Genomic DNA, 230,686 nt, shown 5'->3' on the forward strand with positions numbered 1-230,686 from the left:
AATGCCTTAATGGAGAGTCGTCAGAAACCTCAAGGGTTATTGCGAGTCGATGCCGCCACACCAGTGGTGTTACATATGCTGACACCGTTGGTCGCCGAGTTCTGCACGCTCTATCCAGAAATGTCGTTATCACTGGTCTCATCCGAAACCTTTATCAACCTGATTGAGCGCAAGGTCGATATTGCAATCCGCATTGGAGAATTGACCGACTCCAGTCTGAAAGCTCGCAAATTGATAACCAGTTACCGTCGCGTACTGGCCTCCCCGGCTTATTTAGCGCAATACGGAACACCACAAACAGTCGAGGATTTATCACTGCATTGCTGTATTGGTTTCAACGATTTACCTAGCCTCAACCGTTGGCCGCTGACCTGCGCAGATGGGCGGCAACTAGAGATCACACCGGGCATCACCACCAACAGCGGTGAAACTCAGCGCCATCTTTGTCTACACGGTAATGGTATTGCCTGTTTGTCAGACTTTATGATTGACGCAGATATTCAACGCGGAGATTTAGTGCCGATCTTGGTGAAGGAAACACTGCCGGTGGCAATGCCAGTTAATGCGGTGTACTACAGCGATAGTGCGGTCAGCAACCGCCTGCGTAGCTTTATCGATTTTCTGAGTGAGCGACTAACCGGAGCCTAAACTCCGGCAGATAACGATTACGCCCAGCGTCGCAAAATCAGCGAGGTGTTGATACCACCGAAAGCGAAGTTGTTCGACTGCACAAATTCGGTATCAATGGCGCGGTGCTCACCCATGATGTAGTCCAGATCACCACAAGCACTGTCCGGCTCACTTAAGTTGATGGTTGGCGCAAAACTGCCATCACGCATCATCTCCAGCGCCATCCAGGCTTCTAACGCACCACAGGCTCCCAACGTATGCCCCAAATAGCTTTTCATTGAGGAGATCGGCGTTTTATTGCCGAAAATCGCTGCAGTTGCCTGACTTTCGGCTATATCACCACGATCGGTTGCGGTGCCGTGCGCGCTGATATAACCCATATTGCTGGCTGACAATCCAGAAGCATTCAACGCCTGTTGCATACAGATTTGCATGGTTTCCCGCTGCGGTTGGGTGATATGCGCAGCGTCACAGTTAGTCGCAAAACCCACGATCTCGCCGTAAATAGTGGCGCCACGTGCCTGCGCGTGCTCTAACGATTCGAGGATCAACGTCCCCGCACCTTCGCCAATGACTAAACCGTCACGCAGACGATCGAACGGACGTGGCGACAGCTCAGGATGATCGTTTTGCTGACTGGTGGCGAATAGAGTATCGAACACGGCGGCTTCGGATGGACAAAGCTCTTCCGCACCACCAGCCACCATGACGGTTTGATAACCGTGACGGATGCTTTCATAAGCATAACCAATCGCCTGACTGCCAGAAGTACAGGCGCTGGAGGTTGGGATCACTCGACCGCGCAAGCCGAAGAACAGCCCGGCATTCACCGCAGTGGTATGCGACATCATCTGCACATAGGTGGTGCCAGTGATGTTGTTAGTGTGCTTTTCCGTCAACATGCTGGCAAATTCACTCACCGGCTTGGTACTGCCAGTGGAAGAACCGTAAGCGATGCCAGTACCGCCGTTGGTCAGCACCTCATCTTCCAGCAACCCTGCCTGCTCTAGCGCCAGTTCAGTGGCTCGCGTTGCTAACAACGACACTCGCCCCATTGAGCGGATGCGCTTACGCGTATAATGCTCCGGTAACACAAAATCCCCGATCGGCGCACCTAGGTGAGTATTCAGCCCACGATACTGCTCCCATGCCGTCATATAGCGCACGGCGTTTTTACCCTGCTTCAACCGCGCAGAAATATCCGCCCAGTTATTGCCGAATGCGGTCACGCCCGCCATGCCGGTAATCACCACCCGCTGCGTCATACCATACCTCCATTGATGGAGATAACCTGGCGAGTCACGTAACCAGCAATGTCCGACATCAAGTAGCTCGCCAACCCAGCGACTTCCTCTGCCGACCCCATGCGTTTCAATGGGATAACGCGCATCGCTTCATCCAGCGCCGCGGGTTCCATCTCGATCATACCGGTGTCGATAAGCCCCGGAGCAATGCAGTTAACGGTAATTTTACGTTTGGCCAATTCGATCGCCAATGCCTTACAAGCCCCGATCACACCGGCCTTCGCCGCGCTGTAATTGACCTGCCCACGGTTGCCCATCACGCCAGAAACCGAGGACAAAGCGATGATGCGGCCACCTTTTCGTAAACCGATCATTGGCATCACGCAAGGATGTAATACGTTATAGAAACTGTCGAGGTTAGTGTGGATCACGCCATCCCAGTCGCCTTCGGTCAACGCAGGGAAAGCGCCATCACGGGTGATACCAGCATTATTCACTACGCCGTAATAAGCACCATGATTGCCAATATCCTGCTCCAACTGTTCGCGGCACTGTGTGCGATTGCTGATATCAAACTGAATCAAGCGCCCCTGTCCACCAGCAGCAACAACCTGCTGTAACGTCTGCTGCGCCCCTGCCTTATCGCTGTGGTAGTGAATCACGACCAAAAAGCCATCAGCCGCCAACCGACAAGCTATCGCTTGCCCGATCCCTTTGCTGGCACCTGTGACTAAAACGGAACGCATCATGCGCCGCCTCCCAGAGTTGTTAATTGAATTATTTCTTGTTTATCAGGTTGATAAGTATTCAGTCTACCGCGTGCGACACGCACGTTATTCATGGTGATTTCACATTCAAAACTGGCTAGTTTGTCATCGGCCAGCAACTGTTTCACGGTGATCACCAGCTCACTGCCGGCTGGGAATACGGCCATTTCACAGCCAATTCCCCGGCCACCTAACAGCATACCTAATTGTGGCGACAACCCGGCCTGACCACCATGCCAGCCACTCCACACGCCGATGGTTTGCGCCATCAGTTCGATGCCGAACCAAGACGGTAAATGTCCTTGTTGATCCAAAAATGGTGCGAGTACGCTATTGCGGCTGACGGTCACGGCGCATTGTGCGCTCTTTTCACCGACACTCAGCACTCGATCCAGTAACACCATCGGGGCAGCATGTGGCAAATAATATTCCGCCGCTTGGTAAGTACTCACTAAACTGCCCCCAATAGTACACTGGCATTATTGCCGCCAAAGGCAAATGAATTGGAGAGGATGACCCGTTTCGTTAGTGATGGCTTGCCTTCCACCAGATTGATGGCCGCCAGTTCAGGATCACGCGGTGCAATGCTGAAATCTTGTGCAGGCAGCGGTAATGATTCGGTCAATATTAACCAGCTTAGCGCCGCTTCCACCGCACCCGCCGCGCCCAGAGTATGTCCGGTCAAATGTTTGGTGGAACTGCACGGCGTTGTCTCGCCAAATAAACGGCTGACCACTTGCGCTTCAGCCTGATCGTTAAGCCGTGTGGCAGTGCCGTGCAAGTTGATATAACCAATGTCACGGGTCTGTAATCCAGCTTGTTGCATCGCCATCATGATAGAGCGCTCCGCGCCTTGACCTTCAGGATGGGGTGCCGACATATGCCAAGCGTCAGATGACTCACCAACACCGAGCAACGCCACTGCCGCAGGTTCACGAGTCAGTAACATCAAGGCTGCGCCCTCGCCGATATTAATCCCGCTGCGACCGGTAGCAAACGGTGTACAACGCGTGGTGGATAACGACTCCAAGCTATTGAAACCGTTGATAGGCATCTGACACAGGCTATCAGCACCACCGACGATCGCCGCATCCACCATCCCCGCCTCAATCAGGCGCTTACCACTAATAATGGCGCGAGCGCTGGAAGAACAGGCGGTGGATAGAGTATAAGCAGGCCCTGTCGTCCCCAACCAAGCACTGAGAAATTGGCTTGGATCGCCCAGTTCCTGCTGATGATAATGATAGCCTGCGGGCCATTGTCCATTTTGATAATGAACCAACGCCTGTTCACCTTCATGAATACCAGAGGTACTGGTACCCAAAATCACCGCGACGCGCGCGGCACCATATTGCGTAATAGCCTCACGCACAGGTTGCTCAATCTGAGCTAATGCCGCCAACAATAAACGATTGTTACGGCTGTTATGTGTTTGCAATCCGGCAGGAATTTCCGGTAACTCGGCGGTGACATTGCCAAACCATGACGACGCACCATCAATCAGCCACTGCGTTTGTGGTTGCATACCGGGGGCCACACCGCGCACCAAGTTTTCGGCGATCTGCGTTTGCGAATTGCCCAATGCATTCACCATCCCGACGGCGGAGAAATAAATCATCATTCATTCCCCAGATTCTGAATGCGGATGTGGTAATGGAAATCCGATTGGTCAATAGAGACTAATTCGCGTTGTGAACCGACTTGTTGATAGCGAAATTCGGTGATGACTTTGCCGTTGTCGTCATACAAGCGACGCACATAAGCTTGATCGTCCAGTCGCCAACCTTTTGGCAGCAACGGTTGCCAGTCGGCGACCGGCCAGTAGCTCAACATAATGTCGGCTAATACCTGACTGGCAGGCGGTAACTCACCCACTTTAATCAATTGTTGTGTATGGATACCCTGACTATCATACGTCAAAGTGAATAAACGAATTCCCAACGGCGACATGCCCACCAGCGTCAGGCTCTGCCCATCCGCATTCAGCAACGTCATCATCGAATGCTGTTGCCCTTTAACCGTCACCGTCAGCAATTGCTGTTGCTGGCCAATCGGTTGTTTGAGCGTTGGAGCAGGCAGATTCACCTTAGTCCCCGCTTTCAACCAAGCCTGCGGTAAATTGGCATCCTGCTGACTGGCACAACCGGTTAATACCAGTGCTAACGTCATTATCATTATTGAGAAGGTACGCATCCCTTTCCTCTTTTTCTTTTTGCTAACGTCAACGGTGCCAATAAAAAGGCCACGGCAATACCGCTGCTTAATACAATGCCAAAACTGCTAATCGCCTGAGTATGGCTCAATACCAGCATGCCAAAGGTCAATTGGGTGGTGAATACCGCCATAAAAATGGCAAACATCGAGGTGGTTGGCGTGCCACGTGGGTTGGTAAAGAACAACGTGTAGTTGATGCCGATACCCAACACCAAAACCAATGCCAGCAATGAGAACAAATTCAGTGAGTGCCCACTCAACGCTAGTACCGCAATGCCGCTACCTAATGATAATAATGTCGGCACCATGCAACGTAAGCCCTGTTGCCAACCAAAACGCCATAGATAAATCACCGCAATGGCAGCGACCGACAACATCAGCAAGTACGATAGATAAACGCGATATTGTCCGAACAGGTCGCTGAACTCGGTTTTACGATCGATCCAACCCGTGTTCGGTATTTGCAGTGCCAATTGCTGCATCGCGGCACTGTCGGTGACACCGCTGACGGGCACCAGTGCCGCACTGCGTCCATCAGGTAACGTCAGCCACAGCAAACGCCAACCTTCACTGACCACACTGCCTAACCACTGTTGCGGCGTTACCCAATCGGCCTGCAAATCGGGCATTTTTACCGTGACACCAGCCTGCTGTAACTGCGCAATCACCTGCGGCGCAACCCGTTGTAACAATGCGATATCCGCCTGTTGACGCTGATGAGAAGGTAATGACAATAGGCGGTAATCCGCCAGAATGCCTTTCTGCTTGGCCTGCTGCAATTTAGGTTGCAACAGCTCTAACCGTTGCAACATTTGTTCGGTGTTGGTTCCATAAACCACCAGCCATTTTTGATCGTTATGTTGCCCGGTCAATGCCGCAATTTGTTGCTCTTGCTGCTGGAACTCACCCGGCAGTGCCTGCAATTGACCGATGTCGTCATCCACTTTCAGTTGACTAAAACCTGCGATAACCATGACCAAGATCGCGCTCGGTAAACCGTAGCGCAGCAATTTGTTATTTCGCCAGGCATGTAACCAGCGCAGAATTAACGTCAGCCCCGGCGCAGGACGCAAGGGTAAACGGCTCGACAAACGTGGATACCAACAAATAACCGTGACACAGGCGGCGCTCAATCCGGCGGCGGCAAATACCGCCAATTGTTGCAAGCCGGGGAATGGCGCAATCAACAACGCCAGATAAGCAACAACCGTGGTCAATAACGCCATCGACAGTGCAGGCAGCAACTTATGCAGGCTGGCAAGTGGTGTCGATTGCTGCCCATGCACCATGCGTTCGCTGAGGAAATACAGCGTGTAGTCCGCAGAAATACCGACGATGCTGATGCTCAGTAACAGCGTCATTAAGTGGATTTCGCCAAATACCAGCAAAGTCGCGACGGTACCAGCCAACGCCCCAATCGCGACGGATAGCCCACACAACAGTAACGGCAACGGCGAGCGAAACATGGCTAGCACCAGCAGAAACACACCCGCTACCGAAGCCAAACCGATGGTAGAAATATCACGTTCTGCTTGCTGACTAGCGTAGTTGCTGTAATACAAGGTGCCACGATTCAGTACTTCAGCTCCCGGCCAGCGTTGTTGGAGCTGTTGTTGTAACGCATTGAGCTCCCCCACAGTTTTCCGCGCACTACTGATATCGTAAGAGGAAGCGCTCAACTCGGCATGCAGTAAGTACCAACTGCGGCCTTGCTGATCCTGAGCGACTAGCCAGCCATTTTTCAGGCTCAACGAGCCGCTATTTTGCTGCTGCGCCAGTTGTGAACCACGCGTCAACAGCAGAGGATCATGAGTGATCTCCTTACCACTAACACCGGCAAAGGCAGAATAAAGTTGACCGAGAACCCATTGGCTTTGCGCATCAGCACCACTGTTCAAACGCTGGCGGGTGGCATCGTCCAACATCACGTTGCGATGTTGATAGAAGAAGCGCCCCCATTGTTGCTGGCGCTGCGCATCCATCGGCCCACCAACCTGATGTAAGGCTGGCATTTTTTGCAACTGTTGCCAGTACCAGTTAACAGCGGCATCACCAGCTCCCGACGGAGGGCTCACCAGCCACATGAGTTGCCTGTCTAACCGTTGGCTGAAACCATCAGCCAGTTCATCCGGTACGCCGACTAACTGCTGTTTTGGCAATAACGCCAGCACGCTGCTATTGACCTGGCTACGCGGCAATAGCCAGCACAGCGCCGCCAGCAAGACTAGACAAATAGCCAACCAACCGAAGGCCAGGCGACGGTGAAGTTCAGGACGCAAAACGCTGTTGCTCCTCGGCGGTTAGCGTTTTGGGGGTAATTCGCTGGTTAAAGAAACGAATATGGGTGGTGTCGTTCTGCATATCATCCATATCAATGGTTTCCAGATATTCGGCTCCATTAAGCGTGATGCGTTTGAACAGTTTATCCAGTGGTGTGGTTTTCGGTATCAGCACCAGTCGCCACTGATTATTCCCCAGGCTGCTGAACTGCAAGGTGAAATTTTGCTCCAATGCTTGGCTGTCGGCATGGAACAAGGCAGTCAGCAAATGGTTGAACTGGAACATCTGCGGGTTATTATCCGCCGTGATCACCTGCGGTGCTTGCCCTGCCATGGTTTGCACCATGCGTTTGTCGTCCAGTAATAAGGTCAATGGGAAAGGTTTTTGCTGCGCCCACCAGAGTCCTTTTTTCTGTGAAATGAGCAACTCACCGCTGGAGAGCAATGGTTTCCCCATACCACTGATGGTTCGCTGCTGTTCAAACTCGGCGCGTAATACTGGCTGTTGGCTAAAGCGCTGCTGCAGTTCCTGCAAAGTCACGGCTTGCGCACTCAGGCTGAAAAAAGTCAGTGCAATCATTAACCAACGTTTCATGACAGATCCCCTATGTTATCCAACAGTATCTGCGGTGAGGCAAAACACATTTCCTGCGTTTTTTCATCTACCGCTACCTGAATGGTGTAGCCAGTAGTGGTGCGTTTACCGCTTTCCACATCGAAAATCTGATAGCCAATCCGCAGGCGGTTTTCAAACTCTTCCAATTGTGCGCGAACATGAATACGTTGCTCAAACAGCAACGGCGCACTGTATTTCACTCGGGTATCGACAATCGGCCAAACATAACCCGAAGCTCGCATTTGGCGATAACCGTAATTGAACTGCTTCAGCAGCGCCTCACGCGCGACTTCAAAATACCGAAAGTAGTTGCCATGCCAAACCACTCCCATCGCGTCAGCATCATGGAAAGGAATAGTGATCTCAATTTGCACTGAAAAGCGCGGATCATCTTTAAGCGTCATGTTTCAGGCCCTTGTTTCACTGACGAACTGCCCGCCAGTTGCCAAAAATCGAAAAAATTAAACCAGTCGAGCGGTGCTTGTAAGCAATAGTGCTCCAATCTGGCAGCATACTGTTCAACCGCCTGTTGCAGCGCTTGTTGTCGCTCACCACGTGGTAATAACAGCGGATCAGCAAAGGGTTCGAAGTAAACTTTAAGCTGTCCTTGCTGCTTCAGACCAAACATCAAAAATACGGGGCAACGCAACGCTGACGCCAAAACAAAAGGTCCTTGCGGGAAAGGCGCAGGCTTACCGAGAAAATCCTGCCATACGACGCGGGGCTGCTCACCGCGTTGATGTTGCCCGGCAGACGTTCGATCGCCAACGATCGCCACCCATTCCCCTGCATTCAATTTATCCATCAAGCGCATGGCGGTTTCTGGCCCCAGCGATGTCACCTGGATTAGATTGACGTTGGCGCGAGGGTTGATCTCTTTCATCACTTGGTTGAATCGTTCAGCATGCTCAGTAAACACCAAAGCATTCACTTTTACGCCAGAAGACAATTCCCCCAAGGCACGGCAGGATTCGATATCGCCAAGGTGCGAAGCCAAAATCAGAGTGCCTTTACCGCTATCGATCTGTTGCTGGCAACGTTGGTGATCCACCAATTCAATATCCTGCAACCTCCCCTGCCAACTTGCTAACTTATCAAGCATGGCATCACCGAAACGCATGAAATGGCGGAAGCTGTTCAGCGATGGCGGCAAACTACGATTCTGACTAACGGCAACCTGTTGCAAACGTTGCAGATAATCACGCGAGGCTTCGCGCTGAGTTCGCCCGGTCAGCCAGAAATAACCAATCACCGGGTACAACAATAATTGAAATGCTCGACGACCAAATAGCCGGTAAACCTTCAACATCATGCGAATGCCCCACAAGCCGCCACGACGTTCTTGCGTCGCTGACCAGTGCTGGGTTTGAGCCTGTTTTCGGCGCTGGCGTAATAAACGAGGAATACGCGGTAACATGCCCAAAAACAGACGGGTGTGCATCCACGAAATGCGTAGATTGTCCCGTAAGGTATCGAAATGGGAAACGCCGTCTGTCGGATAGGTGACTCGTGTCGGTAAGAAACGGCTCGGCACGCCTTGCCAATACAGTCGCACCATCACTTCGGTGTCAAAATCCATACGCTTGCCAAGGGAGTAACGCGCCGCCAACGCCAAGGTTTCAGCCAGCGGATAAACCCGGAAACCGCACATGCTATCTTTCAGTGAGAACGACAGTGTTTCGATCCATACCCAAACGTGAGTGACGTAACGTCCGTACAGCCGAGATTTCGGCACCGACTGGTCGTAAATCGGCTGCCCAGAAATCAATGTGTTGGGATAATTACGTGCCTCAGTGAGCATGGCCGGGATATCGCTCAATTGATGTTGGCCATCGGCATCCACCTGTAATGCATGGCTATAGCCATGTTGCTGTGCTAACTGCAACCCCGCCAATACCGCGCCACCTTTGCCTTGGTTTTGTGCCAATCGGTGCAATGTGACCCACGGAAACTCTGTCGCCAAACGAGCTAACTCATCAGCCGTAGCCGTTTCACTACCATCATCCACGATTAAACATGGCAAATCGTAAACAGCCAGTTGTTCTAACACACCTGCCATCATCTGACCGTGGTTGTAGCACGGGATCAGGATGCAAGGCGCAAACTGGGCGGTTAACAACATAAGGCGATCTTTCCACTGCTGGCGGTAGTTTCCCCGACCTGATAGCTAAACACCAATTTTTGACGTTCTGGCTGCCATTCCAAATTCAAAGTCACGATCTCTTCCGGTAATAACGGACGTTGGAATTTCACCACTTCCATGCCTTTAAAATGCCCTTCAAGCGCCAGTAGTTCGTTGGCGAATTGCATCACCCAAGTCACCTGAGTGACACCAGGTAGAATTGGGTGTTCTGGAAAATGCCCTTCAAACCAGAACAGGCTGGCAGATAGGCGTAATTGTAAGCTGGCATGGGTCGCGTCAATCCGTTGACGCTGCAGCACTTCAGGTTGCATCATAAAAACAGCTCCTGCAGTTCAGCATAGGCGCGTTTGCCTTGAGGATTGAGCGGGATTTCACTGACGATACGCCAACTACGCGGCAACGCCATTGGTTCCAACCACGGACGTAATGCCTGACGCAATTCGCGAGTAAATATTCCAACGGACTGCTGCTGTAATTGCTGCTCGCCCTCGAAAGAAAGCACAATGACGGCGGCCAGTATCGTGCGCTGGTTGTGCTGTACGCTCAGTACCGCAGCATCGTTAAGCTGTGGCAACGACCGTAGACGTTGTTCGATCTCCGTCAGAGAAAGCCGCTGTTCTTCTATTTTAATCACTCGATCAGTACGTCCCAGCAATTGGAAACTTCGACCATTTTCCGCCAGTTGGATCTTATCGTTTAACGCAAAAGGAGCCGGGATAAATGGCGAGGTGACTTCCATTCCCTTTTCTCTCACGTTGAATTCAATTTCATCGAACAACTGCCAATCATTGGCAGCGGAGGTGATTTGTTTTCGCCAAGCCATAGTGCCCGTTTCGGTACTGCCGTAGATCTCTAATGGCAATACACCCAACGTCTGCTCGGCAAGTTGCGCATCTTCGAATGACAGCGGCCCACCGGCAGAAAACACCTGCGCGCATTCAGATAGAGCAAGTTGGCGATCCAGACGCTTTAGCCACGCGGGACTGCTGACAAAGATCAGTTTGCGCCCCTGATTCTTGGCAATTAATTGTTCGTGATATTGGGTAAATACAGCATCAAACGGCAAACCAAAAGCCATCGGCAGAAATAGTCGAAAAGTCAGGCCGTACATATGCTGATGGGAAACCGAAGCCGCAACGCAGCAACCTTCAAACATCGTCAACCAATGCGTCGCTAACAATTCCGTTTCGCGATCCATGCAATCGACATATTTGACGATCTGCTGCGGTTGTCCAGTCGAGCCTGAAGTGTAGAGCAGAAATTGAGGATTGGACGGCCAGGCGGGCAACGATAAATCATGCTCGCTGCCCTCATTCACAACCAGAGTCGGCACATCGAGATTGAGGTGAAGATCGGTCAGTAAGCCATCAAAATCCGCAATTTGCTGTTTGAGAATCGCTTCGCGTTGATGACCAAAAATAACGGGTAGTTTTCCGCTATAAATTGACGCTAACAGCGCCACGGCAAAACGATAGCTATCATCGAAACACAGTGCCCAACGTTTTTCCGTTCGTTGTTGTAATGCATTACACAACTTAGCGATATCACGACGGAATTGCCCAAGACATAAACTTTTCGCACCACGCCAAGCGATCGCGGTGCTATCTGCCCGTGCCGTGTTAAGCCATTGGCTCATCGGCAGAGCTAGCCGCGTTTGACCCTTTTCCTGACTATCCATTCAACACCCATTAATGCCCCCATCAGCACATAGCTGATGCCACCGTTATATAACGTCCACAACGCTATATCGCCAGACAGGCAAGTTACCAACGCAATTGCACCGTTGATGATAAAGAATCCACACCAAACTTGAGTCACTCGCCGTGTATAAACCACACCCTCTGTGGGCAGATCTGGCTCACCGATCCGAGCTAATCGCTCGATGACCGTCGGTGGGAAAAACAGGGAATATACAAACAGCATCAACAACAGCGCGTTAACCAACACTGGATAATAAAGCAGCCAATGTGTTTGTTTCAGCCACCAACTGGCTAGCGCCAGCAAGATGCCCACTACCGCCAATGCCTTACCCAACCATATCTGCTGGCGGAGCTTACCGCGCAACAAAAATAGACGCAGAGTAAACACTACGACCAATAACGGAGCCAGTACAGTCGTTCCCCAGCGGTTCAGTCCAAACCAAACCGCCAATGGATACAGTACTAATACCAACCAGGTCGCGACCTGTAATATCAGCAGCGAGCGGTTCAGCCAAGAGGAGGCTTTCACATCAGTGCTTGTTGTTTAGTAGTTTTTCTATGGTATCAACCACGTCTTGCACGGTGCGTACCTGCTTAAAATCTTCCGGTTTGAATTTAATATTCGTACTTTTCTGCAGTTGCACGATAAGATCTACAGCATCGATACTGTCTAGTTCTAGATCGTCGTACAATTTAGACTCAAGCGTGATCTTATTCGCTTTCAGCTCAAATAATTTTACCAACAGTTCTTTGAGCTCCTCAAAAATCTTTTGCTTATCCATAGGAACCCCTTATTTGCTACGCTGGGCATTAACGAACTTTGCCAGCGTCTCTACTGAATAGAAATGTTGGCGCATATCGTCGCTTTCTGCAGATAACACCACACCATAACGGTTTTTCAATGCCAACCCCAACTCCAATGCATCGATGGAATCCAGACCAAGGCCATCACCGAATAACGCTGTCTGTGTATCAATCTCTTCCGGTGTCATACCTTCAAGATTGAGCGTATCTATGATCAATTGCTTGATTTCCGAGCTTAATAAATCCATTCCACTATTTCTCATTATTTATCGAATCTGACTGTAAGGCGTCAGTTAAGTATTGGGTTAAACGTCTTGCTGCGAGGGCGGGCGAGACATCGTCCTTATGAAAGAACTCACGAGTGTCGATTTTGTCTTGCACAGTGATTAGGAATTGCGGTTTTATCGGTGGAATATTATACCATTTGCCTTGTTTCGTCAGCATTGGCGGTTCACACCGAATCTTGACGATTCGAATATCACACTGGGCACGCAACGCGATATTTGCGGCTCCTCGTTGCAGTGATAATGGCTTCCCCGGTGTTGTACGCGTTCCTTCCGGGAAGATTAAAATCGTACCCCCACTGGCTAACCGCTGCCGGCATAGTTCGATCAACTGCTCCGACTCTGCATTTGCCAAATAGCCTGCCGCTTTAATCACACCGCTGACAAACAGGTTACTCATCAGAGCCTCTTTCACAATGCAATCACAACGCGGCATTTGTGATGCCAGCAGGACATAATCCAACAAACTTGGATGATTGGCGATCACCAAACAACCACGATCTTGCTGGAGTAACTCAGTGTTTTCGAAACGGTAATCCAGCACGCCAAGAAAACGCGTGGTCGCTAGGAAGAAGCGGAAGCAATAACGAATAGAATCTTGAGTCAGTTGGTTCCGACGCTGGCTATCACGAATCACAAAGCGTAATAAGTGGAACCAGACACTGGATAACAACAATCCACCGAGACCAAACAGCGAAAAACAAAAACCGGTAGTTAGCACTCGCCAACAACGGTTGAAAAGCGAGGCCCGCTCAGTGCCTTGTTCATTCGTCGCGATATTAGCCATTAGCGTACCCAACGCCAGTTTTGACGCACTCCAGGTACGATAAACTCGACTTGCTGGTTCAACCACGCACGTAAAAACATCAAGCTCTGGGGTTCCGTTTTTTGTGTTGAATTCGAAAAGGGCTCGGGTTGAAAACGAAGGTCTTCACCGGCTTCAAGTAATAACGCAACAGCATAAGGATGTTGATTGGCAAGGTTAAAGGGTTGGTAGACTTCTGGAACCACACCATCAAAATCAACTAATAGCACCCGCTTGGCATTTCCGCTCGCCAGAACACATTGGGCTTCGAGCATACCTTGCTGAAAACTATCTTCACCGGCAGCTAACGAAGTCGTCGGCAGCGTATTTTTAGCGGTTATCGTCAACCAACCCGCAGCAGTATTGTGCACTGACATCGCAAAATCTGTCGGTGACAGAGCTTGTTGTTGCTGTAAATATTGGAGAATTTTATAAGTGCGCTCCAATTCACCATGGCGACTGGTGAATATGGCTAAATCAGCCTGATACTCATCCAGCAACGTCATTGCACTTTCGACCGCCAAACGCGTTCCAGCACTCATACGGCGTGATGACATCATTGGGATATGAGGGCTAGCGGGCAATCCGGTTGGGGCTTCGCCAATACTATTAGTGTTTGTAGCCCATTGTAGCCACGATTCGCGCGTTCCACGATCGGGAGCCATCGCCCACCAACTGAGTACATTCATGCTGCCCGCCGTTAATGTGATTACCCATCAAGAAAAATCCTGCGTAAATTTATTATATTTAGGTGCAGAATACATTCTCAAAATTCTTATTTCTATCAGAATTACTGAATACGTTTCATTTAAGTTTATTATCGATACATATTGCTCACATCATGAGAAAAAAGAATTTATCGGTCTGAAATGCATCAACATTTGTCGTAATCACGCTAGGAGCGTATGTTATATAGTGTGTAAATGCACACATCATCACGCACACTGCTAATGTTTATTTTATGGAATAGAACATGAAACCATTAAAGATCATTTTAACCGGACTGTTCTCAGTAGCTCTGCTGACCGGTTGTGCCAGTACCGCTCCAGTAATGAACGTAAACCAAAGCGTTATTGGCACCCATAATGATGCCCAGATACGCCAAGCGATACTGTATGCCGGGTTAAACCGTGGTTGGATCATGAATCAGGTTTCTGATGGGGTGATTGACGGTAAGATCCTACTACGCGGACATCAAGCTAACATTCGAGTCACTTACAATGCGAATAGTTACCAGATTAACTATGTCGGCAGCAGTAACATGGATGCTAAAGATGGGAAAATCCATTCGAACTATAATCGCTGGATCGCTAATTTGAATAAAGACATTCAAATGGAATTAGCTCGCCAGAACATTAAATAGTTATTTATAGCTTAAAAAGACAACCCGACAAGATAATACATCGTGTCGGGTTTTTATTTTACTATTTTCAGATATGAAAAAGCCCTGAGTCAGAGACTCAGGGCTTATCAATTAAGTGGCGGAACGGACGGGGCTCGAACCCGCGACCCCCTGCGTGACAGGCAGGTATTCTAACCAACTGAACTACCGCTCCACCGATTCTTTCACGTGGTATCTCAAGATACCGGCAAACTCGCGTTCGCCTATTACCAGATGTCACCCTGATAACGTTTATTTGATGCCTGGCAGTGTCCTACTCTCGCATGGGGAGACCCCACACTACCATCGGCGCTACGGCGTTTCACTTCTGAGTTCGGCATGGGGTCAGGTGGGACCACCGCGCTATTACCGCCAGGCAAATTCTGTTTCAATCAATCCGCTTCACTTTCGTAAAGCCAATCAATCCAATCTGTAAACTCGCTGAAAATTAAAATACAATCTCACCAAAACACCTTCGGTGTTGTAAGGTTAAGCCTCACGGTTCATTAGTACTGGTTAGCTCAATGCATCGCTGCACTTACACACCCAGCCTATCAACGTCTTAGTCTTAAACGTTCCTTTAGGTGACTCAAGGTCACAGGGAAGACTCATCTCGAGGCAAGTTTCGCGCTTAGATGCTTTCAGCGCTTATCTCTTCCGCATTTAGCTACCGGGCAATGCCATTGGCATGACAACCCGAACACCAGTGATGCGTTCACTCCGGTCCTCTCGTACTAGGAGCAACCCCTCTCAATCTTCCAACGCCCACGGCAGATAGGGACCGAACTGTCTCACGACGTTCTAAACCCAGCTCGCGTACCACTTTAAATGGCGAACAGCCATACCCTTGGGACCTACTTCAGCCCCAGGATGTGATGAGCCGACATCGAGGTGCCAAACACCGCCGTCGATATGAACTCTTGGGCGGTATCAGCCTGTTATCCCCGGAGTACCTTTTATCCGTTGAGCGATGGCCCTTCCATTCAGAACCACCGGATCACTAAGACCTACTTTCGTACCTGCTCGAGCCGTCACTCTCGCAGTCAAGCTAGCTTATGCCTTTGCACTAACCTCACGATGTCCGACCGTGATTAGCTAACCTTCGTGCTCCTCCGTTACTCTTTGGGAGGAGACCGCCCCAGTCAAACTACCCACCAGACACTGTCCTCAATCCAGATTATGGACCAGAGTTAGAACATCAAACATTAAAGGGTGGTATTTCAAGGTTGGCTCCACGCAGACTGGCGTCCACGCTTCAAAGCCTCCCACCTATCCTACACATCAAGGCTCAATGTTCAGTGTCAAGCTATAGTAAAGGTTCACGGGGTCTTTCCGTCTTGCCGCGGGTACACTGCATCTTCACAGCGAGTTCAATTTCACTGAGTCTCGGGTGGAGACAGCCTGGCCATCATTACGCCATTCGTGCAGGTCGGAACTTACCCGACAAGGAATTTCGCTACCTTAGGACCGTTATAGTTACGGCCGCCGTTTACTGGGGCTTCGATCAAGAGCTTCGCGTTGCCGCTAACCCCATCAATTAACCTTCCAGCACCGGGCAGGCGTCACACCGTATACGTCCACTTTCGTGTTTGCACAGTGCTGTGTTTTTATTAAACAGTTGCAGCCAGCTGGTATCTGCGACTGGCTTCAGCTCCGAGAGCAAGTCTCTTCACCTAATGCCAGCGTGCCTTCTCCCGAAGTTACGGCACCATTTTGCCTAGTTCCTTCACCCGAGTTCTCTCAAGCGCCTGAGTATTCTCTACCTGACCACCTGTGTCGGTTTGGGGTACGATTTGATGTTACCTGGAGCTTAGAGGCTTTTCCTGGAAGCTTGGCATCAACTACTTCATCACCGTAGTGACTCGTCATCACGCCTCAGGGTTCGATAAGAGAACGGATTTACCAATTCTCTCCCCCTACACGCTTAAACCGGGACAACCGTCGCCCGGCTAGCCTAGCCTTCTCCGTCCCCCCTTCGCAGTAACACCGAGTACAGGAATATTAACCTGTTTCCCATCGACTACGCTTTTCAGCCTCGCCTTAGGGGTCGACTCACCCTGCCCCGATTAACGTTGGACAGGAACCCTTGGTCTTCCGGCGTGCGGGTTTTTCACCCGCATTATCGTTACTTATGTCAGCATTCGCACTTCTGATACCTCCAGCAGCCCTCACAGACTACCTTCTACGGCTTACAGAACGCTCCCCTACCCAACAACGCCTAAGCGTCGCTGCCGCAGCTTCGGTGCATGGTTTAGCCCCGTTACATCTTCCGCGCAGGCCGACTCGACCAGTGAGCTATTACGCTTTCTTTAAATGATGGCTGCTTCTAAGCCAACATCCTGGCTGTCTATGCCTTCCCACATCGTTTCCCACTTAACCATGACTTTGGGACCTTAGCTGGCGGTCTGGGTTGTTTCCCTCTTCACGACGGACGTTAGCACCCGCCGTGTGTCTCCCGTGATAACATTCTTCGGTATTCGGAGTTTGCATCGGTTTGGTAAGCCGGGATGGCCCCCTAGCCGAAACAGTGCTCTACCCCCGAAGATGAGTTCACGAGGCGCTACCTAAATAGCTTTCGGGGAGAACCAGCTATCTCCCGGTTTGATTGGCCTTTCACCCCCAGCCACAAGTCATCCGCTAATTTTTCAACATTAGTCGGTTCGGTCCTCCAGTTAGTGTTACCCAACCTTCAACCTGCCCATGGCTAGATCACCGGGTTTCGGGTCTATACCTTGCAACTAGACGCCCAGTTAAGACTCGGTTTCCCTACGGCTCCCCTATTCGGTTAACCTTGCTACAAAATATAAGTCGCTGACCCATTATACAAAAGGTACGCAGTCACCCCCATAAAGAAGGCTCCCACTGCTTGTACGTACACGGTTTCAGGTTCTATTTCACTCCCCTCGCCGGGGTTCTTTTCGCCTTTCCCTCACGGTACTGGTTCACTATCGGTCAGTCAGGAGTATTTAGCCTTGGAGGATGGTCCCCCCATATTCAGACAGGATGTCACGTGTCCCGCCCTACTCATCGAACTCACAACTCATGCCTCTTCGTGTACGGGACTATCACCCTTTACTGTGCGACTTTCCAGACGCTTCCACTGAGACACAAACTGATTCAGGTTCTGGGCTCTTCCCCGTTCGCTCGCCGCTACTGGGGGAATCTCGGTTGATTTCTTTTCCTCGGGGTACTTAGATGTTTCAGTTCCCCCGGTTCGCCTCATACGACTATGTATTCATCGTATGATAGTGCAACGTATTGCACTGGGTTTCCCCATTCGGGTATCGTCGGTTATTGCGGTTCATATCACCTTACCGACGCTTATCGCAGATTAGCACGCCCTTCATCGCCTCTGACTGCCTAGGCATCCACCGTGTACGCTTAGTCACTTAACCTCACAACCCGAAGGTGTCTTCTGTAAACAGAGAACACATCGTGCTGTAAACATTTGAGAGACTCTATGACGGGTTAGTCCTTACCCCAGTACTGCTACGGAGGGATAAGTTTCAGCCGTCATGTTTCAATTTTCAGCTTGTTCCAGATTGTTAAAGAGCAAATATCTCAAACATGACTCCTGTGTATTTCAACAGAATCAGTTTTGAGATACTGAATGATAATGACTTTCACGCATTATCGGAAATGGCGTCCCCAAGGGGATTCGAACCCCTGTTACAGCCGTGAAAGGGCAGTGTCCTAGGCCTCTAGACGATGGGGACACGAAAATCCGATTAATCAAAACTGCTTAATCGGTTCGTATCAGCATGAGTCACAGACTCAGTACATCAACAGGTGCGCATTTGCTCGTTACTTTTCTATCAGACAATCTGTGTGGACACTGCACAGTCAAACATCTTTAGGTAAGGAGGTGATCCAACCGCAGGTTCCCCTACGGTTACCTTGTTACGACTTCACCCCAGTCATGAATCACAAAGTGGTAAGCGCCCTCCCGAAGGTTAAGCTACCTACTTCTTTTGCAACCCACTCCCATGGTGTGACGGGCGGTGTGTACAAGGCCCGGGAACGTATTCACCGTAGCATTCTGATCTACGATTACTAGCGATTCCGACTTCATGGAGTCGAGTTGCAGACTCCAATCCGGACTACGACGTACTTTATGAGGTCCGCTTACTCTCGCAAGTTCGCTTCTCTTTGTATACGCCATTGTAGCACGTGTGTAGCCCTACTCGTAAGGGCCATGATGACTTGACGTCATCCCCACCTTCCTCCAGTTTATCACTGGCAGTCTCCTTTGAGTTCCCGGCCGAACCGCTGGCAACAAAGGATAAGGGTTGCGCTCGTTGCGGGACTTAACCCAACATTTCACAACACGAGCTGACGACAGCCATGCAGCACCTGTCTCACAGTTTCCGAAGACACAGCTCTATCTCTAAAGCCTTCTGTGGATGTCAAGAGTAGGTAAGGTTCTTCGCGTTGCATCGAATTAAACCACATGCTCCACCGCTTGTGCGGGCCCCCGTCAATTCATTTGAGTTTTAACCTTGCGGCCGTACTCCCCAGGCGGTCGATTTAACGCGTTAGCTCCGGAAGCCACGCCTCAAGGGCACAACCTCCAAATCGACATCGTTTACAGCGTGGACTACCAGGGTATCTAATCCTGTTTGCTCCCCACGCTTTCGCACCTGAGCGTCAGTCTTTGTCCAGGGGGCCGCCTTCGCCACCGGTATTCCTCCAGATCTCTACGCATTTCACCGCTACACCTGGAATTCTACCCCCCTCTACAAGACTCTAGCTTGCCAGTTTCAAATGCAGTTCCCACGTTAAGCGCGGGGATTTCACATCTGACTTAACAAACCGCCTGCGTGCGCTTTACGCCCAGTAATTCCGATTAACGCTTGCACCCTCCGTATTACCGCGGCTGCTGGCACGGAGTTAGCCGGTGCTTCTTCTGCGAGTAACGTCAATGCTGAATGCTATTAACATCCAACCCTTCCTCCTCGCTGAAAGTGCTTTACAACCCTAAGGCCTTCTTCACACACGCGGCATGGCTGCATCAGGCTTGCGCCCATTGTGCAATATTCCCCACTGCTGCCTCCCGTAGGAGTCTGGACCGTGTCTCAGTTCCAGTGTGGCTGGTCATCCTCTCAGACCAGCTAGGGATCGTCGCCTAGGTGAGCCATTACCCCACCTACTAGCTAATCCCATCTGGGCACATCCGATGGTGTGAGGCCCTAAGGTCCCCCACTTTGGTCCGTAGACGTTATGCGGTATTAGCTACCGTTTCCAGTAGTTATCCCCCTCCATCGGGCAGTTTCCCAGACATTACTCACCCGTCCGCCGCTCGTCACCCGAAGAGCAAGCTCTTCTGTGCTACCGCTCGACTTGCATGTGTTAGGCCTGCCGCCAGCGTTCAATCTGAGCCATGATCAAACTCTTCAATTAAAAGCTTGATTTGCTTCAACTCGTGAAGCGATGCTCAAAGGTTACTGTATGAATTTTACTTCATGTGTCACTCTTCAAGACTTGATATTTTGTTGATGCTCGAAAGCATCTGGATATCATCTTGTGAGTGCCCACACAGATTGTCTGATAAATTGTTAAAGAGCAGTGCCGAGCAAAGTCATCGGCGCGGGCTGCGAATACTACGCTTTTCACCCGTAGAGTCAAGCATTTGTTTCGCTTAACTCTGACTTACCGAGCGGCTTGGAAGCCGTTGTTCCCGGTCAGTGGAGGCGCATTATAGGGAGTTCTCCGAAGGCCGCAACCCCTAATTGCAAAAAAATTTTCAAGCGTTCAAAAAACACTCAATAAAGTCATTTTAGGACATTTTATAGGCGATAAAGCGCTTTTTTCAGACTACTGACGTGACAAAAACCCCATAACCGATAAAAGAAAAGGGAGCGAATCAGCGCTCCCCTTCCATATCATCACCAAAAATTATGGCTGTTTAGCCACTATATGGTCGTTTTCTACATCTAGAGTGACCGGTTTACCCGGCAACAAGGTTCCAGACAAAATCTGTTGCGCCAATGGGTTTTCGATCTCTTGCTGGATAGCACGCTTCAGCGGACGCGCACCGTAAACGGGATCGAACCCAGTTTTACCCAACAGCTCCAACGCTGGTTCAGTGATGGTGACTTCATAACCACGCTCTTCCAGACGTTTATACAGACGCGCCAGTTGGATTTTAGCAATCGCCGCAATGTGTGCCTGACCGAGTGGGTGGAACACCACAACCTCATCAATGCGGTTGATGAACTCTGGGCGGAAGTGATGCCCAACCATTTCCATTACCGATTCTTTCATCTGCGCGTAGTTCATCTGACCAAAGTGCTCTTGGATCAAATCAGAACCCAAGTTCGAAGTCATGATGACGACGGTATTACGGAAATCAACGGTACGCCCCTGACCGTCGGTCAGACGTCCGTCATCCAATACCTGCAGTAAAATGTTGAACACATCCGGATGCGCCTTTTCCACTTCATCCAGCAGGATGACAGAATAAGGTCTACGACGTACCGCTTCTGTCAGATAGCCGCCTTCTTCATAGCCGACATAACCCGGAGGCGCCCCCACCAGCCGTGATACGGAGTGTTTCTCCATAAACTCGGACATATCGATACGCACCATCGCATCATCACTGTCGAACAAGAATGAAGCCAGCGCCTTACAGAGTTCAGTTTTACCGACCCCAGTTGGCCCCAAGAACAAGAACGAACCGATTGGTCGGTTAGGGTCAGATAACCCAGCGCGGCTACGACGAATCGCGTTGGATACCGCGCTCACCGCTTCATCCTGGCCAATCACTCTTGAATGCAGTTCTTGTTCCAAACGTAGAAGCTTATCGCGCTCACCTTCCAGCATTCTGGCAACAGGGATACCGGTCGCGCGAGCCAACACTTCGGCAATCTCGGCGTCGGTCACACGGTTACGCAGCAGCTTCATGGTTTTGCCTTCAGCTTGCGTAGCAGCGGCAAGCTGTTTCTCCAACTCAGGAATTTTGCCGTATTGCAGCTCAGACATCCGCGCCAAATCGCCAACACGGCGCGCCTGCTCCAGCGTGATCTTGGCCTGTTCGAGTTCGGCTTTAATATTCTGGGTACCGGAAAGTGAAGCTTTCTCCGCCTTCCACTCTTCTTCCAGCTCAGAGTATTCGCGCTCTTTCTGTTCCAGTTCCTGACTCAGCATCTCCAAACGTTTTTTACTGGCATCGTCGGCTTCTTTATTCAACGCCTGTTGTTCCAGTTTTAGTTGAATGATCCGACGTTCCAGACGATCCAACGATTCTGGTTTGGAGTCCATCTGCATACGGATGCTGGAAGCCGCTTCATCGATGAGATCGATAGCTTTATCCGGTAACTGACGATCCGAGATATAGCGATGCGATAAAGTTGCAGCGGCAACTATCGCCGGATCGGTAATTTGTACATGGTGATGAAGCTCATAGCGTTCTTTCAGGCCGCGCAGAATGGCGATGGTATCTTCTACGCTAGGTTCAGCGACGTAGACTTTCTGGAAGCGACGCTCAAGCGCGGCATCCTTCTCTATATACTGACGATATTCATCCAGCGTCGTCGCCCCCACGCAATGCAGTTCACCGCGAGCTAACGCAGGCTTGAGCATGTTACCGGCATCCATTGCACCATCAGCTTTACCTGCGCCAACCATGGTGTGCAATTCGTCGATAAACAGAATGACGCTACCTTCTTGTTTGGACAGGTCACTCAACACGCCTTTCAGACGTTCTTCAAACTCGCCCCGATATTTAGCACCGGCAATCAACGCGCCCATATCGAGCGACAAAACACGCTTGTGTTTCAAACCTTCCGGCACTTCACCATTAATGATGCGTTGCGCCAAACCTTCCACGATGGCGGTTTTACCCACCCCGGGTTCACCAATCAGAACTGGATTATTTTTGGTACGACGTTGCAATACTTGGATAGTGCGACGAATTTCTTCATCACGACCAATTACCGGGTCAAGTTTGCCCTGTTCGGCACGCTCGGTGAGATCGATGGTGTATTTCTTCAATGCCTGACGCTGATCTTCCGCGCCAGCATCATCGACGCTTTCGCCGCCGCGCATTTGCTCAATGGCTTTACCGATTTTATCCGCCGTGGCTCCCGCCGTTTTCAGCAGGTCGGTCAGCGCACCGCGATCTTCCATCACTGCCAAGACGAATAGTTCAGAAGAAATAAATTTGTCTGCACGCTTTTGCGCCAGTTTGTCGCACAGGTTCAGGACGCGCACCAACTCATGAGAAGGTTGCACATCGCCACCGGTGCCTTCGACTTGCGGCAGACGAGAAAGTGCCTGATCGATTTCGGTGCGCACGCGCCCGGCATCAACCCCGGCAGAAGTCAGTAATGGACGAACCGTGCCCCCATCCTGATTAAGCAAAGCGCTCATCAGATGTAACGGTTCAATGAATTGATTGTCGCGCCCAAGTGCGAGTGACTGAGCATCGGCGAGGGCAAGCTGGAATTTACTGGTAAGACGATCCAGACGCATAACACCTCCAATATAGGACAAAATTGCTACTGGAGATTAAATGAGGTCATCCCTCAAATTTTCAAGGTTATCTCGCCACTATATTATAAGTACAACGTTACACGTCGATGGATCGTCTTGGGGGCGTAGGTTATATCAGCCAGATCAAACTTGCCATACGTCCGGTGACTCCATCACGCCGATAGGAGAAAAAATGACTCATTTCGCCAACGGTACAACGGTTTCCGCCATAAATTTCTGTAATTCCGAGGCGTTGAAGCCGTTGGCGAGCTAAAAGAGTGATATCTGCCAGAAATTTATCGTCGTGTGGTGTGAAGGCTAAAGCTGCAGAGCTGTCATTTTCCATAAACGCCGACCGTACTTCCGCCCCAACCTCAAACTGGAGTGGCCCGATTGCCGGACCAAGCCAAACACTAATGTTTGCCGGTTGAGCAGCAAACTCCGCGACGGTTTGCTCTAATACCCCGTGACACAACCCACGCCAACCAGCATGAGCGGCAGCGACTTCATCACCAGCTTTGGAGCAGAACAACACCGGCAAGCAATCCGCCGTCATCACCGCACAAACTTGCCCTTTGGTATTGCTATAAACCGCATCAGCTTGGAGATCCTGTGGTGTTTTGCCATCGAGCCGCAACACGCGCGTGCCGTGTACCTGTTCTAACCAAACGGGCATTTGCGGTAATTCTGCACACTCCACCAACCGCTGTCGGTTGGTCATGACTGACAAAAGCTCGTCCCCGACGTGTGCACCGAGGTTTAGTGAGTCATACGGAGGCAAGCTGATACCGTCGTTACGTGTGCTGCTACAGGCTTTGACACCTGTAGGCAGTAACCAATCGGGCAAGAAGAATGCGCTCATTACCAATCCATTTGGTCTTTGAATTCTTCAGTATCGGCTTTCAACGCATTAATCAGATCGACCATATCCTGTGGGATTGGTGCATGCCATTCCATTTGGATACCGCTAATCGGGTGGTATAAGCGCAACATGGTGGCGTGTAATGCCTGACGGTCAAAAGTGCGCAACGCATTAATAAAGGCTTCCGACGCCCCTTTAGGTAAACGTGGACGACCGCCGTATAGCTGATCACCCACCAACGGGTGATCGATATAAGCCATATGGACACGAATCTGGTGGGTACGACCTGTTTCCAAGCGCAGACGCAGACGGGTGTGAGCACGGAAATGCTCCATGATGCGATAATGCGTCACCGCAGGTTTACCCATCGGATGTACAGCCATATGAGTGCGCTTGGTCGAGTGACGTGAAATAGGTTGTTCCACTGTACCACCTGCGGTCATAGTACCGATCGCTACTGCTTCATATTCACGCGTAATTTCACGCTCTTGTAGCGCTTCCACCAGCCGAGTTTGCGCAGGAACGGTTTTCGCCACCACCATCAAACCCGTCGTATCTTTATCCAAACGATGGACGATACCTGCGCGGGGTACATCAGCAATTTCAGGATAATAGTGCAGCAATGCATTCAACACGGTGCCATCTGGATTACCGGCTCCTGGGTGCACTACTAAGCCACGAGGTTTGTTGATCACCAAAATATCACTATCTTCGTAGACGATATCTAATGCGATATCCTGCGGTTCCCAACGCGCGTCTTCTTCAATTTGCGCATCAATGGCAACCGTTTCTCCTCCCAGCACCTTCTCTTTTGGCTTGTTTACCATTTTGCCATTAACCTGTACCCGATCTTCCAAAATCCATTCTTTTATGCGAGATCTGGAATAATCAGGGAACAATTCGGCCAAAGCCTGATCTAAACGTTGTCCGAGTTGAGATTCGGCCACCGTTGCGGTGAGTTGTACTTGTTGTGCCATATGCAGCTTCTTCGTTAACGTTGGGTTTTCACGGCGATGCCGTTATATAATGTGCTATTGTAACTGGATCTTGGCCGGGAGCTTAACGGACAGTCTCCCGGATTAACACCCTTGAGGATAATCAAAACGTCATGACGCGTATGAAATATCTGGTGGCAGCAGCCACGTTGAGCCTGGTGCTGGCAGGTTGCTCCAGTTCCAAGGATACGGTTCCCGACAGCCCGCCTTCGGAAATCTATGCGACTGCCCAGCAAAAACTGCAGGACGGTAACTTTAAGGGCGCGATTACGCAACTCGAAGCGCTCGATAACCGCTATCCTTTCGGGCCTTACTCCCAGCAAGTGCAGCTGGATCTGATTTATGCTTACTATAAATCGGCCGATCTGCCACTGGCGCAAGCCTCTATCGATCGCTTCATGCGTCTAAACCCAACGCACCCGAACATCGATTATGTGATGTACATGCGTGGTTTGACTGACATGGCGCTGGATGACAGTGCGTTGCAGGGCTTCTTCGGGGTTGATCGTTCAGACCGCGATCCTCAGCACGCTCGTGCTGCTTTTCGCGATTTCAACCAGCTGATTCAGCAATTCCCGAACAGCCAGTACACCACCGACGCACAAAAGCGTTTGGTATACCTGAAAGATCGTCTGTCTAAGTATGAACTTTCAGTGGTGGAATACTACACTAAACGCGGTGCTTACGTCGCGGTAGTTAATCGTGTCGATCAAATGATGCGTGAATTCCCGGATACCAAAGCGACCCGTGATGCGTTGCCGATGATGGAAAACGCGTATAAACAACTGCAGTTGAATGGTCAGGCCGACAAAGTCGCCAAAGTGATCGCCGCAAACCCAGCATAACGGTTTGTGTCAGCGCAGAAAAATCAAACGGCAGCCTTGGCTGCCGTTTTTCATGGTGAGATTTTGTAAAAAATACCCGAGTAAAAACACGGTGTTAAACTCATATCATCACCATCGATCTCATCAATAATGCGCGATCATTCTCAAAGACTCAAGCCCTAGATGACCGATTCAGATGTTGAATCACAGATTGAACTAACTTTGCAAAAAGTGACAAAAATACGTGATTTAAATCACACATTTCACCACAAAGCGGGGTATGCTGAATTCATCCAAGACGGAAAGACAACAGAGGTAAGTTATATGACAGTGAACATTACCAGCAAACAAATGGACATCACTCCCGCAATCCGTAGTCACGTCGAAGACCGTCTCACCAAACTGGATAAATGGCAGGCGCAGTTGATTAACCCGCACATTGTTTTATCCAAAGAACCCAAAGCTTTCGTGGTTGACGCCACCATCACCACACCTAACGGCCCGCTGGTTGCCAGCGCAAAACACGAAGATATGTATACTGCCGTTAATGACCTGATCGCCAAACTGGAGCGACAGCTCAATAAGGTGCAACACAAAGGTGAAGCACGCCGCGCCTCTAGCTGTGTGAAAGATTTTGTTCCGGCAATAGAACCAGAACAGTAATAACCCAAGAGGGTTGTCAGCATCAAACGCGCCTGAGGGCGCGTTTTTTGTGAGTGTTTTTTATTGACAGAAAGAAAAGCCAGCGGTTACTTTAAGAACTGTTTTTTCACCATTAAAGAGCCATCAATGCAGCGTACCCCGTTTTTCTTCGCATTCTTTTTTACCTTCCCCTGATTGGGAGGCGTTTCGTCGTGTGATAAAGAATGCGAAGACGAACAGCAAAGCCTCCTGAAAACAGGAGGCTTTTTTATGATAATCAAGAACCTATTCCAGTAGGCGTTATCGTCGCAGACAGTTTGAACGCGGCCAGCACGGAAAAACCGGAGCGTACACGCAGTACGTGAGGATTTTGAGTACTGCCCAAGTTCAAAATGGCAAGTAAGATAGCCTACTAGGATAGGTTCTAAATAAGAGCTGATTATGACTGACAACCCATTACTCGTGCTGCGCGAACGCATTAGCGCACTGGATCTGAAACTGCTGGCCTTGCTAGCAGAGCGCCGTGAGCTGGCGGTAGAGGTAGGCAAGACCAAGTTGCACTCCCACCGTCCCATTCGCGATAAAGAACGTGAACGCGACCTGCTGAACGCCCTCATTAGCGCAGCCAAGCCTTATGACCTCGATGGTTTCTACATTACCCGCCTATTCCAATTGATTATCGAAGACTCGGTACTGACGCAGCAGGCGCTGTTGCAGCACCAACTCAACCAAATCAGTCAACATTCTGCCCGCGTTGCCTTCCTTGGGCCAAAAGGCTCTTATTCACACTTGGCCGCACGCCAATACGCAGCGCGTCATTTTGATCAATTGATCGAGTGCGGTTGTCAGAAATTCCAAGATATTTTTGCTCAAGTGGAAACCGGTCAGGCGGATTACGCAATTCTACCGATCGAGAACACCAGTTCCGGCTCGATCAACGACGTTTATGATTTACTGCAACACACCAGTCTAGCGATCGTCGGTGAGCTGACTCTCCCTATCGATCACTGCGTATTAGTTTCGGGGGAGACTGATCTCAACCAAATTGAAACCGTCTACAGTCATCCACAACCGTTCCAGCAATGCAGTCAGTTCATCAATCGCTACCCACATTGGCAGATTGAATACTGCGAAAGCACCGCCGCAGCCATGGAGAAAGTCGCTCAGTTGAACTCACCACGCGTTGCTGCGCTGGGTAGCGAAGCCGGTGGCGCGCTATATGGGCTGCAAGTGTTGGAACACAATTTGGCGAACCAACAGCAGAACATCACTCGCTTTATCATTCTGGCGCGTAAAGCCATTGAAGTCTCAGAGCAAGTGCCAGCGAAAACCACGCTAATTATGGCCACAGGTCAGCAGTCTGGTGCATTGGTGGAAGCATTGTTGGTATTGCGTGATAACGGCATCATCATGACCAAACTGGAGTCTAGACCGATCAATGGAAATCCGTGGGAAGAGATGTTTTATATTGATGTACAGGCCAACCTGCGTTCGGAGGCGATGCAAAAAGCGTTGAAAGCATTAGCGCCAATCACTCGCTCGCTGAAGGTGCTGGGCTGTTACCCAAGTGAAAATGTGGTTCCCGTTAATCCAGCCTAAAAGCAAGGGTTCGGTATCATACCGAACCCTATCTTATTATTGCCGGCTATCGTTCGCTTGCCGTAACAGTGAACGGCTCTCCACCAAGAAACGCTGAGCATAATCGCCAAACCAGTGTTCCACTTTCTGGAAACTCTGGATAAAGGCTTGTTTATCCCCTTGTTCTAGCAGTTTTATGGCTTCGCCAAAGCGCTGGTAATAACGTTTGATCAGCGCGATGTTATCTTCCGACGACATAATAATATCGGCGTACAGCTGCGGATCTTGAGCAAACAGCCGCCCGACCATCGCCAGTTCCAACCGGTAGATCGGTGAGGACAGCGCTAACAACTGCTCAAGCTGCACATTTTCTTCTGCCAAGTGCAAACCGTAGGCGAAAGTCGCAAAGTGACGCAGCGCTTGGATGAACGCCATGTTTTGATCGTGTTCAACCGCACTGATGCAATGCAAACGAGCGCCCCACACCTGCAACTGCTCCAACAACCATTGATAAGCCTCTGGTTGGCGACCGTCGCAATAAACCACCACCTGTTTGGCGACGCTGCCTACGTCAGGACCGAACATTGGGTGCAGCCCCAGAACCGGGCCTGCGTGTGCCGTCAACATCGCTTGTAATGGGCGATCTTTTACCGAGGCCAAATCGACCAGAATGCAGTCGTCTGGTAATTTCGGCAAACGAGCAATCACCTGCTCGGTGACGTGAATCGGTACGCTGACAATGACCATGCCGGCATCAGCCAGTAAGTTATCCGCTTGCGGCCAATCCTCTTGATCCAGCACCTTCACCTGATAGCCTGACAGTGTCAGCATCCGGTTGAATAAACGCCCCATCTGCCCGTTACCACCGATAATCACAACGGGTCGTAATTGAGGATGTAGCGTTTTAAAACCTTTATCGTTCTCACTGGTGTAAGACTCACGCATCACACGGCGCAAGATGTCTTCAATCAAATCAGGAGGAACGCCAAGACCTTCGGCTTCTTTACGGCGTGAGGCCAACATTGCCGCCTCACGCTCAGGAACATAAACCGGTAAACCGTAGCGGCTTTTAACCTCGCCGACTTCCGCCACCAAATGCAGACGTTTCGCCAGCAGATCCAGCAAGGCTTTATCTACTTCATCAATTTGATCGCGTAATGCGGTCAGTTCAGCCACCATAACTTACTACTCTCCAGTGCGAGCCATCAGCACGGTGCCGAGTTCTTGATGCATCTGACGCAACAGAGTCTCGGTGCTTTCCCAGTTGATGCAAGCATCGGTAACAGAAACGCCGTAATGCATATTGGCACGTGGTTGCTCAGAAGACTGGTTGCCTTCGTGCAGATGGCTTTCCAACATGATACCGGTGATAGAACGGTTACCCGCTTTGATTTGCTCAACGACGGACTCGGCAACGGCCGGCTGACGGCGGTAATCTTTATTCGAGTTGCCATGGCTGCAATCTATCATCAAGGACGGGTGGAGTCCCGCGTCAAGCATCTGTTTTTCGCATTCAGCAACGTGATCCGCACTGTAGTTTGGCGTCTTGCCACCACGCAGGATTACATGCCCATCAGGGTTGCCCTGTGTTTGCAGCAAGCACACCTGCCCCGCTTGGTTGATACCTACGAAGCGATGCGGCATTGAAGCAGCACGCATGGCGTTGATCGCCGTACCTAAACTACCGTCGGTGCCATTTTTAAAACCAACCGGCATTGAGAGGCCAGACGCCATTTCACGGTGAGTCTGCGATTCGGTGGTACGCGCACCAATCGCTGACCAGCTAAACAAATCGCCCAAGTATTGAGGGCTGTTCGGGTCTAGCGCTTCTGTTGCCAACGGCAGCCCCATGCCAACCAGATCTAGCAGCAGGCGACGCGCGATATGCAAACCTGCTTCAACGTCAAACGAACCGTCCATGTGTGGATCGTTAATCAAACCTTTCCAGCCGACAGTCGTTCTTGGTTTTTCAAAATAGACACGCATAACGATATACAGCTGATCGCTCAATTCAGCCGCCAACGTCTTCAGATGACGCGCGTAATCCAGAGCCGCATCCGGATCGTGGATAGAACAAGGTCCGCAGACCACCAGCAGGCGATGATCTTTGCCCTGCAAGATATTAGCGATGGTTTTACGCGCGATGGCGATTTCACTTTCATCGTTAGCACTGAGCGGGAACTGATTTTTCAGCTCTTCTGGGGTGATCAGAACCTGTTCTGCACTGATATGTACGTTATTGAGCGCGTCTTTTTGCATGATGCTATTTCCTGTCGTTTTGCTGTAAAGCATGAGCGTTGATCGAACATTAAGCGTTATAGGCTCCTACCTTACCATGCTATGTAAAGTTTTCAATCCATTAAGTGTAAATAAAAAGTTACCACTCATTTTACAGTGTAAAAACCTGCATTTTACTTCGAGTGAAATACAATTCAACTAATTGTTATATAACAATAAAATAAAAAATAAACCTAATTAAACGAAGGAAGTAAAAAGATGTACACCATAAGGTCACACCATACGAAATGTAAAATATTGTTTACACAAAAAGAAGCAATATCTCTACCGCTGTTAGCAGCGATATTCCAAGCCAATTAAACAAATTAAAAACATTATTTATACAACCAATTCCAGATTAATTTTCAATCAATATTCATTTCAACTTTTATCAGCAATTTAAAAAAATCAGTGAATAAATATTGCGGAATCTCACAGTTATCCTGCGCCAAATACCTAATTATTGTCGTCAATGACTCATAACTCCTTTTGGTTAACCTGCGCAGACAGGTACCAACTCACCTGCACTATTGGTTGATGAGTAACAGTTTTTTTATTTCACTCAAGGGGTCCACATGATTACTCTGGAATTTGCCATTATTATCCTCTGCCTATTAGTTGGCACCCGCTACGGTGGGATGGGATTGGGCTTAATTAGCGGCATTGGTTTGTTTTTACTGTGCTTTATTTTTGGTTTGGAACCCGGTAAACCACCGGTAGACGTCATGTTGACGATTCTAGCGGTAATAGGTTGTGCTTCGGTGCTACAAACTGCTGGCGGTCTGAACGTGATGATGCAATATGCAGAGCGTCTGTTGCGCCGACACCCACAACACATCACGCTACTCGCCCCATTAACTACTTGGACACTCACTTTCCTGTGCGGTACTGGGCACGTGGTTTACACTATGTTCCCCATCATCGGTGATATCGCCATTAAGAAAGGTATCCGTCCCGAACGCCCAATGGCTGTCGCATCCGTGGCTTCTCAAATGGCGATTACTGCATCCCCAGTTTCAGTCGCGGTAGTCTCGTTGGTTTCGATCATTGCCGCCGGACACGGTATCGGCAAGGCTTACACTCTGGTGGAAATTCTGGCGGTATCTATTCCAGCTTCACTGGTTGGCGTACTGATGGCTGCATTATGGAGCCTGCGTCGTGGTAAAGATCTGGATAAAGACCCAGAATTCCAAGCGAGAATCCAAGATCCAGAACAACGAGCCTATATCTACGGCGGTACCGAAACGCTGCTTAATCAGAAATTCCCTAAACAGGCTTACTGGTCTACCGTCATTTTCTTTGCTGCAATCGCTATTGTGGTGCTGTTGGGCGCATTTGCCGAATTGCGCCCGGCGTTTGAAGTTAAAGGCGTGCTAAAACCGCTGTCGATGAACCTAGTGATTCAGATGATGATGCTGATTGCTGGCGCGGTGATTTTGATGAGTTGCAAAGTCAAACCCGGCGATATTGCCAATGGTGCGGTGTTTAAAGCGGGAATGGTGGCGATTTTCTCAGTATTTGGCGTGGCCTGGATGAGTGATACCTTCTTCCAAGCACATATGGGTGATTTAAAACTGCTGTTGGAAGATGTAGTAAAAAGCCAACCTTGGACCTACGCCATCGTACTGTTCCTGGTTTCTAAATTGGTGAACAGCCAAGCAGCCGCATTAGCCGCGATTGCACCAATGGGTTTGCAGTTAGGTGTCGATCCGAAAATGCTGTTGGCCTTTTTCCCTGCGGCTTATGGCTATTTTGTGTTGCCAACCTATCCGAGCGATCTGGCCTGTATCGGGTTTGATCGCTCCGGCACCACGCGCATCGGGAAGTTTATTATCAACCACAGTTTCATCATCCCGGGTCTGATCGGTGTTCTGAGTTCCTGCATCACCGGTTATCTGCTGGTGACAACCTTCCTATAATGTACTCAGAAGCGGTAACAGACTGTCGTTACCGCTCAATCGAATTGTAAATAGTAGAAGAAAAGTGAATAAGCAATGTCAAAAAGTTAAAAACTTAAGCTAACAGTGCTGTTTTTGTCACTGAGACGAATCGCTATAATGTGACCGTTATCACTTATCACTACTATTTCAAACGGAACCAAAATGCTCTCTTTACGCGCTCGCCGCGCTATTTCGCTGATTAGCTGCTTAACTGCTTTCACCAGTGCTCCAGCCTTTGCCGACAATACGCTCTTCACCGCTATGGACGACCCTGCTACTGCCAAAAAACCTTTCGAAGGTAACGTTCAGGCAGGTTATAACGCGCAATCCGGTAACTCGGAAAGCTCAACCCTGTTGGCCAACACGTCCCTGACCTGGTTCAACACCGAAAGCGCTTATAGCTTATGGGGTTCTGCCACCAATACCACGTCTTCTGATGTGCGTTCGTCAGAGAAATATCAGGCAGGTGGCCGTAGCCGCTACAACTTGACCGATCGTAACTATCTGTTTGGTCAGGCTAGTTGGCTCAACGATCGCTTCGCGGGTTACGACTCCCGTACCACCGTAACTGGCGGTTATGGTCGTCAATTACTGAGCAACCCGCCGCATGATTTACGTGTCGAATTCGGTCCAGGCGTACGCCACGACGAGTATCGTGATGGCGGACAAACCACCAGAGCACTCGCTTATGGTGCTGCCAACTATTCATATCAGATCAGCGAAAGCACCCGATTCACCGAAGGCTTTTCAGCGCTGGCGAACGAAGACATCACACTGAACTCTGAAACCGCGCTAAACGTCGCCATCAACAAACAGTTCTCATTGCGACTGGCTTACACCGTGGTTTACAACAGCGAACCCCCATCCTCCGCACCAAAAAATACCGATACCACAACATCAGTCACTTTGGTCTACGGTCTGTAATCCCCTCACTTCTGCTCTAAGCCCACTTCGGTGGGCTTTTTCATTTATCTTTCAGAAAAATAATAGCTTCACTAAAAATGATCTTTTCATGATTGACGTATTTAGCAAATTGCTTAATACTGTATGTATATACAGTTAATTGGTGTAGCAAAAAGCGCTAACACCGGTTTCTTTCAATCCATGAGAAGGAGTCTTCGTATGATGAACTGTCCACTGTGCGGTAGCGTGGCCCATACTCGTTCCAGCCGCTATCTGAGTGATGCGACGAAAGAACGCTATCACCAATGTCAAAATATTAATTGCAGTTGCACCTTTGCAACTCATGAGTCTGTGGCGCGGGTGATTGTAAAGCCGGAAGGGAATACTCCTGCGCCGCTGCCCCCAAAGCAAAGCAAACGAAGGACTGCAACAGCGTTATAGTCAGGAGAAATAATACATAGAAGGGAGTGATTGGATTATAGCTCCCCAAAACCACCAAGACGATAACCGCGCGCCAGAATTTCCGCTTTCAAACTCGGTTGGGTTAACACCTCCACCTCCATGGCTCGCGGATAACAATAACTGCTAGTGAGTAAGATATTGTCGATAAACGCCGGATGACACATGATCTCCAGAGAACTATCACCACGCTGGTCGGCGTTACTTAACAACTGTAAGAACTGTTGTTTTGAAACTGCCTCACCATAAAAACCGCAATCTAACCAAGCAGTGCTGCGCGGATGGTTGATCTGAATATTGTGTCTCTTCACTTCTTCACGATCGATGCGCAAAGGTAAATTTTTCTCATTGGCGAAAGTTTCTACCAACGGATAAATCTGCGGCAACATATGTACATGATGATGACTATCGATATGGCTTGGCGGACGGCCAAATATTTCAACAAAGTGATCAAATTGGCATATTAGCTCATGGGCGATTTCTTCAAGATCCAGCGTATTTTCCTCCGCACGCTGCCATAGCCATTTACCCAAATGACCATTTTCATCCACCAAATTAGGCATCGCGCTTAATGGACGACCATAGGTCAGCACAAAGTGCAGGCCTATGGATAAATCAGGGTACTGACGGCTCAGTTCTGCCGCATGGTGAATATATTCACAGTTCACCATAGCGGTAGTCGAAGAAACGACGCCATGTCGAAACGCTTCAATAATGCCGTAGTTTTGCCCTTTACTCAGGCCAAAATCATCTGCGTTTACGATCAACAGTTTTTCCATTGACAACTCCTTCACCGACAAAAGGTTAATGAGACAGACTCTCCGCTACGCGGTAGAACTTTTTGCGATAACTCCCTGGCGTAAACGAGGTGAGCTTTTTGAAGTTTTTGATAAACAGCGTGGTGTCGCTGTAACCCGCGTCAAAAGCGATGTCAGAAACCAGACAGTCGGTAACTTCAAGCTGGGTTTTAGCAAAGTTGATACGGATTTCATTGATAATCTGCATCGGTGTTTTTTGGTAATAGCGTTGAGTCGCGCGAGTGAGGTATTCCTGCGTTTTACCGGAAAGCTGCACCATATTAACCAACGCTTTTTCACCAAACATCGATTTGTCATGCATTTTGTCGACGGTGGTCTTCAACCATTGAGGTATATCATCATTGGTTTCGCTTTCTTTGTGATGATTGATTCGGTTAGTGACATAAAACGTCAGTAGTTCCAACAATTCGGTCATCTCATCTTCTTCGAAATGAGGTGCCGAGATAGCCGTTTCAATGTAAGAAAGGAAATTCTTTTTCAGCCGATAGGATTGTGAAGCCACCATCCCTTGCGCAAGCATGTGCTGAAAATGCTTCTCGAAAAACGCTTTGCTGACGCCGACGTTCAAGATCCGCGTCGCGCCAAACTCATAGAAACTCTGGTGATGAGAACCTATGGGGATAAATACGAAATCCCCACGTTCCAAAAAGATGCGCTTGCCGTTAATTTCCTGATAGCACATCCCGGTCAAGATCAGAGTGTACTCATAGTAATCATGCTGATGTAAACCCGTAGCGCTCTCCGTCTTGTTATAAATGAACAGATGGAATTTTTTGCCATTAAACAGCTCTTTTTCACGAACGACTCTGATTTCCATTCCGTTCACCCTTTCACTACTCATCAAAACCATGTTGCTTTGCCGTTTTGGCAAACCAGTAACCACTTTTCTTCAACATGCGGGATTGATCAGCAAGATTTAACCGGACCAATCCGTAACGGTTTTTATAGGAGTTCAACCACGACCAGCAATCGATAAAGGTCCATAAGTGGTAGCCTTTACAGTTGCTCCCCTCCTGCAAAGCCTGATGAACATAACGTAAATGATCACGCATGAAATCAATGCGGTAATCATCCTCAATCATGCCAACAGGGTTTAAAAACTTCTCTTCCCCTTCGACTCCCATACCATTTTCTGAAATATAGCAGGGGATATTGGCGTAGTTTTCCCGCAGGTCGGTCAGGATGTCATACACCCCTTTTTCATAGATTTCCCAACCACGATGAGGATTCACTTTTCTACCCGGCATTTCATAGAAACTGAATAGATCTTCCGGTGTCTTCACCGAATCAGATACGGTTTCTTTAGCCTTGATCCGCCGTGGTTGGTAGTAATTCACCCCTAACAAATCGACTCTACCTACGACGATCAATTCAGCATCGCCCGCTTCGCATTGAGGTAAAAGATCATGCTGACGTAATAATGCGATCAGATCATCGGGATAAACACCCTTGGTGACGGGATCGAGGAAACTACGGTTCAACAATAGATCCGCTATGTGTGAGGCTTCGAGATCTTCTTGCGAGTTAGAACGCGGGTACGTCGGGCTCAGGTTGAGAATAATGCCAATCTCTCCCTTTTGATTAAGCTCCCGATATGCTTTCACCGCTTTGGCATGAGCCAGCACACTGTGGTAAGCCACCGTGACTGCACGTTTGAAATCCACTACACAGGGGTAATGGAAATCCGCCAGATACCCAGCTTCAACCGGCACGATCGGCTCATTAAAGGTAAACCAATGCTGAACTCGATCGCCAAATAACTCAAAGCAGATTTTGGCATAGCGAGCATAAGCATCGACTACTGCGCGATTTTCCCATCCTCCTTTCTCCTGCATACACATCGGCATATCGAAGTGGTAAAGGTTGATGAATGGGGTAATACCCTGCGCTAGCAGGGTATCAATGACGTTATTGTAAAACTCGACGGCTTTAGGGTTTATCGCACCATCACCGCTTGGAATCAAACGTGACCAAGAAATCGACGTCCTAAATGTGTTATGCCCTAATTTTTTCAACAGCAGAATATCTTGCTGATAGTTATCGTAAAATGTTGAGGTATTCGCAGGGCCAATCTGGCCGTGGAAGCGCTCAGGCGCTATATCAAACCAGTAATCGAAAATATTCTGACTCTTACCGTCCCGCGATGCGGCACCTTCTGACTGCGTTGCCGAAGTGGCGCTTCCCCACCAAAAATCATCGGGAAATTGATATTTCATCTGAGTGACTCCCAAGTCATAACTGCCCTACGGATTTAAACCTTAAAATTTCAAACTATTCGCAATATCTTCTTCGCTTTGTTCTTCAGCAACAGCCTTATCGATTTCGCTTTGCGCTTTGTTGGAAATCGCGACAAACGGTAGATAAATCAAGGTGGCAATACACAAGTTAAACAAGCTGAGACACAGTGCCGCGATGCTGCCGTTAGTATTAAAGAAGGCGCCAAGCCCTACCGGCATGGTCCAAGGTGCAATGTTGGTAATCGGTGGAATAAAGCCCGTGTGATACGCAATAGTGGTAATCGTCGCCAATACCGGCTGAACCATGATGAATGGAATAAACATCACCGGGTTCATAATCACTGGCAGACCAAACAGGAGGGGTTCGTTAATCTGGAAAATACCTGGAGGGGTTGCCAATTTCGCAACCTGACGATAATCCTCGCGACGTGAACCGATAAAGATAGCGATGATCAAGCCCAGAGTCGCCCCCGTACCACCCAGATAGATATAGGAGTCAACCAGTGGTTTCGCCCACATGTGGAACTGCTTACCTGCGGCTTCTGCCGCCGCAACCGAACCATACTGGGTATAAAGCGCTACGTTTTCCAAAGCAAACGGCGTCATCACACCATTTTCTAATCCCGCCAGTGCCATTGAACCATGCACACCGAAGAACCACAGCAGTGATGAGAACATCACGTACACCCAGCCCACCACGCTACCCATTTTCGACAACGGTGCCGAGATGGTGTCCATGATGATCTGGTGGAAGTTGGTGCCATACTGGGTCAAGAAATAGGAAAGGATACCCATGATGGAAAGAATGATAAAACCTGGGATCAACGCTGAGAATGAGCGTGATACCGAAGCCGGTACACTGTCAGGTAAGCGGATAACCCAATTGCGTCGAACAATAAAAGTAAATACTTCAGCCACAGCCAAACCAATCAGGATGCCCGAAATAACATTGGCGCCGCCTAACCAGTTGGCTCCTACCGCATAGGCTTCGCCTACGCTGAATGGAGTGACCGTCATAAATGCCGCAATCGACAATAGCCCCGCGGCTATAGGATCAACCTTCTTCTCTTCCGCCAACGCCATACCGATAAAGAACGGCGTCATCAACGACATTATCCCTAGGGTACCGTTATACACGTTACCACCGACCGCCTTCCATCCATTGAGCATGGTAATGGTAGACTCATCCAGTCTCACACCCATGGAAAAGAAGAACGATCCTTCACCGAAACTCAGAAAAACGTTGTTAATCAAAACAAACATGGCGCCCGTCAGAGTTAATGGCATCAGCCGAATAAACCCGTTTTTGATGGCGTTAATATGCGGTTGTTTACCGATTTTAACAGCGACCGGCAAAATGACTTTTTCCAGTGAAGCGATAAGTGTACTCACGGCGTACTCCCCTTATTATTTTGCTTCTGCTTGCGCTTTTTTGATAGCGGCCACGGCAGCTTGCAGCACACCTAAACCATCGACTTTGCCGTACAGAAGGGAATCAATCACTTCTACCGGTTTGCTTGGGAACAACTTCTGAATTTCTTCATGCTTATAAGCAATTTGTGGCCCCAACAACAGCACATCTGCCTCAGCACCTTTCTCTGCAGCCAAACCTTCTGGGTGAGCTTCAATAATGACTGGTACTTCATATTTTTCTGCTTGTGCTTTCATTTTGGAAACCAGCAGTGAAGTCGACATACCGGCAGAGCAAAACAGATAGATTTTTTTCTTTTCCATACCCAACACCTTTGATGTTCAAAAGACCCACGTTAGTCATTAACCAGTAACAATGGTGAGTAGCTTTTTAGCCGTTCTCATTTGACCTTCTGAGGCCACATTGTCTCTGGTTGTCGTCAGTATACGAAGCTAGCCGTAAAGTAAGTAATTCTAGCCTACACATAATAGGCTCTCCTTGACCTTACGAATTGATGCCCTTCACATTTCTACGTTAACGGTTTGTGATATTCATCGCAGAATAATGATTTTTTATCGAAGAGAAATAAGTTTAATTTATTGATTTAGATAAATTAGTTAATACAGATGATATGAAATAACGCCTAGAGAGATCTGATGAAGATAAAGTGGGTAGATGAAAGAGGAGTATTGATGACCAGAAAGTGGCTAAAACGCATCACAACGGCACCAAAGACATAATTGCCTATGAAAATAAAGCCGGAAGTGACACAAGGTAAAACGCACGATAAAAAAGGGGTTAGCAAATGCTAACCCCTTATCACTATTAACTTTTGGATGTAACCTTAGTTAACGCGGTTCAGACGCTCTTTGATACGAGCAGACTTACCAGTACGCTCACGCAGGTAGTACAGTTTAGCTTGACGAACGGCACCACGACGCTTAACAGTAATGCTGTCGATTACTGGGGAGTGAGTCTGGAATACACGCTCAACACCTTCGCCGTTGGAAATCTTACGAACAGTGAATGCAGAGTGCAGACCGCGGTTACGGATAGCGATAACCACGCCCTCGAATGCCTGCAGACGTTTTTTGCTACCTTCAACGACCCATACCTTAACTTCCACGGAATCACCCGGACGGAATGCAGGTACGTCTTGCTTCATCTGCTCTTGTTCAAGTTGCTTAATAATGTTGCTCATAATATGTCTCTTACCCTAGGTAAACTGATATATCGGCTGCGCCCGCAGGCGTTGCCTTCATAGTCCTGTTACTCGGCCTGATGTTCCCGTTGGAACTCAGCCAGTAACACCTCTTGCTCGTCAGTCAGAGCTAGGCTTTCTAGAAGTTCAGGTCTTCTAAGCCAGGTACGGCCCAGCGACTGCTTTAAGCGCCAGCGACGTATCTCGGCATGGTTACCCGACAGTAAAACTGGCGGTACTTCCATCCCTTCCAACACCTCAGGCCGGGTATAATGCGGGCAGTCCAGCAATCCATCGACAAAAGAATCTTCTTCTGCTGACGCCTGATGCCCCAGAACACCCGGTATAAAACGAGCGACTGAATCAATCAAGACCATTGCTGGCAGTTCCCCGCCGCTGAGTACGTAATCGCCGATTGACCATTCTTCATCAATTTCGGTTTGGATCACGCGCTCATCGATCCCTTCGTAGCGACCACACACCAGAATCATCTTCTGATTGGTCGCCAGTTCGCTAACGCCGGTTTGATCCAGCTTGCGCCCCTGAGGTGACAGATAAATCACCTTTGCTCCCTCGCCTGCCGCTGCTTTCGCTGCATGAATGGCTTCCCGCAAGGGTTGCACCATCATCAACATTCCCGGGCCGCCGCCATAAGGGCGATCGTCCACGGTACGATGCCGGTCGTAGGTGAAGTCACGAGGACTCCAACACTGCACGCTCAGCAGGCCATTTTTTACTGCCCGGCTAGTCACCCCGTAATCGGTGATGGCGCGGAACATCTCAGGAAACAGGCTTACAATACCAATGAACACCAGCCAATCCCCATGTTGTTATTCCACTGACTTCGACCGTTTGATACGGAGGTCAAAAACCAGGATCCCACTCTGCCTCGATTACCTTGGCAGCGAGATCGACTTTCTTGATAACCTGCCCATGAAGAAACGGCACCAACCGCTCCTTCATACCGAATGCATCTTTCAGGTTCGCCCGCACGACCATAACGTCGTTAGAACCGGTTTCCATCATATCGATGACTTTACCCAGTTCGTAGCCGGAAGTAGTGACTACCTGGCAACCCATAAGGTCTTTCCAGTAATAATCATCACCTTCCAACGGAGGCAATTGCTCTGAATCTACAACAATTTCGCAATTGGTTAGCAGATTCGCGGCATCACGATCGTCAACGTCTTTGACTTTGATGATCATGTCCTGACCATGGCGTTTCCAGCCTTCCAGCTCGACAAACTGCCATTGACCCGCCTTTTGGATTAACCACGGCTGATAGTCAAAAATGCTTTCAGCGTTTTCGGTGGATGAAAACACTCTGAGCCAACCACGAATGCCATAAGTAGACCCCATTTTACCGAGTATAATCGGCGCGATCGGTGCTACCGGTTTGAGTTGCTTGCTCATTGCCACCACCGCGACAGATTAAGCTGCTTTCTTAGCTTCTTTGATCAGCGCAGAAACGCGATCAGAAACTGTTGCACCCAGACCGACCCAATGTTCGATACGATCCAGATCCATACGCAGTGCTTCAGCCTGACCAGATGCGATCGGGTTGAAGAAGCCAACACGCTCGATGAAACGACCATCACGTGCATTGCGGCTATCGGTCACTACTACTTGATAGAACGGACGCTTTTTAGCGCCGCCACGAGCCAAACGAATTGTTACCATAACATCCTCTTTAGTTAATAAAACAGCCGGGCCCCATTGAGGGACGGGGCCCGGTTGCAATATAAAAAGCCCGAAAATTTTACTCATTTTGGCGCAAAAAGCAATCTAAAGCGTCGTTCACACAGGATTAGTTTTTGCAGCCACACTATTTTCGGGCGGTTTTCACCGCGAACGGTAAATCGGTTATCGTATTCATATCGATAATCTCAATACGATTTAACGGCCTGGGAACCCCGGTGGCATCATACCTTTCATGCCACGCATCATTTTCGCCATGCCGCCTTTCTTCATCTTTTTCATCATGCGTTGCATATCGTCGAATTGCTTTAACAGACGGTTAACATCTTGCACCTGCATGCCCGACCCCATCGCGATACGACGTTTACGGGAACCTTTGATGATTTCTGGCTTAGCGCGCTCTTTGAGCGTCATCGAGTTGATGATCGCCTCCATACGCACCAGCACTTTATCGTCCATCTGCGATTTCACGTTATCCGGCAACTGACCTGCGCCCGGCAACTTGCTCAACATGCTCGCCATACCGCCCATGTTGCGCATCTGTTTCAATTGATCGAGGAAGTCAGTCAGATCGAAACCATCGCCCTTCTTCAGCTTGTTCGCCAGCTTTTCCGCTTGTTCGCGGTCAACTTTGCTTTCGATATCTTCGATCAGCGACAGCATATCGCCCATGCCGAGAATACGCGAAGCGACGCGATCCGGGTGGAATGGTTCCAGCGCGTCGGTTTTCTCACCTACACCAAGGAATTTGATCGGTTTGCCAGTGATATGGCGAATGGATAATGCGGCACCGCCACGAGCATCACCGTCAACTTTGGTCAGTACCACACCCGTCAGTGGCAACGCTTCGTTAAACGCCTTGGCGGTATTCGCCGCATCCTGACCGGTCATGGCATCGACTACAAACAGAGTTTCAACTGGCTTGATAGCCGCGTGAACCTGCTTGATTTCATCCATCATCGCTTCGTCAACGTGCAAACGGCCGGCGGTATCGACGATCAGAACGTCGTAAAATTTCAGCTTGGCCTGTTGCAGCGCACGGTTAACAATGTCGATCGGTTTTTCTTGCACATCAGACGGGAAGAAGTCGATACCAACCCCTTCAGCTAGCGTTTCCAACTGTTTAATCGCCGCTGGGCGATAAACGTCAGCTGAAACCACCAACACTTTTTTCTTCTGTTTTTCTTTTAAAAACTTGCCGAGCTTAGCAACACTGGTCGTTTTACCGGCACCTTGCAAACCCGCCATCAACACCACGGCTGGCGGTTGAGCCGCCAGATTCAGTTCGGTGTTAACCTCACCCATAGCGGCAATCAGTTCGTTTTTGACGATCTTGACGAACTCTTGCCCCGGCGTCAGGCTCTTGTTGACTTCATGCCCTACCGCGCTCTCTTTGACGCGGTTGATGAAGTCACGCACTACCGGCAGCGCGACGTCCGCTTCCAGCAATGCCATGCGCACTTCGCGCAACGTATCTTTAATGTTCTCTTCGGTCAGCCGCCCACGGCCGCTGATATTGCGCAGTGTGCGCGACAATCGATCGGTTAAATTTTCAAACATCGTCTCATGCTCAACGTAAAGACAGGCCGCCGCGGCGACACAATTGCGGGGATTATAACACGAAGCTGGGGCGATCTCTGCCTTAGCGTTGGAGATAGGTTGGACCGTGACGCCGCTAACGTTATACTGACGATCTCATTAACCATACCGATGCTAAATTAACCGATATGCCTGTGTTTTCCATTGTAGCTCTAATAGCCTACTTACTCAGCCTTGGACTGATTATTCCCAGTTTATTGCGGAAGAATAGCGCATACCGTCGGCTGGCCTTGATCTCAGCCACAGTGGCGTTGGTTTGTCATGCCATTGCTTTGCAGCAGCGTATTTTTGATGTTAACAGCGGACAAAACCTGAGCCTGTTGAATATCGGTTCGACCGTGGGTCTGATCATTTGTACGGTGATGACCATCGTTGCTTCGCGTGATCGCGGCTGGTTCTTATTACCAATTGTTTATAGCTTCGCCATGATCAATCTGGCGTTTGCCAGCTTCATGCCGGGGGAATTTATCACCCATCTGGAAGCTAGCCCGGAGCTCTTGGTGCACATTGGTTTGGCATTATTTGCCTACGCCACGCTCATTATCGCCGCTCTGTATGCCTTGCAACTGGCTTGGCTGGATTATCTTTTAAAGCACAAAAAACTGACCTTCAGCGCCGATATGCCGCCGTTGATGAGTATTGAACGTAAAATGTTTCATATCACGCAGATTGGAGTGGTGTTACTGACACTAACACTTTGTACCGGTCTGCTGTACATGGATGATCTGTTTAGTAGAGAAAACGTACACAAAGCTGTGCTATCTATTATGGCGTGGTTTGTTTACATCGTATTGCTGTGGGGCCACTACCATGAAGGATGGCGTGGCCGCCGCGTTGTCTGGTTCAGCTTTGTCGGCGCTTTCTTGCTGACCCTTGCCTATTTTGGCAGCCGTCTGATCCAGGAAATCATCGTGCGTTAACTCGCACCGCACACACCCATTCTTTTTCTCCACACATAAGGAATATCTCGTTGGAGCACATTTCGACAGGGACCTTAATCATCGTTTTGGTGGTTATGATTGTGGTCTCCGCCTATTTCTCCGCCTCCGAAACCGGAATGATGACACTCAACCGTTATCGGCTGCGCCATTTATCAAAACATGGCAACCGCTCTGCCCGTCGGGTAGAGAAACTGCTGCAAAAACCTGATCGCCTGATCGGCCTTGTGCTGATCGGTAACAACTTGGTGAACATTCTCGCCTCTGCGCTCGCCACTATTGTTGGTATGCGTTTGTATGGCGATCTCGGCGTTGCTATCGCGACCGGGGTACTCACCCTAGCGGTTCTGCTATTTGCCGAGGTATTACCAAAAACCTTCGCAGCACTGTATCCAGAGCGTATCGCCTTTCCTAGCAGTCTTTTGCTGGGACCATTACAAAAGGTGATGTTCCCACTGGTATGGTTGCTCAACGGTATCACCAGCATCGTCCTGCGCTGTTTTGGTATTCGTACCAATATCAATGCCAGCGATGCGGTGAGCAAAGAAGAGCTACGCACTATCGTGAACGAGTCCCAGTCCAAGATTTCTCGCCGTAATCAGGACATGCTGATTTCGGTATTGGATCTGGAAAAGGTGACTGTTGACGACATCATGGTGCCGCGTAATGAAATTGTCGGTATTGATGTCAATGACGATTGGAAGTCGATCATGCGTCAGTTGACCCACTCGCCACACGGTCGCATTGTGCTTTATCGCGATTCGCTGGATGACTCCATCAGTATGTTGCGAGTGCGTGAAGCCTATCGTCTGATGACCGAGAAGAAAGAGTTCAATAAAGAGAACTTGCTGCGTGCCGCCGACAAAATCTATTTTGTGCCAGAAGGTACGCCACTCAACGTGCAGTTGGTGAAATTCCAACGCAATAAAGAGAAAGTCGGCATCGTAGTGGATGAGTACGGCGATATTCAGGGGCTGGTGACGGTCGAGGATATTCTGGAAGAGATCGTGGGGGATTTCACAACTTCCATGTCACCGACGCTAGCCGAAGAAGTCAATCCTCAGAGCGATGGTTCGGTTCTCATCGACGGTACTGCCAACGTCCGTGAATTGAACAAAGCGTTCAATTGGGCTCTACCTGAGGCTGAGGCTCGTACCGTGAATGGTATGTTACTGGAAGAATTACAGGACATCCCTAAAATCGGTACGCGTGTTCAGATTGATAGTTACGACATCGATATTTTGGACGTGCAAGACAACATGATTAAGCAGGTTCGAGTCACACCGAACGAGTCCCTCAAAACTAGCATCGGGCAATAATTTAAATGAAAAAAGACGCTAAATACGTCTTTTTTCATTAAGATAGCTTGCAAACTAGATATGCAACTCTTGCAGCTTCTCTGCCGGCAATGCCAGTTCGTCGTTGTGATTAACTTTCACATCACGATCCAGAATATGTTTGGCAATGTCCTGCGCTTCCTCTAACGAATGCATCTCGTAAGTACCACATTGGAACTCATTCAGCTCAGGGATCTTACGTTGGTCAGTCACTTTCAAAACGTCGGCCATCGCGGCTTTCCAAGCATTCGCTACACGTTGCTCTTCCGGTACACCAATCAGGCTCATGTAGAAACCGGTGCGGCAACCCATTGGGGAAATGTCGATGATCTCTACGCCGTTACCATTCAAATGGTCACGCATAAAACCAGCGAACAAATGCTCCAGCGTATGAATACCACGCTCTGGCATCACTTCTTTATTCGGGATACAAAAGCGTAGATCGAATACGGTGATGGTGTCGCCATGAGGGGTTTTCATGGTTTTCGCTACGCGGACAGCCGGAGCTGACATGCGGGTATGGTCTACGGTAAAGCTATCCAGCAATGGCATGTATTCACCTCTTCATTTATTTCGAAACTTTTTTCGAAGTCAGGAAACCTTTTTCAACCCAGCGAGTCTGAGTATATGAAAGACGCGCATTTGTTATCATCATCCCTGCTATCAGAGATGCATATTTGGCCACATTGACGTGGCCATTTTCTTTTCTAGCTCCCGCCGTTTGCCTTCAGGAACTCTTCAAAGCTTAGTGTATCACTGGCTTCTTTGTCGCGTTGACGCTGCCATGAAGCTTCTTGCTCGGTAGCAAAATCAGCTTCGGTCAGCACTTCCAGTGGCTCGGCTATCAGCTCCTGACGATATTGTTCGGCTAACTTCAGCCCAATACCGCCGCAGCCGTCTTCTTTCATCATTTTCAGAACGCGGGCTGAGAATGTCAGGTCAGGATTGTCGAATGCAGCAACCAACTCGTCGCAAACTTGTTGATACTCGTTATTGCCAGCTTCTTTATCCAGAACTTCAGCCACGCGCTTGAGATCGGCAAATAGCTGCTTACCCACCTGTTCGAGCGGCTTTGTGGTTTCGCCACAGCCAAAACCGATAGTCTGGCCAGGTTTACGTCCTTCAAGAATCACTCGGTTCCAGTTTTTACGCGTACAAAGCAACTCATCGCTGCTCATTTCAGGCGCATCGGCCAAAGTACACCAGATCAAGAACAAATCGAGGAAACGGGCTTGTACCGCATCCACGCCAATCGCCGAGAACGGGTTGATATCCAACGACCGCACTTCGATATATTCGATTCCGCCACGTAACAGCGCATCAGACGGAGTCTCGCCACTTTTCGTCACACGCTTCGGTCGAATCGGAGCATAAAGTTCATTTTCTATTTGCAACACATTGCTGTTCAGTTGCAGATAACGGTCACCGTCTTTCACACCCAACTTGGCGTACTCTTCTGAAGGCGTCGCAATTGCTTTCTTCAAACCCGCCACATAAGTGTGTAAATCGTTAAACGTGATGCCCAAATTGCTCTGTGATTTGTTGGTGTAACCCAGATCGCTCAGGCGCAACGACGTCGCATACGGCAACGACAGCATTCCACGGCCGTTACTTTCGAACGGTAACGTTGTTTCACGCCCTTTCAGGAATGAAGAACAAATCGCAGGCGAGGCGCCGAACAGATACGGAATCACCCAGCCAAAGCGATAGTAGTTACGGATCAAGCGGAAATAGCCCGCAGAAATCTGTTCCTTACCGCTTTCTGCGTCTTTCACCCCCGCCCACTCTTGCCAAAACTCTAGCGGTAGGGAGAAGTTGTAATGCACGCCAGAAATGGTTTGCATCAGCGCACCATAACGGTTTTTCAATCCTTCACGATACAGCGTCTTCATCCGGCCAATGTTCGAAGAACCATATTGAGCCAGCTCGATGCTCTGCTCGGCTTCAATAAAGCACGGCATACTTAGCGGCCACATACGTTCGTCGTCGAGGTTACGCGCCACATGACGATGAATATCGCGTAAAAATTTCAACAAATGGTCAAGATCATCATCAACAGGTGTAATGAACTCGAGTAACGCCTCAGCAAAATCAGTGGTTATCCATTGATGAGACAGAGCCGAACCCAGTTTTTCCGGGTGTCCGGTTGTTGCCAAAGTACCATCCGCAGTCACTCGTAGAGTTTCACGTTCAATACCGCGGCGAATACCTTTTAATGCTTTAGGGTGGGCTTCCAACCAGGAAAGCGCCTTTGATACATCCGGGATCAAATTGACCTCCCGCTCTAAAATCGATAACTCGCCAGCATACTGAATCCGCATCCGAGTGAATAATGAGTTATATTCACTTCGTCACTGCCACCAGGCCATTCCCTGTAACGTTATCATCGCTAAAATGATGTAACGCACCGCTTTCCCGATACACAAGAACAGCATCACAGGGCCCCAGGACATACGTAACCAGCCTGCCAACACGCACAACAAATCGCCCACAACCGGTACCCAACTGAGCAATAGTGCAGCCGGGCCAAAGCGTTGCATCCACCCGAGGGCTAATTCCAGTCCTCGTTGTGGCTTTAACGCGGGTAACAGGCGCCCAATAATGACATTGGTTAACCCACCGAGGACGTTTCCCACGGTCGCTGCCAAAACCAAAATCTCTGGTGAGATACGGCTGTTGGTCAGCAAGGCAACCAAAACAATTTCTGAATTTCCTGGCAGTAACGTCGCACTGAGGAAGCTACTACCAAACAACGATATTACGAGCAACGTACTACTCACAGCTTGCGAACGTCTACCACGGCCATATTGGCACTTTTCGCCGCTTGGATACCAAAGTCTGCGTCTTCAAACACTACGCATTTCTCTGGCGGTACGCCCATCAGTTCAGCGCAGCGCAAAAAGGTTTGCGGATCGGGTTTATGACGCTCAACGTCATCAGCGCCGACGATCACATCGAAGTACTTCAGCAGCCCCAGATGGCTCAACAACATCTCCGCGACACGATGGGTACTACCTGTACCCACCGCCATCGGACGTCGACCATGATAGGCTTTCACCACCTCAATCAACGGTAGCGGACTCACGTTCTCCAGCAGTATTTTTTCTACCGCTTGGCTTTTCTCTGCCGCTAATTGGTGGGGATCAAGGTCGGATTGATGATTGGCGATAATCGCTTCGGCTAAACGCCAAGTTGGGGAGCCGTTCAAGGCCACCATGGCTTGTTCATCGAACGTCATGCCGTGGCGCGCAAGCACTTCATACCATGCTTTGCGGTGCGTAGGCTCCGTATCCAAAATGGTGCCGTCCATGTCGAAAATCAGACCTTGGTAGCGATCGTACATCGTTACTCCATGATCATTGAGGAAAGAGAGTTACTTTATCGCAAAGCCAGAAGGTTGTCGCTGATTGAGTAATGACAGAAAGTGCGCTTAGAAATGAGATTGCAGGGCAAAAAGCAAAAAACCCACCGAAGTGAGTTCTTTTAGATAGTGCATCCAGGATGGATTATTCGGCTTCGCCTCACCCTACGGGCCGTTGCTGCGCAACGTTATCATCCTTAGTGCTTTCTTCAAGCTTACAGATACCTGAAACTCATGTTTCGCGATACTGTCCTTAGAAGAATGGTGCATCCAGGAGGATTCGAACCTCCGACCGCTCGGTTCGTAGCCGAGTACTCTATCCAGCTGAGCTATGGATGCATTTTGATATTTTTACAACGAAGGTTTCGATCCGTGAAACTCGCAGGTACCTGAAACTATTGTTTCGAGATACTGTCCTTGAAAGAATGGTGCACCCAGGAGGATTATTCGGCTTCGCCTCACCCTACGGGTCGTTGCTACGCAACGCTATCATCCTTAGTGCTCTCTTCAAGCTCGCAAGAATCTGAAATTATTGTTTCGTGATACCGTTCTTGGAATAATGGTGCACCCAGGAGGATTCGAACCTCCGACCGCTCGGTTCGTAGCCGAGTACTCTATCCAGCTGAGCTATGGGTGCACAGGAATTCTTTTTGACGCCTTATGGTATAACTCTAACAACCTACCATATGGCTAATATGGTGCACCCAGGAGGATTCGAACCTCCGACCGCTCGGTTCGTAGCCGAGTACTCTATCCAGCTGAGCTATGGGTGCAAATGGCGGTGAGGCGGGGATTCGAACCCCGGATGCAGCTTTTGACCGCATACTCCCTTAGCAGGGGAGCGCCTTCAGCCTCTCGGCCACCTCACCAGTACGCTTCTTGCGAATTGTGCCTAACTTGCTTTAGAGAAGCTCATCGGCACTGCGTGGCGCACATATTACTTTCCCCGACTTATAAGTCAAACAATTTTTCCCAACTCATGTGCGTTTGCACAAATCACACACAACATGAGTGATTTCACGACAAAAAGAGTGTTTTATCAACAGGCAGCCGTGACGAAATAACCCATAGAGTGAATAGGTAGCAACAGAAAAATTAGTGGAGGAAATGCAGAAAATAACAAAAAGAAGGGAATAAAAGGCAGAAGCGTCTCGCTAAATACAAAAACGAGACGCTACTTCGAAATCAGAAAGTCGTCGGATTAGAAGACTTCTCGGCCTGGATGCGCTGATAGATTTCTTCACGGTGAACAGACACCTCTTTTGGGGCATTAACACCAATACGTACTTGGTTGCCTTTAACCCCTAACACTGTGACCGTAACCTCATCGCCAATCATGAGGGTTTCACCAACTCGACGAGTCAGAATTAACATTCTTTGCTCCTTGAAAGATTAAAAGAGTCGGGTCTCTCAGTTTCCCCGCCATTATCCATCATATGCGGTGAAAACGTAAGCCATATAACCCACAATAAATGTAAGCGGACTTAGTATCACCCCAAACAATGATAAGTTTAGCCGACCTGGAAAACTTTGTTCCCGCAATTGTAACTAAGCTGTATTAGCACAGTATGAAAACGCCATAATCAACAAAGTGTTATGGCGTTTTGTGCTATTTATTTATGTTTACAGTTTTGAAGCCACCCAGGCTTCTACGCTGTTTAGTGCCGCTGGCAGGGCGCTGACATCGCTTCCCCCGGCCTGCGCCATATCAGGGCGGCCACCGCCCTTACCACCAACCTGCTGCGCGACATGACCAATCAGCTCACCGGCTTTAACCCGATCAACTAAGTCTTTTGTCACGCCGGCAATCAGGCTGACTTTCCCCTCTTCCGTCGTCGCCAAGACGATAATTGCAGAACCTAGTTGATTTTTAAGATCATCAACCATGGTTCGTAGCATCTTAGGCTCGACATTATCCAATTGGCTAACCAACAATTTCACCCCATTAACCAGCTTCGCTTTGCTGGACAGAGAAGCACTTTCCAGCGCTGCCTGTTGGTCTTTCAACTGCTGTAACTCTTTTTCCAACGCACGAGTGCGATCGAGCACCGCACGCACTTTATCCGTCAGATTGTTATTGTCACCTTTAACCAGATGAGCAACGTCCTGTAACAAATCGTTTTGCTGATGCAGAGTCGCGATCGCACCTTCACCAGTTACAGCCTCGATACGGCGAATACCTGCCGCAGTACCAGATTCGCTCTGGATACGGAACAAACCAATGTCACCAGTGCGGCTGGCGTGAGTCCCACCACAGAGCTCGGTAGAGAAATCGCCCATAGTCAGCACGCGCACATCGTCGTCGTATTTCTCACCGAACAGCGCCATCGCGCCCTTCTCTTTAGCTGCGTCCAGCTCCATGACTTCGGTCTGCACTGGCAGATTACGGCGCACTTGCTGGTTTACCAGATCCTCTACCACACGAATTTGCTCAGGCTTCATCGCTTCAAAATGCGAGAAGTCAAAACGCAGGTATTTATCGTTAACCAATGAGCCTTTCTGAGCCACATGATCACCCAAAACCTGACGCAATGCGGCGTGCAGTAAGTGAGTTGCAGAGTGGTTCAGACGGATACGATTACGACGTGCGATATCAATAATGGCTTCAACGCGATCATCAACTTTCAGTGAACCTTGCGCCAATTTGCCTTGGTGACCAATAGCCTGACCGTATTTTTGTGTGTCGCTGACCACAAAATCTATACCAGCCGCTTTCAATACACCTTTGTCGCCAACTTGACCACCAGACTCACCGTAGAATGGTGTTTCATCCAAGATGACAACCGCATCTTCACCCGCATGAATTTCATTAACTGGTTGGCCATTACGGAACAGTGCGATGACTTTCGCTTGCTGTTCATCGTGGTCATAGCCGCTGAACTGGCTCTCACCATCAACGCGGATCATACTGTTGTAATCGGCACCAAAACCGCTGGATTCACGCGCACGACGGCGCTGTTCTTCCATTGCGGCTTCAAAACCTGCTTCGTCAACTTTCAGACCGCGCTCGCGGCAAACGTCCGCCGTAAGATCAACCGGGAAGCCGTAGGTATCATACAAGCGGAAAGCTGTTTCGCCATCCAGAGTATCACCCTGCAAATTAGCTAACTCTTCGTCCAACAGCGCTAAACCACGCTCCAGAGTACGAGCAAACTGCTCTTCTTCTGTTTTCAGAACTTGTTCAACCAGTGATTGCTGACGTTTCAATTCGTCAGCCGCATCGCCCATCACCTCGATCAGCGGAGCAACCAGTTTGTAGAAGAAAGTCTCTTTAGCACCCAACATGTTGCCATGACGGATGGCACGACGAATGATACGACGCAGCACATAACCACGATTTTCGTTCGACGGGATAACACCATCAGATACCAAGAACGCACAAGAGCGAATATGGTCAGCGATAACACGCAAGGATTTATTGTTCAGGTCTGTTGTACCAATCACATTGGCAGCAGACTTGATCAAGTGGCTGAACAGATCGATTTCATAGTTGGAGTTAACGTGTTGCAGAACAGCAGCGATACGCTCCAGCCCCATGCCGGTGTCTACCGATGGTTTCGGCAATGGCAACATGGTGCCATCAGCCTGACGGTTGAACTGCATGAAGACTAAGTTCCAGATCTCGATATAGCGATCGCCATCTTCTTCTGGGCTACCCGGAGGGCCGCCCCAGATGTGATCGCCGTGATCATAGAAGATCTCAGTACATGGGCCGCAAGGACCGGTATCGCCCATCTGCCAGAAGTTATCGGAAGCAAAAGCACCGCCTTTGTTGTCGCCGATGCGGATAATACGTTCCGCTGGGACACCGATGTCATCTTTCCAGATGTTATAGGCTTCGTCATCGGTTTCATAAACCGTGACCCACAATCTCTCTTTTGGCAGGTTGAACCATGCTGCGCCGGTCAACAATTCCCAAGCATAGGCAATAGCATCATTTTTGAAGTAATCGCCAAAGCTGAAGTTACCTAACATTTCAAAAAATGTGTGGTGGCGAGCAGTATAACCGACGTTTTCCAGATCGTTATGCTTACCACCCGCACGCACGCAGCGCTGTGAGGTCGTCGCGCGGGAATAGGCGCGTTTGTCTAACCCCAGGAAAACATCTTTAAACTGGTTCATACCCGCATTGGTAAACAGCAATGTCGGATCATTGTTAGGCACTAGGGAGCTACTGGCTACGACCTGGTGACCTTTGCTATGAAAGAAATCGAGAAACGCTTGACGGATCTCAGCGGTGCTCTTGCTCATATTTTTCCTGGAAAGGCTAGAATAACGATACATGAGCAGGAAGCGTGACATCCTGAAGATGGCAGCCTGCTCATAAACTAAAAGTGGGGATAAGATAAATTTTCTTCAGTGGGAAGTAAAACCCCGTGTGCATTGATTATGCAAAATCACGGTAAATTGACTGTATTTCTTCTTGAAAGAAGCCACGATAAAGCAAATAACGCTGCACTTTAGCCTTTTCTTTCCAATCTATCGGCAGCTGATCACCAAATTTACGCTGTGCGACCTGCTTAGCCTGTTCACACCAATCAATATCGCACTCTGCCAGTGCTGTTTGAGCAATTTCTTTATCAACACCTTTTTGTTGCAGTTCAGAGCGGATGCGTTGGACACCATAACCTTTACGACAACGGCTATTGATATAGCTATTAGCAAAGCGTTGATCATCAAGCCAATTATGCTGATAACAATAAGCAATGACTTGTTCAATAACGGCGGGGTCGATCGGTTCTTCTTTTACTTCAGAGGGGGCGCGATTACCAAAGCGAGCTTTTGCCATAAATGACTGCGCCGCAAGTTTGCGGCGCAGTTCAGCTTCACTATGATCACGTTGAGACAGCAAGCGCATGGTACGACTTAGCAATTCATTCATTATTTATACCCCTCATACTTCAAGCTGCATCTTTGTTGGCTACCCTTACTCACCCGAATCACTTACTAGCGTAAGCTCATCGGGATTATGAGTTTCGTTCCTCAACTCACCCTTCGGGCCAGCGCAAGCGCTGTTCAAATCGGTCTGACGACCAATTTGTCGCTCAGTTGCCGCCTCGATGCAACTCGAATTATTTTGGGTATAGACCAATGAGCAGCGTGAAAGCTCAATATGTAACTTTCACGCTTCAGCAAAGATTAAAACTCTTCGCTGGTTTCTTCTTCGTCGTCAAAACCTTCGGTGGTCGCCACTGCAGCTTGGTCACCGCTGCTATGCAGCAACAAATCACGCAGTTTTTTGTCCAGTTCGGCAGCAACAGCAGGATTTTCTTTCAGGAAATTGCAGGCATTTGCCTTGCCCTGACCGATTTTCTCACCGTTGTAGCTGTACCAAGCACCGGCTTTTTCGATCATCTTGTGCTTCACGCCCAGATCGACCAATTCACCACGGCTGTTGATACCTTCACCGTACAGGATTTGGAACTCGGCTTGTTTGAATGGCGCAGCGATTTTGTTCTTCACCACTTTCACACGGGTTTCGCTACCCACCACTTCGTCGCCTTCTTTGACAGCACCGATACGGCGAATATCCAGACGAACAGAAGCATAGAATTTTAGTGCGTTACCACCAGTAGTGGTTTCTGGGTTACCGAACATCACACCAATTTTCATACGGATTTGGTTGATGAAGATCAGCAAGGTATTGGCATTTTTCAGGTTACCGGCCAGCTTACGCATCGCCTGGCTCATCATACGTGCAGCCAAGCCCATGTGAGAGTCACCAATTTCGCCTTCGATTTCAGCTTTTGGCGTCAACGCCGCTACTGAGTCAACGATGATAACGTCAACTGCACCAGAACGCGTCAGTGCATCACAGATTTCCAACGCTTGCTCACCAGTATCCGGCTGAGAACACAACAGGTTGTCGATATCGACACCCAATTTCTTAGCATAGATTGGGTCCAGCGCGTGTTCAGCATCGATAAACGCACAGGTTTTACCTGCGCGTTGCGCCGCAGCGATAACTTGCAACGTCAGAGTCGTTTTACCTGAAGATTCTGGCCCGTAAATTTCAACGATACGACCCATTGGTAAACCGCCCGCACCCAGAGCGATATCTAATGACAACGAACCGGTGGAGATGGTTTCAACGTCCATAGAACGGTCTTCACCCAGGCGCATGATGGAGCCTTTACCGAATTGTTTTTCGATTTGGCCCAGTGCCGCAGCTAACGCCTTTTGCTTGTTCTCATCAATAGCCATGTTTGCTCCTTCGTTTCGCAATGTCGGTTTCAGCCCCACACTGCAACTAAATGTATGTTGTGCAGGAAATGCCACTGATTATACTGTATGGTCATACAGTATCAAGCCTAATTTTATAAAAATTCTTCCAACGCCGTTTGTAACGCAAAAATGGTGGCCTGCAAACGCACGGCATCACGGTCGCCAGAAAATTGCACCCGGTGCGCCACAATACGCCCTTCCCGATTGGCAAAACCAAACCAAACGGTACCCACTGGCTTTTCCGCACTACCGCCATCTGGCCCAGCAATACCGCTGACGGAAAGCGCAAAATCTGCATTAGCGGCCTTCAACGCTCCGCTTGCCATTTCACGCACCACTTCCTCGCTGACCGCGCCGTACGCCACCAGCGTCGCTTCATTCACACCGAGTAATTCTTGCTTCGCGTTATTACTGTAAGTGACAAAACCGCGATCAAAATAGGCCGAACTCCCAGCAATATCAGTAATCGCTTTGGCTATGCCACCGCCAGTACAAGACTCGGCACAAGTGATCCACTGACCTTTGGCCTTCAACTTTTCCCCAACGGCAAGACTGAGCTCGCGCAGTTTATTTTCGTTCATCGCATCTCCTTGGTGAGTCAGTTATATGCACCCAGCAATCACAATAATCAAGTCAGCAGGCCGATTACCGAATCAAAATGCGTGAAGCGCCGCAAGATGCCGCGGTTTTAAGCCCTCATTCAAACTGCTAGTATCAAAATGTAGCGCGTTGGTTAATAAATCCATGCGATCCTTCTTTTTGACGATATAACAGGACGATAGAGTGAAAAAGACGTTAGGCGTATTCTTTCCGTTATATACCGCGACCCTAATAATGCTGTTGGGATCGGGTCTGCTCACCACTTACATCTCTTTGCGCTTGACGGCGATCCACGTTACCGGAGCGTTGATTGGTGCGATTATTGCCGCCAACTACATCGGTTTGGTGATCGGTGGCAAGGTGGGCCATTTCCTGATCGCTCGAGTCGGTCATATTCGTGCCTATGTTGCCTGTGCAGGTATCATTACCGCCGCAGTGTTAGGGCATGGGCTGACGGAATATATCCCCGCTTGGGTGGTGCTACGGTTGATTATCGGCCTATGTATGATGTGCCAGTTTATGGTGCTGGAGAGTTGGCTCAACGATCAATCTGAGTCTAATCAGCGCGGTATGGTGTTCGGTTTTTATATGGCCGCAACTTACCTTGGTATGTCACTCGGCCAAGTCGTGCTTATGCTGCAACCCAATCTGGGGCTCAGTACGTTGCTGATGATCGCACTCTGTTTCTCCCTGTGTTTGGTACCTATTGCTCTGACCACACGAACCAATGCACGCCATATGTCACCGGCACCAATGGAGTTACGCTATTTTGTCGGTGCGATCCCCAAGGTATTGGCAACCACACTGGTGATTGGCATGGTGGTGGGTTCTTTCTACGGTCTAGCTCCGGTTTATGCCAGTCTGCAAACATTGACCACTCAACAAACCGGTCTGTTTATGGCACTGGCGATCTTCGCCGGATTGGTCGCGCAATTTCCGCTGAGTTGGTTTTCCGATCGTTATAACCGTATCAAATTGATGCGTATTAACGCCTGTTTGTTGGCTCTCGCCGCATTGCCGTTAGCGTTATTGCCACGCATTGAGTTCCAGTTGCTGCTGGTAGTGGGGTTCATCGTCAGTATGCTGCAATTTACCTTGTATCCACTGGCCGTCGCATTGGCAAACGATCAGATCGAACCTGAACGACGCGTTTCGCTATCGGCTTGTTTGTTGATGGCGTTTGGTGTTGGTGCCAGTATTGGGCCATTGGTCGTCGGGGCGCTGATGCAACCATTGGGCGGCAATACGCTGTATGCCTTCTTTGCATTATGCGGTGTATTGCTTTTTGGTCTCAACCGAGTTGCCAAACAGCAGGCTCCACATGTGGCCGAGGATGCTCCGGTGCCGCACATCGCGATGCCGGATAGTTTGGTGAGTTCACCGCTGTCACCTGCGCTAAACCCAACGTTCGATGAACAAACGATTCATGACACCATGCCACCGTTGGAAAGCGCACCCGATCCACTGCCAGAGCCAGAGATCGCCGAAGAGATACCGGATCAACCACAGGGAGCCGATCCCGACGAGGACACCGGTTTGAAGAAGGCTTTTACTATGTTGTAGCCGTAGTAATGAAGGCGCGGAGTGAATATCCGCGCCCTTGCCAATGGCAACGTTATCTCGCTGCGCTGACAGCTTCCCCTAACTGCCACACCGCCATTGCGTAATGGGTGCTGTGGTTATAGCGGGTGATGGTGTAGAAGTTAGGCAAGCCATACCAATATTGATAACGGGTTCCCATATCAAGACGTAACAAACTGGCCTGTTGATAGCCTGCTAGCGATCCCTGCGGTGTCAAACCGACAGCGGCCAACGTAGAAATTGAGTAGTTAGTTTTGAAACCATTATCCAACGAAGGTGCCTGTCCGCTGGCCATGACTGCAACTGGCTCGCCTTGCTTCCAACCGTGTGCCTTGAAGTAATTTGCCACACTACCAATGGCATCGATCGGATCCCACAGGTTAATGTGCCCATCCCCATCAAAATCCACCGCGTAATTTTTAAATGATGAAGGCATGAACTGGCCGTAACCCATCGCACCGGCATAGGAACCTTTCAGATCGAGCGGATCATCCCCTTCGGCACGCGCCATTAATAAGAAGGTTTCCAGTTCTGATGAGAAGAAATCAGCACGGCGTGGGTAGCCGAAAGATAATGTTGCCAAGGCATCGATAATGCGGGTTTTGCCCATCACCCGCCCCCAGCGAGTCTCAACGCCGATAATACCTACGATGATCTCCGGTGGAACGCCATAAGTCTGCTGGGCTCGCTGTAGCGCGTCCTGATATTGGTTCCAGAACACCACGCCATTTTGCACATTATCAGAGGTGAGGAATTTATTACGATAACGCAGCCAAGCGCCGTTCGGCCCTGTCGGCACCTGTGCGGTAGGAGCCTGCTTGTCCATCAAACGCAGAACCCAATCCAAGCGCTGTGCCTGAGCGAGAACATCATGCAATTGCTGACGATCAAAACCGTGCTCACGCACCATTTTGTCTACAAAACGATTGGCCGCCGGGTTGGTGGCGAAATCTCCACTCAACATATGTCCCGTATGTTCAGGCTCCAGTAAGAAGCCTCCCTTCACTGGCGTGCCGGCCAGCGGTGCTTCTTCAGAAGGTGTCGGTGTACTGCTACAAGCGGTCAGAAAAACCAGGGGTAAAAGAGCGGCCAAATAACGCATCGGGTATCCATAACCATGCTAGAAATCGTGAACGCTATGTTAAGCCATAGCCCTGTGAGAACAAATAGGAATATATACCCGTCATACTTGAAGCTGCATCTTTGTTGGCTGCGTTCACTCACCCGAATCACTTACTGGTGTAAGCTCATCGGGACTCATTCACTTGCCGCCTTGATGCAACTCCAATTATTTTGGGTATAAGTCACTTTTATTACCACTACGCAGATAGTGTAGTTCTGGAAAGCAGCTATGACATTGTTTGTCGAGTAACGGATTCTGTTACGCGAAAAATGCGAAGTATTTTCCATAGTTGCACAAAAATACCTCACTAGTGGCGGAGTCGTTTGAAACTCCAGTTGCACCTGTTAACATCGTTCCCCTAGAAAAACTCGCCTTTCGGCAGGACGCTCAACGTGGCTAAAGCAGTATCAAGCCCATGACGCATAACCAGAACATGACGCAGTGAACATTATGGAAAACAAAGAATACGTTGATCACACCCCAATGATGCAACAGTACCTGCGTCTTAAAGCGCAGCATCCTGAGATCCTGTTGTTCTACCGGATGGGCGACTTTTATGAACTGTTTTATGACGATGCCAAGCGTGCCTCGCAATTGCTGGAAATCTCACTGACTAAACGTGGGGCATCTGCGGGTGAACCGATCCCAATGGCGGGTGTGCCACACCATGCGGTGGAAAACTATCTGGCTAAGCTAGTGCAACTGGGAGAGTCAGTCGCAATCTGTGAGCAGATTGGCGATCCCGCCACCAGTAAAGGTCCGGTCGAGCGCAAAGTGGTGCGTATTGTTACACCAGGCACCGTCAGTGATGAAGCTTTGCTGAAAGAGCGGCAAGACAACTTGCTCGCGGCAATTTGGCAAGATGCCCGCGGTTTCGGTTACGCCACGTTAGATATCAGTTCAGGTCGTTTCCGCGTTGCCGAGCCGGAAGATCTGGAAACCATGGCCGCCGAACTGCAACGCACCAATCCGGCCGAATTGCTGTATCCAGAAAGTTTCGAGCAGATGTCGCTGATCGAACAGCGCCACGGCCTGCGTCGCCGCCCGTTGTGGGAATTCGAATTAGAAACCGCACGCCAGCAGTTGAACCTACAATTTGGCACTCGCGATCTCACTGGTTTTGGTGTCGAACAGGCTCAGCAAGCGCTGCGTGCTGCGGGTTGTTTGTTGCAATATGTCAAAGATACTCAGCGCACCTCATTGCCGCATATCCGTGGTATCACCATAGAGCGCCAGCAGGACGGCATCATTATGGATGCTGCAACTCGTCGCAATTTGGAGTTAACGCAAAACCTTTCTGGCGGCAGCGAAAATACGCTGGCGGCGATCCTCGATCGCACCGTAACGCCGATGGGCAGCCGTATGCTGAAACGCTGGCTACATATGCCAACGCGCGATATCAAGGTACTCAACAACCGTCAGCAAGCCATTAGCGCACTGCAGGATCTCAGCGGAGATCTCCAGCCATCCCTGCGTCAAGTTGGTGATATGGAGCGTATTCTGGCGCGTTTGGCCTTACGCACTGCTCGCCCACGCGATCTGGCTCGTATGCGTCATGCCTTCCAGCAACTGCCCGATATTCGTGCCTTGTTGCAAAACATCACTACCCCGCAAGTTCAACACCTGTTGTCTCAAGTCGGGCAGTTCGACGAATTGCAGGCATTGCTGGAGCGTTCGATTGTCGAAGCGCCGCCGGTATTGGTGCGCGATGGTGGCGTTATCGCGCCCGGTTATAACGAAGAGCTGGACGAGTGGCGTGCGCTAGCAGACGGCGCCAGCGATTATCTCGATCGTTTGGAAATTCGTGAGCGTGAAAAATTAGGGTTGGATACGCTGAAAGTCGGCTTTAACGGCGTGCATGGCTATTATATTCAGGTCAGTCGTGGACAAAGCCATCTGGTGCCCATCCACTATGTACGTCGTCAAACGTTGAAAAATGCCGAGCGCTATATCATTCCTGAACTGAAAGAGTATGAAGACAAGGTTCTGACTTCGAAAGGCAAAGCCTTGGCGATCGAAAAAGCCCTGTACGACGAACTGTTTGATTTGCTGCTGCCACATTTGGCCGAATTGCAGCAAAGCGCGGGCGCACTGGCTGAATTAGATGTACTAACCAACCTCGCCGAACGTGCTGAAACGCTGAATTACACCTGCCCAACCATGAGCGATCAGGCGGGTATTCGTATTGATGATGGACGTCACCCGGTAGTCGAGCAGGTATTAAGTGAACCGTTCATTGCTAACCCGGTATCGCTATCACCACAGCGTCGTATGTTAATCATTACTGGTCCAAATATGGGTGGTAAAAGTACCTATATGCGACAAACAGCACTGATCGTACTGATGGCGCATATCGGCAGTTTTGTTCCCGCAGGTAAAGCCACCATTGGCCCGGTGGATCGTATTTTCACTCGCGTAGGCGCCGCCGACGATCTGGCTTCGGGTCGCTCAACCTTTATGGTGGAAATGACTGAAACGGCGAACATCCTGCATAACGCGACTGAAAATAGTTTGGTACTGATGGACGAAATCGGTCGTGGTACCTCCACTTATGACGGCCTGTCACTGGCTTGGGCATGTGCAGAAAACCTAGCGAATCGCATCAAAGCCATGACGCTATTTGCCACACACTATTTTGAGCTGACAACGCTGCCAGAAAAAATGGAAGGTGTGGTGAACGTCCATCTGGATGCGCGGGAACATGGCGATACCATCGCGTTCATGCACAGCGTGCAAGATGGCGCTGCTAGCAAGAGCTATGGTTTAGCCGTTGCCGCGTTAGCCGGTGTGCCGCGTGATGTGATCAAACGAGCGCGTCAAAAGTTGCGTGAGTTGGAAACCCTGTCCAGTCATACCGCCGCCGGCACGGTCGATGCCACTCAAATGACGTTATTGCAGGAAGAAACCTCACCGGCCGTCGAAGCATTAGAAGCGTTGGATGCCGATTCATTGTCGCCACGTCAGGCGCTGGAATGGATTTATCGTTTGAAGAGTATGGTGTAACCATTTAAACGTTAGGTATAAAAAAACGGTGAGCATAGATAACGCTCACCGTTTTTATTTGTTCAGATAACCATGTTATTCGCGGAACAGTGCCTCAATACTCAGGCCCTGCATTTGCAGAATTTCACGCAGACGACGTAAGCCTTCAACTTGAATTTGGCGGACTCGTTCACGGGTCAAACCAATTTCACGACCGACATCTTCCAGCGTTGCCGCTTCATAACCCAACAGACCGAAACGACGTGCTAACACTTCACGCTGTTTAGCATTCAGTTCAAACAACCACTTGACGATACTTTGTTTCATATCATCGTCTTGTGTGGTGTCTTCTGGTCCATTTTCTTTCTCGTCAGCCAGAATATCCAGCAGCGCTTTCTCAGAATCTCCGCCGAGCGGCGTATCCACCGAAGTGATACGTTCGTTCAGGCGCAGCATACGAGTCACATCATCAACCGGCCTGTCGAGTTGCTCCGCAATCTCTTCGGCACTTGGCTCATGATCCAGCTTGTGAGAAAGCTCACGCGCGGTACGCAGGTAGACATTCAGTTCTTTGACAATATGGATTGGTAAACGAATGGTACGGGTTTGGTTCATAATTGCCCGTTCAATCGTCTGGCGAATCCACCAAGTCGCATAGGTAGAAAAACGGAAACCGCGTTCTGGATCGAATTTCTCCACTGCACGGATCAAGCCGAGGTTACCCTCTTCGATCAGATCCAGCAGGGCTAAACCGCGATTACTGTAGCGGCGAGCAATTTTTACCACTAACCGCAAGTTACTTTCGATCATGCGACGGCGAGAGGGAACATCTCCCCGTAGCGCACGCCGTGCAAAGTAAACTTCTTCCTCTGCGGTTAACAAAGGGGAATAGCCGATCTCTCCCAGATAGAGTTGCGTTGCATCCAATACCCGTTGGCTCACGCCTTGGGACAACAGCTCTTCATCAGCTAAATCCTCGCTGGCTTCTTCTTCTACCAGCGCTTTTTCATCAAATGATTCAGACTCAGCTTCCGTGCCATTTTCGTCGAAATCCGCATCATCATGTAACTCGTTAACTTTCAGCGTATTTTGGCTCATAAGCTGTTGCTCCTACCCGTGATACCGCGAGCAGGATACAGCGTACCCTGCCCAATCTATCGCTGCGGAAGATAACGCAGCGGATTTACGGATTTCCCCTTGTAACGAATTTCAAAATGCAAACGTACTGAACTGGTCCCGGTGCTTCCCATTGTTGCTATTTTTTGTCCTGCTTTAACTTCTTGTTGTTCCCGGACCAGCATGGTGTCGTTATGAGCGTAGGCGCTCAAGTAATCATCATTGTGTTTGATGATGATTAGATTACCGTAGCCCCGTAAAGCGTTGCCTGCATACACGACACGTCCATCGGCGGTCGCGATAATAGGTTGCCCACGAGAGCCAGCGATATCGACACCTTTATTCCCACCTTCTGATGAGGAAAAGTTATCAATTACCTTGCCATCGGTTGGCCATCTCCAGCTACTGACTGGGGAATCATTACTGGCAGCGCTACTCACAGGAGGAGTTGTTGCTGGCGCAGTAATGGGTGCCGCGGCCGATCCTGCCACAACTGCTCCCGATGCGGGTAACATTTTTCCTACATTCTGTTTACCCTGTTTGTCAGAATACGCGCTAGTTGATTGAGAATCAACCGCTGTTGTCTGTATCTGAGAGCTTGAAGGAGGCTGAGGTACACCGCCACTGGTAGCGTCGGTTGCCGCCAGCATTCCGCCGTTACTGCCACCAGAATTACTACCAATTTGAATGGTTTGGCCAACATTTAGGCTATATGGCTCGGGGATATTATTGCGCTGCGCTAGATCGCGGAAATCGCTGCCGGTAATCCAGGCAATGTAAAATAATGTATCACCCCGTTTCACAGTGTAAGTACTGCCGCTGTAGCTTCCTTTAGGGATCGCTTCATAACTGCGGTTATAAACGATGCGTCCTTGAGAACCAACATTCGCGCCAGCGTTGCCCATTGCAGGTGCCGATTCGCCACCACCACCATTAACGCTGCTAATAGGTGCCGAGGTTGAACCATCATTGGTACATCCCGCCAACCACAAACTCACCAGTGTGCACACCATTACTCGGCGTAAAGTCATCATTGGGCTTCCCGTACTCATGCTTCCCCCATAACAGCAATAATTCCAAAATACCCTTTGCAGCACCGATAAGCGCTAGGCGTTATCTTAGTATTGATGTGCAAGGCAGCCAATTGTATTGAAAATTAGTCTTATTGAAACGTAAAAAGCTTATTTAATGTCAGATTCACACTCAAGCCAGTTCACCTTTCACTAAAGGCACAAACCGTACCGCTTCGACCGCATCTATAGTGAATTCGTTACCGTGCCGCTGAATACGTTTCAGGATCTGCGCCTGATCACCCACCGGCAGTACCAAAATCCCACCATCATCCAACTGCTCCATCAAAGCCTGTGGGATCTCCTGTGGCGCAGCGGTAACAATAATAGCGTCGAATGGACCACGCGAAGCCCAACCTTGCCAACCATCACCGTGACGGGTTGATACATTGTGCAAATCAAGCTGCTTTAAGCGGCGTTTAGCCTGCCATTGCAGCCCTTTAATCCGTTCGACCGAACAAACATGCTGTACCAAATGCGCCAAAATTGCGGTTTGATAACCAGAACCAGTGCCGATTTCCAATACCCTTGAGGTGGGCGTCAAGTTCAGCAATTCGGTCATTCGCGCTACCATATAAGGTTGGGAGATTGTTTGCCCAGAACCAATCGGTAACGCGGTGTTTTCATAAGATTTATGCGCCAACGCCTCGTCAACAAAGCGTTCACGCGGCACCGCTTCGATAGCTCGTAGCAGCGCCTCGTCTTGAATGCCCTGTTGGCGCAATTGTGCCAGCAATGTTTGCATACGCTTATTTACCATTCACCGCTAACCTCTGTTTTGGCTAACCATGTTTTTACCACGTCCTGCGCGGCATAAGCGGTTAAATCCACCTGTAGCGGGGTAATCGCCACATAGCCCTGTTCAACGGCAGCAAAATCGGTATCTGGGCCCGCATCGAATTTATCACCCGGCGGCCCAATCCAATAGAGGTTTTGCCCACGAGGATCTTGCTGACAAAATACTTTATCAGCCGGATGACGGCTACCACAGCGCGTCACACGCAGCCCTTTGATCTGATCTAATGGTAAATCCGGTACATTGATGTTCAGGATCTTACCGGTGCGTAAGGGCTCTTGTTGCAACGCTCGTAATAAACGACAAGTGATTACCGCTGCCGTTTCATAGTGCTGATAGCCATTAAGCGAAACGGCCAAAGCAGGGAAGCCAAGATGGCGCCCTTCCATTGCCGCCGCCACGGTGCCGGAATAAATCACATCATCGCCCAGATTTGGGCCAGCATTGATCCCAGAAACCACGATATCCGGCGCGGGATGCATCAGCGCATTCACGCCCAGATAAACGCAATCAGTCGGTGTGCCGTGCTGAACGGCAATATCACCGTTCGGCATCGTCAGCGTGCGCAATGGCGATTCCAACGTCAATGCGTTGGAGGAACCACTGCGATTACGATCGGGTGCAACAACTTGCACCTCAGCGAATTCTCTTAGCGCCGCCGCCAATACCTGAATACCCGGCGCGGTCACACCGTCATCGTTACTCAGCAATATCCGCATTATTATCATCCTGCTGCATGATTTCACGTACCACGCTGGTAGCAAAACTACCGGCTGGCAACCAGAAGCGTAGCTCAACGGTGACATCATCCCACCAGTTCCACTGCATATTTTGCGGTTGCAACAGTACGGCACGGCGAGCTGGCTCAACACGCTCGCGCTTTAACAACGCCAACAGTTCTGGTTGTTCGGCCAAACAATTCTGCTCAAACGCTAAAACGTCTTCGGCAGTGCCCGGTTCACCATCACCTGGCAACGGTGCCGTGACTAACAACTCACCGGAATCCAAGCGCTGCTGCAACGTTTCTAATTCATCCGGTTTGGCAACAAACCAACTGCCGCGCCCCGCCAACTGCAAGGCATCCCCCGTCAAAACAGTACGTTGCTGCTGATTAGCCAAACGTTGGCTGGCAACCAGATTAAACAAAGCACTACGGCTGGCAGAAAGGTAGAAACTCCGCTTGCTACGCTCTTTGACGCGGATTTCATCATTCGCCCAACGACGAGCCATCACCAGATTATTACCACCACGACCAAAGCGCTGACTGCCGAAATAGTTCGGTACGCCCTGTTCGGCAATCGCCTGCAAGCGCTGTTCGACATCCTGACGATCGCTGATATGGCGTAACACCAAGGTAAAAGCGTTACCTTTCAAGGTGCCAATACGCAGTTTGCGCAAATGACGCGCCACTTGCAGCACTTCACAACCTTCAAGTTGGAACTGAGTGAAATTAGGCGTTTCTTTACCCGGTAAATGCAGGCAGAACCACTGTTCGGTGACCGCATGACGATCTTTCAAACCCGCGTAACTGACGGAGCGAGCGTGAATACCGGCGAAACGCGCCAGATAATCCGCCACAAACTGAGTGTTACAACCGTTCTTACGAACGTTAACCAGTACGTGCTCACCTTCACCATCAGGAGAAAAACCGAGGTCTTCAACCACCACAAAATCTTCTGGGTTGGCTTTTAACACGCCACGGCTGACGGGTTGACCATGCAACCAACTTAATTTGGACATATCCATCGGTTTATTCCTTGATTAACAAGGCAACCGCTTCGCAAGCAATCCCCTCGCCACGCCCGGTGAAACCGAGCTTCTCGGTGGTAGTGGCTTTTACGTTCACGTCATCCATATGGCATTGCAGATCTTCCGCTAGGAAAACGCGCATTTGGGGAATATGCGGAGCCATTTTAGGGGCTTGAGCAATAATCGTGACGTCTAAATTACCGAGGCGATAGCCTTTAGCACGGATACGTTTCCACGCTTCGCGCAGCAGTTCGCGGCTATCGGCACCTTTAAATGCCGGATCGGTATCCGGGAACAGTTTACCGATGTCGCCCAGTGCGGCAGCACCCAACAAGGCATCGGTAGCGGCGTGGAGCGCCACATCACCGTCGGAATGCGCCAATAGCCCTTGCTCATACGGGATACGCACACCGCCGATCACCAGTGGCCCTTCGCCACCAAATTTATGAACATCAAAACCGTGACCGATACGCATTATGCGCACTCCTATTTATTCAATTGAGTTAAATAAAACGCCGCCAGCGTCAAATCCTCTGGCCGCGTCACTTTAATATTGTCCGAACGTCCGTTAATCAACAGGGGATGGTAGCCGCAATGCTCCAAGGCCGAAGCCTCGTCCGTCACCGTGGCACCTTCATCCAGCGCTCGCTGTAAACACAGTTTAAGCAATTCCAGCGGGAAGAGTTGAGGGGTCAGAGCGTGCCAGAGATCTTCACGTTCAACGGTATGAGCGATCGCGCTACGCCCCACTTCGCCGCGCTTCATGGTGTCACGTACTGGGGCCGCCAGAATGCCGCCCACTTTGCTATGTTCGGTGATCGCTAACAAACGGTCGAGATCGTCTTCATGCAAGCAGGGGCGCGCAGCGTCATGGACTAATACCCAATCGGCATCACCCACCAGTTGTAGCCCAGCCAGTACGGAGTCTGCACGTTGCTGCCCACCGATAGTGACGCGAACGCGAGAGTCTTGAGCAATCGGTAAGGTCTGGAATTGGCGATCGTCAGGGCTGATCGCCACAATCGCCTGAGTCACACGTGGATGACGCAATAAAGCGTGGATCGCGTGTTCAAGGATAGTTTGATCGCCGATGCGAAGATATTGCTTTGGGCAATCGGCCTGCATACGGCTGCCGATACCGGCAGCGGGCAGGACAGCAATCACCGGTGGAAGGAAACCTGCGGAGTGATTCATGCGTTATTTTTGTGCGTTATTTTGCGCGGAAGACGCGGCGTTGCGTCTGGATTGGTCAGGAACCAGGCGATAGAAAGTCTCACCGGGTTTGATCATACCCAGTTCATTGCGCGCACGCTCTTCGATCGCTTCCTGACCACCGTTCAAATCGTCAATCTCAGCGAACAACTGATCGTTACGTGCTTTCAATTTCGCATTGTTGCCCTGTTGGACCGCAACGTCATCATTGACCCGCACATAATCGTGAATACCATTTTTGCCCAGCCACAGCGAATACTGTAACCAACCGAGCAACGCCAGTAATAGCAGCGTAAGTTTGCCCATCTCTGCCCCCTGAAAAACCGCCCAATCATCCCACAACTTTTCTTTCGACTCCACTCCATGAATAACTTTTCAGCGTCAGATTCAGAGCACTAATCATAATTTCCCTTTGTTTTGCTCGAAAATGAAGCTCTTTGCCTTTATCTCTAAACTATGCAGCAAGAAAAACCACTCACTAGCCCATTGTACCGAGCCATTCACCAGCTTCGTCTTAAATTTGAATATTTATCACCATTAATATTCCAATCATCAGGTATTGGTTGTATTTATATTCACAAGAGATTATTTTTATGCAAATAAAGTGCATAAATAAATCCAATATATAACCATTAACTCTACCGGGGATCGTCCATGTTAAAACGCTTAGTCCTGATTGGCGCCTGTTTGGCCACCGCGCTTTCAGCGCCTGCATTTTCAGCCGAACCAACCTATGTCGTTGGCTCTGGCGGCACTTATCGTCCGTTCGAATTCGAAAACAGCAAAAAAGAACTGGAAGGTTTTGATATCGACATTATCAAAGCCGTCGCCAAGGCTGAAGGTTTCCAAGTTAAGCTGGTTAATACACCGTGGGAAGGCATCTTTGCCACCCTGAACTCCGGTGATCGCGACATTATTATTTCTGGCATCACCATTACCGACAAACGTAAACAAATGGTTGATTTCTCATCACCTTATTTCCCAGCAGAGCAGGCAATTGTGGTGCCAAAAGATTCCAAAGTGGATTCCATCGCCGCACTGAAAACACTGAAAGTGGGCGTGGTTAACTCCAGCACCGGTGACATCGTGGTTTCCGACGTATTGGGTAAAAACAATACTTCGATCAAACGCTTTGATAACACGCCATTAATGCTACAAGAGTTGTATGAAGATGGCATCAGCGCCGCAGTCGGTGATGTGGGCGTTGCCAAGTTCTACATCAAAACCCACCCAGATAAAGAATTCAAATTGGTTTCTGACACCAAATTTGAACGCCAATACTTCGGTATCGCGGTCGCCAAGGGTAACGAAGAATTACGCAACAAAATCAACGCTGGCCTGAAGAAAATCGTCGCCGACGGGACTTACGCCAAAATCTACCAAAGCTGGTTCGACACCAACGTACCAACGCTACCCGCTGAATAATCCGCGGCTCTTGCAACAAACCGGCGTAGCGAGCTAAGTCAGGCCGGGTGCGGACAGCGCACTGCCACCGGAATGGACACGTAGTCCATGAGGATGGCGAGCACTGCCCAATCCCGGCATGACGACGCGCAGTAGCCGAAATCAACTCAAAGAAGGAACGAATCTTGAATTTCCGTTGGGAGATTATCCAAGAATACGCCCCGCTGTTTATGGAAGGCGCTTGGATGACCATCAAATGCACCATTATCTGTGTGCTACTAGGTACCACCTGGGGTTTGATCCTCGGGTTAGGTCGACTGGCGCAAGCGCCACACGGCATCTGGAAACCTCTCCTGCACTACTTCGTGCAATGGCCGGTACGTATCTATATCAGCGCTTTCCGTGGCACACCGCTGTTTGTTCAGATCATGGTGGTTCACTTCGCGCTGGTACCGCTGTTTATCAACCCACGTGATGGTTTGCTCGTCACCAGCGGCATTATGAGCAGTGATTTCGCCCGTGCGTTACGTTCCGATTACGGCGCATTCCTTTCTTGCGTGGTCGCGATCACCCTGAACGCTGGGGCTTATGTCTCAGAAATCTTCCGTGCCGGTATTCAATCTATCGATCGCGGTCAGATGGAAGCTTCACGTTCGCTGGGCATGAGCTACGGCAAAACCATGCGCAAAGTCATTTTGCCACAAGCATTTCGCCGCATGTTGCCACCGCTGGGTAACAACGCCATCGCCATCGTCAAAGATTCATCTCTGGCTTCAGCCATCGGTTTGGCAGATCTGGCATATGCCGCGCGTACCGTTTCCGGTGCCTATGCCACCTATTGGGAACCCTACCTGACTATTTCGCTGGTGTATTGGGTTCTAACCTTCCTGCTTTCGCTGCTGGTACAACATCTGGAAAAGAGGTTCGGGAAAAGTGATTCGCGTACATAACCTACAAAAACAATTTGGCGAAGCCCACGTGTTGCGCGGCATCTCCTGTGAGGTTGCCCCAAACGAAGTGGTGTGTGTGATCGGCCCATCAGGCTCAGGTAAAAGCACCTTTTTGCGCTGTATCAACGCATTGGAAACGTTGTCTGGCGGTGAGATCGTCGTTAACGACTTTGCCATTCACGATCAGAAAACCGATCTCAACAAAATGCGTGAAAGCGTCGGCATGGTGTTTCAACGCTTCAACCTGTTCCCGCATATGACCGTGTTGGACAACATCATCATGGCACCGAGGGATGTGAAAAAACTCTCACGCGCCGATGCCACACTGCGCGCCGAGGCGTTGTTGAATAAGGTTGGTTTGCTGGACAAGATTGACGCCTATCCCAGCAGTCTGTCCGGCGGTCAGCAACAACGGGTGGCGATCGCCCGCGCTTTGGCCATGGAACCGAAAATCATGTTGTTTGATGAACCGACCTCAGCGCTCGATCCAGAATTAGTCGGCGAAGTGTTAGCGGTCATGAAATCGTTAGCGCACGAAGGCATGACGATGGTGGTGGTAACACACGAGATGGGTTTTGCCAGAGAAGTCGCCGATCGCGTGCTGTTTATCGATCAGGGCATTATTCAGGAACAAGGAACACCGCAGCAGATTTTCAGCGCCCCCAGCAATCCTCGTACACAGGCATTTCTAAGCAAAGTCTTGTAACGCTCGTTACCGATTTGCAATCTTTCGGGCGCATCATGCGCCCGTCTTTTTACCAACCGCTGAGGAAACTAAACACCAGCCAGAACAGGCTGAGCACAACAACGCCGGTGAGCAACAACGTCAGGATCAGATGACCACGCAACATCATACTAAAAGCAATGCCAATCAGTACTGAAACCGGCATCAATGCCAAGAAGAACGGCCAGGTATATAACAGGAAAAACAGCGTATTAGATCCATAAACCAAGAAAGGCACGGCAAACGCCAACCAGTAGAAAGCAAAACCACTGATGCCACCGAGGAAGGCATAAGAAGGTTCGTCTTTTTCTGATGTGCTATCAATCAATACTGGTGAGACATTTTGCATAATTAATCCTGCATCTCGGCTGCTTTAGAGCAAAAAGCGCATGACCCAAACGCCACACGCTTTTTCGAATTCAGGATTTGATAATAGCCTCACCACGCAGCACGTCTAACAATTGCGCAACCAAATTTGTTACCAATTGTTCGCCATCCAGATGCACATCAGGTTGTTCCGGAGCCTGATAAACCGCGTCGATTCCAGTGAAGTTACGCAGCTCACCAGCACGCGCTTTTTTGTACAAACCTTTCGGATCGCGCGCTTCGCAAATCGCCAGTGGCGTGTCAACGAACACCTCGACAAAACGCCCTTCATCCAGCAATTCACGCACCATCTGCCGTTCGGCGCGATGTGGTGAGATAAACGCAGTCAGCACCACTAATCCGGCATCCACCATCAGTTTGGCGACTTCACCTACTCGGCGAATATTCTCGCGCCGGTCGTCGTCAGAAAAACCTAGATCGCGACATAAGCCATGACGCACATTGTCGCCATCCAGCAAATAGGTGCTGACTCCCAGAGCATGGAGCGCTTGTTCCAGCGCTCCGGCGATCGTGGATTTACCCGAGCCAGAAAACCCGGTAAACCACAGCACCACACCCTGATGGCCGTTACGCGCTTCACGATCCCCTCGCGTCACCGCATGTGGATGCCAAACAACGTTTTCATCTTCTGGCCCGGTAGGCTGTTGCAGGGCTGCACTCACCTTAATTGCCCCCAAGCAGATCGCGAGCACCCCAATGCGGGAAGTGCTTACGAACCAGCGCGTTCAATTCCAATTCAAAAGCACTGAACTCACTGGTCGTCACGGATTCCTGTAAAGTTTCACGTACCAAACCCGCCCCCACGGTGACATTGCTCAGCCGATCGATAACGATCAGTCCACCGGTATCGTGGTTACTGTGGTAGCTATCCAACACTAATGGTTCATCAAAGGTCAGCTCCACCAATCCGATACCATTCAGCGGCAACGCGGCTGCCGGATGCAGTGCCAATGAATTGATATCGACCTGATGACGAATACTTTCCACCCGCGCACGGGTTTTCTTACCGGCGATTTTGATGTCGTAACTCTGCCCCGGTAACAGCGGCTGTTCCGCCATCCACACCACGTCCACCAGCGCGCTTTGTGCCGCTTGCAAATCTTCCGCTGCATCTACCAACAGATCGCCACGACTAATATCGACTTCATCTTTCAACACCAGCGTGATCGCCTCACCCGGTGTGGCTTCTTGTAAATCGCCGTCAAAGGTAACAATCCGCGCCACGGTTGAGGTCACGCCAGAGGGCAACACTTTCACCCGTTGCCCGACACGTACCACACCAGCAGATAGTGTTCCCGCATAACCACGGAAATCGAGGTTCGGTCGGTTGACGTATTGCACCGGGAAGCGCAACGGCTGGCTCTCGCGATCGCTAATCACATCAACCGACTCTAAAACTTCCAGCAACGTTGGGCCGCTGTACCACGGCATACGGGCGCTTTCGCTCGCCACGTTGTCACCATCTAGCGCCGACAGCGGGACGAATTTGATGTTCAAATCACTCGGCAACTGCTGAGCAAAAGTCAGATAATCCTGTTTAAATTGCTCGAAAACCTCTTCACTGTAATCCACCAAATCCATCTTGTTCACCGCCACCACCAGATGACGAATGCCCAGCAAGGTGGCAATAAAACTATGGCGACGGGTTTGATCCAGCACGCCCTTACGCGCATCGATCAGCAGGATCGCCAAGTCGCAGGTAGAAGCTCCGGTCGCCATATTACGGGTGTACTGCTCATGTCCCGGCGTGTCGGCAATGATAAATTTACGCTTTTCCGTCGAAAAATAGCGATACGCCACATCGATGGTGATGCCCTGCTCACGCTCAGCCTGTAAGCCATCGACCAACAGCGCCAAATCGAGTTTCTCACCTTGGGTGCCGATACGCTTGCTGTCAGTATGCAGCGTTGAGAGCTGATCTTCGTAGATCTGACGGGTATCGTGCAGCAACCGGCCGATCAAGGTGCTTTTACCGTCGTCGACGCTGCCACAGGTTAGGAAACGCAGCAGGCTTTTGTGTTGCTGGGCGTGTAGATAGGCTTCTACTCCGCCTTGTTCAGCGATTTGTTGGGCAATAACCTGATTTTGAGAAAATAAAGTGCTCATTCTGCCGGCTCCTTAGAAATACCCTTGACGCTTTTTCAGCTCCATCGAGCCAGATTGGTCGCGATCGATCATCCGCCCCTGACGCTCACTGGTGGTGGAGATCAGCATCTCTTCGATGATCTCCGGCAACGTCTGTGCCGAAGACGCCACCGCCCCGGTCAACGGCCAGCAGCCGAGGGTACGGAAACGCACCATCCGTTGGCTGATCATTTCACCCGGTTGTAGATCGATACGATCATCATCCACCATCAGCAAGGCGCCATCACGCTCCACCACTGGACGCGGTTTCGCCAAATACAACGGCACGATGTCGATTTTTTCCAAGAAGATATATTGCCAAATATCCAGTTCAGTCCAGTTCGACAACGGGAACACGCGGATGCTTTCCCCCTTATTGATCTGACCGTTATAGTTGTGCCACAGCTCTGGGCGCTGGTTTTTCGGATCCCAACGATGGAAACGATCGCGGAACGAGTAAATACGCTCTTTAGCACGAGACTTCTCTTCATCACGGCGTGCGCCACCGAAAGCGGCGTCAAAACCGTATTTGTTCAGCGCTTGCTTCAACCCTTCGGTTTTCATGATGTCGGTATGTTTAGCGCTGCCGTGTACGAATGGATTAATCCCCATCGCTACCCCTTCTGGGTTTTTATGTACCAGCAGTTCGAAGCCATATTCTTTAGCCGTGCGGTCGCGAAACTCGTACATCTCGCGGAATTTCCAGCCAGTATCCACATGTAACAGCGGGAACGGTAATGTGCCGGGGAAGAACGCTTTACGCGCCAGATGCAACATTACCGAAGAGTCTTTACCGATGGAGTACATCATCACCGGGTTAGCAAATTCAGCCGCAACTTCACGGATGATATGGATACTCTCCGCCTCCAATTGCCGCAAATGAGTGAGTCGTTTCTCGTCCATAACAGATCCTTTAAGCCAAATTCACCACGGCCGGGCGCGATTGCCCTTCCGCTTGTTGTCTAAACCCGTGCTGCCCAAACCAAGCAATTTGACGGTGTAATTCCACTACTTCGCCAATCACCAGCAACGCTGGCAATGGTGCCTGCTGCGCCAATTGTTCTAACTGTTCCAACGTACCAATTTGTACCTGCTGATCGGCTCTGGTACCGCGACTAATCACCGCGACTGGCGTACTGGCCGCACGACCGTGAGCAATCAACCGTTGGCTGATATCCGCCGCTTTCATGGTGCCCATATAAATCGCCAGCGTTTGCCGCGCACGAGCCAGATCTACCCAATCCACACCATCCCCATCCGGGCGGCAGTGGCCAGTAATAAAAGTCACGCTTTGCGCGTGGTCGCGATGGGTCAGCGGGATACCAGCGTAAGCCGTCGCCCCTGCGGCGGCCGTCACGCCCGGCACCACTTGGAAAGGAATACCTGCCGCTGCTGCCACCTGTAACTCCTCACCGCCACGGCCGAAAATAAACGGGTCGCCGCCTTTCAACCGCACCACTCGTTTACCCTGCTGTGCTAACTCCACCAGCAAGCGGTTGGTTTCTTCCTGAATCACCAGATGTGCACCCGCACGTTTGCCCACGCAGATACGTTCAGCATCACGGCGCACCAGATCCAGAATTTCATCGCTGACCAAGTGGTCATACAGCACCACATCCGCCTGTTGCATCACCTGCAACGCGCGTAGCGTCAGCAAGCCCACATCACCCGGTCCTGCGCCCACCAAGGCAATTTCACCTTGCTGACTTTCATTACCTTGAGCAAAAGTGTTGAGATCTTGCTCCAATTGCCGCTCGGCCTGCGCACTTTGCTCGTTGGCTACCAAGGTTGCGAAACGACCGGAGAAGGTATGCTCCCAAAAGCGACGACGAGCCGCGATGGAAGATAATTGTTGTTTCACCCGCCCACGCCAACGGCCTGCAACCTGAGCCATTTCACCCAAACTGGCAGGTAATAGTGCTTCCAGCTTTTCACGCAGCAGACGCGCCAGCACTGGCGCTTGCCCACTGGAGGAAACCGCGACCACTAACGGCGAGCGATCAATTATCGACGGGAAGATAAATGAACAGTTGGGTTGATCATCCACCACGTTAGCCAATACTCGGCGCTTATCCGCTTCGGCATAAACCGCGGCATTTAGCGCAGCATCATCGGTAGCGGCGATCACCAAAAACACTTCATCCAACTGCGACGGGGAAAACTCCTGCCCCAGCCAGTGAATAGTTTGTTGCTGGTGAAATTGTTCAAGCTCTGGTGAGAGAGTGCGCGCAACTATCCGTATTTCCGCCCCAGCACGCAGTAACAGGGAAACCTTGCGCGCAGCCACTTCTCCACCACCTACGACTAACACCGGGCGTAGATTTAGGTCGGCAAATATTGGTAGATAGTCCACAGCAGCCTTTTCACATATAACCGAAAGATACGGTGACTATACGGGTTGGAATTTAGCCCCTGAAATGACGAAAAAGCATGATTAGTTCCATAATGGAATAAGGGAAATAGTGTTATCGCCGGGTTAGCGAAAAATGGAGGTGCAAGTATGGCATTGACACGTTAGGAAGCGGCGTCCATCACACCTTATTGATAAGTTAAATTCAATGTCATGGTGGCATTAGCTGTCCCCGTGGTGACTGGGTTTTTAGTCTGGTAATATTGAGCGACAAAAGGAAGTTGCTCCTGACCACCCGTAGATGTTTTTAGAAAAATATTACTATTCAATGCTAAGGGCGTATTATCATAAAGAATTTGAACTCCTACCCCTTTCGCGACATTCTCTGCACCGGCATTGGTCAATTGCAATACTCTGTCTGTACTGCCCCCATAATCCCATAACAATGGCTACGCCTATTTTCAAGTATCGACTGTATTTAATATTTAGCATAATAATCAATGACACTGCCCGCAGCCAAGGCCAGTGAAGCTAATAAAAAATGTTACATATATTTTCTCATAAATAACTCCCTGTGTTTAATGATGTACTCCGGTATGAAAACCCACCTATATCCTTGAGTGTGTTAGAAACCATATTGTAATAACAACGATAATTAATTATTGATATGCCATGGTTACTGTAGCTACAGCATTTGCTGTGCCTGACAAAATATTATTAGAAGTTTGGTAATATCTTGCGACAAAGGGGACGCTCAGTGTATTTCCTGCGGAGGAAATACTTCCAACCGGAAAATATCGGTCAAAAACAACTGGTTTATTATCATGTAGAATTTGCACACCAACCCCAGCAGCACTCCCTGTGGTATTTGTTATGCCAATCACACCATTACTTGCCGAAGCATAATTTGCTGCACTCATTAGCATGCTGACATTGACAGTGTTATTACAACTAACGGGTATATTAAAACTTTGATTTTCGGCTGTGGAACCCACTCCTGTAAAATTAATGGCTGCTATACTACCCAAGTTAACGGGTATATTACTACTTACTGAGCATGTAACAGCTTTATAGACTACATTACCAGAATAAGCTAAAGTGTTATCCACGCCACCGATGCCAGCCCCTGTATTATATACTCCCATACCAAACTTGGTTTGTGCCTGTGCTAACGATCCTGAACCAATAGTGTTAGATACTTTAACTAAAGATAGAGTCACAGAGTAAGAGAATGTTAACGATGCATCATTTGATACGATACCTAGCGGTGTATTCCGGGTATCGCAACTCCCGCCAGCTCCAGGAACCCTATTCCCACTAGTATTTTTTATAGCAATGCCAATTCCAGAAACACCCGTTGCATAAACACCAGGGTACCCGGATATTTCAGAACCCGAACCATAATAGCAGGCTATTATAGGTATATTTTTAGTACTTGGACTACCTTGACAATTTCCGGTAAAAGTGAAATTTCTCTCTGAACCAGGTATATCGGCACCCAATGCTAAAGAGCTTGGCACAGCAATACTACTTAGACTTTGAGTCATTGGTGTTGCCGGAGAGCTAGTGCAATATGCCATTGCGCTTTTGCTCATAAACATAACTGATGCAATGACGATGATCAGGTTAAGTAACATTTTGTATTTCACATTGCATCCTCGCATATTTACAACCACAGCCAACACCGAAGCAACTTGGAAGATAAAGGCTATAAAGTGTCCTTCTCATTCTCCGCAACACCTTGGGCTATTTATTACTGATAGGTAAAACTCATCTGTACTACGCTGCTGACCGTGCCCGGAACTACAGTGTCTGCTGCCGGCCTAATCACCCGTCCGGCAAGCGCATAAATGGCGTTGCGCTGGGCATCGATAGTCACCGTCATGCTACTGCCGTTACCCTGCACTTTGGTTTTGTCGGCGGCCTGTACCACCTGCACCGCTACGCCTTCCGCGCTGCCAGCGTTGCGGTACAGCGTTGGATCATCGGTAAACGGTGTACCGCTAAAGGTGGCGGTGGCATACGTTGTTGTTACCGGACACTTGATCAGTTTGACCTGAAACGGTTGCCATTCCGAAGCCGCACCTACGGCTTTTAGATCAGCACGACGTAATTGACCGAAATCCACCGTCTGACTAACCGAGCTGGTATCGACGATGCAAGGAGCTGCAATAACAACCCCTGAGATATTCACTTCCGAGGCTCTGACACCCGCGTTCAGGAGCCCACCCAATAAAGCCAGCATGCATAAATTGATCTTGTGGATTTTCATTGAATTTGTTTCTCCTACGCCACGCAACCACGACGTCCTGACATCATTGGTAGGTGAATGTCACATTCATAACCGTAGAAATAGTCCCCGCCATCACTTTACCAGTAGGTGTAAACGCACGAGTTCTAAGCGTAAACAACGCCTGTGAGTTCGACACCGAACGAGATATGGTTGATCCCCCGCTTGGCAATACAGCATTCGACCAAGTTACCGGCTCATCTTTCACTTGCACGCCCACATTGCTCGCAGTTCCTGTATTGTTAAATACGTTAGTCGAACCTGGATAGATCTCGCCAGAAAATGAGGCTATTGCTGTTCTCATGCCGGTTGGGCAGTTGATTAACTTCAAGGTAATCACTTTCTCCGTGGAAGAACTATTAGCCGTGGCCAACGAGAAATCCTGAATAGATTGCCCCAAATCAACATTTAATGTTGATGATGCGGTATCCAGCTCACAAGGGGCTGCAATTACACGCCCGGTGATATTAACTGCGATCGGATCAGCAAAAACCAGATTAGAAAACGAGCACAGCAAACAGGCCAGTGAGATTTTTTTGAATAAGATATCCATATTATTTCCTTAAAATTACCATCAAGAGTGGAACGTTAACTTTCCTTGTTCCTTGTTTAATAATCAAAACAGCATCATTGGTATGTTATATTCAATGTCGCGCTAGCATTCGCTTCGCCAACACCAATAGGGCTACGGGTTTGGAAATATCTAGCGGTAAAGGGAAGCAATTCTTGCCCACCCGCTGATGTTTTCAGCACAATATTATTATTCAGCGTTAACGGCGTATTGTTATATAGGATTTGAATACCCATTCCGGTAGCGACCCCTGCTGAGCCAGCATCGGTCAACTGCAAGACCCCGGCGGTGCTGGTGTCGGTATTTTTAGTACCAGTCATCATCACGTTAACTCGCGCCCCAGTGTCACACTCCAATCCCACATTAAATATTTTTGGCTTAGCGGTTGTCCCTACACCACTTAAACCGTCACCGAAATTATGGACATCATCTAAGGGGACTTGGATAACTGGGGTGGTGATTGAGCAGGCGACTTGGGTCACACTACCCACTCCCATGTTAATTATACCCGCTTTATTTGAGCCAAAAGAGATTGTTCCTAATAATTTTTGTTCCAAATCTCCAGAAGTAATAGGGCCCGTTTTTATCAAATAAAATGTCGATGTGCCGGTTGGAAAATAACCTGAGCCTGTATATGAAGTTGCTGGGATCGCAAAGGTCATGTTCCCAACCCCCCCAGTACCTCTAATACCAACTCCATCTATATTTGTGCTGTAAACATTATTTGAATTATATTGTCCAACCAAAGTACCATAGTTCATCAGTGCATATATCGTACAAGTCCCAGTGGCGGAAGTATATGAAGAACCTACTGCAACTGTTGCAAGGACAGTACCAATAGGAGAATCACGCTGGGCTAAAACTGAACCAAATGTGGCTGTCGACGTTCTAGCACCTCCATCAGGACAATTAGCCTTCACTAAGCCGCTATATCCAAACACCGTTAATAATAATACCGCCAGGTGCCATCTTTTATTTTGTATAAACTTTGCCATTATTATCACCTCGCTTATAAACACTGCCCGTTCATTGTCTGAACGCCCGTGTTCTCTGTTGTCTGTTTCTCTAGGGTATAATTCACCTGACACTGTTGGTCTTCCGCATTACCCCATTTCACATTCAGGCTGCCGCTGTCTGCCAGTCCGGTTAAATACACCTGACCGTTATCGCCGACGATAAAGCCTTGTGCCGTGGTTTGAGCCGGATCGCTGACCGTGGCGCCGAATGGGATTGGCGCACCATCTTGTCGTAGTAGTGTCATCAGCACACGCTGGCCGACGCTGGCGATAAAGTTAGCTCTAACAACGGCACCACGGGTTGGCACCACTTTCTGGGTGGTCTGCGTCAGATCGACATCGTCCGGTAAAGTCTCGGTATTCAGTTGCACCAGATTCCGGCGGTACGGCGTGCTGTACGGCACGATGGCGTAACCCCGCCAGTCGGTCTTCACCCCGGTCTGGTTGCTGATACCGATACCGCTTGCGCCCGGCGCTTTCACCAGCGCGATGGTTTCACCCAACGGTTGGCCAAAGGTAATGCCGTCCTGATGCGCCACAATCCCGCCCTGCAGGCCATAGTTCACCCGCTGATTGTTCTGGTCATAGGCATAGCCGGCGTTCACTTCGGCATAGGTGCCACGGTAATCCGCGTTCAGGGTACCGCTATTACCTACTCCTTTACTGCCATAGCCTTCCTGCGCACTCCAGCTCAGGTTGTTGTCCGCTAAGGCCGTGCCGTTCAGGCCCACGGTGTTAGTGGTGCCGCCTTGTTTGCTGGTGTTCAGGTTATACGTCGCGTAGGTATTACCCAGGAACCGGTTGAGCGGGATGCTGAGGTTGAAAGCAAACACCTGGTCACGGTTATAGACCTTGCCACTACCGCCGCCATTACTGCTGCTAACGGTGGCGTTCGTGTTGTAGCTGTAGTTCAGCCCGTAGCTGATACCATTCCAACTGTTATTATACCCGGCGCCGATAGAACGCATGGTGCGGTCACTGTTCCAGTAATCCTCACTCATCCAGCTCAGAGATAGGCTGCCAGTCAACTTCCACAGGTTCTGACTCATAGTCAGTTCGCTGCGGTTACGGCGACGCTCATTAGACGGTTGGTAACTCTGTTCACGGTAAGTGTCCAACACCTCCTGCAGGCTGTAATAGCCATCAGTCGAGTAGCGATAACCGGCAATGGCAAAATTGGTGCCGGTCTGCACGATGTTTTTGCTGTAGCGGATACGCAATGACTGGCCGTTCTCTTTTGCCCGCTCATCCATGGTTGACCACGCCTGCGTCACGTCGGTGGAAATTGCCCCGAAGTCACCGAGGTTCTTACCGATCCCCAGCGCCAACGACTGGTACTTGCTGGCAAATTGGCCACCGCCGTAAGCGGTAAAGCCGCGCGGAAGACCGTAAATCGCTGTACCTTGCGTGAAGGGTGTTTTGTCGACACTGCTGTCATACGAACGGTATTGCCCGCTGGTCAGCGAGTATTTCAATTGGCCTTCACGCTGCAATACTGGTAGGGAAGCAAACGGCACCACCAACTGCTGTTCGCTGCCATCAGCTTCTTTTATCGTCACATACAAGTCACCACTGCCCCCGGTCGGGAACATGTCGTTAATCTCAAATGCCCCCGGCGACACATAGCTCTGGTAAATCACATAACCGTTCTGGCGGATAATCACCTGCGCATTGGTGCGGGCAATCCCACGCACCACCGGTGCGTAGCCTTTAAGGCTGTCCGGTATCATGTCGTCGTCAGAGGCCAGTTGTGCCCCACGGAACGGGACGCTGTCGAACACATCACTTGGAGAACTGTTGTCACCCAACACCAACTGGCTTTTCAGCGACACGATGTCACGCGCCGCGTAGGTGTAGACCGTATCCCACTTGTCCTGACCATTGCTGTCACGGTTCCAGGTAGTGTAGTTGCGCAGTCGCCACGGCCCGATGTTGATACCCGGGCGCAGGTTGGCATACTGGCTGTTGCTGTCACTGCTGTTGCTGTTCCGCGCCGAGGTGTTGGAGCCGCTCAGGTTGTAGTTGAGTAGCAAAGCTGAGATACCGTTGTCCCACTGACTTTCCGGTACGTAGCCGCGTGCCTGTTGCGACATCGCCGCCTGCGGAATACTCAGCAGCAACTGCTGGGCACTGAAGCGGAACTCGGCACTGGCCTGCGGAATAGCACTGAGGGTGGCGCACTGCGCCTTGGCATCACCCAGCGCCGGGAACAGGTCGGTCTTAACGCCCATCTCATTCAACTGCGCTACCGTCAGGCACGGCTGCAAGCTGTCTTTACCGTCTGCACCCTTTTGTAGGTTGAAAGCCACATCACGGGTGTCCAGCTGTTCATTATTCAGGTAAACATCAACCCGGTAGGTGCCCGGTGCCTGCGAAGCGCCGTCTTCAAACACCGTCAGGTCGGTACTGCCCTGATGCGGGTTGTCGATTTCCAGCAACGCCGGGTTAAAATACTCACGCGCCTGTGTCTCAAAGGCACCACCCCACAACGACAGTTGCGCAGCAATCAAATATGCCAGCCGACCGACACGTGGCAAAGACTTTTGCCTGTCCAGACTATTATGGTTATTCATCCGTTTTACCCCATTACCTGCAGAGTGAGCCGACAATCCTGTGTCTTACCCCATACTGTCGCTGTGTAGTTTTCCTTTTGCATTACAAGGATTTGGTGTGGGCATCCCCCATGCCGCCGTAATCACTGATCAGCTTCCAGCTCACGCTGTTGCCACTCACTCCGGTCGGCAGAGCAAAGCTCGCGGTAGTGCCCGGAGCCACATAAGTCACATCTGGGATATCTTTCCCTGCAACCTTCACTTCTTGGAAGTTCATGTAGAATGCCGTTGGGTTGGTGACCTGCAGAGTATTACCACTGCGTGTCCAGCTCAGCTTCTCGGTCTGCTCTTCCGGTACCCCCTTCAGCCCCTGCGGACGGTAAATCAGCTTGATGCGGGTTTTTACCGCAATCTGCAGGGTGTTCTTGTTCGCGTCCTTATGGGCTGACGGAATGGACTTGATGTTCATCCAGTACAGAGACTCTTTATCCGACGGCAAACTGCCGCCCGCACGCACCACACGTAGTACGTTCTCTTGCCCACCGTCCAAACGGAACAGCGGCGGTGTCACCATAAAGGGGGCTTTCTCAGCGCCACCGGTGGTGGTCTCTACCCAAGTCTGGATAAGGTAGGGCACCTTGTCCGGGTTATTGACGCTCAGTGAAGACTCCTTTTTAGCGCCGTCATAAATCAGGCGCGTACCGCCAATAACGACACCGGCTTGGGCCGCACTAGCGCCGACTAACAGGGTCGCCAACAGCGTCATAGGAATAACTTTCATAAAAAACTCCAAAATTGAGAGAAAGGGTAAAACGTCTACTCTGTGAAAAAAGGCCGACAATGACGCCGTCGGCCAGTGATTTCAGCACCGACCCCACTTTCAGGTAGGTAAAAACTTAGTTGTAGTTCACTGTGAAGTTGGCAGTAGAATTCGCCGGACCTGCAGTGACATTGGCTGAAGTAGAGATATAACGCGCTACGAAGTTCAGGTTGTTTACAACGTCAGTACCGGACTGCAAGGTATAAAGCTTGGACGCTGTGAACAGTGGCAGCACGGTATTGTCATCGTCAGACAGTTGGATACCGACACCGGTCGCCACGCCTGCATCCTGAGTCAATGCCAAAATGCTGTTGTCACCATTAACAGACACACCGTCAAACTTCACACGGGCGCTGGTTACGGTGTCTGGGCAGTTTTGCAATGCCAAGGTGAACTTGGTTGGTGCAGCAGTGTCACCTGCCTGAATGAAAGCAGATTTCGCTACTTTACCCAGTTGCACATCCAATGGGCTGGCTGGGCTATTAACCACTTCACAAGCTTGATCGATGATTTCACCGTTGAAGTTCACTTGACCATCAGCGGCAAATGCAGACATACCAAACGCAGAAGAAGCCAATACTGCAACAACAATCAGGTTCTTTTTCATATAAATCTTCCTTTTTTAATTAATGCACTCAAATGCATAACAGTGTTATTCGACATAGCCTTATGTCTGTCCATTTTTATTTAGCTCTTGCGGGAACCACTCCCGTGGAATAAGCCAACAGGAAAACAAAATTCTTTTCCGTAAGAACTATCCCGAACCAAACTGCCGCTGAATCTAAGGATTATCCTCTACTGAGTCAATACGCCCCTCGGGACCATGGGTGAAGTTTAAAAAAACAATTTATAATCAATGCATTATAAAAAATAATCGTTTTAATCTTGTCGTTACTGCCAACTTTTTTGTTGTTTTTTTACTCGAACCCCTTTCCATCAAAAAGTATCATCGTCACTTTTACTGGAATAATACTCCAGTGAAAGTAATATATTTATTATAATAATCTATTAAATTAAAATAATTAAGTATAAAGCACCACATAGGACAATTAGATACCAAGTGACTCAGCTGAATTAAAATATTACACACTGCTCATTATATAAAAACGACACTCGTAACATTAGCCATCTTATTAAATTACTTATCAAATTTGTATTAGACCCTGTTCTACCTAAATAAATCACGGTCATTAAATAATATATACTGATTAATTCGTCTCTCTACTCATACCCTGTTTTTGTAATTACACCTTAGAATGCAACACTCACGAAACAAAATTAAAACAGAGAAACTAAAACCAAAATGTTACCTAACGCTATTCTCGAACTCGCATATAAAAGACCTGAAGTGACTTTTTAATCTAATTCCTATCAATCTAGATAGATTCAGCTATATCATTACTGCCCTACCTTCTTATATAGTCGGTACCATTGATGTATACAGAAGGATTTTCGGTATGTACTTCCGCTTTGCCCTGAAGGCAGGTTTATTGGTCTTGGCTTTCAGTAGTGCGTTCAGCACCTTTGCAGCGACTTCCCCCACCAAAGACGCCCCTATCGGCAAATTCGCGGCTGATCAGGTTCGCCATATCGCGACTTACTTCCCTGGTCGCATGGCAGGTAGCCCAGCAGAATTGCTCACCGCCCATTACCTGAAACAACAATTTGAAACCATGGAATATCAAAGTGATATTCGTAGTTTTGACAGCCGTTTTTTATATGTGAACAAAAATGGAACCAAGAACTGGCACAATATCACCGTCTATTCCGTGATTGCCGCCAAACATGGTGATCAAGATAAACAAATCGTCGTGATGGCTCACATCGATACCTACACCCCGCAAAGTGATGACGAAGTCGATAACAATCTGGGTGGATTAACGTTGCAAGGGGTGGATGACAATGCCTCAGGTCTTGGCGTGATGTTGGAGCTGGCGCAACAAATGAAGAATATCCAGACGACCTACAGCCTGCGTTTTATTGCCACTAGCGCGGAGGAACTGGGTTCGTTAGGGGCGAAAAACACCCTGAAACGCATGAGCAAAACCGAACGCGAAAATACGCTGCTGGTGATTAACCTCGATAATCTGATCACTGGCGATAAGCTCTATTTTCACTCTGGCCGTAATACGCCGCCCGAAATCGCCAAACAAAGCCGCGATCGTGCTCTGGATATCGCCCGTCGTTACGGTATTACCGCTGCGATCAATCCCGGCAATAAAGATACCCCTAAAGGCACGGGCTGCTGTTCCGATCAGGACGTCTTCGATTGGGCTAAAATCCCAGTACTCGCAGTGGAAGCGACCAACTGGGAATTAGGTGACAAAGACGGTTATCAACAACGCGCCATCAGCCCAGACTTCCCACAAGGTATGACTTGGCATCGGCCACAATACGACAACCTACAATATCTGGAACGCCATTTACCGGGCCGGATTGACCAGCGCAGCCGTGATAGCGTACAGATTCTGTTGCCACTATTAAAAGAACTAGCACAAGCGCACCCGCAAGAGAAAGAAAAGAAAAAAGAGAAGAAGAAAGAACAGAAAAAGAAGAAGGAAGAAAAGAAAAAATAATCTGAGCAGGGCTAAGCTGCGTTAGCTAAGCCCTGCAATTGTTGTATCAACAAATACCATCAACCCTCGTGCAATCCACACTCACGCTTCAGACCGAAGAAACGCGTTTCTTCCTCGCTCATGCCCGGCTCCCATTTTTGGGTAGTATGGGTATCGCCCACCGACAAATAACCCTGTTCCCATAACGGATGGTAATTCAGGCCATGTTCAGTCAGATACTGATAGATTTTACGGTTGTCCCAATCGATGATCGGCAGGATTTTAAACACACCACGCTGCACCGCCAGCACCGGTAAATTAGCACGGCTGCCTGATTGTTCACGGCGTAAGCCAGCAAACCAAGTTTGTGCCCCGAGCGTGCTTAATGCACGGTTCATCGGCTCAACTTTGTTGATCTGATTGTACCGCTCAATACCTTCTACGCCCTGTTCCCACAGCTTGCCGTAACGGGCTTCTTGCCAAGCGGGCGATTGCTCGGCTTGGAACACTTTCAGGTTCAGGTTCAGCTTATCTACCAATTGATCGATAAACTGATAAGTCTCTGGGAATAGATAGCCGGTGTCGGTGAGGATCACCGGAATATCCGGCTTAATCTGCGTCACCAAATGCAGACACATTGCGGCTTGGATACCAAAACTGGAGGAAAGTACGAACTCACCGGGCAACTGTTCTAATGCCCACGCCACGCGATCCTGCGCAGAAAGGTTCTCCAACTGGCCATTCACGACCGCCAATGCCAGTGCCTGCCCAGATTTTGGCAGCGCATTCAACGCCGCCAGATCGAATTCAGCCATGTTACCTGTCTCCTCGGTTAATCCCAGAAATCGACTGCCGGATCCAGCACCGGACGAACGATCCCGGCACGGATAGTGAAATCGCCGAACCCTTCCCCCGCGTGACGTTCTTTGGCCCAGCGCCCTACCAATTGGTCGATCTCTTGTAAGATCTCACCTTCATTGATGTTCTCGCGGTACATGCGTGGAATGCGCGTCCCCTCACGGTTACCGCCCAAGTGCAGGTTATAACGCCCCACTGCTTTCCCCACCAACCCCAGCTCTGCCAGCAATGCACGGCCACAACCGTTCGGGCAACCGGTGATGCGCAATACGATATGCTCATCGCCCACACCATGCTGATGCATGATGCCTTCAACTTTAGTGACAAACTCAGGCAAGAAACGTTCAGCTTCCGCCATCGCCAACGGACAGGTCGGGAACGAGACGCATGCCATCGAATTTTTGCGTTGTTCACTCACCGCATCGTCGATCAAACCGTGCTGACGGGCTAATGCTTCGATCTTTGCTTTTTCACTTTCTGGCACACCAGCAATGATCAGGTTTTGATTAGCGGTCAGGCGGAAATCACCTTGGTGGATCTTAGCTATCTCGGCCACACCAGTTTTCAGCGGCCGATTTGGATAATCCAACAAGCGACCGTTCTCAATAAACAGCGTCAGATGCCAATGATTATCGACGCCTTTCACCCAGCCAATGCGATCGCCACGGCCAGTAAATTCATACGGGCGAATCGGTTCGAAAGTGATGCCTGCACGTTTCTCGACTTCGGCACGGAAGGTATCGACACCAACGCGCTCCAAAGTGTATTTGGTTTTCGCGTTTTTACGATCGGTACGATTGCCCCAATCGCGCTGAGTGGTGACCACGGCGGCGGCGACTGCCAGCGTGTGCTCCAGCGGAATATAGCCAAACTCGCTGGCCTGACGGGCATAGGTTTTTTTGTTGCCGTGTTCGATGGAAAGGCCACCGCCCACCAGCAAGTTGAAACCTACTAACTTGCCGTTCTCGGCCACCGCCACAAAGTTCATATCATTGGCGTGTAGATCGACGTCATTTTGCGGCGGGATCACCACCGTAGTTTTGAATTTACGCGGTAGATAAGTCTCACCGAGGATCGGTTCTTCATCGGTGGTCGCCACTTTTTCCTGATCCAACCACACTTCGGCATAAGCGCGGGTGCGAGGTAACAGGTGTTCAGAAATTTTCTTCGCCCATTCGTAGGCTTCCTGATGCAGTTCCGATTCCACCGGGTTCGAAGTACAAAGCACGTTACGGTTGACGTCATTAGCAGTGGCTAACGCATCCAGCCCCAGACGATTCAACAACTGATGCACCGGTTTGACGTTATTTTTCAGAATGCCGTGAAACTGGAACGTTTGACGGTTAGTAATACGAATGCTGCCGTACAGCGTGTCCTCGGTAGCGAACTTATCGATGCCCAGCCACTGTTGCGGCGTGATAATTCCCCCCGGCAGACGGCAGCGCAGCATCATGGCATGGCGCGGTTCCAGTTTTTGTTCGGCACGTTCAGCGCGAATATCGCGATCGTCCTGCTGATACATACCGTGAAAACGGATCAGCAAGAAGTTGTCGCCGTTGAAGCCGCCGGTCAGCCCATCCTGCAAATCTTCAGTGATGGTGCCGCGCAGGTAGCGACTCTCTTTTTTCATGCGCTCGGCATCGGCCAATTTGCCTTCGACCACCAGAGGCCCAGAATATCTTTCGCTCATTAATACACGTCCCGCTGATAACGGCGCGCCAGGCGCAGCTCACTTAAAAATTCATCTGCCTGCTCGGCATCCATACCACCGTGCTCGGCGACCAGTTCCAGTAAAGTATTTTCGACGTCCTTAGCCATGCGGTTGGCATCACCACAGACGTAAATGTGCGCGCCCTCTTGCAGCCAGCGCCACACTTCAGCGCCTTGTTCACGCAGTTTGTCTTGTACGTAGATCTTATGTTGTTGATCGCGTGACCAAGCCAGATCGATTCGCGTCAGCAAGCCTTCTTTAACGTAGCGCTGCCATTCGACCTGATAGAGGAAATCTTCGGTAAAGTGCGGGTTGCCGAACAGCAACCAGTTTTTGCCGCTGGCACCGTCAGCTTCACGCTGTTGCATAAAGGCGCGAAATGGTGCGATCCCGGTGCCGGGGCCGATCATGATCACCGGAGTTTCTGGATCGACTGGCAGACGGAAATTATCGTTATGTTCGATGAACACCCGTACATCGCCCTCTTCCTCCAAGCGATCCGCCAAGAAGCTGGAAGCACCGCCCGCACGTTGACGACCGTTAATGTCGTAGCGCACCACACCGACGGTGATGTGGACTTCACTTTCGTTTTCAGCTTGCGAAGAGGCGATCGAGTACAGACGCGGCGTCAACGGACGCAGCAAACCAATCAACTGTTCGGCGCTGAGATCGACTGGTGCTTGACGCACCATATCGACGATCGGCGTGTTGTGCGCGTAGTGTTGCAGCTTGGCTTTATCCGCCAACAGGCCAATCAGTTTTTCGTCACGAGACAACGCGGCATATTTATCAACGATCAGCGTGGTGTTCTGCGTTAACTCAAAGTGGCTGCGTAACGCCTGCGCCAACGGCAAGGTTGCACCTTCCACTTCCACTGGCTCGTCGCCTTTCAGCCACAGCAGTTGCACCAGTTCATCCACCAGCGCGGGATCGTTGTCGAACCACACGCCTAATGCATCACCCGGTTGATAACGCAGACCAGAATCACCCAGATCGATTTCGATATGGCGCACGTCTTTATCGGAATTGCGCCCGGTGATTTTTTGCTTCACCGACAATTGCGCCGTCAGCGGCTGCTCTTTGCTGTACGGGCTGCTATCGAGTAAATCGACTGCACCACTGGCTAATGCACCCGGCGCGACATTTTCCGCCGGAGCACGTGCCTTCAACACTTCAACCACTTGCTTGCGCCAAGCGACAGCCAGTTCTTGATATTCCACATCCGCATCAATGCGCTCTACTAAACGCTCAGCACCCAACTCGGCCAATTTGGCGTCAAAATCTTTACCCGACTGGCAGAAGTTTTCGTAAGAGGTATCACCCAGCCCGAACACGGCAAATGCGGTATCGGTCAGTTTTGGTGCCTTTTTCGAATGCAAGAATTTGTGCAGCGCCACCGCTTCTTCCGCTGGTTCGCCTTCCCCTTGGGTTGAGGCGACCACCACCAGCAAGCGTTCTTGGGCGATCTGCTTGAATTTGTAATCACCGGCGTTGACCAAGGTCACGCTCAATTTGGCCGCCAGCAAATCGTCACGCAGTTGCTCTGCCAGCCGACGGGCATTACCGGTTTGCGAGGCGGAAATCAGTGTAATGCTAGCGGCTGCGGCAGCCACTGGTGCAATGGCGAGCGCTCCCGGCTGTTGATTAACCATTCCCCAAAAATAACCGGACAACCACGCCAGTTGCGTTGGTGAATAGTCACCAATCGTCGTCTGTAAGCGCGCCAGTTGTTCGGGCGTCAACGGGAGCAAAGATGTTGGGGGAGCCTGTGTCGTCATTGCGTTACAAATTCCTAATGAAGGGTGCCGGGCAAAGGGTAATCATTGTCTGATAGGGGAGTAGGTTACTCAGTGGAATAATAACAATTAAAGAAGTGATGGAAATAATTAATAACCAAATGGACTAAGTGGTTTTGTGGGTAATATCTATCTATAAAAGTGGTAATTAAATAATCAATATAACGATATGAAAGATAACGCCATCGGATTCCGCTACCCATAATATCCCCCGATTATTTCCCTTCGCGCTCGTCATATAGCCGCTGCGCCTCTTCGACTTTTTCGCGATAGTTCCGCGTCCAGTTGAAGAGTGCAGCAAACGGCGTTTCTAACGTGTGCCCCAGTTCCGTCATGCTGTAAACCACCGCCACCGGGGAAACCGGCAACACTTCGCGGGAAATAATGCCATTGCGTTCAAGTTTTCTCAGGCACTGGGTCAGCGATTTTTGCGTCACTCCGTGCATTCTTCTTTTCAACTCATTGAAACGCAATGGTTCTTCACATAAATTCGCCAGAACGATCACCGACCATTTATCGGTAATTTGCTCCAGCAGTAAGCGGGAATCGCATTCCCCATGCGGCATGTCGTTATGCGTTTCTTTCATAGCAGTTTCCTCGAGGATACTTGATTACCTTAAAGTACCTAATTGATATTAAGTATACGTTGGATACTATGAAAGCTCCAAACGATATGGAGATAACATGATGTCCTCATCACAACTTGATCCGCTGTTTCAGCCATTGACCATTAAGTCGCTGCAGTTAAAGAATCGTATCGTCATGGCACCAATGACCCGCAAATTTTCGCCCGAAGGTGTACCGGGGGACAATGTGGCTCACTATTATCAACGTCGTGCAGAACATGGGGTCGGCCTGATCCTGTCCGAGGGCACGACGATTAATCGCCCGGCCGCCAGAAATGAAGCCGATGTGCCCTTTTTCCACGGTGCTGCATCGCTAGCAGGTTGGAAAAACGTCATTGATGGTGTCCATGCTGTTGGCGGGAAGATGGGGCCACAGCTTTGGCACGTCGGCGCTATGACCGGTATGACCGACTGGCCATCAACCACTCCACCAGAGAGCCCTTCCGGACTGGTTGCTCCCGACCAGCCTATTGGCGTCACCATGACCGAAGAGGATATCGCCGATGCGGTTGCCGCATTTGGTCAGGCGGCGGCAGAGGCCAAACGACTTGGTTTTGATACTGTCGAAATTCATGGTGCGAACGGCTACTTAATCGATCAGTTTTTCTGGGCCGCCACCAATCTACGCAAAGACAGCTACGGTGGTGCAACACTCAAGGAACGCACTCGTTTTGCCACTGAGGTGGTACAAAGCATGCGTAAAGCCGTCGGTCCTGATTTCCCAATCATCCTGCGCCTTAGCCAATGGAAAATTAACCATTACGACACTCGCATGGCAGACTCGCCCGATGCGCTATCCGACTGGTTAACACCGTTGGTTGAAGCAGGTGTCGACATTTTACACTGCTCGCAACGCCGTTTCTGGGAACCGGAGTTCCCACAGATTGACGGCAATAAAGGGCTGAACCTCGCGGGTTGGGCCAAGAAATTAACCGGGGCCACGACGATCAGCGTGGGTTCTGTCGGGTTGTCAGGGGAGTTTATCACCTCGTTTTCGGGGGAGAGCGTGAAACCCGCTAGCCTGGATAATCTGGTGCAACGTCTAGAAAAAGAGGAGTTTGATCTGATTGCCGTTGGCCGAGCGTTATTGAATGATCCGGAATGGGTACGCAAGATCCGCGAAGGGGATATGGAAAACCTGAAGGATTTCAAATTGGAAGAACTGGCGACACTGTACTAAAACACTCAATCCTGCCCGATCAGCAATGGCCGGGCAGGATGACTAATAGCTATCAACATGGCTCTGGTAGCCAAGTCGGCAAATTAATACAATTTGCCGTGGCTTGCATCCCTACCGGGCACTCAGGCAGCACCAATGGTTGTGGGTGCATCGGCGTAGTAAACCAAACGCCTATTTCTACATTAAGCCGTTGCTCTAACGCGGCTCTCTGCTGTTTTTGCTGCGCTGAAAGTAATAGCGGGAAGCGCAACCAACTGTTTTCGGCCCCATTAATTGTTAGCGGAATCGGATAGCCTTGCTCTAACGCCCAACGTTGCCAGAAAGCCGCACCACGCCGACGCTGCGCCAACAACTCGGGTAAGCGGTTCAGTTGCAGCATCAGCAATTCCGCCACCGGTTCAGCCATTCGCCAAGCATATTGTGGGCTGAATAACCCACTTAGCTCCGCTGGCTGCATCTGCGGCACGCGTTCCTTCAACGGCCAGCGGGCGTCTGCTGCCGCTTGTCCTTCACGTTTCACCATTACCGCATGACGTAAAGTCTGTAGTAAGCGTTGAATAAATATCGGATCGGCATCAGCAGTGCTGGCATAAACCTGCTTTAATCGCGTTTGTAATTCAGGATCGCGGGTGATCACCCAACCGCCATGAATGGTATTGACAATCTTTGAACGTTCGCTGCTAAAAAAAGCAATATCGCCGAAATTCCCTAGTAATTGCCCTTGATAACGGGCTCCAGTAGCGTGAGCACAATCCTCGATCACCTTTAAACCACGTTCACGCGCCAAGGCCAGTAACGCGTCAAGATCTCGGCAAACCAAACCAAAACTGTACTGGATCATCACCGCTTTGGTTCGTGGAGTCATCGCCTTCGCCATCGCAGCCACATCAAGACCAAAAGTCTCAGTCTCAATATCAACAAACACCGCCTCGACACCGTGATAAGTCAATGCATTGGTCACGCACTGGCAGGTGAACGCCGGGATCAACACCTGATCGCCCGGCTGTAAACCCAGTGTGCGGATCACCGCGTATAACGCCGCACGTCCGCCCATAAAACTCGCAACACCTGCGCTTTGCCACATTTCAGCAATCTGCCGATGCAGCGCCTGTGTTTGCGCACTTGGCGTGATGTCGCCGGAATTCTCTAACCAGCTCTGGGCGCACCGATCCTCTTGCTCCCCCAAGCTCATATTCAACAACGGCACTGGCTTATCAAACGGCAACAAATTCATATTTGCTCCTTGACTTGGAAAAAATATTGTTGTTATTTTGAACTGCTGTTATAGAAAATAATAACACTTACTACAACAATAAATTTTTCCACGACCTGATTAATTATAAGCAAACACAACGACAAGGGCAGACGATGGATATTTTAACAAACTGTTTTGAAAGGAGATGGTTTTACATCTTCATGTTTATGTACCTATTAATCATGGTGCCATTTCCTTTCTTCTTCAACACCGACTACCAACCCGGCTGGCTAGGTATCCCAACATTTATATTCGGTTGGATAATACATGGCATAACAGTGACCTTGCTGATCATATTATTCGCTCGGCAATGCCTACAGCGCCCGGAATATCAGGATGAAATTGGGGAGGAACAGCCATGAGCAACCTCGCCACCATGCTACAACCCGAACCGGTACCGTTTTACACCACGTTGGTTCTGTTCTTACTGCTACTTGGCGGTATTGGCTGGTATGCCGCCCGTGCAACCAAATCCTTAAGTGATTTTTTGGTCATGGGAGGTAAAGCCGGCGCACTGGTCGGTGGTTTCGCCTACTTCGCCAGCCAATACAGCATGAGCACCTTTATGGGCGTTCCGGCGATGACTTACAGTACGGGTTTCGCCGGTATGAGCGTCTCGGTACCGGGGCTCGCGTTCTCGATGATCATTCCAGTGCTATTTGTTGGCCGTAAGCTGATGCTGATGGGGCGTCGCTACAACATGATGACCATGAGCGATTACCTGTCGGATCGTTATGAATCCAACGCCATTCGTGGCGTTCACGCGGTGATGATGGTTGTCTTCCTGGTCGCCATGATGGGCGCGCAGACCGTCGGCGCAGGGGTGATCCTCAACACCTTCACGGGTTTACCTGAATGGATCGGCGTTGTGGTGATGGGTATCGTCGTCGTGCTGTATTGCATGACGGGCGGGATGACCGGCGCGATGATGACCGACGTGCTGCAAGGCGGGTTGATGGTCGCTACCGCCGTTGTTACCTTTGTGGTCTCCGTTCATGCTGGTGGTGGTATGGAGGCGATCACTGGCAAGCTAGCGGCAGAAATGCCTAATCATCTGACTCACCCCGGTGCCAAAGGCGATTTCCCGTGGCAGACCTACGTTTCCATGATCGTAATGTGGAGCTTCTTCACCATCGGTCAACCCACGCTGTTCACCAAATTCTTCACCATGAACAGCTACCGCACCATGTTTAAAGCGGTGATCCTCGGGACGCTCGGCATGTTGTTCTCCGCCACCATGATCGAGTGGTCTGGCGTCAACGCCGCAACCTTTATTAGCGGTCTAACCGGACAGGAAACCGACTTTATCGTGCCGGTTATTCTGCAACAAAACCTGTCACCGTGGATCGCCGCGCTACTGATTACCGGCATTGTATCGGCGGGGATGTCGACCATTTCGGCATTGCTGGTAGTGGCGACTGGCGGTATCACGCGTGATATTTATCAGAACATCTTCCGCCCACAAGCTTCATCGAATCACATCCTTACCCTTTCGCGTTGGATCACGGTTCTCCTAGGCATTGCGGCCATCACTATCGGCATCATGAAACCAGCCGGGATCTTCGCGCTGATCCGCTTTGCCTTCGGTGGTTTGGGCATCTGGGTGGCACCGGTGATCCTCGGCATGTATTGGAAGCGTGCGACGCTGGCCGGAGCCATCAGTTCGGTGATCCTCGGTGAATTGGCTTATGTCGCGATGAAACTGTGGTTCCCGCAGTTGTCGTTTGGCTTTGATCCGCTGATCATCTGCTGGAGCTTTACTATGGTGGTGATGGTGGTCGTTAGCCTATTCACCCGCCCAGCTAGCGATGCCACCATCAAACGTCATTTCGAGGATTTGAAAGCATTGTGTGTTGCCCGTGCGCGCCGTAATGTGCCACAAACAGCGACATCTGAATAAATAGAGGTTTCATTATCAATATCGATAAGAACTTACCGATAGCGCTGCAAACGCAGATCGTAGGGGCGATTGAATACGGCATCATGGCAGGCACCTTCCGCCATGATGTGGCATTGCCTTCTGTTCGCGCGCTCAGTAAACAATTAGGCGTAGCGCAACTGACGGTCAGCCATGCCTACCAAACCCTGAAGAATATGGGACTGATCGAAACTATCGCCGGTAAAGGTACTTACGTAGTACGTAACCGGCAGGAGATTGCCCATGAAAATCAGGTGACTCAGTTGCATCAGCGCTTTCAACAACTGTTGCAAGATGCAGCACAGCTTGGGCTATCGGAATCGTTCTTTATCGGTGCTTTGAATCAGATGCAAACTTCGGCCGCCCCCACTATCACCTTAAAAATGGCGATAGTGGGGAATTCTAACCGCATTAACCTCAGCTATATCGACAGCATCCGTGAAGTCTTGGGGGAGCAGCAAACCATTGATACTTATACCTTCCGCGAATTCGCCGATTTACCGCAGGATAAGTTGGAAAGTTATCAGTTTTGGCTGACCATTCCGCACTGCATCCCACGTTTGCGACAGCGCGTAGGCGAACAGACGCCGGTATTCGCGCCCTATCTGATCCCCGCCGAAGATACCCGCACCCGGTTAGCGCAGCTTTCCACCGATGCGCCAGTGTTATTGGTCTCACGTTATCAGACCTTCCTGCCCGCCATGCTGGAGGGGGTCAAAACCTTCGCTCCACATCTCGGCCAAATCGACATAGTGGCCTTGGAGGATGAAGGGTTAGAAGCGGCGTTAAGCAGCCACAAAACCATTATTTACAGTACCGGTTGCCACAGCCATTTGCAGCCACGGCTGCCTGCGGCCACCGAAGCCTTTGAATATCGCCATACTCCGGAGCCACGTTACCTGCGGGAAACGCTGCGCCCGGCCTGGCACCATTATTGCCAACACCAGGAACACCAAGGAGATAATAATGAAAGTCAGTGAAATGAACTGGTTTCAAGTACAGGAGTACCTTACCCGTGACGATCGGATGATTCTTTCCCTCGGTAGTACCGAACAACACGCTTATCTCAGTTTATGTACCGATCACCTGCTAGCTTCCAAACTCGCGGAACAGGCGGGTGAACAGCTCAATATTCCGGTCTATCCCGGTTTGCCATTTGGCATGGCGCCATACTTCAGCGAGTTCCCTGGCTCTATCAACCTGCGCCCGGCGACTTACAACGCACTATTAGAAGATGTACTGACCAGCCTGTACCACAGCGGTTTCCGGCGGATTTTTCTGGTCAACGGCCACGGTGGTAATAGCCCGGTGCAGGTACAGGTTCACAACTGGCTAAACCAACACTCAGACGCGCGCGTACAAATACACAATTGGTGGGCCGCACCAAAGGTCATGGGACTGGTAAAAAGTTTCTCGACTAACGCTTCTCACGCTTCTTGGATGGAAAACTTCCCTTGGACACGTATTCCCGGTGTCGCGATGCCGCAAGAAGAAAAACCAGCGATTAATGTAGCAAAACTGGCACAACTCCCGGCTAACGCAGTGAAGGACTACATCGGCGACGGCAATTACGGCGGCGAATACCAACGTAGCGACGAAGAGATGAGCCAGATTTGGCAAGCGGGTATTGAGGAGACGTGTTTGCTGCTAGAACAGGGGTGGATGTGATGAGTTACAGCTTAATTCGCAATGCGCGCGTTCTTACTGCACAAGGGATCCAGCGCCAGCAATTGTTGATCGGCTTCGGTAAGATCTTAGCGATCGGCGACAATCTTTCCGCACCCGCGTTGCAACCCTGCCAACAGTTTGATGCTGGCGATCGCCTGCTGGCTCCGGGGTTGATCGACCAACACGTGCATCTGATCGGCGGTGGCGGTGAGGCAGGTTTCCACACCCGCACGCCAGAGGTTCAGCTTTCACAACTGCTACGTTGTGGCATTACCAGCGTGATGGGGCTGCTCGGTACCGACGGAGTAACACGCCACGTGCAATCTTTGTTCGCCAAAGTGATGGGGTTACGCAACGAAGGTATTTCTGCTTGGATGCTGACTGGTTCTTATGAAGTTCCTACCGTCACGATCACCGGTTCGGTACGTGATGACATCACCTTTATCGAACCCGTATTAGGTGTGAAAACGGCGATTTCTGACCATCGTTCTTCGCAGCCTACCACCGAAGAGTTGATCCGCATGGCAACTCAAGCTCGCGCCGCTGCGTTGCTGACGCAAAAACCCGGTTTGGTGGTAATGCATATGGGTAACGCCCTCGCCGCTCTAGCTCCGCTGGAAGAAATTCGTGACCGCTGCGAAGTCCCACTCGGGCACTTCCTGCCGACCCACGTTAACCGCCAGCATCATCTGTGGCGACACGCGATGCAGTTGGCAAAGCATGACGGCATCAATCTCGATCTCACTTCCGGTATCAGCCCACATATCGGCGCACGCGGAGCGGTGAAGCCGAGCGAGGCGGTGTTAGAAGCGCTGGATGCTGGCATTCCACTGTCGCAACTGACACTCAGTTCCGACGGCAACGGCAGTATTCCAGCCTTTGATGACGCAGGCAATATCTGTGGTTTGACCGTTGCCGGTTTTGACAGTTTGCTGAGTGAAGTGCGCGATCTCAGCGCTGATTTACCGCTGGAGCAATGCTGGGCACTAGTGGCGTCTAACGTCGCACAGCGGCTAAAACTGGCGGATAAGGGCGAAATCGCCGTGGGCAAAGACGCCGACTTACTGCTATTGGATGAAAGCATGCAACCACATTCCCTCTGGGCTCGAGGCAAATTGATGATGCTAGCTGGGGAATTGCAGGTGCGAGGGACATTCGAATAATACCATTGTCAGTCAGATAGCCGTCGAAGCGCATTTCCGGTAGACTTCGACGGTTTTTGAGTCAATGAGGCCGTCATAATGGCAACCACGCTGTTTAAAGATTTTCAGTTCGAAGCCGCACACCGTTTGCCACACGTACCGGAAGGCCACAAATGTGGTCGTTTGCACGGGCATTCATTTATGGTGCGTTTGGAAGTGACCGGAGAAGTGGACGCTCATACCGGTTGGGTAATGGATTTTGCCGAACTTAAAGCGGTGTTTAAACCCGTTTGGGAACGTTTGGATCACCATTACCTGAATGATATTCCAGGGTTGGAAAACCCAACCAGTGAAGTGCTGGCCGCTTGGATTTGGCAGCAACTCAAACCACAACTGCCTGAGTTGACCGCAGTGATGGTGAAGGAAACTTGTACGGCGGGATGCGTGTATAAGGGTTGATGTGCAGGGTTCGGCTTACCGAACCCTGACATACTCAAGCAATATTTAAATACTTATGCGTCTGCATTGAAAGCCGCCAGTTACGGGCGATGCAGGTTTCAATGCACAGCCGCGTCGCCTCATCTTTTCGACTGATCGGTTGTAGCGCAACGATGCGTTTTTTATCATCGTGCAAAGTCGCCAACAACGCATCCAACGCTTCAATATCACGCTCACGCCCGACCGGGTGTTTAATCTCATCGGCTCGCGTCAGCGCCTGATCCAATACTTTCATGCCGCCACGCATATTCACCTTCGGTGAAACCGTCACCCAAGTGGCCGCTGAACACTGAACTTCATGGGTGCCGCTGGTCTCAATCTGGCAGTCAAAACCGTGCTGTTCCAGCAATGTTGTAAGCGGTATCAAATCATAAATACAAGGCTCACCGCCGGTAATCACGATATGACGAGCGGTATAACCCTGTTGCTGAATCACTGCCAGCAATTGTTCCGCCGAAGCACTGCCCCAAGCGTCACTTTCCTCTGTCTTGACCAAAATGCGTTGCATGTCGACTTCCCGATCGGCTTCCTTTTCCCAGGTATGTTTGGTGTCGCACCAACTGCATCCCACCGGGCAACCTTGCAAACGGATAAAAATAGCAGGAACGCCAGTGAAGTAGCCTTCACCCTGCAAGGTTTGGAACATTTCGTTAATCGGGTACTGCATGATTTTCTCAGTCTGGAGGGGCAAAAACAGGATTATCGCAGATTCCCGCGCCCTGACCAAATTAGCGAGCTAATGGTTAATTTTTTATTTCGGCTCATCGGGCGCATAACCTGCTAACTATTGCGTGCATTAGTGAGTTTTCCCACGCCAAATCGCCTATTTCATCCCCGCTTTCTGCGCCAGAAAAACAACATATAAGTAACATTTTCAATAAATAAATTTGACATACACCCTCGCACAATCCAGATGTATAGACAGGCAAACACAAGCCAACCATTCCGTACTCACCAAGATTATTAGAGGGTGCTATGGCTCATACCAGCGAGTTAAATATCCAGCAGGCCATCGACGACAGCAAGTTCTCGTTGTTTCATTGGACCTTGATTATTTTAGGTTTTCTGATCCTCGCCATTGACGGCTACGACACCGCCGCCATGGGCTATATTGCCCCTTCGGTCGCCAAAGATTGGGGCATCGTGAAACAGGATCTGGGGCCGGTACTGAGCGCGGCGCTGTTGGGGTTATCGCTGGGTGCCTTAATCGCCGGGCCGATCTCCGATCGCATCGGACGCAAACGCGTCTTGGTGTTCTCCTGTCTGTTCTTCGGCCTTTCCAGTCTGGCAACCGCTTACGCGGGTTCACTCGACAGCCTGACCCTGTGGCGCTTCCTGACCGGTCTGGGATTAGGCGCGGCGATGCCCAACGCCATCACTTTGATTTCTGAATACGCACCACAACGCTGCCGCTCTCGAGCCATCAACACCATGTATTGCGGCTTCCCGCTGGGTGCGGCTGGCGGGGGTGCGATTTCCTCATGGCTGATCCCTACCTACGGTTGGCATAGCGTGTTGCTGTTAGGTGCCATCGCCCCGCTGATTCTGACCCTGTTGTTGATTTTGTTATTGCCAGAATCGGTGAAATACATGGTCAACCGTGGTCACGATGCGTTGAAAATCAAACAGATCGCCCAGCGTTTCGTCAGTCATAACCTCGATAACGTCACGCGTTTTTATCTGTATGAGGAAAAGTTGGCACAATCGAAAACCAGCGTGGGCTTGCTGTTCAGCCGCCCTTATCTGGTGGGGACGTTGATGTTGTGGCTGACCTACTTTATGGGTTTGGTTATCTACTACGTGCTGCTAAGTTGGATGCCAATCCTGATGCAAGGTTTAGGTTATCAGCTTGAACAATCAGCCATTTTAACTTCGCTGTTCACCTTCGGTGGCACCGTCGGGATCTTGATTGCCGGTTGGCTGATGGATCGCTGGAATGCGCACAAAGTGGTTTCCAGCGGCTTTGTGATTACCGCCTTACTGATCGTGGCGATGGCGACCGAAGACAGCCATATCGTGTTGCTCGGCAGCTTTATCTTCTTGATGGGCATCACCATGAACGGTGCTCAATCTGGTCTGCAAACGCTAGCCGCCACCTTCTACCCCACCCATAGCCGCGCGACAGGTATCGCTTGGATGCAAGGCATCGGTCGCTTCGGCGGCGTCGCAGGCACCATGATGGGCGCTCAATTGCTCGCTATGCAGTGGGAAGTGCAAAGCATCCTGATGTTCTTGGGTGTACCTGCGCTGATCGCGGCTATCGCCACCGTCTTCAAAATGACCCGCCGCCAGGCGCTGCAACCGGCAAACTAATCGCTCTCAAGGCGGTGTTTCTCACACCGCCTTTCCCTGCTATCACTCTTTCGTATATCACCGGCTCTGTTTGTAATTTATATGTAAAAAAATTGTGATTTATCGCTCAAAAATGACGCTACCTTACTCAATTTTTCACGCCAAGTTGCCGTGACTTCTGTGGCTCATATCACATCCGGTAAATTCATTATTTTTTATCACACTGATTTTAATCATAAAAAAATAACCATATTTTCTTCTTATGCTCTTTTTATTGGAAATTGGTCAGTGTTGCATATGCTTGTACATACAAGTATATGTTAATCAACCCTACGCATTGTTATGACTTGGTAATGGCAACCCGCCAAGTCATGAGTCTGTACCGATACTGTTGAGGAAAAAGCTGTGACTGCAAATAACAAAGTTCGCAATGTCGATGTACGCGCGCCTCGTGGCACAAAATTAAACGCAAAAAGCTGGCTGACCGAAGCGCCGCTGCGCATGTTGATGAACAACCTTGATCCAGAAGTGGCGGAAAACCCGCACGAGCTGGTGGTTTACGGCGGTATTGGCCGCGCCGCACGTAACTGGGATTGCTATGACAAAATTGTCGAAACCCTGAAGAAACTGGAAGACGACGAAACGCTGCTGGTGCAATCCGGCAAACCCGTCGGCGTATTCAAAACCCACAGCAACGCCCCACGCGTGCTGATTGCTAACTCCAATCTGGTGCCACATTGGGCGACGTGGGAGCACTTCAACGAACTGGATGCCAAAGGGCTGGCGATGTACGGCCAGATGACCGCCGGTAGCTGGATCTACATCGGTAGCCAAGGCATCGTGCAAGGCACTTACGAAACCTTCGTCGAAGCCGGTCGTCAACATTACGATGGCTCCCTACAAGGCCGCTGGGTGCTGACCGCCGGTCTGGGCGGCATGGGTGGCGCGCAGCCACTGGCTGCGACTTTGGCTGGCGCTTGCTCGCTGAACATCGAATGTCAGCAAAGCCGTATCGATTTCCGTCTGAAAACTCGCTATGTCGATGAGCAAGCCACCGATCTGGACGACGCGCTGGCTCGCATCAAAAAATACACTGCCGAAGGCAAAGCCATCTCCATCGCCCTGTGCGGCAACGCCGCCGAGATCCTGCCAGAAATGGTAAAACGTGGCGTGCGCCCGGATATGGTCACCGACCAGACCAGCGCCCACGATCCACTCAATGGCTACCTGCCAAAAGGCTGGACTTGGGAAGAGTACCGTCAGCGTGCGCAAACCGAACCGGCTCGCGTGGTGGTTGCAGCGAAAGAATCAATGGCGGAGCACGTAGAAGCGATGCTGGCCTTCCAGAAAATGGGCATTCCAACCTTCGACTACGGCAACAACATCCGCCAGATGGCGAAAGACATGGGCGTGAAGAATGCCTTTGATTTCCCAGGTTTTGTGCCCGCTTATATCCGCCCACTGTTCTGCCGGGGTATCGGCCCATTCCGCTGGGCAGCGCTGTCTGGCGATCCGCAAGACATCTACAAAACCGACGCCATGGTCAAAGAGCTGATCCCAGATGACGAGCATCTGCACCGCTGGTTGGATATGGCGCGCGAACGTATTAGCTTCCAAGGCCTGCCAGCACGTATTTGCTGGGTCGGTCTGGGACAGCGCGCCAAACTGGGTCTGGCATTCAACGAAATGGTGCGTCGTGGTGAACTGTCTGCACCTATCGTGATTGGTCGTGACCACTTAGATTCAGGCTCCGTATCCAGCCCGAACCGCGAAACCGAAGCCATGAAAGACGGTTCCGATGCAGTTTCCGATTGGCCATTGCTCAACGCCCTGCTGAATACCGCCAGCGGCGCGACTTGGGTTTCACTGCACCACGGCGGCGGCGTCGGCATGGGCTTCTCGCAGCACTCCGGTATGGTGATCGTCTGTGACGGTACCGACGAAGCCGCCGAGCGTATCGCTCGTGTACTGCATAACGATCCGGCGACTGGCGTGATGCGCCATGCCGATGCGGGTTACGACATTGCTATCGACTGCGCCCGTGAACAAGGTCTGAATCTACCAATGGTTGCGGCAACTCAAGGGGACAAAGCATGAAAACCCTGACTATTCGCCCAGGCAAACTGACGCTAGCCAAACTGCGCGAAATCTACCAACAGCCGGTGAAAATTACGCTGGATGACAATGCCTATGCTGCCATCCAGCAAAGTGTGGCCTGTGTAGAGCGTATCGTCGAAGAAAACCGCACCACGTATGGCATCAACACCGGTTTCGGTTTGCTGGCTTCGACCCGCATCGCCAGGGAAGACTTGGAAAACCTGCAACGTTCGATCGTGCTGTCGCACGCAGCAGGCGTCGGCGCACCGACGGACGACGCACTGGTGCGTCTGATTATGGTGTTGAAAATCAACAGTCTGTCGCGCGGTTTCTCCGGTATTCGTCTGGAAGTGATTCAAGCGCTGATCGCTTTGGTCAATGCCGAAGTTTACCCACAGATCCCACTGAAAGGCTCCGTCGGTGCATCCGGGGATTTGGCTCCGTTGGCGCACATGAGCCTGACGTTATTGGGTGAAGGCTTGGCGCGTTATCAAGGCGAATGGCTGCCAGCCACCGAAGCATTGGCAAAAGCGGGATTAAAACCGCTAACGCTGGCGGCGAAAGAAGGTCTAGCGCTGCTGAACGGGACACAGGTTTCCACCGCCTTTGCGCTGCGTGGTCTGTTCGATGCTGAAGATTTGTATGCCGCGGCTACCGTATGCGGCGGTCTGACGGTCGAAGCGGCGCTGGGTTCACGCAGCCCGTTCGACGCACGTATCCACGAGGTTCGTGGTCAGCGTGGGCAGATTGACGCCGCCACCGCTTATCGCCACCTGCTAGGCGAACGCAGCGAAGTGTCTGATTCGCATCGTAACTGTGACAAAGTACAGGACCCTTACTCTCTGCGCTGCCAACCGCAGGTGATGGGCGCTTGTTTGACGCAAATCCGTCAGGCCAGCGAAGTGCTGGAAATCGAAGCTAACGCGGTATCCGACAACCCACTGGTGTTCGCCGAACAAGGCGACGTGATCTCTGGCGGTAACTTCCATGCCGAACCGGTGGCGATGGCGGCCGATAATCTGGCGCTGGCATTGGCTGAAATAGGTTCGCTGTCTGAACGCCGCATTTCGCTGATGATGGACAAACATATGTCGCAGTTGCCGCCATTCTTGGTCGACAACGGCGGCGTGAACTCCGGCTTTATGATAGCTCAAGTGACCGCTGCCGCGCTGACCAGCGAGAACAAAGCCCTGGCACATCCGGCCAGCGTCGACAGCATTCCGACCTCTGCCAACCAGGAAGACCACGTTTCTATGGCTCCGGCCGCCGGGCGTCGTCTGTGGGAAATGGCCGATAACGTGCGCGGCATTCTGGCGGTTGAATGGTTGTCGGCTTGTCAGGGGTTGGATTTACGCAAAGGGCTGAAAACGACTGCGGGGCTGGAACAGGCGCGCCAATTGTTGCGCGAACGCGTCAGCTACTACGACAAGGATCGCTACTTCGCCCCCGACATTGAAGCCGCCAGCCAACTACTGGCGACCCGACAATTAACATCGTTGTTGCCTGCAGCCATGCTGCCAAGCCAAGCATAAAAGCTTCACCTCTACTCAAAGTGTAGTTCCTATCCCGCCGGGCTCGTTCCCCCGGCGGGGATAGCGCTGTCTGTCCGATAACCTGTCTGTCCGATAACAAAGCAAAATACGGGGAGCAACATGCGTAACGGCAATACTGATGAAACACCTCAACTCCGTCGCGGGTTAAACGCGCGGCATATTCGGTTTATGGCTCTGGGCTCGGCGATCGGTACCGGTTTGTTTTACGGTTCCGCAGGCGCGATCCAATTGGCTGGCCCGGCAGTGCTGCTGGCTTATTTGGTTGGCGGTGCGGCAGTATTTATGGTGATGCGTGCGTTGGGCGAAATGGCGGTTCATCAGCCAGTCTCCGGCTCTTTCGGCCATTACGCCAGCCACTATCTCGGCCCATTGGCAGGTTTTCTTACCGGCTGGACCTATACCTTCGAAATGGTGATCGTCGCGATCGCCGACGTCACCGCCTTCGGCATCTATATGGGGCTGTGGTTCCCAGACGTCGCCCAATGGGTGTGGGTGCTCAGCATCATTATGTTTATCGGCGCGCTGAACCTGTGCAACGTCAAAGTGTTTGGTGAAATGGAATTCTGGCTGTCGCTGGTTAAAGTGGCGGCGATTGTGGCCATGATCATCGGCGGTGGTGCGGTAATGATGTTTGGTTTCGGTCACACTCAAGAAGCCACCGGTTTCAGTAATCTGTGGCAACACGGTGGCTTCATGCCAAATGGCTTTAGCGGCGTGGTGGCTTCACTCGCGGTGGTAATGTTTGCTTTCGGCGGGATCGAGATTATCGGTATCACCGCCAGCGAAGCTAAAGATCCGGCCAAAATGCTGCCGAAAGCGATTAATGCCGTACCGATCCGTATTCTGCTGTTTTACGTGCTGACGCTGCTGGTACTGATGGCTATCTATCCTTGGAACAGCATCGGCCAGAACGGCAGCCCGTTTGTGAATATCTTCAACGATCTGGGCATCACTTCCGCCGCTCACGTGCTGAATCTGGTGGTGATTACCGCCGCAATCTCAGCCATCAACAGCGACATCTTCGGCGCAGGCCGCATGATGTTCGGTATGGCGCAAGAAGGCCAAGCTCCGCGTAGCTTTACCAAACTGACCCGCCACGGGGTGCCGTGGATGACGGTGTTGGTGATGGCGCTCGCTCTGTTGCTTGGTGTAGTGCTCAACTACCTGATCCCGAAGCAGGTCTTTATGATCATTGCCTCAATCGCCACCTTCGCCACCGTGTGGGTGTGGCTGATGATCTTACTGTCACAAATCGCTATGCGTCGCACGCTGTCCAAAGAAGAAATCAGCCAACTGAGCTTCCCAGTGCCGTGGTGGCCGGTCGCTCCGGCATTGGCAACGGTATTCATGCTGTTCGTGATTGGTCTACTCGGTTACTTCGAAGAAAGCCGTATTGCCCTGTACGTCGGGCTGGCTTGGGTCGCGTTGCTCACCCTCGCTTACTGGTTATGGGTACGTAAAAAAGGCGGGGGTTCACCCGTCGTGGCCATGCCTTGATTTTGCTTTAGCACCAGAGGTTCCGTCGTTCCCGGAACCTGCACTCACTATGGAGAAACAATATGAAAATAAGAAATAAATTATGGCTGTCGTTAATCGCTCTCGGTCTGGCTGCGGGTAGCACTTCTGCTCAGGCGGCGGGTTGGTGCGAATCTGGCAAAACCGTCAAGTTCGCTGGCTTGAACTGGGAAAGCGGCATGCTGCTGACCGACGTCATGCAGTACGTGCTGCAAAAAGGTTACGACTGCAAAACGGATTCTCTTCCGGGCAATTCCATCACCATGGAGCAAGCAATAGGCAGCAACGATATTCAAGTGTTTGCCGAAGAGTGGATTGGCCGCAGCGAAGTGTGGAATAAGGCCGAAAAAGCCGGTAAAGCGGTGAGCGTTGGTGCACCGATTGTCGGCGCAGTGGAAGGCTGGTACGTGCCGCGTTATGTGGTTGAAGGTGATGCCAAACGCAGTATCAAGCCAGTAGCGCCCGATCTGAAAAGTATTCCCGATCTGGCGAAATATTCAGAAGTTTTCAAAGATCAGGAAGAGCCCGGCAAAGGCCGTTTCTATAACTGCCCGGCGGGCTGGACTTGCGAGCTAGATAACACCACGCTCCTGAAACAATACCAATTAGAAGATAAATTCACCAACTTCCGTCCGGGTACTGGCCCGGCGCTGGATACCGCGATCCTGTCCAGCTATCGCCGTGGCGAACCGATCCTGTTCTATTACTGGTCGCCAACGCCACTGATGGGTCAACTCGATCTAGTGCGCTTGGTAGAACCGAGTGGCGACAAAAAGATCCAGATCAAAGTCGGGCTTTCCAGCGTGTTTAACCAACAAGCACCGGAACTGGTGGCAGTATTGAGCAAGGTGAATATCCCGCTCGATCTGTTGAACCAAAACTTGGCTCGAATGAGTAAAGAACGTATCCGCTCCGATAAATTGGCGCTGGAGTTCTTCAAACAACACCCTGAAATCTGGAAACAGTGGGTGAGCGCAGACGCCGCGAAGAAAATTCAAGCGTCCTTGTAACGGAGAAATATTATGTTCCCAGAACGCTTTACGTTCTCGATCGCCGATTGGATTAATGGCTGGGTTGAAGTCTTAGTCAATAATTATGGCGATTTCTTCCGCCAGATCTCAGACACCCTGCTGTGGGCGGTGATCCAACTGGAAAGCCTACTGCGCGCTACCCCTTGGTGGCTGATGCTGGCAATTGTCGGTTTTCTGGCTTGGCATGCCACACGTCGTTGGCTACCCACCGCGGTGATGGTCGGCTTGCTGTTGTTGGTCGGTGCTGCGGGTATGTGGGACAAACTGATGCAAACGCTGGCGCTGGTGTTGGTGGCAACGATATTGGCGATCATCTTCGGTATTCCACAAGGCATTCTGGCAGCGCGTAGCGATAAGGTACGCGCAGTGATGATGCCAATGATGGACGTGATGCAGACCATGCCGAGTTTCGTCTATTTGATCCCAGTGCTGATGCTGTTTGGTTTGGGCAAGGTGCCGGCCATTCTGGCTACGGTTATCTACGCCACGCCGCCGCTGATCCGCTTGACCGATCTCGGTATCCGTCAGGTCGATAAAGAAGTGATGGAATCGGTCACCGCGTTTGGGGCTAACCGCTGGCAGAAACTGTTTGGCGTGCAGCTACCGCTGGCGTTGCCAAGCATTATGGCCGGGATCAACCAGACCACCATGATGTCGCTATCAATGGTGGTGGTCGCTTCGATGATCGGCGCGCGCGGTTTGGGCGAAGACGTGCTGGTGGGCATTCAGACGCTGAACGTCGGTTTGGGGCTGGAAGCCGGGCTGGCGATCGTTATCTTGGCGGTAGTCATTGACCGCATCACTCAGGCTTATGGCCGCACGGCAGTGCCGAGGTAAACCCGATGAACAAGATTGAAATCAAAAACGTCTACAAGATTTTCGGTCAAAAAACCGATCTCGCGCTGGCGCTGAGCCAGCAAGGACAAACCAAGCAGCAGGTGCAGGCTGAAACTAACTGCGTGATTGGCGTAGATGATCTGTCGATGTCGATCGAAGCCGGTGAGATCTTCGTGATCATGGGGCTTTCAGGCTCCGGTAAATCAACGCTGGTACGCCACTTTAATCGCCTGATCGAACCCACCAGCGGCGAGATCCTGGTCGATGGCGAAGACATTCTGCGTTACGACGAAAACCAGCTCGAGCACTTCCGCCGTCATAAGATCAGTATGGTGTTTCAAAGCTTTGGCCTGTTACCACACAAGACGGTGCTGGAAAACGTCGCCTACGGGTTGAAGGTTCGTGGCGAGAAGAAAGAGGTTTGCCAAGAACGCGCCCTGCACTGGGTCAACACTGTTGGGCTAAAAGGCTATGAGAAATCGTATCCGCACCAGTTGTCTGGCGGGATGCGGCAGCGAGTTGGGCTGGCGCGTGCGCTAGCGACCGATACCGACATCATTTTGTTAGATGAAGCCTTCAGTGCGCTCGATCCGTTGATCCGTGCCGAGATGCAGGATCAACTGTTAGCTCTGCAAAAAGAGCTGAACAAAACGCTGGTGTTTATCACTCACGATCTCGATGAAGCAGTGCGGATCGGCAATCGTATCGCCATCCTGAAAGACGGCAAACTGATCCAAGTCGGCACGCCACACGAGATCCTGAATAACCCGGCTGACGAATACGTTAACCGCTTCGTGCAGCGTCGTTTGGCGCTGGATGAAAACGTGCAAAAACCTCGGCCAATGATGAAAGTCATCGCCTAACAAGGAGCCCATAATGAGCTATCCCGCTTCAGTGGTGATCGACAGCCAGCCACTGCGCTGGCAAGACGTGGTAGCAGTGGCGCGCCACCGTGCACCGTTGGCTCTGACAGATGCGGCTTGGGCTCGCATCGACAATGCCCAAGGTATCGTCAAACGCATCGTCACCACGGAACAACGTGCCTACGGCGTGAATACAGGGCTGGGGGCGCTGTGTAACCAAGCGCTGCATGGCGAACAACTGGCGCAGCTTTCACGCAATACGCTGATGAGTCACGCTTGCGGTGTCGGCACACCACTGACTGACGAACAGACACGTGCCATTATTTGCAGTGCTATCGTCAACTACAGCCACGGTAAATCTGGCATTCAGCGCCCGTTGGTAGCAATGCTGCTGGCGCTGCTCAACCGAGGTATTACGCCGCAGGTGCCGTCGCAAGGTTCCGTCGGTTATCTGACCCACATGGCACACATCGGCGTGGCGTTGCTGGGCTTAGGTGACGTGAGCTATCAAGGGAAAATCGTCCCGGCCAGTCAAGCACTGGCGGCGGAAGGTTTAGTATTGCCAACGCTTGGCGCGAAAGACGGTTTATGTTTGGTCAACGGCACGCCGTGCATGACCGGGCTGGCCTGCTTGGCGTTAGCCGATGCTTGGCGTTTAGCACGCACTGCCGATGTATTGGGTGCGATGAGTTTTGAAGCGCTGCGCGGGCAAATTGCCGCCTTCGATGAAGAAATTTTGGCGTTGAAGCCTCACCCCGGTATGCAACAAGTCGGGCGTAATTTACGTGCTTTACTGCAAGGCAGTGAAGTGATCGCCGCCAGTGGAGGCATTCGAACGCAAGATGCGTTGAGCATTCGTTCGATCCCTCAAGTGCATGGCGCTTGCCGCGATCAGATCGTTCACGCCGCACAGCAGATCGAATGCGAACTAAACGGTACTAGCGACAACCCGCTGTTGCTCGGTACACCGGATAACTTCCGCGTGATGTCGCAAGCCAACCCACACGGTGAATCGGTCGCCATGGCCGCCGATCTGTTAGCCATCGCCATCGCGGAACTGGGCGGAATTGCCGAACGGCGTATCGATCGCCTGATCAGCCCATTGGTTAGCGGTTTACCCGCATTTTTGGTCAGCGAACCCGGCGTGAATTCCGGCATGATGATCGCCCAGTATGTCGCGGCTTCGCTATGTGGCGAGAACCGTCAATTAGCACAACCTTGCGTAGTGGACAACTATGTCACTTCAGCATTACAGGAAGACCATCTGAGCTTAGGCACCAGCGCGGCGCTGCGTTTGCAACGATCGATAGCCAACTGTACGCAGATTCTGGCGATTGAATATCTGCTGGCAGCACAGGCGTTCGAATTCCTCAGCCAGTATCGTTTCGGCGCAGGAACGCAACGCGCGTGGCAACGTCTGCGACAAGAGATTGAGCCTTATCATCAAGATCGCTGGCTAGCGCCGGATATTGCCGCTAGCGCGACGCTGATTAGCAGTGATAAATGGCTAGCCGAGGTGACATTACAGTGAATCATTCCGGCCTTCAGGATGAAGGCCGGTAGTTATATAACCTGCCTAAGTTCAAATAAGTCAGCAACAGAATAATCTCCTGCCCTTTTTATTGATCTTTATCAGTTCCGCCAATGACGGTTTCTTGAATAGTGAATAAGTTTCAAACTATTACATTCATTGTTCTATGAAAAGGAAGTGATTATGAGCAATTCTCCAAAACCAGTTATTCCACCTGATGAATTACGCGTTGGCCCCGGAGCCTACATTGCCCTGCTGTTCGCGATGGTCTTTTTCTCTGGTCTACTAGGCGGCAACACTTGGTACGGTGTGTTTGACTTCACCACGCTGAATGGCGCATTTGGCAAAGTCGTTAGCGGCGTGAGTGGCAGTGGCGATGAACTTAAAGTCGCCACCAGCGCCTTTCGCGGTAAAGGTGGCAATGGCGCAATGGACGGTTTTCTGTTTGCGTTTGGCCTGATCCCGGCAGTGATGTTCGCGCTGGGCATGATTAACGTGCTTGAACATTACGGCGCACTGAACGCGGCACGCAAACTCCTCACTCCATTGCTGCGCCCTCTGTTGGGTCTGCCCGGCTGTGCCGGTCTAGCGATGATCGGTAGTCTGCAAAGCACCGACGTCGGCGCATCATTAACCCGTAACCTCAGCGATGAAGGGCAAATTTCGGACAACGAACGGGATGTGTTCACCATGTTCCAGTTCTCTGCCGGCGCGATGATCACCAACTTCTTCTCCTCTGGCGCCATCTTGTTCACCCTAATGACTGTTGATGGCACGCCTGCGGTACCTGCCTCTATCGGCCTGTGTGTCGCGGTGATGTTCGTGATGAAAATTTTTGGTGCCAACGTGTTGCGCCTGATCCTGCGCGCCACCACGCGTAACGAAAAACAAGAAAAAAGCCTATCAGCACAAGGAGAAGCCTAATGTCCGCACCTTCAAATCCTATGATCACTGACGTCTTTGTTGCTGGAGCGCGTAAAGGTTGGAACATTGCTACCACTAGCACCTTACCCAACGTATTAATGGCGTTCGTGCTGATTAAAGCCTTGGAAATTACCGGAGCGCTGAAAGGATTGGCTTTCATCTTTGGGCCATTGATGGGGCTGTTCGGCCTGCCAGGTGAAGCGGCAGCGGTGTTGATCGGCGGTTGGATGTCGATGGGCGGCGCAGTTGGCGTGGCGGTGGCGCTATTCGATCAAGGCATTTTGACCGGTACCCATTTGGCGATCCTCGCCCCGGCTATCTATTTGATGGGTTCACAAATTCAATATGCCGGGCGCATCCTCGGTGTGGTAGGGACTTCTGCCAAACGTATTCCATTGATGATCGGTATTTCAGTGGTGAACGCCTTTATCGCCATGGTGATCATGCGCGTTCTTCTGTAGTTATAAGTGAGAAAAGTGATGAATATTGAACAATATCTTGATGAGTTACGCAGCGTGGTCAATATCGACTGCGGCACTCAAACCATCGCTGGTGTGGCGCGGGTCGCAGACCGTTTCACCACTTGGTATCAGCAAGACGGTTGGCAGGTTGAGCGGGTCGATTTGGGCGATAAAGTCGGCCCAGGCTTGTTTGTCAGCAATCGCCCTAACGCCGAACAATTTGATGTGTTGCTAGTCGGCCATATGGATACCGTATTCCCTGAAGGCACCGTCGCCCAGCGCCCGATGAGCCAGCAACAGGGGCGGGTTTATGGCCCCGGCGTTGCGGATATGAAAAGCGGACTACTGAACATCCTGTGGGCATTGCGTGGCCTGTCACCTGATGAGAAAACACGGCTTAATATCGCCGTCGCTATGAACCCAGATGAAGAAACAGGTTCGGTTTATTCGCATCATTGGATCGGCGAATTAGCCAAACGCAGCCGCGTGGTTTTGGTCTGTGAAGCCGCTCGCGCCAATGGTTCGTTGGTGAAAGCGCGTAAAGGCATGGCGCGTTATCGCTTGGACTTCCAAGGCGTAGCGGCACATGCGGGTAACGATCCTCTACGCGGTCGCTCCGCGATCAACGCCCTCGCCCACGCAATTATCGAGCTGAATGCTTTGGCGGATATGGAAGCTGGCACCACGCTTAACTTCGGCGTTGTCCAAGGTGGTGATGCCGCCAATATCGTCGCGGACAAAGCCCATGCAATTTTGGATCTGCGCTTCTGGACTAACGAAGAATACCAACGCGTGCATCAGGCGCTGACCCAATGCTGTAAAACATCATTCCAACCCGACGTCAGTACTCAGATCACGCAACAAGCCCATACGCCAGCCATGTCACCCTCGCGAGATACCGAAAAACTGATGGAACTGGTGGAAGCCGTCGGTGAACAAGAAGGGATTGCCATCCGTTGGCAAGCGGTCGGTGGCGGTTCGGATGCGAATCACACCGCAGCGTTAGGTATTCCATCGCTAGACGGTTTTGGCCCTATCGGCGCAGGCTTCCATAGCCCAGCGGAATATCTGGAACTCGATAGCATTGCGCCGCGTATCAAATTGTTACGTCGGGTTATTGGACAGTTATCACCTAAATAATTGGAGTTGTATTAAGGTATCAGCCAACAAAAATGTAACGTGAAGACGATGAGCCTCATTCCAGAGGCTCATATTTTGAGTTAACGCTAACCACTATTGTGATCAGACAAATAAATTACAAAACAATTGTGCCTGGAGCCAACAGCGCTGCACGCGTCCCACTATAAAGTTGATATTCTTTCTTTGTACGGTTATCTACGGCAACAAAAGTGAATATATCATCGGGAGTATCACTGCTGGAGATTGTATAATCCACCACATAATGAGTATCTGCAACCACATCAGGTATTTCAGTCGATAGCACCTTATTAATATACAATCTATTGTGCTGTGAAGGTACGTTTGGTCTAGTTTGAAAATCAAAATGAGGCGTTGAACCACCCCACAGATCTAACCAAACTGGCGTGTTATATTCAAACACCACATTAGACACCCCAATGTTATCCACATCAATTGAGAAATCCCCACTGTTCCACGGCACATTAATACGCAGCTTCAATAAACCGGCTTTGGTAGAGGTTTTAAATTCAAACACCTGTTGCTTCCATTGTTCACTCAGTTCTGTATTAAATTTCTTACTGAACAAAATAGCCGGCTGCAGCTCCATATCCGTGATACTGATCTCCCCTGTAGCCTTACCGCGAGAGACAAAGGTGATTTTATAACGGGTATTTTTCTCCAGATAAATATTTTGCAAAATAGAACCGGTTGATTTAATACGGCAGTAATGGTTTACCCCTCCATCTTCAATCTGGACAGCAGTACCAGAGGAATACACCCATGCTTTAGAATCTTGGGTTTCGAAATTGCCGTCTGTGATCACATTATTTTCGATAATCATAATAGCCTCACCAATTCAATAATAAATGAACGGAATTGTTCAAGGCTATTTTTATGGAGTTAAAATAAAATAGGTTAAACATCGATTATCAAGTGAGAATCGATGATATTTCCCTCATCTTTTATGTTAAAGCTTGAATAATATCCGCTTCTAAATCCGCGACATCCTCTAATCCTGCCGACAGCCGAATCAATCCATCACTGATATGGTGACGCTGACGTTCTTCGGCGCTATAAGCCGAATGAGTCATACTGGCCGGATGCTGCGCCAAGGTTTCGCAATCCCCCAAACTGACAGCGCGGAAGATCAACTGCAGTCGATTGAGGAAGCGTATCCCCGCTTCCATTCCCCCTTTTAATTCGAAGGCCAGCATACCGCCGGGGCGCGTCATTTGCTGTTTGGCCAACGCATACTGTGGGAAGGTTTCCAACCCCGGATAATAAACCCGCTCCACCGTCGGGTGCTGCGCCAGCATTTCCGCCAGTCGCTCTGCATTATCGCAGTGGCGTTCCATACGCAGTGGCAAGGTTTTCAAGCCACGCAACAGCAAAGCCGCGTCCTGCGCTGACAGCACTGCACCGTTCATATCCTTCAAACCGACCAAACGGAACTGTTGTGCCAACTCTTGATTGGTCACCACCAACCCGGCTAACAGGTCGCCATGTCCGCCAATATATTTAGTGGCTGAATGCACCACCATATCCGCTCCCAGCGATAGTGGCTGCTGCAGGTATGGCGTACAATAGGTGTTGTCCACCAACAGCAACGCCTGTTGGCTATGGCTGATTTCGGCAATTTTGGCGATGTCGATCAGCCGCATATTAGGGTTGGCTGGGGTTTCGCAATACACCAGTTTGGTATTGGTATTAATGGCTTCGGCCAAACACTCTGGACGCGTCAAATCAACATGAGTGATCTTGACGCCAAAACGCGCCAAGCCGTGATGGAAATAACTGAAGGTGCAGCCATAAATGGTTTCATCGACGATCAACTCATCGCCCGGCTTGAGTAACGTCCAACAACAGGCAGTCACCGCACCCATGCCAGAGGCAAACGCCACCGTCGCTTCGCCGCCTTCCAGATTGGCAATACGCTGCTCCAATAGATTCAACGTCGGGTTAGCGATGCGTGAGTAAAAATAACCGGGTTCCGTTCCTGCAAAACAGGCTCCACCATATTCGGCCGAGGGAAAGGTGAAGGTCGAACTCATAAACACTGGCGGGCACAAAGCACCATGATACTGCTGTGGATCATAGCCATGATGGATGGCACGAGTAGCAAAAGCCTGTTTGTTTGATGCTGACATAACAACTCCCCAAGGGTGAAATGTTCGGCTTAGTCCGCTAACGTTTCAGGTGGCAATGTGCTAGTACGTATCCGTTGACCCACGATTTGCAAGGTGCGCAGAACCAGCATCAATCCAAGCAAGGTATCCGGCTGGCGTAACAAGGCATAAAGCGAACGTGTCAGCTCCTGCTTAAAAAAACTGTTAAAAGCCACATACATAAACGCTGGTTTATAATAATGCACCGGAGAATCGGAAATCATTAATAACTCAACTTTATTATTGATTATTTCACGATGTAATTTCGCTGCTAACAAGTTAGCGAGAATCGTGCCGCCAGTTCCTCCCCCCACAATGATAATTCTTTGTTTCATTCTTCCCTCGCTTCCTAATGAGACACATAAACAATAAAAATCAATACATTGAAAATCATTGGTACGTTCTAGGCAGAAAAGCGAGCTTTACTACACTGCCTTGCAGACAGTTTAGTAACTTAAAAACATAACACCAAACGAAAGGGAATAAATAAAATAAGAATTTTATTAGTTCAATGTAATTAATGAATTACAGGAAGGGAAATTAATAGATTTAGATGCGATGAATAGCTAACTATAAATTTCAAACTCATTTACTGGGCATAAAAAAACCCGCCAGAGGCGGGTTTCTAGTACCAACTGCAACCAGTAATTACTGGCCTTTAACTTCTTTCAGGCCGTTGAATGGAGCGCGGCTACCCAGCGCTTCTTCGATACGGATCAGTTGGTTATATTTAGCAACGCGGTCAGAACGGCTCATAGAACCAGTTTTGATTTGACCAGCCGCAGTACCTACCGCCAAGTCAGCGATGGTTGCATCTTCGGTTTCACCTGAACGGTGAGAGATAACCGCGGTGTAGCCAGCGTCTTTTGCCATCTTGATAGCAGCCAGAGTTTCGGTCAGAGAACCGATCTGGTTGAATTTGATCAGGATGGAGTTAGCGATGCCTTTATCGATACCTTCTTTCAGGATCTTGGTGTTGGTTACGAACAGATCGTCACCCACCAACTGGATTTTGTCGCCCAGTACTTCGGTCTGGTGTTTGAAACCAGCCCAATCAGATTCGTCCAGACCATCTTCGATGGAAACGATCGGATATTGCTTGGTCAGATCTTCCAGGAAGTGAGTGAACTCTTCAGAGGTGAACGCTTTGTTGCCTTCGCCAGCCAGCACATATTTGCCGTCTTTGTAGAACTCAGAAGCTGCACAGTCCATCGCCAGAGTAATATCTTTACCCAGCTCGTAACCTGCCGCTTTTACCGCTTCAGCGATAACTGCCAGCGCTTCTGCGTTAGAACCCAGGTTTGGCGCGTAGCCACCTTCGTCACCAACAGCAGTTCCCATACCTTTAGACTTCAGCACTTTAGCCAAGGTGTGGAACACTTCAGAACCCATACGGATAGCTTCTTTCAGAGTTTTAGCGCCCACTGGCTGAATCATAAACTCTTGAATATCAACGTTGTTGTCTGCGTGCTCGCCACCATTGATGATGTTCATCATTGGCAGAGGCATAGAGAATTTGCCTGGGGTGCCGTTCAGTTCAGCGATGTGCTCATACAAAGGCATGCCTTTAGAAGCCGCAGCCGCTTTAGCCGCAGCCAGAGAAACCGCCAGAATGGCGTTAGCGCCGAACTGAGATTTATTCTCGGTGCCATCTAAATCGATCATGATTTTATCGATGTTAGCTTGGTCTTTAGCATCTTTACCCAATACTGCCTGAGCAATTGGGCCGTTTACCGCAGCAACGGCTTTCAGTACGCCTTTACCCAGGAAACGAGATTTGTCACCGTCACGCAGTTCCAAAGCTTCACGGGAACCGGTAGAAGCACCTGATGGCGCAGCAGCCAGACCGACGAAACCGCCTTCCAAGTGAACTTCAGCTTCAACAGTTGGGTTGCCGCGTGAGTCGATGATTTCACGGCCGATGACTTTAACGATTTTGGACATTAGGTTTTCCTCAGTACAAGTTAAACTAAAACTCCAGACAAACAACGCGCAGTTTTCACCGCGCGTTGCTCACTTAAACTCTTATTTTACCTGACGCTTTTGGTGCTCACCTGCCGCTTTAATGAAGCCAGCGAACAGTGGGTGCCCATCACGCGGCGTCGAAGTAAATTCCGGGTGGAACTGACCCGCCACAAACCACGGATGGTTCGGCAGCTCAATAATCTCAACCAACTTCTTATCTGCGGAAAGACCGGCTACACGCAGACCTGCGGCTTCGATTGGCTTCAACAGCATGTTGTTAACTTCATAACGGTGACGATGACGCTCAACAATGGTCGGCTCGCCGTACATCTGACGGACCAAACTGTTGTCGGCTAGGTGGCATTGTTGACTACCCACTCGCATCGTGCCGCCTAAATCACTTTCTTCGCTACGCACTTCGACGTTACCGTCTTCGTCGCGCCATTCGGTGATCAAGGCGACCACCGGGTACTTACAGTCTGGCACAAATTCGGTGGAGTTGGCGTTTTCCATCCCCACGACGTTGCGAGCAAACTCCATCAACGCCACTTGCATGCCCAAGCAGATGCCCAGATAAGGGATGTTATTTTCACGCGCATATTGCGCGGTCATCACCATACCTTCAACACCGCGGTAGCCGAAGCCGCCAGGGATCAAGATCGCGTCCAGACCTTTCAACATATCAACACCACGGGTTTCGACATCCTGTGAGTCAATAAGTTTGATATTAACCGTCAGACGGTTTTTCAGCCCGCCGTGTTTCAGCGCTTCAATCACGGATTTGTAGGCGTCTGGCAGTTCAACGTACTTGCCAACCATACCAATGGTCACTTCGCCGCCCGGATTGGCTTCTTCGTAGATCACTTGCTCCCATTCACCCAAATTGGCTTCAGGAGCATTGAGGCTGAATCGTTTACAAATATAATCGTCCAGGCCTTGTGATTTCAAGAGGCCAGGGATTTTATAAATAGAATCAACGTCTTTCAAAGAGATAACCGCTTTTTCTGGTACATTACAGAAAAGCGCGATTTTAGCGCGTTCATTAGCAGGAACGACTCGATCAGAACGGCAAATCAACACATCAGGCTGAATACCGATGGAAAGCAGCTCTTTTACCGAGTGCTGAGTCGGCTTGGTTTTGACTTCACCCGCCGCCGCCAAATACGGTACCAACGTCAAATGCATATATAGAGTGTGTTCACGACCCACTTCTACTGCCATCTGACGGATAGCTTCGAGGAACGGCAGCGATTCGATATCGCCAACGGTGCCGCCGATTTCTACCAACACCACGTCATGGCCTTCGCCACCTTCAAGAATACGTTCTTTGATTGCGTTGGTGATGTGCGGAATAACCTGTACGGTCGCGCCCAGATAGTCGCCACGACGTTCTTTACGTAGAACATCGGAATAGATGCGGCCAGTGGTGAAGTTGTTGCGACGCGTCATTTTGGTGCGGATGAAACGTTCGTAGTGACCCAAGTCTAGATCGGTTTCTGCACCATCTTCGGTGACGAAAACTTCTCCGTGCTGAATCGGGCTCATGGTGCCCGGATCCACGTTGATGTACGGGTCCAGTTTCATGATGGTGACGTTGAGGCCACGGGCTTCGAGAATAGCCGCCAAAGAGGCTGCGGCAATGCCTTTACCCAGAGAGGATACGACCCCGCCGGTCACAAAAATATAATTAGTTGTCATGCTGAACCTGAGAGTTTAGGTTTAAAGACGATGGAAGTACCAAGACGGGAAAGTAGTATACCCGAACCTCTCTTGACCTACAAACGATCGTTTTCGCCATCATCGTCTCTGCCGCCACTAGGTGTTCCTCAGTATTAACCTTACCTGCACCGTTTTCTAACCATCATTAAAACAATAAGTTAGCGTAATGAAATTTCTTTTACCGGCATTCCAAAGCAATAAAACACCTTATATTTCAGTTTGTTGTCCTTCCCTTCCTACTAACGCTAAGTTCAGCAAATTTCGGCACCGAGCTTAACCGTTTCAGCTATGGCAAATATTGTCGCCGATCAAACAAGCAAGAGGAACTGCGAATGGTACTCACCCTACCAACCGAGTAAGATATTGGTCATGGGGGCTTTCTCGCTGTAGATAAAATGTCAGGATAAATATGATGAGTGCCATAAACGAACTATCAATTTCGTATTCCAAGCTAACAAAAACTGAACGGGCACTGGCAAAAAAAATCATCAAAGCCCCTACCATTATTGTTGAAAATTCCATCACAACGGCCGCTGAATCTTATGAGGTTTCTGTCTCTTCAATACAACGAATCGCAAAGAAAATGGGCTATTCGGGCTACAGTGAGTTTAGGTATGCGCTCGCTAACGACTTAAAAAGTCAGGAAGTCACAGGCCATCACATCGACAGCCCCATTAATAAAATTATCGATGGCTATAAAGAGAGCATCGATTTATTAAAAAATAGTCAATATCTTGAGTCTGCTCAGACGATCAAAAAACTCATTCTCGAAGCTAACAATCTTTATATTGTTGGGCTTGGCGGTTCGTCTTATATGGCTGGCTATTTAGAGCACATGTTGTTTTACAGCACCCGCTCGGCACATTTAATCAATGAACAAGAGCGTTTTGATTATGTAGATCAAATCATCCGCCAAGATGATTTAATTATTATTTTCTCCGCATCAGGTGCTGAGGCGATTTTAAAGCAATACCAAGAAGACAACTTTAGAGGTAAAGGTGCGAAACTGGTTCTGATTACCATGAATGAAGACACAACGATAAAGTCAATGGTTGACTATCTCGTTGTGCTGCCTAGAGTACCGATCATTGTCAATGCTGAAAAACAGCAAGAGATTTTCATCGACAACAACTCAATCTACATGGTGTATATTCATATACTTTTATTCGTCGCCCAAATATAAATTGGGCGACGGTTTATATTTATAAGTGTAGAACACTCTCACTAAGTTTAACTTCCACCAAATTTGTGTGCTGCGGGTTACCTTTGGCAAACGGTGTCGGGTTGTCGGTAGAAGTCAGCGTATTAATGCAACCTCGGATATCGACCCCTTTACTGTCAGGTGTATACCAAGCACCTTGCGGCAGCCCAACCACGCCACGAATAATACGGGGAGTCACATGAGCCGGTATACGTACCACACCTCTAGCATTATAAATTCTGACTATGTCGCCATCCTGTATGTTTCGCGCCTTTGCATCATCGCAGTTAATCCATAATCTTTGCGGCTCCACTTCTTCTAACCATGGATTGTTATCATGAACGGAGTGAGCACGGCGTTTTGTATGCCACCCTAAAAGCTGCAATGGATAGGTTTGACGCAAAGGATCTTCCGCACCTTCTGGGCAAGGCACGTACTTTGGAATGGCTGGACGTGTGGTTGGATCATTAAGTGCATAAATACGTGGAGAAAACACCTCGACTTTCCCAGACGGTGTGTTGAAGCGATGATTATGGGGATCTTGGCGCTGTTTTTGATAAGCGATATAAGACTCGTTATTTTTATAGCTATAGCCCCCATCGCTGATAAATTGCTCAAATGAAGGTAACTCCTGCTCTCCATTTTGCAACTGCGTATATAAATGCTGCCGCCACGCCTCCATCGTTGGCTTACCCTCGTCAAATGCCTCACCATGCCCCATTAAATGCGCTAACTCACGTATCCAGCTCAATTCCGGTCGGCTTTCGAATATCGGTGAGCGCACCTGATTATTACAGAGCAGATAGTCGCCGTAGATCCACGAGTGAGAAAAGTTGTTCATTTCCAAGAATGAGGGTGCAGGCAGAAGAATATCTGCACACCTCGCGCTGGAGGTCATAAAGATATCCGCGCAGAGGATAAATTCACATTTGCTTTCGTCACTCAAAATTCGAATTGAATTATTAACATCAGCATGTTGGTTGACTAATAAATTGCCACCAATGCTCATGAGCATTTTTATACCGGAGGAGAGTTGTTCAACACCGGTTAACCCATCTTTATCCGACGTCATGTCGGTGCCATGATCGACTGCACGGCTCCACAGAAAACAAGGGATTTTCCCAGGGTAAGGGTTTTCGCCATACGGGAATGAGATCTCCCGATGTTTCTTGGTTTCTAGGCCGCCTGCTGCACCACCGCCCGGTATTCCCACATTGCCGGTAAGACAAGCCAGCAAAGCTAAACTACGCATTGTTTGCTCACCATTGCCAATACGTTGCAGCCCAAGCCCTGGCATCAAACAGGCGGGTTTGGTCGTGGCGTACTCTCTTGCCAATTGTTTAATGACATCCGCATTCACACCACTAATAGACTCTGCCCATTCCGGTGTTTTGGGGATACCGTCTTTTATTCCAAGTAAGTAACTTTCATAGCTTTCATTGGCAGGAATACCCTCTGGCATGTGTGCTTCATCCATACCGAGACAATGATTATCGATGAACGCCTTATCATAGAGTTTTTCTGTCCAGATAACGTAAGCCATGCCATCGGCTAAGGCTGAATCCGTTGATGGGCGAATACCAATCCACTCGTCGGCATAAGCCAGTACCGTATCACTTTGGCGTGGATCAATAACTACGATCCGAACACCTTTATTTTTCAGTTGTGTTAGGTAGTAATTCCGCTCCGTTCCAAACAGTGTTTCTGCTGGGTTATGTCCCCATAAAATCAAAAACTGAGTATTTAATATATCCTCGATGGAATTGGAGCCATAATTATCACCATAAACATAGGGCATAATATAATGTACACAGGCCGAGCTATAATTATTATATCTCCCCAAACTTCCGCCATCTAAATTAAGCAAGCGCTGCATCATTCTGTCACCACGCAGAACGGCTTCATTACCCGAGCTAGCCTGAAGATAACGAGAAGCTGGGCCATACTTGGCTGTAATACGCTGCCACTGCTCAGCGATGGTGTTAATCGCTTCTTCCCAAGAGATGCGGGTAAATTTCCCTTCGCCACGCTTGCCGATTCGCTTCATCGGATAACGCAGTCTATCGGTATTTAAAAATGTATACCGATAGCCCCGCCCACGCAGACAAGCGCGTAATTGAGGTGTGCGTGCTCCGCAATCGGTGCCGATCTCCAACACACATCCTTGCTGTTGTTGCACATCAATAACGCAGCGTCCACCGCAGTTATTCACCCCTGCCGTGTGAACCAATTCACCCGGAGTATTTTCAATCGGAGGTAATAACTCATTAACTGGCATCAACGCTGAGTCTGGCAAATCAACATCAATTTGATATCCCGTGAGCACAAACTCTTCCATTAACTCGATAAAGCTCATTAATGCCGGATGCAACCCACAGGCTTTTACACTGGATGCCATGGCAGTTAAAGTATCCAGTAAAAAACTTTGGGTGAATGTCTCTATTGCCTGCTCAATATCTTGGTTTTTTTTGCCACCATGGGCAACATCATCCTCATAAGCCGCATTTAAATAGCCGAGGAAATGGAACTGATTACCGATAAAATCGGGAGGATTTCCATCCAGATTAGGTGGCGTATGCCCCCACTGATGATAAAAGTGAATAACCTCAAGCGTCGTCTCACTCCAAAATATCGACGTTTTCCCTTTAGCCACCGAAGCCCATAATGGAATATGGACATTCCATTGCGTACCATAAAACAGGGTTTCATAGTCTTGCTGTAATACCGGATTATCAATGGCCGCTGTAATACTCTTTTTTAGTTTTTCAGTTGCAAGTGTTAACGGGATCACTTTCGTTATGAAATTTTGCCAATCATGATAAGAAAGACAAAAAGCTTCACAGAGAGCAAAACCTACCCAACGTCTATTTTTATTATCTTGCTTCATTGATTCTCTCCAAAAAAGTAAGTTGGCTTTGTTTTTCTTTTATTCCGCCACTGATGGTATTCATCCGTGTGAGATCGCCTAACAGCACGGCACCCACTAAGATATCGTTGTTGAAAAAATATCGTTCTACACTGATTTGAGGTGTCGTGGTATTCACCAAAAACTCTGCACGACGAGTTTTGCTGTATGAAAACTCCAGCATTTTACATTCTGGGCTTTTCCCAGTGTCCCCTTCAGCATAAAGAGAAATTTTTCCATTCATTAATACTGCGGCAGGCACCGTTTGATAACGCAAGGGATCACCAGCGGCATTGGCACCAGCGACTCGGCCTTGTTCCATGGCTTCGGTCCAAACCGCCAGATTAATGCCACCCCATTCGGCACAATCTCCAGCAGCATATAAATCCGCTACGTTGGTACGCATGTTTTCGTCGACAACAATACCTCGGGCAATTTCTATACTGGCTTTTTGCGCGATCGAAACATTGGCTCTAACGCCACAGGTAACAACGACAAGGTTGGCAGAAAATGTTCGTCCATCCGCTAAGCGGACTCCAGTCACATTGTCGTCACCACATAGTTCTTTAATTTGGATATTTGTATGAACGGCAATGCCATGATCGGTAAGCTGCGTTTTTAATTGTTGGGCTGATGTCTCATCCAATAAACGCCCCATTAACGAGGGAGCTGATTCTAATACCGTAACGTCACAACCATATTTTTTCAGCTCAAATGCCGTTTCAAGCCCAATCACCCCGCCACCAATCAACACGGCTTGTTTATGTCTAACCAACCAGCGACGCATGGCGTAGATATCCTCCAGTGTGCGAATGGAAAAAACACCCGATTTATCGACACCCGGAACTGGCGGCACAAAACTTTGCGCACCTAATGCATAAATACATTTGCTGTAATGAATAACTTGACCATCGTGCAGGTAAACGTTGTGCTCATCTGGTTTTATTTCTTGTACTTTAGTATTTAAACAAACATTAATATTGTGTTCGTCATACCAACTTTTGGGCAGAATTTGAAATGGCTTAGCATCAAAACCACGCAACGCGGCTTTCGTTAGCATTGGCCGGCTATAAGGTAATTCCTTTTCTGCACTGACCAAGGTGATCGTACAAGTGTGATTACGTTCGCGGATCGCTTCAATAGCACTTAGCGCCGCCACTCCACCGCCTAATACCAGAAAATGCTCATGGGTATCTTTACGATAAGCCACCGAGTGGTGTTTGGGTTGCTGCTTTTCATTTTGCAAAATGAGCAAAGAAGGCACAGTGATCGAAGCATCGGGCAAGAATTTTGGCATAAACCCATCCTCTATTTCCCCGAATTTAAGGCAGTGAGTGATACATGCCTGAACACAGGCGGGTTGCTGCCCCAGTTTGCGTAAATCGGCACAGGAATCACACTTTTGTGATATCCCATGGGTTGGGCTAAGAAAAGTAGCCCCATAAGGGCAATTCCATACACAAGCCCCACAACCAATACACCGCCCTGCATGGTGTTGTATTGTCCCATCTTCCGCTTTATACAATGCGCCCGTCGGGCAACCTTTCACACAATCGGCTTGGGAACAGTGATTGCAGGCCCCTGAATAAGCCTGCGTCTGATCATGATGTTCGAAAAGAGATACCCGCCGAAAAAAGTAATCTACCGGCAAATCATTTTTATCTTTACATGCAATCTGACAGGCTTTGCATCCTGTGCAATTGGCAGGAGTAAAGATGAATCCGAGTTTTTTCATAGCGTTACATTCCCACTAGATACAACATCGCTACCCTAAATATATTCGTCTTATCACCTACGCCCTGACGAAACCGATAAATATATCAACACAAAAAGTAATGTTGAATAATTTATCATTACGATATCAAAAAAGGAAGGTTGTTTTGTAAGCAATCCTTGCATCCCCAACAAATTGAAGCTCCTTTGAACGGCTATCCAAACTCTGAACGAAGGCGGTCATTGATACGTTCTGACGACAAACTGCTCAATTTGCGACAGACCCCACACAATTGATCGGCAATAAACGCTAAATTCTTCGGTAAATTTTTACTTAATATTTAGTAAAAACATTAACTGAATTGAGTTTACTTTGTATTTAATCCAAGGAAATCCAGTATGAGCGCGGTCGTTTCTGATAAAGAAAGAATTATTGCTTTGTATGAAGAGAACAATCATGTTCCTGCGGTTCTGGAGGATCATCGTATCAATGGCATTAACAAGGAAGCGCCGAGACCTCACCTGTTTCCTTTTACTAATCAATATCTAGCTATCCAAAATCATCCTACTGACGCGGGTAATTATCTTTCTTTGAATGGGCTTTGGCGCTTCAACTGCGCGAAGAACCCAGAATCCAGACCTAAGACGTTTTACCAAGAAAACTTTGATGTCTCCGCTTGGGACAGCATTCAGGTACCAGGAAACTGGGAAGCTCAAGGCTTTGATAACGCTATTTATATCGATGAGCGCTTCCCTTTCACCACCCAATGGCCGCAAGTGCCTCGAGACTACAACCCGGTCGGCTCATACCGTCGTACTTTCCATTTAGAAAGAAGCTGGTCTGGGCGAGAAATTTTCCTCCAGCTCGCCGGGGCTAGAACCGCTAGCTTTATTTGGATCAACGGTCAGCGAGTTGGGTACAGCCAAAACGCAAAAAATCCAGCAGAATTTAATATCACCCCTTATGTTCGAGAAGGTGAGAACAGCATTGCCGTTGAGATTTTCCGCTGGGCCAACGCCAGTTATGTCGAAAAACAAGACATGTTAGACATGTCAGGTTTTGAGCGCGAAGTGTTCATCTACTCCACCGGGAAAACCCGTATTTACGATTTTCATTGTAAACCGGAGCTGGATGCCAGCTTTACCCAAGGGAATTTCAGTCTCAGCGTAGATTTAAAACACTATGATAATCATAGCGATGAGCTGAATTTAAATATTCAGTTGCTGGACGATGCCAAAAACTTTGATGCCATTATCACCGGCAATGAAATCTTTACTAAAAAAGGGCTTGAGCAGCACTTTAATTTCACCGGTAAGGTGGAAAAGCCACGCCTTTGGAGTGCAGAAGCGCCGAATCTTTATACCTTGTTGCTCACACTCACCGACCAGCAAGGCAACGTGATTGAGTCAACCAGCCATAAGATTGGTTTCCGTCGTGTTGAAATCATCAATGGTCAACTGACCGTGAATGGCAAAGCGATAAAAATCAAAGGGGTAAACCGTCATGAGCTTCATCCGACTTTAGGGCACGTCCCGACTGAAGAGAACATGTTGACCGATATTCGGCTCATGAAAGAGCACAATATCAACGCGGTTCGTACCAGCCACTTCCCTTGCCATTCCCGCTGGTATCAACTCTGCGATCAATACGGCCTCTACGTTGTAGATGAAGCGAATATCGAGTCGCATCCGTTAGCCTTGGAGCCAGAAACACAGATTGGTGATACCGAGTCTTGGATACCTGCTCATTTAGATCGCGTACAGGCGATGGTTGAACGCGATAAAAACCATGCTTGTGTCATCGTTTGGTCGATGGGTAATGAAGCCGGTACCGGATGCGTGTTTGAAACCCTGTACCAGTGGATAAAAGACAAAGACAGTAGCCGCCCAGTGCAATACGAGCCCGCCGGTGACGCGCCTTACACCGATATTGTTTGCCCAATGTATCCCGCGCTGGAGCGTTTAGAGGAGTTTGCTCAACAGAGCGATGGTCGTCCGATGATCATGATTGAGTATGCCCATGCGATGGGGAACTCGGTCGGCATTCTGAAAGACTATTGGGACATCATTGACCGCAGCAGTAACTTGCAAGGCGGCTTTATTTGGGAATGGATGGATCACGCTTTAGTTCTCACCAACGAGCGCGGCCAAAAGTATTGGGGATACGGTAAAGACTACCATCCTGACAAACCGAGTGATGGTAACTTTATGAATGATGGTCTGGTCGCCGCCGACCGCGTTCCTCACCCACACATGGCTGAAGTGAAAAAGGTTTATCAGCCGGTTCGCTTCCATGCGGTCAATGCCGCTGCCGGACAGTTTGAAATCGAAAACCGTTATGACTTTATTGGGTTAGACCATCTTGATATTCACTATCAAATCACGGCTGATGGTCATAAGGTGGCTCATAAAAGTCTAGGAACCATTGCTGTTGCCCCAGGTCAGCGCCAACTCATTCAAATCCCAGTAGAAAAGATGACTCTGCAACCCAATAAAGAGTATTTAATCACTCTCAGCGCGGTCAACAAAAATGAAGAAACGTTGACTGGCGTGGGTTATGAACTGGCTTGGGATCAGTTTAATCTAACGGCTCGGACGGTGATGCCGCATTCCGATAACACCATTCACTCCGCACTGGAAGTACACGAGAACAAAAACCGCATTGAAATCAAAGGTAACGATTTCTCCATCGAGTTTGATCGTGAAAATGGCCAAATGGCACGTTTTACCGTGGAAGGGAAAGACCTGATCCACAGCGGTATCGAGCCTAATTTCTGGCGTGGACTCACTGATAACGATCTCGGTGCCAAAGTCTTCGAATGGGCAAAAGTTTGGCAAGATGCGGGCAAAGAACGCCGTTTGTCTTCACTGAAAGTCGATATGCCTTCCAGCCGTGAAGTCGTTATCACCAGCCGCTTTGAACTCCCTACCGTCGCCAGTAAATATTCACTGATTTACTCCATCTACGCCGATGGTGAAATTCGGATACAAACCAGTTTTACGCCGGGTTCAGAAGAGTTGCCGATCATGATGCGAGTCGGTACGCGATTAATATTACCGGCTGAATTCCAATATATGCAGTGGTTTGGTCGTGGCCCGGTGGAAACCTACGCTGACCGTAAAGGGGCAAAAGCGGGTATCTACGGCGGGACGACGTGGGAGCAATTCCATGCCTATCCAAGACCACAAGAAAGCGGCAACAAAACCGATGTTCGCTGGGTACGCGTGGTCAATCGTGATGGCTTTGGCCTTGAAGCCATGGCTGAAGACCAGTTGCTCAATACCAGCGTTTGGCCGTTTGCTGCCGAAGAACTTGATTTCGTTTCAGACGATGGGGATATGAGTGCCTCCGGCCTGACGCCGCTATCGCGTAAGCATGGCATTGACGTTCAGCCCGGCAATATTACCACTTGGAACATAGACTTAGCCCAAATGGGAACTGGTGGGCAAAACTCATGGCGCTCTTTACCTCCAACCGCCTATCAACTACCTGCACAAAACTATCATTACTCCTTCCGTTTACGCCCGGTACGAGCGCCTAAACACGACATGGCCTGATAAGGGTTCCTCTGATGCTCTGCAAAGAGCATCAGAGGTCGTATGGAATAGATGATATTTTTATAAAACTAATAAAGGAAAACGGTCATGTCTGAGAACTCCGATCCACGGTATAAAATGTCGTTAATGACATTTTTATTCTTCTCAATTGCTGGGGGCGGTTTTGTCCTTAAAGGTGTCGTAAGCCAGTACACCGACTGGGGATATAACTCTTGGCTGCTGTATGCTTTTGCCACACTGTTTTACGCCATCCCGTACACATTTATGATCATTGAGTTTTCATCGATTAAAAAACTCCGTGATTCAGAAAGTGGTTACCAAACTTGGTTAAACCTGATCTTAGGGCGCAAGATGGGGTTTATTGGCGGGTTCTTCTATTTTTACGTCAACATCTTCTACTTCGTTGACCTATTGCCCAACGTCATTACCTATTTCATGTACACCATTTCTAATGACGTGGCTTTTGTGACCCATCTAACGACCTTAACCTGGTTTAAACCCATTATCAGTATCAGTTCGATCGCACTGTTCTGGGTCGCAACATGGGTGTCCATGAAAGGGCCTAAATGGTTGTCTCGCCTGCTATCTTTTGCCGGGTATGCTGGGTTTGCGTTAACCGTGCTCTTTATCATTGCAGCAACCTATAAAATCACCACCAGCACCATCCTATTTAACGGCACTGTCGTTGCACCAGAATATTTGCAACACATTGATCTGTCTTGGACAAAAATTGCCTCGATGTCTTGGGCATTGCAATCACTGGGTGGCTTGGAAGCACTTGCCGCTTACAAACGCAACATTCGTGGCGGGGAGCGTAACTTCAAAATTGGCTTACTGCTCAACGTGTTTATTTTCTCCGGCATCATGGTGGTGTCTTCGGTACTGATCAATATGATCCTGCCAGCTGAACAAGCCGCTCATCTGGGTCTGCTGTCGACTATTTATGTGGTATTCCAGCAGTTGGACTTCCCGAGCTGGTGGACCAACGTCATCGCCCTGTTCCTGATGATCACCACGCTCTGCGGCTCTTTGATGCTGTGGACTGCGGCACCGGTAAAAATGCTGTTTGTTGATGCGCCAAAAGGCATTTTCGGTAAAAAACTTTCCGAAGTGAATAAAGAGGGGACGCCAATCAACGCATTGAAAATGCAAGGAATGGTGGTCACCGTTATCATCATCTTGTTTATGCTCGGTCAGTTCAACTCAGGCATCAATACGATTCTGATTACAATTAAAAACCTTGATGGGGGAGCGGCAACGTTACCGGTTCTCTTTATGGTTGCGGGTTATATCAAGCTGCGCTGGAATAAGAATAACCCTGATTATGAACGTAACTTTTACTTCTTGGGTAAAGGTCGTTTCTGGGCTTTGTTATCGGTCTTACCTATTATCACCATCTTTACCGCTGCGACCGTTGCCGCATTGATCCCAGGGCCAGACAGTTGGAGTGAGAACTTCACCGGCTCGTTGATTCAAGTCGTCTTGGGGCCAGTCAGTATTGTTGCGGTATTTATTTATTGCAGCATGATCTTCAATCGCTGGAAAGCTAAAAACCCGAATGATAACTCCTACTTCAACGTTATTTAATCACTAAATAACGGTGTCAGGACTATTGGTGGGAGTGATGCAGGTTAGCCGACCGTTGAGCGCAGGGATGCGCGATACGAGCCCCAGGGATGGGTTCGCGGCGTGTCGGCGTTCTGTATCACTCCCGCTTAATGGAAACAGTATTAAGTTTTGTCACAATCAGAGGGTATTTTCCTGCTGCTTCACCTGCTGCCACGCCTCCTCCATCTGTTCCAGCGTTGCTTCACCCATCACCAACCCGCGCTGTTTGATGATTTCTTCGACCTGACGAAAACGGCGTTCAAACTTGCGGTTGGCAGCCTGTAATGCGCTTTCTGCCTTATGGCCAAGATGACGAGAGAGGTTGACGGTGGCAAACAGCAAATCGCCAATTTCTTCTTCCAATTTTTGCTGATCTATTACCGCTTGTTGCGCTTCGTGCATCACTTCATCGATTTCTTCATACACTTTGCCCAGCACCGGGCCGAGGGTATCCCAATCAAACCCCACCGCCGCACAACGCTTTTGGATCTTGTGAGACCGCATCAAGGCAGGTAAAGCATGAGGAATGTCATCTAGCGCCGAGTGCAGCGCTTTATCGGCACGTTCGCCGGCTTTTAGTTGCTCCCAACGTGCGGCGACAACTTCACTGTCAGCCGCATCGGCATCAGCAAAAATATGCGGGTGGCGGCGTTCGAGTTTGTCACTGATAGCGCTGCAAACATCATCAAAATCAAACAGCCCCTGTTCTTGCCCCATCTGAGCATAAAACACCACCTGGAACAGCAGATCGCCCAACTCTTCGCGCAAATCGGCATAGTCTTGGCGCTCGATGGCATCCAACACTTCGTAGGTTTCTTCCAGCGTATAAGGCGCAATGGTGGCAAAAGTCTGTTTACGATCCCACGGGCAACCGCGTTGTGGATCGCGTAGCGTTTTCATAATGGTCAACAAACGTTGTAAAGGAGCAGATGAGGTCATGGGTAATCCTGAATAAAACGCGGGCACACTGAATGCAATGCGCCCGAAAGATGAAGGGTATTTAGTTGCCGTGCAGGCGTTTAGCATCAATCACATCCGGCAGTTGGTTTAACTTGGCGATCACTCGCCCCAACACCGCCTGATTGTAGATCTCAATGTCCATGTCGATGGTCGCCAATTGTTTTTTGGTATCGCTACGGCTGGCCACGCCTAATACGTTGACCTTTTCGTTGGCGAGAATGGTGGTGATATCACGCAACAAACCGCTGCGATCGTTCGCCACCACGCGCACCACCAGCGAATAACCGCTGGAATAACTTTCGCCCCATACCGCATCGACAATACGCTCTGGCGCATGAGATTGCAGATCGATCAGTTGATCGCAATCCGCACGGTGGATCGAAATACCGCGCCCTTGAGTAATAAAACCGACGATCTCGTCACCGGGGATCGGTTGGCAGCAACGGGCAATATGGTGCATCAGATTACCGACGCCCTCCACCACCACGCGCCCAGTATCTTTATTGCTGCGAGTGGTCGGCGGCGCTTTCTGTTGCACCAACTGACGTAGCGCTTCGCGATCTTGTTCTTCTGCACTCGGCTTGTTGAACTTGCCTTGTAGGAAGTTGATCATTTGGTTGAGACGAATGTCCCCACCACCAATCGCGGCCAGAATTTCGTCTAACGAATTCATGTTGTAACGGGGGATCAACAGCTTCTCGGCTTCTTTCAGGCTGATGTCTAAGTGTTCCAGCTCGTTGTCCAACATCTGCCGTCCAGCGAGAATGTTTTTGTCACGATCCTGCTTACGGAACCAGTTGTGGATCTTCGAACGTCCACGACTGGTGGTGACGTAACCGAGGTTCGGGTTCAGCCAGTCGCGGCTTGGGTTCGGCTGTTTCTGGGTGATTACCTCAATCTGATCACCCATCTTCAACTGATAGGTAAACGGCACGATGCGCCCGCCGATCTTGGCACCGATGCAACGGTGACCAACATCGCTATGAATATGGTAGGCAAAATCGAGCGGTGTAGAACCGGCGGGCAGATCCACCACATCACCTTTTGGCGTAAACACATAGACTCGATCGTCGAACACCTGGCTACGCACTTCGTCGAGCATCTCGCCGGAGTCCGCCATTTCTTCCTGCCAAGCGATCAGTTTACGCAACCAGGCGATACGCTCTTCGTAACCGGAACGCACCGTAGCGATCGCCCCTTCTTTGTATTTCCAATGCGCCGCGACACCCAACTCGGCATCTTCATGCATCTGGCGGGTACGAATTTGGATCTCAACCGTTTTGCCACGCGGCCCCAGCACCACGGTGTGGATCGACTGATAACCGTTCGGTTTTGGGTTAGCGACGTAATCGTCAAATTCATCGGGCAGATGGCGGAAATGGGTATGCACAATGCCCAGCGCGGCGTAGCAGTCCTGCAAACGCTCAGCAACAATACGCACCGCCCGCACATCGAACAGTTCGTCGAACGACAGCGCTTTTTTCTGCATTTTGCGCCAGATGCTATAGATATGCTTCGGTCGGCCATAGATTTCGACCTTAATACCTTCTGCTGCCATCTCTTTGCGCAGCGAGGCGACGAAATCATCAATAAACTGTTCGCGGTCGATACGGCGCTCATGCAGCAATTTAGCGATGCGTTTGTATTCGTCCGGGTGCAGGTAGCGGAAGCAGAAATCTTCCAGCTCCCATTTCAGCTGCCCAATACCCAAGCGGTTAGCCAACGGTGCATAGATGTTGGAACACTCTTTCGCCGCCAACACACGTTCATCTTCCGGCGCATCTTTAACTTCACGCAGGTGAGCGATACGCTCCGCCAGCTTGATAACAACACAGCGGAAATCCTCCACCATTGCCAACAACATGCGGCGCACGTTATCGACCTGAACGGAAGCGGTGGAATCGTTGTGAGTGGCTTTCAGTTGGCGAATAGCGTCCATATCACGCACGCCGTGGACCAGATAAGTAATGCCCTTACCAAACTCTTCGGTCAGGGTTTCTTCATCGACGATACCGGCGTCCACCAACGGGAACAGCAGCGCAGCACGCATACTGTCGTTGTCCATGCTGAGGGTCGATAGAATTTCGACCATCTCCAAACCGCGCCATAACAACAATGACACGTCAGGGTGGTTTTGAGTATGCTGCTCACAGTAGCGCCAGGTTGCGGCCAGTCGCTCACATGACTGCGGGTTAGGTAGCCCAAGGCTGGCGATCCACTCATCGAGTGCGAATTCGCCCGCCGTATTCAGATGTGCACTTCTTACCGCAACCATAACTTCTCCCTACTTTGCAGCGACTTCTGGCACAGTGTCGCTAATAAACAGCGCCATTGATTCAAGATGCCCAGTGTGCGGGAACATATCTAACATCCGCACCCGCGCAAGACGATAACCGGCTGCCAGCAAAACTTTGCTGTCACGCGCCAGCGTAGTGGGATTACAGGAGACGTAAACCACCCGTTCTGGTGCCAGTTTTACAATCTGTGACATGACCCCGGCCGCACCTGCACGAGCGGGATCTAACATCACTTTATCAAACCCTTGTGCTGCCCAAGGTTGCCGCGCGACATCCTCTTCCAGATTTTCATGGAAAAATACGGCATTACTCAGCAAATTCTGATGTGCATTATATTGCCCATTCGCTACCAGCGTGGCAACACCTTCAATGCCTACCACCTCGTTGGCGCGTCGAGCCAGCGGCAAGGTAAAATTGCCCATGCCGCAAAAGAGATCCAATACCCGATCATTGGGTTGGACTGACAGCCATTCAAGTGCTTGCGCGACCATTTGCTGATTTACTGCATCATTAACCTGAATAAAGTCACGCGGATTAAAGTCTAAGCGTAGCCCGTCAACCTGATAATACGGCGTCTCGCCGTGCAGTTTTTCCAGGTGATCACTATCAGGCGCCAGATAAATCGTCAGATTTTTCTGCTGCGCAAAATCCAACAACCACTGGCGATCGCTCTCTTTTAGCGCATCCAGATGGCGCAATACCAGTATTGGACCATTATCCCCTAAAACCAGCTCAGCATGACCGAGACGTTTGACGGCCTGTAAACCATTCAGACAATCACGCAGCGGTAATAACAGTTGCTCCAATTCTGGTGCCAACACCGGGCATTGGGTGAGCGGCACTAAATCGTTAGATGCGGTTTGGCGAAAGCCCATCACCAATTTTTGCTGTTTGGTTTGCCACGCCAGCCCCAAGCGTGCCCGACGGCGATAACCGTATTGCGGTCCGGCAATCACCGTATCCGTCTCAGGTGTTATGCCAGTTTCCTGCTCAATCATGCGGATCAACCCAGCCGACTTACTTTGTTGCTGTAAGGCTTCGCTGGCGTGCTGTTGCTGACAACCACCACAGACGCCGAAGTGCGGACAACGCGGTTCTACCCGTTGTGGGCTATGATTCAGCAAGCGTTTTAGCTTACCTTTAGCGAACTGACGCTTATCTTCTGTCAGTTGAATTTCAGCCTGTTCACCCGGCAGTACTCCGGGGATAAATATCGCTTTACCTTCATGACGCGCCACTCCCTGGCCGAACGGATCGAGATCCGTCACTGTCACAGTTAACATTTGTAAAGTTTGCCGGGTCGTCACGCGGCGTTTGGGAGAGTAGAATTGCGCCATAATTATCGATTAAATGTTGGTTCATTAGGAATCAGCGACAATTCTCCCACATTGGAATCTCATGACCAAATACAGTCTGCGTGCACGCATGATGATACTGATTCTGGCTCCGACGCTATTGATCGGGCTGCTGCTCAGTACGTTCTTTGTGGTGCATCGCTATAATGAGCTGCAAGAACAACTGGTTGACGCCGGTTCTAGCATCATCGAACCGCTGGCAGTCGCCAGTGAATATGGCATGACTTTCCGCAGTCGCGAGTCGGTCAGACAATTGGTCAGCCTGTTACATCGCCGCCATTCGGATATTGTGCGCTCAATTACGGTTTTTGATGCGCAGAATAATCTCTTCGTGACATCGAATTATCACCGTAATACGACTCCGTTGCAGCTACCAAAAGGTGTGCCATTCCCCACCGATCTGATGTTAACGCGCAAAGACGATTCGTTAATCCTGCGCACGCCCATTCTGTCGGAAAACCAATACCCCGATGGCGAGAGTGGCGCCACAACGCAGCCAGAGCGCAGCCTCGGCTATGTGGCGGTCGAGCTGGATCTGAGCTCGGTACGTCTGCAGCAATATAAAGAAGTGTTCATTTCCACCCTGTTGCTGCTGTTATGCATGTGTATCGCCATCCTATTCGCCTACCGCCTGATGCGTGACGTGACTGGGCCGATCCGCAATATGGTGAATACTGTTGATCGCATTCGCCGTGGTCAGCTCGACAGCCGGGTCGAAGGCTTTATGCTCGGCGAACTGCATATGCTGAAAAATGGCATTAACTCGATGGCGATGTCGCTCACCGCCTATCACGAAGAGATGCAGCAAAATATTGATCAAGCCACGTCGGACTTACGAGAAACGCTGGAGCAAATGGAGATCCAGAACGTTGAACTGGATCTCGCCAAGAAGCGGGCACAAGAAGCCGCACGTATTAAGTCTGAGTTTTTGGCCAATATGTCGCACGAGTTACGCACTCCGCTCAACGGCGTGATTGGTTTTACCCGCCAAACGTTGAAAACCGATCTGAGCGAGACTCAAACCGACTATTTGCAAACCATTGAGCGTTCGGCCAATAACCTGCTCACCATCATTAATGACGTGCTGGACTTCTCGAAACTGGAAGCCGGTAAGTTGGTGCTGGAGCATATTCCCTTCGCCTTACGCGAGACGTTGGATGAAGTCATCGTTTTACTGGCACCAAGCGCCCACGAGAAAGGGCTAGAGCTGACGCTGGATGTGCACAACGACGTCCCGGAACAAGTCATTGGCGATTCGCTACGTTTGCAACAGATCATTACCAACCTGTTGGGCAACGCCGTTAAATTTACTGAAACCGGCAATATCGATATTCGCGTCGAACTGCGTAACCACCTAGAACGCCAAGTGGAACTAGAAATACAGATCCACGATACCGGCATCGGCATTTCCGAACGCCAGCAATCGCAACTGTTCCAAGCTTTCCGTCAGGCGGATGCCAGCATTTCTCGTCGTCACGGCGGTACCGGGTTGGGATTGGTCATTACCCAAAAATTAGTGAAAGAGATGGGTGGCGACATCAATTTCCATAGTCAATTGAATCGCGGCTCCACGTTCTGGTTCCACATCACCATTGATTTGAACGAGGGTATGCTGTCGTTACCACCAAGCCTGCCGGACCTGCGTGGAAAAACACTGGCTTATGTCGAAGCCAACCCAACGGCGGCGCAAGCAACGCTCAACATGCTGAATGCCACGCAGTTGATCGTGACTCACTCCCCTACCTTGGCGCAACTCGCGAAAAACGACTATGACTTCCTATTAGTGGGAGTACCAATCCCGTTCCGTGAAACCATCGGCTCGGGACAGCATCAGGAAAAACTCAACGAGGCGTTGAAACTGGCGAAACGAGTGATCCTAGCACTGCCGTATCAATCGCAAATTGACGCTGAAAAATTCAAAACACTGGGAGCCATTGGCTGCCTGACCAAACCGATTACTAGTGGTCGTCTATATCCGTTATTGCGGATGGAAGCACCACTCCCATTGAATGCCCCGCAGCAACATAAACGCTTGCCGTTAACCGTCATGGCCGTCGACGACAACCCGGCTAACCTGAAGTTAATCGGCACGTTGCTAGAAGAGCAGGTAGAAAAAACACTGTTGTGTGAAAATGGGGAGGAAGCCATCGCCCTCGCGCGGGAAAGCGTGCTGGACCTGATCCTGATGGATATCCAAATGCCCAATATTGACGGTATTCGCACCAGTGAACTGATCCGTCAAATGCCACATCATAACTCCACACCGATTGTTGCCGTCACTGCCCATGCCGTCAGTGGTGAGCGCGAGCATCTACTGCAAGTCGGTATGGACGATTATCTGGCAAAACCGATCGATGAGGCGATGCTGACCGTGGTGCTATCACGTTATTACAGCGAGCCTGAAAAAGTGTTGCCTCAGGGAGTTACCGAACCTCAACCGTCGCTCGATTGGTCACTGGCTCTACGCCAAGCTGCTAATAAAGAAGACTTGGCGCGCGATCTATTACAGATGCTTCTCGACTTCCTGCCACAGGTAAAAGAACGCGTACAGACCATACTCAATGGCAAACAGGACGACAGTATTCTCGATTTGATCCACAAACTACATGGCAGTTGTAGCTACAGCGGTGTCCCACGACTGAAACAACTGTGTTTCTATCTGGAGCAACAGCTACGCCAAGGCATCGATAACAACGATCTGGAACCCGAATGGTTGGAGTTATTGGATGAAATAGATTTGGTCAGCCGAGTAGCTCAGGAACATTTGGCTGATTAACTATTCTCATAAACTAAAAACCCCGCTCAATTTCTCAAGCGGGGTTTGGTTGTTAACTCAACGAGCTACAAAAAATTACTGCATCAACAGATACAGTGAAGTATCGCCACGCTGGATATTCAGCGCCAGCACCGCAGGCTTGCTGTCGAGGATTTTACGCAGTTCGCCCAAGTTCTGAATCGGTTGTTGGTTAACACCCAGAATCACATCACCTTTTTTCAAACCGATACGTGCAGCGGCACTGCCTGCTTTCACGTTATCGACTTTCACCCCTTTATGACCGTCAACTTGGGTATTACTCAATTCAGCCCCTTCAATGCCGGTGTAAATGTTGCCGGAATCGACCTGGCTTTGGCTGCTTTGCTCCAGCGTAACATCAATGGTCTGCGGCTTACCGTCACGGATAATTCCCAGTGCCAATTTGCTACCAATCGGTAAGGTGCCGATTTCTGCACGGAACGAAGCGAAGCTGGATATCGCTTTACCGTTCAGAGTCACGATCACGTCCCCCGCCTTAATATCGGCTTTAGCAGCGGAAGACTTCGGCAACACTTGGCTGACAAACGCCCCGCGCTGAGCATCAACCTTCATCGCTTTCGCCAGCTCAGAGTTCAGTTCGGTGCCCATAATGCCCAGTTCACCGCGTTTCACCTGACCATATTCCACCATCTGTGCCGTCAGGTTTTTCACCATATTGCTTGGGATCGCGAAACCGATACCGATATTCCCGCCGTCCGGCGCCAGGATCGCGGTGTTCATACCGATCAGTTCACCATTCAGGTTCACCAACGCACCACCGGAGTTACCACGGTTGATCGCCGCATCGGTCTGGATAAAGTTTTCGTAATTTTCAATGTTCAAGCCACTGCGCCCCAGCGCAGAGACAATACCGGAAGTCACCGTTTCACCCAGACCATACGGGTTACCGATCGCCACGGTGTAGTCGCCCACACGCAGTTGATCGGAGTCTGCCATTTTAACTTCAGTCAGATTTTTGGCGTCTTTCAGTTGGAGCAATGCAATATCGGAACGAGGATCTTTACCAATCACTTTGGCATCAAAGCGACGACCATCGCTCAGTTGAACCTGAATTTTGGTCGCGTTATCCACCACGTGGTTATTGGTAACTACATAGCCTTTCGCAGCATCAATGATGACCCCTGAGCCCAATGCTTTAAAGGCTTCTTTGGTTCCTTGCTGCCCACCCGGCCCGCCCTGACACATCGGAGAACCTTGGAACGGTGAGCCGTCCTGACAGAATGGTGAGTCATCACCAAAGAACTGCTGGAACTGTTGTGGCATACGTGGCGTATTGACCGTGGTACTGCCTTCAACGTTAATGCTGACGACCGAAGGCATCACTTTTTCCAGCATCGGTGCCAGGCTTGGCAGTTGTTGTGTTGGGGTACTGGCAGAAGCCGTTTCTGCGGCATTAGCCGCCATCGGGCTCATCGCCATACTGATACTTAATGCTAACGCGCTCAGAACTAGTGCAGTTTTTTTCATCTGTGTGTCTCTTAATAAAATCAATCAGGAGGTACAAAATCTTTGTGCATGTTCAGAGTTTATTAATAGCTTGAAGTTCCGAAACTGGCGACGGGCAATAGTAAACAAATATTGTCCGTCTTTACAAAACTCGAAATACTCAAAACCGTCGCTCCCCTCCGAAAGAATAGGATAATCCTCAGAGATAAAGTTACTCTGCCGCCATTAACCTGCGGTATTCATCATAGGCATAAATATCTGTCATCCCACTGATGTAATCCTGAATCAAACGCGCTCGATAGTAATATTCCCAGATGACATGCTGTTGTTCTGATTGACCACGCAGTGCATCAGTCGCTTCAACATAAGCCTGCCGATGTTTCCCTGAAAGCTTATGGAACAAACGCGTTTCGATCAGATATCCCTTATGGTTATCTTCCCGCACCAGACGGGTAAAATCCGCTAATGGTATTGCCAATAGTGGGCTGTAGATGTCCAGCAAGCCACTAATGACCCGATACCCTTGCAACTCTAACTGCTCCACTTCTGGATGATTAAAGACTTTCTTCATGGCAACGTCTTTAAATATATCCAGCAAACGCTTAGCCGGGCTAGAACCTTCCAGCAGTGCCTCATTAAAATGCCCTTGATATATCATGTCCAGATTATCAATAAAGCGTTGCGCAGCATGAGGGACCAATTCACCGACGGTATTCACTCGTAAGGTCATAAAGAAAATATTATCGTTGCGTCGCTGTTCCGGACATTTCATCATTTTCCGATAAGCGTTACCGACGACTTTATCGAACAAATCCCCCGGAGTTTCTTCGCCCCAAGCTTCCTTCAAATAATCATACAGTTGATAGACGCTAAAAATATCCTTTTCTACTGCATCATCCAAATCGGCAATACAATAGGAAATATCATCAGCGGCTTCCATGATATAAGTGAGCGGGAAGCGAGCGAACTCGGTCATGCCCAGTTCTTGGCGCAGTTCAGCAACAAAACTTTCCTCAGCTAAATAGAAGCCCGGTTTTTTAGTCAGATAATTAAAATCTGCCACTTTCTCCGTCGAATAAGCCGGTAGGGTATATTTCAAAATACAGGCGATTTGCGCATAGGTCAGATTCAGCCGTAATAAGGTATGCACTAAACGTATTGCCTGCGCATTACCTTCAAAATGCGCCAGATCGCGTCGCACCTTACCGCGCAAGCGGTTAAGCTCCGGCTCCCCTTCTTTCAGCCGTAAAAATTCGGGGGTACAACGATCGTTGCTCTGCGGAGCCGTGCCACAACTGGCGGTATCCAAACGTTTATCGAACCAGTTATTAATCGCAGCCTCACCGAAATGACCAAAAGGCGGATTGCCAATGTCATGCATCAAGCACGCCATTTCCACTACGCTCTCAAACGAGCTTTGCAGTTGGTCTAACCCATACTCAGTGATTTTTTTACTTTTATTCAACGCATGGAAAATCTCTTTGGCGATATAGCGCCCAACCTGTTGAACTTCCAGCGAATGTGTCAGACGTGAACGCACCGCTGCGTTGCGTTCTAGTGGAAATACCTGGGTTTTCTGCTGCAAACGGCGGATGGCGGCAGAATTGATAATCCGCCCACGGTCGCTTTCAAAACGTTTGATAATGTCGTATTCAGTGTGGGCATCTCGATGTGTGCCATAAAAACGTTTGAAGCTCATCTTGCTGCGAAAATCGATCTCTGACATATCGCCTCTCCTTTTGCTGCGCTAGTCGCCCAGTAATACTGACTATTCTCTCACAGAGCCATGATAGACTATGGCGCAATTTTCATACCCAATTAGCGAGTATTCTCTATGAAAGTAGGCATCATCGGCGCAATGGAACAAGAAGTCACCCTGCTGCGCGATAAAATCGACAATCGTCAGACCCTTCAGCGTGCAGGTTGCGAGATCTACACCGGTCAGATCAATGGTGTTGAAGTGGCATTGCTAAAATCCGGCATTGGTAAAGTGGCGGCGGCGATGGGTACCACTCTGCTGCTGGAGCACTGCAAACCCGACGTAGTGATCAATACCGGTTCTGCCGGTGGCTTGGCGACCACCTTAAAAGTGGGTGACATTGTGGTTTCGCAAGAAGTGCGTTACCACGATGCTGATGTAACCGCCTTCGGTTATGAACCTGGCCAAATGGCCGGTTGCCCAGCGGCTTTCGTCGCTGATCAGAAGCTGATCGAGCTGGCGGAAAAATGCATCAAGCAACTCGATCTGAACGCAGTACGCGGCCTGATTTGCAGCGGCGATGCGTTTATTAACGGTGCAGAGCCATTGGCACGCATTCGCGCGACTTTCCCTAACGTCGCGGCGGTTGAAATGGAAGCGGCAGCTATCGGCCACGTTTGCCATCTGTTCAACACCCCATTCGTGGTGGTGCGCGCTATCTCCGACGTCGCCGATCAAGAATCACACCTAAGCTTTGATGAGTTCTTGGTGACAGCGGCCAAGCAGTCGTCATTGATGGTCGAAACTATGCTGTCTGATTTGGCTAGAGGTGGCTAAGGTGCCGAAGCACTTTTTCCCTCTCCTATGGTTATTGGTGCTATGGATGGCGCTACCCGCCAGTGCCGCCCAGCGCGTGGTTAGCCTAGCGCCTAATACTACCGAACTGGCCTATGCTGCTGGCATGGGTGACGTTTTATTGGCGGTCAGTGCTTATTCTGACTATCCCCCTGCGGCAAAGAAGTTGGAACAGGTTGCTTCCTGGCAAGGAATCAACCTGGAACGGGTTCTCGCGCTAAAGCCAGATCTGATTTTAGCGTGGCGTGGTGGTAATCCGCAGCGAGTGTTGGATCAGTTAGCCACTTTTGGCATTCCGATTTTCTACGCTGATGCCACAAACATCGCCGATATTGCCCAAAACTTGGATGATTTAGCGCAATACAGCCCCCATCCTGAACAGGCTCATCAAGCCGCAACGCAGCTACGTCAACAAACTGCAGCGCTAAAAGCGAAATACGCCAATAATCAGCCACGACGTGTGCTGTTGCAGTTTGGTACCCAACCCCTATTCACCAGTTCCGGCGCGACTTTGCAAAGCCAAATATTGTCGCTGTGCGGTGCTGAAAACATTTTTGCCGAGAGCAAAATGCCTTGGCCGCAGATCAGCCGCGAACAAGTGCTCGCACGCAAACCGCAGGCGATTGTGATTACTGGCGGTGAAAAGCAAATCGCTAGCGTGAAAGCTTTTTGGGCACCACAGTTAGAAGTACCAATCATCGCGCTGAACGAGGATTGGTTTAACCGACCTGGGCCACGCATCATGTTGGCCGCACAGCAACTTTGTAGCCAACTGGCGGAGGTGCACTGATGTTAGTGTTCTGGTTAGATATTCTCGGTACTGCCGTGTTTGCCATCTCCGGCGTATTGCTGGCAGGTAAACTGCGTATGGACCCGTTTGGTGTGCTGGTACTTGGCGTAGTGACCGCCGTCGGTGGCGGTACTATTCGTGATATGGCGCTGGCCAACGGCCCAGTGTTCTGGGTGAAAGATCCTACCGATTTAGTGGTGGCGATGATTACCTGCGTGCTAACGCTATTGTTGATTCGTCAACCCCGTCGCTTGCCGATCTGGATCTTGCCAGTGTTAGACGCCATTGGATTAGCGGTGTTTGTCGGCATCGGCGTTAACAAAGCCTTTGCTGCTGGAACCGGACCACTGGTGGCGATTTGCATGGGCGTGATCACGGGTGTCGGCGGCGGGATTATCCGCGACGTGCTGGCACGTGAGATCCCGATGATCCTGCGAACTGAAATTTATGCCACCGCCTGTATTATCGGCGGCATCGTCCACGCCACCGCTTATTACACCTTCGGCATGCCACTGCAACAGGCGATGATGTTAGGCATGGTCATCACGCTGGTCATTCGCTTGGCGGCGATCCGCTGGCATTTGAAACTACCGGCGTTTGTCATCTAGAAAACTTTGCCATCTAGAAAACAAAAACCCGCGAACCATTAGGCTAGCGGGTTTCTTTTTGTCGGTAATACAACCTATACCCTAAATAATTGGAGTTGCATCGCGGCGGCAAACGAACGAGTCCCGATGAGCTTACGCCAGTAAGTGATTCGGGTGAGTAAGAGCAGCCAACAAAGATGCAGCTTCAAGTATGACGGGTATATCAGATGCTGAACGAAGAACCGCAACCACAGGTCGTTTTGGCGTTCGGGTTAGTAACCACGAAACGGGAACCTTCTAGCCCTTCGGTATAATCAACCGAACCACCGACCAGATATTGCAGGCTCATTGGGTCAACCACCAGCGCAACGCCTTGCTTCTCGATGGTCATATCGCCGTCGTTGACCTTATCGTCAAAAGTGAAGCCGTATTGGAATCCGCTGCAACCGCCACCGGTAATGTAAACCCGTAACTTCAGGTTCGGATTTTCTTCATCAGCAATCAGGAACTTCACCTTACTTGCTGCTGCCTCGGTAAATTGCAGGGGCAGTGCTGTTTCATCGCTCATACTTAACTCCCAACATCACTCAATACCAAACTATCGTTTGATCAACTCTACCGATTATCCAATAGTTGAGTGTTACGTTCAACTATTCACCGCATTTGTAGCATTTTCTTTACCTGTTTGCTCCGCTGCCTGCTGCCCCTGCTTTTTCAACGTACGCTCCAAAATCGAGGAGTACAGCGGCTTGCCGCCTAGGAATTGTGCCACCAGCGTGGCCCCCAAACAGGTAATAATCATCGGCAAAATCAGTTGGTAGTTATCGGTCATTTCCAGCACCAATACGATCCCCGTTAACGGTGCACGAACTGTAGCAGCAAATAATGCCCCCATACCGGCGATAGCGAAAGTTCCCGCTTCGATACCATACTGCGGGAACAGATGGCTGCTCGCCAGACCAAACGCGGTGCCAAACAGCGTTCCCAGCGCCAACATCGGTGCAAAAATACCGCCCGGCGCGCCAGAACCGAAGCACAGCAACGTCGTCACGACACGGGCGATAAAAATAAACATCAATACGCCAACGGTATAATTACCGGCAGCGGCAACCGGGATCAAACCAAAACCGCCACCCGCCGCTTCTGGCTGGATCAACCCCAGAATGCCGCACACGCCGCCGAGAATACCGCCAATCATCAGAATCTTACGTAGATTACCGCCGTGCAATCGAGCAAACATATCTTGGGTACGGAAAATCATGGCGTTAAACATCACCCCGACTGCACCAAAAATCGCCCCTAATACCAAATACAGCCACAGCGTATTAATCGGTGCAGAAGAGAGTTTTCCTACCGAGATCACGGCGTGTTCACCATTGAAGATTTGGAACACCACGGTAGACATGATAACCCCGATAAACACCGCTTTTATCGAGATCAGGTTATAGCGGAACTGCGGACGCATCTCTTCGATGATAAACAGAATGCCTGCCAACGGCGCATTGAATGCCGCCGAAAGTCCGGCTGCGGCACCGGTCGCCAACAAAGAGTGACGCGCTTCGGCTCCACGCATGCGGAAAATATCCAGCACCATACGCCCAACGTTGCCGCCCATCTGTACCGTTGGCCCTTCGCGCCCCAGCACCATGCCTGCACCCAAGGTGCCCATACCGCCAATAAATTTTACCGGGATCACTCTCCACCAACGCACCGGGCGTAACTCTTCCAGCGCACCTTCAATTTCAGGAATGCCCGAACCACCAGCTTCTGGCGCAAAGCGCCGCACTAGGTAATAACCCAGCACCGCTAACGCCGCAGAGATGATAAAGGTTAGCGGCCAAGCCAAGATCCAGTAATCCGCCACATGTGCCAGCGTCGCCAAACGCTCTTGCTGCACCCAGCCCACCGCTTTTTCAAAAGCGACGCCCAGTAGGCCAGCTAAGGTGCCGACCAACGCCGCCATCACTAAAATAGCGACCGGTGTTTTATCGCGGCGCATAAATTGCCGCACCCTATCGCTGCGTTTCAGATGGGGTGTCCGTAGTGGCTTTTGTTGTATCTCTGTCATAGTGGAATTCAGTGGGATAAGTAATACAAATAGCGAAGTTGGCTATTCTAGCTCACTCTGGCACCGATCGCCCCTCAAAATAGGTATCTGACTGTGATCGTTTCATTACTGTGTACACTTCCTTTAGAATAGCCCAATCAAAAATATTCCAATGGAAATCAGGAGCCGATAAATGAGTAAGTCCGAGAGTCTGTATGCCCAGGCGCAACAGTTGATCCCCGGCGGGGTGAACTCCCCGGTGCGTGCATTCACCGGAGTGGGCGGTACCCCCCTCTTTATCGAGCGGGCGGACGGTGCCTACTTGTTTGATGCCGACGGTAAAGCTTATATCGATTACGTCGGTTCCTGGGGCCCAATGGTGCTCGGGCATAACCATCCGTCAATCCGTAATGCGGTGATCGAAGCGGCACAGCGTGGTCTGAGCTTCGGTGCGCCGACCGAGATGGAAGTCAAAATGGCCGAGTTGGTCACCGAGTTGGTGCCAACCATGGATATGGTCCGCATGGTGAACTCGGGGACTGAAGCCACCATGAGTGCCATCCGTCTGGCGCGCGGCTTTACTAACCGCGATAAAATCATCAAGTTCGAAGGTTGCTACCACGGTCACGCAGACTGTCTGCTGGTTAAGGCTGGCTCTGGTGCTCTGACACTCGGCCAACCCAACTCACCAGGCGTACCGGCAGATTTCGCCAAGCACACGCTGACCTGTACCTATAACGATCTGGACTCGGTGCAAGCGGCGTTCGAGCAGTATCCATCCGAAATCGCTTGTATTATCGTCGAGCCCGTAGCTGGTAATATGAACTGCATCCCACCGCTGCCGGAGTTCCTGCCGGGTCTGCGCGCACTGTGTGACAAATATGGTGCGCTGCTGATCATCGACGAAGTGATGACCGGTTTCCGCGTCGCCTTGGCGGGTGCGCAGGCTTACTACGACGTAGTGCCCGATCTAACCTGCTTGGGCAAAATCATCGGCGGCGGTATGCCGGTGGGGGCTTTTGGTGGGCGTCGTGATGTGATGGCAGCATTGGCGCCAACTGGCCCGGTTTATCAGGCGGGGACGCTGTCCGGCAACCCCATCGCGATGGCGGCCGGTTTCGCTTGCCTGACCGAAGTCTCACAGGTTGGTGTTCATCAAACCCTGACCGAGCTGACCGAAATGCTGTCAGAAGGCCTACTGAACGCCGCGAAAGAAGAAAATGTTCCGCTGGTAGTTAACAACGTCGGCGGTATGTTCGGCCTGTTCTTCACCGATGCTGACAGCGTAACCGGTTATCAAGACGTGATGAAATGCGATGTGGAACGCTTCAAACGCTTCTTCCATCTGATGTTGGAAGAAGGGGTGTATTTGGCACCTTCAGCGTTCGAAGCCGGCTTTATGTCAGTAGCCCACAGTAAAGAAGATATTCAGCGTACCATTGATGCAGCACGCCGCTGCTTCGCCAAACTGTAATATTTTTGCGGGTGCCAAAGGCACCCGCTACACCAATTACAGCAACGTTCCGTAAATTGTCAGCAACGCCACAACCACCACGATAATCATCGTCACTTTCCGTGCTAGCGTCACCGCCGCCCGTGGTGTTTGAACCGGATCCAAATGCGGATCGCGCGCCAGTGAGAACTGTGCCAAACGGGTCAACACTTGGTATTGCGAAGTATGTAGATCGCCTAATGAGGCAAACCACGCAGGCAGCGCCTTCTCACCATGCCCAAACAACGCATAAGCCACACCGGCCAAACGAACAGGTATCCAATCTAACCAATGCAATAAGCGGTCAATGCCCGATTGAGCACGTTCCAGTGGCGTATTATGCCGCGCTAACCAGGTTTGATATGCGCGCAGGAATGAATATCCCATCAATGCGATTGGCCCAACCGCTCCGCCGACCGCGAACCAAAACAACGGCGCTAAATAGTAGCGATAGTTAATCCACAACAACGCATTCTGCAATTCGCGCAAACGCTCTTCTTCGGTGCATTCCGTTGGTAAACCGTGGATCAACGCTAATTCTTCCGCCATCTGTTCACAGGCATGAGCATCACCCTGACGCGCCGCCTTCAAATAGGCGCGATAATGTTTCCGCTTGATCCCCGCGCCCACGCATAGCAGCCCGATGACAATCCACAAAATCAACGTCACCACGCCAAAAAGCAAACCTTGCAACGACCATAAAATCACCCAGACGATAGCCATCCAGCCAATAAACAACGCTAGTGTCTGAGCTAATGAAACCTTATGCAATCGGCGGAACAACGCCTCAAGGCGATGATCCAACTGCCAATGTTCTCCCAGTTTGAACAAGCGCTCCCACGCCAAAACCAGCAGCAGCGAAAACAGTGTCATCCGCGAATCCTCTTCTTTTATCGTCCCCAACCTAGTATTGGATAATACCCGAATAGCGTCGTAGTAACAGCCTTGATGCTCTGGCCTTCGACAAGGTAGCATGTTCCCTCAATTCCCTTTGCCTTTACTGGAGTTTTCCATGCCGACACGCCGCTACAGCGCCGATCAGCGTCGTACCGAACTGCTTGCACGTATTGAAAGTGATATCCCCTCGAGCGTTGCCTTGGCGCTACGCGAAGATTTGGGTGGCGAAGTTGACACAAAGCGCGATATTACCGCTCAACTATTACCGGCAGACAAACAGGCTGAAGCCACCATTATCACCCGTGAAGCTGGCGTATTCTGCGGTCAACGCTGGTTGGATGAAGTGTTTATCCAGTTAGGTCATCAGGTAAAAGTGGAATGGCTGGTGAAAGATGGCGATCGTTTGCTGCCAGACCAAGCGTTGTGCCATTTAAGCGGTTCGGCACGCGTGTTGTTAACCGGTGAACGTACCGCGCTGAACTTTATCCAGACGCTGGCTGGTGTCGCGACGGTGGTCAGCCATTATGTTGAACTGCTGCAAGGCACTCAAACGCGTTTATTGGATACGCGTAAAACACTGCCAGGGCTGCGAACCGCACTCAAATACGCCGTTCTTTGTGGTGGCGGCAGTAACCATCGCCTCGGTTTATCCGATGCCTTCTTGATCAAAGAAAATCACATTATCGCCGCAGGTTCGATCAAGAACGCGGTGGAGCAAGCCTTTAGCTTGCATGCGGATGTGCCAGTAGAAGTGGAAGTGGAATCGCTGGATGAACTGCAACAGGCGTTGGATGCCGGTGCTGACATCGTGATGCTGGATAACTTCAGCGTTCAGATGATGCGAGACGCTGTCGCCCTAACTCAAGGCCGCGCGCAGTTGGAAGTCTCTGGCAACGTTACCGAGAAAACCTTGCGCACCTTCGCCGAAACCGGCGTGGATTACATCTCAGTTGGCGCGCTAACCAAGCACGTCACCGCCCTCGATCTCTCTATGCGGTTTAAATAATGCCCTCACCTCCTCAATAGCTGGGGAGGTCTTTTTCCCCATTCAAATTTGCGAAGCTCACCGCAGCATTTTTCAACGCCATGTAACTCCAGCAAATTCCTGTGGAAGCATTACGCATTGTCGTTCATTGCCTCTCGCAGCCTGATTTAAGGCGCATTACCGTGACTTCCTCATCACTATGGAGGAAGCAGTGCAATGGAAACACAACGTGGTTTTACTTTGATCGAACTGATGGTGGTGATCGCCATCATCGCCATTCTGAGCGCTATTGGTATTCCGGCTTATCAGCGCTATATCCAGAAAGCCGCCATGACTGACATGTTACAGGCCATGACGCCATACAAAATGGCGGTCGAGCTTTGCGTGTTGGAAGGTGGCGGCACCACTGGCTGTGATGCGGGTAACAAAGGCATTCCTACCGGTGCAACATCGCGTTACATCAGCGCAATTCAGGTAAGTAAAGGGGTTATCACCCTCACGGGGACACAAACTTTGCAAGGATTGTCAGTGGCATTAACGCCGACACAAGACAGTACCGGGCTGACCCGCTGGACTCGTCAGTGCACTAGCACTAACAACAATCTGCTGGAAACCTGTCAAGAAGTGTTCCGTTTTGACGACACAGCGGAATAATGATGATGAACATGGAAATCAGTAATGAAATCCATGCTCTGTGCCAGCGCTATCAGGCGCTGGCATTGAGTGAGGATAAACGACAACTGACTATCGCCTTGTATGGAGAAATCCCTTCGGCACTGCTAAAAGCGCTGCGCTTTGCCACTGGAAAAAGCATCGTGGTAGAACAATGGCCGTTGGCTCGATTGGAGCAGGCACAAAGCCAACAGCAACCCCCTTCCGAACCAGAAACGTCCGTAGAAGTCACTCCTTCGTTAAATGACGATAGCGATGCGCCAGTCGTGCAGTTTATTAATCAGACATTGCGTACGGCGATCCAGCGTCGTGCTTCTGACGTTCATTTCGAACCTTATCAAAACCAGCTACGTATCCGCTTACGTATTGACGGCGTCTTACAGGCAATTGCTTCACCGCCTTTCCTGTTGGCAGCACGCCTTACCGCCCGCTTGAAAATCATGGGGCAGTTGGATATTGCCGAGCGTCGCCTACCCCAAGATGGCCAACTCAGCGTTCAATTAGACAATGCTAGCTATTCAATGCGGATCTCTACCCTACCGACATTGCACGGTGAAAAAGTCGTACTACGGATCCTGCAAACCGATAGGCAAGAGCTACCATTGGAACAGTTAGGCATGAGCTTAAGTGCATTAGGGCTGTATGCCCGAGCACTCACTAATCCACAGGGTATGATCCTAGTGACGGGGCCCACTGGTAGCGGTAAAACCGTCACCTTGTACAGTGGATTGCGCCAGTTGAACGATGTACAAAGCAATTTGTGCAGTGTGGAAGATCCCGTCGAGATCCCGGTATTTGGTATCAATCAGACTCAGATCAACAGTAAAACCGATCTAGATTTCGCTCGTGTATTACGTGCTTTGCTACGACAGGATCCCGACGTGATCATGATCGGCGAGATCCGCGATAAAGAAACCGCCGAAATCGCCGTCAAAGCGGCCCAAACAGGCCACCTGGTGTTATCAACGCTGCATACTAACTCCACCAGCGAAACGTTGACACGTATGACGCAAATGGGTATTCCCGGTTATCTGTTAGCCTCTTGCCTGAAACTGGTGATTGCCCAACGCTTAGTACGGCGCTTATGCCCGCATTGCCGTTATCCCCAGATTGAACTGCTGCACTTCCCGAAAAACATCTGGCCGGAACCCCTCACTCCGTGGCGTGCCGAAGGCTGTGAACACTGCTTTGGTGGTTACTACGGCCGCGTAGGGATTTATGAGTTGTTGAATATCACGCCAGAAATCCAACATGGTCTATTGCAAAACGCTCCCGCCACCCAACTCGCGGAAATTGCCCAATCGCAAGGGCAAACGACGTTGCTACATGCGGGTTTAACCTTAGTCGAACAAGGTCTTACCTCGTTGGAAGAGGTTTACCGCGTCGTAGGTATCGGTAGCGATATTGGGGCGAGTTGATGAAAACACGGCGTTTATTTCTCTGGCAGGCGATCGATAACCAAGGAGAGATCCAATTAGGAGAATCATTTGCGGATGAACAAACTCAGGTTTACCAGCAACTGATCGAGCTAGGCTTACAGCCGCTTCAGATGAAAAGGGGTAAACAGGTGGCTCAGCGCCAATGGCGGGGAGAAAACTTAATCCAATTCACCCGTCAATTAGCCACCTTGTTACAAGCGGGGCTGCCATTGGTCAATGGATTGCAATTGTTAGCCAAAGAACACCAATCCCCCGCATGGCGTTGTTTACTGTCGGAAATTGCCCAAAGCGTCTCCCAAGGACAACCCTTTTCAGAAGTGATTAGTGAGCACCAAGACATCTTCCCATTGATTTACCGGCAGTTAATCGCCATTGGCGAACTGACCGGTAACCTCGATCGCTGCTGCCTACAATTGGCTCAGCAGCAGGAAGCACAGCAAAAATTACAGAAGAAGGTAGTGAAAGCCCTGCGCTACCCGTTGTTCATTTGCGTCGTCGCATTGCTGGTTAGCGTATTAATGCTAGTGATGGTGTTGCCAGAGTTCGCCAAGGTTTACCAATCATTCAACGCCCCTTTGCCGTGGTTTACCCAAGGATTGTTAAATCTCTCCACTTTTCTCATTAACACCGGTCCTTACCTTTCATTGCTGCTGGCCGGAGCGATTGGGTTTTATTGGCGTAAATGGCACCCATTACCTCAGTGGCATCAACGTGAACAACAGATCTTGTTGCACTTACCTTTGATTTCACAATTGGTTAAAGGGAGCTGCCTAAGCCAGATTTTCCGTATTCTCACCATGACCCAACAGGCCGGGCTGACGCTAGTTGAAGGACTGAATGCGGCGACGTTATCAGTAGACAACTTGTTTTACCGCCAAGCACTGGAAACTATCCAACAACAACTCACTCAAGGACAACAGTTTCATTATGCATTAGGGCAACAAACGCTATTCCCTTCCCTATGCCAACAGCTCGTCCGCGTGGGGGAAGAGTCCGGTACGCTGGATACTTTGTTGGAAAAACTCGCTATCTGGCATGAGCAACAAACCCATGAGTTAGCGGATACGTTGGCACAAACCTTGGAACCGATACTGATGTTAGTGGTTGGTGGGATCGTGGGGGCGTTAGTGATCGCGATGTATTTACCGATCTTTCAATTGGGCAATGTGCTGGGGTAGAAGCAATAAACGTAAAAACAATAGCCGTAAAAACAACAAACCCGGCTTTCACCGGGTTTGTTGTGAAGCATTAACCTTTACTTACTACCAAACACACGGTTTTCCTGCTCCGCGACGCGGATGAAGGTCGTGCGTTTAGTTAATTCTTTCAGGCGCTCGGCACCAACATAAGTACAGGCTGAACGCAGGCCACCCAAGATGTCGCGCACGGTAAATTCAACGGAACCACGTAGCGGTAACTTGACCGTTTTACCCTCAGCGGCACGGTATTGTGCAACACCACCGACATGGCGCTTCATCGCAGACTCAGAGCTCATGCCATAGAACAGCATGAATTTCTCACCGTTTTCTTCTACTACCGTGCCTTCACACTCGTCGTGGCCGGCCAACATACCACCCAGCATGACAAAGTCAGCACCGCCACCAAAGGCTTTAGCAACGTCACCCGGTACGGAACAGCCACCATCACTAACGATTTGACCACCCAGACCGTGCGCCGCATCGGCACATTCGATCACCGCAGAAAGTTGCGGATAACCCACACCGGTTTTCACTCGAGTGGTGCAAACAGAACCAGGGCCGATACCTACTTTAACAATATCAGCACCTGACAGAATCAGTTCTTCAACCATTTCGCCAGTAACAACGTTACCCGCACAGATAACGTGAGTTGGGCAAGCTTCGCGGGCTTTCTTCAAGAAGGCAACAAAGTGCTCGGAGTAGCCATTTGCCACATCAATACAGATGAATTTCAACGCAGGGGACAATGCCAGAATTTGCTTCATTTTCACGAAGTCAGCTTCGGAGGTACCTGTAGAAACCATCACATGACGCAGTACGGATTCAGAGGAGCGCTTAACAAACTCAGCCCATTGTTCAACGGTATAATGTTTATGAACGGCGGTAAGTACGTCGAAGGAGGCCAAAACCTCAGCCATGCGGAAGGTGCCGACTGTATCCATATTAGCGGCAATAATTGGCACACCGGACCAGTTCCAGCCTGAATGTTTAAAGGTAAACTGACGCTCTAGTTCAACTTCAGAGCGGCTTTTCAGCGTAGAACGCTTTGGACGAATCAGTACATCTTTAAAACCTAACTTCAAATCTTCTTCAATACGCATGACTCATGATTTCCTGGTATTTGGCGACGGATCGCATAAATTAAGTTCGAACCTTGTTCTAGCCAGAGTTCCAGTGATGCTATCATACGCACAAATAATCGCCGGACAAGACTGCGATTTCACCTTTATTTACGCTACAATCCGACAAATTTACTGTCGAAACGACAGTGTGACCCGCCGCGCATTTTTACAGACTGAACACATTTATCACGCCATCACCGCTTACAGTGCAAGCTGATCGACACGGGTTGACTTGCACTTCTGTGTGATCGCTTTATGATTCGTCTATTATTTTTCGGTGAACTTCAAATCCATGACCTACATTGTTGCGTTGACAGGCGGTATTGGCAGCGGTAAATCCACCGTGGCTGATGCTTTTGCTCGCCATGGTGTGGCTGTGGTAGATGCCGATGTGATCGCCCGCCAAGTAGTGGAACCCGGTAGCCCTACTTTGGCTACCATAGCCGAACATTTTGGTAATCAAATATTGCAGGCTGACGGTTCGCTCAATCGCGCTATGTTACGTCAGCGCATCTTTGACCATCCGGAAGAGAAAGTCTGGTTAAACCAGCTGTTACACCCACAAATCCAGCAGGAAACTCAGCGTCAATTAGCGCAAGTGAACCAACCTTATGCGCTGTGGGTGGTGCCATTGTTGGTGGAAAACCGACTCCAGACCAGTGCGGATCGCGTGTTAGTCGTGGATGTAGATAAAGAAACCCAATTGGCACGTACTATCGCCCGTGATGGCATTAGCCAGCAACAGGCATTAAATATTTTATCTGCCCAGGTCACGCGCGAGCAGCGTTTGGCGGTGGCGGATGACGTTATCGACAATAGCGGCACGGCCCAAAGGATAGAGCCGCTGGTTGCCGCACTGCATCGCCGCTATATTGAGCTGGCAGCATTAGCGACCCGACAGGATTAATTGAATGAGTGACGCTTCTCCAACCGTTCTATTTGAACACCCATTGAATGAAAAAATGCGTACTTGGCTGCGTATCGAATTTTTATTACAGCAGTTACATACCCATCGAATCCTGCATGACACCGCTAACGCCCTGACCTTTTTCCGCACCATCGCCGATTTGCTCGACGTATTGGAACGTGGAGAAGTGCGTACTGAATTACTCAAAGAGTTGGAACGACAGCAACAAAAACTGCTGCTATGGACTGATGTTCCCGGCGTAGATATGTCGGTTATCGATCAGTTACGTGCCCAGTTGAAACAACGTGCTTCTGTATTGATGTCTGCCCCGCGTATGGGACAAATGTTGCGAGAAGATCGTTTAATCAGCTTAGTGCGTCAGCGCTTGGGGATCCCCGGCGGTTGCTGTAGCTTTGATTTACCGACGTTACATATGTGGATGCACGTCGCCCAACACGAACGCGATGCCGATGTCGCCGAATGGCTGACTTCACTGGAACCACTGAGTCAGGCGTTAACCATGATACTGGATCTAGTGCGGCAGGCGGGTCAATTCCGCAATCAAATCAGTTTGAATGGATTCTTCCAAGATAATGCCGAAGGTGCTGATTTATTGCGTTTACGCATTGATCTGACTCATCAGCTTTACCCACAAGTCTCCGGCCACAAAACACGCTATGCGATTCGTTTCCTACCCTTGGATAGCGAACATGGGCACGTGCCAGAACGATTGACGTTTGAATTAGCCTGTTGCTAATCAACATAGGGAGAAATTAATGACAACCGTAGTACCTTGCCCAACCTGTGGTAATGACGTGGTTTGGGGTGAAATCAGTCCCTTCCGACCATTTTGCAGCAAGCGCTGCCAGTTGATCGATCTTGGCGAATGGGCCGACGAAGAGAAGCGTATTCCAAGCAGTGGTGATTTGTCGGATAGCGATGAGTGGTCGGAAGCAGACGATCACTGATCGTCAGAAATTGGCCTGATATCACTCAGGCCAATAAACTTATTGCGCAGCATTCGCCTGTGTCACCAACAGTTGAATAATGCTGATATTGGCGGGCGGGAATTCATCTTCTAGTAAATCAGCCTGTTTGACCCAGCGCTTCGGCTGTCCTTCACGACCAAAGGGTTCGCCGCTCCACGCTTCCACCAAATAAAAGTGCAGCGTCACGATACGATCAGGGAACTGGTGCTCCAACACTTCCAGTAATTCTGCTCGTTCGGTTTTAATCCCAGTTTCTTCATGCAGCTCACGGTGTAATGCTTGCTCTGGGGTTTCCCCTTGATCAATTTTGCCACCGGGAAATTCCCAAAACCCCGCCATATGTGAATCTGCCGCCCGGCGAGTGATAAAAATTTCTTGCTGAGAATTACGGATAATCCCCACGGCGATGTTCAGATGTTTCATCGCATCCTCCTGATTCAAGAAAAAAGGGCTCAGCGTGATGCCGAACCCTTAGAATGTTAATACTTATTAGCTAGTAACCGATTACTGCAACTGGCCGTGGCACTGTTTGTATTTCTTACCAGAACCACATGGGCAAGGATCGTTACGGCCGATCTTACGCTCAGCAACGGCCGGTGTATTCGGATCACGCTCAGTGACTAACGCATTCTCTTCCTGATGACTCAGTTGCTGACGCTGCGCCAAACGCTCGGCTTCTTCACGACGTTGCAACTCCAGCGCTTCGACCTCTTCCGGCATCCGCACCTGTACTTTGCTCAATACGCTAACCACTTCATATTTCAGTGATTCCAGCATGGTAGCGAACATGTTGAAAGATTCACGCTTGTATTCTTGCTTTGGATCTTTTTGCGCATAACCACGCAAATGGATACCTTGACGCAGGTAATCCATCGCCGCCAAATGCTCTTTCCACAGGGAATCCAGCGTTTGAAGCATCACGCCTTTCTCGAAGTTGCGCATCATGTCAGCACCAACTACTTCCTCTTTGCGTGCATAACTTTCTTTGGCGTTTTCCAGAATACGCTCGCGCAGCGTTTCTTCATGCAATTGTGGCTCTTTGTCCAACCACTCGGCGATTGGCATCTCCAGATCAAAGTCGTTTTTCAGACGTTCTTCCAAACCAGTAACATCCCACATTTCCTCCAGCGATTGTGGCGGGATGTAGCTATCAATGGTGGCTTTGAACACATCTTCACGGATACTCGTGATGGTTTCACTCACGTCAGACACGTCTAGCAATTCGTTACGCTGGCTGTAGATCGCACGACGCTGATCGCTGGCAACATCATCGTATTCCAACAGTTGCTTACGAATGTCGAAGTTACGGCTTTCCACTTTGCGCTGCGCGTTGGCAATCGCCTTAGTCACCCACGGGTGCTCAATCGCTTCGCCTTCTTTCATCCCCAGTTTGCGCATCATACCTGACACACGATCTGAGGCGAAAATACGCATCAGCGCATCTTCCATCGACAGGTAGAAGCGAGATGAACCGGCATCACCCTGACGACCAGAACGGCCACGCAACTGGTTATCGATACGGCGTGACTCATGACGTTCGGTACCAATAATATGCAAACCACCTGCAGCTAAAACGGCATCATGGCGGATTTTCCAAGCATCTTTGATTGCGGCAATTTGTTCTTCAGTAGGCTCTTCCAACTGTGCCAACTCGGTCTGCCAGCTACCACCTAACACAATGTCAGTACCACGACCCGCCATGTTGGTGGCGATAGTGACCGCGCTACTCTGACCGGCATTGGCCACAATATCCGCTTCCATGGCGTGGAATTTGGCGTTCAGAACTTTGTGTTCAATACCAGCTTTAGTCAACTCGCGGGAAACCACTTCAGATTTTTCGATCGAAATGGTACCAACCAGTACTGGTTGACCGTTACTGGTACGCTCACGAATATCTTCAATGATCGCACCGATCTTCTCCAACTCAGTCATATAGACCAGATCCGGCATATCTTTACGGATCATTGGGCGGTTGGTTGGCACCACGATGGTATCCAGCTTGTAGATCGAGCTAAATTCGAAAGCTTCGGTGTCCGCAGTACCGGTCATACCGGCCAATTTTTCGTACAGACGGAAGTAGTTCTGGAAGGTGATGGACGCCAGAGTTTGGTTCTCGTTCTGGATCTCCACACCTTCTTTTGCTTCTACCGCTTGGTGCAAACCGTCAGACCAGCGACGACCTTGCATGGTACGACCGGTGTGCTCATCAACGATGATGACTTCGCCATCTTTAACGATGTAATCAACGTCACGGGTGAACAACACGTGGGCACGCAGTGCTGCGGTAACGTGGTGCATCAACATGATATTAGTCGGTGAATACAGCGATTCACCTTCATCCATCATGTCGGCTTCCATCAGCATTTCTTCGATCAGGATCAGACCACGTTCGGTCAAGTGAACTTGACGCGCTTTCTCATCAACCGAGAAGTGACCTTCACCTTGGAAGGTATCAGAGTCTTCTTTCTCTTGGCGGATCAGTTTAGGAATCAGCTTGTTAACACGAATGTACATCTCGGAGCTGTCTTCAGCCGGGCCGGAGATGATAAGTGGAGTACGTGCTTCATCAATCAGGATGGAGTCAACCTCATCCACCAGCGCATAGTGCAGTTTACGCTGTACACGCTCTTCCGGGCTGAACGCCATGTTGTCGCGCAGATAGTCAAAACCGTATTCGTTGTTGGTACCGTAAGTGATGTCGGCCGCATAAGCTTCACGCTTAGCTGGCGCTGGCATACCAGGCAGGTTGATACCGACACTCAGGCCCAGGAACTCGAACAGAGGACGGTTGTTTTCGGCATCACGCTGTGCCAAGTAGTCGTTGACGGTAACCACGTGCACACCACGACCGCTCAAGGCATTCAGATAAGCAGGCAGAGTTGCGGTCAGGGTTTTACCTTCACCCGTACGCATTTCCGCGATACAACGATCGTTCAACACCATGCCACCCAGCAACTGGACGTCAAAGTGACGCATGCCGAACACACGCTTACTCGCTTCACGCACCACGGCAAAGGCTTCTGGGATCAAAACCTCCAGCACTTCACCTTTTTCCAAGCGGGCACGAAACTCCTGCGTTTTAGCCTTCAGTTCGTCATCGGACAGTTTTTCCATGTCCGGTTCCATACGGTTGATCATCTCAACCACTTTGCGCATGCGGCGCAGTGTACGATCGTTGCGGCTACCAAAAACTTTGGTCAATAATTTGATTAACATAATTCTCGATGTCTCTGATGTGATAGCGTAGATTCGCTATCAACAAGCTGTTTTGATTAATTTTTGTTGCATTTTTCATTGCCCGAGAAGGGCGAAATCAACTAACAGCGCTAGGTCCGGCGCGAATACCCTGCACCTGTGCGAGCCATAGCCCGATCTGATGCTGCGCCAAAGAAGGGATAACGGAATGTAAGGTGTCGCGGATAATGGTTGGCGGCTTCGGCTCATGCGTCAATAGCGCATTGAGCGTGGAAAGCAGTGCCAATTGAGCCACTTGTAATGGTTGCTCGACCGCTTCAGTTTCGGCTTCCTGCACGCGCGCATAAACCACTTGCGGTGCCAGAGCGAAAGAAAGGTGACGAATAACGGTACGCAGTGCATGCTGTTGCCAATAATCAACGCTAAACGTGGGTCGGCGGTGCACTTCTTGCAGTAACGCTAGATTGTTGAAAGCGTTACTCGCTGAATTTTGGCGATTTAAACTGGACGAAGTGCTCGGAAGCGCGGCCTGATCGGATGCGTTGGACAGGTTTTGTGGCGCGCCAAGCGTGGCCGCTACCATCCCTAATAAGAGATGAGGCCAAAAATAACGTCTGCCAAATTGTCGCCAACGATTTAGAATACCGATCACGAGTCTTTTATCCGCCGGAGCCCATCATGCGTGATAGCCGTCCACAATTATTAGATGTCCTGTTTGACGACGCGTCCGCTGCCGACCAAGGGCCGCTGCATAACGTCCAGCAACGCGCTATCGCGCTGCTCAAGCTTAACCGAGCTGTCAGGGGATTATTACCCGCCCAACTGCATCCGTGGTGCCGTGTCGCCAATTTCAGACAAGGTATTTTAGTGCTAGAAACGGCAAACGCCAGCTGGATGATGCGCCTGCGTTATGAACAACCGAATCTATTATCTGCACTACGGGCGCAAATTCTACCATCATTGTCGTCAATCGACATCAGGATTAATCCCGCGTTAATGGCGAAAGGGAGTAATCAGGTGAAAGGTGACGAAAAATCGGCAAAAAATAATGACGCGTCAGCTCCGCCAATGCGGCAGTTGAGTCAGGAAAGTGCGCAGCAGTTACGAGGATTGGCGAGCCGTAGCCCAGAGAAATTACGCAAAATATTGGAGCGACTGGCATCGTTGGCCGGAGAGAGTACCAACGATGCTAGTCGCTAATAAATGAAAACCAGCGGTATCAGCTTACGCCAATACGGTGGACGGTGCTTTGAATGCCAATGGCATTTCGGCTTCGTCCTGGAACGTCACAAATTCCCATGCTTCTTGTTTTGCCAACACTGCTTGCAGCAGTTTGTTGTTCAGAGCATGGCCTGACTTGTATGCAGTGAACGCACCAATGATGTTGTGCCCACACATGAACAGGTCGCCGATGGCGTCCAGCATTTTGTGACGAACAAACTCATCTTCAAAGCGCAAACCGTCTTCGTTCAATACGCGGTAGTCATCCACCACGATAGCGCAATCGAAACTCCCCCCCAAAGCTAAGCCACGGGATTGTAAGTATTCGATGTCACGCATGAAACCGAAGGTACGCGCACGGCTGATTTGACGCACGAACGAGTCGGCAGAAAAATCGAGACGGTAGCGTTGCGTGCTGGAGTCGATCGCCGGGTGGTTAAAGTCGATAGTGAAGTCCAAACGGAACCCGTTATGCGGGGACAGTTCAGCCCACTTGTCGCCATCTTCAACACGCACGGTGTCTTTCAGACGCAAGAATTTCTTCGCGCAGTTCAGTTCTTCGATACCTGCATCTAACAGCAGATATACGAACGGACTCGCACTACCATCCATAATTGGGATCTCGGCAGCATCAACTTCGATAACGATGTTGTCGATACCTAACCCAGCCAGCGCAGCATTCAAGTGCTCAACGGTAGAAATACGTACGTCATGCTCGTTCACCAAGCAAGTACATAGCATGGTGTCGCGCACGGATTTTGCATCAGCCGGAAAATCAACCGGTGGATTCAAGTCAGTGCGACGATAGATGACCCCGGTATTAGCCGACGCTGGGCGCATTGTCAGCGTGACCTTCTTGCCGGTATGTAAACCGACACCAGTCGCCTGAACAATACGTTTTAATGTCCTTTGTTTGATCATCGTTTTATCTCGCAATGTTATCCATCCAACCGACTCAGCATATAGCAAAGTCGGCGGGACAGTTTAGCACAAAGAGCGGAGATTCCAAATTATCAGTTTATTCCTAGTCTGCCTGTTTACGCAGGAAGGCTGGGATATCCAGATAATCAGGCTCTTTATTCGGTTGCGGGTTTTGATCGTTCACCACTTTCGCCGCAGGTTTAACTTCCTGTGGCAGCGGAGACATACCGTGCTGCTGGTAACGGTGATCCATCACTGGCTGGCTAGCCTGTTTGTTGGTAACCAGGGTGATTTCTGGACGTTTGTCCATGCCGATACCGGTCGCAACCACAGTGACACGCAGTTCGTCGTTCATTTCCGGATCCAATGAAGTACCGATAACGACGGTCGCATTGTCGGAAGCGAAAGCACGAATGGTGTTACCCACAGTTTCGAACTCATCCAAGCGCAGATCGAAGCCCGCCGTAATGTTGACCAGCACGCCGCGAGCGCCAGACAGGTCGATATCTTCCAGCAGTGGGCTGGAGATCGCCATTTCTGCCGCTTCTTCCGCACGGTCTTCACCACAAGCGACGCCAGAACCCATCATGGCATAGCCCATTTCGGACATCACGGTACGCACGTCAGCAAAGTCGACGTTCATCAGACCCGGACGGGTGATCAGCTCAGCAATACCTTGCACTGCACCTTTCAGAACGTCGTTAGCCGCGCCGAAAGCGTCCAGCAGAGAAATACCACGCCCTAACACTTTCAACAGCTTGTCGTTAGGGATAGTGATCAGCGAGTCCACGTGCTTGGACAGCTCAGCGATACCCTGTTCCGCGAATGCCATACGCTTTTTGCCTTCGAAATTGAAAGGCTTGGTCACTACGGCTACGGTCAGAATACCCAGATCTTTGGCAACTTCAGCCACTACTGGCGCAGCACCGGTACCGGTACCGCCGCCCATACCGGCTGCGATGAATACCATGTCTGCACCTTCCAGGGCGGCACGCAGAGCTTCGCGGTCTTCTTCCGCAGAGTTACGACCCACTTCTGGGTTAGCACCCGCACCCAGACCTTTGGTAATACCGCTACCAATCTGGATGGTTTGGCCAACAGCCGTTTTACGTAGCGCCTGAGCGTCTGTATTAACGGCAAAGAATTCAACACCCTCGATGCGCTCGCGCACCATGTGTTCAACGGCGTTGCCACCGCCACCGCCGACGCCGATGACTTTAATCACCGCGTCATTGGTTAGTTCCATTGGTTCAAACATAGTTTCTCTCCGTTTTGTGCCTGTCGCTGCGGGATCATAAAAAGATGACTCAGCATGATCCCTTTGTTAAAACATTAAAATTCTTTTCTCAGCCAGCTATTGATACGTTTAAACCAATTGCCCACTGAGGCGCGTTTTTCTACTTCTGCCTCACCGCTAAGGTGAGACTCTTTTCCGTAATGCAGAAGACCTACCGCCGTTGAGTAGTAAGGCTCCTGTGCGTAATCCGTCAGCCCAGTGATGTTCAAGGGTTGGCCGATGCGTACCTGAGTGTGGAACACCCGTTGCGCACAAGCTGCCAAGCCATCGATCTGGGCGGCACCGCCAGTCAGCACAATACCCGCTGCCAGATGATGCTTAACCCCTTGCTGACGCAGTTGCTCCTGCAATTGCAAAATTTCATCGTTAACCAGATTCAACAGTTCGGTGTAACGTGGCTCAATGACTTCCGCCAGTGTCTGTCTTTGCAGACTACGTGGCGGGCGCCCACCAACGCTAGGCACCTCTACACTCTCATCCTTGCTAACAATCGACCCAAGCGCACAGCCGTGTCGAACTTTAATCGCTTCCGCGTCGGTCGGCGGCGTGCCGAAGGCATAGGCAATATCGCTGGTGACCACGTTCCCCGCATAAGGGATCACTTTGGTGTGACGCAATGCGCCACCGGTGTACACCGCCATATCCATGGTGCCACCGCCGATATCCACCACACAGACGCCGAGTTCGCGTTCGTCTTCGGTCAGTACCGCATAGCTGGCGGCCAGACCGGCGAAAATTAATTGGTCAACTTTCAGGCCGCAACGTTCAACGGCTTTGACAATATTCTTTGCCATATCGTTATGGCAGGTGATCAGGTGCACCTTGGCCTGCATACGCACACCGGAAAGGCCGACCGGATTCTTGATACCTTCCTGGTAGTCGATGGCGTATTCCTGCGGGATCACATGCAAAATACGGTGCTCATCACGCACGCGTACCGACTTGGCGGTATGCACGACGTTTTCCACGTCGTCCTGAGTCACTTCTTCTTCCGAAATCGGCACCATGCCAATTTCGTTCTGGCAGCTAATGTGTTTACCGGACAATGCCAGGTAAACCGAAGAGATCTGGCAGTCGGCCATCAATTCAGCCTGATCGATAGCGCGCTGTACGCACTTCACTACCGATTCCAGATCGTTCACGCCACCCTTATCCATACCGCGTGATGGACAACTGCCCACCCCGATAATATTGACCATGCCATCGGGCAGAACTTCACCTACCAATGCGGAGACTTTTGCAGTACCGATCTCCAGTCCAACTACCAGTTTTCTGTCCGTCGACTTGATCATTGTTGTTTTGCCTGTGCCTGATTTTGTTGCTGATTACTGTTTTGCCGATCGCCTGTTGCCTGCTCACCCATCGCTGGATCTATGGGTACCGGAACCCAACCGACCGAGGCACCCGATTCATAACGTAAATCGACGTAACTGACTCGCTTGTTCTCAGCCAGCCCCTGTTGCTCTAACACCGGGTACAGCTCGATAAAGCGCTGCAAACGTCCCATCCGATCGTCACGCCCCAGTTCAATGCGAACATCGTTATCCAACGCCAATTGCCAAGAGTGACGAGCACTCATCGACGCCATTTTCAGCGTGTATTTATGCGCTGCCAGCAAGCTGCTCATGGCGCGATAGCCTTCTAGAACGTCTTGCTCACTCCCTTCAGGACCATAGAGCAGCGGCAGCTTCTGTTTGCTTCGCTCTGCCGGTACGCTGAACGATTTACCTTCGGCATCCACCATGTGCAAATCATTCCAACGCGCGACTGGGACATACTCCACCAGATGAATTTTCAGCTCATCCGGCCATTGTTTACGCACGCTGGCCTGCTTGATCCACGGCAAACGTTCAATCTGTTGTTGAATGACATCGACATCTTGCGTCATAAAAGTGCCCGGCGCGCCCAACGCCAGAATCACCTGACGGATATCATCGTTGGTGGTGTAATGCCGTTCACCGGTCAACACCAGTCTAGAGAGTGGCAGGCGACTGGCATCTTTCATCCAACCTACGACAGCCCAACCGCTCCAGAGCACGGTACCCAACACCATCAGCAGGAAGATAATCCCCGCCAACTGGGTTCCGTTATTGCGACGTGGGCTGCTATCCACCTCACGCTCGCGCACATTCAGCGCCGCCTGTGACATATCAGTCAGCCAGTTCCAAAATTCTCGCGACTAATTGCGAGAAGGTTAACCCCGCCTGACGCGCCGCCATGGGCACCAGACTATGGCTGGTCATACCCGGCGAGGTGTTAGCCTCTAACAGATAGAAACTGCCATCGCTGTCTTGCATCACGTCCACTCGTCCCCAACCGCTGCAATCCAGAGCGCGGTAGGCACGTACCGCTAACGTAGCCAGTTCACTTTCCTGCTCGGCGTTCAAACCACTTGGGCAGAAATACTGTGTGTCGTCAGAGATATATTTAGCTTGGTAATCGTAAAACACGCCCGCCGGTTGAATACGAATGGAAGGCAACACCTTGTCACCTAAAAACGCCACAGTATATTCCGGCCCACTCAACCATTTTTCGACCAGCACGTCGTCGTCATGGCGGAAAGCTTCTTCCAGCGCCGCGTTCAACTCTTCGCGCACACTGACTTTACTCATCCCTACGCTGGAACCTTCACGGCTCGGCTTGACGATCAGCGGCAGCCCCAGCGCTTCGATGCTGTTCAACTGTGTCTGACGCTGCTCACCGGAGAAATCCGGGCGATGTAGAGCCACATAAGGCGCCACCGGCAGACCCATAGACTGCCACACCATTTTGGTGCGCCATTTGTCCATAGTCAGCGCGGAGGCCATCACACCGCTACCGGTATACGGTAAACCGAGGTATTCCAGCATTCCTTGCACAGTGCCATCTTCACCACCGCGGCCATGCAGTGCGATAAAGACTTTGCTGAAGCCTTTCGCTTTCAAATCAGTCACAGGAACATCGCGAGTATCAATGCCATGTGCGTCGATACCGGCTTCGCGCAGGCCGGCCAACACCGCCGCGCCTGAATTCAATGACACTTCACGTTCTGCGGAGGTGCCACCCAGCAATACAGCCACTTTATCAGCCATGATGTTCCTCCTCTTTTTTCTGTGGTTGCAGTTTCAGCTCAGCCAGTTTACGAGCAACTTTGCCCACATTACCTGCCCCTTGAACCAGAACTAAATCATCACCTTGCAGCAACTGTGCCAGCACTTCTGGCGTGGTGTCAGCGTCAGACACTAAAATCGGATCCAGCTTGCCACGGCTACGAATAGTACGGCACAGCGAGCGGCTATCAGCGCCTGGGATCGGCGCTTCACCCGCCGAATAGACTTCCAGCATCAGCAATACATCGACCTGCGACAGCACGTTCGCGAAATCGTCATACAGATCGCGCGTACGGGTATAACGGTGCGGTTGGAAGACCATCACCAAGCGCTTTTCCGGCCAACCAGCACGGCTCGCTTTAATGGTCACATCCACTTCGGTTGGGTGGTGACCGTAATCATCCACCAGCATCGCACTGCCTTCTTTACCGTTTACCGCCGCCAGTGGGTATTCACCGAGGAAATCGAAACGGCGTCCAGTGCCTTGGAAACCAGCCAACGCGCGTAGAATCGCTTCGTCGTCGATACCTTCTTCGGTTGCCACCGCAGCCGCAGCCGCCGCGTTCAATGCGTTATGACGCCCCGGTGCATTCAGGGTAACACTCAACAATGGCTTGTCTTGACGACGCAGAGTGAAATGCCCTTGTGCGCCGCTCTGATGATAATCTTCCACTCGCACGTCAGCATCTTCGCTAAAACCGTAAGTGGTAATGTGACGCCCAACCCGTGGCAGCAATTCGCGCACCACGGGATCGTCCACACACAGCACTGCGCGCCCGTAAAACGGTAGGTTATGCAGGAAGTTAATGAACGTCTGCTTCAAGTTTTCGAAGTCGCCTTGGTAAGTATCCATATGGTCGGCTTCGATATTGGTCACAATCGCCACCATCGGTTGCAGATGCAGGAACGATGCATCGCTCTCATCGGCTTCCGCAATCAGGTAACGGCTTGAACCTAAACGAGCATGAGTGCCTGCCGCCTTCACCAAACCGCCATTAACGAAGGTAGGGTCCAACCCAGCTTCCGCATAAATGCTGGAAACCATTGCCGTGGTGGTGGTTTTGCCGTGCGTACCCGCGATGGCAATACCGTGGCGAAAACGCATCAATTCAGCCAACATCTCGGCACGCTGGATCACCGGAATACGCGCCTCACGTGCGGCAATGATCTCCGGGTTATCGGCCGGGATAGCGGTAGAAACCACCACTACGCTGGCATCCAGCACGTTCTCAGGGCGATGATTAAAGTAAATCGTTGCGCCAAGCGCGCTCAACTGTTGGGTTACCGGGTTCGGAGCCAGATCCGAGCCGCTGATTTGATAACCTTCGTTAGCCAACACTTCAGCGATACCACCCATGCCAGCACCACCGATGCCGACAAAGTGAATGTGCCGGACGCGTCGCATCTCAGGCACGATAGTGCGTAGTTTCGCCAATTGTTGTGTATTCATCACTCTCTCTATCTGGGTTCAACCATTCGAACCCTACATTTCATGTGCTTTATTCGAACTCGGTATACCGAGCCCCTACATTATTTAGCCAGTCGAACCAGCTCTGCCGCCACGCGTTCGGTGGCATCAGGAATCGCTACGGCACGCGCTTTTTTAGCCATCGCCAGTAACGTTGGGCGATCCCAACTAGCCAACAGTTCCGCGACAACATCAGCGGTAAACTGCGGCTGTTCGATAATCTTCGCAGCGCCAGCTTCTTCCAGCGGGCGTGCGTTCCAGTACTGCTGACGGTCTTTGTGTTGGAACGGCACGAAGATCGCAGGCAGACCCGCGGCAGCAATCTCGCTGACGGTCAGTGCGCCAGAACGACACACCACCACATCCGCCCACGCGTAGGCCTCGGCCATATCGTCAATAAATTCGGTCACTTTGTGCTGGGTCTGCCCTACCTTTTGGTAGTCCGCCATCACCTGCTCCAGTGCGCCTTTTCCTACCTGATGCCAGAGCGTTATTTTATCGCCCAAATGCGCCGCGACTGCAGGAACTGTCTGATTCAGCACTCGAGCGCCCTGACTTCCGCCAATAACCAGTACGCGAGTTGGACCTTCACGCCCAGCTAAACGCTTGTCTGGCAACGGTAGCGCCAACACATCGGTGCGTACCGGGTTACCCACCACATCCGCATTGGGGAATGCACCTGGGAACGCCTGTAAAACTTTTTTGGCAATACGCGACAACCAGCGATTGGTTAAACCTGCGATACCGTTCTGCTCATGCAGTACTACTGGAACGCCGCACAACCATGCTGCCAAACCGCCGGGGCCAGAAACATAACCGCCCATACCCAGCACCACATCCGGCTGATAACTTTTCATGATCGCCTTCGCCTGGCGTACTGCATGCCAGATACGCACCGGAGCAGTCAGTTGAGCCATCAGCCCTTTGCCACGCAGACCAGAAATGCGGATGAAATCGATCTCGATCCCATGCCTTGGCACCAAATCGGCTTCCATACGGTCGGCAGTGCCGAGCCAGCGCACCTGCCAGCCTTGCGCCATCAGATGATGCGCGACCGCCAGCCCTGGGAACACGTGTCCGCCAGTACCGCCTGCCATCACCATTAAACGCTTGGGTTCGCTCATCCCTTACCTCTTCACAAACGCCTGCGCTTTCGTCAGGCGTGTTTCGTAATCAATTCGCAGCAACAGCACAATCGCTGTCGACATAATCAACAAACTCGAACCACCGTAACTGATCAGCGGCAAGGTTAAGCCTTTCGTCGGCAGCATACCCGCTGCCGCACCGACGTTAACTAATGCCTGAAAACTGAACCAGATACCGATGGAACAAGCCAAAAATCCGGAGAAGCGTTGGTCAATCTCTAATGCGCGGCGGCCGATGGACATAGCACGAAAAGCCACGAAGAATACCATCAACAAGGCAAAAACCACACCGATATAGCCCAACTCTTCTCCTAAAATCGAGAAGATGAAATCGGTGTGTGCTTCAGGTAAATACTCCAATTTCTGTACTGAATTCCCCAAGCCTTGTCCCCAGAACTCACCGCGACCAAAGGCCATCAGCGATTGGGTCAACTGATAACCACTGCCAAACGGATCGGCCCACGGGTTCCAGAACGAAGTTACGCGGCGCATACGGTAAGGTTCAGCGATGATGAGCAGCACTACCGCGAAGATCCCTGAACCGATAATCGCCAAGAACTGCCACAGCTTGGCACCCGCGAGGAACAACATCGCCAATGTGGTCACGAACAGAACTACCACGGTACCGAGATCCGGCTGCGCCAGCAGTAATACCGCGAGCACCACCATCACGCCCATCGGTTTACAGAAACCCCAGAAGTTGCTGCGCACTTCTTCAACTTTACGCACCAGATAGCTGGCCAGATAACAGAACAATGACAACTTGGACAGTTCCGCTGGCTGAATACGCAGCGGGCCAAGCGAGATCCAGCGCGACGCCCCGTTAACTGAGCTACCGACCACCAATACGATCAGCAGCAATACAATCGACAGCAATAACATGACGTTGCTATAGCGCTGCCACACGTCCATCGGAATACGTAACGTGACCAGAGACAGACCAAAGGCCAAACCGAGATACAACGCATCACGCTTGGCGAATAGGAACGGGTCTTCTGCCAGACGCTGACCAATCGGCATCGACGCCGAGGTGACCATCACAAAGCCGATAATCGCCAGACCGAAGGTTAACCACAACAAAGTGCGGTCATACAGCACCATGGTGGCGGCATCGCTTTCACGCGTGCCCATCACCCAGTCTTTCAGTTTGTCAGTCAGGCCGAACGCCGGCATCCGTAGTCTCATCCGCCAAGCTCCTGTGCCAGACGGGCAAACTCATCGCCACGGACTTCAAAATTACGGAACTGATCCAAACTGGCGCAGGCCGGTGACAACAGCACCATATCGCCCGGTTGCACTTTGGTGGCAATATCTCGCATTGCCTGTTCCATGGTTTCGGTCAGAGTGCTGACTTCTGGACGCAGTTGCGCCAGTTGAATTCCATCACGACCAAAGCAATACAAGCGAATATTGTCCCCTTGCAGATAACGCGCCAGCGACGAGAAATCTGCCGACTTGCCATCGCCACCCAGCAACAAATACAACGTGCCGTCGATATGCAAACCGTTCAACGCCGCTTCTGTGCTACCGACGTTGGTGGCTTTGGAATCGTTAATCCAACGTATACCGTTATGTTCCCACGCCATTTGGAAGCGGTGCGCCAAACCGGTGAAGGTAGTCAAAGCTTTCAAACTGGAAGCGCGAGGGATCTCCACCGCATCCGCCAGCGCCAACGCCGCTAGCGCATTGGTATAGTTATGGCGGCCTACCAGCTTCATCTCGCGAGTGTTCAAGATTTTCTCACCCTTCACTCGCAGCCAAGTCTCGCCTTGTTGACGGTTGAGGTGATAGTCGCCAACGTCCACACCGAAGCTGACGCAACGCTCATCGGCGCCACGCACAGGCATGGTCAAACCATCGTCCGCATTCACCACACAAACTTTGGCGCTCTCATACACTCGCAACTTGGCTGCACGGTACTGTTGCAGACCCAATGGATAGCGATCCATATGGTCTTCGGTCACGTTGAGGATGGTCGCTGCCGCAGCTTGTAGACTGGTCGTAGTTTCCAATTGGAAGCTCGATAACTCCAGCACATAGAGCTGGGATTCCTGTCCTAACAGACTCAGCGCGGGTAAGCCGATATTACCGCCTACGCCAACCGCCCAACCGGCCGCTTTCGCCATTTCACCCACTAAGGTGGTGACGGTGCTTTTACCGTTAGAGCCAGTGATAGCCACGATCGGCGCCTGCGCTTCGCGGCAGAACAGCTCAACGTCACCAACAATTTCGACTCCCGCTTCGGCAGCGGTGGCTAATTCTGGGGTTGCCAAGGCCACACCAGGGCTAGCGACGATCAAATCCGCTGCCAGCAACCAGTCTATATTCAGAGAGCCTACATGGCGTTCAACGCTCTCAGGCAGTTTATCCAGCCCCGGAGGCGTGATACGGGTATCCATAACGCGCGGCGTCACACCACGTGCCATGAAGAAATCAACACAGGACAGGCCGGTTAGACCCAATCCGATGATGACGACTTTTTTACCCTGATAATCCGCCATAATTAACGTACCTTCAGCGTTGCTAGGCCAATCAGCACCAGCATCAGCGAGATAATCCAGAAGCGAACGATAACGCGCGGTTCTGGCCAGCCTTTCAATTCATAGTGGTGGTGAATCGGAGCCATGCGGAAAATACGCTGTCCACGTAACTTGAACGATCCCACCTGCAAGATGACCGACAACGTTTCAACCACGAATACGCCGCCCATAATCACCAGTAAAAACTCTTGGCGCAGTAGCACGGCGATAGTGCCTAATGCACCGCCCAATGCCAGTGAACCTACGTCACCCATAAACACCTGTGCCGGGTAGGTGTTAAACCACAGGAAACCAAGGCCAGCCCCAACAATCGCGGTGCAGACAATCACTAACTCACCTGCGTGGCGCAGATAAGGAATATGCAGGTAGCTGGCGAAGTTCATGTTACCGGTTGCCCACGCGACCAACGCGAAGCCTCCGGCAACAAACACAGTTGGCATAATCGCCAAACCGTCTAGCCCATCGGTCAGGTTAACCGCGTTGCTGGTACCAACAATCACGAAGTACGCCAACAGGATGTACATCAAACCGAGCTGTGGCATGACATCTTTAAAGAACGGCACCACCAGTTCGGTGGCTGACGTGTCTTTTCCGATAGAATACATAGCAAAAGCCGCGACGAGCGCGATGACCGATTGCCAGAAGTACTTCCACCGGGCAATTAGCCCTTTGGTGTTTTTGCGTACCACTTTGCGGTAGTCATCGACAAAACCCACAATGCCGTACCCAATCAAGACAAACAGGACGCACAACACATAAGGGTTAGAAGGATAAGCCCACAACAACACCGAAATAGTAATGGCAGTCAGGATCATAATCCCGCCCATCGTCGGGGTGCCGCGTTTGCTGAAATGCGATTCTGGGCCATCGTTACGGACAACTTGGCCGAAAGACATTTCCTGTAGGCGAGCAATCAGGCGCGGTCCCATCCACAACGAGATGAACAACGCGGTCAGCAGGCTGACAATGGCGCGAAACGTCAGATAGGAAAAGACGTTGAAGCCGGAATAATATTTGACCAAGTACTCGGCCAGCCAAACTAACATGGTGCATTCTCCTGTAACGCGCGTACTACCTGCTCCATTGCGGCACTACGTGAACCCTTGATTAACACGGTAATTACCGCATGTTCCGACAGTAATTCCGCCACTCGCGCGATCACTGCTGTCTTATCCTGACAATGTTCACCGCTGCCGGAAGCCGTGCTCAGCACCCGGCTCAACGTGCCTACACTGATCACTTTATCAATACCTGCCAATCGAGCGGCTTCACCCACCTGACGGTGACAATCTTCCGCTTCGTCGCCCAGCTCAGCCATATCACCGACTACCATTACGCGGTAGCCCGGCATCTCTGCCAGCACCTGTGCCGCGGCAATCATTGAGCCAACGTTGGCGTTGTAGCTATCGTCCAGCAGTAACTTAGTTTCACTCAACGCAATCGGGAATAAACGCCCCGAAACAGCCGGCAATTGTTTCAGCCCTTGGCGCACAGCCTCCAGCGAAGCGCCTACCGACATAGCTAGAGCGGTTGCCGCCAACGCATTGGCGATGTTATGACGCCCCGGTAATGGCAACTCAATCGCCACCGTGCCAAACGGACTATGCAGAGTGAACTGCGTTCCGTTAGCATTGACTTTCACGTCGCTCGCAAAGAAATCCACGCCTTCTGCCGCTTGCGGAGAAAAACGCCAAACTTTCTGACCTTGTAACTGAGCCTGCCAGTGCGGCCAATCGTTGTTATCAGCGTTGATGATAGCGATGCCATCCGCTGGCAAACCTTGGAAAATTTCACCTTTTGCCTTAGCCACACCGGCTAAAGAGCCGAAACCTTCCAGATGCGCCGCAGCCAAATTATTGACTAACGCACTCTGTGGTTGTGCTAAAGCGGTGGTGTAAGCAATCTCGCCAATATGGTTAGCGCCCAGCTCTATCACGGCAAAATCATGTTGTGGCTGTAAACGCAGCAGCGTTAACGGCACACCAATATCGTTATTAAAGTTACCGGCGGTATACAGCACATCACCACATTCACGCAGGATCGCCGCGACCATTTCCTTCACCGAGGTTTTGCCCGATGAACCGGTCAATGCCACCACGCGGGCTGGAACTTGCTGGCGCACCCAAGCACCAAGTTGCCCTAATGCCAAACGGGTATCTTTCACCACCAGTTGCGGTACATCCAATGGTAAGCGCTTACTAACCAATAACGCCCCGGCACCCGCAGTCACCGCATCAGCAGCAAAGTCATGAGCATCAAAACGTTCACCTTTCAATGCCACAAACAGGCAACCCGCAGTCACTTTGCGGGTATCCGTCGTTACTTCAGTAATTTGGTAATCAGCACCGATCAATTCCGCGCTCAATACGGCAACCAGAGCCTGAAGAGAAACCGGGATCATGCCAGTACCCCCAGCAAACGAGCGACGGTAGTACGGTCGGAATAATCCAGACGACGATTACCCACCAGTTGGTAGTCCTCATGGCCTTTACCTGCCACCAACACCACATCTTGTTCTTTAGCCTGCATAATCGCGCTAGTCACCGCTTCGGCACGCCCGTGGATCACTTGCACACGACCCGCATCCAGCAAGCCAACCAGAATATCTTTGATGATCGCCTGCGGTTCTTCGGTGCGCGGGTTATCATCAGTAACCACCACGCGATCGGCAAATTGCTCAGCAATGGCCCCCATGAGTGGGCGCTTACCTTTGTCGCGATCGCCGCCACAACCGAAGACACACCACAGTTGCCCTTGGCAATGCAGTCGCGCAGCTTCCAACGCTTTTTCCAATGCATCCGGGGTGTGGGCATAATCCACTACCACCGTTGGTTTACCCGCTGCGTTGAACACTTCCATACGGCCGCAAACCGGTTGCAGCTGATTACCCGCTTCAACCAATTTATCCAGCGGATAACCCAGTGACAGTAGCGTTGCCAGTGCCAACAACAGGTTACTGACGTTGAACGCTCCCATCAGACGGCTCTCGATCTCGCCAGTACCCCAATTGGAATCAAAACGAATGGTCGCGCCATTATCGTGATAAACGACTTCCGTCGTTTTTAACCAACGGCCACGGCAACCCAGTTGTAGGTTGTTTTCCATCGTCACAGCAACGGCATCCGGCAGCTTCGCCAACCAACGCTGACCGACTTCGTCGTCGGCGTTGATGATCGCTTGCCCTACTTCGTGCTCGGCAAACAGCGACCATTTGGCGGCTTCGTAATTAGCCATATCGCCGTGATAATCCAGATGGTCGCGGCTCAGATTGGTAAACACGCCAGCAGCAAAGGGTAAGGCGGCAACGCGGTTTTGCACCAAACCGTGGGAAGAAACTTCCATCGCGGCAAAAGTTGCGCCCTGTTCTACCAAATCGTTTAAAACCTGTTGAACATCAACTGCAGAACCGGTGGTGTTCTCTGTCGGGCACACTTGTCCAAGCAGGCCATTACCGACGGTTCCCATCACCGCACTAGTTTCTCCCAGCAATTGACTCCACTGCGCCAACAATTGGGTGGTCGTGGTTTTACCGTTAGTACCGGTCACGCCAATCAAGCGCAGGCGATCCGCCGGTTGATGGTAAAAACGCCCGGCCAGTGCTGACAGGCGTTGATTAAGCTGACTCAGGTAAATGACTGGAACGCCGTGCATTTCACGGATCTCGCCGTCTTTAGCTTCACCTTCTGCTTCGGCAATAACGGCAGCCACACCCTGTGCGATGGCTTGCGGAATATAGCGACGCCCATCCGTTTGGTGACCGTGCACGGCCACAAACAGATCCCCGGCCGCCGCAATGCGACTGTCCAATGTCATTTCCCGCAGCCGGCGCTCGGGTGCCGTTGGCACCCACGGAGCGAGTAAGTCGCGCAAATTACGATCTGCCACCTGAAGCCTCTTTACTGTTAATGACTAATTCGCTTTTATCCCCGGTGGACAGCGCATCCGGTTCGACGTTCATGGTGCGCAATACGCCGCCCATGATGGCGCCAAACACCGGTGCAGAAACCGCACCACCATAGTATTTCCCGCCCTGAGGATCGTTAATCACTACCACCAGAGCAAAACGCGGGTTACTGGCTGGCGCGACGCCAGCGGTATAAGCGATATATTTATTGACGTATTTGCCATCCGGACCGACTTTCTTGGCGGTACCGGTTTTAATGGCAATACGATAACCCTTGATAGCGGCTTTCACACCACCGCCACCCGGCAAGGCCACGCTTTCCATCATGTGCACTACGGTGCGCACCAGAGGTTCAGGGAAAACGCGTTCACCCGCTACCGGAGGGTCAACTTTGGTGATAGACAGCGGACGATAAATGCCCATGCTGCCGATCGTTGCATAGACTCGCGCTAACTGTAACGGCGTTACCATTAGCCCATAGCCGAAAGAGAAGGTGGCCCTCTCTATGTCAGACCACCGTTGTTTTTTTGGGTATATGCCACTGCTTTCTCCGACCAGCCCCAAATTGGTCGCTTTTCCCAATCCAAAGCGAGAGTAAGCATCTACTAACACTGAGGACGGCATCGCTAACGCCAGCTTTGAAACACCGACGTTACTCGACTTCTGTAGAACCCCGGTCACGGAGAGTTCCGAATAACGTGCCACATCTTTAATTTCATGGCCGTTGATGCGGTAAGGGATGGTATTCAACACGCTGTTTTCTTTCACTACACCGCGTTGTAGAGCCGCCATTACCACCATCGGTTTCACCGTGGAGCCTGGTTCGAAAATATCGGTTATCGCCCGGTTACGCATGGTGTCTTTCGGCGTACCGGTCAGGTTATTCGGGTTGTATGACGGGCTGTTCGCCATCGCTAACACTTCGCCAGTGTTAACGTCCACCAACACCGCAGTACCTGATTCCGCTTTGTTGAACGCCACTGCGTTGTTCAGTTCGCGATACACCAGCGCCTGTAAACGTTCGTCGACACTCAATACCAAGTTGTGCGCCGCTTGGCTGTCCACCGAGGAAATATCCTCGATCACACGGCCATAGCGGTCTTTACGCACGGTACGCTCACCCGGTTGCCCGGTCAGCCAGCGATCGAAACTCTTTTCTACGCCTTCAATACCCGCGCCATCGATATTGGTCACGCCGATGATGTGAGAAGTCACTTGCCCGGCAGGATAGTAACGACGCGACTCTTGACGTAGATAAATCCCCGGCAACTTCAATTTGTGAATGTAATCGCCAATCGCCGGATTCACCTGACGTGCCAGGTAAACAAAACGACCTTTCGGGTTAGCGTTGATACGGTTAGAGAGTTGATCCAAGGGGATCTGCAATGCGTCTGACAGCGCTTTCCAGCGCGAATCCAGTGTAATTCCGCCACGCTCGTTCAATTCTTTCGGATCGGCCCAAATCGCATTTACCGGCACGCTCACCGCCAAAGGCCGCCCGGCGCGATCGCTGATCATGCCACGCGCAGTAGGAACTTCCTGTACGCGCAGTGAACGCATATCGCCTTCTTTCACCAGACGATCGGGGTTGATCACCTGCAAGTAGGCAGTACGTAGCACCAAGCCAACCAATGCCAGCAGAATACAGCCGCACAGCAACGCAAAACGCCAACTGACAAAGTTGGCCTGTTCTTCCTGGCGTTTTAACTTACCGGGGCGTGCTGCTTTCATGTGTTCCCTTTCTGCTCCACTCGGTTAAACCCTTCTATTGTTTAACAATAATTTTCTCTTGCGACGGATCGACATGCTGCATTTGCAACTTCTCAATCGCGATACGCTCAACCCGGCTATGATCCCCAAGCGCGTTCTCTTCCAAGATCAGATTGCGCCATTCGATGTCCAACGCATCTCTTTCCAAGACCAGCTGCTCACGCTCGGCGGTCAACAAACGGGTACGGTGCGCAGTCGTCACGACAAATACCGCAGAAACCAGCACCGCAATCACCAACAGCAATGGGATCTTGGCATTACGCAGCAAATCGCCGCCGATGACGCCAACCAGGCCGTGACGTTCATTGCCAATCACGCCGGCAATCTCTGCGCAATACGCAGCACTGAACTACGTGCGCGTGGGTTTTCCGCCACTTCGTCTTCTGACGGCATCATCTTGCCCAGCGCTTTCAGCGTGCGGCCACCCATTTCACGCAGTTGCGCTTCGGTCAGTGGAATACCCGCTGGCACTTGAGCACCACGGCTGTGATGGCGCATGAAGCGTTTTACGATACGATCTTCCAACGAGTGGAAACTGATGATCGACAAACGCCCCTCAGGGGCTAGCACTTCCAACGCGCCATCAAGCGCACGTTCGATCTCTTCCAACTCACTGTTGATGTAGATACGAATCGCTTGGAAACTGCGGGTCGCTGGATGCTTGTGTTTCTCACGGAACGGGCTGGCGTTGGCGATCAAATCCGCCAACTCCTTGGTGCGTGTCATTGGCTCGGTTTTATTGCGCTCAACAATGGCGCGAGCGATGCGCTTAGCAAAACGCTCTTCGCCGAAGGTTTTCAGTACCCAAGCGATGTCATCAGCTTCTGCTTTCATCAGCCACTCGGCGGCAGACAGCCCAGCAGTCGGGTCCATACGCATGTCCAACGGACCGTCGCGCATGAAGGAGAAACCACGTTCTGCGTCATCCAGTTGCGGAGAAGAAACACCAAGATCCAGCAAAACACCGTCAATCTTGCCAACCAATTCCAGCTCACGCACATAATCCGACAGATCGGAAAATGGGCCGTGTATGATAGTAAAACGAGGATCTTCAATAGATTTGGCGGCTGCAATCGCCTGAGGGTCACGGTCAATTGCCAGCAAACGCCCTTCCGGCCCTAGCTGGGACAGAATCAGACGAGAATGGCCACCACGACCAAAAGTACCGTCGATATAGATGCCGTTACTGCGAATATTGAGGCCGTTAACCGCCTCATCCAACAGTACGGTGGTGTGTTTATAATTTTCCAGCATGTTTATAGCGACAAGTCCTGTAGCCGCTCAGACAACGGTTCCTGAGACGACTGTTCAGCGTCAATATCATCCTTGACTTGTTGATACCAGGTCTGTTCATCCCACAATTCAAACTTGTTGAACTGCCCAACCAGCATCACTTCTTTGCTTAATCCGGCGTGCTGACGCAAAGTCGTCGCGATCAACAAACGCCCAGCGCCGTCCATCTGACACTCACTGGCATGCCCTAACAGCAGACGCTGTACGCGTCGCTCGGCGGGATTCATGCTCGACAGACGAGCCAATTTTTGTTCGATAATTTCCCATTCGGGTAGTGGGTAAAGCAGCAGGCAGGGCTGGTGGAGGTCAATGGTGCAAACCATTTGGCCTTGCGATTCCTCGTTCAACAAATCCCGGTAACGGGTAGGTACGGCAAGCCGCCCTTTGCTGTCGAGATTGACCGTTGTCGCTCCACGAAACATCCTCGAGCTACCCCTTCATGACCTTTTTCACCACTTTCTCCCACAAATTCCCACATAAAGGAGTTTACGGAGGGTATGAAAACCTTGTCAAGCCAGAGCGTTCGAGCTTTAGCAATATTTCTATGATCATTTTGGGAGCTGACTCGCGAAAAGAACGCGACTTATTCGATGAATAAAAATTAACACCATGATAAACGGAGAGAATTTTCTTAGCGGAAAGAGTGCTATTAAAAATCGGATAAATTGACGATTAATTAACCCAATATTGCCTTCTGCAATCGATGTCTCATTTTTCAATTCGGTAATCACGATATGCCAAACTACTGCAACCCGCATCAGAACAGGCTTTGTCACAGGCCTTCAGGGAAAGGAAGTAGGTTATAAGCTATTGAGTTAATAACGTTCATCACCTATTCCACCAGTGGCTGCACGCTATTTTACTGTAATTAATCGGGGAATAATGGAAGTGAAGAAAAAATAATATTTCATAAAAATGCACAGAAAATCCAATTCGACTCAAATCAAAGGGCTAAGATTATTCCCAAAACACCCATTTACAATAAATCTATTCTTTTTATGTCAATTTATTACTGTGTTTGGTGATAAAAAATACCGCCGAGACATAAGATAAATGTAATTCATTGTTTTTATTCAATTAATTAAAGTACTGGCAAAAAACCCTCTTTTTCTTGGCTTAAGAGGGGAAAACCTTACGTGCGGCTCAGGCTGCCACGACGGAACAGGTTACGACGGATGCGAGTTAAACCTGGTTTCGGTTTACGTGGCTCATCCAAACTCGCCAGTACCAGCTCCAATACCCGTTCGGCAACGTCACGGTGACGCTGTGCGACCGCCAGCACCGGACATTCCAAGAAATCCAGCAGCTCATTGTCACCGAAAGTGGCGATCGCCAAGTTGGTGGGTAAACGACCATTTTGCTTCAGCGTCACATCCATCACTCCCTGCAACAATGAAAATGACGTGGTGTACAACGCTTGCGGCATCGGGTGAGTTTTCAGCCAATCACTGAATAATGCCGCAGCAGCATCACGTTCATAGCTGTTGGCATACAAATAATCGACGTGACGTTCATCTTCTTGCCAAGCCTGACGGAAGCCTTGTTCTCGCAGGAAGCTAACGGAAAGTTCCGGCAATGCGCCCAGATACAATACGGATTCCGCCGGGAAAGTACGCAGTTCCTGCGCCAATGCAAAAGCATCTTCCTGATCAGCACCCACGACGCTGATAAAATGCTCCGGATCCAATGCGCGATCGAGTGCAATTATTGGCAATGGATCGTTAGCCCAGCGTTGATAGAACGGATGTTCTGGCGGTAAGGCAGTAGAAACGATGATGGCATCGACCTGACGCTGTAACAGGTGTTCGATACAACGCATTTCGTTATCAGGCTGATCCTCTGAGCAAGCAATCAGCAATTGATAACCACGCTGACGAGCCTGACGTTCCAGATAATTAGCGATACGGGTATAGCTGGTGTTTTCCAGATCCGGGATAACCAAACCAATAGAACGGGTTCGGCCAGCTCGCAAGCCTGCCGCAACGGCATTCGGGTGATAGTTATGTTCCCTGACTACGGCCATCACTTTCTCGACGGTCTTGTCGCTGACACGATACTGCTTGGCCTTGCCGTTGATGACATAACTCGCCGTCGTGCGCGAAACCCCCGCGAGACGCGCGATTTCATCCAGTTTCACATTAACCCCTTAATGACGCTGAAAATAAAAATGAGAGCAGTACCTCGATTAACCTAAAACTCCATGCGGTTATTCAATTCTGCCTTGCTGATCTAACAGCAGAAAACTCTGGCGAGCAACCGCTTTTGCCGAAAGGTGCCAGCAATCGAACAAAAAAGACCGCAGTAAAACAAAGGGCGTAGCCAAGCCACGCCCTAAATGACATTAATAATCAGGTCTTAACGCATGATTTTATCACCGCGTGAAACACCGACCACACCAGAGCGCGCCACTTCAACAATTTCTGCAACTTCACGAACAGCGCTGAGGAAGGCATCCAACTTATCGCTAGTACCCGCCAACTGAACCGTGTACAGCGTGGCGGTCACATCAACAATTTGCCCACGGAAAATATCGGCGCAGCGTTTGACCTCTTCACGACCATAGCCACTGGCCTGAAGCTTCACCAACATGATCTCACGCTCAACGTGTGCACCCTGCACTAACTCGCTGACGCGCAAAACGTCCACTAACTTGTGCAATTGCTTCTCGATCTGCTCTAACACCCTCTCATCGCCGACAGTCTGGATAGTCATGCGTGATAACGTCGGATCGTCGGTCGGTGCCACTGTCAGGCTTTCGATGTTGTAGCCACGCTGAGCAAATAAGCCAATCACGCGCGACAACGCACCGGATTCGTTTTCCAGTAATACAGATAAAATACGGCGCATGATTAGGTCCTCTCCGTTTTACTTAGCCACATTTCGTCCATGCTTCCACCGCGGATCTGCATCGGATAAACATGTTCAGTTTCATCGACGGTAACATCAACAAAGACCAATCGATCTTTCTCTGCCAGCGCCTGTGCCAATTTGCTTTCCAGTTCGTCAGGTGTGCGAATAGCAATCCCAACGTGGCCGTAGGCCTCCGCCAATTTGACGAAATCAGGCAGTGAATCCATATAAGACTGAGAGTGGCGTCCAGAATAAATCATGTCCTGCCACTGCTTCACCATGCCCAGATAACGGTTGTTCAAGTTGACCACCACTACCGGCAAGTTATATTGCAGCGCCGTAGACAACTCTTGAATATTCATCTGGATACTGCCATCGCCGGTCACACAAACCACCACTTCATCTGGCAGCGCCAGTTTCACCCCTAACGCAGCTGGCAGGCCAAAACCCATGGTTCCCAAACCGCCGGAGTTGATCCAACGGCGTGGTTTATCGAACGGGTAATACAACGCGGCGAACATCTGATGTTGACCGACGTCTGAAGTGACGTAGGCATTGCCTTTGGTCAAACGGTGTAAGGCTTCTATTACTGCCTGTGGCTTAATCGCTTGGCTATTTTTGTCATAGCCCAAGCAATCGCGAGCACGCCATTGTTCGATAGATTGCCACCAGTCGCGTAATGCATCGTGGTCCTGCGCTTTATCATCCTGCGCTAGCAATTCCAACATCTGCGCCAATACCTGCTTAGCATCACCGACGATCGGAATATCCGCATCAACGGTTTTTGAGATCGAAGTCGGGTCGATATCAATGTGCAGCACGGTGGCATCCGGGCAGTATTTCTCCAAATTATTAGTGGTGCGATCATCGAAACGGACACCCACGGCAAAAATCACGTCGGAATGGTGCATGGTCTTGTTGGCTTCAAAGGTGCCATGCATCCCCAACATGCCAACGCTCTGGCGATGAGTACCGGGAAATGCCCCCAAGCCCATCAGCGTGCAGGTCACTGGCAAGTTCAGCTTCTCAGCCAATTCCAGCAACTCTGGGTGACACTCAGCGTTAATCGCCCCGCCGCCGACATACATCACCGGCTTTTTAGCCGCCTGCAACGTATGCAATGCACGCTTAATTTGCCCACGATGCCCTTGCACCGTTGGGTTATAAGAACGCATATGCACTTCTTCTGGATAGGAATACGGCATTCTAACCGCAGGCCCGACGATATCTTTTGGCAAATCAATGACTACTGGACCAGGGCGGCCAGTTGATGCCAGATAGAACGCTTTTTTCAGCACCCCCGGAATATCTTCAGTGCGCTTGACGAGGAAACTGTGCTTCACCACCGGACGGGAAATCCCCACCATATCGCATTCTTGGAAAGCATCGGAGCCAATCAGTGAACTCGGTACTTGTCCAGACAACACTACCATCGGGATAGAGTCGGTATAAGCCGTAGCAATGCCGGTAATCGCATTAGTCGCTCCAGGGCCTGAAGTCACAAGTACCACACCGACTTCGCCGGTCGCACGCGCATAGCCATCCGCCATATGCACCGCGCCTTGCTCGTGGCGTACCAGTATGTGGTCGATTCCGCCGACCGTGTGCAAGGCGTCGTAAATATCGAGTACCGCCCCACCCGGATAACCGAATACATGCTTAACGCCTTGATCGATCAACGATCGGACGACCATCTCGGCTCCTGATAACATCTCCATGGGTTTGCCTCCAGGCTTACTTATTCTTAGGTGGCGCTGGAACGTAGCGCCTGCTGTGGGGCAATGCCCCAAGGTTATTATGGTTGGTCGTTAATGGATTAACATAACGTCAGAAGATAAGGCAGGCAAACAGCAAAATAGTGTAAAAGGTTAAAGGTTATTGCTATCAAGCTGGTGAACACCGGATGACAAAAACAATGCACTAGCCACAGGGGGTTATGGCTGGGCATTGTTTCGCCGAAGGGATAAATTACAGAACGATATCAGGCAGAGTTTATGCTGTTTTTTCGCCCGATGAGTCGCCGATTCAGACTTGTTATTGGTACATAGAGTCGATTTCACGCTGGTAGCGTTGCAGAATTACCTTCCGGCGCAACTTCAGTGTCGGTGTCAGTTCCCCCAACTCCATCGAAAAGGCCGCAGGTAACAGAGTGAATTTTTTCACTTGTTCAAAACGAGCCAGCTCCTTTTGCATTTCACGCAAACGGGTTTCAAACATCTCGATGATGTGGCTGTGGCGCAGCAACTCCAACCTGTCGTGATATTTCAGGTTGACTGACTTGGCATACTCTTCTAACGATTCAAAGCTCGGAACAATCAACGCGGAAACGAATTTACGTGCATCGGCAATGATCGCTACCTGTTCAATAAAACGATCCTGCGCCAAGGCACCTTCGATCATTTGCGGCGCAATGTATTTACCACCGGAGGTTTTCATCAGATCTTTCAGGCGCTCGGTGATGAACAGATTGCCCTCTTCGTCTATGGTTCCGGCGTCACCGGTTTTTAACCAACCATCCGCGGTAAAGGTATCGGCGGTTTCCAATGGCTTATTGAAGTAGCCACGCATGACGATCGGCCCACGCACCTGAATTTCGTTCTCTTCAGCAATACGTACTTCGATACCCGGCAACGGTTTACCGATCGAACCAAAGCGGAAGTTACCCTCTTCCCAACAAGAAACCGTGGCACAGGTTTCGGTCATGCCATAGCCGTACTTGATGTTGATGCCCATAGCCTGGAAGAACAGAATCACGTTGTCGTCCAGCTTCGCGCCCGCCGCCGGCAAGAAACGCACCCGTCCCCCCATAATGCCGCGTAGTTTGCTCAAAACCAGTTTGTCTGCCCAGCGGTGGGAAAGTTCGAACAACTTACCCAGTGGCTTGCCCGCACGCTCTTGTAAGAATTTACGCTCGCCACAAACAATCGCCCAATGGAACAGCGCTCGACGTAACCACGGTGCTCGTGCGACTTTCTCATGCACTGCACTAAAAATTTTCTCGTAGAAACGTGGCACAGCGCACATCAGTGTAGGACGCACTTCCGCCATCGCTTCGCGCACCCAATCGGTATTCGGCAAGAAAACGTTTTGCGCGCCGGAGTGCATGATGAAGAAACTCCACGCACGCTCGAACACATGGGACAATGGTAAAAAACTGAGGGAAACGTCGTCGCCAGTGACTGTCAGGCGCTCATCGTGCAGGTAAAGTTGCGCTGCCAGATTGCGGTAATCTAGCATCACACCTTTGGGCTCACCGGTGGTGCCCGAGGTATAAATCAGAGTGAACAAATCTTGCAGATCGCAACCCGCCAAACGTTCCTCACGTTGCGCGGTAAAATCGTCAACGTTGACCTCACGTTCAAAATCCCCCAAATATTGAGCAATTTCACAACCACGTAAATCAACGCTGCCATCAAACACGATGATATGTGTCAGTTGTGGGCATACGCCCCGCAGCGCAATGGCAGCATCCAACTGCGCCTGCTCACCGACAAACAAGATACGCACATCCGCATCATTAATGACAAAAGCAGCCTGTGCCGGGGTATTGGTCGCATAGAGCGGTACGCTAACCGCACGCAATTGCAGGACAGCCAGATCCGTCAGCGACCAGTCCATGCAATTGTTGGCAAAAATCGCCACACGCTCCTGCACTTCTACGCCCAGAGCCAGTAATGCGCTGGCGATATGCTCGAGATGCCCCCCCAGCTGACGCCAAGTCAACTGAGTCTCCCCGTTGGGAGTCCATTGGCGGAAGGCCGTGTGGTTGGCACGTTGAGAAATTTGGTGCTGGATACGTTGAACCAAGTGGTATTGCAGCAGATTATTGATCATGGTGCTCTAAGCTCGAATTTAATCAATTAGTTAGCTTTAAGCGGAAGTCCCACTCCGACATCTCAGCTTACACGTGTTTACTTTTTTTCGCGCAGTCTACCTACTCTGCTACTCTCGTGGAAGGGATTTCAGCGTTGAAGTGTGAGCTAAAACTCAGGTTATTTTTCCCATCTATCAGGATTATGGTCGTTGATTGAGAAAAAGAGGGGTTTAGGTAAGAGAAAATCAGGAAAGAGCAACTTGCAACAATCAGATGATAATGCCATGTAAAAATATAAAATCAGAATATCTATCCAATGTAACATTTATACAATAAATCTATTATTAGCATTAAGAATAATTACCGAAAAAGACAAGAACAAGGAAAATCCTAGTTTATTATCACCATTAGTTATTAAAGAGGGAATTATTAACCCGAAGGACATCCCGGCCTTCGGGTTAATAAAGAGAGAAATTAACGCAATAATTCAGACTGACCAAGAACAGATTTCATCCATTGATGTCCTTTATCACGCTCAGCGGACTCATGCCAGGAAAGATAACAAGTAACATGTTTCTTCTCCCAAGGCAGTGGAATTAGTTTTATCCCTAAAGATTCAGCCTGCTGTTGCGCGAACCAACGTGGAGCAACGGCAATCAGCTCTGTCTTGGAGACAATGTTTAATACACTGCATAAATCGGTACACTGCTGCATGACAATACGTTGTGTCACATCTTCAATATAGAGTGGTTTGCTGAAAGAGCAGAAGCGTTCTAATGAGACAACCGCATGTAGCTCAGACAACAATTGCTCTTGTGTCACACTGTCTATAATGCGCGGGTGCTCTTTTTTCGCAACCAGTACCAACTCATCATCGAACAATGCCGTACTGTGAAATTCTGAATGTTCAAAGCGCGTATAGCCAATAACGAACTCGGTTTCCTGGTAACGCAACTGATGCTCAATATTGTTGTTTAGATAGGATTTTATCTGCAAACGGACATCAGGTGCCATCTGTTTGACATTATTGATTATTTTAGCCGTCAGCCGTAAATCCAATGGACTGCAGATAGCAATTGGGAATACCCGATCGCTACTCAATGCATCAAAACCGGCTCCCGGCAACTCATTTTGCACTAATTGTAGAGCTTGACGAACGGGGCCAAAAAGTTGGCGCGCCCGCATGGTGGGCTGAATGCCACGACCAAAACGTACAAATAGCTCATCATTGAACATAATTTTCAGGCGAGCAACTGCGTTGCTCACCGCTGGTTGTGACATTCCCAGTGAATTAGCGGCACGAGTAATATTTTGCATTTGCATTACAGCGTCGAAAACGGTGAGCAAATTGAGATCAACGCTACGCAAATGAATTTCATTGGTTTCTTTTTCTAAGACGGTTCCTGAATTATATTCAGACATATCTAACTCCACTAAGTCCTATGTAGATAATTTCACAACGCGCATGGATAACCTAATGGGTAAAGTGACATTACGTTATTCCCGCATAGCGAAATTAGTTAACTCTTTTACTATCTACTTAAGATAACAATCGAGCATCATCCCATATAAAAAAATGACACGACGGTTAAGCATGATGCATCCTGCATGTTACCCGACTCATCAGCGCTGAATGTCAGCCGACGACACACTAATAAATTGGTAGCAATGGCTCTTAAGTAATAAGATCCAGATAGACATCCATAGCCGTTATCGAATCAGACCATAAAAATAGATCCTGAACAATCATACGATTTAAAAATGAGTGTCTTTGGTGCTACTTAATTTACTCTTTTCTAATTTTGTTTCAGATAAAATTTGTAAATCATATGACTCAGCCCAAAAGCATTTACAATACGAATACAAAATGTCGCCAACTCTTTTCACTGGATGACTGTTTTATCATGCTTTTCTTTATGTGGATTTTATCGCAGCGACATTTAGAAGCAATGGAGCAACACACTATTCAAGTCATTTATGCAAAAAGGCTCGCAAAGATGACATTCTTTTTTACCTAGATACATCTTTTTTTACCGAACTATCATCTACTGATAAAAATTTTTACCCCACACAAAATCATCACCCCCCATTTAAATCAAATGTTGACATGCCTCACGCAATAACGTATCAAATTAGGCAACGCAAAATTTCAGAGAAGTTGAATCCCATGAACCGTACTTACCGTCTACTAGGCCTACTACTAAACGCATCCCCTTTGCGCGGTAGTGTGGTGGACGGAATTCAAGGCTAATTCAACCCATCATTCATAACAAACCCGCGCTACTGCGCGGGTTTTTTTTTACCCGCTTAGCGTGAAATCAACACGATAAGGAAGCAAATCGATGAGCCAACAAGTCATTATTTTCGATACCACACTGCGTGATGGCGAGCAGGCATTACAAGCTAGTCTGAGTGTGAAAGAAAAAATTCAAATCGCCATGGCACTGGAAAGGATGGGTGTTGACGTGATGGAAGTGGGTTTCCCCGTTTCCTCACCAGGCGATTTTGAATCAGTCCAGACCATTGCTCGCCAGATCAAAAACAGCCGCGTTTGTGGTTTAGCACGCTGTGTAGACAAAGACATCGACGTCGCAGCCGAAGCGCTGCGTGTCGCGCAAGCGTTCCGTATTCATGTGTTCTTGGCAACCTCGACACTGCATATTGAATCAAAACTGAAGCGTTCTTTCGATGAAGTGTTGGAAATGGCTGTGCGTTCGGTGAAACGCGCCCGTAACTACACCGACGATGTCGAATTCTCTTGCGAAGACGCTGGCCGTACCCCAATTGATAATTTGTGCCGTGTAGTAGAAGCCGCGATCAATGCCGGTGCTACCACCATCAACATTCCAGATACTGTCGGTTACACGACGCCAAACCAGTTCGGCGGAATCATCACCACGCTGTATGACCGCGTGCCTAACATTGATAAAGCAATTATCTCCGTCCACTGTCACGATGATTTGGGTATGGCGGTGGGTAACTCTATCGCTGCGGTACAAGCGGGTGCGCGTCAGGTTGAAGGGACATTGAACGGTATCGGTGAGCGTGCCGGTAACTGTTCATTAGAAGAAGTGATCATGGCGATTAAAGTACGCCAAGACTTTATGAACGTGCACACCAACATTAACCATCAAGAAATTTATCGCACCAGCCAGTTAGTCAGCCAACTGTGTAACATGCCAATCCCGGCGAACAAGGCCATCGTCGGCTCCAATGCTTTCGCTCACTCATCGGGTATTCACCAAGATGGCGTACTGAAAAACCGCGAAAACTACGAAATCATGACGCCACAAACCATCGGTCTGAAAGACGTTCAGTTGAACCTGACCTCTCGTTCTGGCCGTGCGGCGGTGAAACACCGTATGGAAGAGATGGGTTATAAAGAAGGTGATTTCAATCTGGATGATTTGTACGCCGCATTCCTGAAACTGGCCGACAAGAAAGGCCAAGTGTTTGACTACGACTTGGAAGCCTTGGCGTTTATCAACAAGCAACAGGAAGAACCCGAGCATTTCAGCTTGGACTACTTCAGCGTGCAATCCGGCAGCAGCATCATGGCTACGGCATCAGTGAAACTGATCTGTGGTGAAGAAGAGAAAGCCGAAGCGGCGACCGGTAACGGCCCCGTTGATGCAGTTTATCAAGCGATCAACCGCATTACCGAATACCCCATCGAACTGGTGAAATACCAACTGACCGCTAAAGGTCAGGGACGCGATGCGCTGGGACAAGTGGATATTGTGGTTTCTTACAATGGCCGCCGCTTCCACGGAGTCGGTCTGGCGACCGATATTGTTGAATCATCCGCGAAAGCGATGGTCCACGTATTGAACAACATTTGGCGCTCACAGCAAGTAGAAAAAGAAAAGCAGCGCTTGCAGCAGAACAAACATCAAAACAATCAGGAAACAGTGTGAACATGACTAAAACTTACCACATTGCCGTCTTACCCGGAGACGGAATCGGCCCAGAAGTAATGACTCAGGCACACAAAGTGTTAGACGCCGTGCGTCAGCGTTTCGGTCTGAAGATCACCACCAGCGAGCATGACGTAGGTGGTATCGCCATCGATCGTCACGGCAGTCCGTTACCTGCGGCTACCGTCACCGGTTGCGAGCAAGCGGATGCGATTTTGTTCGGTTCCGTGGGCGGCCCAAAATGGGAAAATTTGCCACCGGCAGAACAACCAGAGCGCGGCGCTCTGTTGCCACTGCGTAAGCATTTCAAACTGTTCAGCAACTTGCGCCCGGCGCGTCTGTATCAAGGGTTGGAAGATTTCTGCCCATTGCGTGCCGATATTGCCGCTAAAGGCTTCGACATCCTGTGCGTGCGTGAGTTGACTGGCGGTATCTATTTCGGTCAGCCAAAAGGCCGCGAAGGCCAAGGGTTGCAAGAACGCGCTTTCGACACCGAGGTGTATCACCGCTTCGAGATCGAACGTATCGCACGTATCGCCTTTGAATCTGCACGTAAGCGCCGTAACAAAGTCACCTCGATCGACAAAGCCAACGTGCTGCAAAGTTCAATTCTGTGGCGCGAAGTGGTCACTCAAGTGGCAAAAGACTACCCGGACGTGTCGCTGTCGCACATGTATATCGACAACGCCACTATGCAGTTGATTAAAGATCCGTCCCAGTTCGACGTGCTGCTGTGCTCCAACCTGTTCGGCGACATTCTGTCTGACGAATGCGCGATGATCACCGGTTCAATGGGCATGTTGCCTTCTGCCAGCCTGAACGAGCAAGGTTTCGGCCTGTACGAACCGGCCGGCGGTTCTGCGCCGGACATCGCGGGTAAAGGTATCGCTAACCCGATCGCCCAGATCCTATCCGCCACGCTGCTGCTGCGTTACAGCTTGGGGGCTGACGAAGCCGCTGACGCCATCGAGCGCGCGATCAACCAAGCGTTGGAACAGGGTTACCGTACCGCCGATCTGGCCGGTAACGGCAAAGCAATCAGTACCAATGAAATGGGTGACGTTATCGCTCGTTTCATCACCGAGGGGGCATAACTCATGGCCAAGACCTTATATCAGAAATTATACGACGCCCACGTAGTGTATGAAGCGCCCAACGAAACGCCACTGTTATACATCGATCGCCATCTGGTGCATGAAGTGACGTCTCCGCAAGCGTTTGACGGCCTGCGTGCCATGGGGCGTAAAGTGCGTCAGCCGGGCAAAACCTTTGCCACTATGGATCACAACGTGTCGACTCAGACCAAAGACATCAACGCCAGCGGCGAGATGGCACGTATCCAGATGCAAGAACTGATCAAGAACTGCGCTGAATTTGGCGTGCAGTTGTATGACCTGAATCACCCGTTCCAAGGCATCGTCCACGTGATCGGCCCAGAACAAGGCATGACGTTGCCGGGCATGACTATCGTCTGCGGTGACTCCCATACCGCCACCCACGGTGCCTTTGGCTCACTGGCGTTCGGTATTGGCACTTCGGAAGTGGAACACGTATTGGCGACCCAGACCCTGAAACAAGGGCGCGCCAAGACCATGAAAATTGAAGTGACCGGCAAAGCCGCCGCAGGCATCACCGCCAAAGATATCGTATTAGCGATTATCGGCAAAACCGGTAGCGCTGGCGGTACCGGTCATGTGGTGGAATTCTGTGGTTCAGCTATCGAAGCGCTGAGCATGGAGGGCCGCATGACGCTGTGTAACATGGCGATCGAAATGGGTGCCAAAGCCGGATTAGTTGCACCGGACGACACCACTTTCGCCTATCTGAAAGACCGTCAGTTCGCACCAACAGGTGATAACTGGGAACAAGGCGTGGCCTACTGGCGCACACTGAAGTCCGACGCCGGCGCCAAATTTGACGCTGTCGTCACGCTGCGGGCGGAAGATATCGCGCCACAGGTCACTTGGGGCACCAACCCAGGCCAGGTGATTGCGGTTAATCAGGTAATCCCCGCGCCAGAATCATTCAGCGACCCTGTTGAACGCGCCTCTGCTGAAAAAGCACTGGCGTATATGGATCTGAAACCGGGCATCAAACTGACCGAAGTACCAATCGACAAAGTGTTTATCGGTTCTTGTACCAACTCGCGTATTGAAGATCTGCGCGCAGCAGCCGCGATCGCCAAAGGGCGTAAAGTTGCCAGCAACGTACAAGCGATCGTAGTGCCAGGTTCTGGCCCGGTGAAAGCACAGGCGGAAGCAGAAGGCTTGGATAAAATCTTTATCGAAGCGGGTTTCGAATGGCGCTTGCCGGGCTGTTCAATGTGCTTGGCGATGAACAACGATCGTCTGGAACCAGGCGAACGCTGCGCATCCACCAGCAACCGTAACTTTGAAGGGCGTCAGGGCCGTGGTGGGCGTACCCATCTGGTCAGCCCAGCAATGGCCGCAGCCGCAGCCGTTGCCGGTCATTTCGCCGATATCCGTGACATTCACTAAGGGGCACAACCGTGGCTAAATTTACTCAACATACCGGTTTAGTGGTGCCTCTGGACGCGGCTAACGTCGATACCGACGCCATTATCCCAAAACAGTTTTTGCAGAAAGTCACTCGTACCGGTTTTGGTCAGCATCTGTTCAATGACTGGCGTTTCCTCGATGACGCCGGTCAGAAACCGAACCCAGAGTTCATACTGAACAAACCACGTTACCAAGGCGCGAGTATCCTGCTAGCACGTGAGAACTTCGGTTGCGGTTCCTCCCGTGAACACGCACCTTGGGCACTGACCGACTACGGTTTTAAAGTGGTGATCGCACCGAGTTTTGCGGATATTTTCTACGGCAACTCGTTCAACAACCAACTTCTGCCCGTCACATTGAGCGACAGCGATGTCGATACGCTGTTCAAATTGGTGGAGAGTCAGGAAGGCATCGAGTTCGTGGTCGATCTGGAAAATCAGGTAGTTAATGCCGGTGGCAAAAGCTATTCGTTCGAGATCGACAGTTTCCGCCGTCACTGCATGATTAACGGCTTGGACAGCATTGGGCTGACGCTGCAACACGCAGCAGACATCTCAAGCTACGAAGCCAAACAGCCCGCGTTTTTGAACTAAGTTATTAAGCTAACAACCCGCCAGCTGGCGGGTTGTTTTTAACATTACCAATAACCGAGAAACTTCCACCACACTCCCCCCACGACGCCCCAAATCAGTAAGTTAACCACGCTCATCACAAAACCTGTTTTCCACCATTCCCCCAACGTTGCGTAACCCGAACCAAAGACAATTGGTGCGGTACCTGTGCCGTAGTGAGTCAACGACATCATCAGCGAAGAAGAGAACGCTAGAATCAAACCAAGCAACGCGGGTGGCGCGCCCAATGCAATACCGGCAGCAAAGAACGCGGCATACATCGCGGTGATATGCGCAGTGGTGCTGGCGAAGAAATAGTGGGAATAGAGATAAACCATCACCAACAGAATGGTACCGCCAACCCAGCTCATGCCCAAATGCGAGATCCCCGCCCCCACGGTTTGTGACAGCCAAGATATCAACCCCAATTTACCGAGGAAACTGGCCATCATCACCAACGCAGAGAACCACACCACCGTATCCCAAGCACCTTTATTTTTCAGGATATCTTCCCAACTCAGTACTCCGCTAGCCAACAGAATAGCCAGGCCGACTAACGCCGCAGTGGTCGGATTCACCGCCAACGCCGAGCCAAAGATCATCGCAGGAATACCTGCCCATAGCACCAGCAAGAGTGCGAAAACGGCCAGCGTGATTTTCTCCGGTAACGTCACCGGACCTAATGCCTGAAGCTTCTCTTGGGCAAAACGCGGTGCGTTAGGCGTACTTTTAATTTCAGGTGGGTACAGCAGATAAATCACCAACGGCATCACAATCAAGGAACAAATGGCCGGAACCAAAGCCGCTAGCGCCCAAGACAACCAACTTAGCTCAATACTGTCATGCGTTCCTTTGGCGATCAGACTGACAATCAATGGGTTAGGCGCGGTTGCCGTGATAAACATCGCCGAGGTGATTGGGTTAATATTGTAATTCACCAATGACAGATAACGCCCAATCTTACCGGAGGTTTCCAATTCCGGCTTGGAATCAAAACTATCGGCAATCGACTTCATAATTGGGTGGATAATCCCACCGCCACGCGCGGTATTACTCGGTGTTACCGGTGCCAACGTGGTTTCTGCCAATGTCAGCGCATAGGCAATCCCCAAGGTTTTTTTGCCAAACAGCGAGATAAAGTAATAGCCAATACGCGCCCCCAAGCCCGTTTTATTCAGGCTAAGGGAAATCATGATTGAGAAACCAATCAACCAGATTAGGGAGTTGGAGAAACCACTGAGAGCATCATTCAGCGCTGCCCCCGGTTTACCGGGATTGGTCACGCCAGTTAACGCAACCAAAGCAATAGCAATCACCGAAACCGCACCAATCGGCATCGCCTTGCCAATAATGGCGATGATAGTACCGATAAACAGTGCCAACAGTTGCCAAGCGTTAGGCGCGACACCTTCCGGAGCAGGAATAACGAACCAGATAATCAGAGCGGCAGCGATAGCAATCAAGGAAGGAACAGGTTTGAGCGGAGTTAATCTATCCATAACATCCCCACGAATTAGCATCTCTTCAAAGAGATGAGAAAGGGCACATCGGATATGCCCCGAATCCGTTTAGATTGATGGAATGCAGTAATGTTCTCAATGACATACATCAAGATTAATGATGTTACTTTTCACACTTCCCGTACACGGGTGCACATAAACCAAGCCAGCATCGCTAAAAGGGTTGCCAACCAGTACACCGCGTAATGCCCTAGGTTCTCCACCAACGCCCCTTGTAATATCCCGGCTAAAATCACCCCGGTAGAAATACTGTTAGTGAACAATGTAGTAGCGGCGCCCGGTCTGCCAGGCATCAAGTCTTGGAAATAGAGCATTCCGATACCGGCGATAATACCGATAAATACCGCGTTAAACAGTTGCAGCACCATCAGCGCGGTTTTGAATTTGAAGAGTACCAACCCACCATAAAACAGCACACCCGCCGCCACCGCCACCAGCATCATGCGGCGCTTACCAAAACGTTTGACGTAATACCCCGCCAGTAACATGGCCGGGATTTCGAGCCCAGCAGCGGTTCCCATCAGTAACCCAGCCAAACGCTCGGGCAGCCCCAAATCAGCGGTAATATACAGCGGCATATCGATGATATACATGGTGTTGCAGGTCCACATCAGCATCGAAGCGATGAACAACCCACGCACATCCGGATCGCGCCAAGCGCTGACAGGAGCGACTGGCGGCTCATCAGGATTAACGCTTTGAATCGCTCGAGGTACCGAAGGCAGGAAAAACCAGACCAACAACGCGCTGATAACAAAGATGGTCGCGGCGCTGATAAACATCACGGTAAAACCGTAAGTCAACGCTAACATGAACGACAACGGTGGGCCAATCACCCACGCCAATGACAATTGCGCACGCATTACCGAGCTGAACATCACCACTTCACGCGCCGAATTATCAGCATACTCCCGCGCTAAAGCGAAGATTTGCGGCATCGCGGTATTCGCCACCGCCGCCAGTAATACCCCAGCCGTGATCAACGTCAGATAATCACGGTTAAAGGCAAACAGCAGACTATTACCTACCGCCATCAGGAAACATATCAGGATCAGTTTGCGCCGATCGCCACGGGTATCAGAACGCTTCGCCAGCAGGAAACTGACTGCAATCCCGGCAATGGCGTTGACGGTATAAAACATCCCCACCCACAGCGGACGCGCTTTAACTTCGGTGGTCAGGAACAGGCTCAGCGTGGGTGCTTGAAGCGCACCGGCAATCCCGGCAAGAAACGCCACAATCAGAAAAGCAGCAAAAACGGGATTAAAACGGCGTGGCAACCAGCGTTTAGAGTTCATACAACCTGCGTCCCTGACTAAAATAAGAGCATTAGCTTACAGAAGGCAAATTGCGGAAGAAAGCCGCAATTAAAGATAAAAAAACCAGTGAGTTTCCCCACTGGCTGGTGAACAGCACCATTACTCAGAAACTGTTATCCCCTTCATCTTTCAAGCTGCTGCGTTGTTGGCTACGCTTCTTCGCCCCAGTCACTTAGCTATCTAAGCTCCTAGGGACTCAGTCGCTTGCCGCCTAGCTGCAACTTGAAATCTTTTGGAGACGCAATCTATAGATGTTCGCGATATTGCTTGTCGGTCAGGGAGTTAATATCCCACTGGGTCAAATGAGTTAACATCTCTAGCCGTGCCTGCTCGGGCACCATTTTCAGCCAATCGACATGTTGCTGACGAACGGCAGTGAAATAGCGCTGATAAAACTGTTTTGATAAAGAAAGTGTCATTTGCCATTCCTCCTCCGCTTTCATTGAGGAAAAGTATCGGCGTAATATAGGGAAAGATAAATTGATGGGCTGATACCGGAGAGTTCCTCTTTTATGTCCACCTCACGCTTACAACAACAGTTCATCCGTCTCTGGCAACGTTGCCAAGGGCAAACCACCGAAACCACGCTGCAGGAACTGGCCACCGTGCTCAGTTGCTCACGTCGCCACGTGCGTTCATTACTGGGCACTATGCAACAAGAAGGTTGGTTAAGCTGGCAAGCAGAAGCTGGGCGTGGTAAGCGTTCACAACTGACTTTCCACTACACCGGGCTGGCATTGCAGCAGCAGCGCGCAGAGGAATTGCTGGAACAGGATCGTATCGATCAATTAGTGCAATTGGTGGGGGATAAAAAAGCGGTACGCCAAATGCTGCTATCTCAGCTAGGGCGCAGCTTCCGGCAAGGGAAGCATATCTTGCGAGTGCTGTATTACCGACAGTTCTATAACCTATTACCCGGTTCCCCCTTACGACGCTCAGAAACCCATCTGGCGCGCCAGATTTTTAGCGGCCTAACACGGATAAATGAGGAAAATGGGGAACTAGAATCGGATTTGGCCCATCACTGGCAACAAATTACCCCGTTGCATTGGCGTTTTTATCTACGCCCAGCGATCCATTTCCATCATGGACGTGAGTTGGAAATGAAGGATGTGATCGATTCCCTAACGCGTTTGATCCCACAACCGCTGTTTGCCCATCTCGAAAAAATAGAATCATCAATTCCTTATGTGATCGACATCCACCTACACAATCCCGATTACTGGCTACCTTGGCTGCTCGGCAGTGTACAGGCCATGATCTTGCCGCACGAATGGCCGAATCTGCCTGACTTTGCGCGCCACCCCGTGGGTACTGGCCCCTATAGCGTGGTGCGCAATCACCCAAGCCAAATGAAAATTCATGCTTTTGATGATTATTTCGGTTACCGCGCCCTGATCGATGAGGTCAATATCTGGGTATTGCCGGAGGTAAGCGAAGAACTGGTACATTCCGGTGTGCAATTACAGGGAGACGATACCGGTAAAAATGAGTTGGAAAGTCGGTTGGAGGAAGGCTGCTATTTCCTACTGTTCGATCAACGTTCAACCTTAGTGGCCGATCCGGCTATCCGCAGTTGGTTATGTGAACTGATTAACCCGATCTCTTTGTTGAGCAACGCCGGAGCAATCTATCAACGTTATTGGTCTCCGGCCTACGGCCTGTTACCCCGCTGGCATCACAACCGAGCGTTAACGCAACAACCCAAACCCAGCGGGCTCACCGAGTTGACGCTGACCTATTACAACGAGCACTCAGAGTTTCACGCCATCCAGCAAGCGATCGAGCCCTTGCTGGCGCAGCACGACATCCAGTTGAAGATTCAAATTGTCGACTATGACATCTGGCACAAAGGTGAAGCCAACAGCGACTTATGGCTCGGCAGCGCCAACTTCACCTTACCGTTAGAATTTTCGCTGTTCGCTACGCTCTATGAAACACCGTTAATCCAGCATTGTATGAACGAAGATCTTCGTCAGGATGCCGATTTATGGCGAGCTAACGCCCTACCGCTGGCTGAATTTTGCCAACGATTGGTTAGCCAGCATCAGTTACATCCTTTATTCCACCACTGGCTGCAACTGCATGGTCAACGCACCATGCGCGGTGTGCGCATGAATACCCTAGGTTGGTTTGACTTCAAATCAGCTTGGTTTGCACCGCCGGAGGTAGACCCTAAATAATTCGAGTACATCAAGTAAATCCAATGAGTTTCTTCCAAGTCACTCTCGGGGGAGTTCGTTTCGTTTATTGCGATTTTCGTTTATTTCGAATAAAATAATTTATAGCGAATCACAATTAACATTAACCCCCTAATCTGAAACTGAAAACTTCATCGTAAACTTAAATTGGAATACTGAAATGACAAACTCAATTCTTGATAACTTGAGCCTTCCAGCTCCAAGGGAGATTGAGGCCGCAGTACGTGGACAAAGGGAACTTGCTACCTATCTCTCCACGAAGGTGGAAACACAAAAGATTTCGATTCAGGACGCAGATAACAACACTCATCAAATCGAATTACCGACGTCTTCACTGACACTGCTTATGTCAATTTTAGGTGAGTTGGCCGTGGGTAACGCGGTTCAGGTTGTTCCTGTGCATGCGGAATTAACTACGCAGGAAGCCGCCAATATTCTGAATGTTTCACGTCCACACATGGTGAAATTGTTGGAGGAAGGTAAGCTACCCTTCCATAAAACTGGTCGTCACCGCCGCGTGCTTTTTGCTGACCTGATGGGGTACAAAGAACAGCGGGATAATAAAAGCAATGAGGCCATGCAGGAATTGGCAGACCACAGTCAGGAGCTTGGATTTTACTAATGACTCACTCACCTTATCCCGTAGTTTTAGATGCTTGTGTGCTTTACCCATCGTTACTACGGGATTTATTGATGCACCTAGGATTAACTGGGCTGTATCAACCTAAGTGGACGGTCGTTATTGAACATGAATGGCAACGTAACTTGATTGCCGATAGGCCAGATCTTGACGCCACCCAAATCAAAAGAACGGGCGTACTCATGAATCAAGCGATTCCTGATGCGATGGTTTCGGGATTTGAACCACTGGTTGCCAGTATCGATATCCCCGATGCAGATGATCGGCATGTTGTTGCTGCAGCGATCCGTAGCAATGCAGAGATTATAGTCACGTTCAATCTGAAGGATTTCCCCCTACAATCGCTTGATATTTTTGGTATTGAAGCACTACATCCAGATGATTTTATTACTGATCTGTTCGATTTGAATCAGGCACTTGTACTTTCTGCAGTAAACAAACAACGTCGCAGCTTGAGAAAACCACCAAAAAACAGTTGATGAGTATCTTAATGCGCTTATCCGGCAAGGCTTACCACAAACAGTGAAGGAGTTGAGTCGGTTCCAAACCCTGATCTAATGGACATCGTGATGACTAACTATCTGTAGTGAGTCGCATTCCGTTACGCAGAACTCCCAATAACTGCAAATCCAAACCATCATATCGGCAACCCCATCGCCTACATCCTGTCCCCATAGCTCATGAGTAAGAGCACTGTTCACCAATACACATGGCCATGTTATGACTGCGTTGATGGAAAATGAGCTTACCGAGGCAAGACTCATACATAAGCCAAGTAATGCAGCTAACAAAGAGATAGCTTGAAAGTATGGTGGAAATAAAGTGACTTTCACCTACGCAACTTTACCTTTACAATTGCGCCGTCTCAACGGGGTGTCCAAAACACAATACGGTTTTGGGCTGAGAGTAAACCCGTCGAACCTGATCCGGAGTCATGCCGGCGGAGGGATTTGAGCGAGCTTCACTGCCACCACTCAGATGCCTTGCCCCCTATTTTTCAGGAGTGCAAAGTGTTCAAAAAATTACTGCCCTGCCTATTATTACTGGCCGCTGCGCCAGTGTTCGCCAAGCCGACGTTAACGGTTTACACCTACGATTCCTTTGCTGCCGATTGGGGACCCGGCCCAGCGGTCAAAAAAGCCTTTGAAGCTGACTGCAATTGCGAACTGAAATTTGTCGCGCTGGAAGATGGAGTCTCGTTGCTCAACCGTCTACGTATGGAAGGCAAAAACAGCAGTGCTGACGTCGTACTTGGGTTAGATAACAACCTGTTACAAGCCGCACAACAAACCGGCTTGTTCGCACCTAGCGATGTCGACACCAGTAAATTGACCGTTCCGGGCGGCTGGCAGGACACAACCTTCGTGCCTTATGATTACGGCTATTTCGCCTTTGTTTACAACAAACAGAAACTGAAAAACCCGCCGAAAAGCCTGAAAGAATTGGTGGAAAGCGATCAGCCGTGGAAAGTGATTTACGAAGATCCACGCACCAGTACACCGGGGTTAGGTCTGCTGTTATGGATGCAAAAAGTGTATGGCGATCAAGCTCCACAAGCGTGGCAACAATTGGCCAAGAAAACCGTTACCGTCACTAAAGGTTGGAGTGAGGCTTACGGTTTGTTCCTGAAAGGTGAAGGTGATTTGGTGCTCAGTTACACCACTTCCCCGGCTTACCATTTAATTGCCGAGAAGAAAGATAACTACGCCGCCGCCAACTTCAGCGAAGGCCACTACCTGCAAGTGGAAGTCGCTGGCAAGTTGAAAGCCAGCAAGCAGCCGGAGCTGGCAGAACGCTTTATGCAATTTATGCTAACGCCAGCATTCCAAGACAGTATCCCAACCGGCAACTGGATGTATCCGGTGATCAAAACCACGTTGCCAGCCGGGTTTGATCAAATGACCGTTCCGCAAACTGCATTGCAATACAGTTCGACAGAAGTGGCGAAACAACGAGGTAATTGGATTCGGACATGGCAAACCGCCGTCAGCCGCTAATCGCCCGTTGGCTCTGGCCGGGGCTGATCGCCTGCGGCCTGATCCTGCTGATCGCTTTACTGGCGTTTGGATCGCTATGGCGACACGCACCGCAAAGCGATTGGCAGGTGGTTATCTGGCAAGACAGTTATCTGTGGCACGTGGTGCGTTTCACGTTCTGGCAAGCGCTGTTATCGGCGTTGGTTTCCGTGCTGCCAGCCATTCTGCTGGCGCGAGCGTTATACCGTCGCCACTTCCCCGGTCGCACACTGTTATTACGCCTATGTGCCATGACGTTGGTGCTTCCGGTACTGGTCGCGGTATTCGGTTTGCTTAGTGTATATGGCCGCCAAGGTTGGTTAGCCGCGCTATGTGGTTGGCTGGGCATCAATTACAGTTTTTCACCTTACGGCCTGCAAGGCATCCTGCTGGCGCATATGTTTTTCAACATGCCGCTAGCGACACGTTTGTTATTGCAGTCATTAGAAAATATTCCGACAGAACAGCGCCAGCTTGCGGCACAGTTGGGCATGAACGGCTGGCAACAGTTCCGTTTTGTCGAATGGCCCGCGTTACGTCGCCAAATCCTACCCAGCGCCGCCCTGATTTTTATGCTGTGCTTCGCCAGTTTTGCCACTGTGCTCTCACTCGGCGGCGGGCCACAGGCCACCACCATCGAACTGGCTATCTATCAGGCGCTCAGTTACGACTACGATCTCAATCGCGCCGCGCTGTTGGCACTCATCCAACTGGCATGTTGTCTGGGATTGGTGATTGTCAGCCAACGCCTCAGCCAAGCGCTACCGGTGGGACATACCCATGCACAAATCTGGCGCAACCCAGAAGATAATTTACGCCGCCGTCTCTGTGATTTCACCCTGATCACCGCCGCCCTGTTGTTATTGCTACCGCCATTGCTGGCGGTGATCGTCGACGGTGCTAATCAGGCGTTAATCAGCGTGTTGCAGCAGCAGGTACTATGGCAGGCGCTATTCACCTCGCTGCGGATCGCTCTGGGCGCTGGCCTATTGTGCATCGTGCTGACCATGATGTTGCTATGGAGCAGCCGCGAGTTGAAATTACAGCAACGACATCGTTGGGGACAGGCGCTGGAACTGAGTGGGATGCTGATTTTGGCCATGCCAGGCATCGTACTGGCGACCGGTTTCTTCTTGTTATTGAACGACACCCTCGGCCTGCCGCAGTCCCCTTATGCGTTGGTGATCCTCACCAATGCACTGATGGCGGTACCTTACGCGCTAAAAGTGCTGGAAAACCCGATGCGCGATCTGGCCGAGCGCTACAATCCGCTGTGTCTGTCGCTGGATATGCATGGTTGGCAGCGCCTGCGTTGGATCGAACTAAAAGCGTTACGCCGCCCGTTAGCACAAGCGTTGGCCTTTGCTTGCGTGCTCTCGCTGGGTGATTTCGGTGTCGTAGCGCTATTCGGCAACGAGCAATTCCGCACCTTGCCATTCTACTTGTACCAACAGATTGGTGCTTATCGCAGCAACGACGGCGCAGTTACCGCGTTGTTATTGCTGATGTTATGTTTCCTGTTATTTACCTTGATTGAACGTTTACCGGGTCGCCATGATCACATTAGATAAACTGACTTATCTGTATGAACACTTGCCAATGCGCTTTGAGCTGCGCATTCAACCGGGTGAACGCGTCGCCGTGCTCGGCCCCAGTGGTGCGGGTAAAAGTACGCTTCTAAGCCTGATTGCGGGTTTCCTACCGGCCGCCAGCGGCAAAATGTGGCTCGATAGTCACGATCACACCGCCACACCACCCGCTAAACGCCCGGTATCGATGTTGTTTCAGGAGAATAATCTGTTCGCCCATCTTACGGTGGCGCAGAACATCGGGTTGGGGCTAGACCCCGGTTTACGTTTAAACAGCAAGCAAAAACAACAACTCACCCAGATAGCTCAACAAGTCGGGCTGGAAGAACATCTGTCACGCTTGCCCTCTCAACTTTCTGGTGGTCAACGTCAACGAGCGGCATTGGCACGTTGCTTGATTCGTCAACAGCCGATTCTTCTGCTGGACGAACCCTTTTCGGCGCTCGACCCCGCGTTGCGTTTTGAAATGCTGCAACTGTTGCGTGAAGTGTGCGACCAACGCCAACTGACATTGCTGATGGTATCGCACAATCTGGACGACGCCGCGCGTATCGCGCCACGCACTTTATTGGTGGTTGATGGACGTATTTATTACGACGGTTCCACACAAGCCTTGCTCGACGGCAGTGCGCCAGAAGCACACATTTTGGGCATTTCGCACAAAGCGTGATCTAACGCGCGTTTTTTATGCTGCGCCAATAAATCTGTTGTGTGAATGTTGCCCCTGTGTTTTTATAAAATTCTTGATTTTTACTCTTGATGATAAGGCACCCTAGTGATCGCATCCTCGCTGACCTCGACTCAACTAATAACCGCGCTACCAGCCGCGGTGGTCGTCGTGCGTGTGGTGGTGGTCGTCGGCAATGCGCCGTAGGGTCTGAATCAACACATCGATTCCCAAACCCCGCCGGCGCAAACCGGGCGGGGTTTCTAGTTTTAGCCCCCTGCCCAAGAAAGCTCACCGGCTTTGAGAAAGGACAGGAACATGGCAATTTCGGGCACCGCAAACCCTAATCAGCGCTTCACTGGCGCGCAGTTGATCGTTCATTTACTGGAGCGTCAAGGCATCACCACCGTAGCTGGTATTCCCGGCGGTGCCGCACTACCGCTGTATGACGCACTGAGCCAAAGCCGCATCATTCACCACGTGTTAGCACGCCACGAACAAGGCGCAGGCTTCATGGCGCAAGGCATGGCACGTAGCAACGGTAAAGCGGCGGTGTGCATCTCCTCCAGCGGCCCCGGCGCGACCAATCTGGTCACCGCCATTGCCGATGCCAAACTCGATTCAATCCCATTGGTGTGTATCACCGGGCAAGTTCCTTCTTCGATGATCGGTACCGATGCCTTCCAAGAAGTCGACACTTACGGCATTTCGATCCCAATCACTAAACATAACCATCTGGTTCGTGATATCCGCGAGCTGCCGCAGGTGATTTGCGATGCATTTCGTATTGCGGAATCGGGGCGTCCCGGCCCGGTGTGGATTGACGTGCCAAAAGACGTGCAGTGTGCTGAAATCACACTGGATGAACTGCCGCCAATCGCTCGTCCAGATGCCAAACCCGCTTTCGATGCCAATCTGGTGACTCAGGCCGCAGCGATGATCAATCAGGCCAAGCGCCCTATTCTCTATTTGGGTGGCGGCATCATCAGTTCAGAAGCCAGCCAAGCGGCGCTGGAATTGGCAGAACGCAGCAACCTGCCAACCACCATGACGCTGATGGCATTGGGCGCCATGCCGGTCGATCACCCATTGTCTTTGGGAATGCTGGGGATGCACGCCGCTCGCAGCACCAATTTCATCTTGCAGGAAGCCGATCTGTTAATCGTGCTGGGCGCGCGTTTCGATGACCGCGCCATTGGTAAAACCGAACTGTTCTGCCCTAACGCCAAAATTATCCACGTTGATATCGATCGCGCTGAACTGGGTAAAGTGAAGCAACCGCAGATTGCGATCAACGCCGACGTCAATCAGGTACTGCAACAGTTGGTGCCACAGATCGAAGCGCAGCCACGCAACGAATGGCAAGATCTGGTCAACAATCTGAAACGTGAATTCCCGTTCAGTATGCCAAACGCAGAAAATCCGCTGAGTCCTTACGGCTTAGTGTTGGCAGCCGCACGTTGTGTCGACGACAGCGCCATCATCACTACCGATGTCGGTCAGCACCAGATGTGGGTAGCGCAAGCCTATCCATTGCGCCGTCCGCGCCAGTGGATGACCTCCGGTGGTTTAGGCACCATGGGCTTCGGACTGCCTACCGCCATCGGGGCTGCACTGGCTGAGCCACAGCGCAAAGTGCTGTGCTTCTCTGGTGATGGCAGCCTGATGATGAATATTCAAGAAATGGCGACCGCGGCAGAGCACTCTCTGGATGTAAAAATCATTCTGATGAACAATCAGGCTCTAGGTCTGGTACACCAGCAACAAACCCTGTTCTATCAACAGCGTATTTTTGCTGCCGCCTATCCAAAACGCACTGATTTCATCAAAATTGCTGCCGGTTTTGGTTTGGATACCTGCGATTTGAACGCCGCCGCCGATCCACAAGCCGCGTTGCAAGAGGCCATCCAACGTCCAGGACCTTGCCTGATCCACGCACTGATCGATACCGACGAAAAAGTATTCCCGATGGTGCCACCGGGTGCCGCCAACATCGACATGATTGGAGAATAAATTATGCTAGAACAACAAAATAACCCACATGTGATCCTAGAACTGGCTGTGCGTAACCATCCGGGAGTGATGTCACACGTTTGCGGCCTATTTGCCCGTCGAGCATTTAACGTTGAGGGCATCCTATGTATGCCGCTGCAAGACGGCCAACAAAGCCGCATCTGGCTACTAGTGAACGACGACCAACGGTTGGTACAGATGATCAGTCAGGTAGAGAAGCTGGAAGACGTGCTTCAAGTCACACGCCATAGCGAAGATGTTCGGGTATTTGAACAGTTGGGGGCGTTTTTCCAATAGCCATAAATGCACCGTTCTACTTCTGAACGGTGCATTTTAATGAACGACAGTATTCTGCAAATGATAGAGATCGACGAACATAATAGGGTGTTCGTTATCTTGCAGATTACTTGAGGTTTCTAATAATGCCATTTGTTTCTTCTGATAAAAAGGAATGGCTTTTCTCTTGGCGTCGGTGATTAGAAAACGACACCCCACCGTTGGCATGATGGTTTCTTTGGCCAATAGTAAAGCATGTTCATAAAGCGATGTTCCGATCCCGGCAGCTCTGCATTTGGCATCAACGGCAAGGCGTGCAATTTTAATGGCAGGAAAAGAACCATAACGCCCGGCTCTTTCGCATCCAGCTAAAACATAATCTTCAATCGCCACTTCACTGCAAGTTAAAGTGATATAACCGATTATCTTATAAGGATATGTCGCAACATCTGCTGTTTTATCTCTGCGCTCATTGTCGTCCACAGCTACATACGTTTGAGCCATGAAACCCAACTTAAAAACTAGTGCTTCTTTCTGTATAAACGCTTTGAGTGGCTGGAACTCGGCGGTTCCGGCGCTGAATTTCTGGTGGTTATGATGCGGGGAAAGCGGCAGGATCAGTAAATCAGGTTGCATATTTCATCCTTGATTTTCATAACCGATATATCAGATTGTTACACCTAGCTTGGCCATTTTTTCTTTCATCTGGCGCGCACGCTCAATGGATTCCTTCAATTGGGCGTTTGGCTTTTTCTCTTCCATTTGCTTAATCATTTGTTTTGCGTCTTCGCCAGTTAGCAGGGTACGACCAAATGTACTGCTTGAAATAGCCATTAATTCCTCCTTCAGTTCAGTGATGACGTAGATTGTGCAAAATTTTACCGCTTAAAATAGCACCGGTCAAAGAATATCAGCGTGCGAGCACCTGCCATAACAGATGTCGATAAACCGGCATAAGCGGCTGTTGATGCATAAAATAAAAGCAAATCAGCGCCGCAACCCAGCTCACGACGCAAGCTACGTGTAAACGTAGCGGTGGCAACCAGCGAGTCACCCAATCCGCACCACGTTTACCTTCACGCCACCAGCGCCAGCTCAGCCAAACCGCCAGCCACACCAGCGCCACGACGCCAAACAGCAACCATTTAAATAGCGCACTATTGCTACTGGCTGGAATGTCGATCGCCACGCCCGCCAAGATGCCAGGGAAGAAGTACACCGGTGGCCAAGTGATGCAGCCAATAATATTCGGCAAGGCAAATTTATACGGCGGCAGATCAAGCATCCCGGCCACCATCGGCACTAGCGGACGCGTTGGGCCGATAAAGCGACCAATCAACACCGTTGCCATGCTGTGCTGATGCAGTGCATATTCGGTTTTATCCAGCATGGCTTTGTGTTTTTTCAAGAACGACCAGCGGTGCAATGGCCCTTTAAACGCGCGACCGATGAAATAGGAGATCCAGTCCCCCAATAGACAACCGACAATTCCCGCCGCCCAAGCAGAATAGAAGTCAACTTTACCGCTACCGATCAGCGCACCAATGGTCGCCATCATCACCGTTCCAGGCAGCAATAAGCCCACCAGCGCCAGTGATTCAAGAAACGCCACCAACATGACCACTATCAACGTGAACGCCAGTGACTGAGCGATCAATTGCTGTAAATAAGCTTCCATTAATCCTCGGTAATTATCAGGTACAGTTATCAAATGCGCGTGGGCGGAGGATTGTCCGGTGCGCGGCAATACGAGTCAACCGCTGAATTGTATGCTTTTTTGGCAGCATCGTGCGGCAATGGACAATTACTGTATAAAAACCCATACTAAAGAGTATTAATTTAACATTAAAACTCTTATCACTCTCAGCTTAGCCGTAATCAGCTGACAACGTTGCAGTCTGAAAATGGGTATACCCAATGGATTTCAAGTTGTAGCTAGGCGGCAAGTACATGAATCCCTAGGAGCTTACGCCAGTAAGTGACAGGGTGAGGGTACGCAGCCAACAACGCTACAGCTTGAAAGACGAAGGGTATATGACATCAGCACAACAAGGCTTTTTACTTACCCGCCATTGGCGCGATACTCCGGCCGGCACCGAGGTCGAATTCTGGCTGGCAACCGACAACGGTGCGCAGCAGCTACGCCTCGCACCGCAAACTTCCGTGGCTTTTATTCCAGCGGAACAACGTCAACGTGCGGAACTGCTGTTACGTGGTGAACGACAAATCGAACTGAAACCACTACCACTGGCTGATTTCCACCATCGCCCGGTGTTGGGATTATATTGTCGTCAGCATCGGCAATTGATCAAACTGGAAAAACTGCTGCGAGAAGGTGGGGTTAACGTTTACGAGGCGGATATTCGCCCGCCAGAACGTTATCTTATGGAGCGTTTTATCACCGCCCCCGTCTGGTTTAGCGGCCAACCCGCAGGTGAGCATTTGCGGGTAAACAGCCAACTGAAACCTGCACCTGAATACCGTCCTACGCTGAAACTGGTCTCGCTAGATATAGAAACCACCGCTCACGGCGAACTCTATTCCATTGCACTGGAAGGATGCGGTCAACGTCAGGTGTACATGCTCGGCCCCGCCAACGGCAGCGACGAGCCATTAGATTTTGCTTTGGAATACTGCGTCAGCCGCCCACAGATGTTGGAGCGATTAAATCAATGGCTAGAACAACACGATCCCGACGCCATTATCGGTTGGAATCTGGTGCAATTCGATTTGCGAGTTTTGCAAAAACACGCCGAGCGTTACCAGATCCCACTGCGTTTAGGTCGTGGCGGCAACCTATTGGAATGGCGTGAGCACGGTTTCAAACAGAATCACTTTTTCGCCAGCGCCGCCGGGCGGTTGATTATCGATGGCATCGAAGCGCTGAAATCCGCCACCTGGAACTTCCCGTCATTCAGTCTGGAATACGTCTCACAGGAACTGTTGGGGGAAGGCAAATCCATCGACAACCCTTACCATAGGATGGCGGAAATCGATCGTCGCTTTGCCGAAGATAAACCGGCGTTGGCGCGTTATAACCTCAAAGACTGTGAACTGGTTACGCGGATTTTTGCCAAGACCGAACTGCTCACCTTTCTGCTGGAACGCGCCACCGTCACCGGATTAGCGACCGATCGCAGCGGCGGATCGGTAGCCGCTTTCAGCCATTTGTATCTCCCCCGGATGCACCGGTTGGGTTATGTCGCGCCTAATCTGGGCGAATTGCCAGAAGAACACAGCCCCGGCGGTTTTGTCATGGACTCGCAACCCGGTCTGTACGATTCGGTGCTGGTGCTGGATTATAAAAGCCTGTATCCCTCGATCATCCGGACTTTCTTGATTGATCCCATCGGGTTGATTGAAGGTCTGCAACATCCCGATGACACCGATTCCATCCCCGGTTTTCGCAACGCCCGCTTTTCGCGCACTAAGCATTGCCTACCGGCGATCGTCAGTCAGATCTGGCAAGGGCGCGAAGCAGCTAAACGTCAGCAGAACAAACCGTTATCACAGGCACTAAAGATCATCATGAACGCCTTTTACGGCGTATTGGGATCGAGCGGTTGTCGTTTCTTCGATCCCCGTTTGGCATCGTCGATCACCCTACGCGGTCATGAGATCATGCGCCAAACACGTGAGTTGATCGAAGCTAAAGGCTATCAAGTGATTTACGGCGATACCGACTCCACCTTCGTTTGGCTGAAAAAATCCCATAGCGAACAGCAGGCAAACGAGATTGGGCGAGCACTGGTGCAACACGTCAACCAATGGTGGCGCGAACATTTGCAGCAACAGTATCAACTGGAAAATGCTTTGGAGCTGGAGTTTGAAACCCATTACTCACGTTTTTTAATGCCCACGATCCGCGGTGCCGAGCAAGGCAGTAAAAAACGCTACGCCGGAATGATCTCCAAACCTGACGGTAGTGACGAAATGATTTACAAAGGGTTAGAAACGGTGCGTACCGACTGGACGCCGTTGGCTCAACAATTCCAGCAACAGCTTTATCTGAAAATTTTCAAACAGCAGCCCTATCAGGATTTTGTCCGTGATTATGTGGCGAAAACCCTTAACGGCGAATTCGACGATCAACTAGTGTATCGCAAGCGCCTACGGCGGCGGTTAGACGATTATCAACGTAATGTGCCGCCCCACGCACGTGCCGCACGTATTGCCGATGACTACAACCGCCAGCAGGGGCGACCATTACAGTATCAAAACGGCGGTTGGATCAGCTACGTGATGACAGTCGCCGGGCCAGAACCATTGGAAACCCGCCAATCCGCTCTGGATTATAATCATTATTTAGAACGCCAACTGCAACCCGTAGCAGACGCTATACTTCCTTTCCTGCACGACGATTTTGCCACCTTGGTCACCGGGCAGATGGGGTTGTTCTGACTTTCTAGTCGAGGTTCAAAAAGGGAAAGAAAATTCATTGGGTTTTGCAGGTGACGAACGCGCCGCCTTCCATTACCATAGCGCCCTTTCCAAATTCTGAACCCACCGCCGTAACGTTGACTAACGTATATACCCAATGGATTTCGAGTTGCATCTAGGCGGCAAGGATGCGAATCCCTAGGAGCTTATAAGTAATAAGTGACTAGGGTGAACAGCCGCAGCCAACAACGATGCGGCTTGAAAGACGAAGGGTATGCATGGCGTGAATATCTATTACCCTCTATTGGGTAAAATGCATTTAATTGACACACAGATCGTTGCGCCGCAGCGATTGCATCTACCAATAAGAATCGAGCCGACACACTATGCCTTTTACACTTGGTCAACGCTGGATCAGCGATACGGAAAGCGAATTAGGATTGGGAACCGTCGTAGCACTGGATGTGCGTATGGTGACTCTGCTTTTCCCCGCCACCGGTGAAAACCGTCTGTATGCCCGTAACGACTCCCCCATCACCCGTGTGATGTTCAACCCTGGCGACACCATTACCAGCCACGAAGGCTGGCAGTTACAGGTCGAGGAAGTCAAACAAGACAACGGGTTGCTGACCTATATCGGCACACGTCTGGACACTCAGGAAAACGGCGTGGTGATGCGCGAAGTATTGCTGGATAGCAAACTGACTTTCAGTAAGCCGCAAGATCGCCTGTTTGCCGGTCAGATCGATCGTATGGATCGTTTTGCACTGCGTTTCCGTGCACGCAAATATCAAAGCGAGCAATATCGCCTGCCATTCGCTGGCCTTCGTGGTATGCGCGCCAGCCTGATTCCACACCAATTGCACATCGCCCATGAAGTGGGTCAACGCCATGCGCCGCGCGTACTGCTGGCTGATGAAGTGGGTTTGGGTAAAACCATCGAAGCCGGGATGATCATCCACCAGCAACTGCTGGCAGGTCGTGCCGAGCGGGTGTTAATCGTGGTACCAGAAACACTGCAACACCAGTGGCTGGTAGAAATGATGCGCCGCTTCAACCTCTACTTCTCTTTGTTCGACGACAGCCGTTATGCCGAAGCGATGCTCGACAGCACCAACCCATTTGAAACCGAACAGTTGGTGATTTGTTCTCTGGACTTCGTTCGTCGCAACAAACAGCGTTTAGAGCAGTTGGCTGATGCCCATTGGGATCTGTTGGTTGTCGATGAAGCCCACCACTTGGAATGGAGCGAAGACGCGCCAAGCCGCGAATATCAAGTTATCGAACAGTTGGCAGAACAGACTCCCGGCGTACTGCTGTTGACCGCAACGCCAGAGCAACTCGGCCAGCAGAGTCACTTTGCCCGTTTGCGCCTGCTGGATCCAAGTCGCTTCCATGACTATCAGGAATTCGTCGATGAACAGCAGAAATACCGTCCAGTAGCCGATGCCGTCACCCTGTTATTGAGCGGTGAGCATCTGAGCAACGACAAACTGAACCTGATGGGCGAGTTGATCGACGAGCAAGATATCGAACCCTTGCTGAAAGCCGCTAATAGCGACAGTGATAACAGCGAGCAAGCGCGTCAAGAACTGGTCACCATGTTGATGGATCGCCACGGTACCAGCCGTGTGTTGTTCCGTAACACCCGTCATGGGGTTAAAGGCTTCCCACACCGTCATCTGCACCAGATCAAGCTGCCGCTGCCCACTCAGTATCAGACCGCCATCAAGGTCTCCGGCATTATGGGCGCCAAGAAAACGCTGGATGCCCGCGCACGCGATATGCTGTACCCAGAACAAATTTATCAAGAGTTCGAAGGCGAGAACGCCACGTGGTGGAACTTCGATCCACGCGTCGAATGGTTGCTGGATTACCTGCTCGCTAACCGTCAGGAGAAAGTGCTGGTGATCTGCGCCAAGGCCGCGACAGCGTTGCAACTTGAGCAAGTGTTGCGTGAACGGGAAGCGATCCGTGCCGCCGTGTTCCACGAAGGTTTGTCGATCATCGAGCGTGACCGTGCAGCGGCCTATTTCGCCTCAGAAGAAGACGGCGCGCAGGTGTTGCTGTGTTCAGAAATCGGTTCCGAAGGCCGTAACTTCCAGTTCGCTAGCCATTTGGTGATGTTCGATCTGCCGTTTAACCCAGATCTACTGGAACAGCGTATTGGTCGTCTGGATCGTATCGGCCAGATGCACGACATTCAAATCATGGTGCCGTATCTGGAAAATACCGCGCAGGCGGTGCTAGGCCGTTGGTATCACGAAGGTTTAGACGCTTTCGAACACACTTGCCCAACCGGCCGCCCAATTTACGACAGCAGCTACGAACAATTGATCGCCTTCCTCGCAGCGCCAACCGAGCAACAAGGGCTGGATGAATTTATCCATCATTGCCGTCAGCAACATGAACAACTGAAAACTCAGTTGGAACAGGGTCGTGACCGTTTGCTAGAAATGCACTCTAACGGTGGTGAAAAAGCACAAGAATTGGCCGGTGCCATTGCCGAGCAAGATAACGACATCAATCTGGTTAGCTTTGCCCTCAACCTGTTCGATATTGTCGGTATCAATCAGGAAGATCGTAGCGATAACCTGATTATTTTGACGCCTTCCGATCATATGCTGGTGCCTGATTTCCCTGGATTGCCACAAGATGGCTGTACCATCACCTTTGATCGTGAACAGGCTCTGTCGCGTGAAGATGCGCAGTTTGTCAGTTGGGAGCACCCGATCATCCGCAACGGGTTGGATCTGATCCTGTCCGGTGATACCGGTAGTTGTGCCGTTTCCTTGCTGAAGAACAAAGCATTGCCGGTTGGTACGCTGTTGGTCGAACTGGTGTATGTGGTTGAAGCGCAAGCGCCAAAACATCTGCAACTGACTCGCTTCTTACCCCCAACGCCAATCCGCATGCTGATGGATCGCAAAGGTACCAATTTAGCGGCTCAGGTCGAGTTCGAAAGCTTCAACCGTCAATTGAACGCGGTGAATCGTCACACTTCCAGCAAGCTGGTGAATGCGGTACAACAAGACGTTCACGCCATGTTGCAACAGGCCGAAGCCTTAGTAGAAGTACAGGCGAAGGAACTGATTGAGCAAGCGAAACAGGAAGCTGACGACAATCTGAGCACTGAGTTGGCACGTTTGGAAGCGTTAAAAGCGGTTAACCCGAACATCCGCGACGATGAAGTGGAAACGTTGGAGTTTAACCGCAAGCAAGTGTTGACGAACCTAAATGAAGCTGGCTGGCGCTTGGATGCCATCCGTCTGGTGGTGGTGACTCACCAGTAATTGTCATTACGGGGAGCCTGTGTTCCCCGTTATTTATCCCCAGCGGAGCCGAGATGGAACCCTACAATCCCCCGCAAGATCCGTTGCACATTCTGTATCAGGATGAGCACATCATCGTGATCAACAAGCCCAGCGGTTTACTCTCCGTGCCAGGGCGAGCGCCAGAGAATAAAGACAGCGTGATGACGCGTATTCAAGCCGATTTTCCGGCAGCAGAATCTGTGCATCGGCTAGATATGGCGACCAGTGGAGTGATTGCGGTGGCGTTGAACAAAGCGGCAGAACGTGAATTAAAGCGCCAGTTCCGCGAGCGCGAACCGAAAAAATCCTATATCGCCCGTGTTTGGGGACATCTGGAGCATGACGAAGGGTTGGTAGATTTACCGCTGATTTGCGACTGGCCGAATCGGCCATTGCAGAAAGTGTGTTTTGAAACCGGCAAAGCGGCGCAGACCGAATATTTGGTGCTATCACGAGATGCTGATAGCAGTACCCGGGTTAAACTGACGCCAATTACCGGTCGCTCACACCAGTTGCGAGTGCATATGCTAGCCATCGGGCATCCGATCCTCGGTGACGGTTTCTACGCGCCGCCAGAAGCTAAAGCCATGGCAACCCGCCTGCAGCTACACGCACAAGAACTACGTATCACCCATCCGGCGTTCCAAACGCCAATGCATTTCCGCGCCGAACCGGATTTTTAAACTGATGGGGGAAACCTCCCCCATAGAATTCTACTTGAAGCCTTTTTCGCGTTTGATTAAATCATACGCGGCCTGAATTTCTTGCGCTTTTTGCTTCGCCATTTCCATCATTTCCGGTGGCAAACCTTTAGCAACCAGCTTGTCTGGGTGGTGTTCCCCCATCAACTTACGGTAAGCACGTTTAATGGTGGTGGCATCATCGCTACTGTTCACACCCAGCACTTTGCAAGCATCTTCCAACGTCGGGCCACGTTGCGCTTGCTGGTAACCACCTTGCGAATAACCACCTTGCTGACCACCGCCAAACTGACGACCACCTTCCATCATGCGTAGGAATTGATCGAACTGGGCTTGTGAAATACCCAACTCTTCGGCGATCACATACAGCACCTGACGCTCGTTTGGATGCAGGCTGCCATCGGCAAAAGCCGCCTGGATTTGAATTTCCAGAAACATCCTAATTAGATCAAAGCGCCCAAAGCAGATGCTACGAAATTGCTGCAAGGTTTCACGCAGCGGAAATTGGCTTTGCTTGCCTTCGCGAAACGCCTGCTGCGCTGCGGTACGGGCTTCACCATGCAGTTGTAAGCGATCCATAAACAAGCTGGCGATTTGGATATCCGCTTCGGTCACTCGCCCTTTCGATTTGGTCAAATGCCCCATCACTTGGAAAGTGGTGCGGAAAAACAACGTTTGTCGCGTCTGTTGACCAGCGAAAAAACCACGACTGCGCTTAGCATTTCTCGCAGTATCAATCATATGGCCAACGATCAGCCCCAGTATTACACCCCAGAATCCCGCGCCAGCCCAAACGGCAACGACGACTCCAAGCAGTTTTCCCCAATACTGCATATATTCCCAATTCCCATGCTTTCAGCTAGATCCATTGTAATGTTACACAAGGGAGCAGCGATTTTTCCCAAGATTTCGATTATCATACCTGTCATTCACTTCTGCGCCTAACAACGACGCAGTCAAACGGTAGGATTTAACACTAGCGCAACGCTGATGAGTGATATAGTCTCTGACCGTTTGCCGGACATGACGCCTCTGATGACGGAACACCAAAACCGCGTATGAAAAAAAGTTTCCCAACCCTGCTGGCCACAATGATTTGGACGGCACTCTACAGTCAGCACGCGCTGGCTGACCTTGCCGAGCAATGTATGCTTGGCGTTCCTGTTTATGACAAACCGATTATCAGCGGTGATCCTAACAGCCTGCCCGTGACCATCCTCTCTAACGATTCCAGAGCGGATTATCCTAACAAAGCCACCTTCAGTGGCAATGTTAAGGTTGATCAGGGTAACAACACCCTGACCGCCAAGCAGGTCGAGTTAGATCAAACGCAAAAACCGGGGCAACTTCCAGTGCGCACCGTGACTGCAACCGGTGATGTTAATTACGACAGTAATCAGATCAAACTGAAAGGGCCAAAAGCCTGGTCGAATCTGAATACTAAAGACACCGACATGTATGACGGAAACTACCAGATGGTGGGTCGTCAAGGTCGCGGCGACGCTGACACCATGAAAATGCGCGGTGAAAACCGCTATGTCATTTTGGAAAACGGCAGCTTTACTTCTTGTTTACCGGGCGATGACAGTTGGAGTGTTGTAGGTTCAGAAGTCATCCATGACCGTGAAGAACAAGTTGCCGAGATCTGGAACGCTCGCTTTAAAGTCGCTGGTGTACCGATTTTCTACAGCCCGTATCTGCAACTACCGGTGGGGGATAAGCGTCGTTCAGGTTTCCTGATCCCAAATGCCAAATACGGCAGCAGCAACGGCTTCGAATTCACGCTACCGTACTACTGGAACATCGCCCCTAACTTCGATGCCACCATCACGCCACACTATATGTCCAAACGTGGTTTGCAATGGCAGAACGAATTCCGTTACCTGACCCAAGCCGGTCCTGGTCTGATGGAGTTTGACTGGTTACCGGACGATCAGGAATACGCCAAAGATAACCCAGACGACAGCACCCGTTGGATGTTCTACTGGCGACACAGCGGCGTGATGGATAAGGTATGGCGTTTCAACGTTGACTACACCAAAGTTAGCGATTCCAAATACTTTACCGATCTGGACTCAACTTACGGTTCCACTACTGATGGTTATGCCACGCAAAAATTCAGTGCCGGTTATGCCAATGAAAACTGGAATGCCACCTTGGCAACCAAAAACTTTCAAGTATTCGATGGCTCAGGTAATCAGAATGCTTACCGGGCCCAGCCACAATTTGATATCAATTATTACAAGAACGATCTAGGCCCATTAGACTTCCATCTCTATGGACAAGCAGTAAAATTCACGACCGTAGGCCAAAACAACCCAGAAGCCACTCGTTGGCATATCGAACCGACCCTCAATATGCCATTGAGCAACAAATGGGGGGGAGTCAATACCGAAGTCAAGTTGATGGCGACCCATTATCAGCAGGACATTCCTGACAGTTTTGCAGCCAACCCAGCGAACCCACATCTCGCCGAGTCGGTCAACCGTGTATTACCGCAGTTCAAAATGGACGGCAAGATGGTGTTCGACCGTCCAATGGACTGGTCGCAAGGCTACACGCAAACGCTGGAGCCACGCGTGCAGTACCTGTACGTGCCGTATCGTGACCAAAGTGACATCTACACTTACGACACCACACTGCTACAAAGCGACTATACCGGCCTGTTCCGCGACCGCACCTACAGTGGTCTGGATCGTATTGCCTCACAGAATCGTGTCACCACCGGTTTAACCTCGCGAATTTATGATGACGCATCGGTTGAACGTTTTAACGTTTCTGTAGGTCAAATCTACTACTTCAGCCCTTCGCGTACCGGCGATGAAAGCACGCCATACGACAGTAGTGATGATACCGGCAGCCTGGCGTGGGCAGGTGACTCCTATTGGAAGATTGACGATCGCTGGGGTTTACGTGGTGGTTTGCAGTATGACACCCGTCTTGACAGCATTTCCTTAGGGAACGCAGTGCTGGAATATCGTCAAGATGCCGAACGTTTGGTGCAATTGAACTATCGTTATGCCACACAGGAGTACATCCAGACAGCGCTGAATACCACGCAAAGCCCAGCCTATCAGGATGGTATTTCGCAGGTGGGTATGACCGCCAGTTGGCCAATTGCCGATCGTTGGGCTGTAGTTGGGGCGTATTACTACGATACCCGTGCACAACAAAGCGCCGATGCCTTACTCGGTGTACGCTACAACACCTGTTGCTGGGCAGTTAGTTTGGGCTATGAGCGTAAGATTACCGACTGGGATAGCGTCGACAATAACAGCGTTTACGACAACAGAGTTTCATTCAACATCGAATTGCGTGGCCTAAGCAGCGATCACAGCCTCGGTAGCGCCGAAATGCTGCGTTCGGGTATTCTGCCTTACCAAAGTGCATTCTGATCAGTTGCAATACGTTGAAAAACGAGAACTTTCACCCGCATTTGCGGATTACATAATGGGAAATGTATGAAGAACTGGAGAACGCTTATTCTCGGATTGGTAGTTTGTGCCAATGCCGCGTTCGCAGCGCCCCAAGAAGTCGATAAAGTTGCCGCAGTAGTGGATAACGGCGTAGTGCTAGAAAGTGACGTCAACGGACTGATGCAATCGGTGAAACTGAACGCACAACAAGCCGGTCAGCAATTACCCGATGACAACACACTGCGTCACCAGATCCTCGAACGTCTAATTATGGATAACATCCAGTTGCAGATGGCGAAGAAAATGGGCATCAACGTTTCCGACGCCGATCTCGACAAAGCGATTGGCAGTATTGCCGCGCAGAACAAAATGAGCCCTGACCAACTACGTAGCCGTCTGGCAACGGAAGGTCTGGACTACAACACCTACCGCGCCCAGATCCGCAAAGAGATGTTGATCTCCGAAGTGCGTAACAACGAAGTTCGCCGCCGCGTCACTATTCTGCCGCAGGAAGTCGACGCGTTGGCTAAACAGGTGGGTTCTCAGAACGGTAGCGATACTGAGATGAACATCAGCCACATCTTGATTCCACTGCCAGAAAACCCATCGCAGCAGCAGGTTGATGAAGCCGAAGAATTGGCTAAACGTCTGGTAGGTGAAATCAAAAACGGTGCCGATTTCGGTAAGTTAGCGATCACCTATTCTGCCGACTCCCAAGCGCTGAAAGGCGGTAACATGGGCTGGGGTAAATTGCAGGAAATCCCTACCCTGTTCGCAGAACGTCTGGTTAACGCCCAAAAGGGTGAAATCGTTGGCCCAATCCGTTCAGGCGTCGGTTTCCATATTCTGAAAGTGAACGACATTCGTGGTGGTAGCCAGTCGGTTTCCGTTACTGAAGTTAACGCTCGTCACATTCTGCTGAAACCTTCAGTGGTGATGACCGACGATCAGGCTCGCGCTAAGTTAGAAGAAATCGCTGCCGCCATCAAGAGTGGTAAAGCGAGCTTCGCTACCGAAGCCAAACAGTATTCTCAAGATCCAGGTTCAGCTCTACAGGGTGGTGACTTAGGTTGGGCATCACCAAACATCTATGATCCGGCGTTCCGTGATGCGTTGATGAAACTGCAAAAAGGCGAAATCAGCCAACCGGTTCACTCTTCCTTCGGCTGGCACTTGATCCAATTGGTGGATACTCGCCAAGTAGATAAAACCGATGAAGCGCAAAAGGATCGTGCGTACCGTATGTTGTTCAACCGTAAGTTTGCTGAAGAAGCACAAACCTGGATGCAGGAACAACGTGCAGCGGCTTACGTGAAAATCCTTGATGGAAGTAATGCACAACAATAACCGTATTGTTATCACCCCCGGCGAGCCTGCCGGGGTTGGGCCGGATTTGGTCGCAGTGCTGGCACAACAGGATTGGCCTGTTGAACTGGTAGTGTGCGCCGATCCGGCCTTGTTGCTTGAGCGCGCCCAACAGTTACAACTGCCATTGACGCTACGCGACTATCAGCCAGAGCAACCGGGGCAACCACAACAGGCGGGGACACTGACGATACTGCCTGTCGTTACGACAACAACAGTCATCGCTGGTGAGTTAAACATCAGCAATAGCGCCTACGTAGTGGAAACACTGGCTCGCGCTTGCGATGGTTGCCTAAACGGTGAGTTCGCGGCGTTGATCACCGGGCCAGTTCACAAGGGCATTATCAACGATGCTGGCGTGGCGTTTACCGGCCATACCGAATTCTTTGCTGAACGTAGCCATTGCGAACGCGTGGTGATGATGTTGGCAACCGAAGAATTGCGTGTTGCGTTGGCGACTACCCATTTGCCACTGCTGGCCGTGCCGGGAGCCATTACCCGCCAAAGCCTGCATGAAGTGATCCGCATTCTTGACCATGATTTAAAAAGTAAATTTGGCATCGCACAACCGCAGATTTACGTCTGTGGGCTTAACCCGCATGCGGGGGAAAGCGGCCATATGGGACGCGAAGAGATCGATACAATCATTCCAGCACTTGATGAGTTGCGCGATGAAGGCATCAATTTAATCGGTCCGCTCCCGGCAGATACCCTATTCCAGCCAAAGTATCTGCAACATGCGGATGCCGTACTGGCGATGTACCACGATCAGGGTCTGCCAGTGCTAAAATACCAAGGGTTTGGTCGAGCGGTGAATATCACCCTTGGCTTGCCTTTTATCCGTACCTCGGTCGATCACGGTACCGCGTTAGAACTGGCAGGTACCGGCACCGCCGATGCGGGCAGTTTCAAAACGGCCCTCAATCTGGCCATTAAAATGATAAATAACAGCAATGAATAATAGAGTCCACCAAGGGCACTTTGCCCGCAAACGCTTTGGACAAAACTTTTTAACCGATCAGTTTGTCATCGACAGCATTGTTTCCGCCATTCATCCACAACCGGGTGAAGCGGTGGTTGAAATTGGCCCAGGTTTGGGCGCACTAACCGAGCCGGTTGGCGCTCGCATGGACAAAATGACGGTCATTGAGCTGGATCGCGATCTGGCTGCACGTCTGGCAACTCATCCACAGTTGAAAGACAAGCTGACCATCCACCAGCAAGATGCCATGACAGTGAATTTCACCGAACTGTCCGAGCAGGCAGGCCAGCCACTGCGCGTGTTCGGCAATCTGCCGTACAACATCTCGACGCCGCTGATGTTCCACCTTTTCAGCTATACTCAAGCTATCCACGACATGCATTTCATGCTGCAGAAAGAAGTGGTTAACCGTCTGGTTGCGGGTCCAAATAGCAAAGCCTATGGACGTTTAACCGTGATGGCGCAATATTATTGCAATGTCATCCCGGTACTGGAAGTGCCGCCAACGGCCTTCGCCCCACCGCCAAAAGTGGATTCAGCCGTCGTACGTCTGGTACCTCACCCAGTATTGCCTCATCCGGTTGGCGACGTGCGCATGTTAAGTCGCGTCACCACTCAGGCGTTTAACCAGCGTCGTAAAACCATTCGTAACAGCCTGGGCGATCTATTTACTCCTGAGCAGTTGACCGAATTAGGAGTTGATCCTTCACTCAGGGCAGAAAACATTTCTGTGGCGCAGTACTGTAAGCTGGCAAACTGGCTTTCAGCTAACTTGGCACCGCAGCAATAAGGAGTAGTGGTCATGATTGATTCGCCCCGTGTCTGTATTCAGGTTCAAAGTGTCTATGTAGAGTCACAATCACAACCTGACGAAGAACGTTTTGTCTTCGCCTATACCGTAACTATTCGTAATTTGGGGCGTTTCAACGTGCAACTACTCGGCCGTTATTGGCTGATTACCAATTCCAACGGTCGTCAGACCGAAGTTCAAGGAGAAGGGGTGATCGGCGAACAGCCGTTGATTCTGCCGAGTAATGAATTCCAATATACCAGCGGTGCGATCCTAGAAACCCCGTTGGGGACCATGGAAGGACATTATGAAATGGTCGATCATCATGGCCAGCCATTCCGTACCGACATTCCGGTATTCCGTTTAGCTATCCCTACGCTGATTCACTAAATATGTCGACATACCTTATTGGCGATGTTCATGGTTGCCTCACCGAGCTGCGTGCGTTATTAGCTCAAGCCGCTTTTGATCCACAGCAAGATCAGCTTTGGCTGACAGGCGATCTGGTCGCGCGTGGTCCTGATTCACTGGAAGTGCTGCGTTACGTCCGTTCACTGGGTTCCGCAGTACGTATGGTACTCGGCAATCACGATTTGCACCTGCTGGCAGTGTACGCTGGCATCAGCCGCAATAAACCCAAAGATCGCATCACTCCACTGTTAGAAGCCGTAGACGCCGACGATTTAATTAATTGGCTGCGCCGCCAACCGGTACTACAGGTGGATGATGAGTTAAAACTGGTGATGGCACATGCCGGGATCACACCGCAGTGGGATCTGGAAACAGCCCAACAGTGCGCCCGCGAAGTGGAAGCGGTACTGAGTAGCGACAGCTACCCACTGTTCCTCGATGCCATGTACGGTGATATGCCGAACAACTGGGCTCCTGAACTGAGTGGTTTGGCACGCCTACGTTTCAGCACCAACGCCCTGACGCGGATGCGTTATTGCTTCCCGAACGGTCAGTTGGACATGATCTGCAAAGATGCACCAGGCACCGCTCCCGCACCACTCAAACCATGGTTTGATCTGCCACGCTTAGTCGATGAAAGCTATTCGATTATCTTCGGCCATTGGGCATCATTGGAAGGCAGGGGCACACCGGAAGGCATTATCGGGCTGGACACGGGTTGCTGTTGGGGCGGAGATCTCACCATGCTGCGCTGGGAAGACAAACAGTTCTTCCATCAACCTGCCAGCCGCAAAGAAGGTCTGGACAGACAGGCGATGATTTGACGAAAGGGCGGAACCTGATATTCCGCCCTTTTCTTTTAGGCTCCGATCACACCGCCATCTTCGCGCGTGATCATTAATACTGAGGAGCGCGGACGCGAGCTGTTATTCGGGAAATGTGAATCCCCATCTTCGCCCGGATGCTGCACGTTCACAAACATCGTCTTATAGTCTGGCGTAAAGGTAATGCCAGTCAATTCACAGGACTTCGGCCCGACCATAAAGCGACGAATTTCTCCACTGGTTGGATCGCCCACCAGCATCTGGTTATTTCCCTGCCCTGCGTAATCGCCTTTGTTACTGTACTTACCGTCGGTCAGTATCCACAAACGCCCTGCCTGATCGAAACCTAAACCGTCTGGGCTGTTGAAGGTGTTTTCTGCGGTGATGTTTGGCGTCCCCCGGTTGACGCCTTCCGGGTGTGCAATCGGATTGCCGCACAGCGCATAGATATCCCAAGTGAAAGCTTCTGCCGTAGCATCACCACCTTCATCCCAACGGATAATCTGGCCATAGACATTGTTTGGTCTTGGGTTGGCAGCATTGAGCGGCATCCCTTCCTCACCACGCTTACTGTTATTAGTCAACGTGCAGTAAGCACGTCCATCATGCGGGTTTACCGCGATCCATTCTGGACGATCCATTTTAGTTGCCCCGACTTGCGCCGCGGCTTTACGGGCGAAGATCAACACTTCTGCCGCATCGCGGAAGCCGTTTTCTGGCGTCAGGCCGTTCTTGCCAAACTCTAATGCGATCCAACGTCCAGTGCCTTTGAGCGGCGTACCATTAGCATCGCCATCAAACTGCGCCACGAACAGCGTGCCATCATCCAGCAAGCCACGGTTATTGGCCGGATTGGCGATATCGACCTTGCCTTTGGAAACATATTTATAGATATGCTCGCCGCGTTCATCGTCGCCCATATACACCACCAAACGACCGTCTTTCGCTACCGTAACAGCGGCGTTTTCATGTTTGAAACGCCCCAGAGCGGTATGCTTGATCGGTGTTGACGTCGGATTCATCGGGTCGATCTCAACGATCCAACCATGACGATTAAATTCATTCGGGTTTTTAATGATGTCAAAACGGTCGTCAAAATCCGGCCAGTTACGCTCAGGTTCATTGGCTTTCAACGTATAGCGCTTTTGTTCCGGCGTATTTTTATAATCAGCCTGATGAGTACCGAAATAAGTATCGAAGTTTTCTTCGCAGGTCAGATAGGTGCCCCAAGGCGTTTTGCCGTTAGCACAGTTACCGAAGGTTCCTAAGACTTTACGACCGCTAGGATCGGCAGCGGTTTGCAGCAACGGATGCCCCGCCGCCGGGCCGCTAAATTGCATTTCGGTATTGGCTGTAATACGACGGTTGTAACGTGACGGGCGTTCCACCTGCCATTTCTGGCTGTCGCCCATGCGTTTCACTGCCACGATTGATACCCCGTGCGCCGCTTGAGATTTACGTACATCCTCCAAGTTCAGCGCCTTATCACCGCCATGGGCAAACAGGGTTTTCTCGTTGACGTATTCGTTGTTAATCGCCATCACGCCATGATTGTCGTCAATCGGGAAAAAACTCATACCGTCGTTGTTATCACCAAACTGCTTTTCTTGATCGGTAGCGCTGTTACCGCCGTTAGGATCGAAAGCCACTGCACCATCGACCAAGGGATCGCCCCAAGAGATCAGCACATCGGCACGATAACCGGGTGCAATCACCACTTCGTCAGCCGTTGACGCATCAATCCCTTTAAAACCCAACAGTTTGCTGGTCGGCACGGCATCCGCTAATGCATCGCCAGAAACTGTCCAAATACCACCGCCGAGGAATCCTGCTAACCCTACAGCTCCCGCGCTGCCCAACAGCAATTTACGGCGGGTAGGCGAGGCCAGACGATCGGTATCTAATTGCTCAATATTATTCATTTGCTGTTCCTTTTTTAGCTGTCGCCACGGTCAGAATGCACCAGAGAAGCCGGGGCGCTCGAAGTTGGGCTTCATACTAATCAGGAAATGTGACGAAAAGGTTACAAAAATACGACAAGGGGAAAATTTGAGGGTAGAAAAACCAAAGGCGCATCAATTGCGCCTTTGAAAAAGATATGACCTTAACGGATTAATGACGCTCTAGAATCTCAAAACAATAACCATGAGAGTTCAGTTCATCGGCATCGTGGAATTCACTGAAAGAGGTTTCCCACTCGTCCGGTTCATAGTCTGGAAAATAAGCATCGCCGCCCACTTCTGTATCAATATGCGTCAGATACATGCGCTTAGCGCGTGGCAGGAACTGGGTATAAACATTCCCACCGCCCATCACCATCACTTCTTGCACATCACCAGCAGCAGCTAACGCTTCATCCAGCGACCCCACCCAAGTAACGCCACTTTCTTTGCCTGGCTTGCTACTCAGCACGATATTATGGCGCCCCGGCAGCGGGCGGCCGATAGACTCGAAAGTCTTACGTCCCATAATGACGGGTTTGTTTAGCGTATTACGTTTGAACCACGCCAAATCTGCGGGTAAGTGCCACGGCATGGCGTTTTCCATACCAATAACGCGATCTGCCGCCAAGGCAGCGATCAGGCTGATAATCATTGTTTAACCCTGTAGAGGCTGAAAAATTGCACACACTATACGGAAAGCCCTTCAGATCGTCGATAGGCTAATGGAGCTATATTAATAACTAAGATAGCTCCTATCAGTCTTACTTATACCCGTTAGACACTCGGGCGTTTGCGGTATAACCACAATCCCGGTAAAGACAAGCCGATCGACAAAGCAGCAACGATAAAGCAGGCTTTGAGGAAGTTGGTGACCATCACCGCCATTAATGCTTCGCTATACCCTAAATGAGAAATTTCCACCACCGTGATCATCGCGGTATAGGCTGAAATACCGGGGAACATCGGGATCACTGCCGCGACGGTAAACACTTTCGGATGCGCCAATAACCAGCGCGACCAATTGATACCAATAATACCCACCAAGATCGCCGCCAAGAACGAGGCCCATTCGATATTAAAACCTGCATACATCATCAACATGCGGGAACCATGCCCCACCGCACCGAGTAATGCACAATAGCGCAGTGCCCGTACCGGCACATTAAACACCATCGCGAAGCCCAGCGCCGGAACTGCCGCCAACAACATATCTTGCAAAAGTGCCCATATCAGACTCATGACCACCCCCGCAAATCCCACACTGCCATGGCCATCACCACACCAAGGCAGGTTGCCAATGTCAGCAAGCTCGCCATCGCCCAACGCGCCAAGCCAGTATTGACGTGGCCTTTGAACATATCGGCCACCGCGTTAATCAGTGGAAACCCCGGCACCAGCAGTAACACGCTGGCCGCCATCGCCACACTGGAGGTTTGATGAAATACCGGTAACCGGAGCATCAACCCTGAAACCGTGGTCGCGACAAACGCCGTGATACAGAAGTTAACCAACGGATTCATGTGCCGTGCGGTGAGCATTTGACGCACAAACATCGCCAAGCCACTGGCGACAAAAGTGACCGTGAATGCTAAATGGTCGCCACCATTTAGCACGCTGAAACAACCGCAAGACAGTGCCACCATCAGCACCACCAACCAACGCGGATAACGATAAGGTCGGATTTTGTCAAAGCGACGAGCTACATCATGAACATCAGCCAAATGGTGTTCAGCCAAAATGACAATATGCTGCACCTCGGTCACCACTTGCATATTAATACCGCGATCAACGTTCTTGCGCGTAGTTGTTAGGCACGCATCATTGCTAATGGTGGTCAGCACCACTGCGTTGGCGGAGATCGAGCTTTCTACGCTATCCATCCCTAGCGCCAATCCCAGACGGGTCGAGAGTTGTTCTACCACCATACTTTCCGCACCGTGCTGCAATAGCATCAAAGCGCATTGAATACAGAGGCGGGTAATTTCGCGTTGCTGTCGATGCGGCTCCGATTTTTCCTGTGTTGTTGTCTGATTCATAAGGCTCTTGTATTTTCCTTGTGCAATCAACCATCATAGGGCTAAACCTGCTTAAATTTGTATGATGCGCGTCAGAATAAGGCGCGTTATTATTGACCAATTCATCTCTTTTACCTGAGAACCCCTCATGCTTGAAACATCACTGTTTGTTGCTGGTATCGCCACGCTAGGAATGCTTTCCCCCGGACCCGATTTTTTCATGGTGATTAAAAATGCGGCTCGCTATCCGCGACTGGCAGCGATGATGACGGCGCTTGGCGTGATTTGTGGTGTCGCCACTCATATGTCCTATTGCGTGGCGGGTTTGGCGGTAGTCATCACCACTACACCGTGGCTGTTCAACGTACTGAAATATGCTGGGGCGGTGTACCTAATCTGGATCGGTATTCAGGCGCTGCGTTCACATGCCAGCAGCAAAATGAACATCAGCAACCTGCCACAACAGCAGGTCAGCCTGAAAAATGCCTTTATGCAGGGCTATCTGTGCAATCTGCTGAACCCAAAAGCGACGCTATTTTTCTTGGCGGTGTTTACTCAGGTGTTGCAGATAGACTCCGGTATCGGTGAGAAACTGTGGTACGCGGGGATCATTTTGGGGCTTTCGGTGATTTGGTGGCCGATTCTGGTATTCCTGATCCAAAGCGCACCAGTGCGTCGTGGGCTGGAGAAAACGCAGAAAATCGTCGACAAATTGCTTGGTGGAATGTTGATCGCGTTAGGAATCAAAGTCGCGCTAAGTTAATGCAAAACTACCGGGCGCAGTGCGTTGCGCCCGGTAAGAAGTCAACTTATCCCTTTGCCTCAACCACCTCTTCTTCCGGTGATTTACCATCAATACTGCCACGCCAACCGGTTTGCTGTACTCGCGCCAAGCGGGACTGATCCTGCTCGATCGCCGCACTGAGCATCTCTTTCGCCCGTTGCAAGCTGGCAATGCGGAACTCGGTGTCTTGATAGTTTTCCAGCGTATCTTCCAGCATTTTCAGGTTATAACGGCGGAAAGTATCGGCTTTCTCACGCGCCTCGTAAGCATCCAACCCCAGCAACTCTAACGTTTCGCGCCCGATACGCAGTGAGCTTTCGAAAGTTTCACGCTCGGGATGTTTCACGCCCATTTGCCGCAGTTGATACCAGTGATCCACATCGCGCGCTCGCGCCACCACTTTCAAATGTGGGAAATGACGTTTTGCCAACGCGGTCAGTTGCAGATTGGCCTCCACATCATCAATCGCGTTGATCAACACCTTGGCATGTTCGGCTCCAGCAGCCTCCAGTAAATCGGCGCGGGTAGCGTCACCATAAAATACTTTCGCGTCGAACTTACGTAGTGTTTCGATATGGTCTGGATCGTGATCCAACACCACGGTTTGCACGCCGTTAGCTAATAACATACGACCGGCGATCTGCCCAAAGCGTCCAAAACCAGCGATGATAACACTGGCATTTTCACCGTCTATTTCATCCGCTGGGCGCTCATCTTTCGGCGCATTTTTTTCCAGTCGCGCAGCGAGCACCAACAATAGTGGCGTCACCGCCATCGACAATGCGACTGCTAACGTCAGCGCCTTCGCCCAATCCTGCGGCAAGACACCAGACATCTGCGCTGCGCCAAAGATAACGAAGGCAAACTCACTACCTTGCCCCAGCAAAATGGCAAACAACCCACGTTGGGCTTTGGGAACACCGAGCCACGGACCAATCAGCCACAGCAATGCGGCTTTCAGCAACATAAAGCCCAGCAGCAAAGTGGCGATCAATAACGGTTGATGGAATAAGGTGCCGAAGTCGATCGACATGCCAACACCGATGAAGAACAGGCCGAGCAGTAATCCTTTGAACGGCTGAATATCACTTTCCAACGCATGGCGATACTCAGAACTGGCTAACAGTACTCCAGCCAGAAATGCCCCCATCGCCATCGATAACCCGGCCATTTCCAGCAAGATGCCGAAGCCGAATACCAGAAACAACGCCACGGCGCTGAACACTTCACGCATACCGGATCGCGCAACAAAATGCAGCAATGGGCGGGTTACGTAACGCCCAAGCAGTATCACCATCACCAGCACGCCGACCACTTTACCGGCAGAAAGTGCAAAGGCTCCCATCGTCGTCGTCGCGCTACTGCTGGCTAACAACGGGATCATCGCCACCAACGGGATGGCCGCAATATCTTGGAACAACAACACAGCAAACGAACTACGACCTATCGGCGATGGCATCAGGTTACGTTCATTCATTGCCTGCATAGCAATAGCGGTAGAAGACAGCGCCAACGTCAAACCAATCAGGGCCGCGACTTGCCATGGCAAACCGAGGAAATAACAAAAAGCACTGAGCAACAGCCCCGCACCGACCATCTGCAAGCTACCGCCGCCAAATACCGAGGCGCGCAGAGTCCACAACCGCTTGGGATCTAGCTCTAGGCCAATGATAAACAACATCAACACCACACCGATTTCAGCAAAGGTGAGGATCGACTCCGCATCAGAAACTAACTTCAGCCCCCAAGGGCCAATGATACAACCGGCGATCAGATAACCGAGTACCGATCCCAAACCGAATCGCACCGCAATAGGGACAAACAGCGCCGCCGATCCCAAATAAACCAGCCCTTCAATCATCAGGTTATGGTTATCCATGCTCAGCTCCTTGTTCTACTTCGCGATCGCTGTAATCCATCACATACTGCATCAATCGTTGGCGATAAGCTTCGCCAGCAGCAATCAATGCCGGTTGGTTACAGGTAAACGTATTATGCACCGCAAAATAGGGTTGCCAGTGCATGCCGCAATAAAGCGCCGTTGCCTGTAACGGTTGCCCGAGCACGGCGAAGTTAGGAAAATCCCCCAGTTCGAAATGATGCTCATCACCACCGCTGGTCACCGCCCATAGGAGATCCTTACCGACTAATGCATTACCTTCATGACCATAGGCCCAGCCGTGTTCCAGCACCTTATCGATCCACAGTTTCAGCAACGGCGGGCAGCTGTACCACTGCATCGGATGCTGCAATACCACCAGATCGGCACGCTCTAACGCCTGTTGTTCGGCATTGATGTCGATATTGAAATCTGGATACAGCTCATATAGAGAACGGATTTCCACTTCGGGAATATCTTTTACCGCCTGGAGTAGCCGTTGATTGGCATGAGAATGCCGGGGATAAGGGTGCGCATAAATTATCAAAATCATAGGTGTCTCGCTGTTTCTTGCCATAACTCAAGCATATACCAATGACACAGAGTGACAGTTTACTGATGAATTGATAGCGGAAATTTTTAACGCGAGGCAACAAATTGACTGAAGGAAATCCGATGGGATTGGTTTATCATTTTCAACAACAAATATTCAACGTAAGGACTCTCAAGTGAGCAGGAAACAATCACTAAAGAAAAGTACAGTAAAAAAGCAACAACCTAAAAATCCACGTCAGCAATTTAATGCCCATTGCCAAGCAATCAAAAAACAACAACAGCGCATCGACAACCTTAAGCAACAACAAACCGAGTTGCTCAATCGATTTCAGCAAGAGCTCTTACCGCTAGAAAAAAACTATATCGATACCGTCTACCAAAAGACGGAACGGTTGCTTTCTTTTATCAGTAAAAAAACGTTGGCAGCCTATCAACGCCATGAACTTATCCAATGGATTATGGGCGAAATCATATATATAGAAGACTATCCATTTGCTGAACATTTAGATACCCAATCTCTACGACAAAAACTTAACGATGCAGCTCCTCATATTGAGGGACACAATCCGCAAGCAGAAGATCTGGCTATGGTGCGTGAAATATTAGTCGATCAATTCGCCTTTGTGGAAACACTCAGTGATGAAGAACTGGCTGATATGATACTTAATCCTGACAAATTCAAGACTAGAGCAAAACAAGAACAAGCAGTCAACGATTTCGATCACCCAGAAAGTGAAGAAGATGAGCAAGACTTCTCTTTCTTTGATGAGGAAGAATATGAAGACGGAAAACAGGAACAACAGCAAAAAATAAGTGCTCTGTTCGGTACTTCAGCCGCCAATCGTATGTACAAACGCTTAGCGATGCTGTTCCATCCAGACCGTGAAACCGACGAAGCCATCAAACAAGAAAAACACCATTTGATGATACAACTGGCACAAGCTAAAAAAAATCACGATATATGGACCATTTTCACGTTATATCAACAACATGTCGATCCCGATGGGGGTTTTGAAGAAAAAGAGCTTTCCACTATCAATCCCTTGCTGGCGGAACAAATTACCAGACTGAAATGGGAATATCAGCAATTAGTCTATCAAGGTGATCCTTTCATCAGCATGTTATGGGAAAAACTCGGCAGTGACTCCCCCAAAGCAATGGAGCGAAAATTTTCAGATCACGCCAAAGAATTGCGCCGCTCACACCATGATGAAGAAAGAATGTGTGCCGAATTAACGTCCTTAAAAGCACTGAAACAACAGTTGCTCATACGGTTTGAAGAAAATGATATGGACTTCATGGAGATGTTCAGATGAATAGAAACCGCCTCGGGCAAGCACGAGGCGGTTTTTGACAGTTTACTTCACGATACGCGCGTGCATTTCCTGCACCGAGGTCACTTGTTCAGTAGGGTCAGCTTTCAACGCCATCGCGGTAGCAAAACCACCGTTCAGCGTGGTGTCGTAGTGCACTTTGTATTGCAGCGCGCTACGGCGAATCAACTTGGAGTCTTCAATCGCCTGACGACCCGCCGTAGTGTTCACGATGTAGGTGTATTCGCCATTCTTGATACGGTCTTGAATGTGCGGACGACCTTCATGCACCTTGTTGACCAAGCGTGGGTTGATACCCGCTTCGCCCAGCACCACTGCCGTACCGTGGGTCGCATCCAGTTCGAAGCCCTGTTTCAGCAGGCTAGCCGCCAAATCCACTACGCGAGCTTTATCACCTTCACGCACCGACAGCAGCGCACGGCCTTGTTTCTTCATGCCGGAGTTGCTGCCCAGCATCGCTTTGGAGAAGGCTTCCGCGAAGGTACGACCCACGCCCATCACTTCCCCAGTCGAGCGCATTTCTGGCCCTAAAATCGGGTCAACGCCTGGGAACTTGTTGAACGGCAACACCACTTCTTTCACCGAGTAATACGGCGGAATGATTTCTTCCGTCACGCCCTGCTCAGTCAGTGATTTACCTGCCATCACGCGTGCCGCCACTTTCGCCAGAGGGACTCCGGTCGCTTTGGAAACAAACGGGACGGTACGTGCCGCGCGTGGGTTGACTTCAATCAGGTAAACTTCGTTGTTCTTCACCGCAAACTGCACGTTCATTAGACCGCGCACCTGCAATTCGAACGCCAGTTTCTCAACCTGTTGACGCATCACATCCTGAATTTCTTTGCTCAACGTGTAGGCTGGCAGTGAACAGGCCGAGTCACCGGAGTGCACACCCGCTTGTTCGATGTGTTCCATGATGCCGCCAATCAGCACACGTTCGCCATCGCAGATAGCATCCACGTCCACTTCAACCGCATCATCGAGGAAGCGATCCAACAGCACTGGCGCATCGTTTGAAACGCTGACCGCGTTCTGGAAGTAACGACGCAGGTCAATTTCGTCGTAGACGATTTCCATCGCGCGGCCACCCAGAACGTAGGAAGGGCGCACCACCAGCGGATAACCGATGCCTGCTGCTTTCTCTACCGCTTGTTCAATGGTGGCAACAGTGGCGTTAGCCGGTTGCTTCAAACCAAGACGGTGAACCGCCTGTTGGAAACGCTCACGGTCTTCGGCGCGGTCGATAGCGTCTGGGCTGGTGCCAATAATCGGTACACCAGCGGCTTCCAGTTCACGCGCCAATTTCAGCGGAGTCTGACCGCCGTATTGCACAATCACGCCTTTTGGTTTTTCGATACGCACGATTTCCAGCACGTCTTCCAGCGTCACCGGCTCGAAGTACAGGCGATCAGAGGTGTCGTAATCGGTAGAAACCGTTTCTGGGTTACAGTTGACCATGATGGTTTCGTAACCGTCTTCACGCAGCGCCAGTGAAGCGTGGACGCAGCAGTAGTCAAACTCAATCCCTTGACCGATACGGTTCGGGCCACCGCCCAACACCATCACTTTCGGACGGTCGTTGGTCGGGTTGGACTCGCACTCTTCTTCATAAGTGGAGTACATGTAAGCGGTATCGGTAGAAAATTCCGCCGCGCAGGTATCCACACGTTTGTAAACCGGGTGCAGACCGTAGCTGTGGCGCAGTTTGCGGATTTCGCCTTCTTTCACACCTGCCAGTTTCGCCAGACGCGCATCGGCAAAGCCTTTGCGTTTCAACGTGCGCAGGAACTCAGCGCTCAACCCGTTGATGCCTTTGGCCTCAACCTGCTCTTCCAAGCGCACCAACTCTTCGATTTGCACCAAGAACCAGCGGTCGACGTTAGTCAGGTTGAATACACCATCCACTGACAGGCCCGCACGGAACGCATCAGCGATGTACCAGATACGGTCGGAACCGGCATCTTTCAGCTCACGGCGGATTTTAGTCAGCGCTTCAGGATCGTCCAGACTGACTTTCGGGTCAAAGCCCGTTGCGCCCACTTCCAGACCGCGCAACGCTTTTTGCAAGGATTCTTGCTGCGTGCGGCCAATCGCCATCACTTCACCGACAGATTTCATCTGCGTAGTCAGACGGTCGTTAGCACCGACGAATTTCTCGAAGTTGAAGCGAGGAATTTTAGTCACAACATAGTCGATAGAGGGTTCGAAGGAAGCCGGAGTACGACCACCTGTGATGTCGTTCATCAGTTCGTCGAGGGTATAACCCACCGCCAGTTTGGCGGCGATTTTGGCAATCGGGAAACCGGTCGCTTTTGATGCCAACGCTGAAGAGCGTGATACGCGCGGGTTCATTTCGATCACGATCAAGCGGCCGGTTTTCGGGTTTACCGAGAACTGGACGTTAGAGCCACCGGTTTCAACACCGATCTCACGCAGTACCGCCATCGAGGCGTTACGCATGATTTGATATTCTTTGTCGGTCAGCGTCTGGGCTGGTGCCACGGTGATGGAGTCACCCGTGTGGATGCCCATCGCATCGAAGTTTTCGATCGAGCAGACGATGATGCAGTTGTCGTTTTTATCACGCACCACTTCCATCTCGTACTCTTTCCAACCGATCAGCGATTCGTCAATCAGCAACTCTTTGGTTGGCGACAGATCCAGACCACGTTCGCAAATTTCTTCGAACTCTTCGCGGTTGTAAGCGATACCGCCACCGGTGCCGCCCATGGTGAACGATGGACGAATGATGCACGGGAAACCGACGTCAGCGGCAACCGCCAACGCTTCTTCCATATTGTGTGCAATGCCGGAACGCGCCGTGTCCAAGCCGATTTTTTTCATCGCGATATCGAAACGACGACGGTCTTCGGCTTTGTCGATAGCATCGGCAGTGGCACCAATCATGGTGACACCGAACTCGGCCAACACGCCTTGACGTTCCAGTTCCAGCGCACAGTTCAGCGCTGTTTGACCGCCCATGGTTGGCAATACCGCGTCTGGGCGCTCTTTCTCAATGATTTTGCGTACCACTTCCCAGTGGATCGGCTCGATGTAGGTCGCATCAGCCATTTCCGGGTCAGTCATGATGGTAGCCGGGTTAGAGTTCACCAGAATGACGCGGTAACCCTCTTCACGCAGCGCCTTACACGCCTGCGCACCGGAGTAGTCGAATTCACATGCTTGGCCGATAACAATCGGGCCAGCGCCGAGGATCAGGATGCTTTTTATGTCTGTACGTTTTGGCATTTTGTTATTGCTCCTGACTTATTTGCCGGTAAGAGTGGCGTTGGAACGGTAAGTCTTAATCAGTTCGATAAAGTGATCGAACAGCGGCGCGGCATCGTGTGGACCAGGGCTAGCTTCCGGGTGCCCTTGGAAGCTGAACGCCGCTTTATCGGTGCGATGAATCCCCTGCACCGTGTGGTCGAACAGCGATTTGTGCGTCACACGCAGGGTGGCCGGCAGGTTGTTCTCATCCACAGCAAATCCGTGGTTCTGCGCGGTAATCATCACGCAGTTGTTATCCAGATCTTTCACCGGATGGTTACCGCCATGGTGACCGAGCTTCATCTTCATGGTCTGAGCGCCACTCGCCAGTGCCAATAATTGATGCCCCAGACAGATGCCAAACACCGGAATATCGGTGGTCAGGAACTGTTTAATGGCGGCGATAGCGTAGTCGCATGGTTCCGGGTCACCGGGACCGTTGGAGAGGAAGATACCGTCTGGATTCATTTTCAGCACTTCGTCTGCCGGGGTTTGTGCAGGCACCACCGTCAAACGGCAGCCTCTGTCCACCAGCATCCGCAGGATATTGCGCTTCACGCCGTAATCGTAAGCCACCACGTGGAATGGCAGCTCTTCGGCAGCTTTAGCCTCAGGCAGTTCGCCTTCAAGCCGCCAACTCCCTTGCTGCCAGCTATAAGGCTCTGATGTGGTGACTTCTTTCGCCAGATCCATGCCTTTCAGGCCAGGGAAAGCTTGAGCTTTCTGCAACGCCAACGCGGCATCCGGTGAGTCACCGGCAATGATGCAGCCGTTCTGCGCCCCTTTCTCACGCAGCAGACGCGTCAGTTTACGGGTATCGATATCAGCAATCGCCACGATGTTATTGCGCTTCAAGTAGCTTGAGAGGTCTTCTTCACTACGGTAGTTGCTGGCAATCAGTGGGAGGTCGCGAATGACAAGGCCTTGGGCGTGTACTGCGGAGGATTCTGCGTCGGAAGCATTGGTGCCGACATTGCCGATATGAGGATAAGTAAGAGTAACGATCTGGCGGGAGTAGGAAGGATCAGTGAGGATTTCTTGATAACCGGTCATCGACGTATTGAAGACCACTTCCCCCACTGCCGTTCCCGTTGCCCCAATGGCCCGACCGTGGAATTGGGTTCCGTCTTCCAGAACCAATAGCGCTGACTTAATCAAAACACCCTCCAGGAATAATCAATCACAATATTTGCATATTAATTCAGAATTCACGATCTAAATCAATGCAAAAACCGCCCGCGAGGCCAATTTTTGGCAAATTGGGCGCATTTTAATGATGCTGGTCTGCCTTGTCTACTCAAAGCGTCATTTTTTCTGTTATTTTTGCACTTCTCACGGAGAAATGGACTTCACAGTCACAAAAACAGATAGAAACTGAGGTTGGTAAAACGGTTGCGGAACTTAATGACCATAAACAGAGGTAAAACTCCGCCCAAAACGGTTCCCCACTGAAGGCAAGAAAGAAAAAACCGACAAAAACCGAAGATAACACCATAAAACAGCAATTATGATAAAAACATACCACCAAGCTTTCATTTTTATGGTTAAAAAAAAGGACAATAAAAATATTGCCCTATTATCATAGCACTATGATTAATGTTCCCACATCACGAGGGTATGTAAAACATTACAATTGATCTAAACCCAGCACATCACGCATATCAAACAAGCCTTTATCATGCTTATTGATCCAAGATGCGGCACGAACCGCACCATTAGCAAAAGTCATACGGCTAGAGGCTTTATGAGTGATTTCCACACGTTCACCGATATCAGCAAACATCGCGGTATGCTCGCCTACAATGTCACCCGCACGGATAGTGGCAAAACCAATGCTCTTAGGGTCACGCTCACCGGTATAACCTTCACGTGCATAGACTGCGCATTCTTTCAGATCGCGCCCTAACGCATCAGCAATCGCCTCGCCCATAGCCAGAGCAGTACCTGATGGCGCATCCACTTTATGGCGATGATGTGCCTCAACAATCTCAATATCGGTATAATCGCCCATCACTTTGGCGGCCTTTTCCA

General features: G+C 50.5%; 198 protein-coding genes, 6 tRNA genes, 3 rRNA genes, 1 pseudogene, 1 riboswitch and 1 other annotated feature (2 of these 210 running past the window's edge). Of the genes and pseudogenes, 75 read left to right on the plus strand and 133 right to left on the minus strand.

Annotation, left to right across the window (positions count from 1 at the left end; genetic code table 11):
- Positions 1-648: the 3' portion of a DNA-binding transcriptional regulator YafC gene (gene yafC / locus AC3ISQ_RS17620; protein WP_489348593.1), read on the plus strand. The gene continues 243 nt to the left of window position 1, outside the view; 648 of the gene's 891 nt are visible here — the last part of the coding sequence; its start codon lies beyond the left edge, outside the window; its stop codon occupies positions 646-648.
- 17 nt (positions 649-665) lie between these two features.
- Here yafC and AC3ISQ_RS17625 read toward each other — a convergent pair whose 3' ends face one another.
- From AC3ISQ_RS17625 to AC3ISQ_RS17700, 16 genes are read right to left on the minus strand one after another with little or no spacing between them, the layout of a single operon-like run.
- Complete coding sequence (locus AC3ISQ_RS17625) at positions 666-1,895, minus strand: beta-ketoacyl-ACP synthase (protein WP_489348595.1); 1,230 nt, start codon at positions 1,893-1,895, stop codon at positions 666-668.
- Complete coding sequence (locus AC3ISQ_RS17630; RefSeq protein ID WP_489348597.1) at positions 1,892-2,623, minus strand: 3-ketoacyl-ACP reductase FabG2; 732 nt, start codon at positions 2,621-2,623, stop codon at positions 1,892-1,894. Before AC3ISQ_RS17630 ends, AC3ISQ_RS17625 begins: the two co-directional genes overlap by 4 nt.
- Positions 2,620-3,093 carry a hotdog family protein gene (locus AC3ISQ_RS17635; RefSeq protein ID WP_489348598.1) on the minus strand — a complete coding sequence of 158 codons (474 nt, stop codon included), beginning with the start codon at positions 3,091-3,093 and terminating at the stop codon, positions 2,620-2,622. Before AC3ISQ_RS17635 ends, AC3ISQ_RS17630 begins: the two co-directional genes overlap by 4 nt.
- Positions 3,093-4,259 (minus strand): beta-ketoacyl-[acyl-carrier-protein] synthase family protein, encoded by a 1,167-nt coding sequence (locus AC3ISQ_RS17640; RefSeq protein ID WP_489353363.1) that lies wholly within the window; start codon positions 4,257-4,259, stop codon positions 3,093-3,095. The genes AC3ISQ_RS17635 and AC3ISQ_RS17640 overlap by 1 nt, the downstream gene beginning before the upstream one ends.
- The gene (locus AC3ISQ_RS17645; protein ID WP_489348600.1) at positions 4,259-4,834 is read right to left on the minus strand and encodes a DUF3261 domain-containing protein; all 576 of its coding nucleotides are present in this window, start codon (positions 4,832-4,834) and stop codon (positions 4,259-4,261) included. The genes AC3ISQ_RS17640 and AC3ISQ_RS17645 overlap by 1 nt, the downstream gene beginning before the upstream one ends.
- Positions 4,816-7,134, minus strand: coding sequence for an MMPL family transporter (locus AC3ISQ_RS17650; protein ID WP_489348601.1), 2,319 nt, complete (start codon positions 7,132-7,134; stop codon positions 4,816-4,818). The genes AC3ISQ_RS17645 and AC3ISQ_RS17650 overlap by 19 nt, the downstream gene beginning before the upstream one ends.
- Positions 7,124-7,729, minus strand: coding sequence for a LolA family protein (locus tag AC3ISQ_RS17655; protein WP_489348603.1), 606 nt, complete (start codon positions 7,727-7,729; stop codon positions 7,124-7,126). The genes AC3ISQ_RS17650 and AC3ISQ_RS17655 overlap by 11 nt, the downstream gene beginning before the upstream one ends.
- Complete coding sequence (locus tag AC3ISQ_RS17660; protein ID WP_489348604.1) at positions 7,726-8,154, minus strand: acyl-CoA thioesterase; 429 nt, start codon at positions 8,152-8,154, stop codon at positions 7,726-7,728. Before AC3ISQ_RS17660 ends, AC3ISQ_RS17655 begins: the two co-directional genes overlap by 4 nt.
- Positions 8,151-9,872 carry a glycosyltransferase family 2 protein gene (locus tag AC3ISQ_RS17665; RefSeq protein ID WP_489348606.1) on the minus strand — a complete coding sequence of 574 codons (1,722 nt, stop codon included), beginning with the start codon at positions 9,870-9,872 and terminating at the stop codon, positions 8,151-8,153. The genes AC3ISQ_RS17660 and AC3ISQ_RS17665 overlap by 4 nt, the downstream gene beginning before the upstream one ends.
- The gene (locus AC3ISQ_RS17670; RefSeq protein ID WP_489348608.1) at positions 9,863-10,207 is read right to left on the minus strand and encodes a 3-hydroxyacyl-ACP dehydratase FabZ family protein; all 345 of its coding nucleotides are present in this window, start codon (positions 10,205-10,207) and stop codon (positions 9,863-9,865) included. Before AC3ISQ_RS17670 ends, AC3ISQ_RS17665 begins: the two co-directional genes overlap by 10 nt.
- Positions 10,204-11,571, minus strand: a complete 1,368-nt coding sequence (locus tag AC3ISQ_RS17675) for an AMP-binding protein (RefSeq protein WP_489348609.1) — start codon at positions 11,569-11,571, stop codon at positions 10,204-10,206. Before AC3ISQ_RS17675 ends, AC3ISQ_RS17670 begins: the two co-directional genes overlap by 4 nt.
- Positions 11,538-12,122: a COG4648 family protein gene (locus tag AC3ISQ_RS17680; RefSeq protein ID WP_489348611.1), complete on the minus strand. Its 585-nt coding sequence runs from the start codon at positions 12,120-12,122 to the stop codon at positions 11,538-11,540. Before AC3ISQ_RS17680 ends, AC3ISQ_RS17675 begins: the two co-directional genes overlap by 34 nt.
- Before the next feature lies 1 nt (position 12,123).
- Positions 12,124-12,375: an acyl carrier protein gene (locus tag AC3ISQ_RS17685; protein ID WP_489348612.1), complete on the minus strand. Its 252-nt coding sequence runs from the start codon at positions 12,373-12,375 to the stop codon at positions 12,124-12,126.
- 9 nt (positions 12,376-12,384) lie between these two features.
- Entirely contained in the window at positions 12,385-12,645 is a 261-nt protein-coding gene (locus tag AC3ISQ_RS17690; RefSeq protein WP_489348614.1) for a phosphopantetheine-binding protein, read from the minus strand.
- 4 nt (positions 12,646-12,649) lie between these two features.
- Positions 12,650-13,468: a lysophospholipid acyltransferase family protein gene (locus AC3ISQ_RS17695; RefSeq protein WP_489348616.1), complete on the minus strand. Its 819-nt coding sequence runs from the start codon at positions 13,466-13,468 to the stop codon at positions 12,650-12,652.
- Positions 13,468-14,175 (minus strand): beta-ketoacyl synthase chain length factor, encoded by a 708-nt coding sequence (locus tag AC3ISQ_RS17700; RefSeq protein WP_489348618.1) that lies wholly within the window; start codon positions 14,173-14,175, stop codon positions 13,468-13,470. Before AC3ISQ_RS17700 ends, AC3ISQ_RS17695 begins: the two co-directional genes overlap by 1 nt.
- 284 nt (positions 14,176-14,459) lie before the next feature.
- On the opposite strand from AC3ISQ_RS17700, the gene AC3ISQ_RS17705 reads away from it, so the two are divergent.
- Complete coding sequence (locus AC3ISQ_RS17705) at positions 14,460-14,849, plus strand: hypothetical protein (RefSeq protein WP_489348620.1); 390 nt, start codon at positions 14,460-14,462, stop codon at positions 14,847-14,849.
- A gap of 116 nt (positions 14,850-14,965) precedes the next feature.
- On the opposite strand, the gene AC3ISQ_RS17710 is transcribed toward AC3ISQ_RS17705, so the two are convergent.
- From AC3ISQ_RS17710 to rluD, 8 genes are all read right to left on the minus strand, one after another.
- Positions 14,966-15,042, minus strand: a tRNA-Asp gene (locus AC3ISQ_RS17710).
- 86 nt (positions 15,043-15,128) lie between these two features.
- Positions 15,129-15,244 (minus strand): 5S ribosomal RNA (rrf, locus tag AC3ISQ_RS17715).
- A 108-nt stretch (positions 15,245-15,352) separates the two neighbouring features.
- A 23S ribosomal RNA gene (locus AC3ISQ_RS17720) occupies positions 15,353-18,262 on the minus strand.
- A gap of 245 nt (positions 18,263-18,507) precedes the next feature.
- A tRNA-Glu gene (locus AC3ISQ_RS17725) sits at positions 18,508-18,583 on the minus strand.
- A gap of 142 nt (positions 18,584-18,725) precedes the next feature.
- A 16S ribosomal RNA gene (locus AC3ISQ_RS17730) occupies positions 18,726-20,267 on the minus strand.
- The 16S, 23S and 5S rRNA genes sit together here with 2 tRNA genes alongside, the layout of an rRNA operon.
- Positions 20,268-20,762: 495 nt before the next feature.
- Positions 20,763-23,339, minus strand: coding sequence for an ATP-dependent chaperone ClpB (gene clpB / locus AC3ISQ_RS17735; RefSeq protein WP_489348621.1), 2,577 nt, complete (start codon positions 23,337-23,339; stop codon positions 20,763-20,765).
- 130 nt (positions 23,340-23,469) lie between these two features.
- Positions 23,470-24,201, minus strand: coding sequence for a purine nucleoside phosphorylase YfiH (gene yfiH, locus AC3ISQ_RS17740; protein WP_489348622.1), 732 nt, complete (start codon positions 24,199-24,201; stop codon positions 23,470-23,472).
- Complete coding sequence (gene rluD / locus AC3ISQ_RS17745; protein ID WP_489348623.1) at positions 24,201-25,178, minus strand: 23S rRNA pseudouridine(1911/1915/1917) synthase RluD; 978 nt, start codon at positions 25,176-25,178, stop codon at positions 24,201-24,203. The genes yfiH and rluD overlap by 1 nt, the downstream gene beginning before the upstream one ends.
- A gap of 131 nt (positions 25,179-25,309) precedes the next feature.
- Here rluD and bamD point away from each other — a divergent pair, with 131 nt between their 5' ends.
- The 4 genes from bamD to pheA all read left to right on the plus strand — a co-directional run bounded on the left by bamD (position 25,310) and on the right by pheA (position 28,261).
- Positions 25,310-26,041, plus strand: coding sequence for an outer membrane protein assembly factor BamD (bamD, locus tag AC3ISQ_RS17750; RefSeq protein ID WP_489348625.1), 732 nt, complete (start codon positions 25,310-25,312; stop codon positions 26,039-26,041).
- Between the two features lie 303 nt (positions 26,042-26,344).
- A complete protein-coding gene (gene raiA / locus AC3ISQ_RS17755) occupies positions 26,345-26,683 on the plus strand; it encodes a ribosome-associated translation inhibitor RaiA (protein ID WP_489348627.1) in 339 nt (112 codons plus the stop codon).
- Between the two features lie 125 nt (positions 26,684-26,808).
- Positions 26,809-26,935, plus strand: a sequence feature (Phe leader region).
- Entirely contained in the window at positions 26,810-26,857 is a 48-nt protein-coding gene (gene pheL / locus AC3ISQ_RS17760) for a pheA operon leader peptide PheL (RefSeq protein ID WP_102024999.1), read from the plus strand. Its footprint overlaps the feature before it by 48 nt.
- Positions 26,936-27,103: 168 nt before the next feature.
- Entirely contained in the window at positions 27,104-28,261 is a 1,158-nt protein-coding gene (gene pheA / locus AC3ISQ_RS17765; RefSeq protein WP_489348628.1) for a bifunctional chorismate mutase/prephenate dehydratase, read from the plus strand.
- 36 nt (positions 28,262-28,297) lie between these two features.
- Here pheA and tyrA read toward each other — a convergent pair whose 3' ends face one another.
- Both tyrA and AC3ISQ_RS17775 read right to left on the minus strand, forming a co-directional pair.
- A complete protein-coding gene (gene tyrA, locus AC3ISQ_RS17770) occupies positions 28,298-29,419 on the minus strand; it encodes a bifunctional chorismate mutase/prephenate dehydrogenase (protein WP_489348630.1) in 1,122 nt (373 codons plus the stop codon).
- A 6-nt stretch (positions 29,420-29,425) separates the two neighbouring features.
- Positions 29,426-30,499 carry a 3-deoxy-7-phosphoheptulonate synthase gene (locus AC3ISQ_RS17775; protein WP_489348632.1) on the minus strand — a complete coding sequence of 358 codons (1,074 nt, stop codon included), beginning with the start codon at positions 30,497-30,499 and terminating at the stop codon, positions 29,426-29,428.
- Between the two features lie 593 nt (positions 30,500-31,092).
- On the opposite strand from AC3ISQ_RS17775, the gene AC3ISQ_RS17780 reads away from it, so the two are divergent.
- The 3 genes from AC3ISQ_RS17780 (at position 31,093) to AC3ISQ_RS17790 (ending at position 33,801) form a co-directional block, all read left to right on the plus strand.
- Entirely contained in the window at positions 31,093-32,436 is a 1,344-nt protein-coding gene (locus AC3ISQ_RS17780) for an anaerobic C4-dicarboxylate transporter (RefSeq protein ID WP_489348634.1), read from the plus strand.
- Between the two features lie 183 nt (positions 32,437-32,619).
- Positions 32,620-33,381, plus strand: a complete 762-nt coding sequence (locus tag AC3ISQ_RS17785) for a DUF481 domain-containing protein (RefSeq protein ID WP_489348635.1) — start codon at positions 32,620-32,622, stop codon at positions 33,379-33,381.
- 198 nt (positions 33,382-33,579) lie between these two features.
- A complete protein-coding gene (locus tag AC3ISQ_RS17790; RefSeq protein ID WP_489348637.1) occupies positions 33,580-33,801 on the plus strand; it encodes an ogr/Delta-like zinc finger family protein in 222 nt (73 codons plus the stop codon).
- 35 nt (positions 33,802-33,836) lie between these two features.
- Here AC3ISQ_RS17790 and chbG read toward each other — a convergent pair whose 3' ends face one another.
- The 10 genes from chbG to ffh form a co-directional block, all read right to left on the minus strand.
- A complete protein-coding gene (gene chbG / locus AC3ISQ_RS17795) occupies positions 33,837-34,598 on the minus strand; it encodes a chitin disaccharide deacetylase (protein WP_489348639.1) in 762 nt (253 codons plus the stop codon).
- Between the two features lie 25 nt (positions 34,599-34,623).
- Positions 34,624-35,454, minus strand: coding sequence for a transcriptional regulator ChbR (chbR, locus tag AC3ISQ_RS17800; protein ID WP_489348641.1), 831 nt, complete (start codon positions 35,452-35,454; stop codon positions 34,624-34,626).
- Between the two features lie 16 nt (positions 35,455-35,470).
- Positions 35,471-36,853, minus strand: a complete 1,383-nt coding sequence (locus tag AC3ISQ_RS17805) for a glycoside hydrolase family 1 protein (RefSeq protein ID WP_489348643.1) — start codon at positions 36,851-36,853, stop codon at positions 35,471-35,473.
- A gap of 42 nt (positions 36,854-36,895) precedes the next feature.
- Positions 36,896-38,266 (minus strand): PTS N,N'-diacetylchitobiose transporter subunit IIC, encoded by a 1,371-nt coding sequence (chbC, locus tag AC3ISQ_RS17810; protein WP_489348645.1) that lies wholly within the window; start codon positions 38,264-38,266, stop codon positions 36,896-36,898.
- 15 nt (positions 38,267-38,281) lie between these two features.
- A complete protein-coding gene (locus AC3ISQ_RS17815; protein WP_489348646.1) occupies positions 38,282-38,608 on the minus strand; it encodes a PTS sugar transporter subunit IIB in 327 nt (108 codons plus the stop codon).
- Between the two features lie 521 nt (positions 38,609-39,129).
- On the minus strand, positions 39,130-39,486 hold the full coding sequence (gene rplS, locus AC3ISQ_RS17820) for a 50S ribosomal protein L19 (protein ID WP_489348648.1): 357 nt from the start codon (positions 39,484-39,486) through the stop codon (positions 39,130-39,132).
- Positions 39,487-39,554: 68 nt separating this feature from the next.
- Positions 39,555-40,298 carry a tRNA (guanosine(37)-N1)-methyltransferase TrmD gene (gene trmD, locus AC3ISQ_RS17825; protein ID WP_489348650.1) on the minus strand — a complete coding sequence of 248 codons (744 nt, stop codon included), beginning with the start codon at positions 40,296-40,298 and terminating at the stop codon, positions 39,555-39,557.
- A gap of 52 nt (positions 40,299-40,350) precedes the next feature.
- Positions 40,351-40,899: a ribosome maturation factor RimM gene (rimM, locus tag AC3ISQ_RS17830; protein ID WP_489348651.1), complete on the minus strand. Its 549-nt coding sequence runs from the start codon at positions 40,897-40,899 to the stop codon at positions 40,351-40,353.
- Between the two features lie 18 nt (positions 40,900-40,917).
- Positions 40,918-41,166: a 30S ribosomal protein S16 gene (gene rpsP, locus AC3ISQ_RS17835; RefSeq protein WP_489348653.1), complete on the minus strand. Its 249-nt coding sequence runs from the start codon at positions 41,164-41,166 to the stop codon at positions 40,918-40,920.
- A 216-nt stretch (positions 41,167-41,382) separates the two neighbouring features.
- A complete protein-coding gene (ffh, locus tag AC3ISQ_RS17840) occupies positions 41,383-42,744 on the minus strand; it encodes a signal recognition particle protein (protein WP_489348655.1) in 1,362 nt (453 codons plus the stop codon).
- Positions 42,745-42,911: 167 nt separating this feature from the next.
- On the opposite strand from ffh, the gene AC3ISQ_RS17845 reads away from it, so the two are divergent.
- Together AC3ISQ_RS17845 and AC3ISQ_RS17850 are read left to right on the plus strand one after the other, a co-directional pair.
- Positions 42,912-43,703, plus strand: a complete 792-nt coding sequence (locus AC3ISQ_RS17845; RefSeq protein WP_489348656.1) for a cytochrome C assembly family protein — start codon at positions 42,912-42,914, stop codon at positions 43,701-43,703.
- A gap of 50 nt (positions 43,704-43,753) precedes the next feature.
- The gene (locus AC3ISQ_RS17850; RefSeq protein ID WP_489348658.1) at positions 43,754-45,040 is read left to right on the plus strand and encodes an HlyC/CorC family transporter; all 1,287 of its coding nucleotides are present in this window, start codon (positions 43,754-43,756) and stop codon (positions 45,038-45,040) included.
- Between the two features lie 54 nt (positions 45,041-45,094).
- Here the strand turns inward: AC3ISQ_RS17850 and luxS are convergent, their stop codons facing one another.
- The 13 genes from luxS to pncC all read right to left on the minus strand — a co-directional run bounded on the left by luxS (position 45,095) and on the right by pncC (position 55,225).
- The gene (luxS, locus tag AC3ISQ_RS17855; RefSeq protein ID WP_489348660.1) at positions 45,095-45,610 is read right to left on the minus strand and encodes an S-ribosylhomocysteine lyase; all 516 of its coding nucleotides are present in this window, start codon (positions 45,608-45,610) and stop codon (positions 45,095-45,097) included.
- A gap of 155 nt (positions 45,611-45,765) precedes the next feature.
- Positions 45,766-47,328, minus strand: a complete 1,563-nt coding sequence (gene gshA, locus AC3ISQ_RS17860; RefSeq protein ID WP_489348662.1) for a glutamate--cysteine ligase — start codon at positions 47,326-47,328, stop codon at positions 45,766-45,768.
- An 81-nt stretch (positions 47,329-47,409) separates the two neighbouring features.
- Complete coding sequence (locus AC3ISQ_RS17865) at positions 47,410-47,838, minus strand: YqaA family protein (protein WP_489348664.1); 429 nt, start codon at positions 47,836-47,838, stop codon at positions 47,410-47,412.
- Positions 47,835-48,401, minus strand: a complete 567-nt coding sequence (yqaB, locus tag AC3ISQ_RS17870) for a fructose-1-phosphate/6-phosphogluconate phosphatase (protein ID WP_489348666.1) — start codon at positions 48,399-48,401, stop codon at positions 47,835-47,837. The genes AC3ISQ_RS17865 and yqaB overlap by 4 nt, the downstream gene beginning before the upstream one ends.
- A gap of 280 nt (positions 48,402-48,681) precedes the next feature.
- A tRNA-Arg gene (locus AC3ISQ_RS17875) sits at positions 48,682-48,758 on the minus strand.
- A gap of 221 nt (positions 48,759-48,979) precedes the next feature.
- Positions 48,980-49,056, minus strand: a tRNA-Arg gene (locus tag AC3ISQ_RS17880).
- Positions 49,057-49,115: 59 nt separating this feature from the next.
- Positions 49,116-49,192 (minus strand) — tRNA-Arg (locus AC3ISQ_RS17885).
- Between the two features lie 3 nt (positions 49,193-49,195).
- A tRNA-Ser gene (locus tag AC3ISQ_RS17890) sits at positions 49,196-49,288 on the minus strand.
- 316 nt (positions 49,289-49,604) lie between these two features.
- The gene (csrA, locus tag AC3ISQ_RS17895; RefSeq protein WP_489348668.1) at positions 49,605-49,793 is read right to left on the minus strand and encodes a carbon storage regulator CsrA; all 189 of its coding nucleotides are present in this window, start codon (positions 49,791-49,793) and stop codon (positions 49,605-49,607) included.
- 249 nt (positions 49,794-50,042) lie between these two features.
- On the minus strand, positions 50,043-52,670 hold the full coding sequence (gene alaS / locus AC3ISQ_RS17900) for an alanine--tRNA ligase (RefSeq protein ID WP_489348670.1): 2,628 nt from the start codon (positions 52,668-52,670) through the stop codon (positions 50,043-50,045).
- Positions 52,671-52,806: 136 nt separating this feature from the next.
- Positions 52,807-53,301 (minus strand): recombination regulator RecX, encoded by a 495-nt coding sequence (gene recX / locus AC3ISQ_RS17905; protein WP_489348672.1) that lies wholly within the window; start codon positions 53,299-53,301, stop codon positions 52,807-52,809.
- A 257-nt stretch (positions 53,302-53,558) separates the two neighbouring features.
- Positions 53,559-54,623 carry a recombinase RecA gene (recA, locus tag AC3ISQ_RS17910; RefSeq protein ID WP_489348674.1) on the minus strand — a complete coding sequence of 355 codons (1,065 nt, stop codon included), beginning with the start codon at positions 54,621-54,623 and terminating at the stop codon, positions 53,559-53,561.
- 113 nt (positions 54,624-54,736) lie between these two features.
- Positions 54,737-55,225, minus strand: a complete 489-nt coding sequence (pncC, locus tag AC3ISQ_RS17915; RefSeq protein WP_489348676.1) for a nicotinamide-nucleotide amidase — start codon at positions 55,223-55,225, stop codon at positions 54,737-54,739.
- A gap of 202 nt (positions 55,226-55,427) precedes the next feature.
- Between pncC and AC3ISQ_RS17920 the strand changes: the two genes are divergently transcribed.
- On the plus strand, positions 55,428-56,807 hold the full coding sequence (locus AC3ISQ_RS17920) for an MFS transporter (protein ID WP_489348678.1): 1,380 nt from the start codon (positions 55,428-55,430) through the stop codon (positions 56,805-56,807).
- A 52-nt stretch (positions 56,808-56,859) separates the two neighbouring features.
- Here the strand turns inward: AC3ISQ_RS17920 and mltB are convergent, their stop codons facing one another.
- Positions 56,860-57,927, minus strand: a complete 1,068-nt coding sequence (gene mltB / locus AC3ISQ_RS17925) for a lytic murein transglycosylase B (RefSeq protein ID WP_489348679.1) — start codon at positions 57,925-57,927, stop codon at positions 56,860-56,862.
- Between the two features lie 471 nt (positions 57,928-58,398).
- On the opposite strand from mltB, the gene mutS reads away from it, so the two are divergent.
- A complete protein-coding gene (mutS, locus tag AC3ISQ_RS17930) occupies positions 58,399-60,951 on the plus strand; it encodes a DNA mismatch repair protein MutS (RefSeq protein WP_489348681.1) in 2,553 nt (850 codons plus the stop codon).
- 75 nt (positions 60,952-61,026) lie between these two features.
- Here mutS and rpoS read toward each other — a convergent pair whose 3' ends face one another.
- The 8 genes from rpoS to ftsB all read right to left on the minus strand — a co-directional run bounded on the left by rpoS (position 61,027) and on the right by ftsB (position 67,179).
- A complete protein-coding gene (gene rpoS, locus AC3ISQ_RS17935) occupies positions 61,027-62,028 on the minus strand; it encodes an RNA polymerase sigma factor RpoS (RefSeq protein ID WP_489348682.1) in 1,002 nt (333 codons plus the stop codon).
- Positions 62,029-62,084: 56 nt separating this feature from the next.
- Positions 62,085-63,080: a murein hydrolase activator NlpD gene (nlpD, locus tag AC3ISQ_RS17940; RefSeq protein WP_489348684.1), complete on the minus strand. Its 996-nt coding sequence runs from the start codon at positions 63,078-63,080 to the stop codon at positions 62,085-62,087.
- 169 nt (positions 63,081-63,249) lie between these two features.
- Positions 63,250-63,876 carry a protein-L-isoaspartate(D-aspartate) O-methyltransferase gene (locus AC3ISQ_RS17945; protein WP_489348686.1) on the minus strand — a complete coding sequence of 209 codons (627 nt, stop codon included), beginning with the start codon at positions 63,874-63,876 and terminating at the stop codon, positions 63,250-63,252.
- Positions 63,870-64,631, minus strand: a complete 762-nt coding sequence (surE, locus tag AC3ISQ_RS17950) for a 5'/3'-nucleotidase SurE (protein WP_489348688.1) — start codon at positions 64,629-64,631, stop codon at positions 63,870-63,872. Before surE ends, AC3ISQ_RS17945 begins: the two co-directional genes overlap by 7 nt.
- Positions 64,612-65,658 carry a tRNA pseudouridine(13) synthase TruD gene (gene truD / locus AC3ISQ_RS17955; protein WP_489348690.1) on the minus strand — a complete coding sequence of 349 codons (1,047 nt, stop codon included), beginning with the start codon at positions 65,656-65,658 and terminating at the stop codon, positions 64,612-64,614. The genes surE and truD overlap by 20 nt, the downstream gene beginning before the upstream one ends.
- Positions 65,659-65,662: 4 nt before the next feature.
- Positions 65,663-66,136, minus strand: a complete 474-nt coding sequence (gene ispF, locus AC3ISQ_RS17960; protein ID WP_489348692.1) for a 2-C-methyl-D-erythritol 2,4-cyclodiphosphate synthase — start codon at positions 66,134-66,136, stop codon at positions 65,663-65,665.
- Between the two features lie 11 nt (positions 66,137-66,147).
- Positions 66,148-66,855 (minus strand): 2-C-methyl-D-erythritol 4-phosphate cytidylyltransferase, encoded by a 708-nt coding sequence (ispD, locus tag AC3ISQ_RS17965; protein WP_489348694.1) that lies wholly within the window; start codon positions 66,853-66,855, stop codon positions 66,148-66,150.
- Positions 66,856-66,858: 3 nt separating this feature from the next.
- Positions 66,859-67,179: a cell division protein FtsB gene (gene ftsB / locus AC3ISQ_RS17970; RefSeq protein ID WP_489348695.1), complete on the minus strand. Its 321-nt coding sequence runs from the start codon at positions 67,177-67,179 to the stop codon at positions 66,859-66,861.
- Between the two features lie 348 nt (positions 67,180-67,527).
- Between ftsB and AC3ISQ_RS17975 the strand changes: the two genes are divergently transcribed.
- From AC3ISQ_RS17975 to AC3ISQ_RS17985, 3 genes are all read left to right on the plus strand, one after another.
- Positions 67,528-68,298 (plus strand): basic amino acid ABC transporter substrate-binding protein, encoded by a 771-nt coding sequence (locus AC3ISQ_RS17975; RefSeq protein WP_489348697.1) that lies wholly within the window; start codon positions 67,528-67,530, stop codon positions 68,296-68,298.
- A gap of 161 nt (positions 68,299-68,459) precedes the next feature.
- A complete protein-coding gene (locus AC3ISQ_RS17980) occupies positions 68,460-69,227 on the plus strand; it encodes an amino acid ABC transporter permease (RefSeq protein WP_489353365.1) in 768 nt (255 codons plus the stop codon).
- Positions 69,211-69,933, plus strand: coding sequence for an amino acid ABC transporter ATP-binding protein (locus AC3ISQ_RS17985; protein WP_489348699.1), 723 nt, complete (start codon positions 69,211-69,213; stop codon positions 69,931-69,933). The genes AC3ISQ_RS17980 and AC3ISQ_RS17985 overlap by 17 nt, the downstream gene beginning before the upstream one ends.
- A 49-nt stretch (positions 69,934-69,982) precedes the next feature.
- Here AC3ISQ_RS17985 and AC3ISQ_RS17990 read toward each other — a convergent pair whose 3' ends face one another.
- The 13 genes from AC3ISQ_RS17990 to AC3ISQ_RS18050 form a co-directional block, all read right to left on the minus strand.
- The gene (locus tag AC3ISQ_RS17990) at positions 69,983-70,300 is read right to left on the minus strand and encodes a DUF3561 family protein (protein ID WP_489348701.1); all 318 of its coding nucleotides are present in this window, start codon (positions 70,298-70,300) and stop codon (positions 69,983-69,985) included.
- A gap of 70 nt (positions 70,301-70,370) precedes the next feature.
- Positions 70,371-71,000: an adenylyl-sulfate kinase gene (gene cysC / locus AC3ISQ_RS17995; protein WP_489348702.1), complete on the minus strand. Its 630-nt coding sequence runs from the start codon at positions 70,998-71,000 to the stop codon at positions 70,371-70,373.
- Between the two features lies 1 nt (position 71,001).
- Positions 71,002-72,444, minus strand: a complete 1,443-nt coding sequence (cysN, locus tag AC3ISQ_RS18000) for a sulfate adenylyltransferase subunit CysN (RefSeq protein WP_489348704.1) — start codon at positions 72,442-72,444, stop codon at positions 71,002-71,004.
- Between the two features lie 12 nt (positions 72,445-72,456).
- Positions 72,457-73,365, minus strand: a complete 909-nt coding sequence (cysD, locus tag AC3ISQ_RS18005; RefSeq protein WP_489348706.1) for a sulfate adenylyltransferase subunit CysD — start codon at positions 73,363-73,365, stop codon at positions 72,457-72,459.
- A gap of 10 nt (positions 73,366-73,375) precedes the next feature.
- Complete coding sequence (cysG, locus tag AC3ISQ_RS18010) at positions 73,376-74,815, minus strand: siroheme synthase CysG (RefSeq protein ID WP_489348708.1); 1,440 nt, start codon at positions 74,813-74,815, stop codon at positions 73,376-73,378.
- A gap of 185 nt (positions 74,816-75,000) precedes the next feature.
- Complete coding sequence (locus AC3ISQ_RS18015; RefSeq protein WP_489348710.1) at positions 75,001-75,258, minus strand: fimbrial protein; 258 nt, start codon at positions 75,256-75,258, stop codon at positions 75,001-75,003.
- A gap of 213 nt (positions 75,259-75,471) precedes the next feature.
- Complete coding sequence (locus AC3ISQ_RS18020; RefSeq protein ID WP_489348711.1) at positions 75,472-76,461, minus strand: fimbrial protein; 990 nt, start codon at positions 76,459-76,461, stop codon at positions 75,472-75,474.
- A 104-nt stretch (positions 76,462-76,565) separates the two neighbouring features.
- The gene (locus tag AC3ISQ_RS18025; protein WP_489348713.1) at positions 76,566-77,084 is read right to left on the minus strand and encodes a fimbrial protein; all 519 of its coding nucleotides are present in this window, start codon (positions 77,082-77,084) and stop codon (positions 76,566-76,568) included.
- A gap of 43 nt (positions 77,085-77,127) precedes the next feature.
- Positions 77,128-77,655, minus strand: a complete 528-nt coding sequence (locus tag AC3ISQ_RS18030) for a fimbrial protein (protein WP_489348715.1) — start codon at positions 77,653-77,655, stop codon at positions 77,128-77,130.
- 74 nt (positions 77,656-77,729) lie between these two features.
- The gene (locus AC3ISQ_RS18035; RefSeq protein ID WP_489348717.1) at positions 77,730-78,668 is read right to left on the minus strand and encodes a fimbrial protein; all 939 of its coding nucleotides are present in this window, start codon (positions 78,666-78,668) and stop codon (positions 77,730-77,732) included.
- 14 nt (positions 78,669-78,682) lie between these two features.
- Positions 78,683-81,262 (minus strand): fimbria/pilus outer membrane usher protein, encoded by a 2,580-nt coding sequence (locus AC3ISQ_RS18040; protein WP_489348718.1) that lies wholly within the window; start codon positions 81,260-81,262, stop codon positions 78,683-78,685.
- 82 nt (positions 81,263-81,344) lie between these two features.
- Entirely contained in the window at positions 81,345-82,022 is a 678-nt protein-coding gene (locus AC3ISQ_RS18045; RefSeq protein WP_489348720.1) for a fimbrial biogenesis chaperone, read from the minus strand.
- A 115-nt stretch (positions 82,023-82,137) separates the two neighbouring features.
- Positions 82,138-82,668 carry a fimbrial protein gene (locus AC3ISQ_RS18050; RefSeq protein ID WP_489348721.1) on the minus strand — a complete coding sequence of 177 codons (531 nt, stop codon included), beginning with the start codon at positions 82,666-82,668 and terminating at the stop codon, positions 82,138-82,140.
- Positions 82,669-83,518: 850 nt separating this feature from the next.
- Between AC3ISQ_RS18050 and AC3ISQ_RS18055 the strand changes: the two genes are divergently transcribed.
- Positions 83,519-84,637 (plus strand): aminopeptidase, encoded by a 1,119-nt coding sequence (locus AC3ISQ_RS18055; protein WP_489348723.1) that lies wholly within the window; start codon positions 83,519-83,521, stop codon positions 84,635-84,637.
- Between the two features lie 59 nt (positions 84,638-84,696).
- On the opposite strand, the gene cysH is transcribed toward AC3ISQ_RS18055, so the two are convergent.
- From cysH to AC3ISQ_RS18075, 4 genes are all read right to left on the minus strand, one after another.
- Positions 84,697-85,431, minus strand: a complete 735-nt coding sequence (gene cysH / locus AC3ISQ_RS18060; RefSeq protein WP_489348725.1) for a phosphoadenosine phosphosulfate reductase — start codon at positions 85,429-85,431, stop codon at positions 84,697-84,699.
- A 17-nt stretch (positions 85,432-85,448) separates the two neighbouring features.
- Positions 85,449-87,164, minus strand: coding sequence for an assimilatory sulfite reductase (NADPH) hemoprotein subunit (gene cysI / locus AC3ISQ_RS18065; RefSeq protein ID WP_489348726.1), 1,716 nt, complete (start codon positions 87,162-87,164; stop codon positions 85,449-85,451).
- Positions 87,164-88,963 (minus strand): NADPH-dependent assimilatory sulfite reductase flavoprotein subunit, encoded by a 1,800-nt coding sequence (gene cysJ, locus AC3ISQ_RS18070; protein ID WP_489348728.1) that lies wholly within the window; start codon positions 88,961-88,963, stop codon positions 87,164-87,166. The genes cysI and cysJ overlap by 1 nt, the downstream gene beginning before the upstream one ends.
- Before the next feature lie 233 nt (positions 88,964-89,196).
- Positions 89,197-89,568 carry a winged helix-turn-helix transcriptional regulator gene (locus tag AC3ISQ_RS18075; RefSeq protein ID WP_489348730.1) on the minus strand — a complete coding sequence of 124 codons (372 nt, stop codon included), beginning with the start codon at positions 89,566-89,568 and terminating at the stop codon, positions 89,197-89,199.
- A gap of 100 nt (positions 89,569-89,668) precedes the next feature.
- Between AC3ISQ_RS18075 and AC3ISQ_RS18080 the strand changes: the two genes are divergently transcribed.
- Positions 89,669-90,787 (plus strand): NADH:flavin oxidoreductase, encoded by a 1,119-nt coding sequence (locus tag AC3ISQ_RS18080; protein ID WP_489353367.1) that lies wholly within the window; start codon positions 89,669-89,671, stop codon positions 90,785-90,787.
- Positions 90,788-90,839: 52 nt separating this feature from the next.
- Here the strand turns inward: AC3ISQ_RS18080 and AC3ISQ_RS18085 are convergent, their stop codons facing one another.
- Positions 90,840-92,021, minus strand: coding sequence for a DegT/DnrJ/EryC1/StrS family aminotransferase (locus tag AC3ISQ_RS18085; protein WP_489348732.1), 1,182 nt, complete (start codon positions 92,019-92,021; stop codon positions 90,840-90,842).
- 379 nt (positions 92,022-92,400) lie between these two features.
- Between AC3ISQ_RS18085 and AC3ISQ_RS18090 the strand changes: the two genes are divergently transcribed.
- The 5 genes from AC3ISQ_RS18090 (at position 92,401) to queD (ending at position 97,229) form a co-directional block, all read left to right on the plus strand.
- Positions 92,401-93,942 (plus strand): sodium:solute symporter family transporter, encoded by a 1,542-nt coding sequence (locus tag AC3ISQ_RS18090; RefSeq protein ID WP_489348734.1) that lies wholly within the window; start codon positions 92,401-92,403, stop codon positions 93,940-93,942.
- An 83-nt stretch (positions 93,943-94,025) separates the two neighbouring features.
- Positions 94,026-94,940, plus strand: a complete 915-nt coding sequence (locus AC3ISQ_RS18095) for a GntR family transcriptional regulator (RefSeq protein WP_489348736.1) — start codon at positions 94,026-94,028, stop codon at positions 94,938-94,940.
- Positions 94,927-95,628, plus strand: coding sequence for a creatininase family protein (locus tag AC3ISQ_RS18100; RefSeq protein ID WP_489348738.1), 702 nt, complete (start codon positions 94,927-94,929; stop codon positions 95,626-95,628). The genes AC3ISQ_RS18095 and AC3ISQ_RS18100 overlap by 14 nt, the downstream gene beginning before the upstream one ends.
- Entirely contained in the window at positions 95,628-96,791 is a 1,164-nt protein-coding gene (gene iadA / locus AC3ISQ_RS18105) for a beta-aspartyl-peptidase (protein WP_489348740.1), read from the plus strand. Before AC3ISQ_RS18100 ends, iadA begins: the two co-directional genes overlap by 1 nt.
- Before the next feature lie 78 nt (positions 96,792-96,869).
- Positions 96,870-97,229 (plus strand): 6-carboxytetrahydropterin synthase QueD, encoded by a 360-nt coding sequence (gene queD, locus AC3ISQ_RS18110; protein ID WP_489348742.1) that lies wholly within the window; start codon positions 96,870-96,872, stop codon positions 97,227-97,229.
- 34 nt (positions 97,230-97,263) lie between these two features.
- Here the strand turns inward: queD and queE are convergent, their stop codons facing one another.
- The gene (gene queE / locus AC3ISQ_RS18115) at positions 97,264-97,935 is read right to left on the minus strand and encodes a 7-carboxy-7-deazaguanine synthase QueE (RefSeq protein ID WP_489348743.1); all 672 of its coding nucleotides are present in this window, start codon (positions 97,933-97,935) and stop codon (positions 97,264-97,266) included.
- A 308-nt stretch (positions 97,936-98,243) separates the two neighbouring features.
- On the opposite strand from queE, the gene AC3ISQ_RS18120 reads away from it, so the two are divergent.
- From AC3ISQ_RS18120 to AC3ISQ_RS18170, 11 genes are all read left to right on the plus strand, one after another.
- Entirely contained in the window at positions 98,244-99,581 is a 1,338-nt protein-coding gene (locus AC3ISQ_RS18120) for an MFS transporter (protein ID WP_489348745.1), read from the plus strand.
- Positions 99,582-99,965: 384 nt separating this feature from the next.
- Positions 99,966-101,657 carry a urocanate hydratase gene (hutU, locus tag AC3ISQ_RS18125; RefSeq protein WP_489348746.1) on the plus strand — a complete coding sequence of 564 codons (1,692 nt, stop codon included), beginning with the start codon at positions 99,966-99,968 and terminating at the stop codon, positions 101,655-101,657.
- Positions 101,654-103,189: a histidine ammonia-lyase gene (gene hutH, locus AC3ISQ_RS18130; protein ID WP_489348748.1), complete on the plus strand. Its 1,536-nt coding sequence runs from the start codon at positions 101,654-101,656 to the stop codon at positions 103,187-103,189. Before hutU ends, hutH begins: the two co-directional genes overlap by 4 nt.
- A gap of 120 nt (positions 103,190-103,309) precedes the next feature.
- On the plus strand, positions 103,310-104,707 hold the full coding sequence (locus AC3ISQ_RS18135) for an amino acid permease (RefSeq protein ID WP_489348750.1): 1,398 nt from the start codon (positions 103,310-103,312) through the stop codon (positions 104,705-104,707).
- Positions 104,708-104,769: 62 nt separating this feature from the next.
- Positions 104,770-105,735: an ABC transporter substrate-binding protein gene (locus AC3ISQ_RS18140; RefSeq protein WP_489348751.1), complete on the plus strand. Its 966-nt coding sequence runs from the start codon at positions 104,770-104,772 to the stop codon at positions 105,733-105,735.
- Between the two features lie 12 nt (positions 105,736-105,747).
- Positions 105,748-106,593, plus strand: a complete 846-nt coding sequence (locus AC3ISQ_RS18145; protein ID WP_489348752.1) for an ABC transporter permease — start codon at positions 105,748-105,750, stop codon at positions 106,591-106,593.
- A gap of 5 nt (positions 106,594-106,598) precedes the next feature.
- Positions 106,599-107,456 carry a quaternary amine ABC transporter ATP-binding protein gene (locus AC3ISQ_RS18150; RefSeq protein WP_489348754.1) on the plus strand — a complete coding sequence of 286 codons (858 nt, stop codon included), beginning with the start codon at positions 106,599-106,601 and terminating at the stop codon, positions 107,454-107,456.
- A 13-nt stretch (positions 107,457-107,469) separates the two neighbouring features.
- Positions 107,470-108,987 carry an HAL/PAL/TAL family ammonia-lyase gene (locus tag AC3ISQ_RS18155; protein WP_489348755.1) on the plus strand — a complete coding sequence of 506 codons (1,518 nt, stop codon included), beginning with the start codon at positions 107,470-107,472 and terminating at the stop codon, positions 108,985-108,987.
- A gap of 183 nt (positions 108,988-109,170) precedes the next feature.
- Positions 109,171-109,911 carry a nucleoside recognition domain-containing protein gene (locus AC3ISQ_RS18160; protein WP_489348757.1) on the plus strand — a complete coding sequence of 247 codons (741 nt, stop codon included), beginning with the start codon at positions 109,171-109,173 and terminating at the stop codon, positions 109,909-109,911.
- Positions 109,911-110,372 carry a YjiG family protein gene (locus tag AC3ISQ_RS18165; RefSeq protein ID WP_489348759.1) on the plus strand — a complete coding sequence of 154 codons (462 nt, stop codon included), beginning with the start codon at positions 109,911-109,913 and terminating at the stop codon, positions 110,370-110,372. The genes AC3ISQ_RS18160 and AC3ISQ_RS18165 overlap by 1 nt, the downstream gene beginning before the upstream one ends.
- 18 nt (positions 110,373-110,390) lie before the next feature.
- Positions 110,391-111,512 carry a M20 family metallopeptidase gene (locus tag AC3ISQ_RS18170; protein WP_489348761.1) on the plus strand — a complete coding sequence of 374 codons (1,122 nt, stop codon included), beginning with the start codon at positions 110,391-110,393 and terminating at the stop codon, positions 111,510-111,512.
- A 115-nt stretch (positions 111,513-111,627) separates the two neighbouring features.
- Here AC3ISQ_RS18170 and AC3ISQ_RS18175 read toward each other — a convergent pair whose 3' ends face one another.
- The 5 genes from AC3ISQ_RS18175 to pyrG form a co-directional block, all read right to left on the minus strand.
- Positions 111,628-112,353, minus strand: coding sequence for a carbohydrate binding domain-containing protein (locus AC3ISQ_RS18175; RefSeq protein ID WP_489348763.1), 726 nt, complete (start codon positions 112,351-112,353; stop codon positions 111,628-111,630).
- A 121-nt stretch (positions 112,354-112,474) separates the two neighbouring features.
- Entirely contained in the window at positions 112,475-113,659 is a 1,185-nt protein-coding gene (locus AC3ISQ_RS18180) for a methionine gamma-lyase (protein WP_489348765.1), read from the minus strand.
- 29 nt (positions 113,660-113,688) lie between these two features.
- Complete coding sequence (locus AC3ISQ_RS18185; protein ID WP_489348767.1) at positions 113,689-114,012, minus strand: hypothetical protein; 324 nt, start codon at positions 114,010-114,012, stop codon at positions 113,689-113,691.
- Positions 114,013-114,325: 313 nt separating this feature from the next.
- The gene (eno, locus tag AC3ISQ_RS18190) at positions 114,326-115,621 is read right to left on the minus strand and encodes a phosphopyruvate hydratase (protein WP_489348768.1); all 1,296 of its coding nucleotides are present in this window, start codon (positions 115,619-115,621) and stop codon (positions 114,326-114,328) included.
- 81 nt (positions 115,622-115,702) lie between these two features.
- Positions 115,703-117,340 (minus strand): glutamine hydrolyzing CTP synthase, encoded by a 1,638-nt coding sequence (gene pyrG, locus AC3ISQ_RS18195; RefSeq protein ID WP_489348770.1) that lies wholly within the window; start codon positions 117,338-117,340, stop codon positions 115,703-115,705.
- Between the two features lie 430 nt (positions 117,341-117,770).
- On the opposite strand from pyrG, the gene AC3ISQ_RS18200 reads away from it, so the two are divergent.
- Entirely contained in the window at positions 117,771-118,544 is a 774-nt protein-coding gene (locus AC3ISQ_RS18200; RefSeq protein ID WP_489348772.1) for a MurR/RpiR family transcriptional regulator, read from the plus strand.
- A gap of 19 nt (positions 118,545-118,563) precedes the next feature.
- Here the strand turns inward: AC3ISQ_RS18200 and AC3ISQ_RS18205 are convergent, their stop codons facing one another.
- The gene (locus tag AC3ISQ_RS18205; protein ID WP_489348773.1) at positions 118,564-121,449 is read right to left on the minus strand and encodes a DMSO/selenate family reductase complex A subunit; all 2,886 of its coding nucleotides are present in this window, start codon (positions 121,447-121,449) and stop codon (positions 118,564-118,566) included.
- Positions 121,436-123,202, minus strand: a complete 1,767-nt coding sequence (locus AC3ISQ_RS18210) for an FAD-dependent oxidoreductase (RefSeq protein WP_489348775.1) — start codon at positions 123,200-123,202, stop codon at positions 121,436-121,438. Before AC3ISQ_RS18210 ends, AC3ISQ_RS18205 begins: the two co-directional genes overlap by 14 nt.
- 377 nt (positions 123,203-123,579) lie before the next feature.
- On the opposite strand from AC3ISQ_RS18210, the gene lacZ reads away from it, so the two are divergent.
- Together lacZ and AC3ISQ_RS18220 are read left to right on the plus strand one after the other, a co-directional pair.
- Positions 123,580-126,738, plus strand: a complete 3,159-nt coding sequence (gene lacZ / locus AC3ISQ_RS18215) for a beta-galactosidase, LacZ type (RefSeq protein ID WP_489348777.1) — start codon at positions 123,580-123,582, stop codon at positions 126,736-126,738.
- Positions 126,739-126,825: 87 nt separating this feature from the next.
- Entirely contained in the window at positions 126,826-128,325 is a 1,500-nt protein-coding gene (locus AC3ISQ_RS18220; RefSeq protein ID WP_489348779.1) for an APC family permease, read from the plus strand.
- Positions 128,326-128,484: 159 nt separating this feature from the next.
- On the opposite strand, the gene mazG is transcribed toward AC3ISQ_RS18220, so the two are convergent.
- From mazG to rlmD, 3 genes are all read right to left on the minus strand, one after another.
- Positions 128,485-129,285, minus strand: a complete 801-nt coding sequence (mazG, locus tag AC3ISQ_RS18225) for a nucleoside triphosphate pyrophosphohydrolase (RefSeq protein WP_489348781.1) — start codon at positions 129,283-129,285, stop codon at positions 128,485-128,487.
- 61 nt (positions 129,286-129,346) lie between these two features.
- Positions 129,347-131,581 (minus strand): GTP diphosphokinase, encoded by a 2,235-nt coding sequence (gene relA, locus AC3ISQ_RS18230; RefSeq protein WP_489348783.1) that lies wholly within the window; start codon positions 131,579-131,581, stop codon positions 129,347-129,349.
- 9 nt (positions 131,582-131,590) lie between these two features.
- Entirely contained in the window at positions 131,591-132,940 is a 1,350-nt protein-coding gene (rlmD, locus tag AC3ISQ_RS18235) for a 23S rRNA (uracil(1939)-C(5))-methyltransferase RlmD (protein WP_489348785.1), read from the minus strand.
- 61 nt (positions 132,941-133,001) lie between these two features.
- Between rlmD and barA the strand changes: the two genes are divergently transcribed.
- Positions 133,002-135,734: a two-component sensor histidine kinase BarA gene (barA, locus tag AC3ISQ_RS18240; protein ID WP_489348787.1), complete on the plus strand. Its 2,733-nt coding sequence runs from the start codon at positions 133,002-133,004 to the stop codon at positions 135,732-135,734.
- A gap of 75 nt (positions 135,735-135,809) precedes the next feature.
- Here barA and degP read toward each other — a convergent pair whose 3' ends face one another.
- Both degP and dgt read right to left on the minus strand, forming a co-directional pair.
- On the minus strand, positions 135,810-137,240 hold the full coding sequence (gene degP, locus AC3ISQ_RS18245) for a serine endoprotease DegP (RefSeq protein ID WP_489348789.1): 1,431 nt from the start codon (positions 137,238-137,240) through the stop codon (positions 135,810-135,812).
- 190 nt (positions 137,241-137,430) lie between these two features.
- Complete coding sequence (dgt, locus tag AC3ISQ_RS18250) at positions 137,431-138,945, minus strand: dGTPase (protein WP_489348790.1); 1,515 nt, start codon at positions 138,943-138,945, stop codon at positions 137,431-137,433.
- 108 nt (positions 138,946-139,053) lie between these two features.
- Here dgt and mtnN point away from each other — a divergent pair, with 108 nt between their 5' ends.
- From mtnN to AC3ISQ_RS18265, 3 genes are read left to right on the plus strand one after another with little or no spacing between them, the layout of a single operon-like run.
- Complete coding sequence (gene mtnN / locus AC3ISQ_RS18255) at positions 139,054-139,755, plus strand: 5'-methylthioadenosine/S-adenosylhomocysteine nucleosidase (protein ID WP_489348792.1); 702 nt, start codon at positions 139,054-139,056, stop codon at positions 139,753-139,755.
- A 46-nt stretch (positions 139,756-139,801) separates the two neighbouring features.
- Entirely contained in the window at positions 139,802-140,563 is a 762-nt protein-coding gene (gene btuF / locus AC3ISQ_RS18260) for a vitamin B12 ABC transporter substrate-binding protein BtuF (protein WP_489353368.1), read from the plus strand.
- Complete coding sequence (locus tag AC3ISQ_RS18265) at positions 140,563-141,171, plus strand: TRIC cation channel family protein (RefSeq protein ID WP_489348793.1); 609 nt, start codon at positions 140,563-140,565, stop codon at positions 141,169-141,171. The genes btuF and AC3ISQ_RS18265 overlap by 1 nt, the downstream gene beginning before the upstream one ends.
- A 202-nt stretch (positions 141,172-141,373) precedes the next feature.
- On the opposite strand, the gene erpA is transcribed toward AC3ISQ_RS18265, so the two are convergent.
- Positions 141,374-141,718, minus strand: a complete 345-nt coding sequence (erpA, locus tag AC3ISQ_RS18270) for an iron-sulfur cluster insertion protein ErpA (RefSeq protein WP_095095769.1) — start codon at positions 141,716-141,718, stop codon at positions 141,374-141,376.
- A gap of 78 nt (positions 141,719-141,796) precedes the next feature.
- Positions 141,797-143,218 carry a H(+)/Cl(-) exchange transporter ClcA gene (clcA, locus tag AC3ISQ_RS18275; RefSeq protein WP_489348795.1) on the minus strand — a complete coding sequence of 474 codons (1,422 nt, stop codon included), beginning with the start codon at positions 143,216-143,218 and terminating at the stop codon, positions 141,797-141,799.
- Between the two features lie 172 nt (positions 143,219-143,390).
- Between clcA and hemL the strand changes: the two genes are divergently transcribed.
- Positions 143,391-144,671, plus strand: coding sequence for a glutamate-1-semialdehyde 2,1-aminomutase (gene hemL, locus AC3ISQ_RS18280; RefSeq protein WP_489348797.1), 1,281 nt, complete (start codon positions 143,391-143,393; stop codon positions 144,669-144,671).
- Between the two features lie 36 nt (positions 144,672-144,707).
- Here hemL and ampE read toward each other — a convergent pair whose 3' ends face one another.
- On the minus strand, positions 144,708-145,562 hold the full coding sequence (gene ampE / locus AC3ISQ_RS18285) for a beta-lactamase regulator AmpE (RefSeq protein ID WP_489348798.1): 855 nt from the start codon (positions 145,560-145,562) through the stop codon (positions 144,708-144,710).
- 139 nt (positions 145,563-145,701) lie between these two features.
- Between ampE and nadC the strand changes: the two genes are divergently transcribed.
- From nadC to hofC, 4 genes are all read left to right on the plus strand, one after another.
- Positions 145,702-146,592: a carboxylating nicotinate-nucleotide diphosphorylase gene (gene nadC / locus AC3ISQ_RS18290; RefSeq protein WP_489348800.1), complete on the plus strand. Its 891-nt coding sequence runs from the start codon at positions 145,702-145,704 to the stop codon at positions 146,590-146,592.
- Positions 146,593-146,787: 195 nt separating this feature from the next.
- Positions 146,788-147,225, plus strand: coding sequence for a prepilin peptidase-dependent pilin (gene ppdD / locus AC3ISQ_RS18295; RefSeq protein ID WP_489348801.1), 438 nt, complete (start codon positions 146,788-146,790; stop codon positions 147,223-147,225).
- Between the two features lie 5 nt (positions 147,226-147,230).
- Positions 147,231-148,661, plus strand: coding sequence for a type II secretion system protein GspE (gene gspE, locus AC3ISQ_RS18300; RefSeq protein WP_489353370.1), 1,431 nt, complete (start codon positions 147,231-147,233; stop codon positions 148,659-148,661).
- Positions 148,661-149,860 (plus strand): protein transport protein HofC, encoded by a 1,200-nt coding sequence (gene hofC / locus AC3ISQ_RS18305; protein WP_489348803.1) that lies wholly within the window; start codon positions 148,661-148,663, stop codon positions 149,858-149,860. Before gspE ends, hofC begins: the two co-directional genes overlap by 1 nt.
- A gap of 77 nt (positions 149,861-149,937) precedes the next feature.
- Here the strand turns inward: hofC and AC3ISQ_RS18310 are convergent, their stop codons facing one another.
- The gene (locus tag AC3ISQ_RS18310) at positions 149,938-150,981 is read right to left on the minus strand and encodes a GMP reductase (protein WP_489348805.1); all 1,044 of its coding nucleotides are present in this window, start codon (positions 150,979-150,981) and stop codon (positions 149,938-149,940) included.
- A gap of 313 nt (positions 150,982-151,294) precedes the next feature.
- On the opposite strand from AC3ISQ_RS18310, the gene coaE reads away from it, so the two are divergent.
- The 3 genes from coaE to yacG are packed head-to-tail and all read left to right on the plus strand — an operon-like array spanning position 151,295 to position 152,877.
- The gene (gene coaE, locus AC3ISQ_RS18315) at positions 151,295-151,909 is read left to right on the plus strand and encodes a dephospho-CoA kinase (RefSeq protein WP_489348807.1); all 615 of its coding nucleotides are present in this window, start codon (positions 151,295-151,297) and stop codon (positions 151,907-151,909) included.
- A gap of 4 nt (positions 151,910-151,913) precedes the next feature.
- The gene (zapD, locus tag AC3ISQ_RS18320; RefSeq protein WP_489348809.1) at positions 151,914-152,666 is read left to right on the plus strand and encodes a cell division protein ZapD; all 753 of its coding nucleotides are present in this window, start codon (positions 151,914-151,916) and stop codon (positions 152,664-152,666) included.
- 19 nt (positions 152,667-152,685) lie between these two features.
- Positions 152,686-152,877, plus strand: a complete 192-nt coding sequence (gene yacG, locus AC3ISQ_RS18325) for a DNA gyrase inhibitor YacG (protein WP_489348811.1) — start codon at positions 152,686-152,688, stop codon at positions 152,875-152,877.
- A 39-nt stretch (positions 152,878-152,916) separates the two neighbouring features.
- Here yacG and mutT read toward each other — a convergent pair whose 3' ends face one another.
- The 3 genes from mutT to secM form a co-directional block, all read right to left on the minus strand.
- On the minus strand, positions 152,917-153,321 hold the full coding sequence (gene mutT, locus AC3ISQ_RS18330; protein WP_489348813.1) for an 8-oxo-dGTP diphosphatase MutT: 405 nt from the start codon (positions 153,319-153,321) through the stop codon (positions 152,917-152,919).
- Between the two features lie 81 nt (positions 153,322-153,402).
- Positions 153,403-156,114, minus strand: a complete 2,712-nt coding sequence (gene secA / locus AC3ISQ_RS18335) for a preprotein translocase subunit SecA (RefSeq protein WP_489348815.1) — start codon at positions 156,112-156,114, stop codon at positions 153,403-153,405.
- 97 nt (positions 156,115-156,211) lie between these two features.
- A complete protein-coding gene (gene secM / locus AC3ISQ_RS18340) occupies positions 156,212-156,745 on the minus strand; it encodes a secA translation cis-regulator SecM (protein WP_489348817.1) in 534 nt (177 codons plus the stop codon).
- Between the two features lie 26 nt (positions 156,746-156,771).
- On the opposite strand from secM, the gene AC3ISQ_RS18345 reads away from it, so the two are divergent.
- Positions 156,772-157,293 (plus strand): DUF721 domain-containing protein, encoded by a 522-nt coding sequence (locus AC3ISQ_RS18345; protein ID WP_489348818.1) that lies wholly within the window; start codon positions 156,772-156,774, stop codon positions 157,291-157,293.
- Positions 157,294-157,317: 24 nt separating this feature from the next.
- On the opposite strand, the gene lpxC is transcribed toward AC3ISQ_RS18345, so the two are convergent.
- The 21 genes from lpxC to leuO all read right to left on the minus strand — a co-directional run bounded on the left by lpxC (position 157,318) and on the right by leuO (position 182,827).
- Positions 157,318-158,235 carry a UDP-3-O-acyl-N-acetylglucosamine deacetylase gene (lpxC, locus tag AC3ISQ_RS18350; protein ID WP_489348820.1) on the minus strand — a complete coding sequence of 306 codons (918 nt, stop codon included), beginning with the start codon at positions 158,233-158,235 and terminating at the stop codon, positions 157,318-157,320.
- 103 nt (positions 158,236-158,338) lie between these two features.
- The gene (gene ftsZ / locus AC3ISQ_RS18355; RefSeq protein ID WP_489348821.1) at positions 158,339-159,493 is read right to left on the minus strand and encodes a cell division protein FtsZ; all 1,155 of its coding nucleotides are present in this window, start codon (positions 159,491-159,493) and stop codon (positions 158,339-158,341) included.
- Between the two features lie 74 nt (positions 159,494-159,567).
- Positions 159,568-160,824, minus strand: a complete 1,257-nt coding sequence (ftsA, locus tag AC3ISQ_RS18360; RefSeq protein ID WP_445651384.1) for a cell division protein FtsA — start codon at positions 160,822-160,824, stop codon at positions 159,568-159,570.
- Complete coding sequence (gene ftsQ / locus AC3ISQ_RS18365; RefSeq protein ID WP_489348824.1) at positions 160,821-161,681, minus strand: cell division protein FtsQ; 861 nt, start codon at positions 161,679-161,681, stop codon at positions 160,821-160,823. Before ftsQ ends, ftsA begins: the two co-directional genes overlap by 4 nt.
- 1 nt (position 161,682) lies before the next feature.
- Entirely contained in the window at positions 161,683-162,603 is a 921-nt protein-coding gene (locus AC3ISQ_RS18370; protein ID WP_489348825.1) for a D-alanine--D-alanine ligase, read from the minus strand.
- Complete coding sequence (gene murC / locus AC3ISQ_RS18375) at positions 162,596-164,071, minus strand: UDP-N-acetylmuramate--L-alanine ligase (RefSeq protein ID WP_489348827.1); 1,476 nt, start codon at positions 164,069-164,071, stop codon at positions 162,596-162,598. The genes AC3ISQ_RS18370 and murC overlap by 8 nt, the downstream gene beginning before the upstream one ends.
- An 80-nt stretch (positions 164,072-164,151) precedes the next feature.
- Positions 164,152-165,213 carry an undecaprenyldiphospho-muramoylpentapeptide beta-N-acetylglucosaminyltransferase gene (murG, locus tag AC3ISQ_RS18380; RefSeq protein WP_489348829.1) on the minus strand — a complete coding sequence of 354 codons (1,062 nt, stop codon included), beginning with the start codon at positions 165,211-165,213 and terminating at the stop codon, positions 164,152-164,154.
- Positions 165,214-165,216: 3 nt separating this feature from the next.
- On the minus strand, positions 165,217-166,419 hold the full coding sequence (gene ftsW / locus AC3ISQ_RS18385; RefSeq protein WP_489348831.1) for a cell division protein FtsW: 1,203 nt from the start codon (positions 166,417-166,419) through the stop codon (positions 165,217-165,219).
- Entirely contained in the window at positions 166,416-167,735 is a 1,320-nt protein-coding gene (gene murD / locus AC3ISQ_RS18390; protein WP_489348833.1) for a UDP-N-acetylmuramoyl-L-alanine--D-glutamate ligase, read from the minus strand. The genes ftsW and murD overlap by 4 nt, the downstream gene beginning before the upstream one ends.
- A 2-nt stretch (positions 167,736-167,737) precedes the next feature.
- Complete coding sequence (gene mraY, locus AC3ISQ_RS18395; RefSeq protein ID WP_489348835.1) at positions 167,738-168,820, minus strand: phospho-N-acetylmuramoyl-pentapeptide-transferase; 1,083 nt, start codon at positions 168,818-168,820, stop codon at positions 167,738-167,740.
- Positions 168,814-170,175, minus strand: a complete 1,362-nt coding sequence (murF, locus tag AC3ISQ_RS18400; RefSeq protein ID WP_489348836.1) for a UDP-N-acetylmuramoyl-tripeptide--D-alanyl-D-alanine ligase — start codon at positions 170,173-170,175, stop codon at positions 168,814-168,816. Before murF ends, mraY begins: the two co-directional genes overlap by 7 nt.
- Positions 170,172-171,659, minus strand: coding sequence for a UDP-N-acetylmuramoyl-L-alanyl-D-glutamate--2,6-diaminopimelate ligase (murE, locus tag AC3ISQ_RS18405; RefSeq protein ID WP_489348838.1), 1,488 nt, complete (start codon positions 171,657-171,659; stop codon positions 170,172-170,174). Before murE ends, murF begins: the two co-directional genes overlap by 4 nt.
- Positions 171,646-173,409, minus strand: a complete 1,764-nt coding sequence (locus AC3ISQ_RS18410) for a peptidoglycan glycosyltransferase FtsI (RefSeq protein ID WP_489348840.1) — start codon at positions 173,407-173,409, stop codon at positions 171,646-171,648. Before AC3ISQ_RS18410 ends, murE begins: the two co-directional genes overlap by 14 nt.
- A 34-nt stretch (positions 173,410-173,443) precedes the next feature.
- The gene (gene ftsL, locus AC3ISQ_RS18415; protein WP_489348842.1) at positions 173,444-173,764 is read right to left on the minus strand and encodes a cell division protein FtsL; all 321 of its coding nucleotides are present in this window, start codon (positions 173,762-173,764) and stop codon (positions 173,444-173,446) included.
- The gene (gene rsmH, locus AC3ISQ_RS18420) at positions 173,761-174,702 is read right to left on the minus strand and encodes a 16S rRNA (cytosine(1402)-N(4))-methyltransferase RsmH (protein WP_489348843.1); all 942 of its coding nucleotides are present in this window, start codon (positions 174,700-174,702) and stop codon (positions 173,761-173,763) included. The genes ftsL and rsmH overlap by 4 nt, the downstream gene beginning before the upstream one ends.
- 2 nt (positions 174,703-174,704) lie before the next feature.
- On the minus strand, positions 174,705-175,163 hold the full coding sequence (gene mraZ / locus AC3ISQ_RS18425; protein ID WP_489348845.1) for a division/cell wall cluster transcriptional repressor MraZ: 459 nt from the start codon (positions 175,161-175,163) through the stop codon (positions 174,705-174,707).
- A 710-nt stretch (positions 175,164-175,873) separates the two neighbouring features.
- Positions 175,874-176,878, minus strand: a complete 1,005-nt coding sequence (cra, locus tag AC3ISQ_RS18430; protein WP_489348847.1) for a catabolite repressor/activator — start codon at positions 176,876-176,878, stop codon at positions 175,874-175,876.
- A gap of 218 nt (positions 176,879-177,096) precedes the next feature.
- On the minus strand, positions 177,097-177,588 hold the full coding sequence (gene ilvN, locus AC3ISQ_RS18435; protein WP_489348848.1) for an acetolactate synthase small subunit: 492 nt from the start codon (positions 177,586-177,588) through the stop codon (positions 177,097-177,099).
- Between the two features lie 2 nt (positions 177,589-177,590).
- The gene (gene ilvI, locus AC3ISQ_RS18440) at positions 177,591-179,309 is read right to left on the minus strand and encodes an acetolactate synthase 3 large subunit (RefSeq protein ID WP_489348850.1); all 1,719 of its coding nucleotides are present in this window, start codon (positions 179,307-179,309) and stop codon (positions 177,591-177,593) included.
- Between the two features lie 316 nt (positions 179,310-179,625).
- Positions 179,626-181,425, minus strand: coding sequence for an AMP-dependent synthetase/ligase (locus AC3ISQ_RS18445; protein ID WP_489348852.1), 1,800 nt, complete (start codon positions 181,423-181,425; stop codon positions 179,626-179,628).
- Between the two features lie 454 nt (positions 181,426-181,879).
- Positions 181,880-182,827, minus strand: a complete 948-nt coding sequence (gene leuO, locus AC3ISQ_RS18450) for a transcriptional regulator LeuO (RefSeq protein WP_489348853.1) — start codon at positions 182,825-182,827, stop codon at positions 181,880-181,882.
- Between the two features lie 920 nt (positions 182,828-183,747).
- On the opposite strand from leuO, the gene leuA reads away from it, so the two are divergent.
- The 4 genes from leuA to leuD are packed head-to-tail and all read left to right on the plus strand — an operon-like array spanning position 183,748 to position 188,434.
- Positions 183,748-185,322: a 2-isopropylmalate synthase gene (leuA, locus tag AC3ISQ_RS18455; RefSeq protein WP_489348855.1), complete on the plus strand. Its 1,575-nt coding sequence runs from the start codon at positions 183,748-183,750 to the stop codon at positions 185,320-185,322.
- A 2-nt stretch (positions 185,323-185,324) separates the two neighbouring features.
- Positions 185,325-186,416 (plus strand): 3-isopropylmalate dehydrogenase, encoded by a 1,092-nt coding sequence (gene leuB, locus AC3ISQ_RS18460; protein WP_489348857.1) that lies wholly within the window; start codon positions 185,325-185,327, stop codon positions 186,414-186,416.
- 3 nt (positions 186,417-186,419) lie between these two features.
- A complete protein-coding gene (gene leuC / locus AC3ISQ_RS18465) occupies positions 186,420-187,820 on the plus strand; it encodes a 3-isopropylmalate dehydratase large subunit (protein ID WP_489348858.1) in 1,401 nt (466 codons plus the stop codon).
- 11 nt (positions 187,821-187,831) lie between these two features.
- Positions 187,832-188,434 (plus strand): 3-isopropylmalate dehydratase small subunit, encoded by a 603-nt coding sequence (leuD, locus tag AC3ISQ_RS18470; RefSeq protein WP_489348860.1) that lies wholly within the window; start codon positions 187,832-187,834, stop codon positions 188,432-188,434.
- Between the two features lie 44 nt (positions 188,435-188,478).
- Here the strand turns inward: leuD and AC3ISQ_RS18475 are convergent, their stop codons facing one another.
- From AC3ISQ_RS18475 to sgrT, 3 genes are all read right to left on the minus strand, one after another.
- Entirely contained in the window at positions 188,479-189,951 is a 1,473-nt protein-coding gene (locus AC3ISQ_RS18475; protein WP_489348861.1) for a DASS family sodium-coupled anion symporter, read from the minus strand.
- Between the two features lie 131 nt (positions 189,952-190,082).
- Positions 190,083-191,270, minus strand: a complete 1,188-nt coding sequence (locus AC3ISQ_RS18480) for a sugar efflux transporter (RefSeq protein ID WP_489348863.1) — start codon at positions 191,268-191,270, stop codon at positions 190,083-190,085.
- Between the two features lie 266 nt (positions 191,271-191,536).
- Positions 191,537-191,710: a glucose uptake inhibitor SgrT gene (sgrT, locus tag AC3ISQ_RS18485; RefSeq protein ID WP_489348864.1), complete on the minus strand. Its 174-nt coding sequence runs from the start codon at positions 191,708-191,710 to the stop codon at positions 191,537-191,539.
- 93 nt (positions 191,711-191,803) lie between these two features.
- Between sgrT and sgrR the strand changes: the two genes are divergently transcribed.
- The 10 genes and pseudogenes from sgrR to ilvN (AC3ISQ_RS18535) all read left to right on the plus strand — a co-directional run bounded on the left by sgrR (position 191,804) and on the right by ilvN (AC3ISQ_RS18535) (position 200,713).
- Positions 191,804-193,474 carry an HTH-type transcriptional regulator SgrR gene (gene sgrR, locus AC3ISQ_RS18490; protein WP_489348865.1) on the plus strand — a complete coding sequence of 557 codons (1,671 nt, stop codon included), beginning with the start codon at positions 191,804-191,806 and terminating at the stop codon, positions 193,472-193,474.
- Between the two features lie 178 nt (positions 193,475-193,652).
- Complete coding sequence (locus AC3ISQ_RS18495; RefSeq protein ID WP_489348867.1) at positions 193,653-194,114, plus strand: helix-turn-helix domain-containing protein; 462 nt, start codon at positions 193,653-193,655, stop codon at positions 194,112-194,114.
- On the plus strand, positions 194,114-194,611 hold the full coding sequence (locus AC3ISQ_RS18500; RefSeq protein WP_489348868.1) for a PIN domain-containing protein: 498 nt from the start codon (positions 194,114-194,116) through the stop codon (positions 194,609-194,611). Before AC3ISQ_RS18495 ends, AC3ISQ_RS18500 begins: the two co-directional genes overlap by 1 nt.
- A 16-nt stretch (positions 194,612-194,627) precedes the next feature.
- A pseudogene (locus AC3ISQ_RS18505) lies at positions 194,628-194,690 on the plus strand (hypothetical protein); the annotation flags it as partial.
- A gap of 301 nt (positions 194,691-194,991) precedes the next feature.
- Positions 194,992-195,099, plus strand: a riboswitch (TPP riboswitch).
- Positions 195,100-195,142: 43 nt separating this feature from the next.
- The gene (thiB, locus tag AC3ISQ_RS18510) at positions 195,143-196,129 is read left to right on the plus strand and encodes a thiamine ABC transporter substrate binding subunit (RefSeq protein WP_489348870.1); all 987 of its coding nucleotides are present in this window, start codon (positions 195,143-195,145) and stop codon (positions 196,127-196,129) included.
- Positions 196,105-197,718 carry a thiamine/thiamine pyrophosphate ABC transporter permease ThiP gene (thiP, locus tag AC3ISQ_RS18515; protein ID WP_489348872.1) on the plus strand — a complete coding sequence of 538 codons (1,614 nt, stop codon included), beginning with the start codon at positions 196,105-196,107 and terminating at the stop codon, positions 197,716-197,718. The genes thiB and thiP overlap by 25 nt, the downstream gene beginning before the upstream one ends.
- Positions 197,702-198,406, plus strand: coding sequence for a thiamine ABC transporter ATP-binding protein ThiQ (gene thiQ, locus AC3ISQ_RS18520; protein WP_489348873.1), 705 nt, complete (start codon positions 197,702-197,704; stop codon positions 198,404-198,406). The genes thiP and thiQ overlap by 17 nt, the downstream gene beginning before the upstream one ends.
- Positions 198,407-198,526: 120 nt before the next feature.
- Positions 198,527-198,610, plus strand: a complete 84-nt coding sequence (gene ivbL, locus AC3ISQ_RS18525; RefSeq protein ID WP_489353372.1) for an ilvB operon leader peptide IvbL — start codon at positions 198,527-198,529, stop codon at positions 198,608-198,610.
- A 111-nt stretch (positions 198,611-198,721) separates the two neighbouring features.
- Positions 198,722-200,416 carry an acetolactate synthase large subunit gene (ilvB, locus tag AC3ISQ_RS18530; protein ID WP_489348875.1) on the plus strand — a complete coding sequence of 565 codons (1,695 nt, stop codon included), beginning with the start codon at positions 198,722-198,724 and terminating at the stop codon, positions 200,414-200,416.
- Between the two features lie 3 nt (positions 200,417-200,419).
- Complete coding sequence (gene ilvN / locus AC3ISQ_RS18535; RefSeq protein WP_489348877.1) at positions 200,420-200,713, plus strand: acetolactate synthase small subunit; 294 nt, start codon at positions 200,420-200,422, stop codon at positions 200,711-200,713.
- Between the two features lie 36 nt (positions 200,714-200,749).
- On the opposite strand, the gene AC3ISQ_RS18540 is transcribed toward ilvN (AC3ISQ_RS18535), so the two are convergent.
- The 3 genes from AC3ISQ_RS18540 to AC3ISQ_RS18550 all read right to left on the minus strand — a co-directional run bounded on the left by AC3ISQ_RS18540 (position 200,750) and on the right by AC3ISQ_RS18550 (position 202,370).
- Positions 200,750-201,328, minus strand: a complete 579-nt coding sequence (locus AC3ISQ_RS18540; protein WP_489348879.1) for a GNAT family N-acetyltransferase — start codon at positions 201,326-201,328, stop codon at positions 200,750-200,752.
- Positions 201,329-201,358: 30 nt separating this feature from the next.
- Positions 201,359-201,526, minus strand: a complete 168-nt coding sequence (locus AC3ISQ_RS18545) for a hypothetical protein (RefSeq protein WP_489348881.1) — start codon at positions 201,524-201,526, stop codon at positions 201,359-201,361.
- Positions 201,527-201,602: 76 nt separating this feature from the next.
- Positions 201,603-202,370 carry a DedA family protein gene (locus AC3ISQ_RS18550; protein ID WP_489348882.1) on the minus strand — a complete coding sequence of 256 codons (768 nt, stop codon included), beginning with the start codon at positions 202,368-202,370 and terminating at the stop codon, positions 201,603-201,605.
- Positions 202,371-202,726: 356 nt separating this feature from the next.
- On the opposite strand from AC3ISQ_RS18550, the gene AC3ISQ_RS18555 reads away from it, so the two are divergent.
- The 3 genes from AC3ISQ_RS18555 (at position 202,727) to rluA (ending at position 209,069) form a co-directional block, all read left to right on the plus strand.
- Positions 202,727-205,093, plus strand: coding sequence for a DNA polymerase II (locus AC3ISQ_RS18555; protein WP_489348884.1), 2,367 nt, complete (start codon positions 202,727-202,729; stop codon positions 205,091-205,093).
- Between the two features lie 365 nt (positions 205,094-205,458).
- Positions 205,459-208,365 carry an RNA polymerase-associated protein RapA gene (rapA, locus tag AC3ISQ_RS18560; protein ID WP_489348886.1) on the plus strand — a complete coding sequence of 969 codons (2,907 nt, stop codon included), beginning with the start codon at positions 205,459-205,461 and terminating at the stop codon, positions 208,363-208,365.
- A 53-nt stretch (positions 208,366-208,418) separates the two neighbouring features.
- Positions 208,419-209,069, plus strand: a complete 651-nt coding sequence (gene rluA / locus AC3ISQ_RS18565) for a bifunctional tRNA pseudouridine(32) synthase/23S rRNA pseudouridine(746) synthase RluA (protein ID WP_489348888.1) — start codon at positions 208,419-208,421, stop codon at positions 209,067-209,069.
- Between the two features lie 30 nt (positions 209,070-209,099).
- Here rluA and djlA read toward each other — a convergent pair whose 3' ends face one another.
- Entirely contained in the window at positions 209,100-209,921 is an 822-nt protein-coding gene (djlA, locus tag AC3ISQ_RS18570; RefSeq protein ID WP_489348890.1) for a co-chaperone DjlA, read from the minus strand.
- 224 nt (positions 209,922-210,145) lie between these two features.
- Here djlA and lptD point away from each other — a divergent pair, with 224 nt between their 5' ends.
- From lptD to apaH, 6 genes are all read left to right on the plus strand, one after another.
- Positions 210,146-212,482 (plus strand): LPS assembly protein LptD, encoded by a 2,337-nt coding sequence (gene lptD / locus AC3ISQ_RS18575; protein ID WP_489348892.1) that lies wholly within the window; start codon positions 210,146-210,148, stop codon positions 212,480-212,482.
- Between the two features lie 66 nt (positions 212,483-212,548).
- A complete protein-coding gene (gene surA / locus AC3ISQ_RS18580) occupies positions 212,549-213,850 on the plus strand; it encodes a peptidylprolyl isomerase SurA (RefSeq protein ID WP_489348894.1) in 1,302 nt (433 codons plus the stop codon).
- The gene (gene pdxA / locus AC3ISQ_RS18585) at positions 213,837-214,829 is read left to right on the plus strand and encodes a 4-hydroxythreonine-4-phosphate dehydrogenase PdxA (protein WP_489348896.1); all 993 of its coding nucleotides are present in this window, start codon (positions 213,837-213,839) and stop codon (positions 214,827-214,829) included. Before surA ends, pdxA begins: the two co-directional genes overlap by 14 nt.
- Positions 214,822-215,640: a 16S rRNA (adenine(1518)-N(6)/adenine(1519)-N(6))-dimethyltransferase RsmA gene (gene rsmA, locus AC3ISQ_RS18590; RefSeq protein WP_489348897.1), complete on the plus strand. Its 819-nt coding sequence runs from the start codon at positions 214,822-214,824 to the stop codon at positions 215,638-215,640. The genes pdxA and rsmA overlap by 8 nt, the downstream gene beginning before the upstream one ends.
- Before the next feature lie 12 nt (positions 215,641-215,652).
- Positions 215,653-216,030: a Co2+/Mg2+ efflux protein ApaG gene (gene apaG, locus AC3ISQ_RS18595; protein ID WP_489348899.1), complete on the plus strand. Its 378-nt coding sequence runs from the start codon at positions 215,653-215,655 to the stop codon at positions 216,028-216,030.
- 2 nt (positions 216,031-216,032) lie between these two features.
- On the plus strand, positions 216,033-216,875 hold the full coding sequence (gene apaH, locus AC3ISQ_RS18600) for a bis(5'-nucleosyl)-tetraphosphatase (symmetrical) ApaH (RefSeq protein WP_489348901.1): 843 nt from the start codon (positions 216,033-216,035) through the stop codon (positions 216,873-216,875).
- A 35-nt stretch (positions 216,876-216,910) separates the two neighbouring features.
- On the opposite strand, the gene AC3ISQ_RS18605 is transcribed toward apaH, so the two are convergent.
- From AC3ISQ_RS18605 to AC3ISQ_RS18620, 4 genes are all read right to left on the minus strand, one after another.
- Positions 216,911-218,797: a PhoX family protein gene (locus AC3ISQ_RS18605; RefSeq protein WP_489348903.1), complete on the minus strand. Its 1,887-nt coding sequence runs from the start codon at positions 218,795-218,797 to the stop codon at positions 216,911-216,913.
- Positions 218,798-218,987: 190 nt separating this feature from the next.
- Positions 218,988-219,470 (minus strand): type 3 dihydrofolate reductase, encoded by a 483-nt coding sequence (gene folA, locus AC3ISQ_RS18610; RefSeq protein ID WP_489348905.1) that lies wholly within the window; start codon positions 219,468-219,470, stop codon positions 218,988-218,990.
- 122 nt (positions 219,471-219,592) lie between these two features.
- On the minus strand, positions 219,593-220,057 hold the full coding sequence (locus AC3ISQ_RS18615) for a threonine/serine exporter (RefSeq protein ID WP_489348907.1): 465 nt from the start codon (positions 220,055-220,057) through the stop codon (positions 219,593-219,595).
- The gene (locus AC3ISQ_RS18620; RefSeq protein WP_489348908.1) at positions 220,054-220,854 is read right to left on the minus strand and encodes a threonine/serine exporter family protein; all 801 of its coding nucleotides are present in this window, start codon (positions 220,852-220,854) and stop codon (positions 220,054-220,056) included. Before AC3ISQ_RS18620 ends, AC3ISQ_RS18615 begins: the two co-directional genes overlap by 4 nt.
- Positions 220,855-220,981: 127 nt before the next feature.
- Between AC3ISQ_RS18620 and AC3ISQ_RS18625 the strand changes: the two genes are divergently transcribed.
- Entirely contained in the window at positions 220,982-221,596 is a 615-nt protein-coding gene (locus AC3ISQ_RS18625) for a LysE family translocator (protein ID WP_489348910.1), read from the plus strand.
- A gap of 46 nt (positions 221,597-221,642) precedes the next feature.
- Here the strand turns inward: AC3ISQ_RS18625 and kefC are convergent, their stop codons facing one another.
- Together kefC and kefF are read right to left on the minus strand one after the other, a co-directional pair.
- The gene (gene kefC, locus AC3ISQ_RS18630) at positions 221,643-223,496 is read right to left on the minus strand and encodes a glutathione-regulated potassium-efflux system protein KefC (protein ID WP_489348912.1); all 1,854 of its coding nucleotides are present in this window, start codon (positions 223,494-223,496) and stop codon (positions 221,643-221,645) included.
- Positions 223,489-224,049, minus strand: coding sequence for a glutathione-regulated potassium-efflux system oxidoreductase KefF (gene kefF, locus AC3ISQ_RS18635; RefSeq protein ID WP_489348913.1), 561 nt, complete (start codon positions 224,047-224,049; stop codon positions 223,489-223,491). The genes kefC and kefF overlap by 8 nt, the downstream gene beginning before the upstream one ends.
- A gap of 175 nt (positions 224,050-224,224) precedes the next feature.
- Here kefF and AC3ISQ_RS18640 point away from each other — a divergent pair, with 175 nt between their 5' ends.
- The gene (locus tag AC3ISQ_RS18640; RefSeq protein ID WP_489348915.1) at positions 224,225-225,367 is read left to right on the plus strand and encodes a hypothetical protein; all 1,143 of its coding nucleotides are present in this window, start codon (positions 224,225-224,227) and stop codon (positions 225,365-225,367) included.
- 42 nt (positions 225,368-225,409) lie between these two features.
- On the opposite strand, the gene carB is transcribed toward AC3ISQ_RS18640, so the two are convergent.
- From carB to dapB, 3 genes are all read right to left on the minus strand, one after another.
- On the minus strand, positions 225,410-228,634 hold the full coding sequence (gene carB, locus AC3ISQ_RS18645; protein ID WP_489348916.1) for a carbamoyl-phosphate synthase large subunit: 3,225 nt from the start codon (positions 228,632-228,634) through the stop codon (positions 225,410-225,412).
- An 18-nt stretch (positions 228,635-228,652) separates the two neighbouring features.
- Complete coding sequence (gene carA, locus AC3ISQ_RS18650) at positions 228,653-229,813, minus strand: glutamine-hydrolyzing carbamoyl-phosphate synthase small subunit (protein WP_489348918.1); 1,161 nt, start codon at positions 229,811-229,813, stop codon at positions 228,653-228,655.
- A 469-nt stretch (positions 229,814-230,282) separates the two neighbouring features.
- Positions 230,283-230,686, minus strand: partial view of a 4-hydroxy-tetrahydrodipicolinate reductase gene (gene dapB / locus AC3ISQ_RS18655; RefSeq protein WP_489348920.1) — the 3' portion only. The gene runs 418 nt beyond the window's last position; 404 of the gene's 822 nt are visible here — the last part of the coding sequence; its start codon lies off the right edge, out of view; the stop codon is at positions 230,283-230,285.

The sequence above is a fragment of the Serratia sp. KH_031 genome (assembly GCF_057839655.1).

Bases quoted from the DNA above. Each gene is read 5' to 3' on its own strand.
- AC3ISQ_RS17625 (WP_489348595.1), bottom strand. From the start codon at position 1,895: ATGACGCAGCGGGTGGTGATTACCGGCATGGCGGGCGTGACCGCATTC.
- AC3ISQ_RS17630 (WP_489348597.1), bottom strand. From the start codon at position 2,623: ATGATGCGTTCCGTTTTAGTCACAGGTGCCAGCAAAGGGATCGGGCAA.
- AC3ISQ_RS17640 (WP_489353363.1), bottom strand. From the start codon at position 4,259: ATGATTTATTTCTCCGCCGTCGGGATGGTGAATGCATTGGGCAATTCG.
- AC3ISQ_RS17645 (WP_489348600.1), bottom strand. From the start codon at position 4,834: ATGCGTACCTTCTCAATAATGATAATGACGTTAGCACTGGTATTAACC.
- AC3ISQ_RS17655 (WP_489348603.1), bottom strand. From the start codon at position 7,729: ATGAAACGTTGGTTAATGATTGCACTGACTTTTTTCAGCCTGAGTGCG.
- AC3ISQ_RS17660 (WP_489348604.1), bottom strand. From the start codon at position 8,154: ATGACGCTTAAAGATGATCCGCGCTTTTCAGTGCAAATTGAGATCACT.
- AC3ISQ_RS17665 (WP_489348606.1), bottom strand. From the start codon at position 9,872: ATGTTGTTAACCGCCCAGTTTGCGCCTTGCATCCTGATCCCGTGCTAC.
- AC3ISQ_RS17670 (WP_489348608.1), bottom strand. From the start codon at position 10,207: ATGATGCAACCTGAAGTGCTGCAGCGTCAACGGATTGACGCGACCCAT.
- AC3ISQ_RS17675 (WP_489348609.1), bottom strand. From the start codon at position 11,571: ATGGATAGTCAGGAAAAGGGTCAAACGCGGCTAGCTCTGCCGATGAGC.
- AC3ISQ_RS17685 (WP_489348612.1), bottom strand. From the start codon at position 12,375: ATGGATAAGCAAAAGATTTTTGAGGAGCTCAAAGAACTGTTGGTAAAA.
- AC3ISQ_RS17690 (WP_489348614.1), bottom strand. From the start codon at position 12,645: ATGGATTTATTAAGCTCGGAAATCAAGCAATTGATCATAGATACGCTC.
- AC3ISQ_RS17695 (WP_489348616.1), bottom strand. From the start codon at position 13,468: ATGGCTAATATCGCGACGAATGAACAAGGCACTGAGCGGGCCTCGCTT.
- AC3ISQ_RS17700 (WP_489348618.1), bottom strand. From the start codon at position 14,175: ATGAATGTACTCAGTTGGTGGGCGATGGCTCCCGATCGTGGAACGCGC.
- AC3ISQ_RS17705 (WP_489348620.1), top strand. From the start codon at position 14,460: ATGAAACCATTAAAGATCATTTTAACCGGACTGTTCTCAGTAGCTCTG.
- clpB (WP_489348621.1), bottom strand. From the start codon at position 23,339: ATGCGTCTGGATCGTCTTACCAGTAAATTCCAGCTTGCCCTCGCCGAT.
- yfiH (WP_489348622.1), bottom strand. From the start codon at position 24,201: ATGAGCGCATTCTTCTTGCCCGATTGGTTACTGCCTACAGGTGTCAAA.
- rluD (WP_489348623.1), bottom strand. From the start codon at position 25,178: ATGGCACAACAAGTACAACTCACCGCAACGGTGGCCGAATCTCAACTC.
- bamD (WP_489348625.1), top strand. From the start codon at position 25,310: ATGACGCGTATGAAATATCTGGTGGCAGCAGCCACGTTGAGCCTGGTG.
- raiA (WP_489348627.1), top strand. From the start codon at position 26,345: ATGACAGTGAACATTACCAGCAAACAAATGGACATCACTCCCGCAATC.
- pheA (WP_489348628.1), top strand. From the start codon at position 27,104: ATGACTGACAACCCATTACTCGTGCTGCGCGAACGCATTAGCGCACTG.
- tyrA (WP_489348630.1), bottom strand. From the start codon at position 29,419: ATGGTGGCTGAACTGACCGCATTACGCGATCAAATTGATGAAGTAGAT.
- AC3ISQ_RS17775 (WP_489348632.1), bottom strand. From the start codon at position 30,499: ATGCAAAAAGACGCGCTCAATAACGTACATATCAGTGCAGAACAGGTT.
- AC3ISQ_RS17780 (WP_489348634.1), top strand. From the start codon at position 31,093: ATGATTACTCTGGAATTTGCCATTATTATCCTCTGCCTATTAGTTGGC.
- AC3ISQ_RS17785 (WP_489348635.1), top strand. From the start codon at position 32,620: ATGCTCTCTTTACGCGCTCGCCGCGCTATTTCGCTGATTAGCTGCTTA.
- AC3ISQ_RS17790 (WP_489348637.1), top strand. From the start codon at position 33,580: ATGATGAACTGTCCACTGTGCGGTAGCGTGGCCCATACTCGTTCCAGC.
- chbG (WP_489348639.1), bottom strand. From the start codon at position 34,598: ATGGAAAAACTGTTGATCGTAAACGCAGATGATTTTGGCCTGAGTAAA.
- chbR (WP_489348641.1), bottom strand. From the start codon at position 35,454: ATGGAAATCAGAGTCGTTCGTGAAAAAGAGCTGTTTAATGGCAAAAAA.
- AC3ISQ_RS17805 (WP_489348643.1), bottom strand. From the start codon at position 36,853: ATGAAATATCAATTTCCCGATGATTTTTGGTGGGGAAGCGCCACTTCG.
- AC3ISQ_RS17815 (WP_489348646.1), bottom strand. From the start codon at position 38,608: ATGGAAAAGAAAAAAATCTATCTGTTTTGCTCTGCCGGTATGTCGACT.
- rplS (WP_489348648.1), bottom strand. From the start codon at position 39,486: ATGAGCAACATTATTAAGCAACTTGAACAAGAGCAGATGAAGCAAGAC.
- rimM (WP_489348651.1), bottom strand. From the start codon at position 40,899: ATGAGCAAGCAACTCAAACCGGTAGCACCGATCGCGCCGATTATACTC.
- rpsP (WP_489348653.1), bottom strand. From the start codon at position 41,166: ATGGTAACAATTCGTTTGGCTCGTGGCGGCGCTAAAAAGCGTCCGTTC.
- ffh (WP_489348655.1), bottom strand. From the start codon at position 42,744: ATGTTTGAAAATTTAACCGATCGATTGTCGCGCACACTGCGCAATATC.
- AC3ISQ_RS17845 (WP_489348656.1), top strand. From the start codon at position 42,912: ATGCCTGTGTTTTCCATTGTAGCTCTAATAGCCTACTTACTCAGCCTT.
- luxS (WP_489348660.1), bottom strand. From the start codon at position 45,610: ATGCCATTGCTGGATAGCTTTACCGTAGACCATACCCGCATGTCAGCT.
- yqaB (WP_489348666.1), bottom strand. From the start codon at position 48,401: ATGTACGATCGCTACCAAGGTCTGATTTTCGACATGGACGGCACCATT.
- csrA (WP_489348668.1), bottom strand. From the start codon at position 49,793: ATGTTAATTCTGACTCGTCGAGTTGGTGAAACCCTCATGATTGGCGAT.
- alaS (WP_489348670.1), bottom strand. From the start codon at position 52,670: ATGAGCAAGAGCACCGCTGAGATCCGTCAAGCGTTTCTCGATTTCTTT.
- recX (WP_489348672.1), bottom strand. From the start codon at position 53,301: ATGAATGAATTGCTAAGTCGTACCATGCGCTTGCTGTCTCAACGTGAT.
- recA (WP_489348674.1), bottom strand. From the start codon at position 54,623: ATGGCTATTGATGAGAACAAGCAAAAGGCGTTAGCTGCGGCACTGGGC.
- pncC (WP_489348676.1), bottom strand. From the start codon at position 55,225: ATGAACGAAAATAAACTGCGCGAGCTCAGTCTTGCCGTTGGGGAAAAG.
- mltB (WP_489348679.1), bottom strand. From the start codon at position 57,927: ATGCGTTATTTGGCCGCTCTTTTACCCCTGGTTTTTCTGACCGCTTGT.
- mutS (WP_489348681.1), top strand. From the start codon at position 58,399: ATGGAAAACAAAGAATACGTTGATCACACCCCAATGATGCAACAGTAC.
- rpoS (WP_489348682.1), bottom strand. From the start codon at position 62,028: ATGAGCCAAAATACGCTGAAAGTTAACGAGTTACATGATGATGCGGAT.
- nlpD (WP_489348684.1), bottom strand. From the start codon at position 63,080: ATGATGACTTTACGCCGAGTAATGGTGTGCACACTGGTGAGTTTGTGG.
- AC3ISQ_RS17945 (WP_489348686.1), bottom strand. From the start codon at position 63,876: ATGGTAAATAAGCGTATGCAAACATTGCTGGCACAATTGCGCCAACAG.
- surE (WP_489348688.1), bottom strand. From the start codon at position 64,631: ATGCGGATATTGCTGAGTAACGATGACGGTGTGACCGCGCCGGGTATT.
- truD (WP_489348690.1), bottom strand. From the start codon at position 65,658: ATGGATATGTCCAAATTAAGTTGGTTGCATGGTCAACCCGTCAGCCGT.
- ispF (WP_489348692.1), bottom strand. From the start codon at position 66,136: ATGCGTATCGGTCACGGTTTTGATGTTCATAAATTTGGTGGCGAAGGG.
- ispD (WP_489348694.1), bottom strand. From the start codon at position 66,855: ATGAATCACTCCGCAGGTTTCCTTCCACCGGTGATTGCTGTCCTGCCC.
- ftsB (WP_489348695.1), bottom strand. From the start codon at position 67,179: ATGGGCAAACTTACGCTGCTATTACTGGCGTTGCTCGGTTGGTTACAG.
- AC3ISQ_RS17975 (WP_489348697.1), top strand. From the start codon at position 67,528: ATGTTAAAACGCTTAGTCCTGATTGGCGCCTGTTTGGCCACCGCGCTT.
- AC3ISQ_RS17990 (WP_489348701.1), bottom strand. From the start codon at position 70,300: ATGCAAAATGTCTCACCAGTATTGATTGATAGCACATCAGAAAAAGAC.
- cysN (WP_489348704.1), bottom strand. From the start codon at position 72,444: ATGAGCACTTTATTTTCTCAAAATCAGGTTATTGCCCAACAAATCGCT.
- cysD (WP_489348706.1), bottom strand. From the start codon at position 73,365: ATGGACGAGAAACGACTCACTCATTTGCGGCAATTGGAGGCGGAGAGT.
- AC3ISQ_RS18025 (WP_489348713.1), bottom strand. From the start codon at position 77,084: ATGAAAATCCACAAGATCAATTTATGCATGCTGGCTTTATTGGGTGGG.
- AC3ISQ_RS18030 (WP_489348715.1), bottom strand. From the start codon at position 77,655: ATGGATATCTTATTCAAAAAAATCTCACTGGCCTGTTTGCTGTGCTCG.
- AC3ISQ_RS18035 (WP_489348717.1), bottom strand. From the start codon at position 78,668: ATGGCAAAGTTTATACAAAATAAAAGATGGCACCTGGCGGTATTATTA.
- AC3ISQ_RS18040 (WP_489348718.1), bottom strand. From the start codon at position 81,262: ATGAATAACCATAATAGTCTGGACAGGCAAAAGTCTTTGCCACGTGTC.
- AC3ISQ_RS18045 (WP_489348720.1), bottom strand. From the start codon at position 82,022: ATGAAAGTTATTCCTATGACGCTGTTGGCGACCCTGTTAGTCGGCGCT.
- AC3ISQ_RS18050 (WP_489348721.1), bottom strand. From the start codon at position 82,668: ATGAAAAAGAACCTGATTGTTGTTGCAGTATTGGCTTCTTCTGCGTTT.
- AC3ISQ_RS18055 (WP_489348723.1), top strand. From the start codon at position 83,519: ATGTACTTCCGCTTTGCCCTGAAGGCAGGTTTATTGGTCTTGGCTTTC.
- cysH (WP_489348725.1), bottom strand. From the start codon at position 85,431: ATGGCTGAATTCGATCTGGCGGCGTTGAATGCGCTGCCAAAATCTGGG.
- cysI (WP_489348726.1), bottom strand. From the start codon at position 87,164: ATGAGCGAAAGATATTCTGGGCCTCTGGTGGTCGAAGGCAAATTGGCC.
- cysJ (WP_489348728.1), bottom strand. From the start codon at position 88,963: ATGACGACACAGGCTCCCCCAACATCTTTGCTCCCGTTGACGCCCGAA.
- AC3ISQ_RS18075 (WP_489348730.1), bottom strand. From the start codon at position 89,568: ATGAAAGAAACGCATAACGACATGCCGCATGGGGAATGCGATTCCCGC.
- AC3ISQ_RS18080 (WP_489353367.1), top strand. From the start codon at position 89,669: ATGTCCTCATCACAACTTGATCCGCTGTTTCAGCCATTGACCATTAAG.
- AC3ISQ_RS18085 (WP_489348732.1), bottom strand. From the start codon at position 92,021: ATGAATTTGTTGCCGTTTGATAAGCCAGTGCCGTTGTTGAATATGAGC.
- AC3ISQ_RS18090 (WP_489348734.1), top strand. From the start codon at position 92,401: ATGAGCAACCTCGCCACCATGCTACAACCCGAACCGGTACCGTTTTAC.
- AC3ISQ_RS18095 (WP_489348736.1), top strand. From the start codon at position 94,026: ATGGCAGGCACCTTCCGCCATGATGTGGCATTGCCTTCTGTTCGCGCG.
- AC3ISQ_RS18100 (WP_489348738.1), top strand. From the start codon at position 94,927: ATGAAAGTCAGTGAAATGAACTGGTTTCAAGTACAGGAGTACCTTACC.
- iadA (WP_489348740.1), top strand. From the start codon at position 95,628: ATGAGTTACAGCTTAATTCGCAATGCGCGCGTTCTTACTGCACAAGGG.
- queD (WP_489348742.1), top strand. From the start codon at position 96,870: ATGGCAACCACGCTGTTTAAAGATTTTCAGTTCGAAGCCGCACACCGT.
- queE (WP_489348743.1), bottom strand. From the start codon at position 97,935: ATGCAGTACCCGATTAACGAAATGTTCCAAACCTTGCAGGGTGAAGGC.
- AC3ISQ_RS18120 (WP_489348745.1), top strand. From the start codon at position 98,244: ATGGCTCATACCAGCGAGTTAAATATCCAGCAGGCCATCGACGACAGC.
- hutH (WP_489348748.1), top strand. From the start codon at position 101,654: ATGAAAACCCTGACTATTCGCCCAGGCAAACTGACGCTAGCCAAACTG.
- AC3ISQ_RS18135 (WP_489348750.1), top strand. From the start codon at position 103,310: ATGCGTAACGGCAATACTGATGAAACACCTCAACTCCGTCGCGGGTTA.
- AC3ISQ_RS18140 (WP_489348751.1), top strand. From the start codon at position 104,770: ATGAAAATAAGAAATAAATTATGGCTGTCGTTAATCGCTCTCGGTCTG.
- AC3ISQ_RS18145 (WP_489348752.1), top strand. From the start codon at position 105,748: ATGTTCCCAGAACGCTTTACGTTCTCGATCGCCGATTGGATTAATGGC.
- AC3ISQ_RS18150 (WP_489348754.1), top strand. From the start codon at position 106,599: ATGAACAAGATTGAAATCAAAAACGTCTACAAGATTTTCGGTCAAAAA.
- AC3ISQ_RS18155 (WP_489348755.1), top strand. From the start codon at position 107,470: ATGAGCTATCCCGCTTCAGTGGTGATCGACAGCCAGCCACTGCGCTGG.
- AC3ISQ_RS18160 (WP_489348757.1), top strand. From the start codon at position 109,171: ATGAGCAATTCTCCAAAACCAGTTATTCCACCTGATGAATTACGCGTT.
- AC3ISQ_RS18165 (WP_489348759.1), top strand. From the start codon at position 109,911: ATGTCCGCACCTTCAAATCCTATGATCACTGACGTCTTTGTTGCTGGA.
- AC3ISQ_RS18170 (WP_489348761.1), top strand. From the start codon at position 110,391: ATGAATATTGAACAATATCTTGATGAGTTACGCAGCGTGGTCAATATC.
- AC3ISQ_RS18175 (WP_489348763.1), bottom strand. From the start codon at position 112,353: ATGATTATCGAAAATAATGTGATCACAGACGGCAATTTCGAAACCCAA.
- AC3ISQ_RS18180 (WP_489348765.1), bottom strand. From the start codon at position 113,659: ATGTCAGCATCAAACAAACAGGCTTTTGCTACTCGTGCCATCCATCAT.
- AC3ISQ_RS18185 (WP_489348767.1), bottom strand. From the start codon at position 114,012: ATGAAACAAAGAATTATCATTGTGGGGGGAGGAACTGGCGGCACGATT.
- eno (WP_489348768.1), bottom strand. From the start codon at position 115,621: ATGTCCAAAATCGTTAAAGTCATCGGCCGTGAAATCATCGACTCACGC.
- pyrG (WP_489348770.1), bottom strand. From the start codon at position 117,340: ATGACAACTAATTATATTTTTGTGACCGGCGGGGTCGTATCCTCTCTG.
- AC3ISQ_RS18200 (WP_489348772.1), top strand. From the start codon at position 117,771: ATGATGAGTGCCATAAACGAACTATCAATTTCGTATTCCAAGCTAACA.
- AC3ISQ_RS18205 (WP_489348773.1), bottom strand. From the start codon at position 121,449: ATGAAGCAAGATAATAAAAATAGACGTTGGGTAGGTTTTGCTCTCTGT.
- AC3ISQ_RS18210 (WP_489348775.1), bottom strand. From the start codon at position 123,202: ATGAAAAAACTCGGATTCATCTTTACTCCTGCCAATTGCACAGGATGC.
- lacZ (WP_489348777.1), top strand. From the start codon at position 123,580: ATGAGCGCGGTCGTTTCTGATAAAGAAAGAATTATTGCTTTGTATGAA.
- AC3ISQ_RS18220 (WP_489348779.1), top strand. From the start codon at position 126,826: ATGTCTGAGAACTCCGATCCACGGTATAAAATGTCGTTAATGACATTT.
- mazG (WP_489348781.1), bottom strand. From the start codon at position 129,285: ATGACCTCATCTGCTCCTTTACAACGTTTGTTGACCATTATGAAAACG.
- relA (WP_489348783.1), bottom strand. From the start codon at position 131,581: ATGGTTGCGGTAAGAAGTGCACATCTGAATACGGCGGGCGAATTCGCA.
- rlmD (WP_489348785.1), bottom strand. From the start codon at position 132,940: ATGGCGCAATTCTACTCTCCCAAACGCCGCGTGACGACCCGGCAAACT.
- barA (WP_489348787.1), top strand. From the start codon at position 133,002: ATGACCAAATACAGTCTGCGTGCACGCATGATGATACTGATTCTGGCT.
- degP (WP_489348789.1), bottom strand. From the start codon at position 137,240: ATGAAAAAAACTGCACTAGTTCTGAGCGCGTTAGCATTAAGTATCAGT.
- dgt (WP_489348790.1), bottom strand. From the start codon at position 138,945: ATGTCAGAGATCGATTTTCGCAGCAAGATGAGCTTCAAACGTTTTTAT.
- mtnN (WP_489348792.1), top strand. From the start codon at position 139,054: ATGAAAGTAGGCATCATCGGCGCAATGGAACAAGAAGTCACCCTGCTG.
- btuF (WP_489353368.1), top strand. From the start codon at position 139,802: ATGGCGCTACCCGCCAGTGCCGCCCAGCGCGTGGTTAGCCTAGCGCCT.
- AC3ISQ_RS18265 (WP_489348793.1), top strand. From the start codon at position 140,563: ATGTTAGTGTTCTGGTTAGATATTCTCGGTACTGCCGTGTTTGCCATC.
- erpA (WP_095095769.1), bottom strand. From the start codon at position 141,718: ATGAGCGATGAAACAGCACTGCCCCTGCAATTTACCGAGGCAGCAGCA.
- clcA (WP_489348795.1), bottom strand. From the start codon at position 143,218: ATGACAGAGATACAACAAAAGCCACTACGGACACCCCATCTGAAACGC.
- hemL (WP_489348797.1), top strand. From the start codon at position 143,391: ATGAGTAAGTCCGAGAGTCTGTATGCCCAGGCGCAACAGTTGATCCCC.
- ampE (WP_489348798.1), bottom strand. From the start codon at position 145,562: ATGACACTGTTTTCGCTGCTGCTGGTTTTGGCGTGGGAGCGCTTGTTC.
- nadC (WP_489348800.1), top strand. From the start codon at position 145,702: ATGCCGACACGCCGCTACAGCGCCGATCAGCGTCGTACCGAACTGCTT.
- ppdD (WP_489348801.1), top strand. From the start codon at position 146,788: ATGGAAACACAACGTGGTTTTACTTTGATCGAACTGATGGTGGTGATC.
- gspE (WP_489353370.1), top strand. From the start codon at position 147,231: ATGAACATGGAAATCAGTAATGAAATCCATGCTCTGTGCCAGCGCTAT.
- hofC (WP_489348803.1), top strand. From the start codon at position 148,661: ATGAAAACACGGCGTTTATTTCTCTGGCAGGCGATCGATAACCAAGGA.
- AC3ISQ_RS18310 (WP_489348805.1), bottom strand. From the start codon at position 150,981: ATGCGTATTGAAGAAGATTTGAAGTTAGGTTTTAAAGATGTACTGATT.
- coaE (WP_489348807.1), top strand. From the start codon at position 151,295: ATGACCTACATTGTTGCGTTGACAGGCGGTATTGGCAGCGGTAAATCC.
- zapD (WP_489348809.1), top strand. From the start codon at position 151,914: ATGAGTGACGCTTCTCCAACCGTTCTATTTGAACACCCATTGAATGAA.
- yacG (WP_489348811.1), top strand. From the start codon at position 152,686: ATGACAACCGTAGTACCTTGCCCAACCTGTGGTAATGACGTGGTTTGG.
- mutT (WP_489348813.1), bottom strand. From the start codon at position 153,321: ATGAAACATCTGAACATCGCCGTGGGGATTATCCGTAATTCTCAGCAA.
- secA (WP_489348815.1), bottom strand. From the start codon at position 156,114: ATGTTAATCAAATTATTGACCAAAGTTTTTGGTAGCCGCAACGATCGT.
- AC3ISQ_RS18345 (WP_489348818.1), top strand. From the start codon at position 156,772: ATGCGTGATAGCCGTCCACAATTATTAGATGTCCTGTTTGACGACGCG.
- lpxC (WP_489348820.1), bottom strand. From the start codon at position 158,235: ATGATCAAACAAAGGACATTAAAACGTATTGTTCAGGCGACTGGTGTC.
- ftsZ (WP_489348821.1), bottom strand. From the start codon at position 159,493: ATGTTTGAACCAATGGAACTAACCAATGACGCGGTGATTAAAGTCATC.
- ftsA (WP_445651384.1), bottom strand. From the start codon at position 160,824: ATGATCAAGTCGACGGACAGAAAACTGGTAGTTGGACTGGAGATCGGT.
- ftsQ (WP_489348824.1), bottom strand. From the start codon at position 161,681: ATGTCACAGGCGGCGCTGAATGTGCGCGAGCGTGAGGTGGATAGCAGC.
- AC3ISQ_RS18370 (WP_489348825.1), bottom strand. From the start codon at position 162,603: ATGGCTGATAAAGTGGCTGTATTGCTGGGTGGCACCTCCGCAGAACGT.
- murC (WP_489348827.1), bottom strand. From the start codon at position 164,071: ATGAATACACAACAATTGGCGAAACTACGCACTATCGTGCCTGAGATG.
- murG (WP_489348829.1), bottom strand. From the start codon at position 165,213: ATGAGCGAACCCAAGCGTTTAATGGTGATGGCAGGCGGTACTGGCGGA.
- ftsW (WP_489348831.1), bottom strand. From the start codon at position 166,419: ATGAGACTACGGATGCCGGCGTTCGGCCTGACTGACAAACTGAAAGAC.
- murD (WP_489348833.1), bottom strand. From the start codon at position 167,735: ATGGCGGATTATCAGGGTAAAAAAGTCGTCATCATCGGATTGGGTCTA.
- mraY (WP_489348835.1), bottom strand. From the start codon at position 168,820: ATGTTAGTTTGGCTGGCCGAGTACTTGGTCAAATATTATTCCGGCTTC.
- murF (WP_489348836.1), bottom strand. From the start codon at position 170,175: ATGATCCCGGTTTCTCTTCAGGCTCTGGTTGCCGTATTGAGCGCGGAA.
- AC3ISQ_RS18410 (WP_489348840.1), bottom strand. From the start codon at position 173,409: ATGAAAGCAGCACGCCCCGGTAAGTTAAAACGCCAGGAAGAACAGGCC.
- rsmH (WP_489348843.1), bottom strand. From the start codon at position 174,702: ATGCTGGAAAATTATAAACACACCACCGTACTGTTGGATGAGGCGGTT.
- mraZ (WP_489348845.1), bottom strand. From the start codon at position 175,163: ATGTTTCGTGGAGCGACAACGGTCAATCTCGACAGCAAAGGGCGGCTT.
- ilvN (WP_489348848.1), bottom strand. From the start codon at position 177,588: ATGCGCCGTATTTTATCTGTATTACTGGAAAACGAATCCGGTGCGTTG.
- ilvI (WP_489348850.1), bottom strand. From the start codon at position 179,309: ATGGAGATGTTATCAGGAGCCGAGATGGTCGTCCGATCGTTGATCGAT.
- AC3ISQ_RS18445 (WP_489348852.1), bottom strand. From the start codon at position 181,425: ATGATCAATAATCTGCTGCAATACCACTTGGTTCAACGTATCCAGCAC.
- leuO (WP_489348853.1), bottom strand. From the start codon at position 182,827: ATGTCTGAATATAATTCAGGAACCGTCTTAGAAAAAGAAACCAATGAA.
- leuA (WP_489348855.1), top strand. From the start codon at position 183,748: ATGAGCCAACAAGTCATTATTTTCGATACCACACTGCGTGATGGCGAG.
- leuB (WP_489348857.1), top strand. From the start codon at position 185,325: ATGACTAAAACTTACCACATTGCCGTCTTACCCGGAGACGGAATCGGC.
- leuC (WP_489348858.1), top strand. From the start codon at position 186,420: ATGGCCAAGACCTTATATCAGAAATTATACGACGCCCACGTAGTGTAT.
- AC3ISQ_RS18475 (WP_489348861.1), bottom strand. From the start codon at position 189,951: ATGGATAGATTAACTCCGCTCAAACCTGTTCCTTCCTTGATTGCTATC.
- AC3ISQ_RS18480 (WP_489348863.1), bottom strand. From the start codon at position 191,270: ATGAACTCTAAACGCTGGTTGCCACGCCGTTTTAATCCCGTTTTTGCT.
- sgrT (WP_489348864.1), bottom strand. From the start codon at position 191,710: ATGACACTTTCTTTATCAAAACAGTTTTATCAGCGCTATTTCACTGCC.
- sgrR (WP_489348865.1), top strand. From the start codon at position 191,804: ATGTCCACCTCACGCTTACAACAACAGTTCATCCGTCTCTGGCAACGT.
- AC3ISQ_RS18495 (WP_489348867.1), top strand. From the start codon at position 193,653: ATGACAAACTCAATTCTTGATAACTTGAGCCTTCCAGCTCCAAGGGAG.
- AC3ISQ_RS18500 (WP_489348868.1), top strand. From the start codon at position 194,114: ATGACTCACTCACCTTATCCCGTAGTTTTAGATGCTTGTGTGCTTTAC.
- thiP (WP_489348872.1), top strand. From the start codon at position 196,105: ATGGCAAACCGCCGTCAGCCGCTAATCGCCCGTTGGCTCTGGCCGGGG.
- thiQ (WP_489348873.1), top strand. From the start codon at position 197,702: ATGATCACATTAGATAAACTGACTTATCTGTATGAACACTTGCCAATG.
- ilvB (WP_489348875.1), top strand. From the start codon at position 198,722: ATGGCAATTTCGGGCACCGCAAACCCTAATCAGCGCTTCACTGGCGCG.
- ilvN (WP_489348877.1), top strand. From the start codon at position 200,420: ATGCTAGAACAACAAAATAACCCACATGTGATCCTAGAACTGGCTGTG.
- AC3ISQ_RS18540 (WP_489348879.1), bottom strand. From the start codon at position 201,328: ATGCAACCTGATTTACTGATCCTGCCGCTTTCCCCGCATCATAACCAC.
- AC3ISQ_RS18545 (WP_489348881.1), bottom strand. From the start codon at position 201,526: ATGGCTATTTCAAGCAGTACATTTGGTCGTACCCTGCTAACTGGCGAA.
- AC3ISQ_RS18550 (WP_489348882.1), bottom strand. From the start codon at position 202,370: ATGGAAGCTTATTTACAGCAATTGATCGCTCAGTCACTGGCGTTCACG.
- AC3ISQ_RS18555 (WP_489348884.1), top strand. From the start codon at position 202,727: ATGACATCAGCACAACAAGGCTTTTTACTTACCCGCCATTGGCGCGAT.
- rapA (WP_489348886.1), top strand. From the start codon at position 205,459: ATGCCTTTTACACTTGGTCAACGCTGGATCAGCGATACGGAAAGCGAA.
- rluA (WP_489348888.1), top strand. From the start codon at position 208,419: ATGGAACCCTACAATCCCCCGCAAGATCCGTTGCACATTCTGTATCAG.
- djlA (WP_489348890.1), bottom strand. From the start codon at position 209,921: ATGCAGTATTGGGGAAAACTGCTTGGAGTCGTCGTTGCCGTTTGGGCT.
- lptD (WP_489348892.1), top strand. From the start codon at position 210,146: ATGAAAAAAAGTTTCCCAACCCTGCTGGCCACAATGATTTGGACGGCA.
- surA (WP_489348894.1), top strand. From the start codon at position 212,549: ATGAAGAACTGGAGAACGCTTATTCTCGGATTGGTAGTTTGTGCCAAT.
- pdxA (WP_489348896.1), top strand. From the start codon at position 213,837: ATGCACAACAATAACCGTATTGTTATCACCCCCGGCGAGCCTGCCGGG.
- rsmA (WP_489348897.1), top strand. From the start codon at position 214,822: ATGAATAATAGAGTCCACCAAGGGCACTTTGCCCGCAAACGCTTTGGA.
- apaG (WP_489348899.1), top strand. From the start codon at position 215,653: ATGATTGATTCGCCCCGTGTCTGTATTCAGGTTCAAAGTGTCTATGTA.
- apaH (WP_489348901.1), top strand. From the start codon at position 216,033: ATGTCGACATACCTTATTGGCGATGTTCATGGTTGCCTCACCGAGCTG.
- AC3ISQ_RS18605 (WP_489348903.1), bottom strand. From the start codon at position 218,797: ATGAATAATATTGAGCAATTAGATACCGATCGTCTGGCCTCGCCTACC.
- folA (WP_489348905.1), bottom strand. From the start codon at position 219,470: ATGATTATCAGCCTGATCGCTGCCTTGGCGGCAGATCGCGTTATTGGT.
- AC3ISQ_RS18615 (WP_489348907.1), bottom strand. From the start codon at position 220,057: ATGAGTCTGATATGGGCACTTTTGCAAGATATGTTGTTGGCGGCAGTT.
- AC3ISQ_RS18620 (WP_489348908.1), bottom strand. From the start codon at position 220,854: ATGAATCAGACAACAACACAGGAAAAATCGGAGCCGCATCGACAGCAA.
- AC3ISQ_RS18625 (WP_489348910.1), top strand. From the start codon at position 220,982: ATGCTTGAAACATCACTGTTTGTTGCTGGTATCGCCACGCTAGGAATG.
- kefC (WP_489348912.1), bottom strand. From the start codon at position 223,496: ATGGATAACCATAACCTGATGATTGAAGGGCTGGTTTATTTGGGATCG.
- kefF (WP_489348913.1), bottom strand. From the start codon at position 224,049: ATGATTTTGATAATTTATGCGCACCCTTATCCCCGGCATTCTCATGCC.
- carB (WP_489348916.1), bottom strand. From the start codon at position 228,634: ATGCCAAAACGTACAGACATAAAAAGCATCCTGATCCTCGGCGCTGGC.